Origin of the sequence: Ethanoligenens harbinense YUAN-3, from assembly GCF_000178115.2 — a bacterium.
In the GTDB taxonomy this organism is placed as follows: Bacteria; Bacillota; Clostridia; order Oscillospirales; family Ethanoligenentaceae; genus Ethanoligenens; species Ethanoligenens harbinense.
On record NC_014828.1, the window covers coordinates 170583 to 401268 of the forward strand.

The 230686-nt window shown below is 59.3% G+C and carries 210 protein-coding genes, 5 tRNA genes, 1 other RNA gene, 1 pseudogene and 2 riboswitches (2 of these 219 only partly in view); of the genes and pseudogenes, 122 read left to right on the top strand and 95 right to left on the bottom strand.

From position 1 onward, the window contains the following. The 4 genes from ETHHA_RS00825 to ETHHA_RS00835 form a co-directional block, all read right to left on the bottom strand. Window positions 1-135 carry the 5' end (the start) of a pseudouridine synthase gene (locus ETHHA_RS00825; RefSeq protein WP_013484127.1) on the bottom strand. It extends 579 nt beyond the left edge of the window, so 135 of the gene's 714 nt are visible here — the first part of the coding sequence; the start codon lies at window positions 133-135; its stop codon lies off the left edge, out of view. Between the two features lie 50 nt (window positions 136-185). Then, window positions 186-347: a hypothetical protein gene (locus tag ETHHA_RS15380; RefSeq protein WP_156793965.1), complete on the bottom strand. Its 162-nt coding sequence runs from the start codon at window positions 345-347 to the stop codon at window positions 186-188. A 31-nt stretch (window positions 348-378) separates the two neighbouring features. Next, window positions 379-921, bottom strand: a complete 543-nt coding sequence (locus ETHHA_RS14210; protein WP_013484128.1) for a DUF4830 domain-containing protein — start codon at window positions 919-921, stop codon at window positions 379-381. Window positions 922-1018: 97 nt separating this feature from the next. Then, window positions 1019-1366: a hypothetical protein gene (locus tag ETHHA_RS00835; RefSeq protein WP_041686566.1), complete on the bottom strand. Its 348-nt coding sequence runs from the start codon at window positions 1364-1366 to the stop codon at window positions 1019-1021. Between the two features lie 217 nt (window positions 1367-1583). Here ETHHA_RS00835 and ETHHA_RS00840 point away from each other — a divergent pair, with 217 nt between their 5' ends. The 8 genes from ETHHA_RS00840 to recR all read left to right on the top strand — a co-directional run bounded on the left by ETHHA_RS00840 (window position 1584) and on the right by recR (window position 7181). Further along, complete coding sequence (locus ETHHA_RS00840) at window positions 1584-2174, top strand: TetR/AcrR family transcriptional regulator (protein WP_013484130.1); 591 nt, start codon at window positions 1584-1586, stop codon at window positions 2172-2174. Next, complete coding sequence (locus tag ETHHA_RS00845; protein ID WP_013484131.1) at window positions 2149-3228, top strand: radical SAM/SPASM domain-containing protein; 1080 nt, start codon at window positions 2149-2151, stop codon at window positions 3226-3228. Before ETHHA_RS00840 ends, ETHHA_RS00845 begins: the two co-directional genes overlap by 26 nt. A gap of 170 nt (window positions 3229-3398) precedes the next feature. Further along, window positions 3399-3734: a hypothetical protein gene (locus ETHHA_RS16270; protein WP_013484132.1), complete on the top strand. Its 336-nt coding sequence runs from the start codon at window positions 3399-3401 to the stop codon at window positions 3732-3734. A gap of 78 nt (window positions 3735-3812) precedes the next feature. After that, window positions 3813-3899, top strand: an RNA gene (ffs, locus tag ETHHA_RS16275) — signal recognition particle sRNA small type. Between the two features lie 54 nt (window positions 3900-3953). Then, window positions 3954-5633, top strand: coding sequence for a DNA polymerase III subunit gamma/tau (gene dnaX, locus ETHHA_RS00855; protein WP_013484133.1), 1680 nt, complete (start codon window positions 3954-3956; stop codon window positions 5631-5633). A 37-nt stretch (window positions 5634-5670) separates the two neighbouring features. Further along, window positions 5671-6018 carry a YbaB/EbfC family nucleoid-associated protein gene (locus ETHHA_RS00860; protein ID WP_013484134.1) on the top strand — a complete coding sequence of 116 codons (348 nt, stop codon included), beginning with the start codon at window positions 5671-5673 and terminating at the stop codon, window positions 6016-6018. Window positions 6019-6023: 5 nt separating this feature from the next. Next, a complete protein-coding gene (locus tag ETHHA_RS14215) occupies window positions 6024-6545 on the top strand; it encodes an NUDIX hydrolase (RefSeq protein ID WP_013484135.1) in 522 nt (173 codons plus the stop codon). 36 nt (window positions 6546-6581) lie between these two features. Then, window positions 6582-7181: a recombination mediator RecR gene (gene recR / locus ETHHA_RS00870; RefSeq protein WP_013484136.1), complete on the top strand. Its 600-nt coding sequence runs from the start codon at window positions 6582-6584 to the stop codon at window positions 7179-7181. A 102-nt stretch (window positions 7182-7283) separates the two neighbouring features. On the opposite strand, the gene ETHHA_RS00875 is transcribed toward recR, so the two are convergent. The 3 genes from ETHHA_RS00875 to ETHHA_RS00885 all read right to left on the bottom strand — a co-directional run bounded on the left by ETHHA_RS00875 (window position 7284) and on the right by ETHHA_RS00885 (window position 10514). Continuing rightward, window positions 7284-7895, bottom strand: coding sequence for a TetR/AcrR family transcriptional regulator (locus ETHHA_RS00875; RefSeq protein ID WP_013484137.1), 612 nt, complete (start codon window positions 7893-7895; stop codon window positions 7284-7286). Window positions 7896-8191: 296 nt separating this feature from the next. Beyond that, window positions 8192-9106: a PHP domain-containing protein gene (locus ETHHA_RS00880; RefSeq protein ID WP_013484138.1), complete on the bottom strand. Its 915-nt coding sequence runs from the start codon at window positions 9104-9106 to the stop codon at window positions 8192-8194. 49 nt (window positions 9107-9155) lie between these two features. After that, on the bottom strand, window positions 9156-10514 hold the full coding sequence (locus ETHHA_RS00885; protein WP_013484139.1) for a C1 family peptidase: 1359 nt from the start codon (window positions 10512-10514) through the stop codon (window positions 9156-9158). 463 nt (window positions 10515-10977) lie between these two features. Here ETHHA_RS00885 and ETHHA_RS00890 point away from each other — a divergent pair, with 463 nt between their 5' ends. Continuing rightward, window positions 10978-11268 carry a hypothetical protein gene (locus ETHHA_RS00890; protein ID WP_041686568.1) on the top strand — a complete coding sequence of 97 codons (291 nt, stop codon included), beginning with the start codon at window positions 10978-10980 and terminating at the stop codon, window positions 11266-11268. 8 nt (window positions 11269-11276) lie between these two features. Here ETHHA_RS00890 and dusB read toward each other — a convergent pair whose 3' ends face one another. From dusB to ETHHA_RS00920, 6 genes are all read right to left on the bottom strand, one after another. Continuing rightward, entirely contained in the window at window positions 11277-12236 is a 960-nt protein-coding gene (gene dusB, locus ETHHA_RS00895; RefSeq protein WP_013484141.1) for a tRNA dihydrouridine synthase DusB, read from the bottom strand. A gap of 105 nt (window positions 12237-12341) precedes the next feature. Then, the gene (locus tag ETHHA_RS00900; RefSeq protein WP_013484142.1) at window positions 12342-14243 is read right to left on the bottom strand and encodes an APC family permease; all 1902 of its coding nucleotides are present in this window, start codon (window positions 14241-14243) and stop codon (window positions 12342-12344) included. 229 nt (window positions 14244-14472) lie between these two features. Continuing rightward, window positions 14473-15720: an ABC transporter permease gene (locus ETHHA_RS00905; protein WP_013484143.1), complete on the bottom strand. Its 1248-nt coding sequence runs from the start codon at window positions 15718-15720 to the stop codon at window positions 14473-14475. Further along, window positions 15717-16613 (bottom strand): ABC transporter ATP-binding protein, encoded by an 897-nt coding sequence (locus ETHHA_RS00910; protein ID WP_013484144.1) that lies wholly within the window; start codon window positions 16611-16613, stop codon window positions 15717-15719. Before ETHHA_RS00910 ends, ETHHA_RS00905 begins: the two co-directional genes overlap by 4 nt. A 50-nt stretch (window positions 16614-16663) precedes the next feature. After that, window positions 16664-17104, bottom strand: coding sequence for a DUF2178 domain-containing protein (locus tag ETHHA_RS14220; protein WP_013484145.1), 441 nt, complete (start codon window positions 17102-17104; stop codon window positions 16664-16666). Between the two features lie 4 nt (window positions 17105-17108). Continuing rightward, window positions 17109-17303: a helix-turn-helix transcriptional regulator gene (locus tag ETHHA_RS00920; RefSeq protein WP_013484146.1), complete on the bottom strand. Its 195-nt coding sequence runs from the start codon at window positions 17301-17303 to the stop codon at window positions 17109-17111. A gap of 167 nt (window positions 17304-17470) precedes the next feature. Between ETHHA_RS00920 and ETHHA_RS00925 the strand changes: the two genes are divergently transcribed. Both ETHHA_RS00925 and ETHHA_RS00930 read left to right on the top strand, forming a co-directional pair. Further along, window positions 17471-17544: transfer RNA gene (locus tag ETHHA_RS00925), tRNA-Gly, on the top strand. 87 nt (window positions 17545-17631) lie between these two features. Further along, window positions 17632-18204, top strand: coding sequence for a hypothetical protein (locus ETHHA_RS00930; protein WP_013484147.1), 573 nt, complete (start codon window positions 17632-17634; stop codon window positions 18202-18204). 72 nt (window positions 18205-18276) lie between these two features. Here the strand turns inward: ETHHA_RS00930 and ETHHA_RS00935 are convergent, their stop codons facing one another. Next, the gene (locus ETHHA_RS00935; RefSeq protein ID WP_013484148.1) at window positions 18277-19539 is read right to left on the bottom strand and encodes an ATP-binding protein; all 1263 of its coding nucleotides are present in this window, start codon (window positions 19537-19539) and stop codon (window positions 18277-18279) included. Between the two features lie 421 nt (window positions 19540-19960). On the opposite strand from ETHHA_RS00935, the gene ilvB reads away from it, so the two are divergent. The 3 genes from ilvB to ilvC all read left to right on the top strand — a co-directional run bounded on the left by ilvB (window position 19961) and on the right by ilvC (window position 23222). Beyond that, window positions 19961-21583 carry a biosynthetic-type acetolactate synthase large subunit gene (ilvB, locus tag ETHHA_RS00940; RefSeq protein WP_013484149.1) on the top strand — a complete coding sequence of 541 codons (1623 nt, stop codon included), beginning with the start codon at window positions 19961-19963 and terminating at the stop codon, window positions 21581-21583. Between the two features lie 29 nt (window positions 21584-21612). Then, entirely contained in the window at window positions 21613-22137 is a 525-nt protein-coding gene (gene ilvN, locus ETHHA_RS00945) for an acetolactate synthase small subunit (RefSeq protein WP_013484150.1), read from the top strand. A 92-nt stretch (window positions 22138-22229) separates the two neighbouring features. After that, a complete protein-coding gene (ilvC, locus tag ETHHA_RS00950) occupies window positions 22230-23222 on the top strand; it encodes a ketol-acid reductoisomerase (protein WP_013484151.1) in 993 nt (330 codons plus the stop codon). 74 nt (window positions 23223-23296) lie between these two features. On the opposite strand, the gene ETHHA_RS00955 is transcribed toward ilvC, so the two are convergent. Then, entirely contained in the window at window positions 23297-23740 is a 444-nt protein-coding gene (locus ETHHA_RS00955; protein WP_041686993.1) for a Fur family transcriptional regulator, read from the bottom strand. A gap of 466 nt (window positions 23741-24206) precedes the next feature. After that, window positions 24207-26144 carry a threonine--tRNA ligase gene (gene thrS, locus ETHHA_RS00960; protein ID WP_013484153.1) on the bottom strand — a complete coding sequence of 646 codons (1938 nt, stop codon included), beginning with the start codon at window positions 26142-26144 and terminating at the stop codon, window positions 24207-24209. Window positions 26145-26768: 624 nt separating this feature from the next. On the opposite strand from thrS, the gene ETHHA_RS00965 reads away from it, so the two are divergent. The 8 genes from ETHHA_RS00965 (at window position 26769) to ETHHA_RS01000 (ending at window position 34326) form a co-directional block, all read left to right on the top strand. Further along, entirely contained in the window at window positions 26769-27203 is a 435-nt protein-coding gene (locus ETHHA_RS00965) for an NfeD family protein (protein WP_013484154.1), read from the top strand. Window positions 27204-27242: 39 nt separating this feature from the next. Further along, window positions 27243-28205 (top strand): SPFH domain-containing protein, encoded by a 963-nt coding sequence (locus ETHHA_RS00970; RefSeq protein ID WP_013484155.1) that lies wholly within the window; start codon window positions 27243-27245, stop codon window positions 28203-28205. A gap of 456 nt (window positions 28206-28661) precedes the next feature. Beyond that, complete coding sequence (gene purE / locus ETHHA_RS00975; protein ID WP_013484156.1) at window positions 28662-29168, top strand: 5-(carboxyamino)imidazole ribonucleotide mutase; 507 nt, start codon at window positions 28662-28664, stop codon at window positions 29166-29168. Next, window positions 29165-29881 carry a phosphoribosylaminoimidazolesuccinocarboxamide synthase gene (gene purC, locus ETHHA_RS00980; RefSeq protein ID WP_013484157.1) on the top strand — a complete coding sequence of 239 codons (717 nt, stop codon included), beginning with the start codon at window positions 29165-29167 and terminating at the stop codon, window positions 29879-29881. Before purE ends, purC begins: the two co-directional genes overlap by 4 nt. Window positions 29882-29993: 112 nt before the next feature. Beyond that, window positions 29994-31490 (top strand): amidophosphoribosyltransferase, encoded by a 1497-nt coding sequence (gene purF, locus ETHHA_RS00985; RefSeq protein ID WP_013484158.1) that lies wholly within the window; start codon window positions 29994-29996, stop codon window positions 31488-31490. After that, on the top strand, window positions 31491-32525 hold the full coding sequence (gene purM / locus ETHHA_RS00990; RefSeq protein ID WP_013484159.1) for a phosphoribosylformylglycinamidine cyclo-ligase: 1035 nt from the start codon (window positions 31491-31493) through the stop codon (window positions 32523-32525). It begins immediately after the preceding gene. Then, the gene (gene purN / locus ETHHA_RS00995; RefSeq protein ID WP_013484160.1) at window positions 32519-33160 is read left to right on the top strand and encodes a phosphoribosylglycinamide formyltransferase; all 642 of its coding nucleotides are present in this window, start codon (window positions 32519-32521) and stop codon (window positions 33158-33160) included. Before purM ends, purN begins: the two co-directional genes overlap by 7 nt. Beyond that, on the top strand, window positions 33157-34326 hold the full coding sequence (locus ETHHA_RS01000) for a ribose-phosphate pyrophosphokinase (RefSeq protein WP_013484161.1): 1170 nt from the start codon (window positions 33157-33159) through the stop codon (window positions 34324-34326). Before purN ends, ETHHA_RS01000 begins: the two co-directional genes overlap by 4 nt. Window positions 34327-34488: 162 nt before the next feature. Here ETHHA_RS01000 and ETHHA_RS01005 read toward each other — a convergent pair whose 3' ends face one another. From ETHHA_RS01005 to ETHHA_RS01015, 3 genes are all read right to left on the bottom strand, one after another. Further along, window positions 34489-34857, bottom strand: a complete 369-nt coding sequence (locus tag ETHHA_RS01005; RefSeq protein WP_013484162.1) for a VOC family protein — start codon at window positions 34855-34857, stop codon at window positions 34489-34491. A gap of 176 nt (window positions 34858-35033) precedes the next feature. Further along, on the bottom strand, window positions 35034-35927 hold the full coding sequence (locus tag ETHHA_RS01010) for an SPFH domain-containing protein (protein WP_013484163.1): 894 nt from the start codon (window positions 35925-35927) through the stop codon (window positions 35034-35036). 108 nt (window positions 35928-36035) lie between these two features. Next, a complete protein-coding gene (locus ETHHA_RS01015; protein ID WP_013484164.1) occupies window positions 36036-36581 on the bottom strand; it encodes a GNAT family N-acetyltransferase in 546 nt (181 codons plus the stop codon). An 89-nt stretch (window positions 36582-36670) separates the two neighbouring features. Beyond that, window positions 36671-36780: riboswitch (ZMP/ZTP riboswitch) on the top strand. 94 nt (window positions 36781-36874) lie between these two features. On the opposite strand from ETHHA_RS01015, the gene purH reads away from it, so the two are divergent. Continuing rightward, on the top strand, window positions 36875-38425 hold the full coding sequence (gene purH, locus ETHHA_RS01020; protein ID WP_013484165.1) for a bifunctional phosphoribosylaminoimidazolecarboxamide formyltransferase/IMP cyclohydrolase: 1551 nt from the start codon (window positions 36875-36877) through the stop codon (window positions 38423-38425). An 82-nt stretch (window positions 38426-38507) separates the two neighbouring features. Next, window positions 38508-39767 (top strand): phosphoribosylamine--glycine ligase, encoded by a 1260-nt coding sequence (purD, locus tag ETHHA_RS01025; RefSeq protein WP_013484166.1) that lies wholly within the window; start codon window positions 38508-38510, stop codon window positions 39765-39767. A 105-nt stretch (window positions 39768-39872) separates the two neighbouring features. On the opposite strand, the gene ETHHA_RS01030 is transcribed toward purD, so the two are convergent. Beyond that, window positions 39873-40577: a helix-turn-helix domain-containing protein gene (locus ETHHA_RS01030; RefSeq protein ID WP_013484167.1), complete on the bottom strand. Its 705-nt coding sequence runs from the start codon at window positions 40575-40577 to the stop codon at window positions 39873-39875. A 151-nt stretch (window positions 40578-40728) separates the two neighbouring features. Between ETHHA_RS01030 and ETHHA_RS01035 the strand changes: the two genes are divergently transcribed. Continuing rightward, window positions 40729-41409, top strand: coding sequence for a histidine phosphatase family protein (locus tag ETHHA_RS01035; protein WP_013484168.1), 681 nt, complete (start codon window positions 40729-40731; stop codon window positions 41407-41409). A 97-nt stretch (window positions 41410-41506) separates the two neighbouring features. On the opposite strand, the gene ETHHA_RS15385 is transcribed toward ETHHA_RS01035, so the two are convergent. From ETHHA_RS15385 to ETHHA_RS01095, 12 genes are all read right to left on the bottom strand, one after another. Next, complete coding sequence (locus tag ETHHA_RS15385) at window positions 41507-41674, bottom strand: hypothetical protein (protein WP_013484169.1); 168 nt, start codon at window positions 41672-41674, stop codon at window positions 41507-41509. 179 nt (window positions 41675-41853) lie between these two features. Then, a complete protein-coding gene (gene recG / locus ETHHA_RS01040; RefSeq protein WP_013484170.1) occupies window positions 41854-43917 on the bottom strand; it encodes an ATP-dependent DNA helicase RecG in 2064 nt (687 codons plus the stop codon). A gap of 110 nt (window positions 43918-44027) precedes the next feature. Continuing rightward, window positions 44028-45638 carry a DAK2 domain-containing protein gene (locus ETHHA_RS01045; RefSeq protein WP_013484171.1) on the bottom strand — a complete coding sequence of 537 codons (1611 nt, stop codon included), beginning with the start codon at window positions 45636-45638 and terminating at the stop codon, window positions 44028-44030. An 81-nt stretch (window positions 45639-45719) separates the two neighbouring features. Beyond that, the gene (locus tag ETHHA_RS01050) at window positions 45720-46070 is read right to left on the bottom strand and encodes an Asp23/Gls24 family envelope stress response protein (protein WP_013484172.1); all 351 of its coding nucleotides are present in this window, start codon (window positions 46068-46070) and stop codon (window positions 45720-45722) included. Window positions 46071-46133: 63 nt separating this feature from the next. Next, on the bottom strand, window positions 46134-47696 hold the full coding sequence (locus tag ETHHA_RS01055) for an ABC transporter substrate-binding protein (RefSeq protein ID WP_013484173.1): 1563 nt from the start codon (window positions 47694-47696) through the stop codon (window positions 46134-46136). A 185-nt stretch (window positions 47697-47881) separates the two neighbouring features. After that, a complete protein-coding gene (locus ETHHA_RS01065; RefSeq protein WP_013484174.1) occupies window positions 47882-48142 on the bottom strand; it encodes a stage V sporulation protein S in 261 nt (86 codons plus the stop codon). Between the two features lie 185 nt (window positions 48143-48327). Beyond that, window positions 48328-49107 (bottom strand): TIGR00282 family metallophosphoesterase, encoded by a 780-nt coding sequence (locus tag ETHHA_RS01070; RefSeq protein ID WP_013484175.1) that lies wholly within the window; start codon window positions 49105-49107, stop codon window positions 48328-48330. A gap of 116 nt (window positions 49108-49223) precedes the next feature. Then, window positions 49224-50774, bottom strand: a complete 1551-nt coding sequence (rny, locus tag ETHHA_RS01075; RefSeq protein ID WP_041686996.1) for a ribonuclease Y — start codon at window positions 50772-50774, stop codon at window positions 49224-49226. Window positions 50775-51218: 444 nt separating this feature from the next. Beyond that, entirely contained in the window at window positions 51219-53696 is a 2478-nt protein-coding gene (locus ETHHA_RS01080; RefSeq protein ID WP_013484177.1) for an ATP-dependent Clp protease ATP-binding subunit, read from the bottom strand. A 15-nt stretch (window positions 53697-53711) separates the two neighbouring features. Continuing rightward, complete coding sequence (locus ETHHA_RS01085; RefSeq protein WP_013484178.1) at window positions 53712-54758, bottom strand: protein arginine kinase; 1047 nt, start codon at window positions 54756-54758, stop codon at window positions 53712-53714. Further along, window positions 54755-55297: a UvrB/UvrC motif-containing protein gene (locus ETHHA_RS01090; RefSeq protein ID WP_013484179.1), complete on the bottom strand. Its 543-nt coding sequence runs from the start codon at window positions 55295-55297 to the stop codon at window positions 54755-54757. The genes ETHHA_RS01085 and ETHHA_RS01090 overlap by 4 nt, the downstream gene beginning before the upstream one ends. A gap of 16 nt (window positions 55298-55313) precedes the next feature. Then, entirely contained in the window at window positions 55314-55769 is a 456-nt protein-coding gene (locus tag ETHHA_RS01095) for a CtsR family transcriptional regulator (RefSeq protein WP_013484180.1), read from the bottom strand. Window positions 55770-56127: 358 nt separating this feature from the next. On the opposite strand from ETHHA_RS01095, the gene ETHHA_RS16200 reads away from it, so the two are divergent. Both ETHHA_RS16200 and ETHHA_RS01100 read left to right on the top strand, forming a co-directional pair. After that, a complete protein-coding gene (locus ETHHA_RS16200; protein WP_013484181.1) occupies window positions 56128-56250 on the top strand; it encodes a hypothetical protein in 123 nt (40 codons plus the stop codon). Between the two features lie 139 nt (window positions 56251-56389). Continuing rightward, window positions 56390-56650, top strand: a complete 261-nt coding sequence (locus ETHHA_RS01100) for a hypothetical protein (RefSeq protein ID WP_013484182.1) — start codon at window positions 56390-56392, stop codon at window positions 56648-56650. A 3-nt stretch (window positions 56651-56653) separates the two neighbouring features. On the opposite strand, the gene ETHHA_RS01105 is transcribed toward ETHHA_RS01100, so the two are convergent. The 8 genes from ETHHA_RS01105 to rpsU form a co-directional block, all read right to left on the bottom strand. Beyond that, the gene (locus ETHHA_RS01105; protein ID WP_013484183.1) at window positions 56654-57421 is read right to left on the bottom strand and encodes a YdcF family protein; all 768 of its coding nucleotides are present in this window, start codon (window positions 57419-57421) and stop codon (window positions 56654-56656) included. Between the two features lie 130 nt (window positions 57422-57551). Continuing rightward, window positions 57552-58001 (bottom strand): CD1247 N-terminal domain-containing protein, encoded by a 450-nt coding sequence (locus ETHHA_RS01110; protein WP_013484184.1) that lies wholly within the window; start codon window positions 57999-58001, stop codon window positions 57552-57554. Between the two features lie 133 nt (window positions 58002-58134). Further along, window positions 58135-58692, bottom strand: a complete 558-nt coding sequence (gene efp / locus ETHHA_RS01115) for an elongation factor P (protein WP_013484185.1) — start codon at window positions 58690-58692, stop codon at window positions 58135-58137. 212 nt (window positions 58693-58904) lie between these two features. After that, window positions 58905-59972: a M24 family metallopeptidase gene (locus tag ETHHA_RS01120; RefSeq protein WP_013484186.1), complete on the bottom strand. Its 1068-nt coding sequence runs from the start codon at window positions 59970-59972 to the stop codon at window positions 58905-58907. A 38-nt stretch (window positions 59973-60010) separates the two neighbouring features. Further along, complete coding sequence (gene aroQ / locus ETHHA_RS01125; protein WP_013484187.1) at window positions 60011-60448, bottom strand: type II 3-dehydroquinate dehydratase; 438 nt, start codon at window positions 60446-60448, stop codon at window positions 60011-60013. Window positions 60449-60503: 55 nt separating this feature from the next. Beyond that, on the bottom strand, window positions 60504-61361 hold the full coding sequence (locus ETHHA_RS01130) for a TIM barrel protein (protein ID WP_013484188.1): 858 nt from the start codon (window positions 61359-61361) through the stop codon (window positions 60504-60506). Next, window positions 61358-61858: a YqeG family HAD IIIA-type phosphatase gene (locus tag ETHHA_RS01135; RefSeq protein ID WP_159033342.1), complete on the bottom strand. Its 501-nt coding sequence runs from the start codon at window positions 61856-61858 to the stop codon at window positions 61358-61360. Before ETHHA_RS01135 ends, ETHHA_RS01130 begins: the two co-directional genes overlap by 4 nt. Before the next feature lie 105 nt (window positions 61859-61963). After that, window positions 61964-62140, bottom strand: coding sequence for a 30S ribosomal protein S21 (rpsU, locus tag ETHHA_RS01140; protein WP_013484190.1), 177 nt, complete (start codon window positions 62138-62140; stop codon window positions 61964-61966). A gap of 539 nt (window positions 62141-62679) precedes the next feature. On the opposite strand from rpsU, the gene ETHHA_RS01150 reads away from it, so the two are divergent. From ETHHA_RS01150 to ETHHA_RS01180, 7 genes are all read left to right on the top strand, one after another. Then, window positions 62680-63996, top strand: a complete 1317-nt coding sequence (locus ETHHA_RS01150) for a circularly permuted type 2 ATP-grasp protein (RefSeq protein ID WP_013484191.1) — start codon at window positions 62680-62682, stop codon at window positions 63994-63996. Continuing rightward, window positions 63978-64634 carry an alpha-E domain-containing protein gene (locus tag ETHHA_RS01155; protein ID WP_013484192.1) on the top strand — a complete coding sequence of 219 codons (657 nt, stop codon included), beginning with the start codon at window positions 63978-63980 and terminating at the stop codon, window positions 64632-64634. Before ETHHA_RS01150 ends, ETHHA_RS01155 begins: the two co-directional genes overlap by 19 nt. Before the next feature lie 62 nt (window positions 64635-64696). After that, the gene (locus tag ETHHA_RS01160) at window positions 64697-65518 is read left to right on the top strand and encodes a transglutaminase domain-containing protein (RefSeq protein WP_013484193.1); all 822 of its coding nucleotides are present in this window, start codon (window positions 64697-64699) and stop codon (window positions 65516-65518) included. After that, a complete protein-coding gene (locus ETHHA_RS01165) occupies window positions 65472-66455 on the top strand; it encodes a M14 family metallopeptidase (RefSeq protein WP_013484194.1) in 984 nt (327 codons plus the stop codon). The genes ETHHA_RS01160 and ETHHA_RS01165 overlap by 47 nt, the downstream gene beginning before the upstream one ends. Continuing rightward, window positions 66452-67408, top strand: coding sequence for a M14 family metallopeptidase (locus ETHHA_RS01170; protein ID WP_013484195.1), 957 nt, complete (start codon window positions 66452-66454; stop codon window positions 67406-67408). The genes ETHHA_RS01165 and ETHHA_RS01170 overlap by 4 nt, the downstream gene beginning before the upstream one ends. Window positions 67409-67502: 94 nt before the next feature. Beyond that, complete coding sequence (locus tag ETHHA_RS01175) at window positions 67503-68216, top strand: TMEM165/GDT1 family protein (RefSeq protein ID WP_013484196.1); 714 nt, start codon at window positions 67503-67505, stop codon at window positions 68214-68216. A 96-nt stretch (window positions 68217-68312) separates the two neighbouring features. Continuing rightward, a complete protein-coding gene (locus ETHHA_RS01180; RefSeq protein WP_278244180.1) occupies window positions 68313-70727 on the top strand; it encodes a vitamin B12-dependent ribonucleotide reductase in 2415 nt (804 codons plus the stop codon). Between the two features lie 712 nt (window positions 70728-71439). On the opposite strand, the gene ETHHA_RS01190 is transcribed toward ETHHA_RS01180, so the two are convergent. From ETHHA_RS01190 to ETHHA_RS01210, 5 genes are all read right to left on the bottom strand, one after another. Then, window positions 71440-72048 (bottom strand): 2-oxoacid:acceptor oxidoreductase family protein, encoded by a 609-nt coding sequence (locus tag ETHHA_RS01190; protein ID WP_013484199.1) that lies wholly within the window; start codon window positions 72046-72048, stop codon window positions 71440-71442. Continuing rightward, on the bottom strand, window positions 72045-72830 hold the full coding sequence (locus ETHHA_RS01195; protein ID WP_013484200.1) for a thiamine pyrophosphate-dependent enzyme: 786 nt from the start codon (window positions 72828-72830) through the stop codon (window positions 72045-72047). Before ETHHA_RS01195 ends, ETHHA_RS01190 begins: the two co-directional genes overlap by 4 nt. Continuing rightward, entirely contained in the window at window positions 72830-73894 is a 1065-nt protein-coding gene (locus ETHHA_RS01200) for a 3-methyl-2-oxobutanoate dehydrogenase subunit VorB (RefSeq protein WP_013484201.1), read from the bottom strand. Before ETHHA_RS01200 ends, ETHHA_RS01195 begins: the two co-directional genes overlap by 1 nt. 9 nt (window positions 73895-73903) lie before the next feature. Next, window positions 73904-74110 carry a 4Fe-4S binding protein gene (locus ETHHA_RS01205; RefSeq protein WP_013484202.1) on the bottom strand — a complete coding sequence of 69 codons (207 nt, stop codon included), beginning with the start codon at window positions 74108-74110 and terminating at the stop codon, window positions 73904-73906. A gap of 65 nt (window positions 74111-74175) precedes the next feature. Continuing rightward, a complete protein-coding gene (locus ETHHA_RS01210) occupies window positions 74176-74838 on the bottom strand; it encodes a ParA family protein (RefSeq protein ID WP_013484203.1) in 663 nt (220 codons plus the stop codon). Window positions 74839-75032: 194 nt separating this feature from the next. Continuing rightward, window positions 75033-75131, top strand: a riboswitch (TPP riboswitch). A gap of 79 nt (window positions 75132-75210) precedes the next feature. Between ETHHA_RS01210 and thiC the strand changes: the two genes are divergently transcribed. From thiC to ETHHA_RS01230, 4 genes are all read left to right on the top strand, one after another. After that, a complete protein-coding gene (thiC, locus tag ETHHA_RS01215; protein WP_013484204.1) occupies window positions 75211-76509 on the top strand; it encodes a phosphomethylpyrimidine synthase ThiC in 1299 nt (432 codons plus the stop codon). 268 nt (window positions 76510-76777) lie between these two features. Further along, window positions 76778-77314 (top strand): GNAT family N-acetyltransferase, encoded by a 537-nt coding sequence (locus ETHHA_RS01220; RefSeq protein ID WP_013484205.1) that lies wholly within the window; start codon window positions 76778-76780, stop codon window positions 77312-77314. 94 nt (window positions 77315-77408) lie between these two features. After that, on the top strand, window positions 77409-80654 hold the full coding sequence (locus tag ETHHA_RS01225) for a DEAD/DEAH box helicase (RefSeq protein ID WP_013484206.1): 3246 nt from the start codon (window positions 77409-77411) through the stop codon (window positions 80652-80654). A 51-nt stretch (window positions 80655-80705) separates the two neighbouring features. Then, entirely contained in the window at window positions 80706-81467 is a 762-nt protein-coding gene (locus tag ETHHA_RS01230) for an alpha/beta fold hydrolase (RefSeq protein WP_013484207.1), read from the top strand. Between the two features lie 83 nt (window positions 81468-81550). On the opposite strand, the gene ETHHA_RS01235 is transcribed toward ETHHA_RS01230, so the two are convergent. From ETHHA_RS01235 to ETHHA_RS01245, 3 genes are read right to left on the bottom strand one after another with little or no spacing between them, the layout of a single operon-like run. After that, window positions 81551-82828, bottom strand: a complete 1278-nt coding sequence (locus ETHHA_RS01235; RefSeq protein ID WP_013484208.1) for an MraY family glycosyltransferase — start codon at window positions 82826-82828, stop codon at window positions 81551-81553. A 55-nt stretch (window positions 82829-82883) separates the two neighbouring features. Then, window positions 82884-83891 (bottom strand): tryptophan--tRNA ligase, encoded by a 1008-nt coding sequence (gene trpS, locus ETHHA_RS01240; RefSeq protein WP_013484209.1) that lies wholly within the window; start codon window positions 83889-83891, stop codon window positions 82884-82886. Window positions 83892-83933: 42 nt separating this feature from the next. Next, window positions 83934-85115, bottom strand: coding sequence for an aminotransferase-like domain-containing protein (locus ETHHA_RS01245; RefSeq protein ID WP_013484210.1), 1182 nt, complete (start codon window positions 85113-85115; stop codon window positions 83934-83936). Between the two features lie 241 nt (window positions 85116-85356). On the opposite strand from ETHHA_RS01245, the gene gltX reads away from it, so the two are divergent. The 9 genes from gltX to ETHHA_RS01290 all read left to right on the top strand — a co-directional run bounded on the left by gltX (window position 85357) and on the right by ETHHA_RS01290 (window position 94271). Further along, on the top strand, window positions 85357-86817 hold the full coding sequence (gene gltX, locus ETHHA_RS01250) for a glutamate--tRNA ligase (RefSeq protein ID WP_013484211.1): 1461 nt from the start codon (window positions 85357-85359) through the stop codon (window positions 86815-86817). 196 nt (window positions 86818-87013) lie between these two features. Further along, entirely contained in the window at window positions 87014-87937 is a 924-nt protein-coding gene (locus ETHHA_RS01255; RefSeq protein ID WP_013484212.1) for a phosphate ABC transporter substrate-binding protein, read from the top strand. Between the two features lie 134 nt (window positions 87938-88071). After that, entirely contained in the window at window positions 88072-89040 is a 969-nt protein-coding gene (pstC, locus tag ETHHA_RS01260; RefSeq protein WP_013484213.1) for a phosphate ABC transporter permease subunit PstC, read from the top strand. Further along, a complete protein-coding gene (gene pstA, locus ETHHA_RS01265; protein WP_013484214.1) occupies window positions 89037-89936 on the top strand; it encodes a phosphate ABC transporter permease PstA in 900 nt (299 codons plus the stop codon). The genes pstC and pstA overlap by 4 nt, the downstream gene beginning before the upstream one ends. 18 nt (window positions 89937-89954) lie before the next feature. After that, entirely contained in the window at window positions 89955-90710 is a 756-nt protein-coding gene (pstB, locus tag ETHHA_RS01270) for a phosphate ABC transporter ATP-binding protein PstB (protein WP_013484215.1), read from the top strand. A gap of 113 nt (window positions 90711-90823) precedes the next feature. Continuing rightward, window positions 90824-91486, top strand: a complete 663-nt coding sequence (phoU, locus tag ETHHA_RS01275) for a phosphate signaling complex protein PhoU (protein ID WP_013484216.1) — start codon at window positions 90824-90826, stop codon at window positions 91484-91486. A gap of 174 nt (window positions 91487-91660) precedes the next feature. Beyond that, window positions 91661-92347, top strand: coding sequence for a response regulator transcription factor (locus ETHHA_RS01280; protein ID WP_013484217.1), 687 nt, complete (start codon window positions 91661-91663; stop codon window positions 92345-92347). 106 nt (window positions 92348-92453) lie between these two features. Further along, window positions 92454-93836 carry a sensor histidine kinase gene (locus ETHHA_RS01285; RefSeq protein WP_013484218.1) on the top strand — a complete coding sequence of 461 codons (1383 nt, stop codon included), beginning with the start codon at window positions 92454-92456 and terminating at the stop codon, window positions 93834-93836. 162 nt (window positions 93837-93998) lie between these two features. Then, window positions 93999-94271, top strand: coding sequence for an acylphosphatase (locus ETHHA_RS01290; RefSeq protein ID WP_013484219.1), 273 nt, complete (start codon window positions 93999-94001; stop codon window positions 94269-94271). Between the two features lie 102 nt (window positions 94272-94373). Here ETHHA_RS01290 and ETHHA_RS01295 read toward each other — a convergent pair whose 3' ends face one another. From ETHHA_RS01295 to ETHHA_RS01305, 3 genes are all read right to left on the bottom strand, one after another. Beyond that, window positions 94374-95660: an O-acetylhomoserine aminocarboxypropyltransferase/cysteine synthase family protein gene (locus tag ETHHA_RS01295; RefSeq protein WP_013484220.1), complete on the bottom strand. Its 1287-nt coding sequence runs from the start codon at window positions 95658-95660 to the stop codon at window positions 94374-94376. Between the two features lie 316 nt (window positions 95661-95976). Further along, the gene (gene larE / locus ETHHA_RS01300) at window positions 95977-96795 is read right to left on the bottom strand and encodes an ATP-dependent sacrificial sulfur transferase LarE (protein ID WP_013484221.1); all 819 of its coding nucleotides are present in this window, start codon (window positions 96793-96795) and stop codon (window positions 95977-95979) included. Between the two features lie 36 nt (window positions 96796-96831). Next, window positions 96832-97932 carry an AI-2E family transporter gene (locus ETHHA_RS01305; protein WP_013484222.1) on the bottom strand — a complete coding sequence of 367 codons (1101 nt, stop codon included), beginning with the start codon at window positions 97930-97932 and terminating at the stop codon, window positions 96832-96834. Window positions 97933-98259: 327 nt separating this feature from the next. On the opposite strand from ETHHA_RS01305, the gene ETHHA_RS01315 reads away from it, so the two are divergent. From ETHHA_RS01315 to ETHHA_RS01330, 4 genes are all read left to right on the top strand, one after another. Beyond that, window positions 98260-98445 carry a hypothetical protein gene (locus ETHHA_RS01315; protein WP_013484223.1) on the top strand — a complete coding sequence of 62 codons (186 nt, stop codon included), beginning with the start codon at window positions 98260-98262 and terminating at the stop codon, window positions 98443-98445. Between the two features lie 13 nt (window positions 98446-98458). Then, window positions 98459-98707, top strand: coding sequence for a spore coat protein (locus tag ETHHA_RS01320; RefSeq protein ID WP_013484224.1), 249 nt, complete (start codon window positions 98459-98461; stop codon window positions 98705-98707). Between the two features lie 180 nt (window positions 98708-98887). After that, window positions 98888-99328, top strand: coding sequence for a GtrA family protein (locus ETHHA_RS01325; protein WP_013484225.1), 441 nt, complete (start codon window positions 98888-98890; stop codon window positions 99326-99328). Between the two features lie 101 nt (window positions 99329-99429). Beyond that, a tRNA-Arg gene (locus tag ETHHA_RS01330) sits at window positions 99430-99506 on the top strand. A 1173-nt stretch (window positions 99507-100679) separates the two neighbouring features. On the opposite strand, the gene ETHHA_RS01335 is transcribed toward ETHHA_RS01330, so the two are convergent. From ETHHA_RS01335 to ETHHA_RS16280, 14 genes and pseudogenes are all read right to left on the bottom strand, one after another. Then, entirely contained in the window at window positions 100680-101750 is a 1071-nt protein-coding gene (locus tag ETHHA_RS01335; RefSeq protein WP_013484226.1) for an HAD-IIIC family phosphatase, read from the bottom strand. Window positions 101751-101765: 15 nt separating this feature from the next. Next, entirely contained in the window at window positions 101766-102614 is an 849-nt protein-coding gene (locus tag ETHHA_RS01340) for a 3-hydroxyacyl-CoA dehydrogenase family protein (RefSeq protein ID WP_013484227.1), read from the bottom strand. Window positions 102615-102641: 27 nt separating this feature from the next. Continuing rightward, entirely contained in the window at window positions 102642-103778 is a 1137-nt protein-coding gene (locus ETHHA_RS01345) for an acyl-CoA dehydrogenase family protein (RefSeq protein WP_013484228.1), read from the bottom strand. Further along, window positions 103771-104034 (bottom strand): phosphopantetheine-binding protein, encoded by a 264-nt coding sequence (locus ETHHA_RS01350; RefSeq protein WP_013484229.1) that lies wholly within the window; start codon window positions 104032-104034, stop codon window positions 103771-103773. The genes ETHHA_RS01345 and ETHHA_RS01350 overlap by 8 nt, the downstream gene beginning before the upstream one ends. Before the next feature lie 25 nt (window positions 104035-104059). Next, window positions 104060-104731, bottom strand: a complete 672-nt coding sequence (locus ETHHA_RS01355; protein WP_013484230.1) for an MBL fold metallo-hydrolase — start codon at window positions 104729-104731, stop codon at window positions 104060-104062. Between the two features lie 27 nt (window positions 104732-104758). Beyond that, window positions 104759-105448, bottom strand: a complete 690-nt coding sequence (locus tag ETHHA_RS01360) for an ABC transporter ATP-binding protein (RefSeq protein ID WP_242822081.1) — start codon at window positions 105446-105448, stop codon at window positions 104759-104761. Window positions 105449-105534: 86 nt separating this feature from the next. Continuing rightward, a complete protein-coding gene (locus ETHHA_RS01365; RefSeq protein ID WP_159033343.1) occupies window positions 105535-107826 on the bottom strand; it encodes an ABC transporter permease in 2292 nt (763 codons plus the stop codon). A gap of 14 nt (window positions 107827-107840) precedes the next feature. Then, complete coding sequence (locus ETHHA_RS01370) at window positions 107841-109112, bottom strand: ACP S-malonyltransferase (protein ID WP_013484233.1); 1272 nt, start codon at window positions 109110-109112, stop codon at window positions 107841-107843. A 29-nt stretch (window positions 109113-109141) separates the two neighbouring features. Continuing rightward, a complete protein-coding gene (locus tag ETHHA_RS01375; RefSeq protein ID WP_013484234.1) occupies window positions 109142-120862 on the bottom strand; it encodes a non-ribosomal peptide synthetase in 11721 nt (3906 codons plus the stop codon). 90 nt (window positions 120863-120952) lie between these two features. Continuing rightward, on the bottom strand, window positions 120953-124660 hold the full coding sequence (locus ETHHA_RS14225) for a type I polyketide synthase (RefSeq protein ID WP_013484235.1): 3708 nt from the start codon (window positions 124658-124660) through the stop codon (window positions 120953-120955). After that, window positions 124650-127181 (bottom strand): AMP-binding protein, encoded by a 2532-nt coding sequence (locus tag ETHHA_RS01385; protein WP_013484236.1) that lies wholly within the window; start codon window positions 127179-127181, stop codon window positions 124650-124652. The genes ETHHA_RS14225 and ETHHA_RS01385 overlap by 11 nt, the downstream gene beginning before the upstream one ends. Before the next feature lie 25 nt (window positions 127182-127206). Next, window positions 127207-129084 (bottom strand): type I polyketide synthase, encoded by a 1878-nt coding sequence (locus ETHHA_RS01390; protein ID WP_013484237.1) that lies wholly within the window; start codon window positions 129082-129084, stop codon window positions 127207-127209. Between the two features lie 18 nt (window positions 129085-129102). Beyond that, on the bottom strand, window positions 129103-129642 hold the full coding sequence (locus tag ETHHA_RS15965) for a hypothetical protein (RefSeq protein ID WP_242822082.1): 540 nt from the start codon (window positions 129640-129642) through the stop codon (window positions 129103-129105). Window positions 129643-129702: 60 nt separating this feature from the next. Further along, window positions 129703-129948 (bottom strand): annotated as a pseudogene (locus ETHHA_RS16280) (acyl carrier protein); the annotation flags it as partial. A gap of 405 nt (window positions 129949-130353) precedes the next feature. On the opposite strand from ETHHA_RS16280, the gene ETHHA_RS01405 reads away from it, so the two are divergent. The 4 genes from ETHHA_RS01405 to ETHHA_RS01420 are packed head-to-tail and all read left to right on the top strand — an operon-like array spanning window position 130354 to window position 134235. Further along, window positions 130354-131301, top strand: a complete 948-nt coding sequence (locus ETHHA_RS01405) for an ABC transporter ATP-binding protein (RefSeq protein WP_013484240.1) — start codon at window positions 130354-130356, stop codon at window positions 131299-131301. Beyond that, the gene (locus ETHHA_RS01410) at window positions 131298-132383 is read left to right on the top strand and encodes an ABC transporter permease (protein WP_013484241.1); all 1086 of its coding nucleotides are present in this window, start codon (window positions 131298-131300) and stop codon (window positions 132381-132383) included. Before ETHHA_RS01405 ends, ETHHA_RS01410 begins: the two co-directional genes overlap by 4 nt. Before the next feature lie 13 nt (window positions 132384-132396). Then, window positions 132397-133491, top strand: coding sequence for an ABC transporter permease (locus ETHHA_RS01415; RefSeq protein ID WP_013484242.1), 1095 nt, complete (start codon window positions 132397-132399; stop codon window positions 133489-133491). 42 nt (window positions 133492-133533) lie between these two features. Next, window positions 133534-134235 carry a 4'-phosphopantetheinyl transferase superfamily protein gene (locus ETHHA_RS01420; RefSeq protein ID WP_041686583.1) on the top strand — a complete coding sequence of 234 codons (702 nt, stop codon included), beginning with the start codon at window positions 133534-133536 and terminating at the stop codon, window positions 134233-134235. 740 nt (window positions 134236-134975) lie between these two features. Here ETHHA_RS01420 and ETHHA_RS01425 read toward each other — a convergent pair. The 4 genes from ETHHA_RS01425 to guaB form a co-directional block, all read right to left on the bottom strand. Further along, window positions 134976-135052: transfer RNA gene (locus tag ETHHA_RS01425), tRNA-Val, on the bottom strand. 35 nt (window positions 135053-135087) lie between these two features. Beyond that, window positions 135088-135162: transfer RNA gene (locus tag ETHHA_RS01430), tRNA-Glu, on the bottom strand. 49 nt (window positions 135163-135211) lie between these two features. Further along, window positions 135212-135288, bottom strand: a tRNA-Met gene (locus tag ETHHA_RS01435). Between the two features lie 145 nt (window positions 135289-135433). Next, a complete protein-coding gene (guaB, locus tag ETHHA_RS01440; protein WP_013484244.1) occupies window positions 135434-136909 on the bottom strand; it encodes an IMP dehydrogenase in 1476 nt (491 codons plus the stop codon). Window positions 136910-137396: 487 nt separating this feature from the next. Between guaB and spoVAC the strand changes: the two genes are divergently transcribed. The 3 genes from spoVAC to spoVAE all read left to right on the top strand — a co-directional run bounded on the left by spoVAC (window position 137397) and on the right by spoVAE (window position 139337). Further along, a complete protein-coding gene (gene spoVAC / locus ETHHA_RS01450) occupies window positions 137397-137840 on the top strand; it encodes a stage V sporulation protein AC (protein ID WP_013484245.1) in 444 nt (147 codons plus the stop codon). Between the two features lie 108 nt (window positions 137841-137948). Next, window positions 137949-138962 (top strand): stage V sporulation protein AD, encoded by a 1014-nt coding sequence (gene spoVAD, locus ETHHA_RS01455; RefSeq protein ID WP_013484246.1) that lies wholly within the window; start codon window positions 137949-137951, stop codon window positions 138960-138962. A gap of 18 nt (window positions 138963-138980) precedes the next feature. Further along, the gene (gene spoVAE / locus ETHHA_RS01460) at window positions 138981-139337 is read left to right on the top strand and encodes a stage V sporulation protein AE (protein WP_013484247.1); all 357 of its coding nucleotides are present in this window, start codon (window positions 138981-138983) and stop codon (window positions 139335-139337) included. Between the two features lie 57 nt (window positions 139338-139394). Here the strand turns inward: spoVAE and ETHHA_RS01465 are convergent, their stop codons facing one another. From ETHHA_RS01465 to ETHHA_RS01530, 14 genes are all read right to left on the bottom strand, one after another. Further along, on the bottom strand, window positions 139395-139844 hold the full coding sequence (locus ETHHA_RS01465; RefSeq protein WP_013484248.1) for a TM2 domain-containing protein: 450 nt from the start codon (window positions 139842-139844) through the stop codon (window positions 139395-139397). Between the two features lie 190 nt (window positions 139845-140034). Then, window positions 140035-141456, bottom strand: a complete 1422-nt coding sequence (locus ETHHA_RS01470; protein WP_013484249.1) for a DUF4340 domain-containing protein — start codon at window positions 141454-141456, stop codon at window positions 140035-140037. Then, on the bottom strand, window positions 141453-142964 hold the full coding sequence (locus ETHHA_RS01475; RefSeq protein ID WP_013484250.1) for a GldG family protein: 1512 nt from the start codon (window positions 142962-142964) through the stop codon (window positions 141453-141455). The genes ETHHA_RS01470 and ETHHA_RS01475 overlap by 4 nt, the downstream gene beginning before the upstream one ends. Window positions 142965-142979: 15 nt before the next feature. Beyond that, a complete protein-coding gene (locus tag ETHHA_RS01480) occupies window positions 142980-143684 on the bottom strand; it encodes an ABC transporter permease subunit (protein ID WP_013484251.1) in 705 nt (234 codons plus the stop codon). Beyond that, window positions 143681-144727, bottom strand: a complete 1047-nt coding sequence (locus tag ETHHA_RS01485; protein WP_013484252.1) for an ABC transporter ATP-binding protein — start codon at window positions 144725-144727, stop codon at window positions 143681-143683. The genes ETHHA_RS01480 and ETHHA_RS01485 overlap by 4 nt, the downstream gene beginning before the upstream one ends. 264 nt (window positions 144728-144991) lie before the next feature. Continuing rightward, entirely contained in the window at window positions 144992-146779 is a 1788-nt protein-coding gene (aspS, locus tag ETHHA_RS01490) for an aspartate--tRNA ligase (RefSeq protein WP_013484253.1), read from the bottom strand. A 3-nt stretch (window positions 146780-146782) separates the two neighbouring features. Further along, a complete protein-coding gene (gene hisS / locus ETHHA_RS01495; RefSeq protein ID WP_013484254.1) occupies window positions 146783-148072 on the bottom strand; it encodes a histidine--tRNA ligase in 1290 nt (429 codons plus the stop codon). Window positions 148073-148198: 126 nt separating this feature from the next. Continuing rightward, the gene (mgsA, locus tag ETHHA_RS01500) at window positions 148199-148606 is read right to left on the bottom strand and encodes a methylglyoxal synthase (protein ID WP_013484255.1); all 408 of its coding nucleotides are present in this window, start codon (window positions 148604-148606) and stop codon (window positions 148199-148201) included. Between the two features lie 91 nt (window positions 148607-148697). Beyond that, on the bottom strand, window positions 148698-149441 hold the full coding sequence (locus ETHHA_RS01505; RefSeq protein WP_013484256.1) for a nucleotide-binding protein: 744 nt from the start codon (window positions 149439-149441) through the stop codon (window positions 148698-148700). 155 nt (window positions 149442-149596) lie between these two features. After that, the gene (locus ETHHA_RS01510; RefSeq protein WP_013484257.1) at window positions 149597-151771 is read right to left on the bottom strand and encodes a peptidoglycan D,D-transpeptidase FtsI family protein; all 2175 of its coding nucleotides are present in this window, start codon (window positions 151769-151771) and stop codon (window positions 149597-149599) included. Window positions 151772-151861: 90 nt separating this feature from the next. After that, complete coding sequence (gene mreD / locus ETHHA_RS14230; RefSeq protein WP_013484258.1) at window positions 151862-152374, bottom strand: rod shape-determining protein MreD; 513 nt, start codon at window positions 152372-152374, stop codon at window positions 151862-151864. A gap of 39 nt (window positions 152375-152413) precedes the next feature. Further along, complete coding sequence (mreC, locus tag ETHHA_RS01520) at window positions 152414-153280, bottom strand: rod shape-determining protein MreC (protein ID WP_013484259.1); 867 nt, start codon at window positions 153278-153280, stop codon at window positions 152414-152416. 266 nt (window positions 153281-153546) lie between these two features. Then, the gene (locus ETHHA_RS01525) at window positions 153547-154566 is read right to left on the bottom strand and encodes a rod shape-determining protein (RefSeq protein WP_013484260.1); all 1020 of its coding nucleotides are present in this window, start codon (window positions 154564-154566) and stop codon (window positions 153547-153549) included. A 336-nt stretch (window positions 154567-154902) separates the two neighbouring features. Then, on the bottom strand, window positions 154903-155439 hold the full coding sequence (locus tag ETHHA_RS01530) for a stage V sporulation T C-terminal domain-containing protein (RefSeq protein WP_013484261.1): 537 nt from the start codon (window positions 155437-155439) through the stop codon (window positions 154903-154905). A 257-nt stretch (window positions 155440-155696) separates the two neighbouring features. Here ETHHA_RS01530 and ETHHA_RS01535 point away from each other — a divergent pair, with 257 nt between their 5' ends. The 5 genes from ETHHA_RS01535 to ETHHA_RS01555 all read left to right on the top strand — a co-directional run bounded on the left by ETHHA_RS01535 (window position 155697) and on the right by ETHHA_RS01555 (window position 159281). Further along, entirely contained in the window at window positions 155697-155882 is a 186-nt protein-coding gene (locus tag ETHHA_RS01535; protein ID WP_013484262.1) for a hypothetical protein, read from the top strand. After that, a complete protein-coding gene (locus ETHHA_RS01540; protein ID WP_013484263.1) occupies window positions 155855-156220 on the top strand; it encodes a cell division protein ZapA in 366 nt (121 codons plus the stop codon). The genes ETHHA_RS01535 and ETHHA_RS01540 overlap by 28 nt, the downstream gene beginning before the upstream one ends. Beyond that, complete coding sequence (locus tag ETHHA_RS01545) at window positions 156217-158394, top strand: peptidase U32 family protein (protein ID WP_013484264.1); 2178 nt, start codon at window positions 156217-156219, stop codon at window positions 158392-158394. Before ETHHA_RS01540 ends, ETHHA_RS01545 begins: the two co-directional genes overlap by 4 nt. A 43-nt stretch (window positions 158395-158437) precedes the next feature. Beyond that, a complete protein-coding gene (gene dut / locus ETHHA_RS01550; RefSeq protein WP_013484265.1) occupies window positions 158438-158896 on the top strand; it encodes a dUTP diphosphatase in 459 nt (152 codons plus the stop codon). A 112-nt stretch (window positions 158897-159008) separates the two neighbouring features. Next, entirely contained in the window at window positions 159009-159281 is a 273-nt protein-coding gene (locus tag ETHHA_RS01555; RefSeq protein WP_013484266.1) for a DUF4321 domain-containing protein, read from the top strand. Between the two features lie 97 nt (window positions 159282-159378). Here the strand turns inward: ETHHA_RS01555 and ahpC are convergent, their stop codons facing one another. After that, on the bottom strand, window positions 159379-159945 hold the full coding sequence (gene ahpC, locus ETHHA_RS01560; protein ID WP_013484267.1) for an alkyl hydroperoxide reductase subunit C: 567 nt from the start codon (window positions 159943-159945) through the stop codon (window positions 159379-159381). A 284-nt stretch (window positions 159946-160229) separates the two neighbouring features. Between ahpC and ETHHA_RS01565 the strand changes: the two genes are divergently transcribed. Both ETHHA_RS01565 and ETHHA_RS01570 read left to right on the top strand, forming a co-directional pair. Beyond that, a complete protein-coding gene (locus ETHHA_RS01565) occupies window positions 160230-162239 on the top strand; it encodes a metallophosphoesterase (RefSeq protein WP_013484268.1) in 2010 nt (669 codons plus the stop codon). Window positions 162240-162374: 135 nt separating this feature from the next. Further along, window positions 162375-163613, top strand: coding sequence for a YibE/F family protein (locus tag ETHHA_RS01570; protein ID WP_013484269.1), 1239 nt, complete (start codon window positions 162375-162377; stop codon window positions 163611-163613). A 90-nt stretch (window positions 163614-163703) separates the two neighbouring features. Here the strand turns inward: ETHHA_RS01570 and srtB are convergent, their stop codons facing one another. Next, entirely contained in the window at window positions 163704-164555 is an 852-nt protein-coding gene (srtB, locus tag ETHHA_RS14235; RefSeq protein ID WP_013484270.1) for a class B sortase, read from the bottom strand. A 228-nt stretch (window positions 164556-164783) separates the two neighbouring features. Beyond that, window positions 164784-166229, bottom strand: a complete 1446-nt coding sequence (pyk, locus tag ETHHA_RS01580) for a pyruvate kinase (RefSeq protein ID WP_013484272.1) — start codon at window positions 166227-166229, stop codon at window positions 164784-164786. 236 nt (window positions 166230-166465) lie between these two features. Between pyk and ETHHA_RS01585 the strand changes: the two genes are divergently transcribed. The 24 genes from ETHHA_RS01585 to ETHHA_RS14240 all read left to right on the top strand — a co-directional run bounded on the left by ETHHA_RS01585 (window position 166466) and on the right by ETHHA_RS14240 (window position 189600). Then, on the top strand, window positions 166466-167263 hold the full coding sequence (locus ETHHA_RS01585) for a M15 family metallopeptidase (protein WP_013484273.1): 798 nt from the start codon (window positions 166466-166468) through the stop codon (window positions 167261-167263). A 16-nt stretch (window positions 167264-167279) separates the two neighbouring features. Then, complete coding sequence (locus ETHHA_RS01590; protein WP_013484274.1) at window positions 167280-167537, top strand: glycine zipper domain-containing protein; 258 nt, start codon at window positions 167280-167282, stop codon at window positions 167535-167537. 327 nt (window positions 167538-167864) lie between these two features. Further along, window positions 167865-168437: a translation initiation factor IF-3 gene (gene infC, locus ETHHA_RS01595; protein WP_013484275.1), complete on the top strand. Its 573-nt coding sequence runs from the start codon at window positions 167865-167867 to the stop codon at window positions 168435-168437. Then, window positions 168424-168624, top strand: a complete 201-nt coding sequence (gene rpmI, locus ETHHA_RS01600) for a 50S ribosomal protein L35 (RefSeq protein WP_013484276.1) — start codon at window positions 168424-168426, stop codon at window positions 168622-168624. The genes infC and rpmI overlap by 14 nt, the downstream gene beginning before the upstream one ends. A 73-nt stretch (window positions 168625-168697) precedes the next feature. Beyond that, entirely contained in the window at window positions 168698-169051 is a 354-nt protein-coding gene (rplT, locus tag ETHHA_RS01605) for a 50S ribosomal protein L20 (protein WP_013484277.1), read from the top strand. Between the two features lie 135 nt (window positions 169052-169186). After that, on the top strand, window positions 169187-169978 hold the full coding sequence (locus tag ETHHA_RS15390) for a TrmH family RNA methyltransferase (protein WP_013484278.1): 792 nt from the start codon (window positions 169187-169189) through the stop codon (window positions 169976-169978). A gap of 23 nt (window positions 169979-170001) precedes the next feature. Then, on the top strand, window positions 170002-171156 hold the full coding sequence (gene dprA / locus ETHHA_RS01615; protein ID WP_242822102.1) for a DNA-processing protein DprA: 1155 nt from the start codon (window positions 170002-170004) through the stop codon (window positions 171154-171156). A 34-nt stretch (window positions 171157-171190) separates the two neighbouring features. After that, entirely contained in the window at window positions 171191-173308 is a 2118-nt protein-coding gene (topA, locus tag ETHHA_RS01620; RefSeq protein ID WP_013484280.1) for a type I DNA topoisomerase, read from the top strand. After that, window positions 173305-174627 carry a methylenetetrahydrofolate--tRNA-(uracil(54)-C(5))-methyltransferase (FADH(2)-oxidizing) TrmFO gene (trmFO, locus tag ETHHA_RS01625; protein ID WP_013484281.1) on the top strand — a complete coding sequence of 441 codons (1323 nt, stop codon included), beginning with the start codon at window positions 173305-173307 and terminating at the stop codon, window positions 174625-174627. The genes topA and trmFO overlap by 4 nt, the downstream gene beginning before the upstream one ends. 96 nt (window positions 174628-174723) lie before the next feature. Beyond that, window positions 174724-175725 (top strand): phosphate acyltransferase PlsX, encoded by a 1002-nt coding sequence (plsX, locus tag ETHHA_RS01630; RefSeq protein WP_013484282.1) that lies wholly within the window; start codon window positions 174724-174726, stop codon window positions 175723-175725. A gap of 102 nt (window positions 175726-175827) precedes the next feature. Then, on the top strand, window positions 175828-176058 hold the full coding sequence (locus tag ETHHA_RS01635) for a phosphopantetheine-binding protein (protein ID WP_013484283.1): 231 nt from the start codon (window positions 175828-175830) through the stop codon (window positions 176056-176058). Between the two features lie 48 nt (window positions 176059-176106). Further along, a complete protein-coding gene (gene rnc / locus ETHHA_RS01640) occupies window positions 176107-176787 on the top strand; it encodes a ribonuclease III (RefSeq protein ID WP_013484284.1) in 681 nt (226 codons plus the stop codon). Window positions 176788-176800: 13 nt separating this feature from the next. After that, a complete protein-coding gene (locus ETHHA_RS01645) occupies window positions 176801-177805 on the top strand; it encodes an elongator complex protein 3 (protein ID WP_013484285.1) in 1005 nt (334 codons plus the stop codon). 42 nt (window positions 177806-177847) lie between these two features. Continuing rightward, on the top strand, window positions 177848-178558 hold the full coding sequence (locus ETHHA_RS01650; protein ID WP_013484286.1) for a flavodoxin family protein: 711 nt from the start codon (window positions 177848-177850) through the stop codon (window positions 178556-178558). Between the two features lie 39 nt (window positions 178559-178597). After that, window positions 178598-182179, top strand: a complete 3582-nt coding sequence (gene smc / locus ETHHA_RS01655; protein ID WP_013484287.1) for a chromosome segregation protein SMC — start codon at window positions 178598-178600, stop codon at window positions 182177-182179. 105 nt (window positions 182180-182284) lie between these two features. Continuing rightward, window positions 182285-183223, top strand: coding sequence for a signal recognition particle-docking protein FtsY (gene ftsY / locus ETHHA_RS01660; RefSeq protein ID WP_013484288.1), 939 nt, complete (start codon window positions 182285-182287; stop codon window positions 183221-183223). Between the two features lie 26 nt (window positions 183224-183249). Continuing rightward, window positions 183250-183840, top strand: a complete 591-nt coding sequence (gene rdgB / locus ETHHA_RS01665; RefSeq protein WP_013484289.1) for an RdgB/HAM1 family non-canonical purine NTP pyrophosphatase — start codon at window positions 183250-183252, stop codon at window positions 183838-183840. A gap of 19 nt (window positions 183841-183859) precedes the next feature. Next, window positions 183860-184228 carry a carboxylesterase family protein gene (locus ETHHA_RS14900; protein WP_013484290.1) on the top strand — a complete coding sequence of 123 codons (369 nt, stop codon included), beginning with the start codon at window positions 183860-183862 and terminating at the stop codon, window positions 184226-184228. Between the two features lie 32 nt (window positions 184229-184260). Beyond that, window positions 184261-184548, top strand: coding sequence for a YhbY family RNA-binding protein (locus tag ETHHA_RS01675; RefSeq protein ID WP_013484291.1), 288 nt, complete (start codon window positions 184261-184263; stop codon window positions 184546-184548). Window positions 184549-184561: 13 nt separating this feature from the next. Further along, window positions 184562-185188: a nicotinate-nucleotide adenylyltransferase gene (gene nadD, locus ETHHA_RS01680; protein ID WP_013484292.1), complete on the top strand. Its 627-nt coding sequence runs from the start codon at window positions 184562-184564 to the stop codon at window positions 185186-185188. A 17-nt stretch (window positions 185189-185205) separates the two neighbouring features. Continuing rightward, window positions 185206-185772 (top strand): bis(5'-nucleosyl)-tetraphosphatase (symmetrical) YqeK, encoded by a 567-nt coding sequence (gene yqeK / locus ETHHA_RS01685; protein WP_041687023.1) that lies wholly within the window; start codon window positions 185206-185208, stop codon window positions 185770-185772. Between the two features lie 167 nt (window positions 185773-185939). Further along, on the top strand, window positions 185940-186344 hold the full coding sequence (gene rsfS, locus ETHHA_RS01690; protein ID WP_013484294.1) for a ribosome silencing factor: 405 nt from the start codon (window positions 185940-185942) through the stop codon (window positions 186342-186344). A gap of 3 nt (window positions 186345-186347) precedes the next feature. Next, window positions 186348-188750, top strand: a complete 2403-nt coding sequence (gene leuS / locus ETHHA_RS01695) for a leucine--tRNA ligase (protein WP_013484295.1) — start codon at window positions 186348-186350, stop codon at window positions 188748-188750. Window positions 188751-188922: 172 nt separating this feature from the next. After that, on the top strand, window positions 188923-189600 hold the full coding sequence (locus ETHHA_RS14240; protein WP_013484296.1) for a hypothetical protein: 678 nt from the start codon (window positions 188923-188925) through the stop codon (window positions 189598-189600). 65 nt (window positions 189601-189665) lie between these two features. Here ETHHA_RS14240 and ETHHA_RS01705 read toward each other — a convergent pair whose 3' ends face one another. The 7 genes from ETHHA_RS01705 to asnS form a co-directional block, all read right to left on the bottom strand. Then, on the bottom strand, window positions 189666-192008 hold the full coding sequence (locus ETHHA_RS01705; RefSeq protein ID WP_013484297.1) for an ABC transporter permease: 2343 nt from the start codon (window positions 192006-192008) through the stop codon (window positions 189666-189668). Window positions 192009-192010: 2 nt separating this feature from the next. Then, on the bottom strand, window positions 192011-192769 hold the full coding sequence (locus ETHHA_RS01710; protein WP_013484298.1) for an ABC transporter ATP-binding protein: 759 nt from the start codon (window positions 192767-192769) through the stop codon (window positions 192011-192013). 168 nt (window positions 192770-192937) lie between these two features. After that, window positions 192938-194233 carry a HAMP domain-containing sensor histidine kinase gene (locus tag ETHHA_RS01715; protein WP_013484299.1) on the bottom strand — a complete coding sequence of 432 codons (1296 nt, stop codon included), beginning with the start codon at window positions 194231-194233 and terminating at the stop codon, window positions 192938-192940. Continuing rightward, window positions 194230-194922 carry a response regulator transcription factor gene (locus tag ETHHA_RS01720; protein ID WP_013484300.1) on the bottom strand — a complete coding sequence of 231 codons (693 nt, stop codon included), beginning with the start codon at window positions 194920-194922 and terminating at the stop codon, window positions 194230-194232. The genes ETHHA_RS01715 and ETHHA_RS01720 overlap by 4 nt, the downstream gene beginning before the upstream one ends. Window positions 194923-195069: 147 nt before the next feature. Then, entirely contained in the window at window positions 195070-196365 is a 1296-nt protein-coding gene (locus tag ETHHA_RS01725) for an aspartate aminotransferase type Ic (RefSeq protein WP_013484301.1), read from the bottom strand. 197 nt (window positions 196366-196562) lie between these two features. Continuing rightward, window positions 196563-197900 (bottom strand): nickel pincer cofactor biosynthesis protein LarC, encoded by a 1338-nt coding sequence (gene larC / locus ETHHA_RS01730; RefSeq protein WP_013484302.1) that lies wholly within the window; start codon window positions 197898-197900, stop codon window positions 196563-196565. A 74-nt stretch (window positions 197901-197974) separates the two neighbouring features. Further along, window positions 197975-199369 carry an asparagine--tRNA ligase gene (asnS, locus tag ETHHA_RS01735; protein WP_041687027.1) on the bottom strand — a complete coding sequence of 465 codons (1395 nt, stop codon included), beginning with the start codon at window positions 199367-199369 and terminating at the stop codon, window positions 197975-197977. Window positions 199370-199590: 221 nt separating this feature from the next. Between asnS and recJ the strand changes: the two genes are divergently transcribed. The 23 genes from recJ to hpf all read left to right on the top strand — a co-directional run bounded on the left by recJ (window position 199591) and on the right by hpf (window position 219962). Further along, the gene (gene recJ / locus ETHHA_RS01740; protein ID WP_013484304.1) at window positions 199591-201630 is read left to right on the top strand and encodes a single-stranded-DNA-specific exonuclease RecJ; all 2040 of its coding nucleotides are present in this window, start codon (window positions 199591-199593) and stop codon (window positions 201628-201630) included. Window positions 201631-201752: 122 nt separating this feature from the next. Continuing rightward, entirely contained in the window at window positions 201753-203942 is a 2190-nt protein-coding gene (locus ETHHA_RS01745) for a RelA/SpoT family protein (RefSeq protein WP_013484305.1), read from the top strand. A gap of 53 nt (window positions 203943-203995) precedes the next feature. Next, window positions 203996-205285 (top strand): DUF1015 domain-containing protein, encoded by a 1290-nt coding sequence (locus ETHHA_RS01750; protein ID WP_013484306.1) that lies wholly within the window; start codon window positions 203996-203998, stop codon window positions 205283-205285. After that, entirely contained in the window at window positions 205282-205743 is a 462-nt protein-coding gene (gene dtd, locus ETHHA_RS01755; RefSeq protein WP_013484307.1) for a D-aminoacyl-tRNA deacylase, read from the top strand. Before ETHHA_RS01750 ends, dtd begins: the two co-directional genes overlap by 4 nt. A 4-nt stretch (window positions 205744-205747) precedes the next feature. Continuing rightward, window positions 205748-206383, top strand: coding sequence for an MBL fold metallo-hydrolase (locus ETHHA_RS01760; protein WP_013484308.1), 636 nt, complete (start codon window positions 205748-205750; stop codon window positions 206381-206383). Further along, entirely contained in the window at window positions 206380-207870 is a 1491-nt protein-coding gene (gene hemZ / locus ETHHA_RS01765; protein ID WP_013484309.1) for a coproporphyrinogen dehydrogenase HemZ, read from the top strand. The genes ETHHA_RS01760 and hemZ overlap by 4 nt, the downstream gene beginning before the upstream one ends. Then, window positions 207839-208864: a uridine kinase family protein gene (locus ETHHA_RS01770; RefSeq protein ID WP_013484310.1), complete on the top strand. Its 1026-nt coding sequence runs from the start codon at window positions 207839-207841 to the stop codon at window positions 208862-208864. The genes hemZ and ETHHA_RS01770 overlap by 32 nt, the downstream gene beginning before the upstream one ends. A gap of 186 nt (window positions 208865-209050) precedes the next feature. Continuing rightward, complete coding sequence (locus ETHHA_RS01775) at window positions 209051-209407, top strand: zinc ribbon domain-containing protein (RefSeq protein WP_013484311.1); 357 nt, start codon at window positions 209051-209053, stop codon at window positions 209405-209407. 339 nt (window positions 209408-209746) lie between these two features. Beyond that, window positions 209747-210565: a purine-nucleoside phosphorylase gene (locus tag ETHHA_RS01780; protein ID WP_013484312.1), complete on the top strand. Its 819-nt coding sequence runs from the start codon at window positions 209747-209749 to the stop codon at window positions 210563-210565. Window positions 210566-210821: 256 nt separating this feature from the next. Continuing rightward, window positions 210822-211586, top strand: a complete 765-nt coding sequence (locus ETHHA_RS01785; RefSeq protein WP_041687030.1) for a MazG family protein — start codon at window positions 210822-210824, stop codon at window positions 211584-211586. A gap of 64 nt (window positions 211587-211650) precedes the next feature. Further along, window positions 211651-211926, top strand: a complete 276-nt coding sequence (locus tag ETHHA_RS01790; protein WP_013484314.1) for an HU family DNA-binding protein — start codon at window positions 211651-211653, stop codon at window positions 211924-211926. Between the two features lie 27 nt (window positions 211927-211953). After that, entirely contained in the window at window positions 211954-212199 is a 246-nt protein-coding gene (locus ETHHA_RS01795; RefSeq protein WP_013484315.1) for an RNA-binding S4 domain-containing protein, read from the top strand. A 221-nt stretch (window positions 212200-212420) separates the two neighbouring features. Then, the gene (locus ETHHA_RS01800) at window positions 212421-212882 is read left to right on the top strand and encodes a hypothetical protein (protein WP_013484316.1); all 462 of its coding nucleotides are present in this window, start codon (window positions 212421-212423) and stop codon (window positions 212880-212882) included. Between the two features lie 205 nt (window positions 212883-213087). Further along, window positions 213088-213378, top strand: coding sequence for a sporulation protein YabP (gene yabP / locus ETHHA_RS01805; protein WP_242822083.1), 291 nt, complete (start codon window positions 213088-213090; stop codon window positions 213376-213378). Between the two features lie 12 nt (window positions 213379-213390). After that, entirely contained in the window at window positions 213391-213927 is a 537-nt protein-coding gene (gene yabQ, locus ETHHA_RS01810; protein ID WP_013484318.1) for a spore cortex biosynthesis protein YabQ, read from the top strand. Between the two features lie 18 nt (window positions 213928-213945). After that, complete coding sequence (locus ETHHA_RS01815) at window positions 213946-214221, top strand: FtsB family cell division protein (protein WP_013484319.1); 276 nt, start codon at window positions 213946-213948, stop codon at window positions 214219-214221. Between the two features lie 137 nt (window positions 214222-214358). Continuing rightward, entirely contained in the window at window positions 214359-214790 is a 432-nt protein-coding gene (locus ETHHA_RS01820) for a S1 RNA-binding domain-containing protein (protein WP_013484320.1), read from the top strand. 340 nt (window positions 214791-215130) lie between these two features. After that, on the top strand, window positions 215131-216033 hold the full coding sequence (gene trxB / locus ETHHA_RS01825; protein WP_013484321.1) for a thioredoxin-disulfide reductase: 903 nt from the start codon (window positions 215131-215133) through the stop codon (window positions 216031-216033). A 202-nt stretch (window positions 216034-216235) separates the two neighbouring features. Beyond that, window positions 216236-217390: an amidohydrolase gene (locus ETHHA_RS01830; RefSeq protein WP_049776638.1), complete on the top strand. Its 1155-nt coding sequence runs from the start codon at window positions 216236-216238 to the stop codon at window positions 217388-217390. Window positions 217391-217401: 11 nt separating this feature from the next. Beyond that, window positions 217402-217581, top strand: a complete 180-nt coding sequence (locus ETHHA_RS15745; protein WP_198009335.1) for a hypothetical protein — start codon at window positions 217402-217404, stop codon at window positions 217579-217581. Then, the gene (locus ETHHA_RS01835) at window positions 217526-217849 is read left to right on the top strand and encodes a GNAT family N-acetyltransferase (RefSeq protein WP_198009336.1); all 324 of its coding nucleotides are present in this window, start codon (window positions 217526-217528) and stop codon (window positions 217847-217849) included. The genes ETHHA_RS15745 and ETHHA_RS01835 overlap by 56 nt, the downstream gene beginning before the upstream one ends. Before the next feature lie 37 nt (window positions 217850-217886). Continuing rightward, complete coding sequence (locus ETHHA_RS01840) at window positions 217887-219188, top strand: ribonuclease E inhibitor RraB (RefSeq protein WP_013484323.1); 1302 nt, start codon at window positions 217887-217889, stop codon at window positions 219186-219188. Window positions 219189-219416: 228 nt separating this feature from the next. Continuing rightward, window positions 219417-219962: a ribosome hibernation-promoting factor, HPF/YfiA family gene (hpf, locus tag ETHHA_RS01845; protein WP_013484324.1), complete on the top strand. Its 546-nt coding sequence runs from the start codon at window positions 219417-219419 to the stop codon at window positions 219960-219962. 179 nt (window positions 219963-220141) lie between these two features. Here the strand turns inward: hpf and ETHHA_RS01850 are convergent, their stop codons facing one another. Then, a complete protein-coding gene (locus ETHHA_RS01850) occupies window positions 220142-221275 on the bottom strand; it encodes a hypothetical protein (RefSeq protein ID WP_013484325.1) in 1134 nt (377 codons plus the stop codon). Window positions 221276-221544: 269 nt separating this feature from the next. Here ETHHA_RS01850 and ETHHA_RS01855 point away from each other — a divergent pair, with 269 nt between their 5' ends. The 5 genes from ETHHA_RS01855 (at window position 221545) to ETHHA_RS01875 (ending at window position 226933) form a co-directional block, all read left to right on the top strand. After that, the gene (locus ETHHA_RS01855; RefSeq protein ID WP_013484326.1) at window positions 221545-222672 is read left to right on the top strand and encodes a THUMP domain-containing class I SAM-dependent RNA methyltransferase; all 1128 of its coding nucleotides are present in this window, start codon (window positions 221545-221547) and stop codon (window positions 222670-222672) included. Window positions 222673-222854: 182 nt separating this feature from the next. Next, complete coding sequence (locus ETHHA_RS01860) at window positions 222855-223139, top strand: co-chaperone GroES (protein WP_013484327.1); 285 nt, start codon at window positions 222855-222857, stop codon at window positions 223137-223139. 98 nt (window positions 223140-223237) lie between these two features. Next, window positions 223238-224881: a chaperonin GroEL gene (groL, locus tag ETHHA_RS01865; RefSeq protein ID WP_013484328.1), complete on the top strand. Its 1644-nt coding sequence runs from the start codon at window positions 223238-223240 to the stop codon at window positions 224879-224881. A gap of 265 nt (window positions 224882-225146) precedes the next feature. Further along, the gene (gene proS / locus ETHHA_RS01870; RefSeq protein ID WP_423219400.1) at window positions 225147-226544 is read left to right on the top strand and encodes a proline--tRNA ligase; all 1398 of its coding nucleotides are present in this window, start codon (window positions 225147-225149) and stop codon (window positions 226542-226544) included. Between the two features lie 32 nt (window positions 226545-226576). Then, window positions 226577-226933 carry an MmcQ/YjbR family DNA-binding protein gene (locus tag ETHHA_RS01875; RefSeq protein WP_013484330.1) on the top strand — a complete coding sequence of 119 codons (357 nt, stop codon included), beginning with the start codon at window positions 226577-226579 and terminating at the stop codon, window positions 226931-226933. A gap of 70 nt (window positions 226934-227003) precedes the next feature. On the opposite strand, the gene ETHHA_RS01880 is transcribed toward ETHHA_RS01875, so the two are convergent. After that, complete coding sequence (locus ETHHA_RS01880) at window positions 227004-227477, bottom strand: hypothetical protein (protein ID WP_013484331.1); 474 nt, start codon at window positions 227475-227477, stop codon at window positions 227004-227006. Between the two features lie 535 nt (window positions 227478-228012). Between ETHHA_RS01880 and rpsJ the strand changes: the two genes are divergently transcribed. From rpsJ to rplB, 5 genes are all read left to right on the top strand, one after another. Further along, on the top strand, window positions 228013-228324 hold the full coding sequence (gene rpsJ, locus ETHHA_RS01885) for a 30S ribosomal protein S10 (RefSeq protein ID WP_013484332.1): 312 nt from the start codon (window positions 228013-228015) through the stop codon (window positions 228322-228324). A gap of 113 nt (window positions 228325-228437) precedes the next feature. Next, window positions 228438-229073, top strand: coding sequence for a 50S ribosomal protein L3 (gene rplC / locus ETHHA_RS01890; protein ID WP_013484333.1), 636 nt, complete (start codon window positions 228438-228440; stop codon window positions 229071-229073). 17 nt (window positions 229074-229090) lie between these two features. Next, the gene (rplD, locus tag ETHHA_RS01895) at window positions 229091-229714 is read left to right on the top strand and encodes a 50S ribosomal protein L4 (RefSeq protein WP_013484334.1); all 624 of its coding nucleotides are present in this window, start codon (window positions 229091-229093) and stop codon (window positions 229712-229714) included. Then, window positions 229714-230007: a 50S ribosomal protein L23 gene (rplW, locus tag ETHHA_RS01900; RefSeq protein WP_013484335.1), complete on the top strand. Its 294-nt coding sequence runs from the start codon at window positions 229714-229716 to the stop codon at window positions 230005-230007. Before rplD ends, rplW begins: the two co-directional genes overlap by 1 nt. A gap of 31 nt (window positions 230008-230038) precedes the next feature. Then, on the top strand, window positions 230039-230686 hold the 5' portion of the coding sequence (gene rplB, locus ETHHA_RS01905; RefSeq protein WP_013484336.1) for a 50S ribosomal protein L2. Its footprint extends 186 nt past the window's final position; 648 of the gene's 834 nt are visible here — the first part of the coding sequence; the start codon lies at window positions 230039-230041; the stop codon falls past the right edge of the window.

Here is a 230686-nt window from a genome sequence, read left to right on the forward strand (position 1 = left end):
ATCCACTTTTTGCCCGGCGTCGGTGACGGTCTGGCCGTCCACCTGCACGCGGCCGCCTCGCAGCAGCGTATGCACCTCTTTGCGAGAGCCCTGTCCCTGTCCGGCCAACAGCTTGTCCAGCCTCAAAAGCGGCATCCGGTGTTCTCCTTTTTCGTTTATATATATGAAAGCGCCTTTTCGCCCGTTCAGGTTCGCGCCTGCGATTCGACCCGCACTTCTTTGAACTGGAAAGCGGGCTGTGCCCGCCCGTTCAGGCTGCGCGCCTGCGATTCGACTTGCACTTCTTTGAACTGGAAAGCGGGCTGTGCCCGCCCGTTCAGGCTGCGTGCCTGCGATTCGACCTGCACTTCTTTGAACTGGAAAGCGGGCTGTGCCCGCTTACACCGCGCGGTTCGGAAACATGCCGGCCGTGATATCCGCAGCCGCGGGGCTGAGCGTGGGCACGCCCGTTTGCGGGTTGGGCCTTGCAAGCCCCTGGATGAACCCGCTCACGGCCACGGTGCGCACATCTCCCGCCACCACCGTGTCGTTGTTCTGGATGAGCAGGTCGGCAAACACCTCGCCGTCATAGTTGGGGTAATTGGTCACACGATAGGTCCAGCGCTTGACGCGCGCGCCTTTATACGGCGTGAGGTCCAGCCCCTGCTTTTTCTGAAGCTTGTTGTAATTGCGATAGACCTGGTCGAAGGTCTGGGGAATGACGACTTCCACCACCTCCGTGGGAGTGGGGTCAACCGTCCATCCGAATTTCTCAAGGAACGCAACCCGCTTGGCATTGTCCGAAACGCCCCGATAGGACTGGCCGCTCCACACCGTTACCACCCCGCGCGACGGCCAGAGCGCCGCGCCAGCCAGAACAGCCAGCGCGAACACGACCACCGCGGCCCGCAGCGCCGAAACTTTCACCGAAGCCACCAACATAAAAACGCCCCCTGTCCGCATCTGGTGCATATCTATGCGGACAGGGGACGCGATAGCACCGGCCGGGCGGAAAAAAGCCGCCGGGAACAGCGCTTGTTCAGAACCGAATGAGCTTCACCGCGAAAATAATGAGTTCGATGGCGGTGAACGCCAGCGTGCAGGAGATATATCCCCATTTCGCCACGCGGGGCGAGAGCTTGCGTGCGCAGAAAACCACCCAGACGGCGGTGACCGCAAATGCGGCAATATAAACCAGAATGCGCACCGCGCCGGCATCGCTCCCGCGGTCTGCCAGCTCTTTGGCAAACGGGGTATAAACGATGTTGGCAAGCGGCGCGAGAATGAGGGGCAGCACGCGGAAAGACCACGCCTTGCGGCGCGCGCGCCCAAACATATAGGCGGCCACGCCCATAATAATCACGATGGCCCAGCTTTCAAGCACCATGCGGTTCACCCCGTCTTCCAGTCTGCGGCGATTTTACCCCTCAATTATATCGGCGTTCAGGCACTTTGTCAATGAAACGGGCATACAAATTGTAAATATTTGTATATTCAAAATCGGCATTGCCGGAAGAAGAACCGCGCACACTGCGCTTGACAAACCCGAAAAAGCACCGTAGAATTAAACGTGTTTAAAATTTGTTTAATTCCAAGGGGTACTCATGCAGAAACAGGCCATGCGGGCCAGGCTGATGGAAACCGTCAGGCATCTGCTGTCGCAGGGGAGCGACCCGGCAACGCTGACTTCCCGCGGCATCGGGGCGGCGGCAAACGTCAGCCCGGCCATGATCAATTATTGCTGGGGCGGCAAAGACGCGCTTGTCAGCGCCGCCATCGAGGAACAGATCGCCGAAGCCGCGGAGCGTTTTCGTTCCGCCCCGCCGGACGGCACGCCGCCGCTTGAGCGTCTGCGCACCATGCTGTGGGAACTGAGCGAGCTGGTTGTGCAATACCGGCAGTATACCAAAACAACCATTCCCTACGCGTTGCTGCATGGGGAAATCGAAGCGCCCCGTTATATTCTTCCACTCATCCGCGCGCGTTTTGAAGGCAAAAAGAATGAAACGGAATGCCGCATTCTCGCGCACGCGCTTATTTCATCCGTGACGCTGGCCTATTTTCGAGAGGATGCCTTTGAACGGTATGCGGGCCTTGACCTGCGCGACCGGGAAGCCCGCAGGCGGCTGCTGGATATGCTGCTCGATCTGCTTTTGGGAGGAAACACACATGGAACTGACCGCCTACCTGAATAAAAACATCGACTATCTGTTCCGCCGCGCGCTGTCGGCTGCGATGCGCAACCCCCGTGAAAGCACCTTCCTGCTCCGCCAGGCGCACCGGCAGGCACGGGCGGCCGCAAAACGCCGTCGCAGCGAGCAGACGGGCCAGGCCGTTCCCGCGTTTCTCATTGCCAGCGTGGCCTCCGCCTGCAACCTGCGCTGCGCGGGATGCTATGCGCGAGCGGACGGCGCCTGTAACACGGAGGAAGCTTGCCTGCTCCCGGCCGCGCGCTGGGCGGAGTTGTTTGAGGAAGCCGCCGCGATGGGCATTTCCTTCATCCTGCTTGCGGGCGGCGAGCCGCTCACCCGCGTGGACGTACTGGAGGCCGCCGCCCGCGTGCCTTCCGCCGTCTTCCCGGTGCTGACCAACGGTACGCTGTTTGATGCGGCCGTGCTGCGCCTGTTCGACCGGCACCGCAACCTGGTGCCGGTCTGCAGCATCGAAGGCGGGCAAACGGAAACCGATGCGCGGCGCGGCGCGGGCGTCTACCATCTGCTCGAACAGACATGGCGCGCGTTCCGGGCGCGCGGCATCCTGTTCGGCGTGTCCGTCACGGTGACGGCGGAAAACCATCTGCGGGTCACCGAAGCCGCGTTTCTCGGAGGCCTGCGTGCAAAAGGCTGCGGGGTGGTCCTTTTTGTGGAGTATGTCCCCGCCGACGCAAACGCCTCGCTGCATCCGCCGGACGACGCGCAGCGCGCGGCATACAGCGCCCGGCTGCTTACGCTTCAGACGGTATATCCCGACCTCATCCTGATCGCGTTTCCCGGTGACGAGGCAAAAACCGGCGGCTGCCTGGCGGCGGGGCGCGGATTTTTCCATATCAGCGCGTCGGGCGGCGCGGAACCGTGCCCGTTCGCACCGGTCTCGGACGTGGACCTGCACACCGGCTCTCTCGCGGACGCGCTGCGCTCGCCGCTGTTTTGCGCCCTGCGGGAAAACGGCATGCTGGCCATGGCGCATGACGGCGGCTGCGCGCTCTTTGGGAAAAAAGCGGAGCTGGAATCGCTGGCGGGAACCGAATAGATGCGGGCTGCCCGCTTCAGGCTGTGCGGTTGTCGTTTTAACAAAATCTGCCTGAACTTAAATACGGGCCGCGCCCGCTTCAGGCTGTGCGCACGTCTTTTGCCTGGATTGGAAAAACAACCCGGTTCTGTTCTCGGTCAAAAGCACCAATAGACAAAGGGGACAAACTTATGACAAAATTCAAAGAAAATTGGAACCGGTTCTCTACGGCTCGAAAAATACTGACCGTTCTGGTTTGGGTAATCGGGTGCGTCGTCCTCCTTTTGTCCGTATTTGGTCTTTTGAATTTCCTTCCGCTTGAGCAAACCAATCCGGTCGTGCTCCTGCTTTTGGGCATCAGCTTCTCGATCAACGGTATCCTGCAAAAAGAAAACAAAGCCGTTCGGATTCTGTTGATCCTGGTGTCTGTTTTCATTTTGTTATCCCTTGCGGTTGTCTTTGTTCCCAAAATGCTGCACGAATACCCCAAGCAGGCGTTCTGCCTTGCCTTTGGCACGCGGATGTAGTATAATAAGGGAACCGTGTTTTTTGCACAGCGCAAATGGAACCGGTCGCACAGTGCAACGGAACATGCAGGCTGCGGGCAGCCTGTGCGGCGGCGTGCCGTGAACCATGTCAGGCGGGGAACCGAGCAGCATTAAGCGGATTTCGCCGGGCGCCGCAGGATTTCGTCCGCGCCTGCATGTTCGGGGGCACTGTGCGGCCATGTGCCGGGGGTTTTCTGGGTGTATCAGGCACTTTATCGAAAATGGAGGCCCCGCACGTTTGAAGACGTGGCGGGCCAGCCTCAGATCGTTGCCACGCTGCTTGGCGAGCTGCGCGCGGGCCGTGTGGCACATGCCTACCTGTTCACCGGCTCGCGGGGGACGGGTAAGACCACCTGCGCCAAAATTCTGGCAAAAGCGGTCAACTGCCTGCATCCCCAAAACGGCGACCCCTGCGGGGAATGCGCCGTCTGCCGCGGCATCGACGACGGCTCGCTCACCGACGTGGTGGAGATCGACGCCGCCAGCAACAACGGGGTGGACAGCATCCGCGCCCTGCGGGAAGAAACGGTCTACACCCCGGCGGCGGCCAAATATCGCGTCTATATCATCGACGAGGCGCACATGCTCTCGGCGGGCGCATTCAATGCGCTGCTCAAAACGCTGGAGGAGCCGCCCGCCTATGTGCTCTTCATCCTCGCCACCACCGAGGCGCACAAGATCCCGGCCACTATCCTCTCGCGTTGCCAGCGGTTCGATTTCCGCCGCATTCCGCCCGCGGACATCGCCGCAAGGCTGCTTTATGTGGCGGAGCAGGAGCACATCCCCCTCACGCAGGACGGCGCGGAGGCCATCGCCAGACTGGCGGACGGCGCATTGCGCGACGCGCTCTCGCTGCTCGACACCTGCGCAAACGGCGGCGGGGATGCGGTGGACGAAGAGGCGGTGGCGCGCGCCGCCGGGCTGGCGGGCCGCGACTATCTTTACGCTCTGTCGGACGCGGTGCACGCGGGGGACGCGCCGCAGGCGTTGCGGACATTGGACGAGCTCTATGCCTCGGCAAAGGATGCCGACCGCCTGTGCGAGGAACTGATCGGGCATTTTCGCGCCATCATGCTCACGCAGGCGGGCAGCATACCGCCCGTTTCCGCGTCCGAAGCCGGGCGCCTGCAGGATGCCGCGCGGGACTTTGACCCGGAAACGGTGCTGCATGCGCTGGACACGCTCCAGCACACGGCGGAAACGCTGCGGCGCGCACCCGTGAAGCGGGTGGAAATGGAAATGGGTCTGCTGCGGCTGTGCAATCCGGCGTTGGACACCTCCCCCGCCGCGCTGCTGCGCCGTATCGCGGCGCTGGAAACACAGGTAAAAGCGGGCGGCCTCCGCGCGGAGGCGACCGCCGCCGGGCTCCACATGCCGCCGGGCGCGCCCGCGCGCGGCGGCGCCCCGAAAGCGGACGCCGCATTGCCGTGGACCGAGCCGCCTGCCGCGCCGGAAACGCCCGCCGCAACCTCGCGCCGGGCGGCCCAAAAGCAAGCACAACCGGAAAACGACGCCCCGCCTGCGGACAGTTCCGAAGAATCGGCGGAGCCGCTGGCCTGCTGGCCGGAGGTGCTGGAGGAGCTGGGCCGCATCGACCCGCCCTTGCGCGGCGTGCTGGACAAATCCAAAGCCGTTGTGCGCGGCGCCTATGTGCTGGTGGACGCGGGCAACGTGATGTTTGCCGACCTCATCCGCCAGCCGCTCCACCAGAAACCGCTGGTGGAAGCCGTCCGCACCGCCACCGGCAAGCCGTACAAAGTCGGGGTGTTCAAATCCAGCCTGCACGCGGCGCAGAAAGAAAAATCAGACGACCCGTTCGACGCGCTGCTGCGCACCGCGATGGACGGCGGCGTACCCATTCGCGAAAAAGAGCAATAGACATCCATCCTGAAAAAACGCATGGAGGTTTTTGAATATGAAAGCAAGATTGCCTAAAGGATACGGCGGCGGCTCCTCGGATATGAACAGCATGATCAAACAGGCGCAGAAAATGCAAGAGGCCATCGGCAAGGTGCAGGCCGAGCTGGATGAGCGGGAATATACCGTGACCTCCGGCGGCGGCATGGTGGAAGTGCAGATCACCGGCAAGCGGGAGATCAAGCAGATTCACATCAAGCCCGAGGCGGTGGATCCGGACGACATCGAGATGCTGCAGGACCTCATCGTGGCCGGCGTGAACGAGGCCATCCGCAAGGTGGACGAAACCGCCGAACAGGAAATGGGAAAAGTGACCGGCGGCCTGAACATGCCCGGTCTGATCTGACCGTTATGGAATGGATGGATCTCCGCGACGGGACAGGCAGGCCCACCGGCCGCTTGGTACCACGCGAACATGCGCTGCAAAACGGTGAGTTCATGCTGGCGGTGCATGTTTTCATCTACCGCGACGACGGCCGCTTCCTGTTGCAGAAACGCTCCTTGCGGAAGCGTCTGTATCCCGGCAAATGGGACATTACGGGCGGCGGCGTGCGGGCGGGGGAAAGCAGCCTGGAAGCCGCCTGCCGGGAGGTCGAAGAGGAAGTGGGGCTCACGCTTCCGCCCAGACGGATGCAGAAGCTGGCCAGGCTCAAGCGGCCACCCTGCTTTTTCGATGTGTGGGCCTGCCGCCACGCGTTCGAGATGGACGAACTGGTGCTTCAGGCCGAGGAAGTGGATGCGGTGCGTCTGGTGACACCGCAGGAGATGCTCACCGTCCTGTTCGAAGAAGAATACCCGGACGGCGGCTACCGCCGTGTCCTCGCCGATTTTCTGGCCAACGCCGCGGACGCGCCGCTGTTTCGAAACGGCTGACCCGGCCGCATCTTTACATATCACGGAGGAGATCACATGGCATATTATGCCGCTCCGCTGTCCCGTCTGATCGAGCAGTTTGAACGGCTGCCGGGCATCGGCCGCAAAACCGCCCAGCGGCTGGCTTTCTTCGTGCTGGACGGTACGAACGAGCAGGCCAAAGCGTTCGCGCAGGCTATTCTGGACGCAAAAGGGCAGATGCACACCTGCAAGGTCTGCCAGAACCTCACCGACGGGGAAATCTGCACCATCTGCGGCAACCCCGCGCGCGACCACACCACCATTTGCGTGGTGGAGGACCCGCGTGACGTGGTGGCGTTTGAGCGCACGCGGGATTACAACGGCCTGTACCATGTGCTGCACGGCGTTATTTCCCCGATGGACGGCATTGGCCCCGAACAGCTGCACATCAAGGAACTGCTCGCACGCGCGGCCGACGGCGTGCAGGAGATTATCCTCGCCACCAACCCCGATGTGGAGGGCGAAGCGACCGCGCTGTATATCTCCCGTCTCATCAGACCGCTGGGTGTCAAGGTCACGCGCATCGCCTACGGCATCCCGGTGGGCGGCGAATTGGAATACGCCGATGAAATCACGCTCTCCCGCGCGCTCGAAGGGCGCAGCGAACTGCATTAAGCGCCCGGCTGTCAAACGGGAAACGCGAAGACGGCGGGAAAATCAGCCTTTCCCCTTGCTTTATGCCTGTTCCCGGGCAGGAACCGGGCCGCGCGCCGCGTATCATGCCGGTTGCAGATCGTTGGCCTGCTCGAAATGGTGCAGGATAATCCGCATGTCGGCCCGCGCCTGCTGCACCAGGTCGTAAGATCCGTCATGCAGGCACCAGTCGTACAGGATGCCGCGCATCATGCGCAAAATCGTTTCCGTGACCGTTTGCTCGGAATAATCCGCTGAAAAGCGCCCGCCTGCGCAGGCCTGTGCGACCAGACGGCTGACCAGAATGCAGTACTCCCGGTTGGGGTCCAGCATGAACCGGTCTGTTGCGGTAATCTGCTTTTTATAGATCTGGGCCGGGATGCGGAACCCCTGCTCCTGCACGTAGCCTGCCAGACTGCATAAAATCTCCGTGATGCCGCAGACAGGATCCTCGAACTGTACATGCGCATATTTCTCATTCAGCGTATAGTCGATCTGCCGGTAAGAATCGTTCAGAACATCCTCTTTCGATTTATAATAATAATAGAATGCGCCAACGGAAACGTTGGCCTTTTCACAAATATCCTGGATCGTGGTCAATTCATATCCGGTTGTACGAAAAAGCTCCAAAGCCACACGAAAAATATCCTGTTGGGTCTGAGCGGCGTGCCCCCGCCGGTTTGTAACTTTGTTCATAGCGATGCTCCTCATGCCATGACATCACGTCGTTTTTTGAAACAGGAAATATGTGTAAAGTCAGCCTTTCAGAAAAAATTGCATTGCAGTTGAATTTTTACCTTAAATTGTAAAAAGAGCGGTCGGTCGGAATATCTAAATAGTAGCACAACTTTTTCTAAATAACAACTCGGAGCGTCAAGTTTTACATATTTTTCTAAAATTTCCTCACATTTATACTGTTATCTTGCTCATATCGACACCAAAAGGCGCATACCTGCCGCAAAACGGCAGGTATGCGCCCTTCTCATGGTTTATCAGCGATTGCGGGTCTTTTCCGCCGCAAACGGTGCGCTCCAGGCATGACGCCCTTCCCGGTCAATCAGTTCCACCCGTATATACCGGTCGCTCGGCTTGACGGCATACCGCGCGGCGGTCACCGTCCCACCCGATTCGGCCAGTGTCAGGCGGTCGGCGCTGTAGAGCGTGTTGCTGTAAAAAATGACGGTCTGCACCTCGGAGCAGGAAATCTCCACGGTTTCGCCGTCGTAGCGGATCTGCTCGAAACGCGGCCCCTGCGAGGCGTAGAAGTTGCCTGCCGCGATCGCTGCGCGGATGGCTTGTGCAGTCAGCGCGGAGGCGTTGACCATCATAAACGAGCGGCCCTGCTCCCCTTCATACCAGTGACAGTCGTCCGCCGCCGTGCAGGGCAGAAGAAACCCCTGCAGCGCCCAGATGTCAAAATACAAAGACGATTCCGGGCGGGCGTTGCTGTGCGGCAGGCCGGAAAAGGTGTTGAAGATCTCGGCGGCGGAAAGCCCGGAAAGCGGCGGCACCAGCGCGGGATCGGTGAGCGACCACGCCGGGTGCGCGAGAATGGCCAGGCCGCCCGCCTCACGGATGGCGTCGATCAACACCTGAGGCGGATGGTCGTGCGCTTTTGGAAGCGCCACGGCGCGCTCCATTCCCACCCCCACGATATGAAAGACCGGCTGCCGCACGAGGTCGGTCATGTTGCCGGTGTCGAACTCGCAGCCCGCCAGTTGGAGGAACCCCGGCTCCTCCAACGGTTCGCTCTGCCGCCAGTGGTCGGTCAGCGCGATGAAATCGTACCCCGCTTCCCGGTAGAAACCAATGGCTTCCCCGGCAGGGAGCCGTCCGTCCGAGCGGGTGGTGTGCGTGTGCAGGTTCCCCTTGTACCAGGCGCCGCCCGTATCATATAAAGACCGCATCGTTTCCATCCTTATCGTCACATGTGTTTCCGCCCGGTGGGACGGCTGTTCAGCCCAGCCGTGCCAGCGCGCCGATCGGGTCCCACGGCTCCAGTTCGATGGGCGGTTGTTCCAGCGCTTTGTGCTGCGCTTCCGTGAGGTATGCCTGATCGACCACCACCTGGCAGACATAGTCGGCAAACCAGTCTGCGCTCATGACGAAGAACCCTTTTTCACCCACGTCCTTGCCCCAACTGTTCTCCACTTTCCATTTCTGCACGCCAGCTTCGGTTACATCCACGCCCAGCAACATCATGGCATGGGTCAGACAGCTTTCACCGTAATCGAGCATATCGCCCTTGTCGATGTCGAGCGTGGTGTGCAGCGCTTCCGCATAGGGGTAGAGCGCCGTATCCAGGATACCGGCCTGCCGGTCGGACACCTTGCCGACGTCCGACCCGAACCAGACCGGGCGCCCGTCCCGGATCTGCCGGCTGGCGGCGCGTACCAGTTCTTCATTCGGCAGGTTGAGATACCGCACCGGGCGGCCGCCCACCACGTTTCCCAGATATTTGACGGTGTAAGTACGGTCATAGGGCTTTTCGTCGGTGGGCGCGTTGATGACGCTCACATAACCCGCCAGAAAATCTTTCCCGAAATAGGTCTCATAAAACCCGCGCGGCGTCTGGCCGGCGTCACGGTGGAAGGCGCCGTCTTTGTCACGCCAGGTAAAATCGAAGGTTTTGGGTGGTTCGCCAAGGAAGCAGCAGAGCAACACATAAAACTCCGCCACCATCTCCTCCTTGCGTGTGCGCAGAGTCTCAGCCGACTGCCCTTTTGCTTGCAGAGCGCGCAGCTCAATGCCGTCGCGGCGCAGCTTGCGGGCCAGCACCGCGTTGAGCTTTGCCGAATTGCCGCTGTGGAAGCTTTCCGGCATGGCCAGCTTGGGCACCACACCGTATTTCTCGACGAGGGCGACCAGCATATCCCACTGCCCGCCGTCGTTGAGCGGGTTCTGGAACAGCCACATCACCGTGCGGGAATCTTTTGGCTGGTCGGCGGTATCCAGCACGCCTTCGAGAAAGTAATTGCCTTTTTCGAGTTTATCCCAGAACATGAGGTAGCTCTGCGACAATTCGAAATCCGCGTTTTTCACATGCAGTGTGTTGCGCAGATGGTAGCGCAGCACGTTGGTGCCCGCAAAAAGCCAGCACCGGCCGCTCTTCTGCTGGTTGGTAATGGTCATCGGCTCGATTTCGTGGGAAAACAGGTGGTTCATCCGCACCGCCGCCGCACGATGATACACCGTATTGTCGATGCCGTTTTTGGCAATGCTGTCGGCCAGCGCATGCGCCGGTGATGCGGCAAACGCCTGAGACGCACGCGCCGCCAGTTCTGCGGAAATGCCGCTTGCATGGTCCATATTCATAGATAAACACGCTTTCTTTCTGTGAATTTTCCTGCGCCGGGAGCCGCCGCGGCCGGCATGCCGGCAGGATACGGCACGCCCGCCGCCTTTCTCTCATAGAATATGAGCGGGGGACAACGCTTACGAAGGAAATGGTGATGGTTCCATCTTATCACAAGCCACCTGCCTGTGCAATCCCGCGCGGTTTTTCCGCAGGCGCGACTTGACATAATGCGTTGTTTCCCGCATGTGAAAAAGGGGCGGCGCGGTTGTGGACAAGACCTTTGGCGGACCGAAAATCCGTTTTCCACTTTTTCCACCGAGTTTTCCACCGGTTTTATGTCAACCTTGTGAATATCCGAAAACGGCTTTCGACAGGGTATATTTCTTCCAAAAAAGTCAAAAAATAAGCATCGTACGAGAATGTATACAAAGTGGCGGTGTGCGCCTGCGCGTATGCCGCCGGGAACGACTTGCGAGGTGCATGTTTGTGGTAAAAGGCGTGGAACGCAAGATCATTGAGATCCGCGATAACGGCAGCGGCTGTTTTGAACGCGCGCTGTTTTTTGTGCGGGCCGACGTGCCCTCGCCGCTGGCGGAGCCGACACTGGCGGGGGAAGCCGCCCGTATTATCGAACGGTTCTGCCGGGCCAAAAAAGGCGGCCGGCGTCCCTTCCGGGCGCTTTTCCTTATGGCAATGCGCTACGCAGCCTGTGCGGCAGGCGGCGCGGGCGCGGCCACCCTGTTCTGGCTGCTTGGCGGCGGGCATTTCTGAATGCGCCGTCACTCCTTGGCAGCGGCTGCCGCCAGGCGCTCCAGATCGGCAAACGTGTCCAGCTTATTGGCCTCCCCGCGCAGCAGCGCCGCGCCGTGAAGGCCTTTCATATACCAAGCCGCGTGCTTACGCGCCTCCCGCATGCCGATATGCTCGCCCTTGAGGGCGCAGAGCAGCCGCACATGGTCGAGCAGCACCGCCATGCGTCGGGCGGGGTTTGGTTCGGGCAGCAGCTCGCCGGTGCGCAGATAAGTTTCCACTTGCCCGAACAGCCAGGGCCTGCCCAGCGCCGCCCGGCCGATCATTACCAGGTCGCAGCCGGTCTGCGCGAGCATGTGCGCCGCCGCCTGCGGGGAGTCCACATCACCGTTGCCGATAACCGGGATGCGCACGGCCCGTCGTACCGCGGCGATAATGTCCCAGTCCGCCGGGGGCGCATACTGCTGGGCACGGGTACGGCCATGCACGGCGACAGCCGCCGCACCGTTCTCCTCCGCGATGCGCGCGATCTCCACGGCGTTGACGTGCGCCGCGTCCCATCCTTTGCGGATTTTTACCGTAACGGGCACGGGCACGGCGTTTGCCACGGCGCGGACGATACGCCCGGCCAGCGCGGGGTCCTTGAGAAGGGCGCTGCCGCCGCCGTTGCCCGCCACCTTGGGGGCGGGGCATCCCATATTGATGTCAATGATATCCGGGGAAAACGCCAGCGCCCGGCGTGCGGCTTCTGCCATCACGTCCGGTTCGCTGCCGAAGAGCTGGATGGCCATCGGCCGCTCCGCATCGGTCACGCCGAGCAGCTCCGCCGTTTTGGTCGCCTGCATGACGAACCCTTTGGCGCTGGCCATTTCCCCTACTACATACGCCGCGCCGTGCGCCTTGCAGACGGTGCGGAACGCCGTGTCGGCCACGCCGGCCATCGGGGCCAGCGCCGTGTGTCCTTTGATCTCCACATTTCCTATGAACAAACTGTTTCCCTCCGGTTATGCTACGAAAACACACAGAGGGCGGCCCCAAGCGGACCGCCCTCTGTCAACTGTTAAAACCGCCCTGCGGCGAATCCTTTTTTCGGCTCAGCCTTTTTCTCCCGGCGTTTCCTCGTCCCGGGTCGCAGCCTTGACTTTGGTGCTTTCCGGATTATAGTGGAACGGCAGGATGATAGACGATACGTTCTTATGCCGCGAGAGCACGCGCTCCAGGAAATAGGTCGTCTGGTTGTGCAGAACGGCGTCGTACCAGTGCTCCGACACAAACTTGATGATGATGACGGACAGCGTTTCGCCGTGTTTGAGCGCTGCCTCACGCTTGCAGATGTATTTGTCCAGCGGCGCGATGATATCCTGATACGGTGTCAGGACGATCTCCAGCTTCACCGGGATATCCAACCGGTTCCATTCCTCGCGCAACTGCGCGGCATGCTCCGGATGGCGGCAGATGTGCAACACCGTAACGTCGTCCGAAATGGAATTGGCATAGTTGAGCGATTTGAGCAGCGATTTGTTGACCGACTGCATCAGAACGATCACCTGGGTGGAGTGTGCCGTGGCCTGATCGTAGTACGGATGGAACCGGTTCAGCTTCAGTTCGCTGCCCACTTTGCTGTAGTGCTTCTGCACATAGACCATCAGCAACATGAGTACCGGGATGGCGATGACGATCATATATGCGCCCTGGGTGAACTTGGTGGAAACCTCCACGCCCACGCCGATCAGGGTGAGCACCGCGCCCACGCCGTTGATCCACATTTTATACTGCCAGCCCTTATCGCGCGTTTTATGCCATTTGCGGAACATGCCGTACTGCGAAAGCGTGAACGAGATGAACACGCCAACCGAGTAGAGCGGGATGAGGTTGGTGGTTTTCGCCTGGAAAACCAGAATGAGCAGCACCGCCGCGATGCAGATGAACATGATGCCGTTGGAGAAGCTCAGCTTGGTGCCGCGGTGGGCAAACTGGCGGGGCACATAGCCGTCGTGCGCGAGGATATAGAGCAGCAGCGGCAGGCCGTTGTAGGCCGTGTTGGCGGCCAGAATGAGGATGATGGCCGTGAACAGCTGCAGAATATAAAACAGGATTGAATTGCCGAACACCGCCGTGCCCAACTGGGAAAGAATGGTGCCGCCGGACACCGGGATGACACGCAGCTTGAGTTCGAGCAAGGTGGAACCGCCGAACAGAAACACGATCACGCCGCCGAGCATGAAGAGAATGTGTTTGGCATTGCGCTGCGAGGGCTCCTTAAAGTTCGGGATGGAGTTGCTCACGGCCTCCACGCCGGTGAGGGCCGAGCAGCCCGACGCAAACGCGCGCAGAATCAGGGCGATGCTCAGGCCCGCCATCGAGGTGGACAAAGACTGCGTCATTTGCTGGGTATAGGCCACCGGATGAATGGTGCCCGTAAGGACACGGACAAACCCGACGATGATGAGCAGGCCCAGGCACCCGATGAAAATATAGGTCGGGGTGCCGAACAGGCGCGCCGATTCGCGGATGCCGCGCAGGTTACCGAAGGTGATGAGCAGCACAAACACGATGGCGATCCACACCTTCGCCGGCGCCGTACCCGGGAAGGCCGCCACGATGGCATCGGATGCGGAGGACACGCTCACCGCCACGGTCATGATATAGTCCACCACCAGCGAGGCCGCCGCCAGCAACGCGGGATATTTGCCCAGGTTTTCACTGGAGACGATGTAAGCGCCGCCGCCGTTGGGATAGTGGTCGATGATCTGGGAATAGGAAAAAATCAGGATCAACAGCAACAGAATGATGGCCAGCGTGATCCACGGCACGAAATGGAACGCGCCGAGACCGATGACGGGCACCAGCACGAGCAGAATCTCTTCGCCCGCGTATGCCACGGAGGAAACGGCGTCGCTCGCCATCAGCGGCAGGCCCCACCCGCGCGAGAGCTTCTGATCCTTAATGTCCGAATTCTTCAACGGTTTGCCAAGCAGGAAATCTTTCATATTCATAATGCACGCTGTCCTTCATACCGGGGGCATCTTGTCCGCGCCCCAAATGATTTCGCTCTAAGCAAGCGTCATTATTCTAGCATACCCCGTTTTCGAATACAACCACAAAAGCCATTGTCTTTTTGCACAGTGCGGTAAATATTTGTCGATTTTGACACAAAACCGGCTATTTTAGGAAAAAACGATAGACCGGCGTATCCTTTTCAGGCCGCGGGATGCGCAGCAGCGCTCATTTGGCGTGCCCGGCCATGCGGAACAGATCCTTGAGCTTGAGCTGTTTGCCGTAATGCAGAACGGCGGACGCATACAGCCGGATGGACAACGCGCCCATGCCCCAGGTGGTGCCTGCAAGCAGCAGCAGCGAAAGCACGATCTGCCACCAGGGCACCCCGGCCATCATCAGCCGCGCGGGCATGGCGAACGGCGCGGAAAACGGGATGAACGACGCCACCAGTGAAAGCGGCGTGCCCGGCGCCATGAACGAGCCATATGCCAGATAGAACGACAGCATTCCCAAAATGGTGATGGGCTGCATGGCCGAGCGCAGGTCGTCGGCATTGCTCACGCTTGCGCCCGCCACGGCGCTGAGCATTGCATAGAGCGAGAATCCCAGCACAAAGTAGACAAACAGCAGCGCAAACGCGCCCGGCGTGAAGCTCGCAAAGGACAGCACCGCCAGTTTGCTCGCGCCCCCCACCGCCATATAGCTGACGGCGCCCGCGCCCAGAATGAGCAGCAGCTGCAGCAGCCCCAGCGCCCCCATGGCCAGGCTTTTGCCGACGATGATGGCGGACGGTTTGGTGGAGGTGATGAGCACTTCCAGCACGCGGGATGTTTTTTCAGAGGCGATGGACGTAGCCACCCAGATGCCGTAGGTGAAAATGGCGATGAACAGAAGGATGCACACGGCAATGGCGGGAATGAATCCGGTCATATTGTCGGAATGGTCGCCCGTCTGCGTGGTGGCGGGCACGGCCTGGAGGATATAGTCCGCTTCCTGGGGCCCCAACCCGGCCCGCCGCAGCAAGTGTTCCATACGCAGGTTGCGAATGATCTCTGCCAGTTCATCCGCGCCCGGCCCGCTGTCGCGGCTTCTCTCATAATAGGAAAGAGAGGCGCGGTTCGTGTCGTCTGTTTCCTGATAGACCGCCATGACGGCGCCGCTTTCCTCTTTGCCCGCGAGAATATTTTTGCGCAATGCATCAAGCTGACCGTCCGGCACGGTCTTGACCGTATATGCCGGCAGCGCCTGCTGTAGGGCGGCCGGGTCGATGGTGGCGGTGGTCTTGTCGTCAAAATAGACCACGCTGCGGCTTGCCTTGCCGTTTGCCTTGCCGCTCTGCCACTGGGGAATGAGCACGGGCAGCGCCACCAGCGCCGCCGCCACCAGCATCAGCAGCACGGTGACGATGACATAGGATTTTTTCCGCGCCTGTTCGCGGAAGGTGAACCGGAAAATCGTGCCGATGTTTTTCATGCCCGCGCACCCGCCTTTTCCACAAAAATTTCATGCAGCGACGGGGTGCGGATCTCAAAACGGTCGATGCGCACGCCGTCGTCCAGCAGACCGCGCAGAAAACGGTAGGCGTCCGCTTCGTCGCGGATGCGGCATTCCAGGCCGCGCGCGTCCTGCTCCAAAACCGTCAGCCCGGCTGTTTCCGCGCGCGCATGCACGTCCTTCCCGCACTCGACCGACAAGTTGGTGCGGCCATAGCCATCCTTGATGGCGCGCAGGTTGCCCTGCAAAACCGTCTGCCCGTCTTTCAGCATTAGGATATCGCGGCAGAAGGCTTCCACCGACTCCATCTGATGGCTGGAAAGCACGATGTATTTGCCTTCGGCCGCCTGTTCGCGCATCACATCCGCAAACAGGTCGGCGTTCACCGGGTCGAGCCCGCTGATCGGCTCATCCAGCACCACCAGGTCCGGATCATGCAGCAGTGCGGCGGCCAGCTGCACTTTCTGCTGGTTGCCTTTGGAGAGCTGGTCGGCGGTCATCCTGTCATATTTGCCGATTTCCAGCCGCTCATACCACCGGCGGATGGACTGCCTGGCAGCCTGCGCGTTCATGCCGCGCAGGCTGGCGAAATAGAAGAGCTGCTCCCCCACGCGGATCTTGGGATAGAGCCCGCGCTCCTCGGGCAGATAGCCGAACGACACGTTTTCCCGCGTGACCGGGCGGCCGTCCCAGGTGATGGTGCCGGCGTCCTGCTCCAGAATGCCGAGCAGCATCCGGATGGTGGTCGTCTTACCTGCGCCGTTGGTGCCCAGCAGGCCGAATACCCCCGGACTGTCCATCGTGAAGGAAAGGTTCTGCACGGCGGTCTTGCCGCCGTATTGCTTGCGAACATGCTCTACATGCAGCCCCATGGTTTCCCCTCGTTTCGTGTGTTTTTGTGATATTATACCGTCTGTAAAGATTATCCCCAACGCCGCAGCACCACCATGCTAATCCATTTCACTGCGATCAGCAGCAGCAACACCGCAGATAACGCATGCATCATATCCCGGTTAAAAAACGCGGTCACACCCGCAGCCACAGCCAATACCAAAATCCCAACGAACAGCGTCCATTGGGAGGATCGCATGTCGATCAAAAGATTTCGCTCGTCTTCCTCTTCGATACGGGCCACCCGCTGTTTTTCCGGGTCGCGCAGCGTGTGCAGGGTCTTCACCAGCAAGACCACGCCCGCCGCCAGCAGCCCCGCGCCGGCGCCCGCCAGAAAGCTGCCGCCCAAATCGTCGAGATGACCCGCCGCCATACTTCCAATCAGCAGCGCCAGCCCGGCCGCTACACATGCCGCCGACCAGTTTACGCGCAGATGCATCCTTTTGTTGAATTCCATCTTGCCGATGCGCATGATGTCACCTCTCAAACAGAAAAATGTCCTCAATCGTCACGCCCAGAGCCTTTGCGAGACGAAATGCCAGCAAGACCGACGGGTTGAACCGCCCGGCCTCGATGGCAATGACGGTTTGGCGGGAGATATCTGCCGCGTCCGCCAGCGCCTGCTGGGTCATGCCGCGCAGGCGGCGCAGCTCCCGGAGCCTGTTCTCCACGCTGGTTCCTCCTGAAATGTCATCTATCCATTACATTGAGCATAACAGACAGTGCATGAAATGTCAATCATTCATTACATTTTGTACTGCACAAAAAATATGTGTCGGCACTTGCGTTTTGAATAAAAACATGCTATACTGGAACACACTTTCGGCTGAAATCATCTGCGGGTGTGATTCAATGGTAGAATTCCAGCTTCCCAAGCTGGCCGCGTGGGTTCGATTCCCATCACCCGCTCCAACAGGCTGAGCCTGCACGCAATATGCGCCCGTACCCCAACCCGGTACGTGCGTTTTTGCTGCCCGCGCCGCCATGAGGAGAAACCGCATGGAACAGCAGCACGACAAGCGCACTTGGAACCTGTCCCGGGCCGCGGCGATTACCGCGCTTTGTTCACTGGGTATTCTGGTGTGCCTGGGAGAACTTCGGCAGCGGAACATTTTCTTCTATTTTTTCGGGCTTCAGACAAAGCTTGTCCTGCGGATCACCGGCGGAGTTCTGCTCTCGGCGGTTTGCGGGCTGATCATGGTCAACCTGAAAAACGTGGTCCTCACAACCATTGCCGCAATCCTGTACATCATCGCGCTGATGCTGTACTTCATATGTAACGTCTGGACATCCGGAGAAGAAAAATATTACGAATTTCAGTCGCCCGACCATAAAAGGACCATCGTGGTGGAAGAATGCAGCTGGCTGTTGGCAGGGGGGAGCAATGTGTATCAGAAGACCAGCCCGTTCACCATTACGAAATTGAAAAGCGATATCAGCACAGATGACGGATACCGCCCGTTTGAAAACAAGGACTTTGCGATCACCTGGTCGGCCCGCACTGTAACGATCGCCTACGGTTTCGGTAACGGCGGCGATACGCGCCCCTTCACAACCGTTCAGCTGCAATAAATCACACAGAAAAAGAACACCCTCCACCAGCATGGAGGGTGTTCCCGTTCGCAGGCTCTGTACGGTATGCCATCAGAAATCGTCGAGCGGCAGGCCTTTTTTGATGCGCCCGGCCACCCAGTCGATATACTGCGTGGCGGTGCGGGGCGAGCGCCCATTGTACCGCAGCGCCCACTGCGCCGCGCCGCGCTCGAGCTGCGCGCCGTCCACATCCAGGCCACGGTCGGCCGCGAGCGCGCGCACGATATCGAAATAAAGCCGCTGGTCAGGCGAGGTGAACGTGACCGTGATGCCGAAACGGTCGGCCAGCGAGAGTTTTTCCTGCATGGCGTCCCCGGCATGGATCTCGCTGTCGCGCTCGGAAAAACTCTCCTTGACAAAATGCCGCCGGTTGGAGGTGGCATAGATGACCGTATTGCGCGGGCGGGCGGCCACACCGCCTTCTAGCACGGCCTTGAGGGCGGAATAATTGTCGTCGTCGTCGCTGAAGCTCAGATCGTCGATGAAAATGATGAATTTCAGCGGCACCGAGCCGATGCGCTCAATGATGCGGGCAAATTCCACGATGCAGTCCTTGGATACCTCGATGATGCGCAGCCCGCGCCCGCGGAACTCGTTGAACACCGCCTTGACGGTGGAGGATTTGCCGGTGCCGCGGTCGCCGTAAAGCAGCATGTTGTTGGCCGAGATGCCGTCGAGGAAATTCGCGGTGTTTTCCAGCACGATGTTGCGCTCATACTCATAGCCCTTGAGCTGGGCAAGGCGCACCGGATCGGGCGAGGAGATGCCGAACAGGCTGCTGTCCCCCGAAACGCCGCGCTGCCACTTGAACGCGCCGAAGCTGGCGAACACGCCGCAGCCGTGGGTGGCATGGAACTGTTTCGTTTCTTCCGTCGAAAACGAACCGCCGGTGATAAAATCGGGCAGCGAGTCGATGAACGCCACCGAATCGTCGTCGTCAAACGAGGCGCTTGCCGCGGCTTTGATCTCGCGCGGCGAAAGGTCAAGCGCCATGGAAAGCGCTTCCAGATCGCGGGCGGCGGCGGCGCGCACGGCTTCTTCCACCCGCCCGGCCGCGGCCTGCCTGGCAAACAGGCTGTCATTCTGCTGCACAAGCGTGTGCAGCGCGCCGGAAAAATCCAGCACTCCGGCCGTCGCTCTTGCCGGCGCGAGCAGGCTGATGAACGCGCCGTATGCGTCCAGAAACCCGCGCAGCTCCGCGCCGTGCGCTGTTTCCAGCACCTTTGCAAAGGCCGCCACCACGGGTTTTTCCAGCAGCGGGCGATAAAGCCCCAAAGAAGAAAGCGCCAGACGCGCTTTTTGCACCGTATCCATTTATAACATCCACACCTTTTTTATGTTGCGCGGGCCGGAAGCCCGCCGCGTGTCACCGCTTATTGTAGACCTGCGCCCGCCCCGCTGTCAACACGGACATTGCCCGCTTTTCGGTTCAGGCGGATTCCACACGAACGACCGGCATACGATCCCAATAAGGCACGCGCCTGTCTCGGTGATTTCTGCATATCCTCAAATTGGAGCGCACTCCGTTTGCCTTCCCGTTTGTCCGCTCCGGAACCGCCGCCCCGACGCAAAGCCCCGGCAATTTTGCCGGAAAGGTTGCGCGCCGCGCCGTTTGAGGCTATAATATCATATTGAACAGCCTGCGGTATTCCACGCGATTCCACCCACAGGCAGGCCTGTTTCCGCAAACTCTTTATTGAACGGACAATGTCGTCACGCAGGAGGAACGCTCAGTATGCCAAACGGCGCACAAGCCATGGTAACCGCACTTGAAGCGGAAGGTGTCCGCACGTTATTCGGTTATCCGGGGGCAGCAATCTGCCCGTTTCTGGACGCGCTCGCGGCGTCCGATATCACCTATCATCTTGTGCGCCATGAGCAAAGCGCCGGGCACGCGGCCAGCGGCTATGCCCGTGTTTCCGGTTCACCGGGTGTGTGTTTTGCCACCTCCGGCCCGGGCGCGACCAACCTCATCACCGCGCTGGCCACAGCCTACATGGACTCCATCCCGCTGGTGGCCATCACCGGGCAGGTGCAAAGCGGCCTCATCGGCCGCGACGTGTTTCAGGAAGCGGATATCACCGGCGCTGCGGAACCGTTCTGCAAGCACAGTTATCTGGTGCGCGACGCGAACGACCTGCCCCGTGTGATGAAAGAGGCGTTCTATATCGCGCGCAGCGGCCGTCCCGGCCCCGTGCTGGTGGACGTGCCGTCCGACATACAGGAGCAGCCGGTGACTTCACCGGCGCACCACGAAAAAGTGGACATCCGCGGCTACAAACCGCGCACCAAAGGCCACGCGCTCCAGATCAAGCGGGTGGCCGAGCGCGTCGCCCGGGCGCAAAAACCTGTCATCTGCGCGGGCGGCGGCATTTTCTCCGCGCACGCGCAGGCCGTGCTCGCCGCCTTTGCGGAAAAGTGCCGCATCCCGGTGGTAAATACGCTGATGGGCATCGGCGCGCTGCCCGCAGCCCATCCACTGGCGTTCGGCATGCTGGGCACCCACGGGCGCGCGGTGGCCAACCATGCCCTGCACAACTGTGACCTGCTCATCATCGCCGGCGGCCGGGTGGGCGACCGCTCCGTGGCGGAGCCGGATCAGATCGCCGCGCGCACCTGCGTGGTGCACATTGATGTGGACCCGGCGGAGATCGGCAAAAACATGGATGCCGAACTTCCGCTGGTGGGCGACCTGCGGCTGGTGCTGGAGGCGTTGACCGAGCAGACCGTGCCGGGCGATACCGCCGCATGGGTGGCTTCTCTGGAAAGCCTGCGGGACGCGCCCGAGCCTGCGCGCCCCCCACACAGCGGCTGTATTGAGCCGCGTGCCTTTTTCCGCACGCTTGCCGCACAGATGGAGGACGATGCCGTGGTGGTGGCGGACGTGGGGCAGTCCCAGATCTGGGCGGCCAACCACCTCGCCATGCGGCACGGGCGTTTCCTTACCACAGGCGGCATGGGCACCATGGGCTACAGCCTGCCCGCCGCCGTAGGTGCGGCGGTGGCGTTGCCGGAGAGACAGATCGTAGCCGTGTGCGGGGACGGCGCGTTCCATATGTCCATGATGGAACTGGCCACCATCCGCCAGTACAGACTGGACATCAAGCTTGTCGTGATGCACAACGACTGCCTGGGCATGGTGCACGAACTGCAGACCAAGCACTACGGCGGGCGGTATGTGGCCACCTCGCTCGGCTGCGGCGATCCGGATTTCCAGTTGCTGGCCAAAGCCTACGGGCTGGAAAGCCGCCGCGTGGAGAACGACGCGGACGTTCCGGACGCCGTCGCGCGCATGCTGCACGCACCCGGCCCTTATCTGCTGGAATGCCGCATCGACCCCGACGAGCCGACGCTCTGACCGCCGCGACCGAAAGGAGACTGAAACAGATGAAGCATACCCTGTCCGTTCTGGTGGAAAACCGCCCGGGCGTACTCTCCAAAGTGGCCGGGCTGTTCTCGCGCCGCGCCTTCAACATTGACAGTCTGGCCGTAGGCGTCACGCAGGATCCGTCGGTCTCCCGCATCACCATTGTGGTGGACGGTGACGAATATACCACCGAGCAGGTGGAGAAGCAGCTTAACAAGCTTATCGACGTCATCAAAGTCAAAACGCTGCCGCACGGGCAGTTCATCAGCCGGGAGCTGGTGCTGCTCAAGGTGGCGTGCATGGCGGCGAACCGGTCGGAGGTCGTGCAGATCGCAGACATTTTCGACGCCCGGATCGTGGACGTGACCCGCACCACCCTCACGCTGGAAATCTCGGGTACCGCGTCCCGCATCGCCAGCCTGGAATCGCTGCTGGCGCCGTACGGCATCCGCGAAACGGTACGTACCGGCACCATTGCGCTCGAAAAGGGCGCGCAGGACATCACCGCGGGCAGAAAGCCGGCGGAGGAGCCGTCCGTTTCCTAAACGCTGAACCTTGCGGAACAACCGTTCCGCAGTGCAGATAAATCCATATCCATATAAGAATGCCGGGAAACCGGCCGGGAGGTCATTCAACAATGGCAAAGATGTATTATGAAAGCGACTGCAACATCAGCCTGCTCAAAGGCAAAAAGATCGCCATCATCGGTTATGGCAGCCAGGGCCACGCCCATGCGCTGAACCTCAACGAGAGCGGCATAGACGTGATCGTGGGCCTGTACAAAGGCAGCCGGTCCTGGCATGTGGCCGAAGCGGCCGGCCTGACCGTGATGACGGCGGCCGAAGCGGCGGCTGAAGCCGACATCATCATGATCCTCATCAACGATGAGAAACAGGCGGCCATGTACGAAAAAGACATCGCCCCGAATCTCACCGAAGGCAAAGCGCTTGCGTTCGCCCACGGTTTCAACATCCACTTCGGCCAGATCGTCCCGCCCAAAAACGTGGACGTGTTCATGGTCGCCCCGAAAGCTCCGGGCCACACCGTGCGCAGCGAATACCTGCGCGGTGCCGGTACCCCCTGCCTCATCGCGGTGGAGCAGGATCATTCCGGTAAAACCAAAGAGATCGCGCTGGCCTATGCCGCGGGCATCGGCGGCGCACGCGCCGGCATCCTCGAAACCACCTTCCGCGTGGAGACCGAGACCGACCTCTTCGGTGAGCAGGCCGTGCTTTGCGGCGGCGTGACCGCCCTCATGCAGGCCGGTTTCGAAACGCTGGTGGAAGCGGGCTACGCGCCGGAGAACGCCTATTTCGAGTGCATCCACGAAATGAAACTGATCGTGGACCTGATCTACGCCGGCGGCTTTGAGGCCATGCGCAAGTCCATCAGCGACACCGCGGAATACGGCGACTATATCACCGGGCCGAAGATCATCACCGATGAGACCCGCAAGGCGATGAAAGACGTTCTCAAGGACATCCAGGAAGGCAAATTCGCCCGCGAATGGATTCTGGAGAACCGTGTGGGCCGCCCGAACTTCAACGCGCTGCGCCGCAAGGGCGCCGAGGCCCAACTGGTGGAAGTGGGCCAACAGCTCCGCAGCCAGATGACCTTCCTCAAAAAATAAGCGTTTTTCCAAACGCAGCAAAAGGGCCGACGGCAACTGCCGTCGGCCCTTTTCATATGGATGCCGCTCGCGCATCATTTCCGGGGCTGCGCGTTTTCCCCGTCCCGCCTGCGGCAGGCTTCGCAGACCCCGTAAAAAACCACGCGATGATCCTCGATCTGAAAATGTTTGGTCGATTCGATGAGCCGTTCAAGTCCGTCGAGCAGGTCGGCTTCAAAATCCAGGATCGCGCCGCATTTCCGGCAGACCAGGTGGTGGTGCGCGTGCGGCGACTGTGCATCGCTCATTTCATAATAGGCAAGCGAATCGTCCGCCACATAGACCTTCTTGACCGTGCCGTTTTCCTCCAGCAGCCGCAGATTGCGATAGACCGTGGCGATGCTGATGGTCTGGCTCTCCTGCCGGATGCGGTTGTAGATCTCCTCGGCCGTCATATGCGCGCCGCCCGCGTTTTTCATGCAGTCCAAAATCAACTGCTTTTGTTTGGTGTTTCTGGTTTCCTTATGCGGTTTTTCCAATGCGACCCCCCGCTCCTGCCCGGCCCGGCGCGCGATGCCGTGCGCCGGGTGCTGCATTTCTTTATAGTATAAGCCGGATCGCCCGGTTTGGCAAGTGAGGATACACCCGCCGACAGGCAGCCGCCCATCCAAACAACAAAGCGGGCGCCTCTGAACGGGACACCCGCTTTGCCCTTGCATACATCATCCATCCGCTCTGCAAAAGTGGATTTCTTTACGGCAGCTTTACATAACAGAGGATTTTCCCGTCTCAACCAGAACCTTTCCACACTTTCCACCGGGTTTTCCACCGCGCAGCCCGCTCGGATTGCCCACCGGAGAGGCCCGTTGTGGAAAAATCAGAGGTTTTCCTCCGCAACCTGTCGAGAAACGGCGATGTGTCGGTTTACATAATCCGACCGATTTCCGTATAAACCAACCGTTCCGCCCCCGGTGCCGCACACCGGAATACAACGAACCGCCCGATTCAATGCCGTTTTTCGGCGATTTCCTGCAGGATATCCTTCAAAAAGGCATCCACGGTCTGGGTGCCGCCCTCGCCTACGCGCGCGCGCACCGACACCGTGCCCTCTTCGGCCTCGCGGTCGCCCGCCACCAGCATATAGGGCACTTTTTCGAGCTGTGCCTCGCGGATGCGGTAGCCGATCTTCTCGTTGCGCTGGTCCACGGTGGCGCGCAGGCCGGCGGCGCGGAGTTTTTCCAGCACGGGTTGGGCATACGCCTCGTGCTTCTCGGAGATGGGCAGCACACGCACCTGCTCGGGGGCCAGCCAGGTGGGCATTGCGCCGGCGTATTTTTCGATGAGCAGAGCCAGGGTGCGTTCATAGCAGCCGATGGACGTGCGGTGGATAACATAGGGATATTTCTCCTGCCCGTCCGTGTCGGTATATTTCATTTCAAAGCGTTTGGCCAGCTGGAAGTCGATCTGCACGGTGATGAGGGTGTCTTCCTTACCGAATACATTACGGATCTGGATGTCAAGCTTGGGTCCGTAGAACGCCGCCTCGCCCGACGCCTCGGTGTATTGGATGCCGAGGTCGTCCAGGATGTTGCGCATGCGGTCCTGTACTTCTTCCCACTGTTCGCTGGTGCCGATATATTTGTCGCGGTCGTTCTCATCCCATTTGGAGAAGCGGTAGGACACATCCTCGTCCAGCCCGACCGTTTTGAGCATGAAATTCGCCAGATCGACGCAGCCTTTGAATTCTTCCTCCAACTGGTCGGGGCGGCAGGCGATGTGGCCTTCCGAAATGGTGAACTGCCGCACGCGGATGAGCCCGTGCATCTCGCCGGACGCTTCGTTGCGGAACAGCGTGGAGGTCTCGCCCAGGCGCATGGGCAGATCACGGTAGCTGCGCTTTTTGTTGAGGTAGACCTGGAACTGGAACGGGCAGGTCATGGGGCGCAGGGCGAACACCTCGTCGTCCTTTTCCTCATCGCCCAGCACGAACATGCCGTCGCGGTAGTGGTCCCAATGGCCGGAAATTTTGTAGAGGTCGCTCTTGGCCAGCAGCGGCGTTTTGGTGAGCAGGTAGCCGCGCTTTTCCTCCTCGTCCTCCACAAAGCGCTGAAGCAGCTGGAGTACGCGGGAGCCCTTGGGCAGCATCACCGGCAGGCCCTGCCCGATATAATCCACCGTGGTGAAGAACCCCAGTTCACGGCCGAGTTTGTTATGGTCGCGCTTGCGGGCCTCCTCCAGCATAGTAATGTGGGCATCCAGTTCGGCCTTTTTGGGAAACGCCGTGCCGTATACGCGGCGCAGCATCTTGTTTTTGGCATCGCCACGCCAATACGCGCCGGTGCTGGAGGTCAGCTTGAACGCCTTGACACGCCCGGTGTCGGGCAGATGCGGGCCGGCGCACAGCTCGGTGAACTCGCCCTGTTTATAGAAGGAAATGGGCTCGCCCTTACCGGCGTGCTCGTTGATGAGCTCCACTTTATACGGTTCGCTTTTTTCCTCCATCAGCTTGACGGCCTCGGGAGCGGGCAGAGTGAAGCGTTCGATGGGCAGGTCTTCCTTGACGATTTTCTTCATCTCGGCCTCGATTTTGGCCAGTTCCTCCTGTGTGAAAGAGAGGTCGCTGTCGAAATCGTAATAGAAGCCGTCCTCAATGGCGGGACCGATGGTCAGCTTTACCTCGGGATAGAGCCGCTTGACGGCCTGCGCAAGAATGTGCGACGCGGTGTGGTTGAAGGCTTTTTTACCGTCCGGGTCATCGAATGTGAGCAGTTCGAGCGTGTCGCCGTCCTGCAGTTGGGTGCGCAGGTCCACGACTTTTCCGCCTATGCGTGCGGCGCAGACCGCCTTATATAACCCCGCGCCCAGCTCTTTGGCCAGCGCGAGCGCCGTCGCGCCCGGCTCCACGGCACGAATACTGCCGTCTTTCAAGGTGATGTTTGGCATATCGTTCACTCTCCTGTTCTCGGCGCCGTTTGCCGTACGTGAGGGAAAAGGCATCCACGGCGCAAAAATGCCCCACCCCTCTCAAAAAAGGGGTGAGGCATCAAACAGTCCCACGGTTCCACCCTTATTGCGCTTTTTATACATAGATACATCCGTATAAGCGCCGCTTCGTTGCCGGTAACGGGGCTTGGCCGGCGCGCCTTCCCGCAAGCGGTGGCGCGCGCTCCGGGGCGGTGTTCGCCGGGCGGCGGAAACGGCGCTTCCAGCACCTGAAGGCGAACCTTCAGGGCGCCGTTCTCTGGTTCCCGCGTGTCCCGGCTACTGTCCCCATCATCACTTTATCCGTAGTGTAACACCATCCCCTTTCGCTGTCAAGCGGGCGGGCACAGCCCGCTTTCCGGTTTAGGGAAGCCGAGCGGCATAACGGCTGCGCGGCCTGCTTTTCAATCCCGGATAGCCGGGCGGGCGCGCCCTGAAAAAACACCGTCATCCCACGAGCCGGTCACACAAAAGCGCCCGTCCCCCGATTGCCTTTTGAGGGTGCGCATGGTACAATGCTGATAGGGAAAACGGGCCCACGGCAGGCGTGTCCGCGCGCCTGTCCGGCCGAAAGGGGGAAGGGAAATGAGCGGGATTCTGCTGTTCTGGCTCATTGTGGTCATCGTGCTGGTCGTGATCGAACTGGCCACCATCCAGCTGGTCGCCATCTGGCCGGCCATCGGCGGTGTGTTTGCCATGCTGGCGGCTTCGTTCGGCCAATCGCTGCTGATACAATTTCTGCTGTTCGTGGGTATATCGGCGGTATTGCTGTTCTTCACACGCCCGTTTTTGAAACGTTTCATCAAAACGCCGCCGCGCACTTCCACCAACGCCGACCGGCTGATTGGGCGGGAAGCGGTTGTCTGCGAGCGCATCGACAACCTGGCCGAGACCGGCGCGGTTGTTGTTTCGGGCGTGACATGGATGGCACGCTCCGGTACCGGAGCGCCCATTCCCGCTGGTGAAAAAGTCCGCATCGAGCGTATCGAAGGCGTTAAACTGATCGTTTCCGTCGAATAAACACAGCCGGGGTATGTCCCCGCAACAGGAGGGAAAGCTATGGATGTCACCATCCTCATCTGGATCGTCCTTGCCATCGTCATCATCGGCGTGCTCATCAGCTGCTTCCGCATCGTGCCGCAGGCAAGCGCTTTCGTCGTGGAGCGGCTGGGCGCATATTACACCACCTGGAGCTCTGGCAGCATCAAATTTAAGGCTCCGTTCATCGACCGCATCGCCAAGATCATCTCTCTTAAGGAGCAGGTGGTGGATTTCCCGCCGCAGCCGGTCATCACCAAGGACAACGTGACCATGCAGATCGACACCATCGTCTTTTTCCAGGTGACCGACCCCAAGCTCTACACCTACGGCGTGGAGCGCCCCATTCAGGCCATTGAGAACCTCACGGCCACCACCCTGCGCAACATCATCGGCGATTTGGAACTCGATCACACCCTTACCTCGCGCGATGTCATCAACACCAAGATCCGCACCATTCTCGACGTGGCCTCCGACCCGTGGGGCATCAAGGTCAACCGCGTGGAGCTGAAAAACATCGTGCCCCCGCGTGAGATCCAGGACGCGATGGAAAAGCAGATGAAGGCCGAGCGTGAACGCCGCCAGGCCGTGCTGCGCGCCGAAGGCGAAAAGGCCAGCCAGGTGCTGGTGTCCGAAGGCCAGAAGCAGGCGCAGATCCTGCAGGCCGAGGCTGCTAAGGAATCCGCCATCCTCCACGCCGAGGGCGTGAAACAGTCGAAGATCATCGAGGCCGAGGGCGAGGCGGAAGCCATCATCAAGGTGCAGCAGGCGCTGGCCGACAGCTTGAAGCTGCTCAACGCGGCCGCGCCGACCGACAAGGTCATCGCGCTTAAATCGCTGGACGCGCTGGCCAAAGTCGCCGACGGCAAGGCTACCAAGATCATCATTCCGTCCGAGCTCCAGTCGCTGGCTTCCCTCGCCGTGTCGGTCAAGGAACTGGTAACCGGTGACCCGGCACCCGCGCAACCGGTGGAAAAGGCTTGAGCGGAACCCCGCCGGCATTCTCGTTCGAGCCCACGCTATTCCTCCATAAAATGTAAAAAATGTGTATGGTTTCTGTAAAAACTGACGCAAAAGCCCGTGCCGCTTGCACGGCCTGCGCAGTTTCCATATATAACGGCAAACAGAGGGCATTTGCCTGCGTGCTTTTTCGGACAGTTTTGCCAAAATGCAATACCGAAACATGGAAAGTGCAATTTTCACTTGCAATATAGCGCCGTTTGCCATAAAATAAGAGATACTGGGTTGACTTTGATGCGTATCGTTGGGAGGTATCCGCTGTGACCGCGACTTATATGGCCTGGCTGCTGGCCTTTTCATATTGCAGAGCGGGCGGCGTCTCTTTCCGCGAGGGCGCGGGCGCAAGACAAGTATAATCAAAAATACACTTCCAAATTATGGGAGTGTATTTTTTTGTAAATGCAACAGGAGGAAACAAACATGCAGGAACTGAAAAAAGTGGCTGTCATCATGGGCAGCGACAGCGACCTGCCCGTGGTGAAAGGCTGCCTCACCACGCTCAAAGAATTCGGGGTGCCGTTTGAGGTACATGTGTGCTCGGCGCACCGCACCCCCGGCAAAGCGGCGGCGTTTGCCAAAAGCGCGGCGGAAAACGGCTTCGGCGTGCTCATTGCGGCGGCCGGCATGGCGGCCCATCTGGCCGGTGCGATGGCGGCGCAGAGCGTGCTGCCGGTCATCGGCATCCCGGTGAAATCGGCCGCGTTCGGCGGGCTGGACGCCCTGCTTTCCACGGTGCAGATGCCCTCCGGCATCCCCGTGGCCACCGTGGCGGTGGACGGCGCGAAAAACGCCGCGTTTCTTTCCATCCAGATTCTGGCGCTGGGCAACGCGGAGCTCACCCAAAAACTGCTGGACTACAAGCAATCCATGGCCGACGGCGTGGAAAAAAAAGATATGGCTTTGCAGACGGAGGTAGAAAAACTATGAGTACAAAACTGGAGCAAATTTACGAAGGTAAGGCCAAAAAAGTCTACAAAACCGATGATCCCGAGCTGTTCATCGTCGATTATAAGGACGACGCCACCGCGTTCAACGGCAAGAAAAAAGGCACCATCTCGGGCAAGGGTGTCATCAACAACCGCGTGACCAACTTCCTGATGGAAAAACTGGAAAAAGAAGCGGGCGTGCCCACCCATTTTGTGAAAGAACTCTCCGAGCGCGAAACGCTGGTCAAAAAAGTGACCATCGTGCCGCTGGAAGTCATTATCCGCAACATCGCCGCCGGTTCCATGTCCAAACGGCTGGGCATCCCGGAGGGCACCGTGCTGCCCATCCCCACGCTGGAATTTTCTTATAAAAACGATGATCTGGACGATCCGCTTATCAATGATTACCACGCGCTGGCCATGGGCCTTGCCACCCGTGAGGACATCGACACCATCACCACGCTGGCCTTCAAGGTCAACGATTACCTGAAAACCTTCTTCGCCGGCATCGGCATTGAGCTGGTGGATTTCAAACTGGAATTCGGCAAGACCACCGACGGCACGATCATCCTTGCGGACGAGATTTCGCCGGATACCTGCCGCTTTTGGGACAGCAAGACCCACGAAAAACTGGATAAGGACCGTTTCCGCCGCGACCTCGGCAATGTGGAAGGCGCGTATCAGGAGATTTTGCATCGCCTGTTCGGGGAATAAGACGAGGTCCGTTTTCGATCCCGGCATTTTGCCCACCCTGTCCGCGGGATTCTGCGGACAGACGCTTCCCCTCCGCCGCCAAGGTGCGGCTCGGGTGTGAAAGGAGACCCCCATGCAGGACAAGCCACACGAAGAATGCGGTGTTTTCGGCATTTATGACTACGAGGGTTTGGACGTAGCACACACGGCCTATACGGCATTATATGCCCTTCAGCACCGGGGGCAGGAAAGCTGCGGCATCGCCGTGAACGACGACGGCATTATCCGCGCACACAAGGACCTCGGCCTGGTGCCGGATGTTTTTCAAGAGACGGAGCTCAACAAGCTGGGCGCCGGGCAGATGGCGGTGGGGCACGTGCGCTATTCCACTACCGGCGGCAACACGCGTGAAAACGCCCAGCCGCTGGTGATGAAATATGCTAAAGGCACCATTGCGCTGGCGCACAACGGCAATCTGGTCAACGCGTTCGAGCTGCGCAAGCAGCTTGAACAGAGCGGCGCCATTTTCCAGAGCACCAACGACACCGAGGTGATGGCCTACATTGTGGCGCGCAACCGCCTGCATACCCCTTCCATCGAACAGGCGTTCCTCGAAACGATGAAGACCATTCGCGGCGCCTATTCGGTGGTGCTCATGTCGCCGCGTAAGCTCATCGCTGCGCGCGACCCGCAGGGCTACCGTCCTCTCTGCGTGGGCCAAGTCGGAAAAAGCGTGGTGTTCGCCTCCGAAACCTGTGCGCTCGACGCCATCGGTGCGGACTATGTCCGCGACGTGGAGCCCGGCGAGATCGTGGTGGCGGAGGGCGGGCGCATCACCAGCATTCGGGAGCTGTGCGGGCAGAAGCCTTCGCAGTGCATCTTCGAATTTATCTATTTCGCCCGCCCGGATTCTTTCATCGGCGGGGCCAGCGTCCACCTGGCGCGGAAAGAGGCCGGGCGCTGCCTGGCGAAGGAATACCCGGTGGAAGCCGACCTTGTGGTGGGCGTGCCCGACTCCGGTATCGACGCCGCACTCGGCTACGCCGAGGAGTCCGGCATTCCGTATGGGCTGGGCTTCATCAAAAACCGCTATGTGGGCCGCACCTTCATTCAACCCACGCAAATCCAGCGCGCGCGTGCGGTGCGCATCAAGCTCAACGCGCTCCGGAGCGCCGTGGCGGGTAAGCGCGTGGTGATGGTGGATGACTCCATCGTGCGCGGCACCACCAGCGCGCGCATCGTCGCGCTGCTGCGCGAGGCCGGCGCCACCGAGGTGCATGTGCGCATCTCTTCGCCGCCGTTTACAAACCCGTGCTATTTCGGCACCGACATCGACTCGCGCGATAACCTCATCGCCTGCCGGATGTCCATCCCGGAGATCCGGGACACCATCAGCGCGGATTCGCTGGGTTACCTGCGGGTGGAGGATCTCGCGCATATCGTACCGGGGCTCAAAGACGGCTACTGCGCGGGCTGCTTCACGGGGCGATACGCAGTGGAAGTGCCGGACGATGTTCCCAAAGACCGGTTCGAGCGCAAGCTGAGCGAAAAGAAAAACGCGGTGGATTTCAGGATTATCAAAAACGAGAACGGCGACAGCGATGCCTGGCCCGCCGCGGGAGGTGCGTGAATGAAAAGCTTCAGTGAAAGTTACAAAGCGGCCGGGGTGGACGTCACCGCGGGTTACAAAGCGGTGGAACTCATGAAAGCGCACGTGGCGCGCACCATGGTTCCCGGCGTGATGGAAGGGCTGGGCGGTTTTGGCGGCCTGTTCGACCTCGGCGAACTGAACCTGCGGCATCCCGTCCTGGTTTCGGGCACCGACGGCGTGGGCACCAAGCTCAAGCTGGCATTCCTGCTGGACCGACACGACACCGTCGGTATCGACTGCGTGGCCATGTGCGTCAACGACGTGGTCTGCGTGGGCGCGAAGCCGCTGTTTTTCCTTGATTACATCGCCACCGGCAAAAACACGCCGGAAAAGATCGCCGCGGTGGTCTCGGGCGTGGCGGAAGGCTGCGTGCAGGCGGGCGCGGCGCTTGTGGGCGGCGAAACGGCGGAGATGCCCGGCTTCTATCCGGAGGACGAATATGACCTCGCCGGTTTCTGCGTGGGCGCGGTGGAAAAAGACGCCATGCTCTCGAAAGAGAACGTGCGGGAGGGCGACGCGCTCATCGGTCTGGCCTCGAGCGGTGTGCATTCCAACGGCTTTTCCCTGGTGCGCAAAATATTCGGCATCGACCGTGAAAAACTGAACGTCTATGTGGACGAGCTGGGCGCCACGCTGGGCGAAACACTGCTCACCCCCACCAAAATCTATGTAAAGCCGCTGCTGGCGCTGCTTGCCGCGGTGCCGGTGCACGGCGTGTCCCACATCACGGGCGGCGGCTTTTATGAAAACATCCCGCGCATGCTGCCGGAGGGCTTGCAGGCCGTCATCCGCAAGGAGAATTTCCCCGTGCCGCCCATTTTTCCGCTCATCCGCGAGACCGGCAGCATTTCCGAGCGCGATATGTTCAACACCTTCAACATGGGGCTTGGTATGGTGGCGGCGGTACCCGCCGAACGGGCGGACGAGGCGTTGCGCGTGCTGAAAGACGCGGGCGAGGATGCTTATCTGGTGGGCGAGGTCGCCAGAGGCGGCGACGGAGTGGCGATATGGTAAACATCGCGGTGCTGGTCTCCGGCGGCGGCACCAACCTGCAGGCGCTCATCGACGCGGTAGAAACCGGCAAAATCCATGGGCGCATCGTGCTGGTGGCAGCCAGCAAACCGGGCGTGTTCGCGCTGGAGCGTGCCAGAAAGCACGGCATCCCGTCCTGCGTGGCACGCCGGGCCGATTATGCCGACCCGGCCGCGTTCGAGCAGGCGCTGCTGGCACAGTTGGATGCCGTGGGCGCCGATCTGGTGGTGCTGGCGGGCTATCTGTCCATCCTGGGTCGGGCGGTTACCGACGCCTATAAGGGCCGCATGATCAACGTACACCCGTCGCTCATCCCGTCGTTCTGCGGGCCGGGCTATTACGGGCTGCGCGTGCATGAGGCGGCGCTCGCTTACGGCGTGAAAGTCACCGGCGCCACGGTGCATTTCGTCAACGAGGTGACCGACGGCGGCGCGATCATTTTGCAAAAAGCGGTGGAGGTTCGGCAGGGGGACACGGCGGAGGCCCTGCAGCAGCGCGTGATGCGGCAGGCGGAATGGGAGATCCTGCCGCGGGCGGTGGCGCTGTTTTGTGACGGACGGTTGGAATGGACGGATGACGGAAAAGTCATCATCAAGGAACAGGGGGAGCAGGAATGAGCGGAGAAGAGCTCAAAATGCCCATGCCGGTGGGGGAACTCGGCATCGTCGGCATGAACGGCTGCGAGGATACGGCCATGGCGGTCAACGACTGGCTGACACATTGGCGGGGCAGCCGAAACGAACATGGATTCAAGATCGAGGTGGAATGCCCGCGTTTTGGCACAGGCGAGGGGAAAAGCATCATCCGGCAGTCGGTGCGCGGGCACGATCTGTTCATCATCACCGATATGTTCAACTACGGCATCACCTACGACATGTACGGCATGCAGGTGCCCATGAGCCCGGACGATCACTTCCAGGACCTCACCCGCATCATTGCGGCGGCGGGCGGCAAAGCCCGGCGCATTAACGTCATTATGCCCATGCTGTATGAGGGCCGCCAGCATCGCCGTACCTCTCGCGAATCGCTCGACTGCGCGGTGATGCTCCAGCAGCTTCAGCGGCTGGGGGTGGAAAACATCATCACGTTTGACGCGCACGACCCGCGCGTGCAGAACGCCATCCCGCTCATCGGGTTTGAAAACATTCATCCCACCTACCAGATGCTCAAGGCGCTGGTACGCGAGGAGCCGGATATCCGTATCGACCGCTCGCACGTGGCGGTCATTTCGCCGGACGAGGGCGGCCTCAACCGCTGCATCTACTATTCGTCCGTGCTGGAGCTTGAGCTGGGCATGTTCTACAAACGTCGGGACTATACACGCATCGTGGGTGGGCGCAACCCCATCATCAGCCATGAGTATCTCGGCGGCAACCTGGAGGGAAAAGACGTCATCATCGTGGACGACATCATTTCCTCCGGCGACTCCATGCTCGACATCGCCGAGCAGCTGCGCGCCAAAAAAGTGGGCCGCATCTTTATGTTTGCCAGCTTCGGCCTGTTTTGCAACGGCCTGAAGAAATTTGACGAAGCCTATGCGGCCGGCCTGTTCGACCGTGTCTTCACCACCAATCTCGTCTACCGTACCGAAGCGCTCAAGGCGCGCCCGTGGTACGCCGAGGTGGACATGTCCAAATACATCGCGCTGGTGATCGACACCCTCAACTTCGACCGCTCAATGTCCGAACTGCTCAACCCGGTGGGCCGCATCCATCGGCTGATGGCCCGGCTGGAACAATCACACCAGGCGGCGGATAAGAAAGCTGCGAAGTCGCTGGCTTGATTCTGCCGGATTACATACCGTTTCGATGCGGCAAAAGCGCCGGGCAATTTGCCCGGCGCTTTTGCCATACAGTTCCGCAGAAAAGCGCGTCTGCTTCGGGCTGTGCGCCTGCCGTCCGGTGCAAACTTCCCTGGACCTAACTGCATCATGGAAATATATGGACTAATCTGTGCCCCTTTGAATCCCGGTATAGTCTGTGATACCCAGTCTATTCCCGAAGGGGTCTTCAAATTCCACTGCCATACCTGTCCGAATCTCAAACGGTTCAGATAAAAATTGAACACCCTTCAGAGACAATTTTTTGTATTCTTCCTGAACATTTTCAACTTCAAACCAAATAGTCGGCTTCATGTTTTTGAAGATATTGGTATCTTTTAAAATGATTGCGGGTTCTTCATTCCCTATATTGAATGCAATCATTCCATTTTTTGAAAAATCAAATTTCAGTTTTAAGTTGAGCACGGTTTCATAGTAATTTTTTGCTTGAGACAGATCATTTACACCGAGAAAAAAATTGTCATAGTTTTTCATTTCATAAGCTCCTGTTCAACCATATAATCCCTGAACTTGAATGCGGGCTGTGTCCGCCTGCACTGAAATCTTGCAGTTTTGCACTGCAGAACTATGGTATACGGATGGAAATTTCCATGCCATAATGGGATGCAAGGCTGGTTGATACCGGTTTGCCCCTGTGGACCGATTCTCCGTCAGCGGCCCATCGTCCCTGTGTTGACGATGGGCGCGGCGGCCTTTTCGGCGCAGAGCACCACCAGCAGGTTGGACACCATGGCGGCTTTGCGTTCCTCATCCAACTCGATCACGCCTTTTTCGCCCAGCCGGTCGATGGCCATCTGTACCATGCCCACCGCGCCTTCCACGATCATCTGTCTGGCGGCGATGACCGCCGACGCCTGCTGCCGCTGGAGCATCACGGCGGCGATCTCCGGCGCGTAGGCCAGATGCGAGATACGCGCCTCCTCAATGATGATGCCGGCCTTCTCGGTGCGCTCCTGCAGTTCCTGCCTGAGCGCCTGCGCAACCTCCTCGGTGTTGCCGCGCAGGGTCTTGGCGCCTTCCTCTCCGCTGGTGTCGTAGGGATACAGGTTGGCCAGATGCCGTACGGCGGACTCGCTCTGCACCTTGACGAACGACTCGTAATTTTCCACGTCATACGACGCCCGGAATGAATCCCCGATGTGCCAGACCACCACGGCGGCGATCTCAATGGGGTTGCCGGCCGCATCGTTGACTTTCAGGTTTTCGCCGTTGAGGCTGCGTGCCCGTAGAGACAGCTTCTTTTTCGAGTAGAACGGGTTGGTCCACAGCAGGCCTTTTTGGTGGGACGTGCCCTTGTAATCCCCAAACAGACTCAGAACAGCGGCCTGGTTGGGCGCCAGATTGAAAAAACCCGCGCTGATGATGATGAACGCCACAATAAGTAAGATTCCTGCCAGCACAAACAGCGGGCTGGCGCCGCTGTTTGCGGCCGCCGCAAGCCCGAACAGCAGCACCGCGGCCACGATGCTCACAATGGCCAGCAGCAGCATCGCAAACCCCGGGGCGGCAGTGAATTCCTTTTCCTGTACCGGTTTTTCGGACATGTAAAACACGCTCCTTGACGCATGATGGTGGATAATCTTTGTGATATCGCCAGAATAGCATCCTGGTTTATGTATTGCAAGCCTTTCGGAAAAATCTCCCTCTTCTCCCTAAAAGCGCAGTACCATGAGATATTCGCTTTGGTAGGTGCCGTCCTCCAGCTTAGACGCATGTTCGCGCAGGCCGTAGGAAACAAAGCCCATCTTCTGATAGAGCGCTATGGCACGGGTATTTTTGGCCACGACTTCCAGCTCCACCTGCTCGATGCTCATGCGCCTGGCCTGCGCAAGGACTTCGCCAAGCAATGCGGAGCCCACGCCCAGATGCCAATACGCCTTGCAGACCGAAATGCCTATGCCCGCCCGGTGCAGAAATCGCACGATGTCCTGCGAATGGAGACCCGTGCTGCCGACGATCTCCCCATCCACAAATGCAGCGAGAAAACCGGAGCGCGGGTGATCCAGCTGTTTTTGCAGCATCGCGCGTTCTTCCTCCACCGTCGGCACCGGGTCTTGGGGACCACGCGCCAGAAAATCGGTCTCGGCGCGCGTGCCGCGCAGATGAGCCAGCATAGCCTCGGCGTCTTCCGGTGTGGGGCTTCTGAGCGTACAGCTCCGCCCGTCCCGCAGTGTAATCTCGTTCACTTCCATGTTCATACGCTCATCCCCTCCCGTTGGTTCCTTTTCAGCATAGCAGAACTGCCAGGCTCTTGCAATATGCCGCGTTTTTGGGTATACTATCCTTGTAACGGCCGTATGACTGGCGGAAGTGGACAAACCACGTGGAGTACGGCCCGGTTTGGACGGACGTTTTGCCCCGTCGTGAACAGAAAAGCCGACCGCCTGGGCGTAGTGTAAGCTATCCCCGGGCGGTTTTTATTTGCCCGGCACGGGCCAGAACGCGGGGATCGCAAAAAACGGCATGCATTGCGTGCAAACGGAGGATTTCTATGAAAAAGCGGGCGCTCATCAGTGTTTCGGACAAGACCGGCGTGGCGGATTTCGCCAAGGCGCTGGAAGAACTCGGCTATGAGGTGGTGTCCACCGGCGGCACGGCCAGGGCGCTGGCCGACGCGGGCGTGAACGTCACCGGCATCAGCGACATCACCGGCTTCCCCGAATGTCTGGACGGGCGGGTGAAGACCTTGCACCCCAAGGTTCACGCAGGCATTCTGGCCATCCGCGGCAACGCGGAGCATATGCGCCAGCTTGAGGAACTGGGCGTCACCCCCATCGACATCGTGGCCATCAACCTCTACCCGTTCAAGGAGACTATCCTGAAACCCGGCGTAACGCTGGAGGAAGCCATCGAGAACATCGACATCGGCGGCCCGTCCATGATCCGCGGCGCGGCCAAGAACTGGCAGGATGTGGCGGTGGTCATCGATCCGGCGGATTACGCCGTGGTGCTGGAAGAACTCCGTCAGATCGGGGAAGTGTCTCGCCCAACGAAATTCCGCCTGGCGGCGAAGGTATTTGAACATACCGCGCAGTACGACGCGCTCATCGCGGATTACCTCCGCAAAGCGCGCGGCGACGCCAGCCTGCCCGATGCGCTCACCCTCACCTTTGAAAAGCGCCAGGAGATGCGCTACGGCGAGAACCCGCACCAGCCCGCGGCGTTTTACACCGAGATCGGCGCGCCGTCCAACACGCTGGCGGCGGCCAGACAGTTGCACGGCAAAGAGCTTTCTTACAATAACATCAACGACGCCAATGGCGCGCTCGATCTGCTCAAAGAATTCGGAGAAGCCGTGCCCACCGCCGTGGCGGTGAAGCATGCCAACCCCTGCGGCGTGGCCATCGGCAGGACCCTGCTGGAAGCTTACCAGCGCGCCTATGCGGCCGACCCGGTCTCCATTTACGGCGGCATCGTGGCCCTCAACCGTGTGGTGGACGGAGCCACCGCAGCCGAGCTGGCTAAAATCTTTCTGGAAATCCTTATTGCGCCGGGGTTTGCGCCCGAAGCGCTGGAAATTCTCGAAAAGAAAAAGAATATCCGCCTGCTTGAGCTGCCCGACCTGGCCAAGCCGAACGACCCGAAGACGCTGGACATGCGCAAGGTGGTGGGCGGCCTGCTGGTGCAGAAGCTGGATACCTTCCTGCTGGACGAAAGTGCGCTCAAATGTGTGACGAAGCGCCAGCCCACGCCCGAAGAGCTGGACGAGCTGCATTTTGTCTGGAAAGTGGTCAAGCACACGAAATCGAACGGCATCGCGCTCTCAAAGAGCCACCAGACGGTGGGCATCGGGCCGGGGCAGACCAACCGTATCACCGCGCTGGAACTTGCCATCAAATACGGCGGCGACAAGGTCAACGGCAGCGTGATGGGCTCGGATGCATACTTCCCGTTCTCCGACTGTGTGGAAGCCGCACAGAAAGCCGGCATCACCGCCATCATTCAACCGGGCGGCTCCATCCGCGACGAGGATTCCATCAAAGCCGCCGACGCCGCCGGTATCGCCATGGTGTTCACCGGCTACCGCCACTTCAAGCACTAAGAACGGGCACAGGCGAGCACAGCCCGCATTTATGTTGCGAAAAGACGGCGGCAGAAAGCGGCACGAAGAGGAGAAACTGCGAATGGATATACTGGTCATCGGCGGCGGCGGGCGCGAACACGCCGTCATCAAAAAGCTCAAGGAAAGCCCGCGCGCGGGCGCCATCTACTGCGCGCCGGGAAACGGCGGCATCGCGGCGGATGCGCGCTGCGTACCCATCAAGGCTACCGACGTGGACGGCGTGGTGCGTTTTGCCAAAGATAACCGCATCGGATTCGTTGTGGTCACGCCGGACGACCCGCTGGCCCTCGGCATGGTGGACGCGCTGGAAGCGGCGGGTATCAAAGCATTCGGGCCAAATCAAGCGGCCGCCGCCATCGAGAGCAGTAAGGTCTTTTCCAAAAACCTCATGAAAAAATACGGCATTCCCACCGCGGCCTACGATGTGTTCGAAAGCCCCATAGAGGCGCTTGCACACATTGTGAAAGAGGGGCGTTACCCCGCCGTCATCAAAGCGGACGGGCTGGCGCTGGGCAAAGGTGTGGTCATCGCGCAGAACGAGGACGAAGCGCGCGCCGCCCTCCACGCCATCATGGAGGACAAGATTTTCGGCGCGTCCGGTAATCGCGTGGTGGTGGAGGAATTCCTCACCGGGCCGGAAGTGAGCGTGCTGGCTTTCACCGACGGCAAGACCATTCGCCCCATGGTCTCATCCAAGGATCACAAGCGCGCGCTCGATGGCGACAAGGGGCCGAACACCGGCGGCATGGGCACCATCAGCCCCAACCCGCATTACACCGACACGATAGCCGACCAGTGCATGGAGACCATCTTTTTGCCCACCGTGCATGCCATGAATGCGGAAGGGCGCCCGTTCAAAGGCTGTTTGTATTTCGGGCTGATGCTCACGCCGGATGGCCCGAAGGTAATCGAGTACAACGCGCGTTTTGGCGACCCGGAGACCCAAGTGGTGCTGCTGCGCCTGCAAAGCGACCTGTTGGATATTCTGGAAGCCGTCGCCGACGAGCGCCTGGCCGGTATGGACATTGAGTGGGACAGCCGCGCTGCCGCCTGTGTGGTGGCGGCTTCGGGTGGCTATCCCGGCAAATATGCCTCCGGCAAAGCCATCACCGGCATCGCGGCGGCCGAAACGCACCCGGATGTGACGGTTTTCCATGCGGGCACCAGACTGGAGGACGGCACCCTTGTCACGGCGGGTGGACGGGTGCTGGGGGTCACGGCGCTGGGGGCAACGCTGGAGCAGGCGCTGGGCATCGCTTATGCGGCGCTGCGCGAAATCCATTTCGACGGCATGCAATTCCGCACGGACATCGGGCGCTGAAACGGCTTCTGTTTTCTTTTATGCACAAAAAACCGCCGCACGGCTTGCCGTGTCGGCGGTTTTCCTATACAATAAAGTGTGGAAATGGGTTCCTAACGGCAGATTTCATGGGCGCAGATGTTTTTCCATGGTGCTTTCTGCATTTTTTACCAGATTGGTCAGCGAGGTGGCAAAGAGAGGATAATCCTGTGCGATTTTCTCCGGGCTGAGCGCCAGTTTTTCCTTGTCTTTGAACGGGGCCGCGCCTCCCGGCAATTCCTTGCCCAGCAGCGCGCCGCGCAGCCGCATCTCGGTCAGGACCATGGATGCGGAAGAAAGCGCCCCATATTGTTCTTTCGGCACGGAAAACAGGCCGCTCGGGTTCTTCTCGTTGGCGTGATACAGGCTGCGGAACACTTTATACACTGCAAAGGACAGATAGTTGGACACCTCCACCGTCAGATCGCGGCTGCCCGCGTGCTGGAGCAGATCGTAGATGATGTTGATCGAGTTCTCAATGAGCTTTTTGTTCAGTGTGGGGAGCAGGCTCCCTTTGAACACGTTTTCCTTACCCGCGGCATCCGGCTCTGGCAGGTCTTCCACCGAAAGCATCGTGCCGTTCCGGTCGGGCGAACGCCCGAGCAGATAATCACAGGAGACGTTGTAATAGCCTGCCGCCCGCACCACGAATTCCAGCCCGCATTCCCGGATGCCCTTTTCATAATGTGAAAGCAAAGCCTGGGAAATTCCCAATTCCTCCGCAGCGTTTTTTTGGCTGATGCCTTTTTCCTTGCGCAGCAATGTGAGAATGCGCGGAAAGTCTTTGTTCATGTCACCGCCCCTTTATATAACACATGGTATAATTATAAAGGTTATTGCGTTTCTTGTAAACCAAACCCGGAAGATTGCGGTTGTCGAATTTGCACGAATTATCAGAGTAGAATGTACCAATATATTCATATGCCCACAAGGGAGGCTCTTTATGAAAGCGTATCACATCTATCTCATCCGCCACGGCATAACACAGGGCAATGACGAGGGACGGTACATCGGTTCCACCGACCAGCCGCTGAGCGCCCGTGGTGAACAGGAGTTGAAAAAGCTGGCCGGGTCTTACCGGTATCCCGATGCGGAAGCATTCTACACCAGCCCGCTGCAGCGCTGTGCGCGCACGCTGGAAATCCTTTACCCCGACGTGTCGCCCCGCGTGGTGCCCGACCTGCGCGAATGCGACTTCGGCGATTACGAGAACAAGTCCATGGATGACCTGAAAGACGACCCCGGATATCAGAAATGGGTGGCGGCCAAAGGCGGGATCACGCCGCCGAACGGCGAATCGGTCGAAATCTTCCAAAAACGCTGCTGCGCAGCGTTTGCCGGCATCGTGAACGAACTGCTGCGCGCAGGTACCACACGCGCAGTGGTCTGTGCGCACGGCGGCACCATCATGTTTATCCTGGCGGCGTTCGGCTATCCCAAATACCCGTTTTACCGGTGGATGACCGGCAACGGGCTGGGGTATGAAATCGTCATCACACCGCAACTGTGGATGAGCGCGCAGGCATTCGACATTGCCGCCCCCATTCCTGAAAACGCGCCCGACACCGGTCTGTCCGGATTGCAGAGCGTGATGGACGCGCTGAAGCAGAACAGCGAAAACTGACCGGCAGTGTCTTCCGCACTCTATATATCGGCACAAACTGCAATATCTTAACAAAATTCCCGCGTCCTGCACATATTTGCAGGGCGCGGGAATCGCTTCACGACTTGACGCCATGATCGTCTATGGCCTGTTTGGCTTTCTGCACCATGTTGTGAAAGGTTTTCAACTGTCTGTTCTGCGTTCCGTGCGGATGCGCCGTATTATCCTGCGTACTGCTCCTGGACTGGAACTCCGTCCCATCTCCTCTGAACGGACGTGCCTCCATGAAGCATTCCTCCTTTTTTCGGATGATTCGTCATGCAAAGGATGACAAACCTAGTTTTCCCGTCCATTTCGGCCGCATGCGCACGGAAAACAGAAAAAAGCCGCATCTTTTTGAGCAGACGCAAACGATCTCCCGGCCACGGGCGCGGGAGATCGTTGATGATATATAAAACGTAAAAATCAGTTGAATACGATGCCGTTTCCGGCAAACAGTGCGTCCACCGCATTGCGCAGGCCCGCATGCTCCTTTAGAGACAGCGCGGGATCCTGTCGCAGTAATGTATCGGCGGCTCGGCGCGCTTCCTGCAATATGTCCATATCCCCCATGAGGTCGGCGATGGCCAGCGCGGGCAGGCCATGCTGCCGTTTGCCAAAAAAATCGCCGGGGCCGCGCAGCTTCAGGTCTTGCTCTGCGATGGCAAACCCATCGGCCGTTTTGCACAGGGTTTGCAGCCGCTCACGAGTTGCAGCGTCTTCCGCATCGGAGATGAGGATGCAGTGCGACTGCGCCGCGCCGCGCCCCACCCGACCCCGCAACTGGTGCAGCTGTGAAAGGCCGAAGCGTTCGGCATTTTCCACCACCATCACAGTGGCAGCGGGTACGTCCACTCCCACCTCGATAACGGTGGTGCTCACCAGCAGCTTCAGGTCACCGGCGGCAAACGCCTGCATGACCTTCTCTTTTTCCCGCGCGGGCATCCGCCCGTGCAGCAGTCCTACCGGTATTCCGGCAAGAGAGGTTTCGGCCAGCCCGTCCCGCAACTGCACGGCAGCGGCCAGCTCGCTTTCGTCTGCTTCCACCAGCGGGCAGACGATATACGCCTGCTGTCCTTGCTCCACCTGCGTGCGCAGAAACCGGTGCACGCGCGCACGCAAGCCGCTACCCACCAGATAGGTTCTGACCGGCCGCCTGCCGGCGGGCAGTTCGTTCAGCACCGATACGTCCAGGTCGCCGTATATCATCAGGGAAAGTGTGCGCGGGATGGGTGTGGCCGACATGATGAGCATGTGCGGCGAGCTGGAATCGACCGCATCCGTGCTGCCTTTTGCCGCAAGCGCCGCCCGCTGCGCCACGCCGAAACGGTGCTGCTCATCGGTGATGACTAGCCCCAGGCGGTGAAACGCCACATCCTCCTGCAGCAGGGCGTGGGTGCCCACCACCAGTCCCACCGATCCGTCCGCAATCGCGGCCTTGACTTCGCGCTTTTTCGCAGCGGGTAGCCCGCCCGTGAGCAGGCCGACCCGCAGGCCGCTTGGAGCAAGCAGCCGTTCGAGATTCCGCGCATGCTGCGCGGCCAGAATCTCGGTGGGGGCCATGAGTGCCGACTGCAGCCCGCCGGCATGCGCCAGCACGCAGAGCGCCGCCGCCACCGTAGTTTTGCCGGAACCAACATCGCCCTCGATCAGACGGTTCATCGGCACGGCGCGCGCCATGTCGGCGGCCGCCTCCGCCACGGCGCGCAGCTGTGCGCCGGTGGGCGTGTAGGGCAGCGATGCAAAAAACGGTGCAAAATCAAAATCCGGCAGACAGCGCGGCGCGTGCCCGTCCGCCTGCCGGTGACGCAGCAGTCCCATGCCCAACAGCAGTGCCAGCAATTCGTCGAACACCAGCCTCCGGCGCGCGGCGGCCAGCGCCTGCCCGTCCCGTGGAAAATGGATATTTTGCAGCGCGCAGCCCACACGGCAGAGCTGGTACTCCGCCCGCAGTGTGTCGGGCAGCAGTTCGGGAATGGTGCGGGTCGCAAACAGGCTAAGCGCCGCCTGCACTGCAGCGCCTACTGCACGCGAAGAAAGCCCCGCCGTGGTCGCATACACCGGGCGCAGGCCGGGGTTGCAGCCGGCAGGCAGACATTCGGGGGCGGTCATCGTTTTCCGGAACAGCGTGCCGCTCACCCGGCCGTACAGGAAATATGCTGCGCCCTCCTTGAGCAGCTCCGCAGCGTATTTGTTGTTGAAAAACACAACTTCCAGTATGCCGCTGTCATCCGCCACCCGCGTCTTGCAGAGCAGCATGCCGCCGCTCGCCCTCGTCACCCGTATGGGCGCGCTCACCACGGCACGGATGCAGCACACCTCGCCCGGCGCTGCCTGCGAGATCGAAACCGGCCGTGTAAAATCTTCATAGCTGCGTGGAAACGTATACAGCAGGTCCCGCACGGTGTGTACGCCCAGCTTCGCAAACAGCGCGGCCCGTTTCGGCCCTACACCGCGCAGTGTGCGCACATTCCGCGCCAATTCCTCCATGTGGCCTCCCATTGCAGCAAAAAGCGGCAGAAATTGTTTCCCGCCGCCGCAAACCTTATGTGAAACGGCCACGCCGCCAGCTCATTCCCTACAAATACAGTTCTCTCGGCTTATTCTACCGAAAGGATAAAACTGTAGATTGGCTGCCCGCCGTTGATGACATTGACCTCGGCCTGCGGGAACCGCCCCGCGATCTCCGCGCGCACCGTTTCCGCTTGTGCGGCGTTCACACCCTCGCCGTAGAGGATGGTGATGAACGCCGTGGATTTGTCCGCTAGGTCGCGCAGCAGCCGGACGGCTGCCCGCATGGTGTCGCCGTCGGTAAAGGATATGTGCCCTTCCTCCAGTGCGAGAATCTCGCCCTTGTGAATGCGTTTGCCGTCAAACTCGGTGTCCCGTACCGCATAGGTCACCAACCCGGTGTGCACTTTGCCGTAGGCGGATTCCATGGCCAGCAGATTCTGCTCGGCATCCGCGTCAGGCAGATAGGCCAGCATGGCGGTCATCCCCTGCGGGATGGTCTTGGTATGAAGCACGCGCGCCTTGCCCGCGGAAAGCGCCGCGGCCTGTTCGGCCGCCATCAGGATGTTTTTGTTATTGGGAAGGATGAACACCGTCTGCGCCGCCACGCCTTCCACTGCCTTGAGAATATCTTCGGTGCTGGGGTTCATCGTCTGGCCGCCCTCTACCACCGCGTCCACGCCGAGGTCGCGGAAGACGGCAGCCACACCCTTGCCGGATGCCACGGCCACGAACCCGATGGCTTTCAACGGTTCGCTGTCCGCTTTTTCGCGGTGCTGCTCGTGCATGTTGTCAATCTTCAGATCGGTGAGGAATCCGAACGTGAGCGCTTCCTCAATGGCTTTGCCGGGGTGATCGGTGTGGCAGTGCACCTTGATGAAATCCTCATCGTCCGCCACCAGCACGCAGTCGCCCAGTGATTCCAGAAACGCGCGCAGCGCCAGGGAGTCTTTTGTGGCTACGTTTTTCCGCTTGTTGATGATAAATTCGGTGCAGTAGGCATAGGCGCTCTCGTCCTCGGCGCTGGCCGCCGCGTCATGCTCCGGCGGCACGTCCTGTTCCGGTTCGGCGGCGGCCGCTTTGCCTTCCAGCACATCCAGCATGGCGGACAGGATGATGACCAGCCCCTGCCCACCGGAGTCTACCACGCCGGCCTTTTTCAGCACCGGCAACATATCGGGCGTGCGGGCAAGCGTGTCCTTTGCCTGCTCCACCGTCGCCAGAAAAACGGCGTGCATGTCTTCGCCGTTGTTGGCGCCAAAAGCGGCAGCCACGGCGGCCTCGCGCGCCACCGTGAGGATGGTGCCCTCTGCAGGCTTCATCACGGCTTTATAGGCGGCGTCCACGCCGCTTTGGAGCGCGCCGGCCCAGTCGGCGGCGGTTGCCGCCTCTTTGCCCCGGAGTGCAAGTGCCATGCCGCGCACCAGTAGCGACAAAATGACTCCGGAATTGCCGCGCGCACCCCGCAGTAGGGCCGTAGCCGCCGCCCGTGCCACTTCGCCCGCGCCCGCGTCCGCATCCACCGCGGCCAGCGCATGTGCGCATGCGCCCATCGTGCGGGACATATTCGAGCCCGTATCGCCATCCGGCACGGGAAAAACATTCAGGGCGTTCACCTGTGCGGCCTGTGTCTCAATAGCCTGCGCCGCCGCCTGAAACATCTGGTTGAGCATCACGCCGGTAATGGTCGGATTCTCCATGTTGATTGCCACCTTTTTCTCGCTTGATACAGGTCGCCCGGCCCTGCGGTCCCACCGGTCCAGGCTTTCACAAACGGCTGTTCAGTCGGCTCTCATGCCGTCCACATAGACGTTCACGCTCTCCACCGTGAGGCCGGTTGCTTCCTCAATGGTGTAGCGCACTTTTTTAATGATGCTTTTGACGATCTCGGCGATGTTCACGCCATAGGTGACGATAATATGCAGATCCACCACCAGCTCGCGGCCGTTTGCGGTGACGAGCACGCCGTGGTCGATCTTTTTGCGCCCGAAAAACGAGGCGATGCCCTGCGCGGCATTGCCCGGTGCCATGCCGGCCACGCCGTAGCAGGACGACACGGCGCTGCCGATCAGGGTGCTGTAATATTCATTGCTCACATCCACAATGCCGTTGGGGGTTTCCAGAATGATCATATCCATTCCACTCCTTTTCACCGGCGCAGTCCACGGCCGGTCTGTCCGATCAGCCGTCCGGCCCTAATAATGCCAGCCGGCAATGCCATAAAGTACGTTTTGCACGGTCGGATTTACCGTGCCGGACAGACCGGGCGTGAACGTCACGGAGCCGGTCTTGAAACACAGCGCAATAAACGGCATCTCGCTGGTATACGCGGTGGTAAGCGCACTGAGTGCGCCGCCCGTCCGCCAGGTATTAAACGCCGCGAGGGTGGCGCTGTTTGCGGGCACGCCGTATGCCGCCGCGCCGCCGGGTGCCAGCAGCGGGGAAAGATCCATATCGGCCGTGAGCGAAAGATTGCCCAGATACAGATCGTAACTGCCGGCCTGCAAAGCGGCAACATAGGCGGCAAACGGCTGCGCGTTGATGGTAATGCCGATCCCCGCCTTGGCAAGCGAAACCTTGATCTGGTTGGCTGCCGCCGTCATCTGCTGGTCCCCGCTGTTGACCAACAGCGTCAACTGCAGGGGGCTTGCGCCGCCCGCCTTGGTGGCCACGCCGCCGATGTTCTGCGCGGTGTAACCCGCCGCCGTGAGTTCCGTAGCGGCTTTATCCAACTGTGCGCGCAGTTCGGTGCTCGCGGGCTTCACACCGTCGGCCCAGTCCGGATTATACGGGAGATCGGTGGGCAGTGCCTGCGCCGAAAATGCGTCGTCGCTCAGTGACTGGCGGTCGAGCGCAAACGAAATGGCTCTGCGCACATGTGCGTCCGCCGTGAGCGAGTGCCCCGAATTGACCCCCATGAATACCATGCGGTTGAGATTTACGGTCTTGGAATCGAGGTTGGCGGCTGGAACCGCCCCGTTGCCGTAATCGGTGTAGAGGTAATTGATCTCGCCGATTTTCAAGCTGCCAAGCACGGCGTCGCTGCTGGGCATGTTGACCAGCGCAATGGTCTGAAAACCGAACGTGCCGCCCCCATACCAGTTTTTATTAACCGAAAGCGTGCCGCTGAACTGGTTGGTGGAAAAGGTATATGGTCCGCTGCCGACAGGCGGCGTGCGGGCGGCGGCCACGCTTCCCGTCTTGATGATGGGGATATCCAGCAGGTTCTGCGCCAGCGTGTCGGGAGCGGAAAGGGTGAAGACCACCGTGCCGCTTCCCTGGGGCGTGACCGACGCGATATTGCCCACATTGCCGTAAAAATAGGACGACGGCGTGCTTTTGACGAGATTGTAACTATAGGCCACATCCTGCGCCGTAAGCGCCGACCCGTCGGAAAATTTTACGCCGCCGCGCAACTGCACCATCATGGTGGTGCCGCTGTTGGTGATCGACGCGGCCAGACCCTGCCGTGCGGTAAAGGTCGTGTCCGGCTGCGTAAGGCTGTCGTAAAGAAGCGGCCAAAGCGTCACATTGATCATGCAGCCGCTGGTCAGCGGGTTCATGTCCTGCGCAAACACCACGGGCAGGCTGAACGTGGTGGGCTTGGTCGCGGTCTGCGACGACACTTTGGCTGAAGACGTTTGGGATGAAGAAGACGGCTTTGACGAAGACGCCCCGCTACTCGCCGCGCAGCCGGCCAGCGCAAATGCCAAAAGCAACGCCAAAAGGCCCAAAACCCATCGGTGATTCTGTTTCAAAAAAGGAAATCCCCCTTCACAGGGTGTGGGGCTTCGGCCGCCCCAACGGATATGAATGCGTGTTCTCCTCTTATCATAACACGTTCCGCCCATATCGTAAAGCAGTGGAAATCGGAAAGACTCCATAAAAAAGAAGCAGGGCGAAACCGTACGGTTTCGCCCTGGCAAAGACGAACAACAGGCACTTATACTGTCTTGACAATCAGGCGGATAGCGGTACGGTTTTCCCCCGCCACCTCCACGTTGGCAAAACCGGGGACGCAAACGATATCGATTCCTGAAGGGGCAAGATAACCGCGGGCAATAGCAATGGATTTGATCGCCTGATTGGTGGCACCGGCACCCACAGACTGAATCTCAGCCGCACTTTTGTCGCGGATGACATTCGCTATGGCTCCGGCAACTGCATGGGGAGCGGATTTGGATGAAACTTTGATGATTTCCATAATGACCCCACTTCCTGTGAAGATAGTAGAATGGAACTCTGCTGCTGGCGGTTTTGGCGGCTGGCCAAGCCCATGGCAAGGCAAACGCACAGTCGTATTGTTCACACAAAATTCCGCCGCCAAAGAATCCTGCCCTTATTGTAAGACGAAAAAATTAAAATAGCAAGCTTTTTTGGAAATATATGTTATTTAATTTGAACTCTTTTAACAAAATTCGTTTTTTGTGTGAAATGATCTATGTCGAATATGACACCAGACAGTTGATAAGGCGCCCCTGCGTTCGCAAAGCGTACCGGCATTTTGGTCAGGTATCGCTCCAGCACCAGATGGGGTTCCACGCCCAAAATGGAGCGGACCGGCCCCGTCATACCGATATCGGTGATATAGCCTGTCTGTTTGGAAAGAATTTCCTCATCCGCGGTCTGCACATGCGTGTGCGTGCCGTACACCGCGCTGACCCGCCCGTCCAGATAAAATCCGAGGGCACGTTTTTCGCTGGTAGCCTCGGCGTGGAAATCCACCAGGATGACGGCCTTGCCTACCGTACGTTCGATCTCTTTGAGAATGGCGTCGGCGGCATAAAACGGGTTGTCCAGACTGTCCAGAAACACGGTGCCCATCAGGTTGACGACGCAGACCTGGACCCGCCCGGTATCCACCACGCACCAGCCGTGGCCGGGGTCGCGCGCGGGATAGTTGGCCGGGCGCAGCAGAAATGGGTTTTCCTCCAGCATGTCGTGCAATTCGCGGCGCCGGTAAACATGGTTGCCGGTGGTGATGACGTCCGCGCCGCTGGTGAAGATATGCTGCGCCGAACCGGGTGTGATGCCGTTGCCGTCCGCGGAATTCTCTCCGTTTACAATGGTAACGTCCACCCCGTACAGTTTTTTCAGCGCCGGCAGGTGCTCGCGCAGAAAACCGCACCCTCCCGAACCAACGACATCTCCAACGGCCAGAACGACCATATGCGCACTCCCTCTCCAAACGCCGCGCTACGCGCGGCTCGTTTCTTTACAAAAACAAAACGAGGATGCGGCACACCACATCCTCGTTGTTTACGCGCACCCACAGCGGGTGGCGCTCATTTGGCATACTCGATGGCACGGCTCTCACGGATAACGTGAACCTTGATCTGGCCGGGATATTCCATCTCGTGCTCGATTTTGGCCACGATATCGCGGGCAACCAGCACGATCTGGCGATCGTCCAGTGCTTCCGGCCGCACCATGATGCGTACTTCGCGCCCCGCCTGAATGGCGAATGATTTTTCCACGCCCTCAAACGAATTGGCGATGGTCTCAAGCTTCTCCAACCGGTGGATATAGTTCTCGAGGTTTTCACGCCGTGCGCCCGGTCGCGCGGCCGAGATGGCATCGGCGGCCTGCACCAGGCAGGCGACCACCGTGCGCGCTTCCACATCGCCGTGATGCGCTTCAATGGCATGGATAATATCCGCATGTTCCTTGTATTTTTTGGCGATATCGACGCCAATGTCCACATGGGAACCCTCGACCTCGCGGTCGACCGACTTACCGATATCATGCAACAGACCGGCGCGGCGAGCCGTGGTGGCGTCTGCATGCAGCTCCGCCGCCATGAAGCCCGCAAGCTGCGCGACCTCCAGCGAATGGTTGAGAACGTTCTGGCCGTAGCTGGTACGGTAACGCAGTCGCCCAAGCAGTTTGACCAGTTCGTGGTGCATGCCGTGGATGCCCATCTCGATAATGGCCTGTTCACCTTCCTGACGGATGGTGTTCTCCACTTCTTTTTTGGCCTTTTCGACCATTTCCTCGATGCGCGCGGGATGGATGCGTCCATCGGTAATCAGGCGTTCGAGCGCGATGCGCGCGACTTCGCGGCGCACCGGATCGAAGCTGGAAAGCGTGATGGCCTCCGGCGTGTCGTCGATGATGAGATCCACACCGGTCAGGGTCTCCAGCGTGCGGATGTTACGCCCCTCGCGGCCGATGATGCGGCCTTTCATCTCATCGTTGGGCAGCGGCACCACCGAAACGGTGGCTTCGGCCACATGGTCTGCGGCGCAGCGCTGCACGGCGGTGGTGATGATCTCCCGTGCGCGCGCGTCCGACTCGTCTTTCAGCTGCTGCTCATAGTCTTTGACGCGCACCGACTTTTCATACGCCAGTTCGTTTTCCAGCCGACTGAGTAGGTAGTCTTTGGCCTGCTCGGTGGTGAACCCGGAAATGCGCTCCAGTGTTTCAAGCTGCTGGCTCTTGACGGCTTCTGCTTCGTCCAGCCGCTCCTGGGCGGCCTTATTACGTTTGTTGAGGGTCTCGTCCTTTTGTTCCAGTTGCTCCAGTTTGCGGTCGATGGATTCCTCTTTCTGGATCAGGCGGCGTTCCTGCCTGGTCACTTCGGAGCGACGATCACGGATCTCTTTTTCCGCGTCGGCGCGCAACTTGTGCATCTCATCCTTGGCCTCGAGCAGCGCTTCTTTTTTCTTGTTTTCCGCTTCTTTCAGTGCGTCACCGACAATCCGACGTGCTTCATCTTCGGCCGATTTAATTTCCGCTTCCGCAATCCGCCTGCGGTAGGCAATTCCCAGAAAAAAGCCCACCACCGCGCACACAACGATCAGAATGACGGCAATGACGACCTCTATCGTACCCATGCCGCTCAACGGCACCTCCTTGCCCCGCAATCATCACAGGCCGTCTTTTTTCTTCTTTATATGCAATTTTCCGCTTTCAGGCGCGCTTGTCCGCGCGCCGTGTGACATCTAAACATATATATAAAGAGATCAAAATATCCAAAGCCCGTGTGTCATATCACAAAATGGTACTCTATTTCAATATTCTAAGGCCATGAAGCGGGATTGTCAAGCAAAAGTGACCTTTTTCATGCATTTTGCGTCATCAGGCAAGCGAAATGCGTACATACGGTTTTTTTTCAGGCAACGCAAAAGGAGGGCGCGCCGTTGTGCGTCAGGCGTCCCCCTTTTGAATAGTCCGTGCATGGCGGCTTGCTCACCGCAAACCCCATACAGGCGTTGCTTCGGCGGCGCAGGTCCGCCCGCGCAACAGCCGTTTGATTTTTACCCGTTTCTGTAGCCCGTTCAGACCTGTTGCGGCGCCGCGGCGGTTTCGAAAACGATGGTGTCGTCTTTCAGCACGGTGTGCACCGTATCGCCGGTCTTGATCTTGCCCTCCAGCATTTCCTCGGAGAATTTGTCCTCGACTTTCGACTGGATGGCTCGGCGCAGAGGACGTGCTCCGTAGACCGGGTCGAACCCCTCTTTTGCGATGTGGGTAACCACCTCGTCGGAGAAGGTGATGCCGATCTCCATCGCCTGGATGCGTTTGGCGACGGTTTCGAGCATGCGGCCGGCGATCTGCTGGATATCGGCGCTGGTGAGCTGGTGGAAAACGATGATGTCATCCACGCGGTTGAGAAACTCGGGGCGGAACGTGCGGCGCAGCTCGCCCATCACGTCGCTCTTGATCTCTTTGTCGCTGGCGATGGCATTGTCCGCGTTGGCGAAGCCCAGACGGCGGTTGTCGGTGATCATGCGCGCACCGACGTTGGAGGTCATGATGATGACGGTGTTTTTAAAATCCACTTTGCGGCCCTGCGCGTCGGTGAGAATACCGTCTTCCAGGATTTGGAGCAGAATATTGAACACATCCGGATGTGCCTTCTCGATCTCGTCGAACAGCAGCACCGAATAAGGTTTGCGGCGCACCTTTTCGGTGAGCTGGCCACCCTCGTCATATCCCACATAGCCGGGAGGCGAGCCGACCATCCGCGACACGGTGTGCTTCTCCATATATTCGGACATATCCACGCGGATCATCGCGTTCTCGTCCCCGAACAGCGCCTCGGCCAGCGCTTTGGAAAGCTCCGTTTTGCCCACGCCGGTCGGCCCGAGGAAGATGAACGAGCCCACCGGGCGTTTGGGGTCTTTCAGGCCCACGCGCCCGCGGCGGATAGCTTTGGCCACGGCGGCGACCGCCTCGTTTTGCCCCACCACGCGTTTGTGCAGCACGTCCTCCATGTGCAGCAGGCGTTCGCTTTCCTCCTCGGCCAGCTTTTTCACCGGCACGCCGGTCCAGCCCGCCACGATATCGGCGATGTCCTCCTCGGTGACTTCCTTGACGGAGCGGGCGTTGTCGGCCATCCACTCTTTTTTTGTGTTTTCCATTTGCTCGTTGACGTGTTTTTCCTCGTCACGCAGCTTGGCGGCGCGCTCAAAATCCTGCGCTTTAACGGCCGCTTCTTTTTCCTCGGCCAGCTTTTTCAGTTTTTCTTCGAGGTCGCGCAGGTCGGGCGGCGCGGTGAAGGCGTTCAGCCGCACGCGGCTGGCCGCTTCGTCCATCAGGTCAATGGCCTTATCCGGCAGGAAACGGTCGGAGATATAGCGGGCCGAGAGGGTGACCGCCGCCCCGAGTGCCCCGTCGGTGATGCGCACCTTGTGGTGTGCCTCGTATTTGTCGCGCAGGCCCTTGAGGATCAGGAGCGCTTCCTCCTGCGAGGGCTCGCCCACCGTTACCGGTTGGAAGCGGCGTTCGAGCGCGGCGTCCTTCTCAATATGCTTGCGGTATTCGTTGAGGGTGGTGGCGCCGATCACCTGGATTTCGCCGCGCGCCAGCATGGGTTTGAGGATATTGGCGGCGTCGATGGCACCTTCGGCTGCGCCCGCGCCGATGATGGTGTGCAGCTCGTCGATGAAGAGGATGACATTGCCCGCCTTGCGCACTTCTTCCAGCGCTTTTTTGATGCGTTCCTCAAATTCACCGCGGTATTTGGTGCCGGCGATCATGCCGGTGAGGTCAAGGGAGACCACACGCTTGTCCTTGAGTGTCTCGGGCAGGCGGCCCTCCACGATCTTCTCGGCCAGCCCCTCGGCGATGGCCGTCTTGCCCACGCCGGGTTCACCGATGAGGCAGGGGTTGTTTTTGGTACGGCGGGAGAGGATCTGGATGACGCGCTCGATTTCTTTGGCGCGCCCGATCACCGGGTCGAGCCGCGCGGCCTTGGCCTGCTCGGTGAGGTCGCGCCCGAACTGGTCGAGCGTGGGCGTATTGCTGCCCGGGCGGCGGGCCGGCTGCGCGCCGCCCGGCGCGGGGGAAGCTCCTTTGTCGTTCGGCTGATTGGTATTGCCGCCGATGGCGCGGATGATTTCCGCGTACAACTCCTTCGGCTCGCAGCCCAGACGCACCATCACGGCCACGGCCACGCTGTCCGCCTCGCGCAGCAGTGCCATCAGCAGGTGCTCGGTGCCGACGTAGCCGTGGCCCAGGTTCTGCGCTTCCATATATGCCAGCTCGATGATGTGTTTGCCGCGCGGCGTCAGACTCTGCGCCGTCACATGGGAGGGATGCGCGCCTCTGCCCACCGATTCGGCCACCAGTTTTTCCACCGCGTCCGCCTGCACGCCGTGCTGCTCCAGCACTTTGGCGGCCACGCCGCTGCCCTCGCGCAGCAGACCGATGAGGATATGCTCGGTGCCCACATACGTGTGGCCCAGATCGCGCGCGCTTTCCAGCGCGAGGTTGAGAGCGGCGGCCGCCTTTTCCGTGAATTTATCAAACATATGCGTATCCTCCTTTTAAGCGTTCCCGTTTTCGCGGGACCCGAGATGTGTGAGCGTTTCCCGCACGATCTTGGCGCGCAGGATGTCGCGTTCCTGTTCGTCCATCGGATGGTTCGTCTGTGTCTGCAGGGTCGCGGGCTGAACCTCTCCCAGCAGGGCATTGACTGCTTCGAGCGGCACGTCGGTGATGATGTCCATCGTGATGCCGAACCGCACGTCCGAAATCAGGTTCATGAATTCCTCGGACGTGAGCATCCGCGCGTTGGCCAGGATGCCATAGCTGCGGAAGATGCGGTCCTCGAAGACCGGGCCAAGCTTTTTGAATTCCTCGCGGATGCTGCGTTCCTGTGCGATGATCTGGGAGACCACGCCGGTGAGGGAACGCAGCACCTCGGCCTCTGAAATGCCCAGCGTCACCTGATTGGAAATCTGGTAGAACGAGCCGGTGCCTTTTGAGCCCTCGCCGTAAAGCCCGCGGATGGTGAAGCCGAGTTTGGTGATGGCCTGCGCCAGACTGGGCAGGGAACGGGAGCGGGTAAGGCCCGGCAGGTGGAGCATCAGGCTGGCGCGCATACCGGTGCCGAGGTTGGTGGGGCATTCGGTGAGATATCCAAAGTCTTCGTCAAACGCATATTGCAGATGTCTGTCGAACAGGTCGTCGATGTGGTTGGCCGTCTCCATGGCATCTTCCAGCCGGAAGCCGGAGGCGAGCGCTTGGATGCGGATATGGTCTTCCTCATTAATCATGATGCTGACCGACTCGTCCTTTTTGAGCAGAAGCGCACGGCCGGCGCGTTCCTTCGCAAATTCCGGGCTGATGAGATGTTTTTCCGCATAAGAGACGGAGCGCGCCGGTCCCAGCTTTTCCATGTCGATATACTCGAAATCCCTGGCCATCTGCTCATCGGAGAACAGGGCGGCACGGGTGGCTTCCTCCACCTCATGCGCCTGCTCGAGGTTCATCTTGCAAGGAAAGAGCATATCGCTGATGTTACGCGCCAGGCGCACCCGCGTGCTGATGACAGCGTCCCCCTCGGGACCGGTTTCCAGATACCACTTCATTTGACCTCACCTCCCTGTTCGATGGCTTTGATCCGGTCGCGCAGTTTGGCGGCCTGCTCATATTCCTGTTTGTCCACCGCTTCTTCGAGCTGATGCTTCAGCTCATCCACCTGTTGCAGACGGATGGCCTGCTCCCGCCTAGCAAGGATCTCGCGCGAGGCGCTGCGGGGGATCTTGCCCACATGATGCGTCTTCCCGTGAATGCGCTCGATCGACGGCAGCAGCTCCTGATAGAATGTGCGGTAGCAATGCGGGCAGCCCGCCATGGCGTTTTTGGCAAACTCCTGAAACGTGGTGCCGCAAAAGCTGCATGACTTGCCCGCGGGGCCGTGGCTGGGCATTGCCTGCGAAAACAGGCTGCCCAGAAAATCCTGCCAGTCCGGCGTCATGCCGGTAAACGGGGTGTTGCCTGACAGCAGCTTGTTGTACCCCATTTCATTCGCGCATGCGCTGCAGAGATGCACCTCGTGGATCTGCCCGTTCGCCGCTTCGTGGAAATGGACGGTGGCTTCGTTTTTTCCGCAGTGGTCACACAGCATGGTTGATTGCCTCCTTTTATTTGAGCAGAACGGCCAGCATCTGCTTGAAGACGGCGGCCCGGAGCGCATCCCGCGTTTCCTGTGGGGCGGCACGCAGCACCGCGTCCGACAAAGCGGCGCCGATCAGTTCCGCGGCCTGCGCGGCGAGAACGCCGCCATCCCGCAAATTGGAAAGAAAGATGCGGGCCGTTTCGGCATCCAGCCGTTCGCCCACGGCGTTGATGGCGTGCATGATCGACTGTCCCTTATCCAGACGCACGCGGGAGATGCGGATATATCCGCCGCCGCCCCGCCTGGACTCTACGATATATCCCTGCTCGGGTGTAAAACGCGAGGTGATGACATAATTGATCTGGCTTGGAACACAGCCGACACGACTCGCCAGTTCGTTGCGCTGGATCTCCGCGATGCCGTTTTCCGCGTCGCGGAGCATCTGGCGGATGATGTCGGTTATCATGTCGCTGAGTTTCATACATGCACCCCCTTTTTTGATTATCATTTGACTTTCCTTGACCTTTTGAGTTTATTATACCCCATTTTTCTGGCAAGTCAATAGCTCTCAGAAAACATCTGCACTGTTTATATACCATTTTGGTGGATTTTTCTGCATCGGACGCGTTTTTTCGCGGAGGCACGGGATTTTACACAGACAGGCCCCGTCGCGTGCTCACAAAATAACACACTCCCCCGCAAATGCATATGCTGATACTATCCGGCGCATACCGGATGCGGAAAACCCCGCTCGCATAGAACAGCGAACGCCGTGCAGGAACCCCGAACGGGTATTCGCCATACTATGTTGATGAAAGCATTGAAAGGAGGTCTTTTGCATGTCCGGTTTCTTCGGAGGATTCAACAATTCCTGCCTCTGGATTATACTTATCATCATCGTCCTGTGCTGCTGCTGCGGCGGAGAACGCGGCTTCGGCGGTTGTGGCGGTTGTGACGACTGAGCCAACTCCACCCCCTCTCTCTTATGCAAAAAGCGCCGGGAGCAAACGCTTCCGGCGCTTTTTCCTGCTGCTGTGCCATTGCTTTTGGCGCGCCGCATCTTTATAATGGAATAAAATGTACGTGCAAAAAGAGGATTTTATGAAAATTTTGATAACCAAGGACAAATGGGTGCGCTACCTTGCCGCCGCTGTCATCCTGATTTTCTGGCAATGCATCGGTTATCTTGTGCCGCTGCCGTTTTCGCCCATCTGGCACGCGACCGCAACATCTTACAGCATGAGCATCGTTGGCGTTCTGATCGCGTTTTTTTCCGCGTTTATCGCCGATTTTTTTATCACGCGCTGGCAGAAGGCGCATTCGCACCCATCCGCGCCCAAAAGCGGCAGACGTAAACGGTGAGCTTCAGTGGTCGAACAGCAGTGTTTTGGGCAGCGCGAAGATCTCGCGCAGGTAGAGGTAGCCGTTTAGCCTCCAGTCGGTGTCGGCGGGCACGCCAAAGGGCTCCAGCCCCTGCCGTTTTGCGATGATGCCTGCCCGGAACAGATGGAACCCGTCCGACACCAGCGCCACATGAACAGGGAGGCCCCGCTGCCGGATGATGGTCCGCGCGTTGCGCAGGTTCTGCACCGTATTGGTGGAGGTGTCGTCCAGAGCGATGCGGGCGGGGGCGATGCCATGGCGCTGCACCAGCGTATCGCGGATGCTTTCCGCTTCCGTGATATCTTCCTCCGGCCCTTTGCCGCCGGAGGCGATGCAGAATGCCTGTGGATGCGCTTTTAGATAGGTGCCTGCGGCGTCGATCCGGCCCATCAGGTCGATGCTGGGTGTGCGGCCCTGCACCTTGGCACCCAGTACCACCACCGTCGCGTCCTGCGGCGGCTGCCCGGGAAAGCTGTGCGCCAAGATCACGCCAAACGACAACAGCAGCCAGCCCAGCCCCGCGATGCAGGCCGCCGCGAGCAGACGCAGCACGACCCGTGCATACCGGCCACAAAGTCTCCGCAGCACCCACAGCAGGGCGGGCAGAAAAATAATCGCCACGCCCAGCAGGACCGGCAATAGGACAAATGTGTTCATCACATGCAGCTGCATGGGCGGTAGCGCAGTGGCCATCAGTAGTACCCCGACGAGGGTGCGTGCAATGCCTGCCGCAATGTGTCCTGGTTTCATTGACAAAACTCCATAGGGACGCGGGTCTTTTCCGGAATGGTTGAGGCGCAAAACCGGCAAAGAAATTCCCGGTTTGTCCAACTGCCAAAAAAGAGCCGCCGGCTTTTACCGGCGGCTCTTTGATGAATCTTCAGTGCTTTTCGGAATCTTCTTCGTCATCGTCATGGCCGACACAGCCGTCACAGATGTCGTCCTCGTCGTCGGTGCTGAAATCAAATTCCAGTTTTTCGCCGCATTTCGGGCAGGTCATCTCGCCGTCGGAAAGCAGATCGTCGTCCAGATAGACTTTTTCGCCGCATTTCGGGCAGGTGAGCTCGTAATAATCGGAGTCGTCGCCCTCGTCGTCCTCATCCTCATCGTCGCCGTAGAAGTCCTTTTCAAGGTCTTCCAGATCCTCGTCAATGGCATCCACCTGTTCGGTCACTTCGGAGATGCTGTCTTCCACTTCCGAAACCGTGAGTGCCACATCGTCGAGTACCTCGACGATGGCTTTGATGATGCGGCCTTCTTTCGATGTTTCATCCACACCGAGGCCTTCCACCAGCCCTTTGAGATACGCTACTTTTTCTGTGATCGTCATTTCTCAAGCGCCTCCTTTGCGCCGCGCGCCGCGCGGCCTGTGTGGGCGGCGTGCTTTCCGCGCGCCTGCCCGTTGCCGGCTCTGCAAAGCGAGCTCCGTATCGAATGAGATGCCGCAAATACAAGTATTGCCCTTATGCGCGTTCCATATACTCGCCGGTGCGGGTGTCTACGCGGATCCTATCACCCTCGTTGATGAACAGGGGCACGCGGATTTCGGTGCCGGTCTCCAGTTTGGCGGGCTTGGTCACGTTGGTGGCCGTATCGCCCTTCAGGCCGGGTTCGGTCTCGGTGATCTCAAGCTCGACAAACGTCGGCGGCTCGATGCCGAACACTTTGCCCTTATAGGAAAGCACTTTGACATCCATGTTCTCTTTCACGAACTTGAAGCTGTCGCCCACATCACTGGCGTTGATGGGCAGCTGCTCAAAGCTTTCCTTGTCCATCAGGTAGTAGATGTCGCCGTCGTTGTAGAGATACTGCATGTCTTTGCGTTCGATATAGGCCGTGGGGAATTTGTCGGTGGGATTGAACGTTTTTTCCACCACCGCGCCGGTGATGACGTTCTTCAGTTTGGTGCGCACGAAGGCCGCGCCCTTGCCCGGTTTGACGTGCTGGAATTCTACAATGGAAAACACATTGCCGTCCATGTCAAAAGTCAAACCGTTCCGAAAATCGCCTGCTGAAAGCATTCCGTTACCCTCCAAAAATGAACAGCGGCCTGCCGCCGCAGACAAAAAACTGCGCAGCCGGACAACTCTGCATGATTTCATGATTACTCTGATTAGTGTATCCTATAAAACAGATTTTTGCAAGTGTTTGCCAAGCAAAAGGACCCGATTCCGGCAAAATCTCTCTTCTGTGTGCAAAACCCGATGCGCGGAGCAGTGCAGGAAGGCATGAGTCAGAGCACCAGCAGTTCCTTCGGGCTTTGGGTGAGAATCTCGCAGCCGCCGTCGGTGAGCACGGCCAGGTCCTCGATGCGCACGCCGAAGCGTCCCTCCAAATAGATGCCCGGTTCGATGGTCATCATCATGCCGGCCTGCAGCGTTTCGTGACAGGCGGGGGAGAGCCGGGGCTCCTCGTGGATCTGCAGGCCCACCGAGTGGCCCAGCCCATGCCCGAAGCAGCCCTCGTAGCCCGCGCCGTAGATGATGCCGCGGGCGATCTGATCCACCTCGCTGCCTGTTTTGCCGGGCGCCAGCTCCTGCTCGGCGGCCAACTGCGCGGCCAGCACCGTCTCATACACCTTGCGCATCTCGTCCGTTACAAATCCGAGCGCCACGGTGCGCGTCATATCCGAACAGTAGCCGTCTACAATGGCGCCGGTATCCATCGTGATGAAATCGCCGGGCTGCAGTCTGCGAGCGCCGGGTACGCCATGCGGGCGCGAGGAATTCTCCCCCGATACGACGATGAGACCAAACGACGGGCCGGACGCGCCGTTCTGCCGCATGAAATATTCGATCTCCAGCGCGATATCGTGTTCCGCCGCGCCTGGTTTCAGGAACGGCAGAATGTGTTTATACGCGTCGTCGGTGATCTGCTGTGCCCTGCGGATGACGTCCAGCTCTTCCGGACTTTTGATCATTCGCAGGCGGAGAATGGCGTCGTTGAACGCGTTGCCCTCATCAAATGTGATGTCGGGGAACAGCTTGCGGAAACGGTTGAGGTCCGCCACCGGCAGCTCCTTGGCCTCGATGCCGGCGGTGCGCACGCCCTCGGCTTTGAAAAACGCCCCCATCTGCATGGCTGCGTCCTTCAGCAATTCCACCTCACAGCCTTTGGCGCCCTCGCGCGCGGCCTCGATATAGCGCGAATCGGCCAGCAGTACGGCGCGCGCCCGGCCCACCAGCAGGATGCCGTCGGTGGCGGCAAACCCGGTGAGATACCGGCGGTTGTGTTCCGAAAGCACCAGCCCGGCGTCGATACCTTCCGGAAGCGCCTGCATGAGCGCGGTGCAATGTTCCATAAAGATTCCCTCCCGGCGGCTGCGGGCCGCTTATCGATTTAAAACAGATCCACCAGCCCCTGCAGGGCCAGGACATAGCTGTATTTTCCAAACCCGATGACGGACCCTGCGCAGACCGGGGCAATCACCGACTTGTGCCGGAACTCCTCGCGCGCGTGGATATTGGACATATGCACCTCAATGGTGGGGATGCGGATGGCGGCAATGGCATCGCGCAGGGCGATGCTGTAATGTGTCAGCGCGCCCGCGTTGATGACCACGCCGTCGAACTGCCCGCGTGCGGCGTGCAGCAGGTCGATGAGCGTGCCCTCGTGATTGGACTGGCGGATCTCACAGGTGATGCCCAGCGCGTCCGCCGCGGCCTGGATCTCCGCATTGATATGTTCGATGGTGTCTTTGCCGTAAATGCCCGTTTCACGTTCGCCCAACAGATTGAGATTTGGGCCGTGCAGCAACAGCACCCGGTGCTTTGGCATAATAGTCATTCCTTTCCGTGATTTTAAACATTAGAATATCCAAACGCCCGCCGCGTTACCGCAGGCAGGCCAGATACATGTCTTTCATGCGGCGTGCGTCCGCCGCCTGTGTGCCCGCCGATTCGCAGATGATGGTGGGGGCAAGCCCGCGCGCAGCCAGTTCCTCCGCCAGCGGGGAGAACGGCGGGCCGTACCCATGGCCGTCGGCAAAGGTCAGGTGGCGTTTTTCACCCGCCGCGGTGTATTCGATCTGGGAAAAATGCGCGTGAAACACCCGCAGTCGCTCGTCTCCCAGCGCCCGGCCGATGGCGTCTAGCACGGCCGCATAGTCGGCGCGCGTAACCAGCCCGCCGCCGGTGCGGGCGTTCAGGTGCCCGAAATCGATGCACGGCAGCAGGCGTTCATCCAGCCCGCAGATGGCCAGTACCTCGTCCAGTGTGCCCAGTTGCCCGATCTTGCCCATCGTCTCCGGGCAGATGCGGATATGCCCCAGCCCGGCCGCGTCCAGCTCCGCAAGCGCCTGCCGGAACGTCTCGCAGGCCAGGGCCAGCACGTCGGCGCGGGGGCGTTTGCCGCAGGCGCCCGGGTGCACCACCACGCGCCGGGCGCCCATCCAGTCGGCGGCGCGGGCCGACTGGAGAATATAGTCCACACTGCGCGCGCGGATGTCCGCATCTTCGCTGGCCATGGAGATATAGTACGGCGCGTGCAGCGAAAGCGCGATGCCTGCCTCCCCGGCGGATTTGCCCACCTGTTTCGCACCCGGTTCGGAAACACGCACACCATGCCCGCACTGGTATTCATAGGCGTCCAGCCCCAGCGAAGCCACATACGCGGGCGCCTGTGCGGTATGGCGCAAACCCGCGGCAAAAAACGCATCCTCGTTGCCTGCGGCACCGAAACGCGCCGTCACGGCTGTTCCTCCCTGCCTTCCGCCGGGCAGGCGCGGATAAACGGCATCTCCAGCCGACGGCGCAGTCGGTAAAACAGAGAATGCCCGCCTCCGCCGTATGGCGATACCATCCAGACCCGCAGGCCCGCCAAGTGCCCGCCCACCACGTCGGTGTAGATCTGGTCGCCCACGGCCACCACACGGTCTTTGGGCAGGTCCATGGACTGCACCGCCCTGGAAAACGCATGCGGCAGCGGTTTGAGCCCGTTGGAGCGGTAAGGCAGGTCGAGTGCCGCCGCAAACCGCGAGACCCGGTTGTGGTAATTGTTCGAAAGAACATAGAGCCGGATCTCAGCCTCTTTTAAATTGGAAATGAACGTGCGGATTTCGTCGTCCGGCAGCGGGGCGTACCGGTCCGCCAGGGTGTAGTCGATATCGAGCACCAGCCCTTTCACGCCCTCGCCCTCCAGCAGTTCGGCCGAGATCGCCGCGATATGAAGAAATCGTTTGTCCGGCACAAAAAGCACATCGTCACCCGCCCGTTCCAAAGAATGTGTGAAAAGAGACCATACATGCGAAAAAGCGGGCACAAAGCCCGCTTTTAACGTTTCATCAATCTGCAATCAACGATGCTTGCGCTTCCGTGCCGCCTCGGATTTCTTCTTGCGTTTGACAGAGGGTTTTTCGTAGTGTTCCCGTTTGCGCACTTCCGCAAGAACGCCCGAACGCGCACACTGCTTTTTAAAGCGACGCAACGCGCTGTCCAGCGATTCGTTGTCTTTGATTCGGATCTCAGCCATTTCTATTCCCTCCCTCCGTCTAACGAACGGAATTTCACCGGAAGACCCGATGCGGACTCAAGATAGCCCGCGCCCCGTCGCCCGAAACGGAAGCGCGCGTGTAGTCCCCCAAAAAGAACCCACAGATGGTATTCTTTATTATACAGCTTCCGGACTCCGCTGTCAAGGGCAACCGGCCCGAACATTGCCGGATTCCAAAACATTTTTCCATTCTGGACAAAAACCGCCCGCATCCCGCGCTCGGAATAAAGCGCGGCTCCTTAGGACAAAACAGCGGCGGCCGCCATCGCAGGAAACCCTATACAGCTTATCCCGCCGCGCGGTGCATTACTCCGCCGCTCACAAAAAAGCAGACGAAAACAGACTGGCCTGTTCTTTTTTATCATGCGGTGGATCAGAAAAATTGTCATAAACTCCATCTGATGACAATTTCGGCCGGTGTACATTGCTTTTGCAAAAAAATCGGCGTAAAATAAAGCCATCCTAATCAAAACAATGGATGAACGCCCAATCACACACAGCGGACAAGGAGAACATGCGTGGACAATCAAGTGCTGTATGAACAAGCCGGGCAGGTCAATCACGCGCTTGAGCGCTATGGCGTCAAGTTCGGCGTATACAAAAACGGAGAATTTCACGAACAGCTCTTTCCATTTGACGCACTGCCACGGGTGATTCCCGCAGACCAGTTCGCCAGGCTCGAACGGGGCCTGATCCAGCGGGTTTGCGCGCTCAACCTGTTTTTATCCGACATCTACTCCAAACGCTGTATCCTGCGGGATGGCGTCATCCCGCCCGAATTCATCTATTCCTCCAAGGGCTTTCTGCTGGCCTGTCAGGGCATCCGCCCCCCACAGGACGTATACGCCCATATCTCGGGTATCGATCTGGTGGAAGCGCCCGACGGATGGTATGTATTGGAAGACAATCTGCGCGTTCCATCCGGCGCGTCCTACCCCATGATCGCCCGCGAGATCGTGCGGCGCGTCACCCCGTCTTTATTTGAAAAGAACCGTGTGCACGAGAACCGCAACTACGCCGGGCTGCTGGCCGGCATGTTCCGTGAGGTGCAGCGCCCCGGCATTGTGGTGGTGCTCACCCCGGGGCGGTACAACTCCGCGTTTTTCGAACACGCCTATCTGGCCGAAAAGACCGGCGCCACCCTCGCGTTCCCCGAGGACCTGGAGGTGGAGGGGGACGTGGTTTATTACAAGAGCTTCGACGGCAAAAAGCAGCGGGTGGGCGCCATTTACCGCCGGGTCTCGGATGAATTTCTCGACCCGCTCCTCTTTGACGAGCGTTCCGTCATCGGCGTGCCGCACCTGATGGAAGCCTACCGCAAGGGAAACGTGGCGCTCATCAACGCGCCGGGCAACGGCGTGGCCGATGACAAGGGTACTTATTATTTCGTGCCGAAAATGATCCGCTACTACCTGGGCGAGGAGCCCATTTTGCAGAATGCCCCCACCTACGTGCCGTATTATGAAGAAGACAAGGCCTATATCCTCGCGCACCTCGATAAGCTTGTCATCAAAGACGTAAGCGAGGCGGGCGGATACGGCGTCGTGTTCGGGCGCGATCTTGCCGCCGCCAAACGGGAAGAGCTGCGGCAGGCCATTCTGGCCAAACCCCGTCGGTTCATTGCGCAGGAGATTATCAATTTTAATGATCTGAATATCTGTCTTGACGGCAAACCCGTTCCGCGCAAAGCCGATTTCCGCGCGTTTGTCGTGCATGGGCAGGACATCCGCGTCTGGCACAGCGGCCTGACGCGTTATGCATTGCAGGCCGGCTCGTTCGTCGTCAACTCGTCACAGGGGGGAGGGTTCAAGGACACATGGGTACTGTATCGATAACACAGGCGGAAAAGCTCTATTGGCTTGGGCGGTACGCGGAGAGGGCCTATACGCTCACCGGCCTGCTCGCACGGTATTACGACCGCATGCTCGACGCAGACGCGGACGCCTATCGGGAATACTGCATGAGGCTCGGCATCCCGGATATCTACCGCGACAAAACGGATTTTCTGTGCCGCATTCTGGGAGACGCAGGCAGCCAGGCCAGTATCGCCTATGCTCTGGGGCAGGCCAATATCAACGCCATGCTGCTGCGCGACCGGCTGGCCACCGAAACGGCGTCTTATATCCAGTCCGCCTGCAACGCCGTTCCGCAGGATTTTCAGGAGAGCGTCTCCATTACCCTGCGGAACGTGACCGGTCTGCTGCTGGCGTTCTGGGGCGCGGTGGACGACCTGATCCTTGCGGACGACGTGCGTGATTTCATCAAGGCGGGCAAATACACCGAGCGCGTTGACCTCTATACCCGGTTTGAGCTGGGCGAGCCCTCGCTCGGCGCCGCCAAACGGCGCCTTTCCCGTTCCCTTGCGCATATCGACGACGCCGGCGTCTGCAAAGACCTGGCCGACATGCTGACCGAGGGGCGCAGCGTGACCACCCGCCAGATCGACGAAGGCATCATCGACATGCTCCAATGAGCGGACGCGGCCCGTGTTTATCCTTATGGATCGACATACCCGCACACGGGAGGAAACGACACATGAAACGGTTTTCCTTTGAATATCGGTCGTCTATCCGGTTCAGCCAGCCGGTCAAGGCACATCATTTCCGGCTCAAATGCCTGCCCGGACGCTTTGCGTTCCAGCACATCTACCACGAGTGTTGCGCCTTTGCGGGCGGCATCACGCCGCTGGAGGGGGCCGACGCGTTCGGCAACCGCACGCTGGCGGGCACCATCGCGGAACCGCACGACCTGTTTGCGTTCACGGTCTCGGGCGAGGCGCTGCAGAGCTTTTATCTGCTGCGCGAGCCGCTTGACGATCTGTTCCTGTATGAAAGCCCGCTCACGCATATGAGCGGCGCGATGGAAGCCTTTGCGCAGACCATCCCGGGTGGGGGCACCGCGGCCAAACAGGCCAGCGCCGTCTGCAAGGCGCTGCAGGCGCGGCTGACCTACCTGCCCGCCTCCACCGATGTGGACATGCCGGCGGCGGACGCGTTTGCCCAGGGCAAGGGGGTCTGCCAAGACTATGCGCAGATCGCGGTGGCTCTGCTGCGCGGCCGGGGTATTCCCGCGCGGTACTGCGCGGGCCTGATGCCCGGCGAGGGCGAGACCCACGCGTGGGTGGAATATTACGACGGCGGCGCGTGGCACGGCATCGACCCCACCAACGACCGTGCGATCGATTACGGCTACATCAAGCTCTCCCACGGGCGCGACAGCGCCGACTGCCGGGTGGACCGGGGCTGCTTCGTGGGCCCCGCGGAGCAGGTGGAGCAGACCTTGGAAATCCATGTTAAAGTAGGGGAACAATGTGATCAAGAAAGTGGAAACGGTCAGCCGGACCTGCCTGCCCGTTGACGAAATGCTGTGCATCCGGCGCTGCCGCTACCTCCCGGGGAACCTTACCGAAGATGCGATCGCCGGGCTGCCGCGCATCTCGCTCGTCACCGGCGTACACGGGGACGAACTGGAAGGGCAGTTTACCTGCTATGAGCTGGGAAGCCAGTTGGCGCAGCATCCCGAAGGGCTCACCGGCGTGGTGGACATTTACCCGGCCATCAATCCGCTGGGCATCGAATCCATCCGCCGCGGCGTGCCGGGTTTCAACGTGGAGATGAACCGGCTTTTTCCCGGCAACCCCGATGGGTTCATCGTGGAAAAAGTAGCCGGGGAAGTGCTTGAGAGTCTTGTTGGCTCCGATCTGGTGGTGGATATCCACGCCAGCAACATCTTCCTGCGGGAGCTGCCGCAGGCGCGCATCAACGAGAACGACGCGGAAACGCTCACGCCGCTTGCTTCCCGGCTCAACCTCGATTTTCTGTGGATACATCCGTCGGCTACGGTGCTGGAATCCACGCTGGCGCATTCGCTGAACGCGCGCGACACACGCTGTATCGTGGTGGAGATGGGCGTGGGCATGCGCATCACACGCACATATGGCCATCAACTGGTGCGGGGGATCTTTAACGTGATGCGGGCGCTGGGTATCTGGAACATCCCGGACGCGGGCATGGACACACCGCATAAGACCCTTTGTTCTCTGGAGCGCGGCGTCTATTTTCTCAACGCAGAAGCTTCCGGCATTTTCGTGCCCCGCGTGGAGCACTGCGCCATCATGGAAAAAGGTGAGGAGATCGGGCGCATTCTCGATCCGCTCACCTGCACCGTCCAGGAACGCATCATCGCACCGTGCAGCGGGCTGGTGTTCACCCTACGGGAATACCCGGTGGTCTACACCGGCTCGCTCATCGCGCGGATGATTGAAGGTGTGGAGGATTATCAGCTGCGAATATGAAAAAGAAAACGATCTTTCAACTAAACGCCCCCTACCGGGAGCCGATGCGCGTTACCGCGTTTTTGTTCGGTGACGCGGATCCCGCTGCACGCGAAACCGGCTGCGCCGTTATGGGCGCCACCCGCGGCAATGAGGCGCAACAGATTTACACCTGTGCCCATCTCGTGGAACGCCTGCAGGAACTGGAGCAGCAGGGCGGCATCGCCCCCGGCAGACAGATTGCCGTCATTCCCACCGTCAATCCCTATTCGGCGAATACGGCGCACCGCTTCTGGCCCATGGACGATACCGACATCAACCGCATGTTTCCCGGCTACAGTCTGGGCGAAACCACCCAGCGCATTGCCTGGCATGTGTTCGAATATGTCAGGCCCTACCGGTACGGCGTGCACCTTTCCAGCTACTATATGCCGGGTGAATTCATGCCGCATGTCCGCATGATGCAGACCGGCTATGAGGATACGGACGCCGCCGCGCTGTTCGGCATGCCCTATGTCTATGTACGAAAAACGCGGCCTTACGACACCACCACGCTCAACTACAACTGGCAGATATTTGGAACACACGCATTCTCCCTCTACGCCGGCAAAACCGATGAACTGGACGAAGCCGCCACTGCGCGCTCGGTGCGGGCCGTCCTGCGCTTCCTGAAAGGCATGGGCCTTCTTACGGACAAGGTGGAGATCCCCAGCCGTCCCGGTCACGCTCCCACGCAGGTCATCACCGGGGAAAACCTTACCCCCGTGCTGGCCAAAACCGGCGGTATCATGCGCCGTGTACGCCACGCTGGCGACATGGTGCGCCGCGGCAGCGAGCTTGGCTACATTCACGACCCATATGACAACCGTATCCGGCAGACGCTGCTCTCCCCCAAAGACGGGCGGGTGTTTTTTGTGCACCGCAACCCGTTCGTCTATGAAAACACAACCGCCTACCGCATCCTGAGTATCTGACGGGCGGCCCCGGCGGGCAACGCAGGTTCCATGTCTTTTTTTCTCCTCCGGCACATACCGTTGAACAGAACGCTACGCTGGAGGAGGGGCCGCCATGCCTGTTTTGATCAGTTTGTCTGCACTCACGCCGTTTCTGACGGCGGCCGCTTTCGTGCTCCTCAACGAATTGGGGGACAAGAGCCAACTGCTCACCATTGCGTTTGCCAGCCGGATGCGTGTGGGAAAGGTGCTGTTTGGCGTCCTCATCGCTACGCTGGCCAACCATGGGCTGGCGGTGGCGGTGGGCACGCTGCTGGCGCATGTGCCGGGATGGGACGGATGGGTGCGGTTTCTGGCCGCCGTGCTGTTCCTCTTTTTTGGCCTGGCGGCGCTGCGACCGGACATTTCCGCCGAAAAACGCTCGCCCCCACAGAGCCGGCTGGGTGATGTAGCCACTGTGGCGTTCGCCTTTTTCTTCGCGGAAATGGGCGACAAGACCCAACTGGCCACCGTTGCGTTGGCGGCACGGTTTCCCGACGCGCCGCTTTTGGTGCTGGCGGGCGCGGCGGCGGGCATGCTGCTGGCGGACGGCATCGGCATCACGGCGGGTGTGCTGCTCCACCGTAAACTTTCGGCAAATGTCTGCCGGGTGGTCGCCGCGGTCACATTCGTGCTGTTCGGCCTGTTCGGCATTTATGAGGGCCTCACCGGGCTGCTTGGTTTTTCGGGCGCCGGGGCGGCTGTCGTCACCGTGCTGGCCGCCGCCTGCACGCTGACCGCCGGCATCTGCCTGCGCAAGCCGGGCAGAAAGCGGACCGGCCGCGCGTGAGCCCCGCCCGATTTTCGTCAAGTTGCCGATTGACAGAAAACCTAAATATTGATATGCTTAAAAAGCGGATATACCATATATTGTGTATATCCGCTTATGCATCGGATCGAACACAATTGCGCCGGCCTTTTCGCGCAGAGCGAACCGGGCATTTTCATACAACAATCGCACAGGAAACGGTGCTCCACGGGAAGCACCGGAACATCAAGGAGGACCAAACGGATGGACATCACCCCAAACGCACGCACCGTATTGGAAAAACGCTATCTGATCCGAGACGCGGACGGGAGGCCGACCGAAACCATTGAGGAACTGTTTCACCGCGTGGCGGACGCCATCGCCGCGCCGGACAGGACCTATAACCCGGACGCCGACATCAAGGCGCTGGCCGACCGCTTTTATGCCCGTATGACCAAACTGGAGTTTTTACCCAACTCGCCCACGCTGATGAACGCGGGGCGGCCGCTGGGGCAGCTCGCGGCTTGCTTCGTGCTGCCGGTGGAAGACAGCATGGAGGCCATCTTCGAGGCCATCAAGCAGGCGGCGCTCATCCACAAGTCGGGCGGCGGCACCGGCTTTTCCTTTTCGCGCCTGCGGCCCAAGGGCAGCACCGTCAACACCACAGGCGGCGTGGCTTCCGGCCCGGTGAGCTTCATGCGGGTGTTCAACATGGCCACCGAGGCCGTCAAGCAGGGCGGCACCCGCCGCGGCGCCAACATGGGCATCCTGCGGGTGGACCATCCCGATATCCTTGAATTTATCGACTGCAAGAAAAACAACGCCGATATTACGAATTTCAACATCTCCGTGGGCATCACCGAAGCCTTCATGCGCGCGGTGGAAGCGGACGAGGAATACGACCTCATCGACCCCAACACCAAAGAGAGCACCGGGCGGCTGTCGGCCCGGGAAGTCTTTGAAAAGATCGTGGACGCGGCATGGCGCAATGGGGAGCCGGGCATCATCTTCCTCGACCGGCTCAACCGCGACAACATGGTGCCCTCGGTGGGCGCCATTGAGTCCACCAACCCCTGCGGGGAACAGCCGCTGCTGCCCTACGAGGCCTGCAACCTCGGTTCCGTCAACCTGCACCGGATGCTTCGGCGGCAGGAAGACGGCGCATCCGTCATCAACTGGGACAAGCTGGCCGACGTGGTGCGCGACGCAGTGCATTTTCTGGATAATGTCATCGACGCCAACCGCTATCCGCTTGCGCAAATCGACCATATGACCAAGCAGACCCGCAAGATCGGCCTGGGTGTGATGGGCTGGGCCGACCTGCTGCTGGAACTGGGTATCCCCTACAACAGCGACGAAGCCGTGGCACTGGGTGAAAAAGTGATGGGCTTTATCACCGACACCGCACGCTCGGCAAGCGCCGGGCTGGCACAAGTGCGCGGCGCCTTTCCGCTCTTTGAAGAAAGCACCTTGAAAAACGGCACGCCTGTGCGCAACGCCACTATGACCACCATCGCCCCCACCGGCACGCTGTCCATCATCGCAGGGTGCTCCAGCGGCGTGGAGCCGGTGTTTGCCTATGTGTTCATCCGCAATGTGATGGACGGCACCGAACTGGTGGAAGCGAATCCCGTGCTGCGGCAGTTGCTGGAGGAACGCGGGCTTTACAGCGAGGACCTGATGCGGCAGATTGCCCAAGAAGGTAGTCTGGCACACATCGACGCGCTGCCGGAGGACATCCGGCGGGTGTTCGTCTGCGCGCACGACATCTCCCCGGAATACCACATCAAGATGCAGGCGGCGTTCCAGCGCCGCACCGACAACGCGGTGTCCAAAACCGTGAATTTCGCGCATGACGCAACCATTGCGGATGTGCGCCGGGTCTACATGCTGGCCTATGAGCTTGGCTGCAAGGGCGTGACCATCTACCGCGACGGCAGCCGCGACGCGCAGGTGCTCAACATCGGCAAAGTGAACGCGGAGAAACCTGCCGCTACGGAGGCTGCACCTTCTGTTTCCGGCACCGCGCGCGCCGCCGGTTTGCAGCCGCGCCCCCGCCCGAACGTGACCACCGGGTTCACCGAGCGCTGCCGCATTGGCTGCGGGAACCTCTACATTACCGTCAACTACGATGAAAACGGCATCTGCGAGGTTTTCACCAACACGGGGCGGGCGGGCGGATGCCCGTCTCAGAGCGAGGCCACGGCGCGGCTGGTGTCCATTGGTCTGCGCGCCGGGCTGGATGTGGACAGCATCATCGAGCAGCTCAAGGGCATCCGTTGCCCTTCCACCATCCGGCGACCGGGCATGCAGGCCACCTCCTGCCCCGATGCCATCGCTCGTGTGATCGAAAAGGTCAAGAATATTCAGGCCGGCGAGCCGGCGCAGGTATCCGCTGTTGTCGTGCAGGCGGAGAATGAAGCCGTGCTGCACCGCTGGGCCCCGCCGGAAAACACCCCGGCGATGAAATATTGCCCTGACTGCGGCGCCAAAATGGAGCACGAGGGCGGCTGCGTTATCTGCCGCAACTGCGGCTATTCCAAATGCGGGTGAACACAGTCCACTTTTGAGTTCAGGGAAGCATACCAAAACCATGCATACACAGCCTGAACAGGCGGCCGCAGGCCGCATTCAAGTTCAGGAAAATTTCTTTAGAACAAAAAGCGCACAGCCTGAACGGGCGGCAAAGCCATCTCACCTCTTTGCTCTATTATGGCATGAGAAAAGAGCGCGGTATACTGCAAAAGTGCAGAAAAAGAGTGCCAAAATGCAGCGCGGACGCGGGGATAGACGGCGGGCAGCGCTGCCGCTTTGCATGGCGGGCATGTCCGGCGCAGGCCGACCGGCCGCCGTTTGCGGCGGGAAAATGCCGCCACTGTTTGAGCGCGGGCGAGTTTGGCGGCGTTTTCAGGGAGACAGTTTTTACTGTGTAACCTACTTTGGGCAAAGCGGATTAGCCCGCCGAAAGGCGTTTTTTGCATCCTTTTTGTCGCCACACAAAAAGGATGGCCCCCGCGGGCGGGCTGAGCCCGCAAACAGGTTCAAGCAAGTTTTCAGTGGATGGTACGCGCACGGCCTGAAAGGGAGGCGGACACACGCCGCTTTCCAGTTCAGAAAAGTATAGATAAAACAACACGTGCATTACCCTAAAAGGCGGTTGCAGACCGCATTTTAAATGCAGGCACACAAAAAACCATCTGTAATGCATCTTACGATGTTTACAGATGGTTTTTTATATCGCCGTAGTATATACTGTATGTATATACTATTTGTTATATTCCATTCCAATGCCGATGGCCTTGATATTTGCGTCCACCAGCGCGGCCTTGCGCGCGGGCACAGACTTGCGCAGCCCCGCGATCACGGAATCATACGCCGCAAACTGCGTTTCGCGCAGCAGCTTGCCCAGCATGATCATATTCGCCAGGCCGTCGATCTTGTTCTCGCTGGCCAGCCGGGTGGCGGGAATGTAAAACGCGCGGATATCGTTGCGCTCCACTTTCCGGTCGATGAGGAACGAATCCAGCACCGCAACGCCGCCCGGCCGCACATGGTCGATGTATTTTAGGAATGAAGGCAGGTTCATCACCACGAACGCGTCCGGATCAGTCACCAGCGGGGAACCCACCGGATTACTCGAGATGCACACCCCGCAGTTGGCGGTTCCGCCGCGCATTTCCGGTCCATAAGAGGGCAGCCATGACACTTCGCGCCCCTCCAGCAGGCCGGCATACGCCATCACCTTGCCGGAAAACAGGATGCCCTGCCCGCCGAACCCGGCAAACAGCGTGGTCATGGAATACGGCTTCGCCTGCGCGCCATTACCCGCCGTGACCGGCGTATCGACTCGTTCGGAAGTGGTCGTCGCCATCATGCATGCACCTCCGCCTTTTGTTTCACAGTCTCATCCGCCGTTTCCGCATGCTTGTCCTTATACACGCCCAGCGGATAATACGGCATCATGTTTTCGCGCAGCCAATCCAGCGATTCCACCGGGGAAAGGCCCCAGTTGGTCGGGCAGGTGGAGAGCACTTCCACCAGCGTGAAACCTCTTCCCTCGATCTGATACCGGAACGCTTTGTGGATGGCTTTCTGCGCGGCGCGCACATGGGCGGGGCTGTCCACCGCCACACGCTCGATATACGCCGCGCCGTCCAGCGTGGAAAGCATCTCGCAGATGCGCACCGGGTAGCCCGCCGTCTGCGTGTCGCGCCCGTACGGAGTGGTCTGGGTCACCTGGTTCGGCAAGGTGGTGGGGGCCATCTGCCCGCCGGTCATGCCGTAGATGGCGTTGTTGACGAAGATGACCGTGATGTTCTCCCCGCGCGTGGCGCTGTGCACGGTTTCGGCCGTGCCGATGGCGGCGAGGTCGCCGTCGCCCTGGTAGGTGAAGACCACGCTTTCCGGCAGCGCGCGCTTGATGCCGGTGGCCACGGCGGGCGCGCGCCCGTGCGCCGCTTCCACCATGTCGCAGGAGAAATAGTCATACGCCATCACCGCGCAGCCCACCGGGCAGACGCCGATGGTCCTGCCGCCGATATCGAACGCATCCATTGCTTCGGCCACCAGCCGGTGGATGATGCCGTGCGTGCAGCCCGGGCAATAATGCAAGGGCGTATCGGTGAGCCCTTTCGGTTTTTGAAATACGACCGCCATTACCGGTCACCTCCCAGTATCCGCTCGATCTCCGCGAGAACCTGTGCCGGCGTGGGGATTACGCCGCCGGTGCGGCCATAGAAATGCACCGGGCGGCTGCAACTGATGGCCAGCCGTACATCGTCCGCCATCTGGCCCATGTTCATCTCCACGCTCAGAAACGCTTTGGCCGTTTTGGCCGCTTCGGCAAACGCGTCCGTCGGGAACGGCCAAAGCGTGATGGGGCGCAGCAGCCCCACGTTCAGCCCTTTGGCGCGCGCGGCCATCACCGCGCTTTTGGCCACGCGGGCCGACGCGCCGAACGCCGTGACCACCAGATCCGCGTCTTCTATATGGAAACGTTCGGAGCGCTGTTCGTTGGCAATGATGGTGTCATATTTTTTAAAGCGCTCGAAGTTGAGTTCTTCCAGTTCTTCCGGCTGGAGGTACAGCGAGTTGATGATATTGTGCGGGCGTTTGCCGCCGTGCCCGTTTGTCGCCCAGGTCTTGGGCGGCAGGTCGGCTTTCTGAGGCTCCTGCACCAGCACCGGTTCCATCATCTGGCCGAGCATGCCGTCCGAGAGGATCATAGCCGGCACGCGGTAATGGTCGCTGCGGTCGAATGCCATGAACACATGGTCCACCATCTCCTGCACCGAATCCGGCGCGAACACCAGCAGATGAAAATCGCCGTGCCCGGCCGCGCGGGTGGCCTGCCAGTAATCGGACTGCGAAGGCTGGATGCCGCCCAGTCCCGGCCCGCCGCGCTGCACGTTCACGATGAGGCAGGGCAGGTCGCAGGCCGCAATATAGGAAATGCCCTCGCTCTTGAGGCTGATGCCCGGAGAGGACGAGGATGTCATGGCGCGCACGCCTGCGCAGGCTGCGCCATACACCATGTTGATGGCCGCCACTTCGGATTCCGCCTGGAGATATGTACCGCCGATCTTGGGCATGCGTTTGGCCATATAGGCGGACACTTCGGTCTGCGGCGTGATGGGATAGCCGAAGAAATGCCGGCAGCCGGCGCCGATGGCCGCCTGAGCCAGCGCCTCGTTGCCCTTCATCAAAACTTTTTCAGGCATGCACAAATCCTACCTTTCCACCACGATGGCCACGTCCGGGCACATCAGCGCGCACATGGCGCAGCCGATGCAGAGCGTCATCTCGGCCACATGGGCGGGATGGTAGCCTTTACTGTTGAGCGTCTCCGATGAAAGCGCCACGATCCCTTTGGGGCAGGCGGTGGCGCACAAGCCACACCCCTTGCAGCGTTCTTCATCCACAATGATCCTTGGCATATCAAAATTACCTCCTGTCGGGCGCGACGATGCGCGCCCGATCGTTGCCAATACAGAACGGGCGGTCACCACGGGGGCACGACCCACATGGTCAGTGGATAAACCGAGGGCAGACGGGAGCGTGCGGCGTCGGCCAGCTCTTGCCGCACGCCGGTGTATATAAGCGGCAGGCCTGTGAGTGCCGCCGTCTGCTCCGCAAATGCCGCGGATGCGGCCGGCACATCCGTGTCGGTCTCGTTCCCCAGATTGGTGTTGTTCACCAGGCCGGTGGCGGGCACGCGCGAAACCGCCTCGATCTCCCGCAGGATCTGCACTGCTTCTTCGGGTGTGGATGTGAGCGGGCGGCGGGCATTGAACACATACAGATGCGCATAGTCCGCCGCCAAGATACGGTGCGCATACGCGCCAAGCGCCGCGGCGCCCGCGTCGTCCCCCCCGACATCCAGCACCACGGTATAAGACGTGTCGTCAAACACGGCAGCCAGTTCCCCGGGCAGCGCGGGCAGGTCGAGATTGGTGCCCGCGTAGATGGGCCGAATAACCCGCACGCCTGCGGCTTCAAGCGGACCTTTGCTGTCCGCCGCACGGAAATACGGGTTGACGATATCCATATCCACCAGACAGGTCTTCCGCCCCGCGCGGGCATTTTCCATCGCGAGGTTGACGGCAAAAGTTGTTTTGCCGCTGCCATAATGCCCGGTGATGATTTGCAATCGGCTTTGGAGCATTCGGTTCCTCCGGGGAGAAAATGCAAAACACGCATTCCATGTTTTGCCTGCATATCCCCATTATATCATCTGTTTGCCAAAAAAACAATCTGCAATACTTGGGGCGGGCGCAGTCCGCTTTACTTTTGGAGGATATTGTGGTATACTGTCCATACCGTGCGCGCGGTCTGTCCGCGCCCAGGGTACAATTACATATTTGTTTGCGGGGGGACCGTTTCGGTTGAGAAGGTTAAAACCTGACCCTTTGAACCTGTTAGTTAAGACTGGCGTAGGGAAGCAAACGCAGCGTTTATGGTTGCGTATGGAGCGTCTGCCTTTCCGGCAGGCGCTTTTCTGATGGATTTCCCGCAGCCCCACAAAGGAGAATCACATATGGCATACACTACACAGATGGACGCGGCCGCCAAAGGTATTCTGACCGAACAGATGCGCGCCGTGGCCGAAAAAGAAGGCATGGACCCCGACCTGCTGCTTGCGCGCGTGGCCGCCGGCCGCATCGCCGTCCCGGCCAATAAAAACCACAAATCGCTGGTGCCCGAGGGCATCGGGGAAGGCATGCGCACCAAGATCAACGTCAACCTCGGCGTGTCCAAGGACTGCTGCAACCTCGACGCCGAGCTCGACAAGGTGAAAGAAGCCATCAACCTCAAGGCCGAAGCCATCATGGACCTGAGCTCCTACGGCAAGACGGGCGAATTCCGCCGCCGACTGGTCGAGATGTCCACGGCGTCCATCGGCACGGTGCCGGTTTACGACGCCGTCGGTTTCTATGATAAAGACCTTGCGGACATCACGGCGGACGAATTCATCCGCGTGTTTGAGCAGCATGCTAAAGACGGCGTGGATTTCATGACGGTGCACGCGGGCATCAACCGGAACACCGCCGCCACCTTTGCGCGGAGCGGCCGCAAGCTGAACATCGTCTCGCGCGGTGGCTCGCTGCTCTATGCGTGGATGCAGCTCAAAGGCGAAGAAAACCCGTTCTATGAGCGCTTTGACGAGCTGCTCGACATCTGCGCGGAATATGACGTGACCCTCAGCCTGGGCGACGCCTGCCGCCCCGGCTGCATCGCCGATTCCACCGACGCCAGCCAGATTCATGAGCTGATTACGCTGGGCGAGCTGACCAAACGCGCGTGGGCACGCCATGTGCAGGTGATGATCGAAGGCCCGGGCCACATGCGCCTAAATGAGATCGCCGCCAATGTGCAGCTGGAAAAACGGCTCTGCCACGGCGCGCCGTTCTATGTGCTGGGGCCGCTGGTCACCGACATCGCGCCCGGCTACGACCACATCACCAGCGCCATCGGCGGCGCGGTGGCGGGCGCCGCGGGCGCCGATTTTCTCTGCTATGTCACGCCCGCGGAGCACCTGCGCCTGCCCACCTATGACGATATGCGCGAGGGTATCTTCGCGGCGAAGATCGCCGCCCACGCCGCCGACCTTGCCAAAGGTACGGACGACGGCAAGTGGGACGACGCCATGGCCGACGCGCGCCGCGCGCTCGACTGGGAGAAGATGTTTGAACTGGCCATCGACCCCGAAAAGGCCCGCCGCTACCGCAAGGAATCCTTTCCCGAGGACAGCAGCACCTGCACCATGTGCGGCAAGATGTGCTCGGTGCGCAACATGAACAGTGTGATGGACGGCAAGGACGTCAACATCATCTGATAAAAACGCATCCCGTCTCCCAAGGGGCCGCCGCGGATTGAGATTCCGCGGCGGCCCTTTCCGCGCCCTTTTCAGGCAAAGCGCATGTCGTTTGGGAAAGGCTTCCCTGAACATGAACGCGGGTTGTACCCGCCCCGGCTTTCAGGCTGCGCGTGTGCTGTTCCGGCAAAGACGTCTTGAACATAAATGCGGGCTGTGCCCGCCCCGCCTGCTTTGCTTGAATCCGGCGGCGTGATATGGTATACTCATTTAAATGGAGATTTGCCGTTTGCGGCAGAAAATCAGTCTGATCAAGGGGGAACCGCGCGCCATGCCGCAGGAATTTTCAGACGAGATCGGGCTTCGCCCGGCCACGGCCGCCGATGTGCCGCTGATCTGGTCGCTTATCGGTGAGCTGGCCGAGTATGAGCATCTGCGCGATCAGATGGACGCCACGGAACAGGGCCTGCAGGACGCGCTGTTCGACAAACAGGCGGCCCATGCGCTTCTGCTGGAATGGCAGGGCCGGACGGCGGGCTACGCGATCTATTTCTATTCGTTCTCCACGTTCACCGGTCTTTCCGGCATCTATCTGGAAGACCTGTATGTCCGCCCGGCTTTCCGGGGCAAAGGCATCGGGCGCGCAGTTTTCACCCGGCTGGCGCGCAAAGCCTGCGAGGAGGGCTGCGGCCGGCTGGAATGGGAATGCCTGACATGGAATGCGCCGTCCATCGCGTTTTATGAAAAAATGGGCGCCCGTGCCAAAAACGACTGGCGGGGCTACCGCCTTTCGGGCGATGCTCTGCGCACCGCCGCGGGCCTGTGACCCGCCGCGGCACAACTGAAAATCCGGGCGGCCGGGTTCTTTTTCGGGCAGATTTTGACATTGCGTAAGCCAATAGCGGGAGTGTACTTGCATTTTGAATATTGAGATGAAAGATATTGCGGCGGCGGCGGCAAACCGCGCCGCTTTTGAACGCGGGGTGGAATATTATAACCAGCGGCGCGTTTCCAAACTCAAACGCGCCAAAGACGAACAGGACACCGGAGAAAAAGTCACCGCGGAGGTCCGCGGAGGCAAATACAATTATGAGGTGGAAGTTTCGTTCGACCAGAACGGCGAGATGAAGGAAAGCTGGTGCGACTGCCCGGCTTTTTATGAATATGAGGGCTGCTGCAAGCACATTGTGGCGGTGCTGCTGTGCTGCTATGCCCTGCAAAAGACCGATGCGGGCGGCGAGCGCGGCGAAAATGAAAACAAAACCGACCGCTATGCCGGGCGCATGCTGGGGCACTACAGCAAGAAGGCCCTCAGCGAGGCCATGGCGCACACGATTGTGAAAAAAGCCCGGCTGGTGCCCTCGCTGGAGTACGACTACAACGGGCGGCTGAACCTGTCCTTTACCGTGGGGCATGAGCGGCAGTATATCCTCCGCGACCTTTCCAAATTCTTTTTTGAGATGCGGCAGGGCGGCACCGTGGAATACGGCGCCAAACTCACCCTCACGCACGATATCTCGGCCTTTGAGGAAGCGTCCCGCCCGCTGGTACGCTTTTTCATGTCGCGCTATGCGGACTATATGCAGTTTGCGGGCGACGCGGGCGGCTACAAGGCCGGTAAACGCAGCCTCACGCTCTCAAGCAGCGCGTTCGACGAGCTGTTCGGCCTGCTGGTGGGGCAAAAAGTCGCCATGCGGGTGGATTTCCGCAACGAGAAGCATGTGCTGTTCACCGACGAAAACCCTGTGCTCAGCCTGCAAGTGCAGGAAGCGGGCGACGCCTTTCTCCTCAGTCTCTCGGAACTGCCGGTCTTCCTCTATATGGGGGAGAAAAACGCCTATGTGATGCTGGGCGAACGGTTGTTCCGCTGCGCGGAGGACTATACCGCCGCTACGCGGGAATTCCTGCGGGCGTTTACGGACAAAGGCGGCGAACTCACCATCAATCGCAAGGAGATGCCGGCGTTCTGCGCCAACGTGCTGGACGTGATCTGCAGCCACATTGAAGTGGAAAATGCGGATATGCTCGACTGCTTCCGCCCCGCGCCGCTGAAAGCCAAGCTCTACCTCGACATGCCCTCCTCCATGATGGTGACGGGCACGCTCAAATACTGCTACGAGGCCACCGAGATCAACGCCATGGACGAACAGCCCACGCCGTCGGTACAGCGGGACGTGCGCGGCGAATACATCGCGCGCTCGCTGGTGGATAAATACCTGCCGTCCTACAACCTCCAGCACCGCCTGCTGTATGTGGACGACGAGGAAAGGATCTACGCGCTGCTCAGCGAGGGCATCGCGGAGCTTTCCACCGTGGCGTCCGTCTATGCCACCGACCGCCTCGGCAAGGTGACCATCCGCAAGCCGCCGGCGGTGAGCGTGGGTGTGCGGCTCAAAAGCGACCTGCTGAACGTCACGTTCGACACCGGGGATTTTCCGCGTGACGAGCTGCTCGATCTGCTCAAATCTTACCGGCAGCATAAAAAGTACCACAAGCTTTCGGACGGCAGCTTCGTTACGCTGGAGGACGACACGCTGGGCGAGGTATCCGAACTGGCGCAGAGCCTGGACCTTTCGGACGACCAGATCAAAAACGGAGAGGCGGACGTGCACCGCTACCGCGCCATGGTGCTCGACAACATCCTGCGGGACAGCGCGCTCATCCAGTCCGACCGCGACCCGGGGTTCAAATCCATGCTGCGGGAGCTGCGCAGCATGGACGACGCCGACATCCAGCCGCCCGAGAGCCTGCGCCATATCCTGCGCAACTACCAGAAAAAGGCGTTCCGCTGGCTGAAAACGATGGCGCGCTATGGCCTGGGCGGCATTCTGGCCGACGACATGGGCCTTGGCAAAACGCTGGAGACCATCGCCTTTTTGCTGCACAACCATGAGGAAAGCACCGAAAACAAGCGCATTTCCCTTGTGGTGTGCCCCACCTCGCTGGTGCTCAACTGGGTGAGCGAGATTGCGCGCTTTGCCCCCGGCCTGCAATCGCTGGCTATTATGGGCAGCGCGGCCCAGCGGGCGGAGCTGGTCGCGCAGATCCCGCAGTACGACATCATCATTACCTCCTACGAACTGCTCAAGCGGGACATCGACCTCTATAAGCCCTACACGTTTGACTGTGAGATCATCGACGAGGCGCAGTATGTTAAAAACGCCAGCACGCAGAACGCGCGCGCCGTCAAACAGATTCGCAGCGAGCACCGCTTCGCCCTCACCGGCACGCCGGTGGAAAACAGCCTGGCGGAGCTCTGGTCCATCTTCGATTTCCTTATGCCGGGCTATCTCTACAGCCATGCCAAGTTTCGAGAGACCTTCGAACTGCCGGTGGTGAAAGGCGGGGACGAACAGGCCCTCGATCGCCTGCGGCGGATGCTTTCGCCGTTTATCCTGCGCCGCCTGAAATCCAGCGTGCTGCGTGAGCTGCCGCCCAAGACCGAGACCGTGCTCTACGCGCCGCTGGACGGCGAGCAGAAGAAGCTTTATATGGCCAACCTGGCCAGCATCCGGCAGGAGCTCACAGGCTCCCTGCAAAACAGCAACAAGCTCATTGTGCTGGCCATGCTCACCCGCCTGCGCCAGCTCTGCTGCGACCCGTCGCTCTATTACGAAGACTATACGGGAGGCAGCGCCAAACTGGAACTCTGTATGGAGCTGCTGCGCTCCGTTACCGAAAGCGGGCACAAGGTGCTGCTGTTCTCGCAGTTCACCTCCATGCTCTCCATCATCGCCGACCGGCTCACCGGCGACGGCATCGGCTATTATGTGCTCAAGGGCTCCACCTCCAAGGAGGAGCGCGCAAGACTTACCACCCGTTTCAACAACGACGACACGCCGGTGTTCCTCATTTCGCTCAAGGCGGGCGGCACCGGCCTGAACCTCACCGCGGCGGACATCGTCATCCACTACGACCCGTGGTGGAATGTAAGCGCCCAGAACCAGGCGACCGACCGTGCCCACCGCATCGGGCAGAAAAGCAGCGTGCAGGTCTACAAGCTGATCGCCAAGGACACCATTGAGGAAAAGATTCTCAAGCTCCAGCAGGACAAACTCAAGCTGGCCGATTCGGTCATCAGCGAAGGGGACGGCATCATTTCCCGGATGTCGCCGCAGGAGCTGCTGGCTCTGTTCGATCCCTCGGCGGAGGAAGCAGTGGGGTAACGCCAGATGGATAGCAATCGTCCTGCGGCCATAATAGAACAGAGGTAAACTATGCGTTTTCATTTATTTGGGAAAGCGGATCATCCACCTATTGTCTTGCTCCATGGCGGCGGGCTGTCCTGGTGGTCTTGGCAGCCAATCGTGGATGGGCTGCAAGACCAGTACCGCCTGATTGTTCCCACTTTGGATGGGCACGACGATGATGGAGACACCACCTTCCGAAGCATCGCTGACAGTGCGGCGCAATGTCTTGCGTACCTGGATGCAAATTACGGGGGCAGCGTGTATGCGATTGCGGGCCTGTCTATCGGCGCCCAGATCGTGGTGGAAATGCTTGCACGGCGCCAAAAACTGGCGCGCTATGCCATCATCGAAAGCGCGTTGGTCTACCCGCTCGCCGGTTCGGGGCTGATGGCAGCGCTTACCCCGTTGTTTTACGGATTAATCCAAAACAAACGAATAGCCCGAAAACAGGCGCAGGTCCTGCAAATACCGGATTCTCTTTTTGAAAGGTATTATGCCTCCAGTGTTCGCATGACCTGTCAGTCACTAGCTAACATTACACGCAGCAACGGGCATTTTCCATTACCCGCAAGCATCAGTGAAACACAGGCGAACGTACTGATAGTGGTCGGCGGCGCGGAATTGGGCATTATGAAACGCTCCGCATCAAGGCTGCACGAAGCCATACCAAGTAGCACGTTACGCGTATTCCCAGGCTGGAAACATGGCGCGGCAAGTTTGGCGCACCCGGATATCTATCTGCAAATGGTGCGGACACTCCGGGACAGCCCGGTGATTCCCAAAATATAAAGAGATTGCACATATCATGCACGGCGCCAAATTGCCAAACGCCCGGCCGGACAACTGTCCGGCCGGGCGTTTGGCTAGGCGGGTCATTCCCCGCCCTGTTTGTCTTTTTTATTCGGTTCCGCTGCATCGGGGGTGTCCGGCCGTGCGGGTGTGTTCGTGCTTTTTTCGTCAACAGCGGGTGATTTCTGCCCATCCGGCTCCGGCGGCTGCTTCTCCGGCTCTTTTCCGGCCGCACAGCCGTGCAGGATACTCTCGTTTTTGCACTTGCACTGCGCGTTATACTTCCGGCAGAGCTTCAGCGCTACCAGTGAGGCACCCAGCACCACCAGCAGCGTCAGCAGTAAAAAGCGCCAGCCGATGACCTTGCCGAACACCGTAAACAGGATGGCGATCACGCTGAGGGTGCCGCTTACCGCATAGAGAAAGCCCACCGCCTGCTTCTGCGAGAGCCCCATGTCGATGAGCTTGTGGTGAATATGGCTGCGGTCGGGCGTAAACGGCGATTTGCCTTCCGCCAGCCGCCGCAGAATGGCGGAGGCCGTATCCAGAATCGGCAGCGCAAGAATGAGGATGGGCACAAGAAAAGAAATGGCCGCGTAAAACTTGAACAGGCCCTGCACCGAGATGACACCCAGTGTATACCCCAAAAACATGGCGCCGGTGTCGCCCATGAAGACCTTGGCGGGATTTTTGTTGTAGGGCAGCAGGCCCAGGCATCCGCCCGCGAGCGCCGCCGTGAGGATGGCGACGGCCAGTTGCGGCCGCCCCTGTAGCGTGGCCAGGATGAGCACCGTGCCCGATGCAATGCTGGAGATGCCGGCGGCCAGCCCGTCCAATCCGTCGATCCAGTTCATGGCGTTGGTCATGCCCGCGATCCAGATGATGGTGACGGGAATGGACAGCCAGCCCAAATTGAATGTCTGCGTGCCAAACAGCCGCACGCTGCCCGAAATGAACTGGATGCGCACGCCCATCGCCACCGCAATGCCCGCTGCCACGCACTGGACGGCCAGGCGCGGCAGCGGCGGCAGGTTGAAGCGGTCGTCAAAAAACGCCACGACGGCGATGATGGCTGCACCCGGCAGAATCTGGAGCATCAGCAGCAGGATGCGCGGCGGGTAATAATCCGAGAAGTGCCCCAAAACAAGCAAAATAATGAGCGAGGAAAACAAAAAACCGGCAATGATGGACAACCCGCCCAGCAATGGAATGGCTTTTTTGTGCATCCGCCGCTTGTCCTTGGGGATATCCATCCAGCCGATGCGGTTTGCCAGCCGAATGACGAACGGCGTGCAGACATAGGAGATGGCAATGGCGAGTACCAGGGTCAGCGCGATCGCACCATAGGTTTTCAGCGACATGCAAATCCTCCGTTTTCCCTGCCACGCAATGAAACTGTTCTCATGGGCGCGCGTGTCACGGCCGTTGCGGCAGCACCAGGCCCAGCTTTTTGCAGGCTTTGGCATAGGTGCGCCCGGCAATGGCGCGTGCCTTTTCCGCGCCCTTTGTATAAACGTCCGCCAGATAGTCTTTGTTTTTCAGCAGGTCGGCGTACGTTTCGCGCACCGGGCGCAGCGCTTCGGCCACGGCCTCGCCTACGGCGGTTTTGAAATCGCCGTAGCCCTTGCCCGCAAACTCATGCTCCACCTCCGGCACCGTTTTGCCGGTCACGATGGAATAGATGGAGATGAGATTGTTGATGCCGTCCTTCCCTTCGCGACAGACGACCTCCGCTTCGGAATCGGTGACGGCCCGGCGAAATTTGCGCAGGATGGTGTCCGCGTCGTCCAGCAGCAGAATATAGGCATTGGGGTTCTCGTCCGATTTGGACATCTTCTTCGCCGGCTCCTGCAAAGACATCACCCGCGCGCCGTCCTTGGGGATATACGGTTCCGGGATGCGGAACACGTCGCCGTAGATGCCGTTGAACCGCCCGGCAACGTCGCGCGCCAGCTCCATGTGCTGCTTCTGGTCGGCGCCCACCGGTACCAGGTCGGCCTGGTAAAGCAGGATATCCGCCGCCATCAGCACCGGGTAGCAGAACAGCCCCGCATTGATATTATCGGGATGTTTGGCGGATTTATCCTTGAACTGCGTCATACGTGAGAGTTCGCCGAACTGGGTGTAACAGTTGAGCAGCCACGCCAGCTCCGCATGGGCGGGGACATGGCTCTGGATGAACAGCAGACTCTTTTCGGGGTTGATGCCGCAGGCCAGCAGCAGCGCCACCAGTGAAAGCGTCTGCCTGCGAAGATTGGCCGGTTCCTGCCGAACGGTCAGCGAATGCAGATCCACCACCGAATAGATGCAGTGATATTCCTCCTGCAGCAGCGGCCAGTTACGCATGGCGCCCAGATAGTTGCCCAGCGTGGGGATGCCGGTGGGCTGAATGCCGCTGAATACGTTCTTTTTTTCGTTTTCCATCCGTGATCTGCCTCCGAAATTCCTGATTGGGATATGTGCGCTTTATTGAAGCGGGATGCCGCCGAGCAGTCGCAAACCCTGTTCGATCTGTTCTTCCGACGGTGCGGCAAACGTCAGCCGGAACGACTGGCTCTGGCCCTGCGTGTCCGGCAGGAACGCCGTGCCCGGCACCACCGCCACGCCTTTGGCGATGGCGGCTTTGCAGTAGTCCATGAGCTGCATTCCCTCCGGCAGTGTGCACCAGAGAAACAGCCCGCCCTGCGGTGTGGTATGCGTGATGCGCGGGTCAAAATACCGACGGATGCCGTCGAGCATCCGGCCGCATTTCTCGCGGTAGAGCGTGCGCACGCGCTCCAGATGGGCGGCAAATCCGTTCCACGCCAGAAAACGCGCCGCGATCATCTGTGAAAGCATGGCCGTGTGCACGTCCTCACCCTGCTTGGCCACCACCATTTTTTGCAGCACGGGCGCGGGGCCGAGCACATAGCCCACCCGCAGCCCGGCGGAGAGGATCTTGGAGAACGTGCCGAGATAGATCACCCGCCCGTCCTCGTCCATCGACTTGATGTGCGGCAGATCTTCCCCCGCAAAGCGCAGCTCGCCGTAGGGGTTGTCTTCCAGAATTATAATATTGTATTTGCGGGCCAGCGCGTAGACCGCGCGCCGTTTTTCCAGGCTGGTGGTAATGCCGGATGGATTCTGAAAATTGGGGATAATATAGAGCATCCGCACACGCTGCTCGGTGCGCAAAGCCTGCTCGAGCGCTTCGATGTCCAGCCCGTCCTCATGAAGCGGAATGCCTTTGAGGTTGACGCGCAGCGAACGGAACGCATTGAGCACGCCGATGAAGCTCGGGTTCTCGCAGAGCACGGTGTCGCCCTCGTCGCAGAGCGCCTTGGCGGCCAGCTCGGCGCCCTGTTGGGCGCCCGAGACCACGATGAGATCGTCGCCCTCGCGCCCGCAGTGATAAACGTCCCGCATCCGCTCCCGCAGAAGCGCGCACAGGGGCGCATACCCCTCGGTGATGCCGTATTGCAGGGCCACCGCCGGATTTTCGTCCAAAATCTCTTTGGTAAAGGTACGAATCACCTCCACCGGGAACGATTCGGGCGCGGGGTTGCCCAGCGCAAACGGGACGATCGACGGGTTATCCGTGGCTTTGAAAATCTCGCGGATGGCGGAAGGTTTGAGCGCCGCCAGGCGGTTGGATATGCGGTATTCCATTTAAAAAGACCTCTTAATACATATATGATAGAAACCGGTACGCGGGCGGCGCGCGCCCGGAACCGTCGCACTGCGGCAAGATACAGCATCATTTTATCACAACGTCCCCTCCTTGACAATAATGCGGGTGTAAATGTATGATAAAGGGTGTGCCGCGGCACATTGTTATTGAACAGAACGCCTTTGCGGACGGCACGCGCCGCCGCGCGGTTCTTTACATTTGCTTGAGAGGAAGTTGCACATGGGTCAAACAGAAGTGCGCACACGTTTCGCGCCCAGCCCCACCGGCTATATGCATGTGGGCAACCTGCGCACGGCGCTTTACACGTATCTGATCGCCAAATCGCAGGGGGGAAAATTCATCCTGCGCATCGAGGACACCGATCAGGAACGCTATGTGGAAGGCGCGGTGGAAATCATCTACAAAACACTGCGCGAAACCGGCCTGCTCTGGGACGAGGGCCCCGACGTGGGCGGCCCGGTGGGGCCGTATGTCCAGAGCGAGCGGCGGGACATCTACGCCCGTTATGCCAAGGAGCTTATTGAAAAAGGCGGCGCCTACTACTGCTTCTGCGGCAAGGAGCGGCTGGACGAGCTGCGCAAGATCCACGAAGCCAGCGGCGTGCCCCACAAATACGACGGTCACTGCCGTGACCTGGCACCGGAAGAGGTGCAGCGCCTGCTGGCCGAAGGTGTGCCGCATGTGGTGCGCCAGAAGATTCCCACCGAAGGCAGCACCACCTTCCATGACGTGATCTTTGGTGACATCACGGTGGAAAACGACACGCTGGACGACAACGTGCTGCTCAAAACCGACGGCCTGCCCACCTATAATTTCGCCAACGTCATCGACGACCACCTGATGGGCATCACCCACGTGGTGCGTGGCATCGAATACCTTTCCAGCGCGCCTAAATACAACCTGCTCTACGAGGCGTTCGGGTGGGACATTCCCACCTACATCCACTGCCCGCCTGTGATGCGTGACGCCACCCACAAGCTCTCCAAACGCCACGGCGACCCCTCTTACGAGGATCTTGTGGCGGACGGCTACCTCAAGGAGGCCGTGCTCAACTATGTCGCCCTGCTGGGCTGGAGTCCCGGAGGCGAGCAGGAGATCTTCTCGCTGGAGGAACTGGTGAAAGCCTTCTCCATTGACGGTATCTCCAAATCGCCGGCCATTTTCGACACGGCCAAGCTCAAGTGGATCAACAGCGCCTATATCCGCGCCCTGCCGCCGGAAGCGTTCCATGAGCTGGCGCTGCCGTATATCCGCAAAGCCGTCCGCCGCGAGGTAGACACCCGCCTCATTGCCGAGGTGCTTCAGCCGCGCTGCGAAAAGCTGACCGACATCCCCGAAAAGCTGGATTTCATCGACGAACTGCCCGCCTACGACACCGCGCTGTATGTGAGCAAAAAGATGAAGACCAACCCCGAAAATTCCCTGGAGACCCTGCGCGACGCGCTGCCCGTGCTGGAGGCGCTGGACGACTGGTCGGCCGCAGGTCTGCATGCCGCGTTGTTTGGTCTGGTGGAGCAAAAGGGTGTGAAAAACGGCGTGGTGCTCTGGCCGGTGCGGGTGGCTGTTTCGGGTAAGCAGTTCACGCCCGGCGGCGCGGTGGAGCTCTGCACACTGCTCGGCAAAGAGGAATCGCTTGCCCGTGTGCGCAAGGGAATGGAGCTGCTCGCCGCCCGGGTTTGAGCCCTGTGTGGAACAAAGGAACCCATTGCTTTTTGTTGGAAATATCGGTAAAACTCTGTTCGAAACACACGAAAAACCGCGGACTTTACACAGACTTTACGCACTCTTTACATTCATGTGCTTTTGACGTCTTTTGAAAAACGGTATAGTGAAAATGTTAGCGAGATTATGAAACATTAAGGAGAGAAAACATCTTATGAAGAAGCTTTTGGCGGCGGTCGCTTCAGTGGCAATGCTGGGCGTCCTGTTCACGGCATGCAGCAACGGAACCAGCAGCTCAAGTTCTTCGTCTTCCAGCACGGTAAGCGGCACGGTCACAGCGGCCGGTTCTTCGGCCCTCAAGCCTCTGGTGGATGCGGCCAAAACCGCTTTCCAGCAGAAAAACCCGGATGTTTCAATCACAGTCAGCGCGGGCGGCTCGGGCGTTGGCCTGCAGCAGGTTGCGGCCGGCACGGTTGACATCGGCGATTCCGACGTGACCGCCGAGAGCAAACTGCCCGCCGACCAGGCGAAAACGCTGGTTGACCATCAGGTCGCCGTCATCGGCGTCGCGGTCATCACCAGCACCGACGTGAAAGTGAGCAACCTCACCACCGAACAGCTCACCAACATCTTCACCGGCAAGACCAAAAACTGGAGCGAAGTCGGCGGCCCGAACGAAGCGATCACGCTGGTCACCCGCCCGTCCAACTCCGGCACCCGCGCGCTGTTCAAACAGTATGCGCTGAACAATGTTGAAGAAAGCACTTCCGCCCTCAACACCGATGACTCCGGCGTGCTGCTGCAGGATGTGGCCGGTAACAAAGGCGCCATCGGCTATGTCGCGCTGTCCTACCTGGTCACCAGCCCGAACGTCAGCACTGTGAGCATCGACAACGTCGCCCCGACCCTCGACAACATCTACTCCGGCAAATACAAAGTCTGGGGCACCGAGCATATGTACACCAAAGGCGAAGCCAAAGGCGCGGCCGCCGCGTTCATCAAATACATGCAGTCTGCTGATTTTGCCACCCGCTGCGAGACCCTGGGCTACGGCATCGCCAGCAAAGTGAAAGTCCCGCACGCGGACACCTCTTCCGCTTCCTCCTCTGCGTCTTCTTCCGCGACATCTTCCAAATAAGTTTTGGTTTGATGGCGGGGTTCCGGTATTCGTTATTTCGCAAAGTGCACATGCATCTGCTTTGTGCGGTAAAGGTCGGCGGATTATCCGTTCGGCCTTTTATCGCTAAACGGGAAATTCAAGGGGTATAAAGGATGGAGAAAGTGCTTTCAAAAGAACAACAAACTGTACAAAAGAGCGCCGGCCGCCGCCCGGTTTTCCGATTCGATTATTTCAGAAAAGAAACGTTGGGCCGGTCTGTTGTCACCACATTGGGGATCTTCACGGCGGTCATTACGCTGCTCATCGGCATCTTTCTGATCTTCAGCGGCATACGTACCTTTACGGTCTATCACCACAGTTTGGTGGAGTTCCTGTTTTCTTCCAAATGGAGCCCGATTGACGGGCCGGTTACCAATGGACAGTATGGGCATGTGGGAGCGGCCATTTTTATTTTCGGCTCCATCACCATTTGTTTCCTGGCATTGGCCATCGCCACACCGTTCAGTCTGGCCGCCGCCATCTTTATGGTGCAGATTTCCCCAAAACTAGGTAAGAACTTTTTGCAGCCCGCAATCGAGATCTTTGTCGGGATCCCTTCGGTCGTTTACGGCTGGACAGGCTTGACGGTGCTGGTGCCGTTCATTCGTGATATTTTCCATTTGCAGATCGGATTCAGCGTGCTGGCTGGTGCCATTGTGCTGGCCATCATGATCTTCCCGACCATTACCAGCATTTCGGCGGATGCTATCCGCCACACGCCGAAGATGTTTACCGAAGCTTCCTATGGCCTGGGCTCCACCAGATGGCAGCTCATCACCAAAGTCATCCTGCCGTATGCGCTGCCGGGCGTGCTTACCGGCGTTATTCTCGGCCTGGCGCGGGCTTTCGGCGAGGCGCTTGCCGTGGCCATGGTCATCGGGCCTTCTAATACCTTCCCGAAAAACATCCTCTCGCCCACCAGCAACCTGACGACCGTGATCGCGGGCGCCATGGGCAATGCCGCGCAGGGCGGTGAACTGCAGAGCGCCCTGTGGAGCATGGCACTGCTGCTCCTGGTCATTTCGTTCGTATTTATCATGGTCGTACGCATCATCAGTAAGAAAGGAGCGACCCATCTATGAGCACTTCTGCCGCAAAAGTCAAGTCTGCCACTAAGGCCCAGCGGGCCGACCACGTTGCGACCGGTGTTCTTTACGGCGTCGCCGGTTTTTTTCTCTTGTTGCTTGGTGCGTTCACCATTTACATCCTTTTCCGTGGCGGCCGGGCCGCGATGATCCTCACGGCCGCGCACAGCACGGGCATCGGCGCACAGCTTTTCAACACGGTTTATCTGGTGATTCTGTCTTTGCTTATCAGCACGCCGATCGGCATCTGTGCAGGCATCTATATGGCCGAGTACATGCAGGAAGGGCGCCTTTCTTCCTTTATTCGCACCTGTATCGAAACGCTTTCTTCCCTCCCTTCCATCGTGGTCGGCCTGTTCGGTTATCTGGTATTTCTTGTGATGACGCATTCCTCCTATAATCTGGTGGCCGGTGCACTGGCCGTTTCCATCCTCAACCTGCCGCTGGTGACCACCACCACCGAGGATGCCCTGCGCGCCATCCCCAAATATTACAAAGAGGGCAGCCTGGGTATCGGCGCCACCCACTGGCAGACCATCGCGCGGGTGTTGCTGCCGGCCTCCATCCCTCGTATCATCACAGGCGTGATCCTTGCCGGTGGTCGTGCTTTTGGCGAAGCTGCCGCCCTTCTTTACATCGTAGGTACCGGAACAGATATCCGGTTCGGCAACTGGAACATCACCAGCCCGATGTCGCCGCTTAATCCGTTTCGCTCCGGTGAAACGCTCTCCATGCATATCTGGGACATGAATACCAACCCTTCCGTGCCGCATGCGGGTGAGCAGGCAGATGTTTCCGCCGCCATCTTGACCATCATGGTGTTCGTCTTCAGTCTGGGGGCCCGTTTTATCGGCAACGCGCTGGAACGCAAAATGACCGGCAACAAGCAGTAACGCGCAGGAGGAAATAGAATGAACGTCAAAATGGCCGCAAAGAATGTCAATCTGCATTACGGTGAAGTCCATGCGCTCAAAAGTGTGAACCTAAACGCTTACGAGAACCATGTTACGGCCCTGATCGGCCCTTCGGGCTGCGGTAAATCCACATTTATCAAAACGCTCAACCGCATGAACGACCTGATTCAGTCGGTACGTGTGGAGGGGGAGATTACCCTCGACGGGGAAGACATCTACAGCCGCGATATGGACGTGACCCTGCTGCGCAAACGGGTGGGCATGGTGTTCCAGCAGCCCAACCCGTTCCCGATGTCCATCTATGACAACATCGCCTACGGCCCCCGTATCCACGGTATGAAAAACCACGCCAAGCTGGACGAGATCGTGGAAAAAAGCTTGCGCGGCGCCGCCTTGTGGGATGAAGTGCACGACCGCCTCAAAAAAAGTGCGCTGGGTCTTTCAGGCGGCCAGCAGCAGCGCCTGTGCATTGCGCGCGCGCTGGCCGTGGAACCTGAAGTGCTGCTGATGGACGAGCCCACGAGCGCACTCGACCCGATCTCTACCATGAAGATTGAGGAACTGGCCGGAGAACTTAAAAAACAATACACCATTATCATCGTTACGCACAACATGCAGCAGGCGGCGCGTATCTCCGACTTTACCGCGTTTTTCCTGCATGGTGAGATTGTGGAATTCAGCGAAACCAACACGCTGTTCTCCATGCCAAAGGACAAACGCACGGAAGATTACATCACCGGCCGTTTCGGCTGATTTTCGTGTTTGCCTAACAGGCATATCAGGCAAAGGCAGAGCATATACTGTTGCATATCTCAAATATGGACGAATCATTCGGCGGATACGCTTAAACCACGGGGGGCGAATGTGTGAACGTACGTACAGAATTTCAAAAAGAACTGGAACAGCTACACCTGCATCTGATCCGCATGGGGGGGCTGGTGGAGGAAGCGATTGACCGTTCCATCCAGGCATTTGAAAAACACGACAGCGATCTGGCACAGAGCGTAGTCGACAACGACAAGCAGATCGACGATTTGGAACGTGAAATCGAAACGCAGTGCCTGCGGCTGCTCCTGCGGCAGCAGCCGGTGGCGAAAGACCTGCGCGCAATCTCCACTGCGTTGAAAATCGTGACCGATATGGAGCGAATCGGAGACCACGCTGTAGGCATCGCCGATATTCTCCTGCGTTTCGGGGAGCACCCGCGTACACAGACCATTGAACATATCCCGCTGATGGCCCATATTGCTTCTTCCATGGTAAAGGACAGTGTCAACGCGTTTGTGCACAGCGATATGAAGGTGTCCCGCGAAGTGATCGAACGCGACGACGAGGTGGACCACCTGTTCCACACCATCCAACAGGAGATCATCTCGCTTTTGGTGCAAAGCCCCGAGAACGCCGACGAAGCCATTGATTTGTTGCTGATCACAAAATACATCGAACGCATTGGCGACCATGCCGAAAACATCGCGCAGTGGGTTATTTTTTATGTAACCGGTTCGCTGAAGGACAAACAGATCATCTGACCACCTCCACAGCTGCCGCGTGGGCCGCAGGCCGTTCATATCCACTTGGATGGACCGTTCTTCCCTCGGCGGCACAGGGAATACGGTATGCAGGCGGCACTCCTGCCCGGCTCTTTTCCACGGAGCGAATGGGCTCAAGCAGGATGCCGGGATGAAAATACAGGAGAAGTTGGTATGTCTAAAACGGCATTTGTGGTAGAAGATGAAGAAAATATACGAGAAGTAATTAAGTGCGCGCTGGAGTCCTGCGGTCTGCGGGTCAAAGGATTCGAGGAAGCGGAATTGCTTTTTGAAGAAATGGAAAAAGTCCTGCCGGACCTGATCCTTCTGGATATCATGCTGCCCGGCATGGACGGTCTTTCCGCATTGCGGCAGATCAAAGCGGGACCTGCGGCGCATGTGCCGGTCATCCTGCTCACAGCCAAAAGCAGCGAGATTGATAAAGTGACGGGGCTGGACCTGGGGGCGGACGATTATGTCACCAAACCGTTCGGTGTATTGGAACTGATGGCAAGGGTGCGCGCCGCACTGCGGCATGCGGGGCAGGCCGGCTCGGACCGCAGTGTGCTGATAGCGCGCGGCATACGGCTGGACAAAGAGCGCCACGAGGTCACTTTGCACGAAAAAGCGGTCGAACTGACCCTGAAGGAATTTGAGCTGCTCAAGCTGCTGATGGAAAACGAAGGAAAGGCCATGACACGCAATATCCTGCTGGACAATGTGTGGGGCTATGGATATGCAGGTGAGACGCGCACGCTGGATATGCATGTGCGGAGCCTGCGCCAAAAACTGGGTATCGATGAGACCGGCGGACATTATATTACCACGGTGCGCGGCGTCGGATACAAATTCGACAGTTGACCGGCGCGACAGGAGTTCCTTTTTCCGCCGAAACCGTGTGCGAACCAACGCACGCGGTTTTCTTTCCATTTGCGCCATACTTTTTCAGCTTGGGAGGAATGTTGTCATGCTCAAACGCTCTGTTTGGGGAGCTGCCTTGATCACGGTGCTCGTCACCGTCCTGATTTGCGGCCTGGGATGGGCTGCGGCCGACGCTCTGGGGCAGGCCCAAAACCGGCTGCTTCCCCCCTGTATTCTGGCGGCCGGATTGCTTGTCGGCACCCTCACCGCATGGGTCACCTGTTCGCGTGTGCAAAAACGCGCCGAAAAATGCATGGACCACATCACACAGGTGTTGGGGCAGCTTCAGCAGGGCGTACTCGACAGTGCACATGTTACCATACAGGACGCGTTTCTGCCCGGGCAGAAACGCGTGCAGGAACTGCTGATGCAGATTTCCCGCGAAAGTGAACGCGCGCGCTCCGAACGTGAACGGGCCGACGATATGCTCAACAATATGAGCGAGGGACTCGTCGCACTGGACAACGCCCTCACCATTGTGGTAATGAACAAGCGCGCGGGTGAATTCTTCCAGTCGGGCAACGCCAACATGTTGGGCCAGAACCTGCTGCATCTCACACATATGCCCAAGCTGATCGAGGCGGCCACCAAGACGGCGGAAACAGGCAAACCAGACGTTTTTGACTGGGAGGACACCGAACGCGGCCTGACACTGCAGATCTCTGTGAGCGCTGTAAACGGGCTCGACGAGGGAAACCGGAACGGTGTGGTCCTGCTCATCTCCGATGTTACTGCGGTGCGGCGCACCGAACAGATCCGCTCCGAGTTCGTGGCCAACGCATCGCATGAGCTCAAGACCCCTCTGACCGCCATCAAAGGGTTTGTGGAGCTGATGGAAGCGGATATTATCACCGAGCCCGACCAGATAAAAAGCTATCTGGGGCGCATCCGCAAAGAGACGGAGCGGATGATCGAGCTTATCAACGACATCCTGCACCTGTCGGAGCTGGAGTCTGTGAACGCCGACACGGGCTTCACGGCGGTGAGCATGAAACTGACCGCCCAGCGGGCCGCCGAATCTGTTGCCCTCTCGGCACACAAGCGCAATGTGAGCGTGCAGGTGGAGGGCGATGTGGGCACGGTACGCGCCAACCCGGATCGTATGATGCAACTGGCCCTTAATCTGATCGACAACGCCGTCAAATACAACAAACCGGACGGAAACGTGCGGGTCACCATCATATCCAAAGACGGAAATGTCCATTTCTGCGTCAACGATACCGGCGTGGGCATCCCTCCGGAAGCCAGACAGCGTGTTTTTGAGCGGTTCTACCGTGTGGACAAAGGGCGCAGCCGCCGACAGGGCGGCACCGGTTTGGGACTGTCCATCGTCAAGCACATTGTAGGACTTTACAAAGGGCGTATTGAGATCGAAAGCATCGTTGGGGAGGGCACGTCCATCACCGTGATCCTGCCTGCCAACCTGTAAGAAACCGCCCAAGCAAACAGTCCCCGAACCGGTCTAAACGCCGGGCCGGGGTCTGTTTGCCCTATGCGCGGGCGGAATATTTTGCTATAATAGCAGAAAAGGAGCGGCCCCCAGTCCTACCGGCGAGGGCTGTAGAGTTGCAGGAAAAGGAAGGGACGTTGCATGGTGTTACGGTATCATATGCTGGTGTCCGGTTTGGTGCAGGGGGTCGGTTTCCGGTATTTCGTCTGGCAGAATGCCCTTCGCCTGCACCTGACCGGCTGGGTTAAAAATCTGGACAGCGGGGATGTGGAGCTGGAAGCGGAAGGGCCTGCCGACCAACTGGATACTTTCATCAAGCAGGTGGAAAAGGGTTCGCGCTTCTCCCGTGTGGAATTCGTGAAGGTTGATGCGATCGAACCTACCCATTCACACTCCTTTGAGATCCTCAACTAAATATAAAAGCCGACAGACGGACAAAAAGCGGTTCCGTGCAGGATATCCTGCACGGAACCGCTTTTATGCAGACAAAGGGGGTTGTTGGCAGTCAGGCAAAAATCAAACCGTCTTGTTGAGCGCCTGGTCGAGATCGGCGATCAGGTCGTCCGGATCTTCGATGCCGATGGACAAGCGGACTGTTTCCGGTCCAAAGCCCGCGGCTTTCTGCTCTTCCGGCGTGAGCTGCTGGTGTGTGGTGGAAGACGGGTGGATGACCAGCGATTTGGCGTCGGCCACGTTGGCGAGCTGGGAGAAAATCTCCAGGCTGTCAATGAACTTCCGGGCGATGCGTTCATCGCCCTTTACATCAAAGGAGAAGATGGAGCCGGCGCCCTTCGGCAGATATTTCTGCGCCAGCGCGTAATATTTATTCGAAGGCAGGCCCGGATAATTCACAGATGCGACCTTCGGATGTTCTTCCAGGAACTTCACGATCTTCTCGGTATTCGACACATGACGGGCAACGCGCAGAGAAAGAGTCTCCAGGCTCTGGATGAACAGCCAGGAGTGCCACGGGGCCAGCGATGCACCAAGATCGCGGAGCAGCTGTGCGCGCACTTTCATCACGAACGCAACGCCGCCAAGATCCACATACCGGATGCCGTGGTAGGATGCATCCGGCTCGGTGAAACCGGGGAATTTGCCGTTGGCCGCCCAGTCAAAACTGCCGCCGTCTACAATCACGCCGCCGATGGCCGAGCCGTGGCCGCCGATGAATTTGGTTGCGCTGTGCACCACCACGTCCGCGCCATGTTCAAGCGGGCGGAACAGGTACGGCGTAGCGAACGTATTATCCACGATAAGCGGGACGCCTGCCTCATGTGCAATCGCCGCTACGGCGTCAAAATCAATAACATTGATGCCCGGATTGCCCAGTGTCTCGATGTAGACCGCTTTGGTTTTATCGTTGATCGCTTTGCGGAAGTTTTCGGGTTCGTCCGGGTCTACAAATGTGGTGGTGATGCCATAACGCGGCAGGGTGGTGGCAAACAGATTGTAGGTGCCGCCATAGAGCGTGCTGGCAGAAACGATATGGTCGCCCGTGCCCGCCACGTTGAGGATGGCATAGGTGATGGCCGCCGCGCCGGATGCCGTGGCCAGAGCGCCCGTGCCGCCTTCGAGGGCGGCGATGCGCTGCTCAAACACGTCGGTGGTCGGGTTTGTCAGGCGGGAGTAGATGTTGCCCGGCAGTTTCAGTGCAAAACGGCCTTCGGCCTCGTCGGTATCCTTAAAAACATAAGACGTGGTCTGGTATACCGGGACAGCACGGGCGCCGGTCGCCGAATCAGGGCTCTCCTGGCCGGCATGAACCTGCAATGTGTCAAATTTGAATTTCCGTTCGCTCATGAAAACGCAACCTTTCTTTCTATGCCGTTTATGTATGCTTGATGGAGGTTCCAAACGATGGGAGGATTCTTGGGGAATGCTGCAAAATGACTCCGCGCACAGGCTGTTCAGCCGGCGGGACAGGCTGAACAGCCTTGCCCACAGCACATTCGCCGAACTGGAAGCGCCGCAACGGTCCGTTCAATCATCATAGCTATCCACCCCATTATTATTTACTAAATATATTGGCTTTGTATGTATTACTATAGCTGAATTCTGTGCACCTGTCAACACCCAACCGAAAATTTGGCGGATTCTTTTGCACGAAAACGGCTTGTCATTTTCCAAGCACGGCATTCATGCTGCCGGTGCGGTAGCCGCCCAAGTCCAGCGCCACGTATGTAAAGCCAAGACGCCGAAACGCGGCGTTCACACGCGCGGCGTTCCAGCTCTCGAGCATGCGGGGCATTTCGGCGGGCGGAAGCTCAATGCGGGCAATGTCGCCGTGATGCCGCACCCGAACCTGTCGAAAGCCCATATCCAGCAGCAGTTGCTCCGCTTCGTCGATGGCGCGCAGCTTTTCCCGGGTGATCTTTTCTCCATATGGAATGCGGGAAGAAAGGCAGGCAAACGACGGTTTGTCCCAAGTGGGCAACCCCAGCTCCCGCGAGAGCGCACGGATCTCCGCTTTGGCCAGCTTTGCCGCGCGCAGGGGGCTATGGATTCCCTGTTCGGCTACGGCTTTCATTCCCGGACGAAAATCGCCTATATCGTCCAGATTGGAACCCTCCGCAATTTCCGCTACGCCGTGCCGGTCCGCCACCGCGCGGATCTTGTGGAACAGCTCGTTTTTGCAGAGATAGCAGCGGTCGGTAGGGTTGTTCTCAAACCCTGCGACATCCAGCTCTTCCGAACGTATGACCTCATGCTGCACGCCGAATGCCTTCGCCAGCGCCACCGCCTCGCGCAGCTCGCGCTCAGGATAAGTCGCGGAGCGCGCCGTAACGGCCAGCACATGGGAGACCCCGAGCGCGTCGCACGCGGAGCGCAGCAGGAACGATGAATCCACACCGCCCGAAAACGCGACCGCCACGCTACCCAGCCCTTGGAGATATCGCAGCAGGATTTCCCGCTTTTGCTGCAAAACAGAGTCCATTATCCCAGTTCCTTTCTCAAACAACCGTCCGTCGGATTACTCGCGCCGTTTGGGCACCACGAACCGGGAAAGCGGCCGGCGCGTCTCCTGCCTGCCGCCCTGTGGTAGCACTTCCAGCACATCCAGAATGAAAACGGCCAGCGGCAGCCCGATAACCAGCCCCCACAGTCCGATGAGATGTTCGGCGATCAACAGCACCAAAAACGTGATGAACACCGGCAGCTGGGTTTTATTGGACATCAGTTTGGGATTGAGCACATAACCTTCCAGCGCGTGCAGCACCGCGATGAGCACCAGCACCCAGATCACTTTGGTGATGCCGCCCTGCACATAGCCGATGATGCACAGTGGAACCAGCGAAATGAAGACGCCGGCCACCGGTACCAGCCCCAGCACAAAAATCATGGCCGCCAGGCCGATGACGCTCGGAAACCCCATGATGAGCAATGCAACGGTGGAAATGGTGGTATTGATACAGGAGATGAGCAACTGTGTCTGGATGACGGCGCCAAACGAATTGGAAAATTTGCGCACAAAATAGCGCATGTCTTCATACATCCAGCTCAGTTTGCTGTTTTTGAACTGTCGGCCAAACGCCACGACCGACGGTTTTCCAAGCAGAAAAAACAGGCTGAGGATCAGAGACATAAAAATGTTGAAGCTGGCGGTGCCGAGATTGGTTAAAAACTGCGCGATGGACGTGCCGCCGCTTTCGAGATATTTGGAAACATCCACGTGGCTGGATACAAACGCCGTGATCGACTCGAGCGAAAATCGACCGCCTGCCGACGCCTTCGTTTTGCTGACGGATGTAAAATAGTCGGTCATATTGGTGATCAGGTCGCTGATCTGCCGGACAATCACCGGGATATAGATCCACAGCAGCATTACCAAAGCCAGAATAACCAGCGCATAAAGTACCGCCACAACCACACGCGGGTCCGCCTTGCGCCGGAACACTTTCAAGAACAGTTGGCTGACGGCTTTTTCGGCACTGTTGCCGATGTAAACGAGCATGAATGTCAGCAGGAAAATGGAGAGCATGCTGCGCAGCAGGGCCAACAGCGCCACCATCACGATAAAAATCAGGATACGCCGCACATACGGCTTTTTGAAAAACGCCAGCAATACTTCCATACAGGAAACCTTTCCTTATTTTCCCGGCCAGTCTGTCCGCCGGTCGCTTTTAACCCAAACAGGGCCGCTGGAAGACCAGTTTCCAGCGGCCCCGGAATATGCACAACCATCCACCGTTCCGTGCCGCGCGGCGGGAGAAACGAACCTGTTTTTATCATAGCGCACCGTGCGGTAAGTGTCAAGCACCGGCACGTTTCCGATGCCAAAAGTCTGTCTCATTCGTTTGAAAAATTCAAAAATTTAAAAAGAAAAAACCAGCGCCTTTTCTGATAATCGGTACAGCAGTGGAAACACTAGACGTGTACCAAATGAAAGGAGTGTATCAATATGTCCCAACTGAACCAGATGGAACTCCAGAACCTGCGACACATGATCGGTGAACATGAATCCGCTTACCAGAAACTTCAGGACTATGCTCAACAGGCCACCGACCCGCAGATCAAGGCTTTCTTCCAGAAATCCGCGCAGAGCGCGCAAAGCACCAAGCAGAAACTGCTATCGTTTTTAAACTAAGGAGGGAACCGATATGTTGCAGGAAAAAACCATGGTCAACGATGCGCTGGCAGATGAAAAAAACGGGCTGACCTTCTACGCTAATGCCATCTCGGAATGTGCCAATCCGCAGCTCCGTTCCACCATCCAGCAGATTCGCAACAACTGTGAAACCTCGCAGTACGAACTGTTTCAGCTGGCACAGGCCAAAGGTTATTACAAGCCGGCCCAGCAGGCGAACGAAAGCGATATCCAGCAGGTTCGGTCCCAGTTGCAGGGCTGACCGTTTTCGTTTGTCTTTCCCATCAAAAATGCCTGCCGCATGCGGCGGGCATTTTTGATATGCTTTTGGCTCGGACCAACGCATTTTTTGTAAAACCGGCGGGTAGGACAGGCCGTTTTGTGGTAAACTGTTCCTGTCGGGCTTACATAAGCCTAATAGCATCAAGAATCGAGTGATACCATGGCATCTTTCAAAAAAATAGTTTCCGCTTTCAGAAAGCGTTATCCCACGTTGTACCAGCTTGCCGGGTTCTGCGCCGTTGGTGCCAGCGGGCTGTTGGTCATGATGGCAGCCTACTATCTGTTTCTGGCCTTCCACGCAGACAAGCAGGTGGCCAATCTGGCCGGTTTCTCGGCAAGCACGGCTTATGCCTACCTGATGAACTTCGTGTTTGTATTTCAGGCCAAAACCGTGCCGCCTAAACGCGCCGCTGTAAAATTCTTCGCGCTGTATATTGCTCTCTATTTTTTCAGCGCATATATGGTTCATGTCTTCACAGACCTGCTGCATATCAGCGTGCTGCTCATTCCCATTCTGAACTCCATTCTCATCACCCCGCCCAGCTTTCTGGGGAGCAAATACTGGGTGTTCCGCGAAAAGGAAAAATCGCTTGGGGCATAGCTGAGGCATGCGGTTGGCCCTTTACAAAGCCATGCATTTCTGCTATACTGTTTAGGCTGTCGGTGGCCGCTGCCCTTTAGTGTAGCCCTGACACGAAAAATGTGCTCGTAGCTCAGCTGGATAGAGCGTTGGACTCCGACTCCAAAGGTCGCAGGTTCGACTCCTGTCGAGCACACCACCAGACGGAGTCTGGACGCAATTCGCGTCCAGGCTCTTTCTTTTTACCGATTGCTCTATACTTGCGTCTGGAGCGTGCATCTACTAAATGAAGCAAATGATACAGTAAAAAAGCAACATGTAAGGTTTCAAGTCTGCATGTTGTTTTTTGTTTTTGGTTAGTATCGTTAAGATTGTTTGTATAATGTTTGAAAAGCGTGTCACTATGGCACGTTAAATTTTTAAAAATGTTTGTGACGAATTGGAATTTGGAAAGTCATATATAAGAAATCGAGGTGAACCGGTGATTGATTTTAATGAAATATATACGCAATATTTTAAAGACGTATATAAATATGCTTTCTTATTAAGTAAAAATAAATCGACACAAAGCACTTCATAATTTACAAGATTCATATAAGGCGGTTTTTACCTTGCGGATATGGGGGAAATGCCCTTTGTTCAAACATAAGAAATCGACAGGAGAAATATTTGAAAAGACAGACAGCTGGGCAAGAGTCACTTGCCATAGAGCAGAAATAAGATTAAAGAAGAATTTATAATGCGTATAACTTGTGAAATCATCGGAGATTCACTTCTCCCCTATCATAATAATGTATATGGCGAACACATAAAAAGAATTGATTGTGAATCCTGATCGTTTCCGTCCCGTATGTCGCGGGAAGATATTTTGCCTATGGTGTGCCGCATATTTACTCGGCCTATATCGCCATGCCTTGGGGGATCTTTGCCTGGACGCTCTGCCAGAGCGTCTGTACGTTTTTTGCGGCTTGGTGTTAAGGGAACTGCGCCGATTACGAAACCGCTGCTCTTTGGTATGGTCAATGCGGCTCCGTAACCGTCCGCACCGCCCCCTGTTTGAATATTTCATCATAACGCTGCGGCGCTGCATGCGCTGCCGGTTTTGTCCCCGTTTCTCATCGTCTCCGTCTCTATTGGTGTAACTGTTATTTCTGTCCATCAAATTGAGAAGGGGCGCACGGTTTTTGCTTCGTGGAAATTCATAACGCTGCTCCATATGCGATGTATGGAGACGATAACGAACCGTGATAAAACGGCCGCACACGCCAAAGGACTTCCCGCCGCAGATCTTTCATCCTGCGGCGAAGACTTTAAAAAACAAAGATAAATGGGACGACAACCGGCCGGTGCACAGAGAAAACAGAGGCCAATTTTACCCCTGCTGTTCGCAAAGCGGGGCAGCGTTTTGATCCGGCAGCACCAGCCGGATGTATGCCGGATACTCATGCACGGTGCCGAAATCATATTTCAGATACATGAGATCGCCGGTCGTGTGGTCTTCCTGAAATCCCATAAACCGGTAGGTGATGAGCATCATACGGTTGCGGTCTGTGGGTAGGAATTCCGCATACACAGATTTGCCGGCTTCTTTTGCGCAGTTGATCAGGTAGTTGATGAAAACGGAGCCTACGCCACGAGACATGACCCTGCACGACATCAAAAACAATTTGATGATCCAGCGGTCGTCCATACATTCTGCCAGCGCAATCCCGATTTTCCCATATGTGCCGAACTTGTCATCCAGACCGGCGACCCAAAGTTTATAGCGCGGTGATTCCATCATTGCGCAAAGCTCGTCGAAGGCGTAGGTGTATCCTGTCGTGTTCAGCTGATGCGTGCGGGCCGCCAGTTCCTCCACGCGCTTTAAATCTGAATAGTCGGCCTCTTTAATGGAAAATACCATATCCAGCGATTTTAAAAATCCCTCTTTCGGCCCGGAAAAACTGTCTTCGCTTTTCTGGCGCCGGATGTTGCTCAGGTACATCTGCCGCCGGTGCTGTGCGTCTACCGTGATGAAATCCGGCGTAAATTCCGGCTGCTCCAAAAGCCCGTGGATGCGGTCCGCAGAAAAGCAGCGAACCTCCGGACAGTGGAAGGAGACTTCATCAAGTTCATAGGGCTGGTCGTCGATGAAAGCGATCGTGTCGATACCGATGTTAATCTGCTGTGCGATCTTCCTGACGGATTCCGATTTCGCGTCCCAGCCGATCTGAGGATACAGGAAATATTCCGCGATGCCGAACTGGCGGAGCTTTTCCATAGCAAAATCGCCGTCGTTTTTACTGCACACCGAATTCAGAATCCCCCGTCGGTCCAGTTCTTTGATGGTGCTGACGGCGTCCTGATTCAGTCGGACTTCTTCGTCTTCAAGCAGTGTGCCGTTCCATACGGTATTGTCGAGGTCCCACACCACACACTTTACTTTTTTTGCAGCCTCCGGCATGAGAGACAGCTCCTTTCAAAACGAATATGTATAGAATCCCTTGTTCGTTTTTCTGCCCCAAAGGCCGGCATCGACCATTTTCCGCAGCAGGGGGCAGCACCGAAATTTGGGGTCCTGATAGCTTTCATATAGAACCTTTAGGGAATTGACCACCGTATCAAGCCCGATCAGGTCGGCGGTTTCCAAAGGCCCCATTTTGTGCCCATAGCACGATTTAAAGATATCATCGACCTGCTTGGCTTCCGCGACCCCGTCCTGCACGATGAAAGCAGCTTCATTCATCATCAGATGCGAGATCCGGTTGGAAACAAAGCCTGGCATATCCTGAATGACAATGCTTCTCTTTTTCAACGACTTTAACAGCCCGGTTACTTTCTGAACGGTTTCGTCGGAGGTGTAAAATCCGCGGATGACTTCAACCGCCGCAATCATGGGAACCGGATTCATAAAATGGGTACCGATAACCCTCTCCGGATGTTTCACCAGGGAAGCGATCCGGGTAATCGAAACGCATGAGGTGTTCACCATGAAAATGCAGTCACCGGCGCAAAGCTCATCCATCTGCCGGTACAATTCGCTTTTGAGTTCGACGCTTTCGGTGATGTTTTCGATGACAAACGCCGCGTCTTTGATCAACTGAAGGTCGTCCGCATACCGGATGCGCGCTGTGGTCTCCTCCAGCGGTTCCTGATCGCCATGCCGGAACATGCGCTGATATTTGATGTTTTTCGCGATAAGCTCCCCGGCCCGTTGCAGCGCATCCGGCTCCTTTTCAATCAGCACGACCGCAAGCTTTGCTTCCGCCAGGCATTGCGCCACGCCGGTGCCCATGACACCGGCGCCTATGATATAAATAGGGCTCATTTTGCATCTCCTTACATCCTGCCGCACTCATGACCGGCTGTTGAAGTAGCTGTTTATGCCGATCAGCAATTCATGGATTTCATTGCTGCCTTCAATGATTTCATTGATCTTTGCATCGCGGTAATACCGTTCTACCGGATATTCGTTTGTGCAGCCGTTTGCGCCGTGGATCTGAACCGCCTCGGAGGCAACCTGAACCACCATTTTCGCGCAGAAATATTTGGCGTGCCACGTGGCCAGAATAGATTGCGGATCCCCCGCGTCCTTCAGAGCGGCGGCTTTCTGACACAGCAGCCTGGCGGCTTCGATGTTGACGGCCATTTCCGCAATTTTTTTCTGGATCAGCGGATGCTTGCGCAGAAGCTTTCCGGAGCAGATGCGTTTTTTGGAGTAGCCGATGCTCTCGTCCAGGCAGGCCTGTGCCAGCCCCACGCAGCCGCTGGCAACCGAAAATCGTCCGTAGTCCAGGCAATATTGTGCGACGTGGCTGAGGCCAAGTCCCTCTTTCCCGACCAGATTGTCGGCGGGCACCCGGCACTGTTCAAACGTGAGCTCCGCCAACATGCTGCCTCTGGCCCCCAAAAGGCCCTTGATTGGTTTGATGGAGAAGCCGGGTGTATTCCGGTCCACCAAAAGCGCCGTCGGCTTGTCGCCCACCTGTGCGAACACCAGAAACAGGTCGGATATCTGCCCGAATGTGATCCATTTCTTTAAACCGTTCAGAATGTAACTGCCGTCTTCATAAACCGCGGCGGTTTTGATTTGTTTCAGGTCGCTTCCGGCATCCGGTTCGGAAAGTGCGAAACTCGCCAGCTTTTCACCGGAGGCCAACAGCGGCAGATATTTGTTTTTCAGCGCGTCGTTTCCCCATTTTTCAATGGCGATGGAAACCATTCCATGGACGGTGAGCATGCTGCGGAAAGAAGAACATCCTGTTCCGGAAATTTCGTTCAGTGAAAAGAGCGCGCTGTTGGAGTACCCCAACCCGCCATAGGCGGGGCTGACCGTCGCTCCCAAATAACCGGACCGCTTGATGTTTGCCAGCAGTTGCTCGGGAATCGCTTCCTGCTGGTCGACAAAAGCGGCAAACGGCTTGATTTGCTCGCGCACAAACGCGCTGATCTTTTTTCGTTTGGCTTTGTCTTCTGCAAACAGTTTAGACACCCTCTTTCATTGTGGATGCCTTGGTGTCGATAAAATGGAGGATGTGGTTGATGGAATTGAAGTTTTCCAGGTTTAGATCTTCCTGGTCGATAGAAAAATGAAAGTCGTTTTCGAGAAACATTACCAATTGAACCGAAAACAATGAGTTCACATATCCCTGCTGGTAGAGATCCTCATCGTCCGAGACGGATTCCAGATCGAAAAAACGGCCCAAAAACTCTTTCAGTGTTTCCTTGATTTTTTCATTCTCCTGCATGATTCCATTCTCCTGTCAGTCGTGGTTATTTAAACTGGAACAGACCTTTTTGGTTTCCCCTTGTTCGAAAGGTTATAAACTGCTCTTTGTCATCTATTTGAAAATAAATATTTATTTTCAAAACCGATTCAAATGGAACACCGGGTTTCTCTCCAAAAGAGTGGCCGGGATAAATGATCGTTTTCGGCGGGAAAGAGTCACGGAGCCGCGACAGGCTTTCATAAAGCTCACCCGCGTCTGCTCCGTCGTCCGCACAGATGCCGCAGCCTTCGATAAAAACAGTGTCTCCGGTAAACAGGCGATTTTCAATTCCAAAGCACATGCTTCCGGCCGTATGCCCGGGCGTAAGCGTACATTTTACGTTGATCCCATGCAGATCCAGTTCTTGGCCGTCTTCCAGCTCGATCAAATTCGGGCACTGGAATTTATAATATGCCGTTTCCCGTTGAGACATATAAACGTCCGGATTATAAAGCTTTACCAGCTTTTCGACAAGGTTGGTATGGTCATAATGGCTGTGTGTCAACAGAATCGCCGACAAATTGGCGCCGCTTTGCTTGAGCTGCCGGCGGATCTTTGACAGATCCCAGGCCGGATCGATCAAAACCGCCTCGCGGTTTTCTTCATTGACAATCAGATAGCAATAGTTTGCAATGTGATGGGATTTTACATAAAGCGGGCTGACGGTCAAAGGCATGTGCTCCACTCCTTTGGAAGTTGTTTTTCACCATCCAAGATTTTCTACAAAATCAAAGATCCTGGTCGTGCGTTCTTTCAAGTCGCCGGTGGCTTGATAGGGTTCTAGGCGCAGTTCGCCGCTGATGCTTCCATCGCGCAGATACAGCATCCTGCTGGCCCGCGCCGCGGCGTTTAAGTCATGTGTCACCATAATGATGGACCGGCCCTCCGCATTAAGGCGCGAGAGGGTATCCAGAACGTCTTGCCCGACCGCGCCGTTCAGTGCTCCGGTGGGTTCGTCTGCAAAGATGATTTCGGGGTCGTTAATCAATGCTCTTGCGATCGCAACCATTTGCTGCTGTCCGCCGGAGACCTCCGACGGATAGCTTTTGCGTTTGTCCCACAACTCGAACAGCTTGAGCAATTCTTCCGCCTTTTGCGCAACGGCCGCTTTGTCTTTGTTCACCGCATATCCGCAAAAGACAATATTCTCAAACAAGGTCAGATCCGGAAGCAGGTTGATGCCCTGAAAAACGAATGAGATAGATTCCCTGTGTATTTTTGCAAGGCTTTTTTGTGATTCTTTTGTCATATCTTTGCCAAGCAGGTTGATATTACCCGCTGTGCAGTAGTCCATGACGCTCAGCAGGTAGAGCAGCGTCGATTTTCCAGAGCCGGAACGGCCCATGATGACGGTAAAATCGCCCTTGTAAATTTCCAGATCGAGATCTTTCAAAACATTGCCTTCGCTGGAGTTGTAAGCTTTGCAAAGGCCGTGTGTTTGTATAATCGCTTCGATTGAAATCACCCTCTTTATATTATTTATTCATCAAACAGCTCTCTGGGCGAAACGGAAAACACCGACAAGCCGCTGAAGAAACCGGCCGCCAGAATGGAAGCTATGATGGCGCCGGACAAAATAAGCGTGCCGGCTATGGAATTAAGAAACCCATCCACCCCGCCCAGGGCAAATGCGAATAGCTTTGCGGAAAAAAATGCGTTGAACAGGAAGGCAAACACCAGACCCGCTGCCGACAAAACAGCGATCCGCGCCAGATTGCGGGCCATGATATAGCCGGAAGAAAAGCCCAGTGCCTTCATAATGCCGAAGTTTTTCCGCTGGTCGGTATTGGTAATGATCGTTATCATCACCACGTTGAGAAGGCTGAAAAAGAGGATTGCCACGATCAGAATGAGCGTGACGGGCGTCACGATATCCGAAACGGTGGAAACGGTATTGCTGATATCGGGTAGCGCGGCATTGACCGACACGCCGGGATATGTCTGTAGAATGGATTGCTTCACGCGGTCAAAGTCAGCGGTGTTTTTCAACCGGACGCAAATGGCGGTTTCGTTTGCAGGCACATCGTATTTGCTGAGTGTGTCATGCAGAATTTTAATGTTATACCCGTTGTTCAACAGTGTGATGTAGGAACCGACGATTTTCATATCGTGTTCCTGATTGTTGAACAGCAGGCTGATCCGGTCGCCCACATGCAGCCCGGTGTCCCGCAGAATATTGTTGCCGACCGCGACTTCGTCCACATGCTCCGGGTTATGCCCCGCCAAGATTGAAAACTGGAATTGTGAATTGAAATCGTTCATCACCGTGATGCTCATGTTGGAGCTTTTGAGGTCATATTTTTGTTTGTTCAGGCCGACGTTCGCGCCGGTGATGATATCCCCGTAAATATAGCTCTTCACATCACTGCTGTTTTGAATGGTTTGCAGAACCTCGTCTTTCCCGTCGGAGGAAAAAAGGTTGCCGGTGATGACCAAATCGGATTGCGGAGTGGAGAACCATTTTGAGGCGTTTTCATTGATTCTGGAAACCGAATAATTGATATTGAAAAATAAAAACGTCAGGTAAAAAGAAATGCAGAACACAATGACCAGCAACAGGGAAACATGGCTGTATTTGAACATGTCGTTAATTGCCATCGCAAACGCCGACGAGGAGCTTTTGACAACGGTCAACTTGGAATCGACTGCTGCCGTGTTTGTATTCCGGAAGGCCTCCGCCGGAATGATTTTGTTGACCGGTCGTGTGACCAATATGGTAAACACTGCAATAATCGCCGCCAGCGCCAGAAAACAAAGCGCCGTTACAAACACCGCGATGGCGCTGAATGTGTAATCGCCGATATAACGCAGAATGATATGAATCAGCGTGTTTGAAATGATGACGCTGACGCCGCAGCCGACCAGGACGGCGGCTGTGTTGACCAGCAGGAACGGAAGATAATAGATGCGCCTTACCTCGCGGTTGGTCCTGCCTAGGGATTTCAATACACCCAGCTGCTTGTATTCTTTTTTTAGAATGCTTTTTAATATAAAAGCGATGGAAAACAAAACGGAAATCAGTATCAGGACGGAGGCCAGCAGGCCGACGCCGCCAACGATACTGCTCAGCATGGTGGCGGACTGAATAAGAGTGCCCTTATCAAGCAGGATGCCGCCCACCTGATTGTCAACGGTGCTGAGCAGGTGCTTTTTCGTTTTGGAAACCGATGCCTTCGCCTGCACCGCGATCAGATTGACGGCCCGGAAGCTGCCTAATTGCGTCATGTCATCCCTGTTCAGATAAAAATAGTCGATGCCCAGCAAGGCGGAGGGCGTCAGCGCATTGTTGACGATTGCAGCCACTTTCAACTGAACGGAATGCCCCGGGTACAACTGGATCGTATCGTTCAATTTGACATGGTATTGATCCGCAAACAGCTGTGAAATCCAGATATCCCCTTTTGGGGGTGCGGTGGTGCTGCCGTTTGCCTGCAGTACCTCCATCTGCCATGGCAGATCTTTTGTGTCCTGAAAGGAAAATGCGTAGAGATAGCCGGGGTCAATGCTGTTGCCGTTTACTGTCACGGCGTTTGAAACACGATATCCCTGATATTGCTTGTACGCCGATACATAATCGGTGTCGGTGCAACTGTCCAGGATGGTTTTTGCCTTTTGCGGGTCGGCGGTATTGAAAAAAAGATCCGCCGTCTGATGGCCGGAATAATACTGACTGACATAGCCGTTGACACCGGAGATAAAGGTCAGGCACGTTGTAAAAATGGTGGAGGCGACGAAAACGATTGCGCCGATCATCACGAGTTTTACTTTCAAACTTCGGGCTTTCATCAAATACATTGCGATTCCTTTCCAAAAGCTGTCCGGGCGAGACCGCAATATCCCGCCTGGTTCAGAATGCCGCCGAGACAGTACGTTTTTTCGTCCGGGGCTACCTTCTTGGTGTCCAGAATCTGCCGTATGTACGCCATTGCGTCGTTTGTCTGTGTTGGTGTTGGTGTTCCGCCGCACTTCTCGACTTCCAGGTCGATTTTGCAGATTTCTTCATAGGGCCGGACCACGCCCTCCCGATACGCTTCGTTGTCCCAGTTGGCATTCGGGGTGGAGACGGCTGCTGCCAGGCAGCGGGTGATCAGATTTCCTTTTTCTTTCAGCAGGTGAGGCTTGCCGTTCAAAAAGCGGCGAAACTCTTCCCGGTCCTTTTGCTGTCCAAAGCAAAAGGTGTGGACATCCGGGTAAAACAGCTTGATGTCGTTCTGCCACACTGGTTTCGGGCCCATTTCGATCAGGACGTTGATGCCGTACCGAACCAACAGCTCCAGGCTGTTTTGCCATAACACCGGAGAATAGAGCTGGCGGACCATCAGCCCGCGCACGCCGGCTGGGTCGACGCTTGGTTGTGCCGTCGTATTGAAAACAACCGGGTAAAGAAACGGATGGACCGGGCGGCCTTCTAGGTCGGCCGCAAAATCCTCTGCCACGCCGTTCATCAGCGTAGAATGCAGCGGCGCGCCGCCATAGATCGGATTGACCGTGCCGTGACGTTTGATTGCGAACTTTTCCAGTTGTTTCAGCGCCTCGGTTTCTCCGGAGACTGCCGTCTGCTGCGGCGTGTTGTAGCAGGAAACGGCGGCGTAGAAGCCGCTTTCTCTTATCTTCGCGCATTCGGCTTCAATGGTTTCGTACGGCACCTTATCGAGAATGGTCATTCCGGTTTTGCCGTTGTCCGCGACTTGTTTGGCCAGCCTGCCCCGCAGAGCGGTCAGCGCAAGCGCATCGGAAAAATCAAGTACGCCGGCGCACACAAGCGCCGTGATCTCCCCCAGGCTGTGCCCGACGCAGAATTGGGGACGGATGCCGATATCCTGCATAAACGCGTTGTAGGTGGCGACGCCGTTGGTCAGAATGATCGGGAACAGGTTTTCGAGGTCATTCAGCGCGGTAAGGCTTCCTTCGAAGCAGATTTTGCGGATGTCTTTTCCCAGCACACTGTTTGCCATGGAAAATGTTTCATCCGCTACCCTGTATTCTTCACACAGCTTTTTGGACATGCCGACAAACTGCACGCCCTGCCCGGGGAACACAAAAGCGATTTTTTCCATACATATGCCTCCACACGACTGTGCACCCGTCAGAGTGCGGTTTCTTTCGTCAAAAGCTCGAGCGTTTTGCCCAACACGCCGACAAGCGAACGCAGTTTTTCGGGCGCCAGCCTGGACGATCGGATCTCCGCGGAGAGCTCGCGCGTTCCGCTGTTCTCATCAAACGCCAGGCACAGGTCATATTGCTCGGACAACGCGACGTTGCTGTTGAGCAGGGATTTGTTGTAGACGAGCGGGACAATTGCGTACTTGCCCTTGTCCACCCAATCGTCCGCGCGATTTGTGAACGGGCCTGTCTGCACGATTTTAACGGCCTGCTGGTCTTCCAGCAGCTCGGAGAAGCTGCTTTTGCCGGAAAAATCGATTTCAAACAGTTCCATTTGGTTGGTTCGGTTAATGACGCCGGGCAGGTGAAGTGTTTCCTGGGCAGTCATTCCCGCCAGCGCGTAGGCAAACGAGATGAAAACCAATGTGCCGATGGGTGTGCTGAAATGCCGGGCGGCGCGGGCCAGCGCGGCGTATTGCGACTCCCGGATGGCGATGTCGGCCTGACAGGGCTTCGCAACGTTTTTCGGAACGAACCAGTTCTCCGGCAGGCAGATGGGGGGATACCGTCGTTTGTGCCGCTGTGCTGACGTTTCCTGAATAAAGGCCGCGATCTGGCGAATGGTGGGCCTGTTAAATAGATCGACGACTTTGACGATTCCGGGGTACATGCGGTCGATTTCCTGATGCATCTGGATCAGGATGACGGAGTTTCCGACTGCTTCGAAAATATCGTCGGTGACGCTGACTTTCCCCGTGCCGACATACTGCGCGACGATTGCTTCCAGCTTTTGCTCGATCTCGGTGGATGGGCCCTCGTAGGAGGCGGTCTCCCGTCCGAATAGCCTGGGGTCGGGCAGTGCTTTCGTGTTCAGCTTTCCGTTATCGGTCAGGGGAATCTCGTTGACCTCCAGAATGCGGGCGGGCACCATGTAATCCGGCAGCCGTTCTTTCAGATACGCGCGCAGTTCGCTGATCAGGACAGCGTTTTTCAGCACGACATACGAGCATATTTGCTCAATCCCGTTTGTGTCTGTATACGGCACGGAAACGCACTTTGCAGTGTTGGGGTTTTGCTCCAGATTGGCGGTGATTTCGCCCAGCTCGATGCGATGGCCGCCGATCTCGATTTGGGAATCCTTTCTTCCAAGAAATTCCACATACCCTTCCGGGCGGAAGATCCCGTAGTCCCCGGTTTTGTACAGCCGGCCCAATTTTGGATGGACGACGAAGGCGGCTTGCGTTTTCTGTTCGTCGTTGATGTACGCTTCGGCCACACCCGCTCCGCCGATCATGATCTCCCCCGGGGTGCCGATAGGGCAGAGTTCCTCATCCAGCCCCATGATGTAAATGGTCTGGTTGGCGAGGGGCATGCCGTACGGAATGCTGCTCCATTCCGTCTTTACCGCGCGGATCGGGTAATAGATAGACCATATAGACGCCTCGGTTGCCCCGCCCAGGCTGATAATCTGCGCGTTCGGGCATGCTGTTTTGATCTGCCCGGCCAGGTGGAGCGGGATCCAATCGCCGCTCAACAGCACTAGCCGCAGGCTGGCTGCGTCCCACTGTCCCGCTCGAAAAGAGGGCGTCTCTTCCGTTTTTTGTTCAACCGTTTGTTCAGCCGGCCCGGACTCCAGCCGGTTCACCGTGATCGTTTCGATCATTTCAGGCGCCGTGCCGTTTTCCGCCTTTTTCAAACCGACCTCCATGGTGTGAACCCAGACCTGGTTGCAGTTGAGATGGAAGTCCGCTTCTACTTTGCGGAACATCATATCGCCGATAGAACAGGTCCCAAGATGGATCAGCTCCGCCGTGTGCGTCAGTGTCGCCGCCAGAATACCGGCGTCCAGAATCGCATAGAAGTAACCTTTCCCTGCGTATTTCGGCATGTTGGCGCCCGCATTGTAAAGGAAGAAAACCGAAAACGCGGAGCTTTTGAAAATCTTCTTATTCGTGTAGTAATGTGCCGCTTCCGTCAGGGTGGGATTTGGCTCCACCAGTTGCAGCGAATTGGCGACAGGGTTGTAATAATAAATGCCCTGTTCCAGATTTTCAACCCGTCCCGGCTTCACATGGAGATAAATGTCGATGGGGTAAAGCCCGCCCGCGCTCGCATAGTAATATTGATAGTGTCGGTCTTCCACATTCTGGTGCATCACGGAGAGAAACGCGCACAGCGTATCAAATGGCACCGGGCGCTCTGTATCATAATCGCGCACGCTTCTCCTGTTCGCAATGGAGGGCGGGTATTGGTAGCGATTCGGGAAAGTGACCGGCTTTCCGCCGCGCACCACCGTCCGATTGAGCTGCTCTTCCTTGAAGCGAAGGTTTGCTTCATAATTGTAAATAATATCTTCCGCATATGGATTGACAAACATTTTGTTTTGCTGCGCAAAGATTTCGTCCGGGGGAAGGATGCTGTTGACCAGCACCCGGTGCTCGGTCAGTTCCTTGAGAAAATGCGGGAAGGAGTCCGACTGCGCGCCGTAGAGCTGAGCCAGCTCCGCAAGCGTTGCGCCCGCTTGGGCCCTGAAATAAAACGCCGGCATCAATTTGGCCATTTCGTCCGGGCAGACGTAATCGCCCGCCATGATATGCCCATCCCGTTCGGTCCAGTGGACGGCGGGGGACCAGTAGTACAGCTCGTTCTCCCGGGGCGCCATGGCGGACGGCCGCGCCGCCGCCTGTACCATACGGGGCGGTTCCGCGCCGGTTTCGCGGTTCAACTGCCCGACGGCCAGCTCCATGATCGCCGGCACAGAGTTCCAAACGGTGATTTTTTCGCGCTCCACCAGTTCCAGCAGATGTGCGATATCCCGCTGGTCCGGAACGATGACCAGCGTCGCGCCCGCAGCAAACGCCCCGAACAGATCATAGACCGACAGGTCAAAGCACATGGAAGATATCCCCAATATACGATCCTGCCCACTGACTCCAAATTTCTCGTTGATGTCCAAAATCGTGTTGCAGGCCGCCTGGTTGCTGATTACGACGCCCTTTGGATTTCCCGTACTGCCGGACGTATGAATGACATAAGCGACATCCTCCGGCCTGCCGTCCAACATTGCGGAGTCGTCCAGGCGTTCCAACTGCTCCTCTTCGTATGTATCCGGGACGAGGAGCAGCGAGCACCCGCAGTTGTCATACATATATTCACGTCTTTTCTGCGGATAATCCGGGTTGATCGGCACATAGGCGGCCCCTGCTTTCAAAACGCCCAAAATGTTGGCGACGCTTTCAATCCGTCGCGCCGTCAGCACGCCGACAAAGGCGCCGCGCGCAATTCCTTTGCTTTTCAAATACCGGGCAATACGGTTGCTCTTGCGGGACAGTTCGCCGTAGGAGACAGAGATCCCTTCGCACATCACGGCGATTTGTTCCGCATGCAGAGCGGCCTGCCGTTCCATCAGTTCCGCCAGGGTGGTTTCCGTCATGGGCTTTTGGGTCTGGTTGTAGTCCAGAATCTGCCGGAATGCATCCTGATCGACGCCGATGCTGCCGGTGACGGGGCCTTCCAAAATCTGCGTAAGCATGCCGGTGTATTGGTCAAACATTTTTGCCACGACATCCGGGTCAAACAGTTCTTCCACATAGTCCCAGGTGATCGTCAGCTGGTTGCCGGAATCTGAGACCTGGTTGTCGAGGTAGACCTGCGAGGTCTGGCTGACGCTCATTTCGATTTTGCCCAGTTTGCTGCGGTACGGCTCGGGATGGTCCATTTCGCCGAAAATCATGCTGGTGAACACGACCGGCATGATAGCCTTTCTCTCCAGGTTGTAGCGCTTGGCAATGTCGCGAATGAAGTCGACACCCTCATAGTGTCGGTGCTGCAGCGCGCTCATGATCGTCTTTTGCGTCTGCTGCGCGGTTTCCACCAGTGTGTGGCCGGGATTCAGACTGATATCGAGCAGCAAAACGGAAGTAAAGTCCCCGATGACGGCGTTGACATCCTCATGGAACGGATATCGATTGAATACGGTCAGGTTCAAGGCAAATCGGTTGGAGTTGCTCCAAAACGCCAGAACCTTTGCGTAAATGGAGCAGATCAGGGAAGACGGCGTTACGCTCTGGCTCGCGGCAAATTCCTTGATGCGCGACCAGTCCCGCTGGCCGAACACCTTGCTCAGTCGCCTGAAATGCGGCTGCTCCACCTCCGAGGGCGGCATTTTCAGCGGAAGAGCCGGTGAAAATGGGAAATCCTCCAGCTTTTCCAGCCAATACGCCCGGTCGCTCTGATAGGTTTTCGAATTTTGTTTAAAATCTTCGAGCGCCAGCACATAATCGCGGAATGAGAAGAAAATCGGGTGCAGGTCGGTGTCCGGGTGCTCATAATACGCCATCAGCTCCCTGCTGATTACCTGGATACTCATGCCGTCCGCCATCAGCAGGTCGTACCCCACAAACATGGCGTTTTTCGCATTTTCCAGCCGGTAGATGCGCAGGTCAAACAGCGGCCATTTTCCAGGATCGAAAATGTAGTGCGACATCCGTGCGCGTTCATCCATCAGTCGCTGCTGCTTTTCTTCATCCGGAAGCCCGCGCAGGTCCACGACTTCAATCCTGTATTTTGGCACGTATTTCAGAATCTGCTGCATGCCGTTTTCGAGGATGACCATGCGCATCATCGGATGCCTGGCGATTAGCTTTTCCAGCGCGGCGTTCAGGCGGTCCGGCTCAAGTGCGTTTTCCATTTCGGCATACCCGTGCGTGGAGACGCCGCCCAGTTCGAATATTTTTTCGCGGCCCATCAGGTAGGCCGTCTGCACCTGCGTGAGCGGGAACGGTTCGTTGAGGTTGGCAAGATCGGGTGCGACGCTCCGGTAGGTTACCTCGTCCTCGGCGGCCTGCTCGGTATCCTGCAGCAGCGATGCCAGCTCGCTGATGTTTTCCTTGTCGATGAAGTCCTTAAAGGCAATCTTCTTGTTGAAAACCGTATGAATTTTATTGGCGATCTGAATGATCTGAATGGAATTGACGCCCATGTCGAAGAAACTGGTGTGGATACCAACGGCCTCCAGATGCAGCGTTTCCTTGAAAATGCGGATCAGGCGTTCCTCCGTCTGGTTGGAAGCGCCGGTTTCCCGCACGGTTTGCTGTTCCGGTTCCACGGTTGCGGAGAGCTTCTTCACATCCACCTTGCCGTTGAATGTGAGCGGGAACGCCTCCAGGATGGAGATGGTGGTCGGCACCATATACCGGGGCAAATGCGCGGCGGCGTGCTGCTGCACGGCCTGCGCGGTCACGTCCCGGCCCGCCTTGACAAACGCGCCGATCACATGGCTGCCGCCCTTGCCCTGTAGTACCACGGCTTTGGCGGCCTCCACGCCGGCCAGCCCCTCGATGCACTTTTCCACCTCGGACAACTCGACGCGGTACCCGTTGATTTTGACCTGTGCATCCCGCCGGCCAAGGAACTCCACATAGCCCGCCGACGTAAGTATTCCAAAATCGCCCGTTTTGTAAAGCCTCCCGAGCTGGGGATGCGCAATAAAGGAAGCTGTGGTCTGGGCCTCGTTGTTCGCGTAGCCGTTTGCGACGCCGATGCCCCCGATGCAGATTTCGCCGGGCGTAGCAACCGGGCAGAGCCGGCCGTCGCCGCTGACGATATAAATCGTCTGATTGGCGAGGGGCATGCCGTATGGGATACTGCGCCAGCCGGCGTCAACCGCGTCGATGGGATAGTAGATGGACCAGATGGAGCCCTCCGTCGCTCCGCCCAGGCTGATCGTCTGCGCGTCGGGGGCGTGCCGCCGGATTCTGTCCGGCAGCTTCAGCGGAATCCAGTCACCGCTCAGCAGGACGAGACGCAGGCTGCTCAGCCGCGCGTCCGGATCGTTTTCGCAGAATTCCACAGCCAGGTTCATGATCGCCGGCACCGAATTCCAGATGGTAACGCGCTGCTGCGCGACCGTCTCAATTAGATGTCCGATGTCATGCTGATCCGGCACCATCACCAGTGCCCCGCCGCACGACAGCGCGCCGAATACATCATAGACGGACAGATCAAAGCACAGGGAGGAAATGCCGAGAAAAATGTCCCGCTCCGTAACGTGGAACCTACGGTTCATATCCAAGACCGTGTTGCAGGCCGACTTGTTGGAAATGATGACGCCCTTGGGCTTGCCCGTGCTTCCGGAAGTGTAGATGAGGTAGGCAACGTCGTCTGGGACGCAGGCCTCCGGCAAACGGTCGGCTGGATATTGCCCGACGTCGTGCTCTTTATAAAAATCGGTCTCGATCAAAAGGTCGGCACAACTGTTTTCCAGAATGTAGTCGCACCGCGATTTCGGATAGCCCGGGTCAATCGGAACGTAGGCCGCCCGGCATTTCAGAACGGCCAGAATATTCACGATGGTCTCGATTTGCCTTGCCGAAAGGATGCCGACCGTGTTGCCTCGGCTGACCCCGTGACTTTTCAGGTAGTTGGCGAGGCGGTTGCTCCGGGCGTCCAGGTCCCCGTAGGTGATCCGTTCACCCTCGCAGATCACGGCGGTGGCCTCGGGGCGCGCGGCGGCCTGTTTTTCAAACAGCTCCGCCGGAGAGGCGGGCGCGCAGGCCCATTCCGTGTGGTTGTATGCTTCTATGAGCCGCCGGTCGTCCTCGTTCAGCACCGGCGCGTCGATCCTGCCGGCGGCAACCGACTGGATATATGAGATGTAGCCGTCAAATATTTTTTCGATTTCCTGCGGTTCAAATGCGCTTTCCACATAGTCCCAGTTGAACTGCAGTGCGCCGTCGACTTCCCGTACCTGGTTATCCAGGACGACCTGAGAGGTCTGGCTGATGGCATACGTGATTTGGCCCAGTTTTCCAATGGAAGAACCGGCGCCTTGATACAGCATACTGGTAAACACGACCGGCATGACCGCGGCGTTGGGCGTCCCGTTTTTTTGGGCAAGCTCACCGATAAACTCGACGCCCTCATAAAGCCTGTGCTCCAGTCCTTCCATCATGGTGGACTGCAGGCGCTGGGCGTTGGCCCAGAAATCCCGGTCAAAATCCAGCTCCGTCGCGAGCAGAATGACCGACGTGAAGTCTCCGACCAGTTGGTCAACCTCCGGATGGAGCTGCTTTCGGTTAAAGGTGGCCAGATTGATCGCCAGCGACCGCTGGTTGCAATACAGCGAAAGTATGAACGCGTACGCGCAGCACAGCGCCGCCGAAAGCGTTACGCCGTGCCGGTGGGCCAGCTCATTTACGCGGTCGGTTTCCTGCTTTGAGAACAGATGTTCCAAACGGCGGAACCGCACATGGCTGATCGCGGACAGCGCCGTGCGGTATGGCAGCCGCGGAGCATCCGGAAAAAGTTCCAGCCGCTCCAGCCAATATGCTTTGTCGCGGGCATATTCCGGCGAGTCCGCCTGCCGGGCGAGCGTAATCTGGTAATCCCGGAACGAATACTGGAGCTGCGGAAGGGAGAGGGTTTCGTCTTCATAATATTCGGTTAGCTCGTTGATGATGATTTCGAGGCTGACCGCATCGGCAATCAGCATGTCGATGCTGATAAAAAGCAGGTTGGTGTTGTGGTCCATCCGGCAGGCCCGGATCTCAAAAAGCGGCCATTCACCGGCAAGGTAAACGCGGTGCGACATGCGGTCGCGCAGGGCCTGGACATGCCGGCCGGCCTCCTCCGCGCCCAAACCCGACAGATCGTCGCAACGGATGCTGTAGTCCGGGCAGGATTCGAGGAATTTCTGTGTGCCGTCCGGCAGGATGACCGCCCGAAGCATGTCGTGGCGCTCGATCAGCTTGCGCAGCGCCCGGTTTAGGCGTGGAATATCGCGCTCGGTCCGGATTTCCATGTATGCGTGTGTGGCGATGCCGCCCAGCTCGTACTTTTTTTCTCTGCCGAACAGATAGGAAGCCTGTACCTTGCTCAGCGGGAACGCCTGGAAATGGTCGCCGTGTCCGGACGGAGGAACCACGGTGTCCGGTTTCTCCGTCCGGACGCCCGCGCCGACATCAATGGCTTTTGCCACATTGTAGATGGTTGGATTGTCCAGAAAGACGGAAAACGCCAGGCTGATTTGAAAATCTTTTTTGATCTCATCCGTCAGGCGGACAATGGAGATGGAGTCCATACCCATCTCAAAAAAGTTATCGTACACATTCACGCGGTCAAAACCGAGGGTGCTGTACAGGTATCCAGCGAGCTTCTGCTCGGTGGGCGTGTACGCATCGGACGATTTTCCGAGCAACTCCGGTGCTCCCTGCACGTTTGCACGCGCAAGGACAGGCCGCACCGTCTGCACAGCCGCGGCGGCCTCGCGATTCACGTGCCCGCGGTCGATCGTTTCGGAGAGCAGGATGGGCTCTTTCTCCATTAAAAACATGAGTTTGGGGTTGGGTCTGCCGATCAACAGCCGGTCAAACGCCCTGTCCCAGACCGCGTCGAAATACGCCAGCGCCGTTTCGGTGGGCAGCGATTCAAAAATTGTATCCATGTTCACATGGTGGCGGAACGCCATGCCGGTTTCTTTCCAGGTGCTCCAGTTGATGACCTTTACGACTGCGCTTTTGCCGGCCTTCATCCCCGCGCAGGCATCGAGAAACGCATTCGCCGCGATGTAGCCCGCCTGTCCGGGTGCCGGCAACACTGTGGCAATCGACGAAAAGAACAGGCAAAAGTCCAGCGGTTCGTCCTGAACGGCGTGCAGCAGGTTCATGGCACCGGATACCTTGGGCTTGAGTACACTGAGCGTATTGTGCAGTGTCTCGTCCTCAAGCAGAGCATTGCCGGCGATGCCCGCAGCGTGGATAACGCCGTCTAGCCGCCCAAACGCCGACTTGACGCGGCTCAGGCAGGCCCGTACTGCCGCCGGGTCGGAAACATCCATGCACTCCGTCAGGACATGCGCACCGGTTCGTTCCAGCGCCCGGATGCGTCTGATCTTTTCGCCGGGCGCGCCGGTGTCCGGGTGCTCCGCCAGTGCATCCCATTCCGAACGGTTCGGCAAAGCCGTTCGCCCAGCCAGAATAAGCACGATGCGCTTCTTTTCGGCAAGAAAGCGTGCCATTTCCAGGCCGATCCCACCGGTGCCGCCTGTGATCAGATAGACGCCGCCGTCCCGGATCTGCATACCGGAGGCCGGGTACCGCTCGGGGGCGCTTTCCGTCAACTGTTCCGCGTAGCGCCTGCCGCCGCGGTAGGCAATGACCGGCAACTCATCCGGGGCCGCCATTTCCTCCAGCAGCCTGGTGGTGTCAAAATCCGTGTCGGCATCGATGGCACGGCAGCGGATGTTCCGATATTCCCGCTCCACCCCTTTCAGGAATCCGAAAAGCGGTGCGTTCTGCGGGTGCCGATACGGTTCGTCCCCGGTGACGGGATAAACATAGTCGCCCAGTAAGAGCAGTTGAACGGCCGCTTCCCGCCCGATGGCCTGCACCAGGCTCAGCAGAACAGACAGGCCGGCCGCCTGTGCTGTGTCGTCTTCCGGCGGGGAAAGGAGCAGCAGGATATGGGAGGGTGCGGTCTCCCTGAAAATCGTTTCATAACGCGCGCGGTCGCCGGGTGCCGCGAAAAGGTGGTTGGCAGACGTTTTCTCCGCCTGCTGCGCCCCGTCGCCCCGCACGATCAGGGTGACCGTCTTCCCGGCGTCAGACAAATCCCGCACGATCTGCTGTGCCGCCGGGCTTTCTTCCCGTGCGAACACCAGGACGGCGCTGCCGGCCTGCGCGGTCGGCGCGATGGGCTTTGGCGTCCACCGCACGGAGAAAAAACCGTCGCTGTGGCTTTTGGCCTGTGGATTCGCCGGGATCCAGCACGGGCGGCCGTCGAAACAATAGGCGGGCAACGGGATTTTCCGGCGGGCGTCCTCCGGATAAAGCGGACGCCAGTCGATGTGGGCACCTTGTACGTACAGCTCGCAAAGCTGCCGGTAGAGCACGGCGCCGTTTTCCTGGCCGGGTTCGGCCGCCAGGCGCTCCACGAGCACCCGGCCAAGTTCGTCCTGCCGCGCTATTTCCGCTTCGGTCACCGTACCCGCGTCGTGTACGCCCGCGGGTACAAGCTGATGATAGCCGTAAAACAAGCCGCTGTCCGGCACGGACCCCGGCGCGCCGGCGGATATGCGATCCATTTTTCGCAGCAGATCCCGCATGTCGTCCGCGAGCAGAGCAATTCGGTACCCGTAATGTCCACGCCCGACGTTGGAGGTGTAGCAGGCCGCGTCGAACGGAGCCGTTCCGTCCGCAAAGAAGCGCCGGTAGCTGTCCAGCAGTGCGGAAAGGGAGGCACGGCTCTTGGCCGACAGGGTGAAAACGCGGGGGCCTTCGGTCGCCCCGCACGCAACAGCGACGGGTTCCGGCGCTTCCTCCAGCACGACATGGCAGTTGGTTCCGCTCAATCCAAACGAATTGATGCCGCAAAGCCGTTTTTCCCCGGTTTCCACATTCCAGTCACGCAGCTTCGTGTTCACATACACCGGCCCGCCGCAAAACCCGACCGTGCGGTTCGGGTGCTGGAAGTGGAGGCTTGGGGGGATCTGTTGGTGCCGGAGGGCCAGAATGCCGGCGATCAGGTTTGCAACGCCGGAGCATTCAAACAAGTGGCCTACGTTCGGTTTAACGGAGCCGATGGCGCAAAACTGCTTTTTGTCGGTATAGCGCCGAAAGGCGGCGCGGATCCCCTTGAGCTCCACAGGGTCGCCGAGCCTGGTGCCGGTGCCGTGCGAAACAATATAATCCAGCGCTTCCGGATTGATGCCGGCGTTTTGCCACGCCGCCGCGAGCACCTCCGCCTGCGCCTCCGGGTTGGGTGCGGTGATGCCGATGGTGCTGCCGTCCTGGTTGATGGCGCTGCCCTTGACGACCGCGTAAACGTGGTCGCCGTCCGACACGGCCTTTTCCAGCGGCTTGAGGAAAACAACGGCCACGCCCTCGCCCATGCAGGCGCCGTCCGCCTGATCGTCAAACGTCCGCGTGCGTCCGCTTTCGGTCTCCACGCCGACCCGGTAAGATTCGTGGTTCACCGGCACGAGTTGCAGCTTGATGCCGCCGGCCAGCGCCTGCTCGCAGTCCCCGTTCAGGATAGCCCGGCAGGCGGTGTGGATGCACACCAGCGACGACGAGCAGGCGGTGTCGATTACCATCGTCGGGCCCTTCAGGTTGAGCAGATACGCGATGCGGCTGGGCAACTCGGCCGACAGGTTGTTGATGATCGACTGCGGGATCAGGTCGGGCCGTTCATGGAAAATGATGTTCTGATAGCTGTCCTTCAGCACGTTTGCGTAGCCGATGTAGACGCCGGTCTTCGTGTTGTCCAGTTGCGTGCCGCCATACCCGGCGTCCTCCATGGCCTCCACGGCGGTTTGCAGCAGCAGCCTCTGGTTGGGGTCCATCAGTTCCGCTTCCCTGGGGGAGATATGAAAAAACGAATCGTCGAACCGGTCGATGTGGCCGAGAAATCCACCCGACTGATAATCCGGCTCGTCCAGATGGAACACGCTGGAGACATAGTGTGAAATCTGCGCTTCTCTGTTTTTCGGAAATGCCGTGATGCAGTCCATGCCGTTTTGCAGAACGTTCCAGAATGCGTCCGGGGTATCGGCATGGGGAAAATGCAGCGCCATGCCGATGACGGCAATTGCCCGGCTCCGGATTTTCTCCTCGGTGCGAAGCTGCTTCAAAAGCAAGGCCGCGCTGCCCTTGTCAATTTTGCCATCCTTTATCATCTGCGCAATTTGCTTATAGATTTCCTTCATCGTGGTCCCTCCCGAATCTGCTTGTCGTGCTCCGGTCCGGCCGCGTCCGTGCATCGGGCGGTTGGAGTCGGTTTTCCCGGCGGCGGGCGCTCACATATTTTCGATCTGTGCAACGATCGCGTCCACGTCGCTGTCGCTGTCTATGCTGTCGATCAGTTCCAACAGCTTGTCGTCCGGTTTCTCTGCTTCCTGCATTGTCGCCGTCGCCGGCCCGGCGGTTTGGGCCAGATGCGCCGCCATTTTGGAGACGGTGGTATAGGCGAAAAAGTCCGCGACCTCCACCTGGCCGGGGAATGCCTCGTCCACTTTCTGGTGCAGCTTTTTCAGCAGGATGGAGTTGCCGCCCAGGTCGAAAAAGTTGTCGTGGATATCGATTTCCTGATACCCCAGTACCTCACGGAAAATGCCGGTGAGCGTGCCCTCGATGGTACGCGGGTCGGCGGGGTGAGGAGAAGCGGCCCGCCGACCCGTTTCCGTATGGTCCGGGGCGGCGGCGCGTTCCGTTATTCTCACCATCCGCTGCACTTCTTCGCTCACTTCAAACGGCAGATGGGAGAACATGGATTTCTCATACCGGTTCTTCCGGTTCAACCGGCCGATCAGCAGGCCGCTTTCGCGGCGCGGCATCAGTTCCCGCATGCATGCCAGCGCGTCGTTTGGCCGAATCTGCTCGAACCAGCCGTCTACGTTTCTGCTGTAGCCATCCATCATGCGCTGGTTTTCCCACACCACCCAGTCGAACGCCTGGACGGACCGCGTGCGCCGGCGGCACTGCGCGAAACTGTTCAGAAACTGGTTGGCCGCCGCGTAAGCCGCGAGCCCTGTTTCTCCGATGAACGAAACGCCGGATGAAAACAGAAGGAAAAAGTCCAGGTCGTCCCCTTGGGTTAACCGGTCGATGTTCCATGTTCCGAAAACCTTCGGGGCGAGCACCGTTTCAAAATCGGACCGTTCCATGTTGACAATCATCCGGTTCCCGGTGATCCCTGCCATGTGGATGACGCCGTTCAGACGGCCGTAAGTCCGCCGGATACGGTCAAAGGCTTCGGCCGCCGCGCGTTCGTCGGCCACGTCGGCCTGAATGTATTCCGCCGAGGAGCCCAGTGCGCGGATGGCTTCCATGGTTTCCAGCGTCCGCGCTGCTTGGCTGCCGCCCGCCGCCGGATGGCCGGGATCGATGGGGGAGCGGCCGATCAGAATGAGATGTGTACCGCGCCGGGCGGCGATCCATTTTGCCACATGCGCCGCCAGAGCGCCGCTGCCGCCGGTGATGACGTAGACCCCACCTTCCCGGAACGGGTCGTTTCCGTTTTCTGTTTTGTGCAGGTGTACCGGCTCCAGCCGCTGGATCAGCCGTCGATCGTTCCGCAGCGCGACCGCCTGGTCCTTGCCAAACAGGATCTCATCCACCGCGGCTGCCGGCGAAGTGTGCTCGTCCAGGTCGATGACACGGCATTTGACGCGGCAGCATTCCTGATTGACCGTTTTGCCCAGGCTGCTATACATGGCGTTTTCCGGGTGCAGCTCCGTTTCCTCTCCGGTGACCTCTTCCGCCCGGTCTGTAACCACGATAAACTCGGCCTTTTGCGAAACGTCCTGTTTCTCGATCGCTTTGACCAGCGACAGCATCCGATACAACCCGTTCTCTACGGTTTCTTTCAGCGCGTCGAGTGTTTCCCGCGCCATCCGGCTTTTTTCCGAGGCCCGGAAAAATACGATTTTTTTCCACCGGCCTTCTTGCATTTCCCGCAGGAAAGCGGTCGAATCCTCCGCAGAGCTTCCGAGGCTGTATTCGCTGTTCGCGCGCTTTTCAAACCGTTTGCAGAAGCGAGTGCTTATGGCGTGTACGCCGCGTTCTACCAGAGCCGTGCGAATCGCCTCCGCCTGTGCCGATCCGTCCGAGCAGAACAGGACGGGCTGCTTTTGCGCCGTCTCCTGCCGCGCGAGCGCGCGCTCCCGCCAGGCGAACCGGAAATAGAATTCCCGGTGATCGCCCGACATCAGTTTTGGCCACAGAGGAACGTGTTCGAAAGGATAGACCGGAAGCGAAAGTTTTTGGAAGCTTCCCCCGGAAAACACATCTGTCCAGTTGATCGTCCGGCCGCTGCAGTACAGCTTGCCGATCCGCTCCAGTTCGGAGCCGCCGCCGTCCAGTCCGGTCGGTCCGGCTATCCCCGGCGTGTTGCAGAAAAAGGATCCGTCGGCCCGGCCCGACCGGAAGCGGTCCAGCGCCGCGGACAGGGCAGAGACGCTGTCCACACATGCGGCGAACCGGCAGGCGTACGCTTTCCTGCCGACCGCCGCCGTATAACACAGATTGTCCACGGAGATATTCCGGTGCGCCCGCAAAAAGGCCAGGTAGTCGTCGCAATACCGTTTCAGCGTGCATTCCGTTTTGGCCGACAGCACGAACAGGCGGAGCGCCGCAGGGACCGCCGCGGGGGCGGGAGAAGGGGTGGCTTCTTCCAGAAGGACGTGGCAGTTGGTGCCGCTCACGCCGAAAGAATTGACGCCGCACAGCCTGGGATGGTCCGATTCCCATGCCCGGCATTTGGTGTTGATGTACACGGGGGAATCCATCAGGTCGAGCGCCCGGTTTGGCCGGTTGAAATGGACAAGGGGGGGGAGCTTGCGCCGGGACAGTGCCAGCACCGCCTCGATCAGGCTGGTGATGCCGGCGCAATCGTACAAGTGGCCGAGCATCGTTTTGACCGAACTAATCGCGCAGAACTGTTTGCGGTCCGTAAAGCGGGCGAACGCGTTCGCGATGCCGTCGATTTCGATCGGGTCGCCCAAAGGCGTGCCGGTGCCGTGTGTTTCCAGAAACCCAATCTGCTCCGGATCAATACCGGCTTTCCGCCAGATTTCGGATAAAAGTGTGCCCTGCGCCTCCGGGCTCGTCACGGTCACCCCCATGGAACGGCCGTTATGATTGACGCCGCTGCCCCGGATGACCGCGTAAATGTGGTCGCGGTCGCGCACCGCGTCACTCTGCCGCTTGAGAAGCACCGCCGCGACGCCCTCGCCGGTTCCGGAGCCGTCCGCGCCCGCGTCGAAGCTGCGGGTGAAGCCGTCGCTCGATTCGATCCCAAACCGGTAATTGGGGTCAATTACCGGCAGGGTCATGACGCGCAGGCCGCCGGCCAGCGCCATGTCGCATTCCCCGCCGCGTATCGCCGTGCAGGCGTTGTGCAGGGCAACGAGAGAAGAGGAACACGCCGTATCCGTTATCTGACTCGGACCGTGAAGGTCAAAGTAATATGAAGCGTATCCGGCGACCATGGGGGCGTACAGGCCTTCGATGCCGCTGCTCATGTATTCCGGCTCCGTCTGCCGGACCAACTCACGGTATTTTGCCCACTCGATGTCGCTGGAAAGCCCGACAAAAACGCCGACACTGCGGTTTTCGCTCCCTACGACACAGCCCGCGTCTTCCAGCGTATGCTGGACGGTTTCCAGGAAGAGGCGTTCCGCCGGATTCATCAACATGGCTTCCCGGGGCGTCAGCCCGAAGAATGCGCCGTCGAATCCGTCAATCTCCTCCAGATACGAGGCATAATGAAAGGCGTCCGCCGGTTTGGCCTGATGAACGGGCGGGCACAGTTTTTTCCGGTAGGAAGAAATCGGCCGATTGCAGTCGATCCCGTTTTCGATGTGATCCCAGAATGTATCGGGGGTGTCGGCAAACGGCATGTTCAGGCCGATGCCGATCACGGCGATCCCGTCGTCCGCCCGGTTTTCCGGACCGGCGGGGCGGGTGCCGCCGGGGTTGAGCATGCGGAGCTGTTTAATATTCATGTGATACCCTCATAAAGCCGTCCGGCTGAAGCTGGCAGATTGCGTCCCGGTAGCCGTCTGTCAGGGCGTTAAAGGCATCGCAGTCCACCTTCGAGGCGTTGCAGAAAAAACGGATGGAGGAAGGACCGGACACCGCGACGACGTCAAACGTATCCAACAGTTCCTCCGGGGGAGTGGGCGCCGCGCCGTCCGGTAAAAACAAAAGGGAGAGATCATCCGAAGGAAATCTCCGGAGCGCCGCATCCTCCGGAAGCGCGCAGGCCCCGTCTTCCTCAGACAACTGCGCCGCTATGGACTGGAGGGCATCCAAAACATCTCTGGATTCGTACAGCTTGATATGCACCGGACGGATGCGTTTGTCCGGCCGCATCACGTTTAGGCCGGCTGTTTCGCAATCGGTTTCCAGAGGAAGCATGCAGACAAAAAGCCCGACCCGGAACGCCTCCAGAGATAGGCGATGCAGGCTGCAGTACTGTTGATGCCCGGCGCATTCCTGCTCCGTCCAATCGACAGAAAACATCCGGGGAGCGGTGGGGGCGGACGGAGCGGTTCGCGTCAGTCTCGGGGCATGGACTCTTCCGATGGGGTCCGCATGCTGTCGATCCAGAAACGCCGCCATTTTGGAGATGGTCGGGTAGGTGAACAGGTCCGTCAGCCTGGACAGGCCAGGGAACGCATACTCGATTTCCCGCTGAATCTCAACCAGTTGCGTAGAGTTGCCGCCCAGATCGAATAGGCTGGTGTCTTTGTCGATATCCGTTGTTTGGAGGATCTGCGCGCAGATCTCCGCGAGTTGCTTTTCGGTGTCGTTAAAGCCTTCCGTCAGGGTGGACGGGGTTTGCTCCCGCATCAGCGCGACGTTTGCTTCCAGCGTCTGAAATGCACCGCGTAGATAATGGCTTTTCAGGGTTTCCTTATCGACCTTGCCGCTGCCCGTGACGGGAAGCCGCTCGACCGGCAGGACAGACTTCGGTCTTTGCCCGATGTTCTGCAAAAACAGATGTTCCACGCGCTGGAAGGCCGATGCGTATTTCTCATATGGTTCCGGAACCTGCACGAAAACAGCCAACTCGTCGTTCTTGCTGTCTTGATCCTGCAGGATGACAATGGCACATTTTACCCCGACGGTTTCCAAAACCAGCCGTTCAAGGTCGTTGCAGTAATAATTGTGCCCGCGGACAATGAGCATGTCTTTTGCACGGCCGGTCAGCACCAGCCTGTTCCGGCGCAGGAAACCGATGTCTCCCGTATACAGCCAGCCGTCCGGGCGGAACACGCCGTCCAGCGCCCGGTCCAGATATCCATTCGACACGGAATCGCCTTTTACATAAACATAGCCGACCGTGCCATCCGCCAGTGGGCGGTAGTCGGCGTCGCACACCTTGATGGCACAGCCGTCCAGCGCGTAACCCAAGTCGCAGAACAGGGAGGTTCCCTCGTCGTTTGGACTTTCCGCCTCCCGAACGTGCTGACCCACCGAAAGCTGCCTGCGGTCAACGGCGGCAAAGATGGGCGCTTCGCCGCACGGGGCAAAGCTGACGCCAAGGGTCGCTTCCGACATGCCATAGACATCGCGCATCGCGACTTCCTGCAGCCCGTACGGTTTGAGCGCCTGCAGGAATTTTGTGCAGGCCGACCTGGAAATAGGTTCGCCACCGTTGAAGATCAGACGCACACAGGACAGATCCCAGTCAAATCGCCTGTCTGCCGTCAAAAAGCGGCGAAGGAAATACTCCAACCCGAAGTTGGGGGACGACAGAATGGTCGTGCGCCTTTGATTGGCTTGATCCATCCAGATCAATGGATCCCGGATGAAAAGCTCGGGCGACAGGATGGTATGGTCGATCCCCAACTCCACCGGAATCAGATGAAAGCCGATCAGACCGATGTTGAAAGTCAGCGGCAGCCAGCTCAGGGCAAGATCCGTCCCGCCGATCCGTCCTGCCTTTTTAACGGCTTCAACATTGGTGCACATGTTCTTATGGGAAAGGAGCACGCCTTTTGGGTCGCCTGTGGAGCCGGAAGAAAACTGGATGTATGCGATGTCTTCATCGTCGGGCGTATTCAGTTCGCCGGTCTTATCAGGCAGTTCCTCCGGCAGCGTCATCCAGACGGCTTCCATTTCCTCTCGCCAGGCGGCTTTGCCTGCGGTTGCGGAAGCGGTGTGGATAAACCGCTGCGCGGCTTTGTCCGTCAGGATGAGAGGGCGGCCGGTTTGACGCCAGATGTTAAACAGCCGCGAAAAATCAAGGCTGCTTTTCGCCACCGGGATCGGAACCGGGACCACACCGCCCAGCACACATGCCCAAAACGCCTGGACAAATGCGCAGGGGTCTTCCAACTGGAAGATCAGTCGGCTACCCTTCATCAGCCGGTGTTCCTGCAGGTAGTGAAGGAGGCGGACAGAGCGAAGGTACAGGTCCCGGTAGGTGAGGCAGACCGTTTCGCCATGTCCGTAGAGAAAGGACATGCTTTGCTGGCTATCCTTGTGGTTGAGCAAATAGGAGTCAATGTGATGCAACGGATGCACTTCCTCTCATTACGAATCAGATCCAGCAGCGGTGCCGCTCAAAGGGATAGACCGGCAGGGAAAGCGTCTTCACCGCCCGGTTTTTATAGAGCAGTTTCCAGTTGACCGCGGCGCCCCGGCAATACAGCCGGGAAATGTCAAGATAGCTTTGATGGCATTCCCCGCCTCGCTTTTGGCTGGCGTCCAAAACAAGACGGTCCGCTTCCCGGTCCAGCGCTTCTTTTTCCTCCGAACGGAGTAGCCCGTTTGTATCAAACCGGGCTGCGTCCCCGTTCCACGCACTTTTCAGAGCGTCCAGCAATTCCCGCTTTTGTGTAAAAACAAAGGCGGCACGGTATCGATGGTGGTCCCGCCCGTATCCGGCCGTGTAACACATGCTTTCGAGGTCAATGGCCGGATTCTCCACAAGCAGCTCAGCATACGCGCGAAGCAACTGTTGGAACGAATACGCCGATTTTGCGGAAACGGCCAACAGATATGGGGCGCTTTCCGCCGGTTCAGGAGAAACCGGAGCATCCTTGGAAAACTCCCTCAAAACCGCGTGGCAGTTTGTCCCGCTCAGGCCGAAGGAACTGATTCCGCAGGTCCTTCGCCCGCCGGTGCTTTCCCACGGTGTCAACCTATCAACTAGGAAAACCGGGGAATCCTCAAACGCGATACTGTGGTTGGGTCGGTTAAATGCAATTGTTTTGGGAATCACCCGGTTTTGGAGGGAAAGCATCAGCTTGACGACGCCGGCCAGCCCTGAGGCGCCTTCGATGTGTCCGATGTTTGCCTTAACCGAGCCAATACCGCAGAACTGCTTGCGGTCGGTGTACCGTTCAAAGGCCTGCCGGATCCCTTCCATCTCAATGACGTCGCCAAGCTTGGTGCCCGTCCCGTGCGCTTCCATGTAGGAAATCTCTTCCGGATTGATGCCGGCTTTTTCCCATGCATTTACCATCACGTTCCGCTGTGCCACGGCGTTCGGCGCCGATATCCCGACCGACATGCCGTCCTGGTTGATCGCGCTGGAGATGATGACTGCGTAGACATGGTCGCGGTCGCGGACGGCATATCGGAGGGGCTTGAGCAATAACGAAACGACACCCTCCCCCCAGACGGTTCCATCGGCGGAATCGTCAAACGGAGAGAGGGTGTCGGACTCGGATTCGACGCGGAATCCTTCGTATTTGATTGGAACCATTCCGATGTTGATGCCGCCGACCAGCGCCATCTCGCAGTCTTCGTTTTTTAGGCCCTGACAGGCAATGTGCAGTGCGCATAACGAGGAAGAGCACGCCGTGTCGATCAGCATGGCAGGACCTTTCAGGTTGAGCAGGTAGGACAGACGGCTTGCCAGAATCGAGGAGAGATTGTTCTCCATCGTGGCCATGGTGAAGCGTACCCGCTTTTCCTGCAGCATTCGGGAGTAACGCTCGATGTCGTCGTTGTTGAACCCGACGTAGATACCGGTGCACGTGCCTGAAACCTTCTGCATACAGTAGCCGCCGTCTTCCAGACAGTTCCAGAACGTTTCCAGCAACAGGCGGTGCAGCGGGTCCATCATGTTCGCGTCGTCCGCCGACAAGCCGAAAAAATCATAATCGAACTTGTCGATATCCGTTAGATAATTTCCCTTCTTAAACATCTGCGGGGTCAGCCGGATATTGCGGCACTTGAACCAGTTTTCAATATCGCGGTACCGCTGATCCGGAAAGTCCGAGCAGGCGCTGATGCCAAACAGAAGATTATTCCAGAGTTCGCGCAGGTTGTCCGCGCGAGGCAGTTTCACCGCCGCGCCAATGATGGCGATTTCGTCGGCGGAATGATTCTCGCCGGGAGCGCTTTTGTCGGCCTCGGGCTTTTTTGTCTCGATGTCATCAAAATCGATCAGTTCAAACAAGCTGTTCATGTTGTCACTACTTCCCGCTCAGTGCAGCAGCATTTTTGTCATTGTTTTTTCAAACGCCAGATAAAATTTTTCCATGATGGCGCTGTTCAGCACGTTTGTATTATATTCGAGATCAAGCGTTACCTGGGAGCCGGTTTCCGTGTACCCCAAGCGAAGAGCGAAAAAGTCCAGTTGTTCTCCGTCGATTTCCAACAGCGCGGTGTCATAAACCAGCGGGAAAATGGCTGCCGGAGGGTTCTCGGCGCATTTTAACCGGAGCGCGGAAGCGGGATATTCCTCTTTTCCGCTCAACTTTTCCGCCACGGTCTGGTGCAGCGCGCCGAAAGACGCGATGCCGTCAAAATCCAGCTCAATTTCGGTCAGTCGGTTTGTGTGGCTGGTGGCGGTTTGCAAATTGATTTTAGGAGCCCCGATCATTTTCGCCAGAGCAAACCCAAAGGCGGAAACGGCTATTGTCCCCAAGGAATGTTGCGCGCCTGTATAGGCCGCCGCGTCCAGCGGGATGGACCATTGCTTCCATCCGCGGTGGCCCGGCGTTTCCAAAAATGCTGCCGGCAAGGAAACCGCCCGCGCGGACGGTTCGGCACCGAGAGACCGGCGGGAATCAAGAAAACGGGACAAATTTTCAACCGACGGATAATTGAATAAATCCGTCAGTTTCAATTCGGGAATCTGCGGCTTCAATTGATTGAAAACATCCATGAGAGCCATAGAATCCAAGCCGATCTGAAAGAAATTATCTGTGGCCTTTATTTTGGGTATACCGAGAAACTGTCTTAAAATTTTCAGGATATCATCTTGTGTTTCCGAATCGCCTACAGGTAATGTTCCCGTGCCTTTTTTGTTTACACCGAACAACAGCAATCCGTCCTTTCTGTGTTCGTGCCTCCTGCTCGCACGACTTCAATCTGTTGGAAGGCATGATCCAAATTCACTATCTAGCGTAAGACAGGATTTGACATTATTGTATCACGATATCATAAAAATTACAATATATTATAAAAACTTGTATTTTATGTATTGTATAATCGACTTTCATATGCTAGAGTTTGATATGGAAATGGACGGCATGCGCAGCTTTTTTATTTACGGGCTCGCGGGGAAACGATTGTGCAAACCGCTTGGAAACGATAACCAAGGTTTATTATAGCATCTTGGTAAGGAAATAACCTGCCCACTTCTGTAAATAATATGTAAAAGAGTGTAATTTTGATCGGCCCAAACGGGTGCCGGAGCATTTATAATCATGCGATCAGAAGGAGCCATCCTATGGATTTGTTAAATTCGGTGGATCTTATCAAGTATTATGGGAAAAAAATGGCGCTCGATCATCTTACGTTCTCCATCCGGGAAAATGAAGTGTTCAGCCTGCTTGGTCAGAATGGCGCGGGTAAAAGCACAACGATCAATATTTTAACCGGGTTGATCAGGAGCGACAGCGGAACGTTTCTTTTCGACGGTCATGATTTGAAAAAAGAGCCTGCCTATTTTAAAAGAAACATCGGCTTTGTTCCGCAGGACATTGCGTTTTATGGACGGCTGACCGCTCTGGAAAATACCAAATTTTTCGGCTCGCTTTTTAATCTGTCGGGCAGGAAGCTGCATCAGCAGGCGATGGAAGCCCTTGATTTTGTTGGTCTGTCCGAGGTGGCGAATGAATTTCCCGGCAGATTTTCGGGCGGCATGAAGCGGCGGCTAAATATCGCCTGCTCTATCGTCCACAAACCGAGGCTCATCATTATGGATGAGCCTACAGTCGGAATTGATCCTTCTTCCAGGAACCATATCCTTCAGTCCATTCTGACGATGAAACAAGGCGATTCCACAATCATTTACACGACGCACTATATGGAAGAAGTCGAAAAGATCGCGGACCGTATCCTGATCCTTGATCACGGTCGAAAAGTCGCCGAGGGGACCCAAAAGGAGCTGGAACGGAAGATAACCGCGAGGCATACCTACACGTTCTTTCTGTCCAGCACGGAACGGGTGGATCCAGGCGCTTTGTTGCGCCTGGAATCGGTATGCGACGTAACCGTCAGCAAAAACAAAGTGGTGGTCAGCACCAACATTTTCAGCAGAAACATCAATGACATCATTGCCTATTTTACAAACAACCGCATAGAAATCCTCGATATTGAAAACCAGTCGATCAGCCTCGAGAGTACGTTCTTGGCACTGACGGAAGACGGCGGGAAGGGGGAAGGCACGGCATGAACGTTGTGTGGAGCGTCACCGCGGCCACGTTCAAAATGATGATCCGGAACACAAAGAACATGATCCATATGGTATTGATTCCCCTACTTTTGATCGTTGTTTTGTCTGCTGTGTTTTCCAACTTTTTTGCGAATCGCACCTTGTCAACAGCCACGGGCACCATCGCCTATTATTCGTCCGGGCAGGGTGATTTCGTCGACCGGTTCGTTCAGGCGGAAACGCAGGCGGCCTCCCCGGCACGATTTGTGCGGGTTCGCTCCCTCTCCGACATCTACGGCGCGGACGGATATATGAAATATGCCGCGGCTGTCGTGTACCGGAATGGGCAGGTTTATTATTATGAGAATGAAAATCCCGCTTATTCCGGGGTCTCGGACCGGATCAGGCCCGCGCTGCTGCTGTTTGCAGCACGCGGCGGAACGGAAACGTCGTCCGCGGCGAACGGGAACGCGGCGATTCAAACGGTTTCCCTGCCGGCGCGAACGTCGATTGATTATTACGCGGTCGGCATCCTGGTCATGATTATTTTCAACGGCGCGTTTTCCGCCATGTATTCCCTGAAAAATGACGGCCGGTTCAACGTTGTGTTGCGGCTGCGTTCCGCCCCGTCCAGTCTGTATCTGACTTTGTTCGGCAAGATCGCCGGCTGCCTGCTCATCTCCGCCGTGCAAAGCGGCTTGCTTCTGGTGCTCAGCGCGTTTATGGGGGCTGACTGGGGAGGCAATCTTCCGTTTCTTCTGTTTGTGCTTCTGACGGAGACGGTCGGGGCGACCGCTTTCGGGTTTTTCGTCGGCGCATATACAAAACAGGATACCAATGTCACCGCGATCCTGACCGCACTGGTGCTGGTGCTGTCGTTTCTGGGCGGTTGTTTTATTCCCGTTCGGTACTTTGGCGGCGGCATGTTGACGCTGTGCCGGCTGACCCCCCTGTATTGGACGATGCAGGGGCTGTTCCAGATCATTGCCGGCAGCGGTGTGAACGCCGCTGCCGTCGCCGTTGCGTTTAATCTTGCGCTGGGGCTGCTGTTTTTGGTCAGCGTTTACCTGAAAACCGGGAAAATGTCGATATCTTTGGAATAGAGGAGTGAGCGGATTGAAACGGATTTTCCTCGTCGGAATGAATATGTTCCGCATCCTGTTCCGAAAAAAAAGCAGTTTCGTTCTCTATCTTTTGCTGCCGGTGCTGATTGCCGGGGCGGCATTTTTTCTGACGCATTTTTTCAGCACCACCGTCACGGTCGGCGTTGTCAACGAGGATGACGGAAGCTACGGCAAAGCTTTTGTCAACCTGCTTGGACAGGTGGGGAACGCAAAGATTGTCTCCGACACGCCGTCTCAGCTCAGACAGGCGCTGGATACCGGGACGGTTGATTACGGGATTGCGGTTGGCCGGGACTTCAGCCGGCAGATACAGTCGGGAACGGTTCCGCAGGTCACGTTCTATCAATACGGTTCGTCGGCTTCCAGCGGTATGGAGGAACTGGTATCCGCCACGTTGAAAAGCGAGGTCGGCCGGGCGGCGGGCGAAAGCGGGGAAAGCGTTTCGGTCAAAACGGTCAGCGTACCCAAGACCACGTCCAACGGGAACAAAAACATCAGCACGATGGGCCTTTTCATCATGTTCCTGTTGTTCAGTGCAAGTTTTGTTTCGGAGCTCATCATCGAGGATAAGGCCGGCGGTGCGTTTTACCGTGTTATTTCCACGCCGGTTTCGGAACCCGAGTACGTGCTGGGCAATATTCTTGTTAATCTTGTCATTGTCAGCGCGCAGATCCTTATCGCGTTGGCGGCAATCCTGTTTCTGTTTCATATCGAAGTGTATGTTGCTTTTTGGAAGCTGTTTCTCACGCTGCTTCTGTTTGGCTGCACCGCGACCGCGTTTGGCATTTTGATTGCCTCCTTTTGCAAAGAGCACGAGCAGGCCAACAGCCTGCAGACGCTGATCATTTTGCCCACCAGCATGATTTCCGGTTGTCTGATGAACATTTCGATCATGCCCGACGCCGTGCAGAATGCTGCGCGGCTGACCCCTCAGTATTGGACACTGGAGGCCATCACGTCGCTGCAAAAGGGTGAACGGTTTCTGAATACGCTTCCCGACCTTCTTATCCTCGCAGGGTTTGCCAGCCTGTTTTTTCTGGTCGCTATTTTTGTGTTTAAAAGGAACCGGGATCTGAACGCGCCCTGATCGGACGGTGCGTGAAAGGGCGGTGTGGATTGGGGCAACAGGATGGAAAAATCGTATGAATTCGTCTGCATCTCATTTGGCGACGTTCGCATGGAGCAGAGCGTTTATCAAAAGCACCTGCATCCTTTGGAACAAAAATTGATAGAGCATGCAATAGACAAACGAAAGGCTGAATTTCTGTCCGGCAGATTTTGTGTCAGGCTCGCTTACGCAAGGCTTTGCGGCGGCTTGAGCACGGAACCCTGCGTGCTGAATGACTGTTATGGCGCGCCTTTTCTGACGGCGAACGGCGCATATTCGGTAAGCATCACGCACGACGACGGGCTTGCCGCAGCACTTGTTTCGGATAAACACCGGCTTCGTGCGGCGTTGGATGTCCAGAGGGTTTCCTCTCGATACACCGACGCGATTTATCGTTTTTTGCGCCCGTCCGAAAGGGAGCTGGTTGACCGGCACAGCGGAGCCTACGGGCGAGATTTCATGGTCGCCGCCATGTGGGTCGCGAAGGAGGCAATGAGCAAGCTTTTTCAGTTCGGCTTTTCCATTTATGATATATTGGAAATATCAGATTTTGAAAAGGGTGGACAATTTGCTGTAAGATTCGCTCGTTTACCCTATTTTCAAGTGATGCTTCGAACCAGTCGGGATTATCTGTTCGGCTTTGCCGCCCCAGCGAAACAGATGGAGGCGTTCGGGGAAAATAGTCTGCAGATTGCCCCGATTTCATTGGAGCATTTTATTTGACAACCACACTGCGGGTACAGTCCGGTTTTTCACCGAGCCTGCTTTAGCTGGAATGTCGCCCTGTTGCGTTGCAAATACCTGGAATATGATGAGCTTGGTTCAAAGCTGGAAGCTTTGTTTCCTGATCTGGACGAGGCGGATGCCATCCGCAAATCGGAAAAGCGAAAGCTACTCGAGCCCAAGACCTCTTGCGTGTGAATGAATAAAATTTAAACGGAGTACACAAGGAAGCCATCTATTGAACAAAAGAATATGCCTACGGAGTGCAAAAGGTGATTTATAGGCATACGTGTAGGTATACGTCCTTTGTACACCATTCCCTTGTCTGCTATACTTTGCATAGGGGTGTCATTACGGATTATGATATGAGCAGGGAAGTGAAATTTTGTACGGCGGCGCCCGAAGCGCTGGAACGGTGCGGTCAAATGGTCACGCCGTTTTTATTTGCCTGATCTGTGGCGGCGTAGCGCATGTGGAGCGTGGGAAGTCACGCATACGGGCATGGTGTGAGGGGTGCGGGGAATCGGTGAGATAGAGGTTAACATAGGTCCGAACAGCCCATATATTTACAATATGTTCAATAATTACTCCGGTTTTGTTACAATTTTCGCGCTTTTATTGATTTGGCTGCGATTATAATTTTATCGTTTTACGGGCACACGGTAGGCATACCGGGTATTTTCAGGCAAAACGAAAACCGCTTACCTTTGCCATGAATGGCTTAGGTAAGCGGTTTGTCTTGGTGGACACATCGGGACTCGAACCCAAGACCTCTTGCGTGTGAAGCAAGCGCTCTAACCTGCTGAGCTATGCGTCCAATATAAGCGGGCGAAAAACGCCACGCTGCTTGTCTGGTGACCCGGAGGGGAATCGAACCCCTGTTACAGCCGTGAAAGGGCCGTGTCTTAGCCGCTTGACCACCGGGCCGACTGTGGGAGCATCATGGGGCAATTTCCGAAAAGCACCGGATGCTCAATGGTAGCGGCAGTTGGAGTCGAACCAACGACACTGCGGGTATGAACCGCATGCTCTAGCCAACTGAGCTATGCCGCCATGTGAAAGCGCACCTGAAAAAGCACACTATTTTCCCTGAGGGACGATGACTATTATAGCACTTTCACACGTGGCTTGTCAATGTTTTGTACGCAAAAATTTTTCGGCATCCATCCACAGTCTGCGTACCGGGTCACGCCGGGTTTTACGGGTTGAGTGAATAATTCGGGGCTTCTTTGGTGATATAGATATCATGCGGGTGGCTTTCTTTCAGGCCGGCGCCGGTGATGCGCACAAATTGGCTGTTGGCCTGCAGTTCCGGGATTGTCCGGCAGCCGCAGTACCCCATGCCCGATTTGACACCGCCGACCATCTGAAATACCGTATCGGAGACCGGCCCCTTGTAGGGCACGCGCCCTTCCACGCCTTCCGGCACCAGCTTTTTGGCGTTTTCCTGGAAATAGCGGTCCTTGCTGCCGGCGTTCATGGCGCCGAGGCTGCCCATGCCGCGATAGACTTTGAAACTGCGGCCCTGGAAGATCTCGCTTTCGCCGGGAGATTCCTCACAGCCCGCGAACAGAGAGCCCATCATGACCGATTCCGCGCCCGCTGCAAGCGCTTTCACCACATCGCCCGAATATTTCACGCCGCCGTCCGCAATGACCGGCACGCCGTATTTTGCAGCCGCACAGGCGCAGTCATAGATGGCGGTGATCTGCGGCACGCCGATGCCCGAAACGATGCGGGTGGTGCAGATGGAGCCCGGGCCGATGCCGACCTTCACGGCGTCCGCGCCGGCCTCGATGAGCTCTTCGGCTGCCTGCGCAGTGGCGATGTTCCCTGCGATGACCTGTACGTCCGGGAAATGCTCCTTGACCTTGTGCAGACAGTTCAGGATATTTTTGGAATGGCCGTGCGCGCTGTCCAGCACCAGCACGTCCGCCTGGGCTTTCACCAGCGCTTCCGCGCGCTCGAGCACATCCCGGGTCACGCCGATGGCGGCGCCACAGAGCAGGCGGCCTTTTTCGTCGCGGGCGGAGTTGGGATACTGGACGGATTTTTCGATATCCTTAATGGTGATGAGACCTTTGAGCCGGCCCTCATCGTCCACGATCAGCAGCTTTTCGATCTTGTGCTTCATGAGGATGGACTTGGCCTGTTCCGGTGTGGTGCCTACCGGGGCGGTAACCAGATGCTCCTTGGTCATCACGTCGCTGACTTTGGTGTCGAAATCGGTGATGAACCGCAGGTCGCGGTTGGTGATGATGCCGACCAGCTTGCCGTTTTCACAGATGGGCACGCCCGAGATGCGGTATTTGCCCATAAGCGCGTCGGCGTCGCGCACAAGATGATCCGGGGAAAGATAGAACGGGTTGGCGATGACGCCGTTTTCGCTGCGCTTGACCTTGTCCACTTCTTCGGCCTGCTGCTCGATGGTCATGTTTTTATGGATGATGCCGATGCCGCCTTCGCGCGCGATGGCGATGGCCATTTTGGACTCGGTCACGGTGTCCATGGCTGCGGTGAGGATGGGCACGTTCAGCCGGATCTTTTTGGTCAGGCGCGTCCGCACGTCAATTTGAGGTGGCAGCACGTCGGATTTTGCGGGGATCAGCAGGACGTCGTCAAACGTTAGACCTTCTTTTAAAAATTTTTCACCGGCATTTGTATTGAGCACCATGCGCAACCCCTTTCACATTTCGGTTCGCGCCTGCCGGCCGAAAGGGGCGGCGCGAACCGATCGTCCTTTTTCTCTGGCGTATCCAACATACCCGAATTACCCGACGAATGGTATAAAAAAACATCCGGATCCGTTTTGCAGGTCAAAACGATCACTGGACGCCCTCGTTGCGTTTTCGGAGAAAACGCAAGCAAATATCCCTTCCGCAGGGTACCATTCAAATGATTGCTTCATATTTTAACACATCGGGCCGCAGTTGGCAACCACATTTTCAAAAATGCAGGATGGGTTGGTGACGCATGCAAAAAATCCGGCCGGCGCAGGAACCGCATGGGAAAGCCGCTTGAATGCGGTGCCGAACGCGTGTTTCCAAATGATGCAGGACATGCCGCGCATACCCACCGCCATGCGGGCCAAAATAAGGCTGTGCAAAACAGACGGCGGGGTTTGCAGGGTTTTTGCGGCCTGCCTGAAAGGAAGTGGCAGAATGGCGGTGACCAAAAAACAGTATGCGCAGATGGCGAACGTCCAGTCGCCCAACTCCCCGATTGTCAAAAACTGCGTGTGGGCGTTCTGCACGGGCGGGGCGATCTGCACCGTGGGGCAGAGCATGACCAACATCTATCAACAGTTCGGGTTGAAAGAACTGGATGCGTCCAATGCGGCTACTATCACGCTGGTGTTCCTCGGCGCATTTCTCACCGGGCTGCATGTATACGACAAACTGGCTAAATACGCGGGCGCCGGTTCTTTGGTGCCCATCACGGGGTTTGCCAACGCGGTGGTTTCGCCCGCGCTTGAATATAAAAGCGAAGGGTTCGTTCTGGGGTTGGGCGCGAAAATGTTCACCATTGCCGGACCGGTGCTGGTTTACGGCATTACGGCGTCTATCCTGTATGGGCTCGTGCTGTGGATTTTCAAACTGTTTTAGCCTTTGTTAAAAGTATACACCAACGGGTGTTTGAGGAATACTGCAGTCCCGTAGGGAAGAAGTGCAGAAAAAACGCGGGATAAACGGAACCAAAGAGGAGGGGGTCGTATGGCCACAAGGGTCGGGCGGTATACGATCCGGCTGGATCAGCCGCCTTCCGTTATGGGATATGCTTCGGTCGTTGGCAAAAAAGAGGGCGAAGGCCCTCTGGCAGACGAGTTCGATCAGATTGAGGAAGACACCACGTTCGGCGAGAAAACGTGGGAAAAGGCGGAAAGCCGCCTGCAGAATACGACGCTGAACAAGGCGCTGGGAAAGGCCGACATCACGCCGGGCACGGTGGATATCATTTTCGCTGGTGACCTGCTCAATCAGTGCATCGGCACCAGCTACGGGCTGAGGGAATTCGGCATTCCGTTCGCGGGGCTGTACGGCGCGTGCTCCACCATGGCGGAATCGCTGGCGATGGCGGCGGTGTTTGTGGAGGGCGGCTTTGCCAATGTGGCGGCTGCGCTCACATCGTCCCATTTCTGCTCGGCGGAGCGGCAATACCGCCTGCCGCTGGAATACGGAGGACAGCGCGCCCCCAGCGCACAGTGGACGGTGACGGGTTCGGGCGCGGTCATCCTCGGCAGGGAGGGTGACGGACCATATGCGCGGGAACTGACGTTTGGACGCATGGTGGATCTCGGCATCAAGGACCAGAGCAACATGGGCGCGGCGATGGCGCCCGCGGCGGCCGATACGCTGCAGCATTATTTTGACGACACCGGTGTCTCGCCGGATCGTTTCGATCTCATCGTCACGGGCGACCTCGGCGCTGTGGGCAGCAATCTGCTGCGCGAGCTGCTGCAAAAGGAGGGCGTCACGCTGGGAGAGAATTACAACGACTGCGGCCTGATGATCTATGACCGCGACAGACAGGATGTCCATGCGGGAGGCTCGGGCTGCGGCTGCGCGGCGTCGGTACTTTGCTCACACATCCTGAACAACATGAAAAGCGGCCATTTGCACGAGGTGCTGTTTATGGCCACAGGCGTTCTGATGAGCCCGCTCAGCGTGCAGCAGGGGCAGTCCATTCCGTCGGTGGCGCATGCGGTGCATCTGTCCACCAGCCGCTGAACAGGGAGGCAAAGTCGTATGGAATATATTCAGGCATTTTTGGTGGGCGGTATCCTTTGTGTCATCGGTCAGCTCCTGATCGATAAAACCAAGCTGACGCCCGCCCGCATCCTCGTTACCTATGTGACGGCAGGCGTGGTGCTCACGGCGGTTGGGCTGTATCGTCCTCTGGTGGAGTTCGGCGGCGCGGGCGCGACGGTGCCGCTCACCGGTTTTGGTTTTGCGCTGGCAAACGGCGTGCGCGAGGCGGTGCGGCAGAAAGGCTTTCTGGGCGTGTTCACCGGGGGGGTCATGGCTACGGCGGGCGGCATTGCGGCGGCTATCTTTTTTGGGTATCTGGTCGCGCTTGTTTTTAAACCGGGAGACAAATCATAAAAACAAAGCGGCTATGGCGAAACCGCCACAGCCGCAAGATACATATGCATGTTAAGATTATTGGAGCGGAATCCCCTTGCCGTCCTGTTTGATATTCCCTACCAGAATCAGGATGCCTTCCACCAGGCCCCAGATGCTCATGGCCGAGGAAAGAAGGAATCCAATGCCCAACGTGGGGATGGCGAGGATCCAGCCCAGAATGGTGAGACAGAGCTGGATGACAGCTTTGGTGGTATAGCCGAGATAGAAGTTGTGGATGCCCAGGCCGCCCAGGAAAATGCCCAGGATGCCTGCCGCAATCTTGGATTTCTGGCCGCCGGCCGCCGTTGGAGCGCTGTTGTTCGGGGCACCGAGTGAAACGCCGCATTTCACACAGACCACCGCTTCGGGTGCTGTCTGCGCGCCGCAGTTCATACAATAGTTCCGGCCCGAGCCTTTCGGGACGCCGCATTTGATGCACACGACAGCACTGGGGTCCATCGCCGCACCGCAATTTCTGCAATACATAATAAAAAGCCCCTCCTCGTTTAACCATTCCGCATACACAAATATTATAACATTTGCAAAACTTTACAACAAGGCAAAATCAGCAATATTTTGACAATTTTCTTGCGTTTGGTTTCTGGTTGATCATAAAACAAGGCGCCGGGCCGATGGGGTGAAACCATCGGTTCGGCGCCTTGTTTAAAAAGCCATTTTACGACGAAGCGGATACGGTCTTGCCCGCTTCGAGGTTCTGTGCGAGGGTGAGCAGGTTGCTGATCTGTGAATTATAAACATACAGGCCGCCGCTGCCGTTGATATCGACGAACGATTTGTCGCTGCCGTCCGGCAGGAACGAAACGGTGCGCTGCGCGGTGCCGTCGTTGTAGGTGAACGTGAGGGTGAGCGAGGACGAAACGCCGGCGGGTCTGTCCGCGCCGCCTCGCGTGGTGATGGCGAGGATGGTCTGGTAATAGTTGCGGAAACTGGTGGCGTCGATCTTTTTGCCGTTTGCGTCGGTGACCGCCAGCTTGTCGCTGGAACCCGAGAGATTGAACGTGTGTGTTTCGCTGCCGGACTGGATGGTCAGTGTCTTGACCGTGCTGATGTCGGATGTGACCAGAGCAGTGGAAAGGACGTCGGAAAGCTGATAGTTGTAGAATGCGGCGGCACTGGACGTATCCACCTGATACACAGCCTTTTTGTCGCTGATGGTCATATACACCGTATTGCTGGACGAGTCGGCGTTGCCGAACGAAAGGGTGGTGTCTTTGCCGTCCACCGTGTAGGTGAGGGTGTAGGCCGGGTTTTGCAGGCCGTATTGGGCCAGGCTTTGCGGCGAAACATCCACACTTACCACGCTGGTGGCGCTCAGGCTCTGGAGCGCGGTGGTGATTTTACCCAGGTTGGTGTCGTTGCCGTCATAGGCATACGGCTGGGTAAGCGCATAGGTGTAGGTGGCCGTGGCGCTCGACCCGGACGATGCGGCGGAGGACTGTGTCTTGACGGCAACGGTGAACGGTGTGGACCTGGCCGTGCCGCCGAATTTATAGGCGCTGATGTTGGCGGAGGTGCCCAGCGCGGAAACGGTGGTGCTCGCGTATTGCATGGCAGACTGGCTGAAATTGTCGTTCATCATGGTGGAGCTGAGGTAGACGTCGTTTGTGCCGGGCTTCAGGATATAGACCCCGCTGCCGGACGGCGCCTGGCTGCCGATCTTGACGGTGGAGGTCTTGCCGTCCGCAGTGGCCACGTCCAGCGTGGCGGCGGGAGTGGTCAGCCCATACTGCGCAAGGTCGGTCGCGTCTTTCTGGATGAGGGTGGTGGCTTTCAGGCCCAGCACGTCATTCACTTTGGACTGGATGGCCGACTGGTTGGAGGGCGCGTCTTTGAGCGTGTCCACCGTGTAGGTGCCGCCTGTGAGCGTGACGGTGTAGCTACCCGCCGCATTGGTCACATGCAGGGAATGGAACGCGCTGCTCTTGATGGAGAGCAGGCTGATGGAGCCCGAGGATGAGGAACTGGAGGATGATCCCGTTTTCTTGTTCCCCGGCAGCACATTCAACAGCAGCACGCCCGCGCCAAGCGCCACCGCTACGCAGACGACGATGACGAGATTGCGTACCTGACGGGTCATTGGTGCCTCCTCCTGATCCAGTTGACCAGCCCGGCAATCAGCACGGCAAGGGGGATGAGGAAGGCAAAGACGACGATGATGCCGATCGCCTGCCCGGCCGTGATGGTGAGGCTCTGGGTGGTGAGGTCTTTGGCTTCGACGGTGATGCCAGGATTGAAGCCGATGACGTTGCCGACCGTGTTGAGCAGGATGGTGGAGTTGGTCAGGCTGGGCTGGGCAAGCACCTGCGAGTTAAAGAAATTGGTGGAACCGAGCACCAGTACGTTTGATTTTACGGATTCGGAACCAGAAGTCGCCGTTTTGGTGGCGACGCCGAACACATCGAACGGGCCGGTTTTATCGCTGTTCGAGGCCTGGAAGCTGGCCGCCGTAGAGCTGTTGATGGTGCCGGGATTCCACAGCTTGGACGTGCTCTCGGTGGCCACGATGGATGCCGTGGTGATGCTGCTGTCGCTGGAGGACAGCGTGAGTGGGCGGCACACGCTCAGGTAGGCGTGCAGGCCGCTTTGCAGCGTGCCCACGTAGGTGCTGTTGGTCTGCCCTTCCAGAACGCTGAAGGGGCTGTCCTGATAGCGGTTGGTGGTGTCGTAGACGACGCCGGTGCCCACGCTGATGCCCCATTTTTTCGCAAAGCTTTCCAGATTGGGGGCGGAAGCCTGCTGCGGGTCGAAGATGAGGAAAACGGTCTTACCGTATTTGCCGCCGTTGTTGAGGAAGGTGTCGAGCTTGGCGATGTCGTCGGCGGAGAAATCGGCGGTGGGCGCGTTGATGAGGATCATCTTCGCGTTCTGGTCGAGGCCGTCGGTCGCGAGGTTCTTGGTCTCGATCTGGTAGTTGTTTTTCTGGAGCAGAGAGGTCAGCGCGGAGCTGTCGGTTTCATTGTGCCCGGAGGTGACCAGGACGGTCGGCAGCGTTTTGGCGGTGACATACGCGATGGCCGAATCGATCACCTGCTCGGTGTTGTTGCCTGTCACGGTGGAGGAGCCGGTGGTGCTGTCGGTCGAGGTGGTGAGCAGGTCGGATGAGACGATGTGCTTATAAATGCTGCCGCAGGAGACGATGATGTCGGCTTGGCTCAGCGTTTCCTTTGGGTATTTGGAGGCATAGGTCGGATTTTTGTCAAGGTTGACGAAGCTGATATGGATGTGGCTGTTGTGCTGCGCGTATTGCTGCATGATAAGCAGGCAGGAATTGTAGTTCTGCGCGTTGGAATACGTGGATTCGTCCGCCAGAATGTCGATGTTGATATCCTGATTGATCTTTTTGACAAAGCTGACCGACTGCGTGGAGAGCTGATTTTTATGGTTGGCGGTCATGTCCACGCTGAGCGGAAACCGGCTGCTCAGCGAAGTGACCAGCACATTGACGAGAATGACGGCCACGATGAAAATAACGGTGAAAGCCGTGGCGGTGCTGCCGTAGCGAAAGCTGCGTTGGCGCATGAAATCAGGCAGTTTTCGCCGGGGCTTGTTTTTATGCGGATCGTTTTTTTGCGTTTGATTGGCCATTTTGCTGCTTCCTCCTTATGCCCATCTTCTTTTTTCGAGCAGCCGGACGGTCAGGAACAGGAAAACGGCCGCCACGCTGATGTAAAACACGGTATCGCCGAGGTTGAACACGCCCAGCGAGAAATTTTTGAAGCGGGAAAAAATGGAGATATGGGTGACGATGGCCGAAATCACGGCATTGCTGACCGCGGAGGAGATGCTGTCGATGAGGTAAAGCATCAGCATGATGAAAATGCTGGACACGGCGGAAACAACCTGGTTTTCGGTGAGACCGGAAATGAACAGGCCGATGGCAATGAGCGCCGCCCCGAGCAGGACGATGCCGACAAAACTGCCTACCGTAGCCCAGAAATCCACATGCCCCAGCCCGGCCAGCACCAGCGCGTAGATCACCACGATGCCGATGGCCATGCCGAACAGGGTGAGGGCGGCAAGAAATTTGCCGAACACGATGTCGAACAGCCGCACCGGCGCGGTCAGCAGCAACTGGTCGGTTTTCTGGCGGCGGTCTTCACTGAGCAGGCGCATGGTCAGGATGGGAATGAGCAGCACCCAGATGAGCAGCAGTGTGGAAAACAGGCCGCCGAGATCGGTGGTGCTGCCCTGCAGGTTGACCGCGAAGAAAAAGAAAGCCGAAAACGCGTAGAACACCGCGAGGAACACGTAGCCGGTCGCCGTGGTGAAATAGGTCTGGAATTCGCGTTTGTAGATCGCACTCATGGGTTGTCATCCTCCTCCTGTTCGCCGGCGTTTTCGGCCGGTTCCGTCGGTTCCGCGTCTGCCGCCGGCGGCTCCGCAGGGGGGGCGGCGGGTTTGCTCTGGGGAAGCACCGCGCCGTCGGTGGTCAGGCGCAGGAAGATGTCTTCCAGTGTCAGCTCGCCGGTATCCAGCGCGAGCAGCGGCCAGTCTTTGGCGGACAGGATGGTAAAGAGTGCGCGGCGGATGTCCTGCCCCGTTTCGCACTCGATCTGCCAGTCGGAGCTGCCCGTCTCATGCATGCCGAGCGAAACGCATTTGCGCACGCCGGAGAGGTCGGAGATGGCCTCGCGCACGTCGGCTTCCGGTCCCGCGATGCGCGCGATGAGCCGGTGCTCGCTGGAAAGCTGGCTGGAGAGCTCGGACGTGGTGCCGTTGGCCACGATCTGCCCCTGGTTGATGATGATGATGCGTTCGCAGACGCTCTGTACTTCCGGCAGGATGTGGGAACTGAGGATGACGGTATGTTTGCGGCTGAGGTGCTTGATGAGGGTGCGGATCTCAATGATCTGCTTGGGATCGAGCCCGACGGTGGGCTCGTCCAGGATGAGTACGTCCGGGTTGCCGATGAGGGCCTGCGCGATGCCCACGCGCTGCTTAAAGCCCTTGGAGAGGTTGCGAATGAGCCGGCCGCGCACGTTCTGGATGCGCACCAGCCCGCAAATCTCATTGATGTGCGCCTCGCGCCCCAGCTTGCACTGCTTGAGCCCGAAGACGAATTTGAGGTATTCGTCCACGGTCATGTCGGGGTAAAGCGGCGGCTGCTCCGGCAGATAGCCGATGTTTTTTTTGGCCTCGAGCGGCCGTTCGAGCACGTCCACGCCGTCGATCTTCACGGTGCCTTCGTTAGAGGAAAGGTAGCCGGTGAGGATGTTCATGGTGGTGGATTTACCCGCGCCGTTGGGGCCGAGGAACCCGAGAATCTCGCCGTCCTTGACATCGAAGCTGATGTCCTGTACGGCATACTTTTCACCATATCGTTTGGTGAGGTGGCTGACCTCTATCATGGAAAAGTTCCCTCCCGATCGTTGTTCCGGTCCTGCAAGGCCCGGGGCCCTGCTTCACAATGGAAAAGCGGTGTCCGTTTCGGCTGAAAGGCTGCCCCGCTGCGTTGAAAATGCCCCGGAATACGGTCCGTATTCCCATGCGTTTCGCCTGGCGGGTCTGCATTTCATCCCGAAAATCGTCGTTTTTCCATTCCGAAACAAGGTCCTTTGCGGACCCATACTTCTTATACTATCATACACCTGTCTGCAAAGTGTGAATAGTCTTTAAATATCCTTTTCCCGGATGGGGGAGAGATGCAGCTCGCGCAGCTGCTTTTCCTCCACCAGATCGGGGCTGCCGGTCATCAGCTCGGAGGCGTTCTGCACCTTGGGGAATGCGATGACCTGTTTGATGGATTCGCAGCCGAGCATCAGCATGACCAGACGATCCAGCCCGTAAGCCATGCCGCCGTGCGGCGGCGCGCCGTAGCGGAACGCCTCGGTGAGGAAGCCGAAGCGCTGCCGCACCACATCGTCAGACAGGCCGAGCGCCTTGAACATGCGTTTCTGGAGCGCGGGGTCGTTGATGCGGATGGAGCCGCCGCCGAGCTCCACGCCGTTGAGCACCATGTCATAGGCGCGGGCATAGCAGGTGCCGGGGTCGGATTCCAGTTTGTCCAGGCTTTCTTCCGTGGGGGCGGTGAACGGATGATGCATGGCCATATAGCGGCCCTCTTCCTCGCTGTATTCGAACAGCGGGAAGTGCGTCACCCACAAAAACGCGAATTCGTCTTTGGGGATGAGCCCGAAGCGCTCGGCCAGATGCAGGCGCAGCGCGCCCAGCGCGGTGCAGGCCACGGTGCTGTTTGTGTCGGCCACGATAAGCACCGCGTCGCCCGGCCCCGCACCCGCCGCCGCCGCGACGGCAAGCAGGGTGTCTTCCGAAACAAACTTGCCGAATGAGGCGTTGGGTGTGTCGCCCAGCTTGAGCCATGCCAGCCCTTTGGCGCCGTAGTCCTTGACGAACGCGGCGAGCTTGTCGAGGTCTTTGCGGGAGAGATTGTCCGCCCCGCCTTCGGCGGTGACGGCGCGCACGCTTCCGCCGCCCGCCAGTGCGCCTTCAAACACGCCGAAGCCGCAGCCTTTCACGGTTTCGGAGAGGTCGCGCAGCTCCATGCCGAAGCGTACGTCCGGCTTGTCGCTGCCGTAGCGCGCCATTGCCTCGTCATACGGCAGACGCTGAAACGGGGTTTGCACGTCTTTGCCCAACACCTCTTTGAACACATGGCGGATGTAGCCCTCGTTGAGCGCCATGATGTCCTCTTCGTCCACGAACGACAGTTCCAGGTCGATCTGGGTGAACTCGGGTTGCCGGTCGGCGCGCAGGTCTTCGTCGCGGAAGCAGCGGGCGATCTGCATATAGCGGTCGAAGCCCGACAGCATCAAAATCTGCTTGTAGAGCTGCGGCGACTGTGGCAGGGCGTAGAACTTGCCCGCGTGCAGGCGGCTGGGCACGAGGTAATCGCGCGCACCTTCCGGCGTGCTCTTGATGAGGTTGGGCGTTTCGATCTCGATGAAGCCGTTGCGGTCGAAATAATCATGCGCGGCCTTGACGATACGGTGGCGCAGGAACAGATGGTTCTGCATTTCCGGGCGCCGCAGGTCCAGGTAGCGGTAACGCAACTGCATTTCCTCCTTCACCGCGCCGCCCTCGGCCACTTCAAAGGGAGGCGTGTCGGATTTGGCAAGAATGCGCAGTTCACTCACCGCCATCTCGATGCGGCCGGTGGGCAATTTGTCGTTAGGCGTTTCGCGCAGGCGGATGGTACCCTTTGCCGCCAGCACAAATTCGCTGCGCACCGTCTGGGCTTTTTCCAGCACGGCGCGGCCGGTGGTGTCGTCGAATGCCAGCTGCAAAATGCCGCTGCGGTCGCGCAGGTCGATGAACAGCAGCGCACCGAGGTCGCGCCGCTTGGCCGCCCAGCCGCAGACCACGACTTCCCGGCCCGCGTCTTTTTCGGAAAATGCCGCGCAATAATCGGTGCGCTTGAGTCCCTGCATGGTGTCTGCCATTGTTCAACCCTCTTTTATGGTAGATTGGGCGGCCGCGTCGCGCACGGCCGCGAGGAATGTTTCCGGTTCCAGCGGCACGGTTCGCGCGCCGTCGCCCCGCAGGGCTTTGAGCGCGGCTTCGCCGTTTTCCAGTTCCGCGTCACCCAGCATAACGGCATAGGCAAAGCCCTGCTTGTCCGCGTATTTCATCTGCGCTTTCACGCTGCGGCCCGCCAGGTCGGTCCCGGCTGCGATGCCCGCCGCACGCAGCGTGCGGGCAAGCGCCGCCGCCTTTTGAGATGCCGGCCCGCCGATGGCGCCGATGTAAACAAGCCCTTTGGGCGCGGGCGGGAACGCGCAGCCCTGTGACTCCATCAGGATGAGCAGCCGTTCCAGCCCCATGCCGAAGCCAAGCCCCGGCAGCGAGGGGCCGCCGAGCTCGGACACCAGCCCGTCGTACCGCCCGCCGCCGCAGACGGTGAGCCCCTGTGCTTCGTCCACAAATTCAAAGACGGTGCGGGTATAATAGTCCAGCCCGCGTACGATGCGGGGATTGAGCACAAACGTCTGCCCCGCGTCGGTCAGCCGCGCTTTCACGTCCTCGAAGTGTGCTTTGCAGTCGTCGCAGAGGTAATCGGTGACGACCGGCGCGTCTTTGGCAATGGCTTTGCAGGTGGGCACCTTGCAGTCGAGCAGGCGCATGGGGTTGCGTTCCAACCGGTTTTTGCAGTCATCGCAGAGCTCCGTTTCCCGGGCTTTGAAATATGCCTTGAGCGCGGCGTGGTAATCCTTGCGGCAGGTCGGGCAGCCGATGGAGTTAAGCTCCAGCCGCAGGTCCTTTACACCGAGCGCCTTGAGGGCGGCGCCCGCCAGCTCGATGAGTTCCACATCGGCGGCCGCGCCTGCCGCGCCGAACAGCTCCGCGCCGAACTGGTGGAATTCACGCAGGCGGCCCGCCTGCGGGCGCTCGCCCCGGAAGCAGGAGATGAGATAGAACAGCTTGAGCGGCAGCGGGCCGCCGGCCAGGCCGTTTTGCAGCAGGGCGCGCACGGTGGAGGCGGTGCCCTCCGGCCGCAGGGTGATGCTGCGGCCGCCGCGGTCCTCAAAGGTGTACATCTCTTTCTGCACTACGTCGGTGGTGTCTCCCACGCCGCGCGAAAACAGCTCGGTGTATTCAAAGGTGGGGAAACGGATCTCCTCAAATCCGAACGTCGCTGCGGTGCGGCGGGCAGTCTGCTCCACATACTGCCATTTGTAAACTTGGTCCGGCGTCACGTCGAGGGTGCCGCGCGGCGCATGCAAAAGATTGGCCATGGTGGTTCTCCTTTTATTCGGTCTGCGGGGAATGCAAAACGGGATATGAACAGCGCGGAGCGGGCAAAACAACGCCCCGTTGCGGGAGCTTTCCCGAACGGGGCCCCGTGCGCCCTGCGGAAGGATTTATTTGCTTTTGGGATTGACGATGTCGCGCCAGTCGAAATCGCCCCGGTCAAGCGCCCGCACCAGCACTTCCGCCGTGGCAATGTTGGTGGCCACCGGGATGTTGTGCACGTCACACAGGCGCAGCATGCTCATTTCTTTCGGTTCGGTGGGCTTGGGGGTGAGCGGGTCGCGGAAAAAAAGCAGCAGGTCGATCTCATTGCAGGCGATACGGGCAGAGATCTGCTGATCGCCGCCCTGGCTGCCGCCCAGGAAGCGTTGGATATCGAGACCGGTCGCGTCCGCAATCAGCTTGCCGGTGGTGCCGGTGGCGCAGAGACTGTGCCGGCTGAGAATACCGCAATAGGCGATGCAGAACTGCACGATCAGTTCTTTTTTGGCGTCGTGGGCGATGAGGGCGATGTTCATAGTGCAAACCTCCGTGTGTTTGTACGTGCCGGGAAGGACGGGTCGTTCGGGGTCGGTCGTCCGGCGCGCGGGGATAATAAGATGCCGCGGGTCAGAAATGCATGAGCGGAATATCTTCGCCGAGCAGACGGCGGGCGATGTTGCAATAGGCTTCCGCCGCGCCGCCGTGTGCATCGGGAGTATGTACGATCGGGTCGCCGTCGTAGGCCGCGAGGGCGATCCGCCTGTCCTCGGGTACCACGCCCAGCAGCTGCACGGCCGCGGCGTCGATAATAACATCCAGCCCGCCGTCCAGCTTTTTGCGCAGCAACTGCGGCTGCACGCGGTTGATGACCAGACGAATCTCCGGTACAAGCCCCGAGAGGACGCGCCCGGCCATGCGGTCCGCATCGCGGATGCAGACGGGGTCCGGCGTGACGACCAGAATGGCCAGATCGGCCGCCGCGGCTGTGGCTTTGGCCCATGTGCCCATACCCGCAGGTGAATCCAGCAGGATGAAATCATAGTATTGGCAAAGGCCCCGGCACAGCTTCTGCAAAGCGTCTGCGCAGCCGGTTTCCTCGTCGGCCGCCGGGGCCGGGATCATGGAGAGCCGGTTCCACGGCGTTTTGACGATCGCTTTGGCTGGCTCGCACCGGCCCTGCAGAATGTCCGCCAGGTCGTAGACCACCTGGTCGGATACGCGGAGCATGATATCCAGCGAGCGCAGGCCGGCGTCGGCATCCACAAGCAGCACGGTCTTGCCGGAGAGGGCAAGCGCCGCCCCGCAGTTGACCGTGAAGGTGGACTTGCCGGTGCCGCCTTTTCCCGATGTGACCGATATCACTGTTCCCATTGCATCTACCCGTACCGCAGCCTGTTCCCGCCAAAGCATCCACCTGCCCGAACGGACAAACGGAATCAGGTATCATTCTATCACAGGCCCGGCATTTAGTCAAAGAATTGTGCGCACCAACCTGTATTTTTGTTCAAAGTTGGCACAATCGCTGTTTATGGCAGCAGCGTGTTCGCCGAGGCCGGCAGCGGGGAGGAAACGCTCGGCAGCGGATCGGTGGTGAACTGCTGGTCGTCCACGAAGTAATAGTTGAAGGCGCTGCGGGCCACCGGGGCGGTCTGGTAACCGTTGTGGCCCTTTTCCACCACGACGGCCACGGCGATCTCCGGGTCATTGAAGGGGGCGAAGCTGATGAACACGCCGTCGTAGTTTTTGCCGTTGTTGATCTGCGCCGTACCCGTTTTGCCGCCGAGCTGGACGGGGAAGTTCTGGAATACGCTGGCGGCGGTGCCGTCCGCGCTTTCTGTCACGCGGAGCATGCCGGTCTTGATGGCATTAAGCACATCGCTTGGCACTTTTATGTCCGAAACGGCTTGCGGGGTGTTTTCCATGACCGTCTGCGTGTTGTCGTAGCTTTTGACTTCCTTGACGATGTGTGCTTTATAATAGGTGCCGCCGGTAGATACCGCACCGACATACTGCGCGAGCTGGAGCGGTGTGTATTCGTTATAAGATTGCCCGATGCCCGACTGCGCGGCATCGGCAGCCTGCCAGGTGATGCCGTTTGCTTTTGCCCAAGTGGGCCCGGACACAGAACCCGAGTGCTCCCCGGGCAGCTCTACGCCGGTCTTTTTGCCCAGGCCGTAGGCGGCTGCGGTGCTTTCCAGCTTGGAGTAGATACCGCGCGTATACATCCAGTCGGCGACCATGTTGAAAAATACGTTGCTGGATTCGGCCAGCGCCGTCTCCACATCGATATACCCGGCGCCGACGTCGTCGTGTCCGACATAGCTGGGGGCGTATTTGCTGAACGTGGCGGGCTTGTCGATCTTCTCGGTCGGCGTGATGATGCCGTTCATCATGCCCGCCGTGGCCGTGACCGGCTTAAAGGTGGAACCGGGGCGGTAGGCGCCCTGGATGGCGCGGTTCATCAGGGGGGACGTGGCATCGTTCGCAAGGGTGGAATATTCCTGCGAATACTGCGTGCGGGTATAGGTGGGATAGCTTGCCATGGCGAGGATCTCGCCGGTCTTGATATTGAGCACCACTGCGGAGCCCGCGTCGGCGTCCGCGCCATTGAGCGTGCTGCCGCCCGAGGCCGCGCGCACCTGATTGATGACCACCGGCAGCTCGTCCTGCACGATCTGCTGGAGGTTTTCGTCGATGGTGAGCACCACATTGTCGCCCGGTTTGGCGGCTTTCACGGGTTCGGTGCCGACGATCTCCTTGGCTTTGTTGATGAGGACGTTCTGCGTGCCGCTTTCGCCGCGCAGGTATTTTTCCATCGTGCTTTCGATGCCGCCGCTGCCGATCATGTCGTCCATGGAATACCCTTGATTTTTCAGGCTGGCGGAAGGGTCGGACGTGTTGTTCCACTGGTCGGCGGAAATGGGGCTGACCTTGCCGATGAGGTAGGGTGCAAAGCTGTCGCTGGTGTAGCTGCGGGTATACTGCTGGGTAATAAGAATACCCGGGATGCTCCCGCCGTTCTCCGAGAGCCGGTTGACGGTGTTGAGACTGACGTTTTGGGCGAAGGTATAGGTATACGTATACGAAAAACCGGCCTGCTCCATCTGGTAGCGCACGCCGACGATGGTGCGGATCTGCGCGGGGGTGTAGTTCCCGGTGATTTTGTAGCGCTTGATGAGCCGGGCCATGATTTCGTCCGCGGTGGCTTTTTCGTCCGCGTCGTATTTGGCCTTCTGTTTGGCGGTGAGTGTGACCTTGTTCAGTTTGGTGGAGGTGGGGATGTTGTCCACCGTCTGTTCCATGAATTTGCGCAGGGTCTTGATCTGGGAATCACTGTTCGGGTTGAAGGCCCACGGCTTAGTCTGCCCGATAGGCAGCGTATCGGTCCAGGTTTCCCCGTCCTGCGCCAGAATATCGGTGATCTTCAGGATGTTTTGGTTCTGGTTGGAGGAGGACCAGGCTGCCTTTTGCAGCGTGACCGAATACCCCACCGTGTTGGTGGCGAGCACCCGGCCGTAGCGGTCCAGGATCTCGCCGCGCGGAGCCATCACCTCGGTGCTCTGTATCGTGGTTTTTTCCGACTGCGCGCGGTAGGATGCCCCGTCGGTGATCTGGTAACGCATCAGGCGAAAGACGAAACCGGCAAAGATGGCGATGATCAGGCCGTACAGCACATACAGACGTGCGTTGCGGATATTCATGAAAAACTCCATTCTGCCGCTTCGCGTCGGCGGGACGTTAAATATGTATAGGGGCCTGCCGCGCGAAGCAGGTGACGGCAGACGTGACGGTCATTCCGTCAGGCGCAGGTGCAGGTGCTTCACCCAAAAATAGAACGGCACGACGAACGCGAACGAGTAAAATGTGGTGGGCAGGATAATCTGAAAAAATGAGTAGACAAAATCCTGACCGCCTGTCATATAGTCCAGAAAGAACCACGAGATCAGCTCCATAAGGAACGTGAAGCACAGACCGAACAACAGAGCCGAAAGGGGGGATGCATGGAACACTTCACGAACCAGCAGCCCGGTGAAAATCCCCACCATCATCAGAAAAACGCCGTGGAACCCGAAAGGCGCCCCGCCGGAAAGATCCCAGAACAGCCCGGCCGCGGCGCCGAACGCGCCGCCGGCACCCGCGCTCTCTATGGAAGCCACGGCGATGACGAACGGCAGCAGCAGCACGGGGCGGGCATTGGAGATGACGGGGAAGAGGTGCGGTGTGTTCTGGAGTGTGTCCACTACCAGGAGTGTGAGGGCGTAGGCCAGCCACTTCCAGGTGTTTTTTCGATAAAAGATGTGCATGGCGTCAGCTCCCTGCCTGCGTTGTTTCCTGCAAGACCGTCACTTGGAAGAAGCGGCGGACGTATCCACGTTTTTGCCTGTAAAATTGGTGACCACGGTGACATCCTTGACGGTGGTCGGGTCGGCCAGCGGCTTGCAGACGGCATATAGCGTGATGCCGGAATTCTGCGTCTTCACCTGCTGCACCAGCCCCACTTTCAGGTTGGGCGGGAACACGCCTGCGCGCCCGGCGGTGACGATGATGTTGCCGCCCGCCACGGCGCTGTCTTTGGGCAGGTAGTCGATGGCCAGCAGCCCTTTGGCGGAGAGGTCACGGTCGCCGTGCGCCAGCCCCAGGTCGCCGGTTTCGCTCACCACGATGCTGACCTTCACGGTTGGGTCTAGGATGGTGGTGACCACTGTCGTGGTCGCCATCACCTGTGTGGTCTCGCCCACCAGGCCGTCCGGCGTGATGACCGGTTCATACGGCTGGATGCCGTCCACCGAGCCTTTGTTGATGGTAAACGCGGAATACCACTGGCCGGGATCGCGGGAGATGACACGGGCGGGCGCCAGTTTGAGATCCGGATTTTCCTTGGAGATGCTGTACATTTTCTGGTATTGCTCGTTTTCCTGCTGCATCTGGTTGTAATTGACCAGTTGGGAGCGCAGGTCGCTCAACTGCTTTTTCAGCGTATCGTTTTCAGCCCGCAGCTGCCCGGCGGACGCGATGTTGGAAAACGCGCCGTAAAAGAAGTCCGAAACGGTGGAAGAAAGCTGTTGAAACGGCGAAACAACGGTGCCGAACACGCTGGCCGTGATGGTGGAGGAGCCGCCGCTCAAGGCCGAGCGCAGCATCAAACCAATCAGCACCAGGGCGATGGCCGCAAAGATTTTGAATTGCAGGCTCCTGAAAAACTCGCGCATGGAACCCTCCTGTACCGCGATGTATGCCGGGCGAAGCGCCGCCCGCGAGGGACGCCGCCCGCAAGGGACGCCGCCCGCAAGGGACGCCGCCCGCAAGGGATACCATCCGCCGGGACGCCGTAAGCACGGGCCTGTCCGGCGTTCACGCCATCCAGCATACCAAATGATTATGAACAGTATATGAAAATCGGGCGCGCATCTATGCGGCGGAATGGAAACGGGGTCTTGCACGCCAAGCGTCAAGACCCCGCAACGGTTTTCGGAACTTAGTGGCGTTTGGCGTCGAACAGCACGTTCGCGAGGGCGCCGGACATATCTTCCAGCATTTTGCCGGTGCCGTCCACCACGCAGTCAAGCGGGCGTTCGGCCACATTAACGGGAATGCCGGTTTCTTTGGAAATGAGCTGATCCAGCCCGCGCAGCAGGGCGCCGCCGCCGGTGAGCATGATGCCGCGGTCGATGATGTCGGCGGCCAGCTCGGGGGGGGTGCGCTCCAGCGTGGAGCGGATGGCGTCCACCACCTGCGCCACCGGGTCGGAGAGCGCCTCGCGCACTTCCGCCGAGGTGATGGTCACATTGCTGGGCAGACCGTCCAGCAGGTTGCGGCCCTTGATCTGCCTCTCGCCTTCCTCTTCATACGGATAGGCCGAGCCGAGGGCAATCTTGAGTTCCTCCGCCGTGCGCTCGCCGATGAGCAGATTGTATTTTTTCTTGACATAGTTGATGATCGCGTCGTCGAACTCGTCGCCCGCCACCCGCACCGAGCGCGAGGTGACGATGCCCGAAAGCGAAATGACCGCGACTTCCGCCGTGCCGCCGCCGATGTCCACCACCATGGAGCCGGTGGCTTCGTCCACGGGCAGGCCCGCGCCGATGGCCGCCGCCATCGGCTCCTGCACCAGATAAGTATCTTTCGCTCCGGCCTGATAGGCCGCTTCATCCACCGCGCGTTTTTCCACCTCGGTCACGCCCGAGGGGATGCAGATGATGATACGCGGTTTGGAGAACTTGCCCGCCGTCACTTTGCGGATAAATTCTTTGAGCATGCTGGCGGTGATGTCGAAATCGGCGATCACACCGTCTTTCAGGGGACGGATGGCCACAATGGAGCCCGGCGTGCGGCCGATCATCTGCTTGGCACTGTTGCCCACGGCCAGCACGCGGTTGGTCTTGACATCTACCGCCACCACCGACGGCTCCCGCAGGACGATGCCTTTTCCCTTCATATAAATCAAGGTATTCGCGGTACCCAAATCTATTCCAATATCATGGGAAAACATGGACATAATGGCTTGTGCCCCTTTCAAATCCGTTGCATATCGTTGCGTATTTTTTTATCTGTCTGCCGGGTGTGTGCGGCGGCCGTTTTGATACAAAGGGATCCCCTGAAAACGGGCAGACGAAAAGCCGCGCACTGCCGCCCGCGCAAAAGCACTTTCTTTATTATAATCCAGTTTTCAAGCAGAAACAACACTTTTGGCCACTTTGTTTGAATTTTTGGCCGGGCGATTCCGGCGGCACGGCCGGGACATGCGGGGGGCGCCGCGCGGGAGCAGAAAAGGCCGCATCCCCTTCCTGTGCAGGAACAGGGACACGGCCTGAAAGCGGTGTGCGGGTGCGTATTATTCTTCCATTTGTTTGGCCAGAAAATTGGCCGCCGTTTGCGCCAGCTTGAGCTCCACGTCGCCGGGTTTTGCGTTTTCTTCCGTGTCCAGCAGGATGACGGCGCCCGCCATGTCGCCGGCGGCCAGGATGGGCACGGCCACCGCCACGCTTTTTTCCAGACCGTCCACCGCGGTGAGATGGTGGCCGTCTTCACAGATATACGGGCGGCGCTGCTCCAGCAATGCCTCCAGTTCCTCGCTCACGCGGCGCTCCAGCACTTCTTTGCGCGGGATGCCGAACGACGAGATGATGCGGTCGCGGTCCGAGATGAGGACCGGGTATCCGGAGGACTTGCCCAGCACTTCCGCAAACTGTGCGGCAAAATTGGACAGTTCCCCGATAGGGGAATATTTTTTGAAGATTACCTCGCCATCGTTATCGGTATATATTTCAAGTGGGTCGCCTTCGCGGATCCGCATGGTGCGGCGGATCTCTTTCGGAATGACAACGCGACCCAGATCGTCTATGCGTCGGACGATGCCGGTTGCTTTCAAACAGATTACCTCCTCTTTGTTTATAAACGGCGCGTTCGGCACCCGGAACAGAGCGTGCGGACCGGTCCGCGCGCCTGCCGCGATGAAAAAAGCCGGGCCTTTTTCACATCACATATAGTATCTGCCTTCGCAAACGCATTATACCTGCGGAGAAAGGATTTGCAGTTGCAGGAAGATGTTGTATGATTTTAAAGGTTTCTGCTGTTTACTGTCGGAAGGAAGAAAAGTTGCGCCCGCCCATTTAAAAGAGCGGGCGAATGTATTATAATTGTTTAAACGTATGGTGTTTTGCACGGCGTGCGGCGGGCGGTTTCGGCAGCGCCGCCGCGCAAAATGACGATTCGCCGTTTTTCGTCCGCATGGCGGACGATGACCGCGTGCAGATGGAAACGGAAAACCGGGAAGGGCAGACGGTATGGGCGAAAAAAACAGAGTCAAACTGAAAATCTGCGGCAATGAATTTTATGTGGTGTCGCATGACAGTGAAGAATATATCCGCGCGGTGGCCGAAAAGGTGGAGCACTATCTTCAGAACCTGATGGATCGTTCCCCCACCATGTCCACCACAATGGCGGCCGTGTTTGCGGCGCTGGAATTCTGCGATGAGGCGGCCAAAGCGACGGAATCCGCCGACAATCTGCGCGCCCAGATCAAGGATTATCTGGAAGAGGCTGCCGCGGCCAAAAGTGAGGCGACCGAGCTGCGCCGCAGGGAGATCGAACTCGAGCGCGAGAACATCACGCTGCGGGCCAAAGTGAGCAAACTGGAAGGCGGCAAATGAACCGACCCGAGGTGCTGGCTCCCGCAGGGTCATGGGAAACACTGCGGGCCGCCGCGTTTGCCGGCGCGGACGCCGTGTATTTCGGCGGGCAGTCGTTCAACGCCAGGCGCGGTGCTGCCAATTTCGACGACGCGGCGCTGGAAGAAGCCATCGGCTGGCTGCATGCGCGGGGCGTGAAGGCGTATATCACATTCAATACGCTGCTGTTTGAAAACGAATGGAACGGCGCGCTGGCTTTTCTGGAGCGGCTTTGCCAAATGGGGCCGGACGCGCTTATCGTGCAGGATACGGGCGTGCTGCGTCTGGTGCGGGCAGCCGCGCCGGATCTGCGGCTGCATGCCTCCACCCAGATGGCCGTGCACAACATCGAAGGCGTGCGCGCTCTTGCCGGGCTGGGCGTGTCGCGCGTGGTGCTGGCCCGCGAGCTCTCCGCCCGTGAGATGGAGGAGATCACCGGGGCGCTGCGCAGCCCCGGCGGCGCTTGTGCGCCGGAAATCGAAGTGTTCGTGCACGGGGCGCTGTGCATGAGCGTATCCGGCCAGTGCTATTTCAGCGCCATGCTCGGCGGGCGCAGCGGCAACCGCGGCCTGTGCGCGCAGGTGTGCCGCCTGCCGTTTGCCGCGCCCGGCGGCACGGGACACGACCTCTCGCTCAAAGACCTTTCGCTCATCCGGCAGGTTCCGCGGCTGGCGAGGATGGGCGTCTCTTCCCTCAAAATCGAGGGACGGATGAAGCGCCCGGAATATGTGACGGCGGCGGTGCGCGCCTGCGCCGCGGCGGCACGGGGCGAGCCGGTGCCCGAGGAGCAGCTCGAGGAGCTGCGCGCGGTGTTTTCCCGCGCGGGCTTCACGCAGGGCTATTTCGAGGGGCGGCGCGGCCGGGAGATGTTCGGTTTCCGCGGGCATGAGGACGTGCTGGCCAGCGGGCAGGCGCTGGCGCGGATGCACGCCGAAACGGCCGAGCAGCCGTGCGTGCCGGTGGACCTCACCGTTTCCATCCGGGCGGGCAGCCCGGCGGCGCTTCGTGTGGAGGACGATGACGGGCATGCCGCACACAGCGCCGGCCCGACGCCAGAACCAGCGCTTCACCGCGCGCTGGACGAGCAGACCGTGCGGGAAAAGTTGGACAAGACCGGCGGCACGCCGTTTTTCGTCCGAAACATACGCATGGAGCTGGGCGGCGGGCTTTCCCTGCCGGTGCGGGAACTCAACGCGCTCCGGCGGGACGCGCTGGATGAGCTGCTGACCTTGCGGCAGCAGCCGCGGCCCATCCCGTTTGCCCGGCCCGCGTTTCCCACCGCGATACCGAAAACGGTGGAAAAGCAGGTGCGGGTGCGGCTGCTTTCGGCGGCGCAGTTGGAGACCGCCGATTTTTCCGGCATCGAGCGGGTGTATCTGCCGCTGCGGGCGTATGCGGAAGCTCCCGCGCCGCTCCGCCGGGCCGCGGCGGACGGCCTGCCGCTCGGCGTGGAATTGCCGCGCACGTTTTTCGGCTCCGCGCAATCGCTTGCGCCCGCTTTGGACGCGGCGAAAGCGTTGGGTGTGGGTCACGCGCTCTGCGGAAATATCGGCGCGCTTCCGGTGGCGGAAGCGGCAGGGTTTGTTGCCCACGGCGATTTTTCCCTCAACTGTGCGAACCGGATGGCGCTGGAGGCCTATGCGGAGATGGGCGCGGCGGACTGTGTGCTTTCTTTTGAACTGGCGCTGCCGCAGGCGCGCCGCGCGGCCGACGCCCGTGCGGGTCTTCTGGCGTATGGCCGCCTGCCGCTGATGCTGACGCACAACTGCCCGCTGCGCAACGGCGGGCCCTGTGCCGGCCGCACCTGCGCGGTGGGCGCCCCGCACGTTGTGAAAGCGGAGCAGAGCGTGCATCAGGCAGTAGGAAAAGCGCGGGTGATACAGCCGGCTCAGCCGGCCGCGCTGACCGACCGGACGGGCGCATGTTTCCCGGTGGTGTGCGGCGCGGCGGGGGATTGCGTGGAGGTGCTCAACGACCGCCCGCTCTGGATGTGCGACCGCAAAGAAGAACTTTGGGAAACCGGCGTATCGTTTTTGCAGCTGTATTTCACCATCGAAACGCCGGGGGAGACGGCGGCGGTTTTGCAGGCGTTTCGCAGAGGGGATGCGCCTTCCGCCGCATTTACACGGGGATTATACCGTCGGGGCGTGCGATAGCCGCTCCGGTTCTCGATAAACTTTCAAAAAACGGAGGAACACCATGTCCAAAATCATTCTGAAAGTGAAAACGGTGCCACACGACGGCGTGGAGGTGCAATATCCGCGCCGGGCCACGGGCGGCTCGGCGGGGATGGATCTGCATGCCGCCCTGCGCGGGCCGGTGAAGATCGCGCCCAGAGGGCTGGTGTCCATCCCGACGGGGATTGCCATCCAGATGCCGGGCGACGGCTATGCCGCATTCATCTATGCGCGCAGCGGGCTGGCGACACGGCACGGCATCGCGCTTTCCAACGGCGTGGGTGTGATCGACAGCGATTATACCGGCGAATTGATCGTGGGATTGTGCAATCTTTCGGATAGAGCCTATGTCGTTATGCCGGGCGAGCGCATCGCGCAGTTGGTCATTTCCCCTGTCTGCGCGCCCGAACTGTTTGAAGTGGAAGAACTGGAGGAGACCGCGCGCGCCGGGAGCGGGTTTGGCTCCACGGGCCGGTATTGAGAAAAAACCGCCGATCCAGCGGACAGGGCGGTGCCGCCTGCCGGACTACGCACCGTATCCCGCAAAAGTCCGGCGCCGCGCCGTTTCAAATCAAGACAGGAGGGTGGACGTTATGCGTTCTGCCGGAAAAAATGGAAGTTGGTTATTGCTCGTCGTGCTGTTGATCGTGGCGGTGGTGGCGGGCGGCGCGCTCGCCACCGTATTGCAGCAGTTTTCGTGGGCGGGGTTCCTTACATATACCAAATCCTTCGGCATCGGCGATGCGCAGCCTGTTACGCTTGATCTTTCGGTGCTGCGCATCTCGTTTGGCTTTGGGCTCCGCATCAATCTCACGCAGGTGCTTTGCATCCTGGCCGCGGTTCTTATTTACCGCAGGTTCCGGTAACAGAAGTCTTGAAAAACAGGAAAGGCTGCCGTTCCCCGTTGTTTCAGCGGGAAACGGCAGCCTTTCTCATTTGGAAAAAATGGAAGCGGTATAGCGTTCAGATCCGGCCGACAAGATCCAGCCCGGGCTTGAGTGTCGCCGTGCCGGGTTTCCATTTTGCGGGGCAGACCTGGTCGCCGTGCTCAGCCACGAACTGCGCCGCCTGCACGCTGCGCAGCAGCTCCTCGGCGTTGCGGCCGATGCCCATGTCGTGCACCTCATAGAGCTTGATGACACCCTGCGGATTGACCACAAAAGTGCCGCGCAGGGCCTGCCATTCTTCCTCGACCAGAATGCCGAAGAACCGTGCCAGCCGCCCGGCGGGATCAGCCAGCATGGGGAATGTTACTTTTTTTATGGTGTCGGAGGTCTCCGCCCATTGTTTGTGTACGAAATGGCTGTCGGTGGAGACCGCATAGATCTCGCAGCCGATGCTCTGGAATGCGGCGTAATGGTCGCTCAGGTCGCCCAACTCGGTGGGGCAGACGAACGTGAAGTCCGCCGGATAAAAGAAAAACACCCCCCATTTGCCAAGCACGGCGGCTTTGGTGATTTCTTCGAAATCGCCGTTGTGATATGCGTGTACTTTAAATTCCGGGAGCTCCGTACCAATCAGATTACCCATATGCTACCTCCCTGATATGCAAATCCATTATTAATAACAATTCTTATTATTAATATACTCGTTTTTCCGGGTTTGTCAAGAAGCCTTGCGGTGGTGCGTGGGTATTGTTCACAAAAAAGGCAGAGATATTCTCCCGATCGGATCAAACGGCGTATTTTCTTTATTTTACATAAATTTTTCATAAAAATTACAAAGATTATCCATAGATTCTATTTGAACAATTTATAATTAACAATAGTTTAGTCGAAAATGGATAGAAGTAGACACAGTAGGAGGCAAAAAGAATGATTAACCATCGTAAAGCAGGCAAAATCGCTTTGTCGGTTCTGCTTGCTGCAACCGTGTCCATGGGCACGGGCTCTATGCTCGTGGCCCAGGCGGACACCTCCGCTATCTCCGATTTCACCCTGCCCTCTATCACCGGTCCGTACAACATCAACGCCTGCTTCGGCACCGATGCCACCAAGCTGAACTTCAACTGGTTCAGCCAGAGCAGCAACAAGACCACCGGCACGACTTCCCAGATTCAGTACACGCTGGCCGGCAATTATACCAACGGCACCTGGCCGACCACCGGAGTGACTACGGTGAACGCCACCCAGAAAACCGTTACGGCAACCGAGAATATTTCCGCAAATGCGCCGGGCTTCGTCCTGCCGGGAACGAACGGCTCGGCTGACGGCTATGGCGACGGCGTGACCAACGGCACCGCTCCGCAGAACAAAGTCACGGGCGAATATCAGAACATGGCTACCGCTACCGGTCTGGCCGCGAACACCAAGTATGCCTATCGCGTGAGCGACGGCACCAACTGGAGCCCGGTTTACACCATCTCCACCGCCCCGACCGACAGCATCCAGTTTGCCGCGTTCGGCGATCCGCAGATGGGCGCGTATGACAATGCATCCAAAACCAAGCCGTCCAATGCCACCAACGGCCACCAGAACATCGTGGACGACGGCAACGGCTGGGCCAACATGCTCAACGTCGTCAGCCAGAACAAGGGCTTGAACTTCCTGCTTTCGCTGGGCGACCAGATCAATGACTACAACTATCTGGGCGAAAACGTATCCGGCGATACCATGGGCGGCGGCCAGTGGGATCAGTATCTGACCTACTTCGGCATCAAACCGGCCAACAACAACGGCGGCACCTACGGTACATACAGCAATGTCATCCAGAGCTATCCGCTGGTCGCTTTCTCCGGCAACCACGACCATCAGATGGGTGAATATTACGGCTACCATTACAACCATCCGAACCAGAATCAGCTGGGCGGCACACAGTACGGCAACGACGGCGACTACTGGTTCACCGCCGGCCCGGTGCTGTTCTATGTGCTCAACGCGAACAACTACGCAACTGCGGATCACGACGAATTCATGAGCGATGTCGATGCCGCCGTGAAGGCGCAGGGCCTGAACGTGAAATGGAAAGTGGCCGTGTGGCATCAGTCCGCCTACAGCGAAGGCAACCACGACAGCCAGAACAACGCGACCGATCCGGTGCTGACCATCCGCAACACCTGGCCGGCGATGATGCAGAAATATGGCGTGGATGCTGTCTTCCAGGGCCACGACCACTACTACACCCGCACAGCGCAGATGCTGGACGGCGTCGCGCTTGATCCGAACAACAACTATGCCGCTGAGTCCGCTTCCTGGCTGACCCCGACCACCAGCGTCAACATTCCGCAGGCTGCCACCCAGACGAGCGGCTCCTCCAACGCGGCGCCTGCCACCACCAACCCGAACGCCACCTATGCCGCCAAAGCGTATCCCACCACGGTGACCAACCCGAAGGGTATCGTCTACTTTACGCTTGACTCCGGCAGCGGCAGCAAATACTACAACTATGACGGCATCAGCGGCACGGAGCAGACCACCAGCCTTCCCACCGACCACTCGTTCAGTGTGGTGGGCTGGCAGGGCTATCTGCCGAGCTACTCTCTGGTGACCGCCACCAGCACGAGCTTCTCGGTCAACACTTACGCGTTGGCTTCCACCACCGATACCAACATCGCCGACCAGAAACAGATCGATACCTACACCATCAACAAGACCTCGGCCAGCAACACGTCCAGCGGCACGGGTTCTACCGTCAGCACGGGTTCCACCACCAGCACGGGTTCCACCACCAGCACCACCTCGACCACCTCGACCACCTCAGTGAGCAACCCGCACACAGGCGTTGACGCGCAGGGCAATCTGGCCTCCAACGTCCTGAGCATCGGCGCGATTGCCGCTCTGCTCGGTGGCGCGACCCTGGTTGTGCTTCGCAAAAAGAAAGTCTAAGAGCAAAAATCCGCTCATCTCATACGAGTAGACAGGGTTTCGTTCCCACAAACAGTCCCGCCATGTTGCGGGACTGTTTGCTTGTTCCATCTTGGGGAAGGGACCTTTTCCGGAAATCAGACTATGGAGAAAAACATGCAAATCAAAACAGGTGCACATAATGCCGTATGGGCGATCAAAAGAATCGTTGTTCCCATTATCATTCTGGCGGTCTATGTTGTGTTTGCGTATATTTTCAGCCAACACACGCCGATTTACAATCCCTATGGCTCCGGTCCGGGTGGGGAAATCCAGTATGACAATGCCACGGTGCTGTCAATCGACGAGCAGGCGATCACTGCATCCGGATTTCCGGGCCTTTACACCGGTCACCAGATCATTACCATCCGAATGAACGACGGGCGGTATAAAGGCAAGACGTTTCAGATCAACAATCCTCTGAACTATGACACCAACTTCATCCTGCATAAGGGGCAGAAGATCGTCGTGACGGAAAGCACGTCTACCGGAAATAAATCGTATATCAATGTATATATGTATGCGCCGAACCGACTGGCACCGCTGTTTGTGCTGATTGCGTTGTTCGTCGTTGCCCTGTGTTTTGTGGGCGGGATGCGCGGTTTCCGCTCTTTGCTGGGAATCATCTTCACACTCACCACCATGCTGTTTGTTTTTGTTCCGCTATTGTACCGGGGTGTGTCGGCAGTGTCGGCGACTTTGATCTTGGTGGCGGTCACCTCCTGTGTCACTTTGTTTTTGGTGGCCGGTGTGGGACGTAAAAGTCTGAGTGCCATATTGGGTACGGTGGCGGGCGTGGTGATTTCTGTGATCGTAATGTTTGTTTTCAGCTATTTTCTTTCCATTTCCGGTTATACGTCTTCTGACACGGACTCTTTGCTGAATATCGCGGGCGGGAGCCATTTGCAGGTGCATGACCTGATGTTTGCGGGCGTTATCATTGCGTCACTCGGTGCGGTGATGGATATTGCCATTTCGGTTGCAACGTCCATCAATGAAGTGCTGGAGCACAAACCGGATGCAGATTTCAAGGTGCTGTTTTCCGCAGGAATGAACGTCGGGCGGGATATGATGGGGACGATGGTGAATACGCTGATCCTTGCCTTCGTTGGTTCTTCGGTCATTTCGTTTATTCTGATGTATTCCTATCAGGCGCAATTTAATCAGTTGTTCAATTCCAGCGGAATTGCCATCGACATCCTGCAGGCGGTTTGCGGCAGTCTGGCGGTGATTCTCACAGTGCCGATCGTGTCGGCTATTTCAGGCAAGCTGCTGTCGGGTACGGGTGGTTCAAACCGGCAGTTGCCTCCCCAAAATCCGAAAAACGCCGCTGTCGAAGAAAATATGCACAGTTGATGGAACCATAACGTGTACCCTATGTAAGCAGGAAAAGGACCCGCTGGCCATAAGTCGGCCGGCGGGTCCTTTTTTCTGTGGCTTGTCCGTTTAGTTTGCTTTGTGGTGCGGGGAAGTGGGGTTCGGGTTTTCGGTGGCGGGCGTCACGTCATAGCTTTCGCCCGGCTGCACCAGTCTGGCCTCAATGACGAAGCGCGCGTTCTCAAACTCGTAGGTGCAGGTGGAGAGCGTCAGAATCTTGTCGGTGGATGATACCGACACGTTGGTGTTGAAAAGCGACTGCGCGCGCATCTGGCTGACCAGCGAGGTGAAATCATTGTCGGTGGGGAAACTGGTGTTGATGTAGTAGAAGTTGACGTCTGTGATATAAACGGCAAAGATCTTCCAATAGCGGTCGGCATCCGCCGTGCCGAAATACAGCACAGGGTGCTGGTTGAGAAAATCCAGGTTTTCAAATTGCTTGAGTTCCCCAAAAAGCGTGCCGTCGCCCATGTTGTGGCCGTATATGATGGAGTTGCGGTCGAGGTTCTCGGCGTCGTTGCGGTAATCCAGGAACGGCCAGCCTTTTTTGTAGGTCTGCTTATCCAGGTTGTGTGTCAGATAATAGGAGTTATCGGTTGTATGTACGATCGGCATGTCCAGCGAGGTGCCGGGCACCGTCAGCCACCCGACCACATCAGAGTTTTTCTGCTGCGCGGCCAGGATGTCCGCTTTTTTGGAAGGGATCGGCGGAGTCGGTGCGGAGGAAACGGAAGCAATGGAGGAGGACGGCTTGGATGCGGTTTTTATCGGGGCAGCCTGCCCATGCGGCAGGAGCAGAACGCTGCTCACGCAGCCCAGAACCACTGCCGCGGAAACGACTGAAACCAGGATCTTTTTGTTTGCGACGAAATGGCGTACCTTCGTGACGGCATGTTGAAACCCGATCAGAAACTTTGACATTTGCAGGCCCTCCACAAGTTTGGAAAAAGAGCAGGCGGTGAAACATGCGCCGGAGGGTCTGTCCGTCCTTGGGTGCGAGGGAACGGGCACGGAAAATGTGCGCGTATCCGTCCGCTCCCCTGCATATGCCGACAGGCCCTGAAACGCAGCCGAAACAAGTTCTGCCGAAAACCGGCGAGCGATTTTCGGCAGAAGAGCACCCGGGTGAAACCGGGCTGCGTGCGAAACTTATTGTTTGCTGAACGAGGTGCTGTTGCCCACCACATGTACTTTGATGAAATTGGTGGTGCCGGGCACGCCGAGCGGGATGCCGCCGGTGATGACAACCAAGTCACCGTTCTGGATGAGACCAGCGTCGATGGCGCTTTGCACTGCGGTTTCGATCATGTCGTCGGCGCCGCTGGCGCTTTTGGTCAACACCGGAACGACGCCGCTGGAGAGGTTCAGCTGGCGGTAAACCTGCTCGTTGGGGGTGCAGCCGATGATGGGGCAGGCCGGGCGGAATTTGGAAACGAACCGCGCGGTGTAGCCGGACTGGGTGACGGTGAGGATGGCCTTGGCGTTGGTGTCGTGTGCGGTGCCCACGGCGGCGTGTGCCACGGCGTTGGTCACGTCGGTCTCACTTTCCAGCGGGCGGGCGTTGAAAGCCGCTTTGTAGTCGATGTCCGCTTCGGTGCGCTCGGCGATGCGGGCCATGGTAGTCACGGCCTCGATCGGGTAGGCGCCTGCGGCGGTCTCGCCGGAGAGCATGGTGGCGCCGGTGCCGTCGTAGATGGCGTTGGCCACGTCGGTCGCTTCTGCGCGGGTGGGGCGGGGGTTCTGGATCATGGAATCGAGCATCTGGGTGGCAACGATGCTGATCTTGCCGAGCGCGTTCGCTTTCCGGATGATCATCTTCTGGATGCGGGGGATCTCTTCGATGGGGATGTTCACACCCATGTCGCCGCGGGCGACCATCACGCCGTCGGCGACTTTCAGGATCTCGTCAATGTTGTTGACACCATAAATGTTTTCAATCTTCGGGATGATCTTGATGTTGCTGCCGCCGTGGCTGTCCAGGATGGCGCGCATTTCCAGCACGTCTTCCGCGGAGCGGGTGAAGGAAGCCGCTACGGCGTCCATTCCGTTTTCACAGCCGAAGATCAGGTCGGCGCGGTCTTTTTCGCTGATGAACGGCAGAGATACATGCGCGTCCGGCACGTTCACGTTTTTGTTGTTGGAGAGGGTGCCGGCGTTTTTCACGAGGCAGACGATATCGGTGTCGGTGGTGCTTTTAACTTCCAGTTCCACCAGGCCGTCGGCGATGAGAATGTGATTGCCGGGCTTGACGTCGGCGGGCAGGCCTTTGAATGAAATGGACACCTGGTTTTCGTCGCCGAGGATGTCGCGGGTGGTCAGGGTGTAGTCCTGCCCGGTCTTCAGCGTGACTTTCTGGTTGTCCTTATACAGGCCCAGACGAAGTTCGGGGCCTTTGGTGTCGAGCAGATAGGTGAGGGGAACACCGAGTTCTTTCTGGATGCTCCGTACGAAATCCAGGCGCTGCTTGTGTTGCTCGTGTGTCTGGTGGGAGAAATTGAACCGCGCGACGTTCATGCCCGCAAGCATGAGCTTCCTGAGCATTTCTTCGCTTTCTGTGGCGGGGCCGAGTGTACAAACTATTTTGGTTTTTCTCATAAATCATTTCACCCCTATAAAGATTTTAAAAAAGAACAAAAGGGAAAATAAAGTTTAAATACTCAAAGGCAATTATAGCGGAACAGCACGCTTTTTTCAACTAAAATGATGTAAAATGATAAACAAAAAAAACCCGAGTATTGATAAATGATGCATAATTTTGTAAAATGAAAAAGATGAAAAGAACCTTCCGACGGGTGCGGCAAGCCCTCGACCAGAAGAAATGGAGCGATATCATGGCAAAACGAACCCTTCGTCCCGGGTGCTGCGGTTTTCTGGCGGCGATTGCGGTCTGTGTGGTCGGCGGGCTGGTGTTTGCCTATGCCATCTTCAACAAGCACAACGCCACAACGTCGTCCGGTACGAGCACGGGCGTGTCTTCCCAGTCCGTTTCCGCCTCCGTTTCCAAGGCGCTGGCACCGGCCTCGGAGATGAAAACGGGCGGCCTGCTCATGCTCATCAACGCGAAAAACCCCCTGCCCTCGGATTATACGCCCACGCTTGCCCTGGTGGACAAGTCCTACTACACATCCAGCGACAAGGACAACCATTTCGATTCACGCGCGGCGCCCCACCTTTCCCAGATGATCCACGACGCCAGAGCCGACGGCGTGCAGTTGGTGATCTATTCCGGCTACCGCAGCATGGCGTACCAGACGGATAATTTCGACCGCAAGGTCTCGGAGTACCGCGCGCAGGGCTACGGGCCAAGCACCGCATCTTCCAAGGCCGCCACGCTGGTGGCGCCGCCCGGCACCAGCGAGCACGAGAGTGGCCTGGCCGCCGATATCGTTTCCTCCGACTGGCTTCGGAAAAACGGCGATCTGAACGAGACGTTTGAAAAAACGACGGCCTTTGCATGGCTGGAACAGCATGCCGCAGATTATGGGTTCATCCTGCGCTACCCCAAGGATAAGACCGACATCACCGGCATTTCGTATGAGCCGTGGCACTGGCGGTATGTGGGGAAGGACAATGCGGAAAAGATAAACAGCGCGGGTCTTTGCCTGGAAGAATACGACGGGAAAGCGTGACAGACGGTGTGCGGCAATGGCAGAGAACGAAAACAGGGATGAACCGGTTGCGGAATCCGGGGAGGAAAAGCACACAGGCACGGCGAACCTGTCCGTCAGGATGGCGTTGGGCATCATTTTGGGCGCGGCGTTGGGCATCGCGTTCAATCAGCTTGCTCTGGGAATCACGCTGGGCTTGGCGGCCGGTATCCTCTACGACCGCTACCGCACGCGCAAGGACGGCAAACCGCCCGGACAGGGAAAAAACAGCGGGGACGCTCCCAAAAGCAGTTGACAGGCCGGCTTTTTTCTGATATACTGAAACGCACAATAAAGCAGGAAAACAGAGCCGTCCTCACCTCGTGCGCCGCTGGCTGCGGGGTCAATATCGTCGGGTGCCCTTTTTCTCCGGGAAAGGGGCGCGTCAACCGGTGTGTTTGAGCGGATGGCATGTTCCATCCGCTTTTTTGGTGTGTGCGGCCTTTCCGCACCGCCGGGCCTGCGTTATCCCGCCCGTCCGCAGGACGGCGCGGCGATAATAGAGCGGCCCGCCCTGCCGGGCCGTGTGAACCGTACGGCGTGCCGCCTGCGGGCGGAGACAGCGCCGTGAAACTCTGTACTTTTGGAGGTGCTGGCCATCAGCAAGGAAATGCTTCTCAACGAAGAAATCAGAGACAGGGAAGTCCGTGTGATCGATGCGGACGGCGCGCAGCTGGGCATTCTTTCCTCGCGCGAGGCGCTGCGCCTGGCCGAAGAAAAAAATCTTGACCTGGTCAAGATCGCGCCGCAGGCGAAACCGCCGGTCTGCCGCATTATGGATTACGGAAAATTCCGCTTTGAGCAGGCCAAAAAAGAAAAAGAAGCCAAAAAGAACCAACGCGTCGTCGAAATCAAGGAAATCCGCATGTCGCTCAACATCGACACGCATGATCTGGAAACCAAGGCAGGTCATGCCTTGCAGTTTTTGCGATCGGGCGACCGTGTGAAGGTGACGGTTCGGTTCCGCGGGCGCGAAATGGCCCACACCGAACTGGGCAAAACGCTGCTCGGGCGTTTCGCCGCGTTGTGCGAAGGTGTTTCTTCCGTGGAAAAGCAACCCAAGCTCGAAGGGCGCAGCATGTCCCTGTTCCTTGTGGCCAAGCCTGCTCCGAAAGAATCAACCAGCAAGGGAGGAAACCAAAATGCCAAAGCTTAAAACACACAGCGGGGCGTCCAAACGCCTGCGTTTTACCAAAACCGGTAAGATCAAACGCGCGCATGCGTTCAAATCTCATATCCTCAACAAGAAAGATACCAAACGCAAACGCGGCCTGCGCCAGGCTGCCTATGCCGATGCCACCAATGTCGGCGCACTCAAACACCTTTGCCCTTATAACAACTGATCGGGCAGCGCATTTGTGAACAGGCGCCGTCCGGCACAGGCTGCGGGCGGCATTGATGGAGGTTTAAGCAAACATGGCGAGAGTCAAAGGCGCGATGATGACGCGCAAACGCAGAAAGAAAATTTTAAAACTGGCAAAAGGGTACTGGGGCGGCAAGAGCCGGCTGTTCCGCACGGCCAACGAAGCCGTGATGAAATCCCTCAGCTATGCCTATGTGGGCCGCAAGCTGAAAAAACGTGACTTCCGTTCGCTCTGGATTACCCGCATTTCGGCGGCATGCAAGCTGAACGGCATGAACTATTCCACGTTCATCAACGGCCTGAAAAAAGCGGGCATTGTGCTCAACCGCAAGATCCTCTCCGAGCTTGCCGTGAGCGACAGCGCCGGATTCGCCGCTCTGGTGGAAAAGGCCAAAGCCGCGCTTTGAGATAGACCCTGTTTTGAAAACCGCCCCATGCGTGCGAACCGTTTTGCACGCCGGGCGGTTTTTTGCTGGATTCCGTCGGTTTTCTTCATAAAACACAGGTTGCGGGTGTGCGTAAACGGAAAGGGAAGACGAACGATGCTCGAAATCACCAGTCGTGACAACCCGCTGGTGCGCGATTATGTGCGCCTGCGCGAAAACCGTGCGTTTCGCCGCGAGACAGGCCGCTTTGTGCTGGAGGGGGCAAGGCTGCTCGGCGACGCGTTGGAAAGCGGTGTGCGTATGGAAACGGTATTTTTCACCGGGGAGGCTTGCGAAAAACATCCCGCGCTGCTTGCGTCCGCACGGGACGGCGGGGCGCGCGTCTGCCTTGTGGGCGACGCCGTTGCCGCCAAGCTGGCGGACACCGCCGCGCCGCAGGGGGTGTTTGCCGCGGCATTTATGCTTGACAAAGCGTTCGCGTTGGATAAAATAAACTTAGGCGGCGCATATGCGGCGCTGGAAAATATCCGCGATCCGGGTAATCTGGGCGCGGTGCTGCGCACGGCAGAGGCGCTGGGGCTTTCGGGTGTGTTGCTTTCCGCAGGCTGTGCCGATATCTACGCGCCCAAGGTAGTGCGGGCATCCATGGGGGCGGTGTTTCGCACCGCGTTTTTCCAGACGGAAGACCTGCCCGCCGCGCTCTCCCTGCTGCGGGAGAAAGGCCTGCAGACCCTCGCGGCGCTTGCGGGCGGCACCACCAGACTGCTCACGCAGCTCGATCTGCGCGGCGGCGTGGTGGCGGCCATCGGGAACGAGGGCGCGGGCCTTTCCGATGCCTGCGTGGACGCGTGCGACCCTTTCACCATCCCCATGAAAGGGCGCGCGGAGTCGCTCAATGCGGCGGCGGCCGCCGCCATCATCCTGTGGGAAATTATGCGCAGTCGGTAAGGACGTGGGTTGGTTTGACGGATGTGGAGCATTGGATCTGGCTGGCGCAGGCGTTTTCGCCCGGCAGCCCCAAACCGTGTGCCCTGGCGGAAGCGCTGGGCGGCGCGCGCGTGGTGCATGAGGCGGACGAGGCGGCGCTGGCCGCTTCCGGCATCTGCACCGCGCACGATCTTTCGCTGCTGCGGCCGCACAGCCTGGCGCAGGCGGAGCGCATCATCGAGCACTGCCTGGCGCGCGGGTATGACATCCGCACATTTGCGGATGAAGACTATCCCGCCCTGCTGCGGGAGATCCACGCGCCGCCCGCCGTGCTGTATGTTTCCGGCCGTCTGCCCGCGGCAGACATGCTCTGCATCGCCATGGTGGGCGCACGGCGTGTCACCGATTATGGCGCTGCCGCCGCAGAGCGGCTGGCCATGGGGCTGGCAAACGCGGGGGTGGGCGTGGTGAGCGGCCTGGCCGCCGGGGTGGACACCCATGCGCACAAGGGTGCGCTCAAGGGTGGCGGCAAAACCTACGCGGTGCTGGGCTGCGGGCTGGATACCGTTTATCCCGCGTCCAACCGCGAGCTCTACCGTCTGGTCGCCAAAACGGGCGCGGTGCTGTCCGAATTTCCGCCGGACGCGGGCCCCGACCGGCACCATTTTCCCATCCGCAACCGCATCATCGCGGGGCTCTGCGCGGGCACCGTGGTGGTGGAAGCCGGCCGCAAGAGCGGCTCGCTCATCACCGCCGGGCAGGCGCTGGAGATGGGCCGCGATGTATTCGCCGTGCCCGGCAGCATCTTCAGCCCGATGAGCGAGGGCACCAACCAGCTCTTGCGCGAGGGGGCAAAGCCCGCCTGCGGCGTGGCCGACCTGCTGGAGGAATATCCAGAGGCGCTTGCGCGCATACTGCCGGCAGAGCCGGCGCAGCAGTCGCTTTTCCCGCCCGCGGCAGTGCCGCCCCGCCCGGAGCCTGTCCCCGAAAAGCCCGCCACCCCGGCAAGGCGCCCGGTGCAGGGGCTGGACGACGTGCAGCGCGCGGTGCTCGCCCTGCTGGACGCATCGCCCCGCCATGTGGACGAACTGGCCGTGCGGGCCAGCCTGCCGCCCGGGCAGGTGCTGGCGGTGCTCACGGTGCTGGAGATCCAGGGGCTGGCGCGTTCCGAACCCGGCAGGCGGTTTTGCACCGTCTGAATGATTGATTAACTACCGTAAAGGATTTAGATACATGTCAAATTTGGTAATCGTGGAATCACCGGCGAAGGCCCATACGATCAAAAAATATCTCGGGCGCGGGTATACGGTCGTCGCGTCGATGGGGCATGTGCGCGACCTGCCCAAGAGCCGGATGGGCGTGGACATCGAAAACAGCTTCACACCCAAATACATTCCCATCCGCGGCAAGGCGCCCCTCATCAAGTCCTTGAAAAAGGAAGCCAGGAACAGCACCAAGATCTTCCTCGCCACCGACCCCGACCGCGAGGGGGAAGCCATCAGCTGGCATTTGGCCAACCTGCTGGGGCTGGATGAAAAAACGGCGCTGCGCGTCACGTTCAACGAGATCACCAAGACCGCCGTCAAGGACGGCATCAAGAATCCGCGCTCCATTGACCTTGATCTCGTCAACGCCTACCAGGCCAGACGTATCCTCGACCGCATCGTGGGCTACCAGCTCAGCCCGTTTTTGTGGAAGAAGATCCGCCCGGGCCTTTCCGCCGGTCGTGTGCAGTCGGTGGCGGTGCGGCTGATTGTGGACCGTGAGGATGAGATCCGTGCTTTTGTGCCTGAGGAATACTGGACCATCGACGCGTCGGAGCTCCTCGCGCCCGGTTCCAAAAAGCCGTTTCCCGCTCACTTCCACGGCGGGCTGGACGGCAAGAAGGTCGAAATCAAGAGCAAGGAGGAGGCCGACGCGATCCTCAGGGCGCTTGGAGCCACGGAAACACCCGAAGGCATCCAAGTGTCCGGCGAGGTGCCGTTCGTGGTGCGCACCGTCAAAAAGAGCGAGCGCAAAAAGTCGCCCGCGCCGCCGTTTACCACCTCTACCCTTCAACAGGAGGCGTCCCGGCGTCTGGGGTTCCAGGCCCGGCGCACCATGCGCGCCGCACAGGAACTCTATGAAGGCGTGGATGTGAAGGGCTACGGCGCCATCGGTCTCATCACCTACATGCGTACCGATTCGCTGCGCATCGCGGCCGAGGCCCAGCAGGCGGCGCTCGCCTATGTGGGCGAAACGTTCGGGCGGGAGTATCTGCCCGAAAAGCCGCGCTTCTACAAGTCGCGCGCCAACGCACAGGATGCGCATGAAGCCATCCGCCCCACCATGCCGGAGCTTTCGCCCGATCAGGTGAAAGAGAGCCTGACGGCCGACCAGTATAAGCTCTACAAACTGATCTGGGAGCGTTTCATCGCCAGCCAGATGGCCAACAAGGTGCTCGATACCGTCGGCGTGGACATCACCGCGGGGGACTGCCTGTTCAAGGCGTCGGGCAACACGGTGAAGTTTAAGGGCTTTTCCATCGTGTACGAGATGACGACGGATGAGAACAAGGAGTCTGGCAAGCCGCTGCCCGTGCTGAACGAAGGTGACGAGCTGCAGGTGCAGAAGCTGGACGGCAACCAGCACTTCACCCAGCCGCCGCCCCGCTACACCGAGGCTTCGCTCATCAAGACGCTGGAGGAAAACGGCATCGGCCGCCCAAGCACCTATGCCACCACCATCACCACCATTCTCGCCCGCCTGTATGTGGAGCGGGACGGCAAGCAGCTGGTGCCCACGCCGCTGGGCGAAGTGACCACCAAGCTGATGCGTGAGCATTTTGCCGACATCGTGGATGTGGAATTCACGGCCAAGATGGAAAATGATCTGGATAAGGTGGAAACCGGCGAGGAAAACTGGGTGCAGATGCTCACCGATTTCTACGGCGGGTTCGACCATACCCTCAAAAAGGCCGAGGAAGAACTCGGGGACGTGCACATGAAGGTGCCCGACGAGGAGACCGACATCGTCTGTGAGCTCTGCGGGCGCAAGATGGTCATCAAAAACGGGCGCTACGGCAAATTTCTCGCCTGCCCGGGCTATCCGGAGTGCAAAAACACCAAGCCCATCGTGCAGGAAACCGGCGCGTTCTGCCCGCTCTGCGGCGGGCGTGTGCTGGCCAAAAAATCCAAGAGCGGCAAGAAATATTTCGGCTGCGAGCATAACCCCACCTGCGGGTTTATGACATGGGACACGCCGCTGGAGGAAAAATGCCCCCAATGTGGCGGCAGCCTGTTTAAAAAACGCGGCGGGCAGGTCTACTGCGCCAAAGAAGGCTGCGGATACACCCGTGAGGAGAAGAAATGACCGGCACACCCTGCCCGATCACCGTTGTTGGTGCGGGGCTGGCGGGCTGCGAAGCCGCGTGGCAGGCCGCGAACTGCGGCGCGCAGGTCACGCTGGTGGAAATGAAGCCTGCGCGGTTCTCCCCCGCGCACCACAGCCTGGATTTTGCCGAGCTGGTCTGCTCCAATTCCCTGCGGGCCGAAGGCCTGACCAATGCCGTGGGTCTGCTCAAGGAGGAGATGCGCCGGCTGGATTCGCTCATCCTCGCCTGCGCGGACGCCACCCGCGTGCCCGCCGGCGGCGCGCTGGCGGTGGACCGCGCGGGCTTTTCCCGCATGGTAACGGAAAAGCTCGAGGCGCACCCGTGCATCACGGTGGAGCGGCGGGAACTGTCGGACATCCCGGCGGGTCCCTGTGTGGTCGCCACCGGCCCGCTGACCGACGGCGCCATGGCAGAAGCGGTCGTCCGTGCGTGCGGCGGCGAAGCGCCGCTGCATTTCTACGACGCGGCCGCTCCGATCGTCACCGCCGAAAGCCTCGATTTTGACAAGGTCTATTTTGCCGCGCGCTACGGCAAAGGCGGCGCCGATTACATCAACTGCCCGATGACCAAAGAAGAATACGACGCGTTCTACGACGCGCTGCTCACCGCCGAACCCGCGGAAGTGCACGGCTTTGAAAAAAGTGACCCGCATGTGTTCGAGGGCTGCATGCCGGTGGAAGTGATGGCCGCCCGCGGGCGGGACACGTTGCGGTTCGGGCCGCTCAAGCCGGTGGGTCTGCCCGACCCGAGGACCGGGAGGGAGCCGTACGCCGTGGTGCAGCTGCGGCACGACGACGCGGCCGGCGGCCTCTACAACCTGGTGGGATTCCAGACGCACTTGCGTTTTCCTGAGCAGAAACGGGTATTTTCGATGATTCCCGGGCTGGAGCGGGCGGAGTTCGTGCGGTATGGCGTGATGCACCGCAACACCTTTCTGAACGCGCCCGGTCTGCTTGACAGGTTCTACCGGCTCAAAAGCGATCCGCGTGTCTTTTTCGCTGGGCAGATGACCGGCGTGGAGGGCTATCTCGAATCCGCCGCATCCGGGCTGGACGCGGGCCTGAACTGCGCCCGGCAGACGATGGGCCTGCCTTTGGCGGATTTCACCGAAAAGACGGCCATCGGCGCGCTGGCGCACTACATCAGCGGGGCGGACGGCAAACAGTTTCAGCCGATGAACGTCAATTTCGGCATCATTGCGCCGCTGGAAAAGCGGGTGAAAGCCAAACGCGCGCGGTATGAGGCAGTCTCCGCCCGTGCGCTGGAAACGCTGGATACCATCCGCGCTGCGTGGTGACATCTTTTTTAAAAGAAACGGCCGTCTCAAAGAGGACGGCGTCAAGATACGACCCTTTGAATATGCGCCGGATAACGCGGCAGAATGGAGCTTGGCATGAGGATCATTATGGACGGTCTCGGCGGCGACAATGCGCCGGACGAAATGTTGGAGGGCGCACGCCTTGCGGTAAAGGAATACGGTGTGGAGATCCTGATTACGGGGGAGAAGGAAAAACTGCGCGCAGTGGCCTATGAAAAAAGCGTGCCTCTGGACGGCATTGAGATCCTGGAAGCGGACGGCGCGCTGACGATGGACGACGCGCCCACCGAGGTGCTGCGCGGCAAAAAGAACTGCTCGATGGCCGTGGGGCTGCGCGCGCTGGCCGAAGGGCGGGGCGACGCGTTTGTCAGCGCGGGTAACACCGGCGCGATGGTGGTGGGTTCGCGGTCCATCATCGGGTGCGTGGACGGTCTGCGCCGCCCGGCGCTGGCGCCTATCCTGCCGCACACGACCGGCTGCTTTATGCTGTTGGACGGCGGGGCCAATGTGGAATGCCGCCCCGAGATGCTGTTGCAGTTCGGACATATGGGCGCGATCTATATGGAAAAAATCCTTTCCATTCAGAGCCCGCGTGTGGGTCTGGCCAACATCGGCGCCGAGGAACACAAGGGCACGCAGCTCGCGCAGGACGCTTACGCCCTGCTAAAGAATTCTTCCCTGCGTTTCGTGGGCAATGTGGAAGGGCGCGACATCCCGTTCGGCGCGTGCGACGTGCTGGTGGCCGATGGTTTTACCGGAAACATTATCCTCAAGCTGATGGAGGGGATGGGCCTGTTCATGGGGCAGACTATCAAAGGCATGTTCACCCGCAACATGCTGACCATGGGTGCCGCACTGGTCCTCAAGCCCGCGCTGGAAGGATTCAAAAAGAAGATGGATTACACCGAATACGGCGGCGCGCCGCTGATGGGGTTAAAAAAGCCGGTCATCAAGGCACATGGCAGTTCCAACGCACACGCGTTCCAGAACGCGGTGCGGCAGGCGGTGGCGTTTGTCAAGGAAGATGTCATTGCGGAAATCGAGGGAACCCGGCCGCAGGCCAGCTCTGCGGGCTGAGCAAACACGTGCGGTCGGGCGCGGCATATACTGCCACTGATGCCGCTTTTCCATGGAAAGGCGGGCGGCAGATCGAACATTTCGGCAGGGGAGGTGTTTGCAGTGGTGCTTGAACGCGTGAAAGCGCTGGCGGCCGAACAATTCGATGTGGAAGAGGATGAGCTCGGCGCCGAAACCGCATTCGAAGAACTGGGTGCGGAGCCGGAAGACGTGGCGGATTTTCTGCTGGCTCTGGACGACGAATTCGATATCGATCTTTCCGATATCGAACTGGACCGCATCGTGACGATCGGCGACGCCGTGGATGCGGTGAAGGATATGCTGGGGCAATAGCCCGCCCCACGCACAAAAACAGAAAACGGAAAAAGACCGGAGGAACCCATGCTCGAAGAACTCGAAAAAAATCTGGGCTATACGTTTGCGGATAAAAGCCTGCTGGAAAACGCGCTCACCCATTCCTCATATGCCAACGAGATGAAGAAGCACAGCTGTGGAAGCAACGAACGGCTGGAGTTTCTGGGCGACGCGGTGCTGGGGATCATCTCTGCGGAATACCTTTATTTCCATCACACCCGCGTGCCGGAGGGTGAGCTCACCCGCCTGCGCGCATCCATGGTCTGCGAGCGCTCGCTGCAGGGATTTGCGCGCACCGTGGAGTTGGGCCGTTGGCTTCGGCTGGGGCGCGGCGAAGAAAACACCGGCGGCAGGGAGCGCTCGTCCATTCTGGCGGATGCGTTCGAGGCCGTCATCGCCGCCATCTATATCGACGGCGGGTTCCCCGCAGCCAAACGCTTTGTCACCCGCTTTGCCGACAGCTTTTTTGCCGCGCACTTGGAAAACGGACGCCGCGACTACAAAACGGAGCTGCAGGAGATCGTCCAGAAAAACCATGGAGAAAAGCTGGAATATGTGCTGGTGGGGGAATCCGGTCCCGACCACGACAAACAGTTTTTGGTGGAAGTGCATCTGAACAACAACTGCATCGGCGCAGGGCGCGGCGGCAGCAAGAAGGAAGCTGAGCAGATGGCCGCCCGCGAAGCGCTTTCCCTGATGGGACAGTAAAAAGGAGGACGCCGTGGGCAAAGCAGCGAACGTGGCTTTTTTTGTGCCCCATCTGGGCTGCGCGCACGCCTGCTCGTTCTGTGACCAGCGCAGCATCGCCGGGCAGGCCGCCCCGCCGTCTCCCGCAGACGTGGCGGGCACGCTTGCCCGCGTCCGGGAGCAAATGGGCAGCCGCTCCCGCGATGCGGAGGTCGCCTTTTTCGGCGGCAGTTTCACCGCCATTCCGCGCCGGCAGATGCTGGCACTTCTGGAAGCCGTCGCACCGTTTCTCGGTGCGGACGGCTTTTCGGGTATCCGTGTCTCCACCCGGCCGGATGCTGTGGACGATGATGTGCTGGCGCTGCTGCGGGCACACGGCGTGACATCCATCGAGCTTGGCGCGCAGAGCATGGACGACGCGGTGCTGTGCCGGAACGGCCGCGGCCACACCGCCCGGCAGGTGCGGGACGCCGCCTTGCGCGTCGGGCGTGCGGGGTTTTCGCTTGGTCTGCAAATGATGACCGGCCTACCCGGGGACGGTCCGGCAGGCGCGCGCCGCACCGCGCGCGAACTGGCCGCCCTGCATCCGGATACCGTGCGCATTTATCCGGCTCTGGTGCTCCGGGGCACGCGCATGGCCGCCTGGTGGGCAGACGGCACGTATGAACCCCAGCCGCTGGATGACGCCGTGCTGCTCTGTGCCGCGCTGTTCGATTATTTTACCCGCAGAGGCATCCGTGTGCTGCGGATGGGCCTGCATGCCGAGCCTTCGCTGGAACAGAACCTCCTGGCCGGACCGTGGCATCCCGCGTTTGGCGAGCTTTGCGAAAGCCGCGTCTACTATACCCGCGCGCGCCGGGCGCTGGCCCGTGCCCCCGGTGCCGACTGCCTGCTCGCCCCGCGTGGCGAAACCGGCAAAGTGGCAGGCCAGCACCGGCGCAACCTCCTCGCGCTTGAGGCGCGGGTGGACCGCCGTTTACATATCCGTGAAGACCCCGGTCTGCCGCCCCTTGCGGTGCGCGCGGTCAAATGCCTGTAATGCGCTATAGCCTGATATGCGACGAGAGGGGAGCTGGATAATGTGAAGATCACGGTTCTGCACGGGCAGATGCATCAGGGCAGTACATATCACCTCACCAAAATGGTGCTGGACAGGCTTTCCGGCCCCGATACGGCCATCCGGGAATTTTTCATGCCGAAGGACATGCCCGCGCCCTGTGTGGGCTGCAACCGCTGCTTCCTGGAGGGAGAGGAGAACTGCCCGCAGGCGGATGCCGTCCGCCCCGTCGCGGAAGCGCTGGAGGAAGCCGACCTGATCGTGCTCGAATCGCCCTGCTATGTGTTCGGAATGACCGGGCAGCTCAAGATATTGCTGGACCATCTGGGCTACCGCTGGATGCCTCACCGCCCGCATCCGAAAATGTTCCGTAAAGTGGGCTTGGCGGTGTCCACTGCGGCGGGCGGTGGTGCGGATAAGGTGGTCAAAGCCCTCGCAAGGCATTTGTTTTTCTGGGGGGTGCCCGCCATCCACCGCTTCTCGGCGAACGTGCAGGCCGCAAAGTGGGACGAGGTCAAAGGCGAAAAGCGGAAAAAGCTGGAGAAGCGCGCCGTGTGTACAGCGGCTGCCATCCGGCGGCAGATCGGGCGGGCAAGGCCCGGCGTCAAAACATGCTTTTTGTTTTATATCATGCGTTCCATGCACAAAAAGGGTGTTTTCAGCCCAACCGACCATGCGCACTGGGAGCGCAACGGCTGGCTGGACGGGAAAACACCGTGGAAAGACCCGGCCTGACGCCGCTTTACCATTTATGTTGACAGAGGAGATGCGCGCGTGTATCTGAAATCGCTGACCATCCAGGGATTCAAATCCTTTCCTGACAAAACGGTGCTCACCTTCGGCCCGGGTATCACGGCCGTGGTGGGTCCGAACGGCAGCGGCAAAAGCAATATCAGCGACGCCATTCGCTGGGTGCTGGGCGAGATGTCGGTGAAAAGCCTGCGCGGCGGCAAAATGGAGGACGTCATCTTCGGCGGCACGCCGGTGCGCCGCCCGCTGGGCTACGCTGAGGTGAGCCTCACGGTGGATAACAGCGACCATGCGCTGCCGGTGGAGAGCGAGGAGGTCACCGTTACCAGGCGATATTACCGTTCGGGCGAAAGCGAGTACCGCCTGGGCGGGGCACAGGTGCGCCTGCGCGACATCTACGAGCTGTTCATGGATACCGGCCTCGGGCACGACGGGTACGCCGTCATCAGTCAGGGGCGTATCGCCGAGATCGTGGGTGCCCGCAGCGAGGACCGGCGCGAAATCTTTGAAGAAGCGGCGGGTATCGCCAAATTTCGTTTCCGCAAAGCCGAGGCCGAGCGCCGCCTGGCTTCCACCGAAGAAAATCTCGTGCGTCTGCGCGATATCCTCAGCGAGCTGGAGGCGCGGGTGGGCCCGCTCAAAGAGCAGGCGGAAAAGGCAAAGCGCTACCTGACGCTGGCGGAAGAGAAACGAACGCTGGAGGTCGGGCTGTGGCTGCATCTGCTGGATGTGCGCCGCGAGGAACTGCGCGCCGGAGAGAACAAGCTGGAAATCGCCCGCGCCCGGCACGATGAGTTGGAACGGAAGCTGGACACGGTTGAGCGTACCATCGACGAGGCGTACATGCAGGGGCAGAAAGCGGCGGCGGAAGCCGACCGCCTGCGCGGAGAAGCCGCCGCCCGCGAGCAGGAGGCTGTGCAATGTGAAGCGCAGGCCGCGCTGTGCGAGGGCGATGCGGCGCGCGCCGACCGCACCCGTGCCGAAGTCGAGGAAGAGCATGCCCGCAACGAGCGGTCCGGCAGCGAGGACGAAAGCGGGCTGGCTGCTTTGCAGACGGAACTAAACGAGAAACAGGACGCGCTGGTCGGCCTGCGGGAAACGCTGGAAGCCTGCGAGTGCGACGTACGGGCGCTGACCGAGGAGGGGGACGCACAGGCCGCGAAGACGCGTGAAGCGTCCGCACGCCTGGCGCAGGTGCGCGCCCGGCTGGCCGGGTTGGGGCAGCGGAAAAGCGCCGCGCAGGCGGCAGCCGAAAGCGCCGCCGCCCGTGTGGAGGAGATCGGGCTGAGCGCCGCCGACCGCGAACGGCGGCGCGAACAGGCCGCAACGATGCTGGTGGACGCGCAGGCCCGCCTGGTCAAAGCGCGGGAAACGGTGCAGGCACTGGAAAACGCCGTGCAGGGTTGCACGCTCAAGCAGGATGCCCGCAGGCAGAAGCTGGCCAAAGAACAGGAGCGGGTGCGCGCTCTGTCGTTGCGCGCGGGCGAGCGTGCCCAGCGCGCAGCGATGCTCGCGGAGATGGAAAAGAACCTGGAGGGCTTCGCGCACAGTGTCAAGCTGGTGGTGCGCGAGAGTCGGCGCGGCAGCCTGCGGGGTATCCTCGGGCCGGTGTCGCAACTGCTCTCCGCGCCGGCAGAGGTGGCGGTGGCGGTGGAGACTGCGCTTGGCGCGTCGGCACAGCACATCGTGGTGGAAAACGAAGAAAACGCCAAGGATGCCATCCGCTTTTTGCAGCGCGCGGAGGGCGGCCGTGCCACGTTTCTGCCGCTCACCAGCGTGCGCGGCGGCCTGTTGGACGCGCGCGAGATCGCCGGCTGCGCGGGGTATGTCGGCATTGCTTCCGAACTCGTTTCGTTTGAGGAGCGCTTCCGCGAGGTGGCCGAGCATCTGCTCGGGCGCACCGTGGTGGCGCGCGACCTCGACAGCGCGGTCACGATGGCCAAGCGTTTCCGTTACCGGTTCCGCATCGTCACGCTGGACGGGCAGCAGGTCAACGCGGGCGGTTCGCTCACCGGCGGTTCGCGCCGGGCGGGCGCAGGGCTGGTTTCCCGTCAGGCGGAGATCACCAGGCTGGAAGAAGAAGCGCGCGTGCTTCAGGCACAACTGGCCGAAGCGGAACAGGCCGAACGCCGCGCGAAGGAGAGTCTTGCCGCCGTGGAGGCCGAAGCGAACGGCGCACGCGGCGAACAGGCACGGGCAAAGGAAGCGGCCATCCGGCTGGAAGGCGAGGAAAAGCGTCTGGCCGAACAGGCCGACCTGCTCGGCGCGGATATGCGCTCGCTGGAAGAAGAACGCCGCGCCTGCATGGACAAGACCGCCGCGCTGCGCGCGCAGGCGCAGGCGGTGGAAGAACAGATGGCCGCCTGCGAGCAGGAAGCGGAACAGGCCGAACAGGCGCTGGCTGCCTGCGGCGTGGAGGGTGAAGCGCTGGCCGCGAAGCGTGAAGAGCAGACCGCCCGCCTGACCGATATCCGCCTGCGGCAGTTGGGCGGCGAAAAGGACGTACAGGCCGTCAAGCAGCGCATCGAGGCGCTGGAAGCGCACCGCAGCGAGAAAAAGGCCCATGCGGAAACGCTTGCGCTGCGGATGCACACGCTGGAGGAAGAAGCGCGGGAGGCCAGGGAACGTGCACAGGCGCAGACGGCGCAGGCGGAAGTGCTGCGGGCCAAGGCCGCCGACTGCCGCAGGGAAGCCGAACAGCGTGCGGGCGAGCGCGAGGACCTTGAGCGCCGCACGGTGGAGCTGCGCGCCGGCTCGCGGGCGCTGGCCGAGGAAAAAGAAAATATGTCGCGTGAGCTGGCGCGGCTGGAAGAACGCAAAGTGACGCTGCAGAACAGCTATGACGCGCTCATTGCCAAGCTGTGGGAGGAATACGAGCTTACCCGCTCTCAGGCAGAAAAGGAAGTGCCCCGCGTGGAGCGCCCGGATGAGGCGGAAAAGCGGCTGAATACGCTGCGGCACGACATCAAGGCGCTGGGCAGCGTCAACCTGGCCGCCATTGATGAATATCGTGAAGTGGAAGAGCGCTATACCTTCATGAAGACCCAGACCGACGACGTGGAGCGCTCCAAAGCCGAACTGGAAACGCTCATCCGCGGGCTCACCGGGGAGATGCGCGCACAGTTTTCCAAGAAATTCGCGGAGATCAACGGGCATTTCGCGTCGATTTTCGTGGAACTGTTCGGCGGCGGCCGGGCCTGGCTGGAGCTGACCGATCCGCAGGACGTGCTGGGCTGCGGTATTGAGATTCATGTGCAGCCGCCGGGCAAGATCATTAAAAATCTCGCGTCGCTTTCGGGCGGCGAGCAGGCATTCGTGGCCATCGCGCTCTATTTCGCGCTGCTCAAGGTGAGGCCGTCGCCGTTCTGCGTGCTCGATGAGATCGAGGCCGCGCTCGACGAGCAGAACGTGGTGCGCTATGCATCCTATCTGCGCAGGCTCTGCGGCAGCACGCAGTTCATCGTCATCACCCACCGGCGCGGCACCATGGACGAGGCCGACATCCTTTACGGCGTCACCATGCAGGACCAGGGCGTGTCCAAGCTGCTCACGCTGCATCTCGACGAACTGATGGAGAGGCTGGGGCTGGAACAAAAACGTGGATGAAGCCTGTATTCCCCGCCCGAAACATGGTATAATAGCAGGTAATGGAAACGGCTCGGGGGCTATGCGCGCAGACGCGGCCCCGTGCCCGCATACGGGGGGATACGCATGGGCGTTTTTGATAAGATCCGCGCGGGGCTGGCCAAGACCCGCGCGTCGGTCGCGGGGCGGATGGGGCAGGTGTTCCACGGGCGCGGCAAGGTGGACGAGGAACTGTTCGAAGAACTGGAGGACGTGCTGGTCTCCTCCGACGTGGGTGTGGCAACTTCCACCTATCTCATCGAAAAGCTGCGCGGCCGGGTGAAAAAAGAACACATCGTCGATACCGACGGCGTGCGCGAGGCGCTCAAGGCCGTGATGACGGGGGAACTGGAAGGCGATGTGTCGCTCCTGTTGGCTCCCGCACCGGCGGTGCTGCTGGTCATCGGGGTCAACGGCGTGGGCAAGACCACCACCATCGGCAAGCTGGCCGCCCAGCTTAAAGCCGAGGGAAAAGCGGTGCTGCTGGGCGCGGCGGATACGTTCCGCGCCGCCGCCATCGACCAGTTGGAGATCTGGGCGGAGCGCGCCGGGGTGGACATCGTCAAGCAGAAAGAGGGCGCCGATCCCGCCGCCGTAGTGTTCGACGCGGTGCAGGCCGGCAAGGCGCGCGGTGCGGACGTGGTCATCTGCGACACGGCCGGCCGCCTGCACAATAAAAAGAGCCTGATGGACGAACTGTCGAAGATTTCCCGCGTGATCGACCGGGAACTGCCGGGCGCGGCGCGCGAAAACCTGCTTGTGCTCGACGCGACCACCGGGCAGAACGCCGTCAACCAGGCCAAGCAGTTCAAAGAGGCCGCCGGGCTCACCGGCATCATCCTCACCAAGCTCGACGGCACCGCGCGCGGCGGCGTGGTCTTCGCCATCCGCCATGAGCTGGGTGTGCCGGTGAAATACATCGGCGTGGGCGAGCAGATCGACGATTTGCAGCCGTTCGATCCCCGCGCGTTCGTGGACGCATTGTTCCAGGGTGCGGACGAGGAAGCCGCCGGGCAGGACGGTTGATTTTGGAAGTATAAAGGAGACTGGATATGACATTCGTGGCCGCCACCGGCAACGCGCATAAACTGACGGAGATCCGCCGCATTCTCGCGCCGCTGGGGCATGATGTGATTTCTCAGCGCGAGGCGGGCGTGGCGTGCGACCCCGAGGAAACGGGCGCGACTTTTGCGGAAAACGCGCGTATCAAGGCCGAAGCGGTCTGCAAAGCGGCGGGCAGGCCCGCTGTGGCGGATGATTCCGGTCTGTGTGTGGATGCGCTGGACGGCGCGCCCGGCGTCTATTCGGCGCGGTACGCGGGCGCGCACGCCACCGATGACGACCGCATCGCCAAACTGCTGGCCGCGCTTTCCGGCGTGCCGGAGGAAAAGCGCACGGCACGGTTTGTTTCCGCCATCTGCTGCCTCTTCCCCGACGGGAGGGAGATCGCTGTGGAAGGCGTGTGCGAGGGGCGCGTCGCGTTTGCCAAGGACGGGACGGACGGTTTTGGCTACGACCCGGTGTTCATCGAGGCGGAAAGCGGAAAGACCTTCGCCGCGCTTTCCGGCGAGGAAAAGGATGCCTGTAGCCATCGCGGCAGGGCGCTGCGCGCGCTGGCGGAGGCGCTCGCGCCGCAAGACTGACGGGAAAGGAAACTGGAACATGGCGGCAGATCTCATCCCGACCAGATATGGACGTGTGCGGGGGACCGAAGATGGGAGTGTGCGAGTGTTCCACGGCATCCCATATGCCAAACCGCCGGTGGGGGCCAGGCGGTTTGGCGCGCCTGAGAAGCCCGCACCCGGGGACAGCGTGCGCGATGCCACCCGGTTCGGCTCGGTGTGCCCGCAGCCTCGCGGGTTTATGGAGCGGCTTGCCGGCATCGACCGCAAGCAGTCGGCAGACTGCCTGTATCTCAACATCTGGTCGCCCCCGGAACCGGCCGGGCCGTTGCCTGTGCTGGTCTGGCACGACACGCTTTCCGTGCCGGACGACCCGGACGCGGACAAGCGCGCTCTGTTCGGCCTGTGAACGATCATATCATAAAAACGGAGGATATCCTATTGCTGACTTCCAAACAGCGCGCCGCTCTGCGCGGCATGGCCAATACCATCGACACCCTGTTTCAGGTGGGAAAACAGGGCGTGACCGAAACGCTGCAAAAGCAGGCGGAAGACGCGTTGCTCGCGCGCGAGCTTATCAAGCTGCGCGTGCTGGAGACCGCGCCGGTGACCGCCAAAGAGGCCGCAACCCTGCTGGCGCAGGCGCTGGGCGCCGAAGTGGTGCAGGTGATCGGCACGCGATTCGTGCTCTACCGGGCCAACCCGGAGCATCCGGTGCTGCAGGTGTGAGGGGGGAGCGGCATTGAAAAAGATCGGCGTGTTCGGCGGCACGTTCAACCCCATCCACAAAGGGCATCTGCATCTGGCGGGCGGCTATTGCCGCGCGCTGGGGCTGGACACGGTGCTGCTGGTGCCCACCTGCATTCCGCCGCACAAAGAGGTGGACGACCTGCTGCCCGCGATCGACCGGTTGGAGATGTGCCGGCTGGCGGTCCGGGACATGCCCTCGCTGGCCGTTTCGGATGTGGAGGTCCGCCGCGGCGGCAGAAGCTATACGGTGGACACGCTGCGCGAACTGGCGGGCCTCTATCCGGACGACGAACTGTATTTCCTCATGGGAGCGGATATGTTCCTCACCATTGAGGAATGGAACGGGTTTACCGAGATCGCGCGCACGGCGGTGCTCTGCACGGCGTCCCGCCATGAAGGGGAACTGCCCTCGTTGAAGGAGCACGCCCGCCTGCTCGAACGGAAATACGGCGCGCGCTGCCACATCGAGGCCATTCCGGTGCTGGACATTTCCTCTACCGAGGTGCGCGACGCGCTGGCCGAGGGCGGGGACGTGCGCGCGCTGGTACCGGACGCCGTGCGGGACTATATTTATCAGAACGGGCTCTACCGGCCGGTTGGACCGGACTTTCAACAATGACAAAGGGGCGGGATCAGGTGGATACGCAGCGTTTTGAAAAAATTTTAGATGAGACACTCGGCGAAAAGCGCCGCCATCATTCCCGGATGGTTTCCAAGGCGGCGGCGGAGCTGGCCCGGCGCTATGGCGGCGACCCGGAGCAGGCCGCATTCGCCGGGTTGGTGCACGACATCGCCAAAGAGATGAAGCCCGACGCGCAGTTGCAAACCATGGAGAAATATAGTATACTGCTTGATGATGTTGAGCGTGTGACGCCCAAGCTCTGGCACGCCATCGCGGGGTATGCGCTGCTCAAATACGAGTACGGCGTGGCCGACGAAGACGTTCTGGAAGCCGTGCGCTGGCACACCACCGGCCGCAAGGGGCTTTCACGCCTGGGCAAAATCGTTTATCTGGCCGACTGTATTTCCGAGGATCGGGATTATCCCGGCGTGGAGCAGGCCCGCGCCGCCGCCGCCCGCTCGCTGGATGCCGGGTATCTGGATTCGCTGGAGCGCTCCATCCGCACCCTGTTGGACAGGGGCGCTCTGCTCCATCTGGGCACGGTGGAAGCGCGCAATGAGCTTTTGCTCGCGGCAAAATAAAAGGCGGAAGCGCGCGGGCAATGTTGTGCTTACGGGATGTTCGCCCTCGCGGCGGTGCATGGGCAGAGCCGCCCGCGCACCGTCGCTTTTTCGTCGGACGGGACGTAAATCCGTCAGACTGGATACAATAAAGCACGGGGGCGCGAAAAAGCACGCGCGGACCCGTTATGATAATAAAAACAACCAAAACGAACAGGGAGGCGGTCGCACTGACCTCAAAGGAATTGTTGGAAAAAGCAGTCGAAATTCTGGACAACCGCAAGGCGGAAGACCTCACGGCCATTGAGATCGGCAATATCAGCATCATCGCGGATTATTTCCTGCTGGCCACCGGCAACAGCACCACACAGGTGAAATCGCTGGCGGAGGAGCTGGAATTTCAGTTTTCGCAGGCGGGCGTGGAGCCGCTGCGCACCGAGGGCGTGCGCTCGGGCACTTGGGCGGTGCTTGATTACGGCGGGCTGGTCATCCACATCTTCCACCGGGACACCCGCGCGTTTTACAACCTGGAGCGCCTGTGGGCCGACGGGGAGCGCGTCGATATACAGCAGTTGATCAAGCAGGAGGGCTGAAACGTGCACTACGATTTCGCCGCTATCGAAAAAAAATGGCAGAAGCTCTGGGAAGAGACCGGTGTGTTCCACGCGAAAAACGATTTTTCACTACCGAAGTTTTACGCGTTGGTCGAATTCCCCTATCCATCCGGGCAGGGGCTGCATGTGGGGCATCCGCGTTCCTATACGGCGCTGGACATCGTGTCCCGCAAGCGCCGTCTGGAGGGCTATAACGTTCTGTACCCGATGGGGTGGGACGCGTTCGGCCTGCCCACCGAGAACTTTGCCATCAAAAACCACATCCACCCCGAGATCGTCACCAAAAACAACGTGGCACATTTCAAGCAGCAGTTGCAATCGCTGGGGCTTTCGTTTGACTGGTCGCGCGAGATCAACACCACCGACCCGTTGTATTATAGATGGACGCAGTGGATCTTCCTCCAACTGTTCAAAAAAGGACTGGCCTACAAAAAGGAAATGCGCGTCAACTGGTGCACCTCCTGCAAATGCGTGCTGGCCAACGAAGAAGTGGTGAACGGCGTTTGCGAGCGGTGCGGCAGCGAGGTGGTGCATAAGGTCAAGAGCCAGTGGATGCTCAAGATCACCGACTATGCCCAGCGCCTGATCGACGACCTCGACGGTCTCGATTATATCGAGCGCGTGAAGACCCAGCAGAAAAACTGGATCGGGCGCTCCACCGGCGCGCAGGTGCGGTTCGACACCGCGGCGGGCGACCCGTTGCTCATCTATACCACAAGGCCGGATACCATCTTCGGCGCCACCTATATGGTCATCGCGCCGGAGCACCCCATCCTTGAAAAATGGGCGGACAAGATTGAAAACCTCGACGCGGTGCGCGCCTATCAGGATGAAGCCGCGCACAAGTCCGATTTTGAGCGCACTGAGGTGCAGAAGGACAAGACCGGCGTGGAGATCAAGGGTGTGCGCGCCGTCAACCCCGCCACCGGCAAAGAAATCCCGATTTTTCTGTCGGATTATGTGCTGGTCACATACGGCACCGGCGCCATCATGGCCGTGCCCGCGCATGACGAACGCGACTTCGCGTTCGCCCGTACATTCGGCCTGCCTGTCGTGGAGGTGGTCGCGGGCGGCAACGTGGAACAGGAAGCGTTTACCGACTGCGCGACCGGCACGATGGTCAACTCCGGCTTTCTCGACGGCCTGACGGTCGAAGAGGCCAAAGAAAAAATCATCGCGTGGCTGGAGGAGACCGGCCGCGGCGAGGCTAAGGTCAACTACAAGCTGCGCGACTGGGTGTTTTCCCGCCAGCGCTATTGGGGCGAGCCCATCCCGCTGGTCTATTGTGAAAAATGCGGTTGGGTGCCCGTGCCGGAAGACCAGCTTCCGCTGCGCCTGCCGGAAGTGGCATCCTATGAGCCGACGGACAACGGCGAGTCGCCGCTGGCGGCCATGACCGACTGGGTGAACACCGTCTGCCCGCACTGCGGCGGCCCCGCCCGGCGTGAGACCGACACCATGCCCCAGTGGGCAGGCTCGTCGTGGTACTTCCTGCGCTACACCGACCCGCACAACGGCAAGGCGCTCGCATCACCTGAAGCGCTGAGATACTGGCTGCCGGTGGACTGGTACAACGGCGGCATGGAGCACACCACGTTGCATCTGCTCTATTCGCGTTTCTGGCACAAGGCGCTGTTTGATCTAGGCATCGTACCCACGTCGGAGCCGTATCAGAAGCGGACGAGCCACGGCATGATTCTGGGTGAAAACGGCGAAAAAATGTCCAAATCGCGCGGCAACGTCGTCAATCCGGACGAGATGGTGAAAGCCTACGGCGCGGATACGCTGCGGCTGTATGAAATGTTCATCGGGGATTTTGAAAAGGCCGCCCCGTGGTCGGACACCGGCATCCGCGGCAGCAAACGTTTCCTGGAGCGTGTCTGGAACTTGCAGGAAAAACTTCTGCCGGGCGACGGCTACCGCCCGGAACTGGAAAGCGACCTGCACAAGACCATTAAAAAGGTCACGGGCGACATCGAGAGCATGAAATTCAACACGGCCATCGCCGCGCTGATGACCCTGCTCAACCGTTTTGCCAAGGAGGGCGCGTCGCGCGGGGAATGGCGCACGTTTTTGCTGCTGCTCAACCCGTTCGCGCCGCACATCACCGAGGAACTTTGGGAGGTCACCGGCCTTGGCGGGCGGCTGAACGCGCAGAAATGGCCGACTTATGACGAGGCCAAATGTGTGGATGCCCGCGTGCGGATCGCGGTGCAGGTTTGCGGCAAACTGCGCGGCACGGTGGAAATGGACGCGGACGCCGATCAGCAGACCGTGCAGACCGCCGCGCTGGAACTGCCGCGCGTGCAGGCCAATGTGGAGGGCAAGCAGGTCGTCAAGGTCATTTTTATTAAAGGGAAACTCATCAATATCGTCGCAAAATAATTGGATATAGATCGGCGCGGCGCGTTTCCGTATGAGGCAGAGGCACGCCGCGCCTGTTTTTTGAAAAAATTCTGCGATTTTCATCGGATGACCATACGGCTTTCACGTTGCCCCGCCATACTGGGTGCAGTCGAACGAACACCCATGGCAGAGAATAGGAGTGGATTCTTATATGGTCAAATGGAAATGGTGGAAACCGGCTGTTTTACTGGTGGCGGCAGTGGTATGCGCGGCGGCTTTGGCCGCGTGCGGCAGCAAGGCGGTTTCCGTTGCGTCGTCCTCGTCCGGCGGCAGCGGTTCGTCCGCGAATACTCTTTACGGCAAGGTGACCGCCGTAAACGGGTCAACCATCACGTTGGCGCTGGGAACGATGGGCGGTGGCCAGGGCGGCCCGGGTGGCGGGCGGGGTACCGCATCCGGTAGCCAGAACGGCACGCCGCCGGATCAGGGCACCGCGTCCGGTGGTGCGGGCAACGTGCCTGCGGGGGGTGGGATGCCCGGCCTGACGCTGACCGGTAAGGCCCAGACCGTCACGGCCGCGGATGGCGCGACCATCACGAAAATGACCCGTCCGTCCGGTGGGCAGGCGCCGGGCAGCTCGTCCGACACGACTTCCTCGACCGACAGTGCCGCTTCGTCCGCCGACACATCGGCTTCTCTGTCCGATATCACGGTGGGGACGATTGTGAAAGTCGAACTCGACAGCAGTGGCAAAGCGTCGGCGATCACGATTCTGGGCACGCAGAGCGACAGCGCGGGCACCGCGTCCGACTCGACGGCGTCGTCCGCCGCGTCCGCGTCCACCGTCGCGGCAACGGAGAACGAAAACAATTCAGCAGTTTCGGCATAGATTTTCGGCATTGGTGCAAAAAAGGACTGCAGTATACCGCAGTCCTTTTTTGTGGTTTAATAGGCTTAGTCGGATAGCAATACGCAGGGGGAAATGCGCCGCACACGCCGGGCCGCCAGCATGGAAATGCCGTAGGTGAGCAGTGCGATGAGGATGCAGACCGTCGGCACGGTGGCGGCGGGGAGAATGAAGTCCAGCTTCAAAAGCCCCATCGCGCGGAAGAGAGCGCTGACAAGCGGGTTGGCAAAGGATTGCCCCAGCAGGCAGCCCGCCAGTGCGCCGATGATGCCCACCGGCAGAAAGCTGAGTGCGACCTGCCGCATGAGCTGCCCGGTGGTGAACCCCAGCGCTTTCTGAATGCCGAATTCCTGTCTGCGGCGCACCAGCATCGCACCGGTGAGCAGCACCAGGATCAGGACGACGATCAGTGCCATCACCGCGAACATCAGCGAGGCAAATACGGCCACCACTGTTCCATAGGTGCCCAGAATGTTCCGTGCGGTTGCATGGTCATTGGAAACGCCGGTGACCTGTGCACCAAACCGGGTGTTGATGGTTTGTATGGTGTCGGAAATGTGCGTATGATTTTCCATATAGACGAACAGATAGGAGGGGACGAATTGCGGCGAGATGCGGCGGAAACCGTCCTCGGTGAGGTAACTGCCCGTGCCCAGGTCGTTGATGCTCTGGGTCAGGCCGGTGATGAGATAGTCGGCGCTCCGGCCTCCTGCGGTAATGCGCACGGTGTCCCCGATGCCTTTATGCAGGTGCCCGGCCAGCACGCCGCCGATGGCCACTTCGTTGTCATGCTTGGGATAGCGCCCCCCGTAAGTCTGGTTGTTTTTGAGCAGGCCGAAATCCGGGGTGACGGCACCGTAACTGGCCTGGCCGTCGGTCTCCACCATGGGGACATCATATGTGAGCGCCTGCGTGACGTGCGGCAGAGCGCGGATATTTTGCTGCAGCGTCTGAATGTCCGCGCCGCTTTTCATTTCGACAGAGATGTCGTCCGGCTCACCGCCCATCAGGTGCATGACGGCCGTGTTGTCTACGCCGAAATTATAAAATAGCAGGAACGTGAAGACCGCCGCGAACGACACTGCCGCGAAGATGATGCCCAGTGCAATGTTCTGCCTGGCGTCCGCCCATATGGATTTGCAGGCCAGAAGCAGGCTGAGCGGACCGCGCGAGGTTTCCAGCGAGAGGTGGTTTTTGCGGAAGCTGTGGGTGGTGATGCCGCCGCGCAGCGCCGTGATGACCGGCAGTTTGCGGATGCGGGAGGCGGCCACCAAAGCGACCAGCGCCACACAGCTGAGAAGGATGGCAAGCGTGAGCAGGCTGACCGCCGGGTCGAATCCCTGCTGCCAGTTCAGGCCGGTCTGTGCCGCCAGTGACTGGCTGTGCGGGATGGCGACGGCATAGGAAAGGCCGATGCCTGCGATCCCTCCCGCCAAACCCGTTAGCAAAAACTGAAGCAGGAACGCGGCGCGGATCTGCCTGCCGGTGTATCCCACGGCCTCAAGTGCGCCGATGTTGCGGATGTCTTCCTCAATGCTGCCCACGATGCGGAAGCGCACCACCAGCAGTACGATGAGTGCCACCACAAAGGCGAAAGAAATCTCCAGCGCCGCACCGATCATCACCGGCATGGATACCGCAAGCTTGGTGTTGTTGATGCTCAGCCTCCAGGGCAGTTCCCCTTGGTTGTCGGAGCTTGCCTGAAGCAAAAACGCGTTGGACAGGTCGGCCGCATCCGATAAGGTTTTGGTGTAGGCGTTGAACAGCACGCTCTTCGCGGGGGCATTTTCCGGCAGGGTGGCAAATGCCCGATAGGCGCTGTCCGGCAGGAAGAACCGCATGCTGCCGGTCATGGTGTTGCCCCAGAGCAGGTCTTCCTCAAAGCCCGCGATGCGAAACGCATAGGTTTTTCCGAGAATGGTGAGTTTGAGCGTGTCCCCCAGCCGGTAGCCTTTGGTGGAGAGCATGTAGGGGACATAGATGGACTCATTGGTTTCCGCCGCCCTTGCGCCCACGAATGAGAGATGTTTTGCTTCGCCGCTGCTTTCCACGGCGACGGAGGTGGAGAAAGCAGAGCCGCCGATGGGGAAGGAAGCGGCGCGGTAATACAGCGCCGTTTCCTGTGAGGTCCCGGTCACGCCTTTGTATGTAGAGATGAAGCGTTCCAGTTCCGCCTGCTTGGCGGCGCCGATGCTGTCGGGCAAAGTGGCTACGAAGTCCGGCGTATGCAGTTCCGTGCGTTTCTGGTCGAAAATGCGCGGCAGGTTGGTCAGGTTCAGGAGACCGAGGTTGAGCAGCAGGGCCGCGATGAGGGTGAGCAGCCCCAGTGTGATGCCCGCGCTCTTGTGCCTGCGCAGGTTGGCGGCGGCCAGCATCCAGACGCTTTGCATGCTCACCACCCCATTTCCTTTAAAAACGCCGTCAGCTTGTCGTGCCGGGTGCGGTCGCCGCCGACATACGAGCCCAGGCCGCACTCCCCGCAGACCACACCGTCTTTCAGGTACAGGATGCGGTTGCCGCGCCGCGCCGAGCGCAGGTCATGCGTGACCATCACGACGTTTTGCCCGTTTTGATGCACCTGGGTGAGCACATCCAGCACCGCCTTGCCGGAGGCGGAGTTGAGCGCGCCGGTGGGCTCGTCGGCAAACACGACTTTGGGCGTGTTGATGAGTGCGCGCACCATCCCCGCGCGCTGCGCCTCGCCCCCCGAAAGCTGCGAGGGAAACTTCTTCCAGTCCGCTTCACGCAGACCCACCTGCTCAAACAGGGCTTTGGCACGGGCGGCGACGGCTTTGCGCTCTCCTCCCGCCAGCAGACCGCAGGCCAGCACATTGTCCATCACGCTCATGCTGTCCATCAAAAAAACCTGCTGGAACACGAATCCGCAGTTTTGGCGGCGGAACACGGCGAGCTGGTCGTTGTTCATGCGGGAGATATCCTGCCCGGCGAAGCGGATGCCGCCCAGCGTGGGCCGGTCCATGCCGGAAAGCGCGTAGAGCAGCGTGGATTTGCCCGCGCCGGAGGCCCCCATGATGACGGTGAAATCGCCTTCGCGGATCTCCAGATCGAGGTTTTTGAGCACATGCTGCTGCAGGCCGGATTGTGAAAAGGTCTTGCAGAGTTTCTGTGTGGTCACGATCGCCTGTGACATGCAAATCATCCTTTCGGCAGGCACAGCCTGCTTGTGCGGCGCGAGAGGGCTTTGCGCATGCGGCAAGCCGGCCGCGCCGCACGTTCGGTTTATCGTGCCTTCATTCTACCTGCATGTGCCTTAACAGGTCTTTACGCGATCCTTAACCGTTTCTTAATTTCTGCGGGTTTACCGGACAGATGCGGCGGGGAACGGGATATGCAGCCGCACGGCAAACCCGCAGACGGTCTCCCCGCGCAGGCGATTCTCACAGGCGAGAGTACCGCCCATCTGTTCCATCAGGTAGCGGGAGAGGTAGAGTCCCAGGCCGGAGCCGCTTTTTCCGGCGGCGTTTTTGCCGCGGTAGAATTTGTTGCAGAGCAACGCGAGGTCGGACGGCGGCGCGCCCGGGCCGTTGTCCGCGATGGTGACGGAAAGCGCCGCACCCTCGAAAATGAAGGTGACCAGAATGGCGCTGTCGGCATATTTATAGGAATTGTGGATGATGTTGTCGAACACCTGTTGGAGCCGCAGGCGGTCGAACCGCAGCAGGCAGGGCGGGATGGGTGAAACGGCTGTCCGCCCGTTGTAGTCTGCCGCGCGGAGCATTTCCCCCAACGCGGCGCTGTTTTCTTCAGAGGGTTCCACCGGCAGCTTTTGCAGTTCCTCCAGCGACGCGTGGAACAGATTGTTGATGAGCAGGCTGATCTGTTCCGCTTTGGCGTGGACGGTCTCCCAGTTTTTGCGCGCGGCGGCATCCGGCTCGCGCACCAGCATCAGTTCCGTCACCGCAAGGATGGAGGCGACCGGGGTTTTGATGTCGTGGCTGAGCGAGGCCACCAGTTCCTTTTTGCTGCGGTTGGCACGGTATTCGTTCTCTTTTGCGCGCGCCAGCTCGTCGCGCATGAGGTCGAAGCTTTCGGTGAACGGCCCGAACAGGTTTTCCTTGTCCATGGCGAGCGGGATGTCGAGATTGCCCGCCGCCACCCGCCTGGCAAACGCGTCGAGCAGCCGGAACGGGTGAATGAGCGAGTGCCGCAGCCAGAGCGAGAACCCTATGCAGAACAGCAGCGGCAGTGCCAGCAGGAGCAGCCCGGCAAAGAACAGCGCTTGCCGCTGCGCCTGCCGGTCCTGCGCGGCGTGGCTGTAAAACAGCACGTTGCCCACCACGACGCCGTTTGCAGAGATGTCCAGCACGGTGTCCCGGCGCCTGACGGCGGAGAAAACGGTGGGCTCATCCAGCCCCGCGTGGGTGGCGGCGCGCACGTTGCCGTTTAAGTCCAGCACCGCATAGTCGATGTGGTAGGAAAGGCCGGGCAGGTCGTGCTTGTCCAGACGGTTCCACTGTTCACCAAGTGAGCGTGCGATGTCGTTATAGGCCGCCACCGGCACGTCGTTTTCTCCACCGCGCAGGATGAAAAACAGGAGAATGGCGCCGGCCGCGCAAAACAGCGCCATGAACGCATAGAGCGGTTTGAGGTTCATGGCGCGTCTCCTTCAAAACGATAGCCCGTTCCCCAAACGGTGAGGATGTGGACGGGATGGTTGGGGTCTTGTTCGATCTTTTCGCGCAGGCGGCGGATGTGGACGTTGAGCGTGCCGTCCCCGGTGACGGCGTCCTCCCACACGTTGCGGAACAGCTCCTCTTTGGGGATGATGCGCCCGCGGTTTTGCACCAGGTAGGCCAGCAGCTTGTATTCCATCGCTTTCAGCGTGAGCGGCGCACCGCTTTTTCGTACGCGCCCGGCGTCAAACTCGATGGAGAGATCACCGCAGGAGAACGCGGACGCGTAACGGGCGGCGGTGCCTGCGCGCCGCCGTTTGAGCACCGCGCGCACCTTGGCCAGCAGCACGCTGAGCGAGTAGGGCTTCTGGATATAATCGTCGCCGCCGATGCCCAGCGCGAGGATCTGGTCGTCGTCGCTGGTGCGTGCGCTGATGAACAGGATGGGCGTGTCGCTGGTCTGCCGTAGGTGTTTGCAGAGCGAAAACCCCGAGCCGTCCGGCAGGTTGATGTCCAGCAAAATGACTTCCGCACGGTTGGCCTGCAGAAAGGTAAGGGCGGCGGGCATGCCGGGCACCCACGCGGTGCTGACCTCAAACAGGTTGAAATAGTCGCAGGTGCTCTGTGCCAGCGCTTCTTCGTCGTCCACAATCAGGCAGTCGTATTCCATGGCGCATCCCTTTCCGTACCGTTTTTACACAGTTGTATTATAGCACGGTCGGCCGAGATGCTGAAGTCTGTGCTGCCGGAAAGCCTGCAAAAAAGCCCGCCTGTCCCGGTAAACGGGAAGGGCGGGCTTGAAGATGTGCGGAAGAAATCAGGCGAGGACGGGCTTGCGTGTTCCCAGTTTTTCCACCGCTGCGAGCTTTACGCAGAGTGTGAACAGGGAAATGGCGGTGCGCAGCTCGCTCAGCGGCGGCACGCTGGGCGCGATGCGGATGTTGCGGTCGCGCGGGTCGCGCCCGTACGGATAGGTCGCGCCCGCCGGGGTGGTTACCACGCCGGCCTCGCGGCAGAGCTGCACGATGCGGGCGGCGCAGCCGTCCGGCGCGTTGAAGCTGATGAAATAGCCGCCGTGCGGGTGTGTCCATTCGGCAATGTCCAGCCCGCCCAGCTCAGCCTGCAAAATCTCCTGCACCGCCGCAAATTTCGGCGCAAGGATGGCCTGGTGCTTTTTCATGTGCGCCTCCACACCCGCACGGTCTTTGAAGAAACGCAGGTGCCGCAGCTGGTTGAGTTTATCCGGCCCGATGGTCTGGGCGGAGAGGTGCCTGCGGATGTCGGCAATATTGGTCTCGCTGGCCGCCATGGCCGCCACGCCCGCCCCCGGGAAGGTGATTTTGGAGGTGGAGGTGAACAGATATACCATATCCGGCCGGCCCTGCGCGGCGCAGGCGTCCAGGATGTTCTTCAGCTCGTCGTGCTCGTCGCGAATATGGTGCACGCAATAGGCGTTGTCCCAGAAGATGCGGAAATCGGCGGCGGCCGGGCGCAGGGCGGCGAATGCGTCCACCACCGCGTCGGAATAGGTCTTGCCTTCCGGATTGGAATATTTCGGCACGCACCAGATGCCCTTGACAGCCGGGTCGTGTTTCGCAAGGTCTTTCACTGTGGCCATGTCGGGGCCGTCTTCCCGCATCTCCACGGGCACCATTTCGATGCCCAGACTTTCGCACACGGTGAAATGCCGGTCGTAACCCGGCACCGGGCAGAGGAATTTGACCCGCTCCAGCCTGCTCCACGGGGTGCCGCCCAGCACGCCGTAGAGCATGGCGCGGGCGATGGTGTCATACATCAGGTTCAGGCTGGAGTTGCCACCCACCATGACGTTTTCAGGCCGCACCTCCAACAGGTCGGCAAAGAGGCGCTTCATGCCGGGCAGGCCGTCTAAACCCCCGTAGTTGCGGCAGTCGGTGCCGTCTTCGGAGATGCAGGCTTCCGCACTGCTCACACAGGTGAGCAGCGGTGTGGAGAGGTCGAGCTGCTCCCGGCCGGGCTTGCCCCGCGCCATATTTAGCTGTAGGCCCTGCGCCCGGCAGGCATCATATTGCTCCGTGAGCTGTTTTTTGAGCGCCAGCAGTTGCTCGCGCGAAAGCGACGAAAGATTAGACATGGATCCTGTCCTCCAGAAATGCCCGGCGGGTTGTATACGGCTTGCCGGGTCAAAATTGCGTTCAGCGCTCCTATTATACTGCGAGATCGCGTTTTTTGCAAGTTTATTTTAAATAAACTGCAAAACATCTTGTGCAAGCAGGATGAGCAACCTGCAGCAGAAGATGTTTTGCATAAATTCCATATAAAAAATCATTTTTATGCGAACGGATGTCCGCTGTGTGCGGACGGTTCCCAGCGTGCTTCTCCCGCTGCCGCGCGTGCCCGCGCCTCGGTATCCACCCGTGTGATGGGGATGCCCGCGCGTTCCGCCGCCGCGTGCAGGGACTCGAACTCCGGCTTGATCTTTTCCACGCCGCCGAACGTGCTGCGTTTGAGACGAATCTTGCCGTAGGGCGTATCCACCGCGCCGAAGCCGCGCGCCATCACGATGCGCTCGCTTTCGCGGGTGCGCAGGCCGATGGCGCCGGTGTGCGCGAAGATGATTTCCGTCATCGTTTCCTCCAGCTCCGGCGCGCAGAGCACGGTGAGCAGCCAGGCGGGGCGGTTTTTTTTCATGAATACCGGTGTGTAATAGGCATCCGCCGCGCCGGCCGCAAACAGCAGCTCGAGCGCGTGGCCCAGCGCTTCGCCGGTGGAATCGTCGATGCAGGTTTCCAGCACACGCACACGGTCGCGCCCCGGGTCTGCCGTTTGCTCCGTTTCTCCCAGAAATGCGCGTAAAATGTTTGCGTGAGGAAACTCCCGCTTGCCGCCGCCATAGCCCGTTTTTTCCACACGCATGGCCGGCATGGGGCCAAACCCGCGCGCGAGCCCCGCCGCGATGGCCGCGCCGGTGGGTGTGACCATCTCGCCGTCCACGTCTTTGGTGCGGTAGGGGATGCGCGCGGCGCGCAAAATTTCCGCCGTGGCGGGCGCGGGCACCGGCAGCAGCCCGTGGGCGCAGCGCACAAAGCCGCCGCCCTCGGTGAGCGGGGAGAAGCGGATGTCCTGCGCACCCAACGCGTCCACACAGACCGCCGCGCCCACGATGTCGGCAATGGAATCCGCCGCGCCCACCTCGTGGAAATGGATTTCCTCCAGCGGCAGGCCGTGCACCTTGGCTTCGGCGCGGGCGACAAACCCGAAAATGGTTTTGGACAGCTCCCGCACGGCGGGGGAAAGCGCGCTGGCGTCCAGCAGCGCTTCGATGTCGTGCAGGTTGCGGTGGGCGTGGTGCGCACTGTGCGGCGTGTCCTGCACGGCGGTCGCGTGGACGTGCTCATGGTGATGGTCATGTTCCCCCGCGTGATGATGGTCGTGTTCGTGATGATGCGCACTGCCATCCTCGGGTTCCTCATGTGTCAGAATGACGTTGTAATCAGTGCAGAGGATGCCGTGCGTCTGTTTTTTGGTGATCTCGATGCGGAAATCGTCGGTGTGCAGGCTTGCGAGCGCGTCGCGCAGCGTTTGCTCCGGCGCGCCGAGGTCGAGCAGCGCCGCCACGAACATATCGCCCGAGATACCTGCCTGGCAGTCTATGTATAATGTTTTCATTCCACGTCCTCCTTTGACGCGCCCGCCGCCCGTGCGGGCTGTGCGCCGATTGTTTGCACAGGGTAGACCTGAGCTTAAAAGCCGGCTGTGCCGGCGGTGCGCGGGAAGGGAAGCACATCGCGGATATTGCCGATGCCGGTGAGGTACATCACCAGCCGCTCGAACCCCAGCCCGAACCCGGCATGCCGTGCGCCGCCAAACCGCCGCAGGTCAAGATACCAGCGGTAGGCCTCGATGGGCATGCCCAGTTCCTCCATACGCGTAAGCAGCACGGTTTCGCGCTCCTCGCGCTGCGAGCCGCCGATGATCTCCCCGATGCCCGGCACCAGCAGGTCCATGGCCGCCACGGTTTTGCCATCGCCGTTTTGCCGCATGTAAAACGCCTTGATCTCTTTGGGATAATCCACCACGAAAACCGGCGCCTTAAAGATTTCTTCCGTCAAATACCGTTCATGCTCGGTCTGTAGATCGCAACCCCAGGACACCGGATAGCTGAAGCGCGCGTTTTCCTTTTCAAGCAGCTTCACCGCCTCGGTGTAGGTCACGCAGGCAAAGTCCGAAGTGGCCACATGCTCCAGGCGCGCGAGCAGGCCCTTGTCCACATATTGGTTTAAAAACGCCAGTTCGTCCGGGCATTCGTCCAGCACGGTTTTCAGTACCGCCTGCATCATGTCCCGTGCGAGCGCGCGGTCGTCGTCCAGGTCGGCGAAGGCGATTTCCGGCTCCACCATCCAGAATTCCGCCGCGTGGCGGGTGGTGTTGGAATTTTCGGCGCGGAACGTGGGCCCGAACGTATAGATCTTGCCGAACGCCAGCGCCATGCTCTCGCCTTCCAACTGGCCGGAGACCGTCAGGCTCACCGGCCGCCCGAAGAAATCTTTTGAAAAATCCACTGCGCCGTCCGGCGTGCGGGGCGGGTCGGCGATGTCCAGCACCGTCAGGCGGAACATTTCGCCCGCGCCCTCGGCATCGCTGGCAGTGATGATGGGCGTGTGGATATATTGGAAGCCGTGCGTGTGGAAGAAGCGGTGGATAGCCAGCGCCGCCGTCGATCGGATGCGGAACGCCGCACCCAGCGTGTTGGCGCGCGGCCGCAGGTGCGGCATGGTGCGCAGGAATTCCAGCGTGTGGCGTTTTTTCTGGAGCGGGTAGTCGGGCGGGCATGTGCCCTCGATCTCCACCGACGCGGCGTGCAGTTCGAACGGCTGGCGCGCCTGCGGCGTGAGCGCGAGCCGCCCGCGCACGACCACCGCCGCGCCTACGCCCAGTTTCATCACCTCGCCGAAATTGGTGAGCGCCTGCTCGTCGCATACCGCCTGCAAATGTCCGAAACAGCTGCCGTCGTTCAGCTCCAGAAAACCGATGGATTTGGAGTGCCGTAAAGTGCGTACCCACCCGGCCACCGTGATGTCTGCCGCCGTAAAGCTGTCTGCGCGGGCGAACAAGTCCCGTATCTCCGTGCGCTGCATGTGCATATCTCCCGCCTTTGCGAATTTGGCTGCGCGCGCCTTTCCCGGGCCGCGTGCATGTCCCTGTTATTATAGTATGTTTGCAAATGCCTTGCAATATTTACCCGCCCGCGGGCGTGGATGCAAAAAATCCGGCCTGCGGGGCACGCTATATGGTTGACAATGCCGCCGCCCATGCTACAATGAATTGTACACCATACAAGGGGAACGGAGGCGAGGGTTTGCGCGAATGGATCATCGGCGCGCCGGAGGAACAGGCCGCGCGCACCCTGCGGGACGCGGGCGCATCCCCGGTGCTGGCCCGTCTGCTCGCCCTGCGCGGCTTTGCGGACGCGGACGGCGCGCAGGCGTTCCTCGACTGCGCGGGCACGCTGCACGATCCGTTGCTGCTGGCGGATATGCCCCGCGCGGCAGAGCGCGTGCGGCAGGCCATTGAGAAGAAAGAAACAATCGCCGTTTACGGAGACTACGACGTGGACGGCGTGACGGCCGCCGCGCTGCTTACCGGCTACCTGCGCGAACAGGGCGCGGACGCATTCGCCTACCTGCCCGAGCGAGAGAGCGAGGGCTATGGTCTGAACAGTCCGGCGCTTGCCCGGCTGCGCGCCTGCGGCGCAGCGCTCTGCATCACGGTGGACACCGGCATCTCCGCGCTGGAGGAAGCCGAATCCGCGCGTGAATGGGGGCTGGATCTCATCGTCACCGACCACCATGAGCCGCACGCGGAGTTGCCGGGCGCCTTCGCGGTGGTGGACCCCAAGCGGCCGGACTGCCCCTATCCGTTCAAGGGGCTGGCGGGCGTGGGCGTGGCGTTCAAGCTGGCCTGCGCCGTGGAGGGACCGGGGAGTGAAACCGCGCTGTTTGCGCGATACGGCGACCTGCTCTGTCTGGGCACGGTGGCGGATGTGGTGCCGCTGCTGGATGAAAACCGTGTGCTGGTAAAACGGGGGCTGGACATGTTCGCACAGGCGGGCAGGCCGGGGCTGGCCGCGCTTTTGGAACAGGCGGGTGCGGGCGGCAAAGCGCCAAACGCGTCTTTGCTGGCGTTCACCGTCGCGCCGCGTATCAACGCTGCCGGGCGGATGGACAGCGCCCTGCCCGCGCTGGAACTGCTTCTCACCGCGTCTCCCGCGCGGGCGAAGACGCTGGCGGAGCACCTCTGCGCCTGCAACGACGCGCGCAAGCGCGAAGAAGCGCGTATTTTGGAGGAAACCGAAGCCGTCATCCACGCGGATGGCCTGCTGCAGAACAAAGTGCTCATCGTGGCGGGCGAAGGCTGGGCCGACGGCGTGATCGGCATTGTGGCGGCGCGCCTGACCGAACGTTTCGAGCGTCCGGCCATGGTGCTTTCGTTCGGGGAGGACGGCGTGGGGCGCGCGTCCTGTCGCAGTTTCGAGGGGTTTGCGCTGCATAAGGCGCTGAGCGCGTGCGCGCCGCTGCTCGAAAAATACGGCGGGCACGCGCTGGCGGCGGGGTTTTCCATCCGGAGGGAGAACCTGCCCGCGTTCCGCGAGACGGTGGAAGCGTTTGCGGCGGACTGCGACATCCTGCCCGTGCTGCGGCTGGACTGCGCGCTGGACGCGGAAGACCTGACGCTGGCTGCGGCCGAGGACTGCGCCCGGCTCGAACCCTGCGGTGCGGAAAACCCCGCTCCGCTGTTCTATCTGGAAGACGTGCTGGTGGCGGAGGTGCGGCCGCTCTCGGGCGGAAAGCACCTGCGGCTTGCCTGCCGGATGGGCGGGCGGCCGTTTGACGCGCTGGTTTTCGGCGCGGAGCGGATGGGCCGGACGTTCGCCAAAGGCGATGTGCTCGACTTGGCCGCGGAGCTTTCGGTGAACGAGTGGCAGGGGCGGCGCAGCCTGTCCGTGCTGGTGCGCGCCGTGCGGGAGAGCGCGGCGCTTGCGCGCCAGCGGGCGCGTTACCGGCGTCTGCGCGCGGGCGAGGAAGACGGCGCGCCGCCCGGCCGGAAAGCCTGCGCGCTGGTCTGGCGCACGCTCGCGGCGCACGACGGCGGCGTGCTCGAACCCAAACGTGTCTGCGGCGCGCTGCGCCTGCAGATGCCGGAGCTGGACTATACGCAGTTTCTGCTCATTTTGGACGTGTTCCGCGAAACCGGGCTGGCGGCGTTTTCGCGGGGCGAAGGCGGCCTGGCGGTGCGTGTGGAAACGGATATGAAGGTGCGGCTGGAAGACAGCCCGCTCATGCGGCGGCTGATGGGCGCAGGCGGGCATAGCCCGCATGTAAGCTCAGGGCGGGTATAGTCTCGGGTTTAGGCGGGCCTGCGGGGTCGGACCGCGCACAGCCTGAACGGACGGTGCGTTTGGCGGCCTGAACGATATATATCATCGACAGGGAAGGCGCTTTGGCGTTTGGGGTGGCAAATATGGATGAGATGTTGGCAGGGTTGCTGCAAAAAATAAAAGAGAGCGGCATGCCGTATGACGTGCCGAAAATCACGGCGGCATATGAGCTGGCGCACAGGGCACACGACGGGCAGTTCCGCAAATCGGGCGACCCGTATATCATCCATCCGGTGGCGGTGGCGACGATTCTGGTCAACCTCGGGCTGGACACCGATTCGCTTTGTGCCGCGCTGCTGCACGATGTGGTGGAGGACACGGGCGTGCCCCTCGAGAACATCCGCAAGCAGTTCGGCAGCGATGTGGCCCTGCTGGTGGACGGTGTGACCAAAGTAGGCCGGGTAGCGCATTATTCCCGCGAGGAGCAGCAGGCGGAGAGCATTCGTAAGATGCTGCTGGCCATGGCGAAGGATATTCGCGTTATCCTCATCAAGCTGGCCGACCGGCTGCACAACATGCGCACGCTCGATGCGATGACCTCGCAGAAGCAGTTGGATATCTCGCTGGGCACCATGGAGGTCTACGCCCCCATCGCGCACCGGCTCGGCATCCGCACCGTGAAGGACGAGTTGGAGGATCTCTCCATCCGGCACCTCGACCCCGTCGCCTATCACGAGATCGAGGTGGCGCTCAAAAAGCGTAAGGATGAGCGCGAAGCCATTCTTCAGTCCATTCAGAACCGCATCGCCGAGCGCCTGCAGAGCCTGCACATGAACGTGCACATCGAAGGGCGCGTCAAGAGCATCTACGGCATCTACCGCAAGGTGTATATGAAGGGGCGGGCGTTCGAGCAGATTTATGACATCTATGCCGTGCGTGTGATCGTGGACACCGTGAATGAATGCTACAATATCCTTGGCGTGATTCACGACCTGATGAAGCCCGTTCCCGGCCGCTTCAAGGATTATATCTCCACCCCAAAACCCAATATGTACCAGTCGCTCCACACCACCGTCATCGGCAAGGAGGGCGTGCCCATCGAGGTGCAGATCCGCACCTGGGACATGCATCACACCGCGGAATACGGCATCGCGGCGCACTGGAAATACAAGCTGGGCATCCAGAGCAGCAAGGACAAAGGCTCGCTCGAATCCCGGCTGGAGTGGGTGCGCCAGCTGCTGGAGGTGCAGACCGACGTCAAGGACGCGGAGGATTTCATTCACTCGCTCAAGACCGATCTCGCGCCCGACGAGGTGTATGTCTTCACGCCGCGCGGCGATGTCATCAACCTGCCGGCCCGGTCCACCCCCATCGACTTCGCCTACGCCATCCACAGCGAGGTGGGCCACCGCATGACGGGCGCGAAGATCGACGGCAAGATCGTGCCGCTTACCTATGAGCTCCAGACCGGGCAGATCGTGGAGGTGCTCACCACCTCCGCGACGGGGCACGGTCCCAGCCGCGACTGGCTGAACATCGCACGCACCAGCGAGGCGCGCAGCAAGATCCGCGCGTGGTTTAAAAAAGAGCGGCGCGAGGAGAACATTGCCGAGGGCCGCTCGGAGATCGAGCGCGAGTTTAGGCGCATCGGCATTTTGCTGAGCGGCGCCGCGCTTGAGGAATTCCTGGAAGGCGTGGCGAAGCGGCAGCATTTCAACGGCACCGACGAATTCCTGGCGGCCATCGGCTACGGCGGCATCGTGCTTTCCAAGGTCATCCCGCGCATCAAAGACGACTATGTCAAGCAGGTGCACCCGGAGAAGATCCAACTGCCCGAGAACGTCACGCCCCGCCACAGTGCGGGCGGCATCATCGTGGAAGGGCTGGACAACTGTCTGGTCAAGCTTTCCCGCTGCTGCAACCCGCTGCCGGGGGACGAGATTGTCGGGTTTATCACGCGCGGTTTCGGGGTGTCCATCCACAAGCGGGACTGCCCCAATGTGGTCAAGAACCTCAAAAACCCCGAATACGACGGACGGTTCGTGCACGCGCACTGGGCCGAGCACCTGAACACGCCGTTTAAGGCGGGGCTGCGTATCCTCTCCGGCGACCGCTACGGTCTGCTGGCGGATATTACCTCTGCGCTGGCCGCCATGCACATCGGCATCCACGCGGTCAACGCGCGCGAACTGAAGAATGGCGCGGTGGAAATTCTCATCACCGTGGACGTGGCAGGCACCAAGCAGCTTGAAAACGTACTGAACCGGATGCGCCACATCGAGGGCGTGCAGGAAGTCACCCGTTCCGGCAGCGCGGGCCCGGAAGCCGGCTGAGCGGCCCGCCGTGGGACGCAAATCATACAGACCAGACGTTAGGAGTGCGAATCATGGAAAAAAAGCTGCAATGGGGGGCGTTCGGCCCCGCGGATATTTTGCTGCCGCGTGGCTGCAGCATGCAGAAATGGAGCGTGGTGGCCTGCGACCAGTACACCAGCGAGCCGGAATATTGGGATGAAGTGGAGAAATTTGTGGGTGACGCGCCTTCCACGCTGCGGCTGATGTTCCCGGAGGTCTACCTCGACAAGGAGGACCCCGCCGCGCGCATCCAAGAGATTCACGCCGCCATGCGCGCTTATCTGGACGCGGGGCGTTTTTCCAGGCTGAAAGACAGCTTTGTCTATCTGGAACGCAGGCTGCCTTCCGGCGCGGTGCGGCGCGGCCTGGTGGGCGCGGTCGATCTGGAACAGTATGATTACAGCCCGGGTTCCGCTTCGCCCATCCGTCCCACCGAAGGCACGGTGGTGGCGCGCATCAAGCCCCGGATGCAGATCCGCGAGGGCGCGCCCATTGAACTGTCGCATGTGATGCTGCTGATCGACGATCCGGACGGCACGGTCATCGAGCCCATCGCCCGGCACAAGGGCGCGCTCGCGCCGCTTTACAATTTCGATCTGATGCAGAACGGCGGGCATCTGAGCGGCTGGTGGCTGCCGGCCGACCAGGCGGGCGCGGTGCGGCAGGCGCTGGCGGCGTTGGCTTCCCCCGAGGCCTTTGCCAAAAAGTACGGCCTGCCGGACAGGCCGGTGCTTGCTTATGCGTCGGGCGACGGCAACCATTCGCTGGCCACGGCCCGCGCGTGCTACGAGCATCTCAAGGAAAAGATCGGCGACGCGGCGAAGAGCCACCCCGCGCGGTACGCCATGGTGGAACTCGTCAACATCCACGACGAATCGCTCATCTTCGAACCCATCCACCGGGTGCTGACCGGGGTGGACGCCGCCAAGCTGCGCCATGATTTCATCACCGCCATGGCGGCGGACGGCGGCTCGCTGGACAGCGGCGACCCGGCGCGCCGGGTGCGCTTTCTGCATGAGGGCGGCGATGTGACGGCCTATCTGGGCGGCGACGTTCTGCCGGTGGGCATGGTGCAGGATTTCCTGGATGGCTGGATGCAGGAGAACGGCGGAAAGATCGACTATGTCCATGGCGACGAGGTGACCGCCCGGCTGGGCACACAGCCGGGCGCGGCGTCGTTTTTGCTGCCCGCCCTCGGCAAATCGGCGCTGTTCGCGTCCGTCGCGCGGGACGGCGCGCTGCCCCGCAAGACGTTCTCGATGGGCGATGCCAATGAAAAGCGGTTCTATCTGGAATGCCGCCGCATCACGGAGGACGCGTGAGGGCGGTTATCCAGCGCGTGCGCCATGCGTGCGTGCGGGTGGACGGCCAGGTGACCGGGCAGATCGGCACGGGGCTGTTCGTGCTTCTCGGCGTGGAGCAGGCGGATACTCTAAAGGACGCGCAGGCGCTGGCGACCAAGACCGCCGGGCTGCGCATCTTTTCAGACGAGTCGGGTAAAATGTGCCTGGGCGCGTCCGACGTGGGCGGCGGCTTTCTGGTAGTGTCCAATTTCACGCTCTATGGGGACTGCCGCAAGGGCAGGCGGCCGGATTTCACCCGCGCGGCGGGCGCGGCGCAGGCGCAGGCGCTTTACCGCGCGTTTGTGCAGGCGCTCTGCGAAGCCTGCGCCCCCGCCGGTCTGCCGGTGGAGACGGGACTGTTCGGCGCGGACATGCGCATCGAGATGGACGGCGACGGCCCGGTGACGCTGGTGCTGGACACGGCGGAATGGAGGTAACGGCATGCATATCCAGTATCTGCGGGTGGGGCGGTTGGAGACCAACTGCTACATCGTTTGCAACGACGAGACCAAACGGTGCGCGGTCATCGACCCCGGGGCGGACGCGGCTCGCATCATCGACGCCGTGCGCCGGAGCGGCTGCGCGCCCGACATGATTTTGCTCACCCACGGGCATTTCGATCACATCGGCGCCGTGCGGGAGCTGCTGGCAGAGTTCGGCTGCAAGCTGGCGGCGCCGAAAGCGGAGCTGGACTTCCTGAACAATCCGCACCGCAACCTGCATTCCTCCATGAGTGGGGAGGATTTCGTGCCGTTCGCGCCGGACATCCTGTTTGAGGACGGCGACACGGTGGAGGCTGCCGGATTGTCTTTTAAAGCGCTGCACACGCCGGGGCACACGCCCGGCTCCTCCTGCCTGCTCTGCGACGACGTGCTCTTTACCGGGGACACGCTGTTTGCCGGCAGCGCGGGCCGCACCGATTTTCCGGGCGGCGACCCCGCCGCCATGCGCGCGTCTTTGCGCAAGCTGGCTATGTTGGCGGGCAACTATCAAGTGCTGCCGGGGCACGGGCCGTTTTCCACATTGGAGAAAGAACGTGTGGAAAACCCCTATCTGGAGGGTGCGGCGGACGCATGAAACTCTATCTGCTTGGGCACGCTATGCGGTACGAGGCGGGAAACCTCTGCTTTCTCTTTTTCCCCGGCGAAAAGATCGACGAAGAAACCGACCTGGCCGCGCGCGGCGATTTTTACGCGATCACGCGTATCCGGCGGGGCAGGACGCATACCCGCGCGCTGGTTCTGCTTGTGCAGGGCGGCAAAACCGCCCGTGCCCACGTGTTTTTCCAAAATGACGCGCCCGATCCCGTCAAGGCGGGCGAACACGCGCTGGGCCGGGCGTTTATCGAGGCGGGCGAACGGCTTTGCGGATTCCGCCCGCCGTGGGGCATCCTCACCGGCATCCGCCCCGTGAAGCTGATGCGGGAACTGCTCGCTTCGGGCATGGATGAAGAACAGGCCGCGCGCCGTTTTACGGAAGAACTGCGTGTCTCCCCACAGAAGACCGCCCTCTGCGTGCGCACCGCCGGAGAGGAAACGCGCATCACCGCGCTTTCCACGCTGCGGTCGGCCAGCCTGTATATCTCCATTCCGTTTTGTCCCACCCGCTGCCTGTACTGCTCATTCATCTCGCACGATGTGGAAAAGACGAAAAAGCTCCTGCCTGCCTATGTGGACAGACTTTGTGAGGAACTGGCGGCGGTGGGCGCGTTGGTGCGGCGGCTTGGTCTGCGGCTGGAGACCATTTATATGGGCGGCGGCACGCCCACCTCGCTTTCCGCGCCCATGCTCGCGCAGGTCTTCGACGCGGTGCGCGCCGCGTTCTCATTGGACAGTTTGCGTGAATATACTGTGGAAGCCGGGCGGCCGGACACCATCACGCCCGAAAAGCTCGCCGCCATCCGTGCGGGCGGCTGCACCCGCCTGTGCATCAACCCGCAGACGCTGGATGCGGACATATTGCGGCGCATCGGCCGGGCGCACACGCCGGAGCAGTTTTTTGAGGCGTTCCATATGGCGCGCGGGGCGGGTTTTTCCTCGATCAACACCGACCTCATCGCGGGCCTGCCGGGCGACACGCCCGCCGGTTTTTCCCGCACGCTCGATGCGCTGCTGCCCCTCGCGCCCGAGGGCGTGACGGTGCACACGCTGGCCATGAAGCGTTCCTCCCGGCTGGTGTCCGAAGGCGGGGCGCGGTACGACGCACGCGGCGGCGAGGTGGAACGCATGCTGGAAGACGCCTACGCCCGGCTGGATGCGGCGGGACTCGCACCGTATTATCTCTACCGCCAGCGCAATACGGCGGGCAATCTCGAAAACACCGGCTTTGCCAAACCCGGGCATGAGGGGTTGTATAACGTCTTCATCATGGATGAGACGCACACCATTCTCGCGGCGGGCGCGGGCGGCGTGACCAAGATGCGGCAGCCGGGCGGTACCCGCATCGAGCGGGTGTTCAATTTCAAATATCCGTATGAGTACCTTGCGCGGTTCGACGAGGTGCTTGCACGCAAGCAACAGGTGGAGGCATTTTATGGCGGCAGGTTTGCCAAAGATTCTCGTTGAGGATGTCAATCGCCGGGCGGCGGACGCGAAACAGTTTTTTCAGGAGTGCAACGCGCGTTACGAACACGATCTGGCGCAGGTGGTGGAGGACATCGCGCAGCGCGCGGGGCGCCACCGGCAGTTCATCCTGCTGGCGGGGCCGTCCGCCTCGGGGAAGACGACCACCTCGCTTAAGCTCAAGGCGGGCCTGATGGCGCGGGGCATTCGCGCCGTCACCGTTTCGCTGGACGATTTTTTTAAAGACCGCGCCGAAACGCCGCTTCAGCCGGACGGAAAGCCGGACTATGAATCGCCCGCGGCGCTCGATCTGGACCTGTTCACGCAGGTCACGGAAGAACTGCTGGAAAAGGAGAAGGCGTCGTTCCCGATCTTTGATTTCAAGCTGGCGCGCCGCGGCGAGAAAATGCGCCGGTTGGAGCTTCCGCAGGGCAGCGTGGCGGTAGTGGAGGGGCTGCACGCGCTCAATCCGCTGGTGGCGTCCTGCCTGCCCGACGAGCGCGTGTTCCGGCTGTATGTCAGCGTCAGCTCCGAGTTTGCGGACGCCGACGGCAACGTGCTGTTGAGCGCGCGCGACATCCGGCTGGTGCGCCGGGTGCTGCGCGACTACCGGTTCCGCGCGTCCAGCGCGGCGCATACATTGGAATTGTGGGAAGATGTCTGCCGGGGCGAGGATGCGTTTGTCCGGCCGTTCAAGCCGCTGGCGGACAGGACGCTCGACACGGTGTTTGCCTGCGAACCCTGCCTGTTTGCGGGCATGGCTCTCTGGCACTTTGAGAGCGCGTGGGAGGACGGTCCGTTCACCCACGAGGCCAGGCGGCTGGTGGCCGCCATGAAGCAGTTTCCCCGTATCTCCCAGCGCGTCATCCCCCCCGCCTGTCTGCTGCGGGAGTTTCTGGGCGGCAGCCTGTACCTCAACAAAAAGACCATCCGCCGCCGCCGCGGGTACGGTTCGCGTCCGCATGCGGCCGGGCAGGCACCTGCAACGGGCGGCTGAGCAGGCACAGCCCGTGTCGCACATGCTCGGGCGAAAGTCCTGGAAACAGGCGGCGCGGCGGCTGAAAACCACGCGGCTGCAAGAAAAAACCGCGCGGTGTCCTGCCGCGCATATTGTGTGCGCCGGCAGGGAATGGTATAATATGTTTACGCAAGAAAGCGCGACAGGATAAAGGAGTGATTGGCCATGGGACTGTTGGAAGATGCGGTCATCACGGCGAAAGGCGCCGTGGATTTTGCCGGCAAAAAAACCGGTGAGATCGTAGAACTTTCCCGCCTGAAGATCTCGGCTGCCGAGATTGAGGGCAAGATCAAGAACCTGTATGAATCACTGGGCCGTTCCGTCTACAACGCGGCAAAATCGGAAACCGACGCCACCACGCTGGTAAAGGAAAAAACCACTCAGATCGACACCCTGCTCGTCGATCTTTCCGCCGTGCAGGACAAGATCGGCGAATTGCGCGAAGAGAAAAAGTGCGCATCCTGCGGCACCGCGAACCCACAAGACGCCAATTACTGCAAAAAATGCGGCACACAGCTTTAAGCCTTGTTTTTAAAGTCCCAGACCGTGTCTGTTTCGATTAAAATGCCACCGCATTTCGTTGCAAATACTTGGAATACGGCAGGGATTACGCCTTGCGCGGGCGACATTTTCTTTCGGAAATCCGCCAATTTTGGATGTGCAAATAAGACCTATGCCTTGTTTAAAAAAGAAAAGCCGTGCCTGTTTCGGCACAGAGGCTGACAGGCTGGCGTTTTTTCCGGGCGCAGCCGCCCATTCCGCCGACGCAGCGCGCGGGCGGGGTGGGCGGCTGTGTGCTTCTATCCCCAAATCATGCGGAGGGCACCCCGTGTCTTCCGAAAGAAAAGGACGGAGAATCTCATGGGTCATGCAGAACATGCGCGCCGCGCCGCCGAGACCATCCGGGACGCTTCCCCCCTGCGCCCGCAGACGGCCGTGGTGCTTGGCTCCGGGCTGGGCGGGTTTGTGTCCGCCGTGCGGGACGCCGTGGAGCTGCCATATGCGGACATTCCGCATTTTCCGTGTGCCACGGCGCCGTCCCATGCGGGCCGGCTGTTGATCGGCACGCTGGCGGGCCGGCCGGCCTATGTGTTTTCGGGGCGCTTCCATTATTACGAAGGGCTGTCGTTTAAGCGCGCCGCGTTTTATGTACGCGTCCTTCATGCGCTGGGGGTGCGCGACCTGCTGCTCACCAACGCGGCGGGGCTCATCAACCTGGATTTCGCCCCCGGCGACCTGATGCTGGTGCGCGACCATATCAACTTTTCGGGGCAGAGCCCGTGCCGTGGTCGCAATCTGGACACGCTCGGCGAGCGCTTTTTTGATATGTCGGACGCATACAGCGGCGAGCTGCGCGCGCTGGCGCACGCGGCCGCGGAGGAAACGGGCGTGCCGCTGCGCGAGGGTGTCTATGCGTACATGACCGGGCCGCAGTATGAAACGCCCGCCGAGATCCGGGCGTTGGGCATTCTGGGCGCGGACGCGGTGGGCATGTCCACCGTGCCGGAGGTGATCGAGGCGGCGCACTGCGGCCTGCGCACGCTCTGCATCTCCTGCCTGACCAATTACGGCGCGGGTCTTTCGCCCGATCCGCTGCGCGGCGACGAGGTTAATGAAAACGCCGCCGCGCGCGCGGGGGATTTGTCCGCCCTGCTTCTGGCAATCCTTGCGCGGCTGTAGGGCGCGCGTGCCGGAGGCGGAAAGTTATTTGCCCCGCAATGCGCATAGATACTTGAAAAATCGAAAAAGATAAGGTAAGATAAAGGTACTTTGTTTGCCCAACACTTGGTTTTCCGCCATTTCCCGCTGTGTGGCTGCACATGCAGGGCAGGCAGAGGCGTGGGCGGAAACACGTACGATGTGTATACAGGGCATGAACAGGGGCGCGGATGCAGGAAATCTGGTTTTCGTTCTCCGGCAGTGGTGCGGTGGAAACATGGAATTTCAGTTGAAAGAGCGGTATCGGTTCGACGACCTGCTGGCGCTCATGGTGCTTTTGCGCAGTGAGAACGGCTGCCCGTGGGACCGCGCGCAGACACACGCGTCTGTGCGCGTCAACCTGTTGGAGGAAGCCTACGAGGCGGCGGAGGCGTTGGATGAGGACGATCCCGTCCACCTCTGTGAGGAACTGGGGGACGTGCTGCTCCAGGTGGTGTTTCACGCCCGCATGGAAGAAGAAGCGCATCGGTTTTCCATGCAGGACGTGGTGGACATGCTCTGCAAAAAACTGGTGGAACGCCACTCGCATGTGTTCGGCGATCGGAACGCGGCTTCGCCGGAGCAGGCGCTGCAGGGCTGGGACGAAGCCAAGCGGCGCGCCCGCGGCCAGCAGACGCAGGCCGAGGCGATGGAGGGCGTGTCCCACGCGCTCCCTGCCGCCATGCGCAGCGCCAAGGTGTGGAAAAAAGCGGTCAAAGCCGCTTCCCCCTCACCCGACGTTTCCGCGCTGCTGAGCGAGGCCCGGCGCGGGCTGGACAGGCTGGGGCCGGTTCTGGAGGCATCCGATGGAGACGCCGCCGCGCAGGCATTGGGTAAAGCGCTGTTTGCACTCTGCGCGCTTGCGTCTTCCGCGGGCGTCGAGCCGGAACAGGCGCTCGCCCGTGCGTGTGACGGGTATGTTCGCGCGTTTGCGAAACAGGAACAGATGGCGGACGGAAACGCCGCCCTTGCCGCCCTCCGGGAGGAGAGACCTGTATTGTAACCCCGTTCTGACGGGTTTCAATAAAGATCATGAAGATTACCAATGATTTTTGGAGGGAACAACCATGACAAAAGCTGAGTTGATTGCGAAAGTTGCCGAAAAATCCGGGCTTTCCAAAAAAGATGCGGAAAAAGCGACCGGCGCCCTGATCGATTCCATTGTGGAGTCGCTCGTGGCCGAAGAAAAAGTGCAGCTGGTGGGTTTCGGCACATTTGAAGTGCACCACCGGGAAGCGCGCAAGGGCCGCAACCCCCGCACCAAAGAAGAGATCACCATTCCGGCGTCCGCTTATCCGGTTTTCAAGGCGGGCAAACCGTTTAAAGACGCTGTTTCCAAGTAAAAAAGAGCCCGCCCGTGGGAGAACACCATGCGGCTCGACAAGTTTTTGAAAGTTTCACGTATCATCAAACGGCGGACCGTGGCCAACGAGGCCTGTGATGCGGGCCGCGTGCTGGTGGGCGGAAAACCCGTGCGCGCATCTTATGAAGTCAAACCCGGGGATGTGCTGGAAATCACGTTGGGCGGCAAACCGTTCCGTGCCGAAGTGCTGGAGGTTGCCGAGCATGTGACCAAAGAGGGCGCGTCTTCCCTATACAGGGTTCTGGATGCATAAAAGCGAGTGTCGGCTCCTGTTCCCGTAAGAAAGCATCGTATCGGTCAAAACCGAGAAAGCCGCCGCGGCAACTGCCGGGGCGGCTTTTGGTGTGCGCCTGCGGGAATGCGGGGCATGGAACGCTTTTCGTCCCTTCCGGAACGATTGCGGACAGCCTCTCATACAATGGACAAGGATGGCAAGAAGCCATCTGTATTTCCACTCGTTTGAGGAGGATAACCATGTATAGCCGCAATGAACTGTTGGTTATTGGTTTGTTCGTTTTGAGTTTGCTGATCGCGGCCGGGGCAGCCACCATGCTGGCGTTGCACCTTCTCTTTTTGCCCTTTTTCGTTCCGCTGGCTGTTAGCTTGGCGTTTGGCGTCGTGTTCGCGGGCCTGATCATTGTTCTGGCGGCCGCAGGCGGCAGAGAAAACGCCGAACATCACCGGAGGGTCCTCTGTGGCTGCGGTAACGCCTATCTGCGCCCGGCGATCGTGTCGGCCGTCGTGGCGCTTGTCGTGGCGCTGATCTTCAGCGGCACGCCCCCGTTTATTCCCGTACTTTCAGCCGCGCTGTTCGGGCTGACGGTTCTGTTCCTGCTGTTCGCCATTTTCCTGCTGGCCGCATTCATTTTCTGCGTGCTGGACAGCACCTGCCATTACTGCCCCTGTGGCGACGACGCCCGCAGCGAAGATCGCTGATCCGGCAGTGGATGTGCGGATGCTTTAATATGGGGGTTCGGGTTTTACCGGGTTCCGTCATTTGTGTTCCACCGCCCGCGGCTCTGCTGCGGGCGGTGCCCGTTTGCCGTTTTTTTGGCATATCGGGCCGGGCATGCGCATAGAGTGATACTGCCCGGATATGGGCAACGAAATCCGTCTGACGGAAAAATGCGCGGGGGGAAAAATGATGGCGGTGCAACAGGAAAGCCAGATGCCAAAAAAAGTACATAATATCATTCTGGAGGACAGGCGGCTGCTCACCGTGTCCGGCGTGACCGACGTGGACAGCTTCGACGAGGAGACGGTGGTGCTGTTCACCGAGCTGGGCGAACTGACGGTGCACGGTTACAACCTGCACATGAACAAGCTCAGTGTGGAGACCGGCGAGGTCAATGTCGAAGGGGATATCACATCGTTGTCCTATCGGGATGAAGTGCCCCGCGGCGGCGGGCTCTTTGGCCGGATCTTCAAATAAGGGGGATGGCAGTTGACCGTTTCGGTGTCTTCCCAGATGATGCTGTTCTTGTTTTCCATGGGGATCGGCGGCGCGTTCGGCCTGGTGTACGATGTGCTTTACCTTGGCCGCCTGCTCTCACCCTGCGGCAGAGTCCTGTCCTTTTTGTGGGACTGCCTGTATCTGCTGGCCTGCGGATTGTTCACGTTTTTATTCCTGTTGGCGGGCAACGCGGGAGAAGTGCGGTTTTTCCTGCTGGAAGGGGAACTGCTGGGTTTCCTGTTTTACCGTTTCACGCTGGGCGTGCTCGTGTCAAAAGCGATGCGGTGGTTCGCCGCCCGAACACGCAGCGCCGCCGCGGAAGCCGGCAGGCGGCTGAAACGTCCCGTGGCATGTGCAGGCAGGCGATTCGGCCTCTTTGTTTCCCAAAAATGCGGGCAAATGAAAAAAAGACTGCCGAAAGACCGCAAAGTTGTGAAAAGGTGCTTGAAACCTGCGCGCAAAGTGATGTATAATTTATTCCATAGAACTCATTATAAGACGGCTGGGCCCAATACGCCTAAGAAATAATGTTTCAGGGGCTGACAGATGAAAAAGCATAAGAGTATCATTTTCCGCATGGCGCTCGGGGTATTCGTTCTGTATATCGTCGTCACCCTGATTAACCAGCAGGTGCAGATCGGTCAGCGCAAGGCCGTGCTGGCACAACTGGAGACGCAATATAAGCAGCAGCAGGGGCAGAACGCCGAGATCGAGCGCGCCCTGTCTGAAAACAACGACCAGTATATGGCCGGTGTCGCGCGGGACAAGCTTGGCTACACCAAATCCAATGACCGGATTTATATCAATGTGGCGGGCAACTGACAGGCGATTTCCGGCTGTTTTCATAGACTGTGACCGGGGGGATTTTCTGCGCGCGGGAGCGGCTGCAAGCAGCTGAGGGGGCCCGTGTGGCAGAACGGTTTCGATTTACCGCGTTTTAGGGAGGATAAGCAGGTTTTATGCAGCTTGAGGTTGGAGCCGTATTGGAAGGAAAAGTGACGGGCATTACCAAGTTCGGCGCTTTTGTGGAATTGCCGGGCGGCAAAACAGGCATGGTGCACATCTCCGAAGTGGCGCCCACATTCGTCAAGGAAATCCGCGATTTTGTGCAGGAAAACCAGACGGTGAAGGTTAAAGTGCTGGCCATTACCGATGACGGGAAAGTCAGCCTTTCCATGAAACGGGTGGAAGCCGCACCGGCGCCGAGGCGTCCGGTGGCCGGAGGAGGGCGTCCGGGCGGATACGAATGGTCCCCGCGCCGGAACGACAACCTGTCGTTCGAAGAAATGATGAACAAATTCAAACAGTCCAGCGACGAAAAGCTGTCCGACCTGAAAAAATATATTGATCCCAAGCGCGGGAATGTTTCCCGACGTGTCGGCACAAAATAAACCGGGTGCACAGGTGTTTTCCGATCATCTCTTGCGCGGGTGCGCCGGTCTTGTCAAAGCCGTTCCGAACTGTGGATACGCGAGGTGCAGCCGATCTTGCTGCGGGGCGTTGCGCCCGCAGCAGGCCGGGGGCCGGGCGCGCACGGGGGTTTGGGGCCGCTTTTTTTATTTCCCCGTTCCACAGGTAAAAAAACAGCCGCCTTGCGGCGGCCAAAATCAAATGAGTTTTGGGGAAGTGAAAGGGTATGAAGGGAGTTGCATATATAGATTACCATAAATAGAAAAAAATGTAAACACATATATGCAAAAAAATTTTTGAATTTTTAAAGGTGGGGTTTGTATGGTGGATGTTTTGATTGTCGGCGGCGGGCCGGCGGGCATTACGGCGGCGGTATATGCCGCGCGCGCAGGGCTTTCCACGATGATCCTGGAGCGGATGGGCGTGGGCGGACAGGCCGCCACAACCTACGAAATAGAAAACTGGCCGGGAAACACGCTCATCTCCGGGTTCGACTTTTCCTCCAATCTGGAGAAGCACGCCAAGGCGGTGGGTTCCCAACTGGTGTATGGGGATGTCACGGAGTTTGAACTCGGCGGCAAGGTCAAAAAAGTGCACACGGCAAAAGAGACCTATGAGGCCCGGGCGGTGGTGCTGGCCATGGGCGCAGAGCGCCGCCTGCTGGGCGCGGCGGGTGAAAAGGAATTCACCGGGCGGGGTGTTTCCTATTGTGCCACCTGCGACGGCAACTTTTTCCGCCAAAAAGCGGTGGCGGTTGTCGGCGGCGGGAACAGCGCGGTGGAAGATGCCATCTATCTGGCCAATATCTGTGAAAAGGTGTCGATCATCCATCGCCGTGACCAGTTCCGGGCCGAAGGGTATCTCCAGCGGAAGCTGGACGGGCTTTCCAACGTGGAAAAAATCTTTGACACCGGAGTGGAGCGTATCGAAGGGGAAAATGCCGTGACTGGCCTGGCGCTGAAAAACAGCAAAACCGGTGAAACGCGTGAGCTGCCGGTGGCGGGCGTGTTTATCGCCGTTGGGACCAGGCCGCGCACCGAATTGCTGGCCGATGTACTCCCGCTGGACAAGGGCGGCTACGTGGATGCGGACGAATCCTGCATCACGCCGCTGCCGGGTGTGTTCGTGGCGGGGGATATCCGCCAAAAGGCCCTGCGGCAGCTTGTTACCGCCGCTGCCGACGGTGCCAACGCCGCCAATGCCGCCATCCACTACCTCAACTGAACGGGGCGGGCGCTGCCCGCGTTTTGTTCAGGGGAGTATGGATTGTACGGGATGCTGCACAGCCTGAAGCGGGCGCAGCCCGCGTTTTTGTTCAGGAAGCGCGATGGTTCGGCAGGCGCATAGTCTGTTGGTTCGTAAAACATGCTGTTGCCGCGCCGCCGCTCTCGGCGGCGCGGCCTGTATTCATATAGAGGAAAAAAACGTGTTGATTCAAAATGCGCGCATCTTTACCATGGAAGGTGCAGTGATCGAAAACGGCTGGCTGGAAACCGAGGGGGGGCGCATCCGGGCACTGGGCGGCATGGAAACGATCCCCGCGGCGGCGGGCGACGTATTCGACGCAAAAGGCGGCAGTTTGCTGCCGGGGCTGGTAGACGCGCATACCCATCTGGGTATGTGGGAGGACAGCCTGGGCTTCGAAGGGGACGACGGCAACGAGAAGACCGACCCGTCCACCCCGCATCTGAGCGCGGTGGACGCGGTCAATCCGCTTGACCGCTGTTTTGCCGAGGCGCGCGAGGCGGGCATAACCACCGTGGTCACAGGGCCGGGCAGCGCCAATCCCGTGAGCGGGCAGCTCATTGCGATGAAGACCGCCGGCCGGCGCATTGACGACATGCTGCTCAAGGCGCCGGTTGCCATCAAGTTTGCATTGGGCGAGAACCCCAAAACGGTCTATCACGACCGTGATGAAACACCCACCACGCGCATGGCCACGGCCGCCATCATCCGTGAGCAGCTGCTCAAGGCGATGCGTTACCGTCAGAAACTGCTGGCCTGCCGGGAAAACGACGAGCTGGAAGAACCGGAGTTCGATTATAAATGCGAAGCCCTGCTGCCGCTGCTGGCCAGAGAAGTGCAGGCGCATTTCCATGCGCATCGCGCAGACGATATCTTTACCGCGCTGCGCATCGCCAAAGAGTTTGAACTGGATGCGGTGATTGTTCATGCCACCGAAGGGCACCTGATTGCGGAAGAGCTGGCGGCGGAACAGGCGAAGATCCTGTCCGGCCCGTTTTTGTGCGACCGTTCCAAACCGGAGTTGAAAAACCAGTCGCCGGTTTCGCCGGGGCAGATGATGAAGGCCGGCTTACATCCTGCCATCATCACCGATCATCCGGTCGTGCCGGTGCAATACCTGCCGCTCTGCGCCGCGCTGGCGGTGCGGGAAGGGATGGAGCACGATGCCGCGCTGCGCGCCATCACCATTCGCCCGGCGGAGATTCTGCATCTGGAAAACCGCGTAGGTTCGCTGCGTCCGGGCAAGGACGCCGATCTGGTCGTGTTCGACGGCGATCCGCTGGATTTTTATGCGCATACCGTGTTCGTGGCGGTCGGCGGCCGTCGCGTCAAATAAAGGAGGTTGTCATGGAGATCCGGGAGGTCACAGCGGACAAAAAGCGGCTTTTGCCGCTGCTTCTGCTGGCCGATCCCTGCGAGGCCATGATCGACGGTTATCTGGCGTCCGGCAGGCTGTTTGTGGCTGAGCAGGATGGGGCGCCGGTGTGCACGGCGGTGGTCTCGGAACGGGCCCGATGCCGCCTGTGAACTGAAAAACCTGGCAACAGACACGCCATATCAAAACAATGGATATGCGTCGGCCATGCTGCGGTATTTGTTCGTCTGTCTTAGCGGGCGATATCACGCGATGTACGTGGGCACCACGCCGAAAATCGCCCCGTTTTATCAGAGGTTCGGCTTTGTATATCATCACACCGTTCCCGGGTTTTTCACATGGAATTATCCCGAACTGGTCTATGAAGACGGTGTTTGCTGTACCGACATGCTGTATTTGAAAAAAACATGGGCGGAATAAGGATTTTCTGTTTTCAACCGGAGAAAAAGGAGGGCATATGGCGGACCATCAGCCTTTCATCGTCCAAACGGGGCAATCTCACGCCGTGCGCGATGGGTGTTCCGCGCGGATGGACGAAGCCGGCGCGCAGGCTGCGGAAACGCAGCCGCGGCCGACCTATACGCAGATGGTGATACATAAAACGCTGGGCGTTTATTTTGCCAGACCCTATTCGCTGGCGGCTTGTTCGGAGCTGGTGCGCCGGCTTCGTTCGCTGGCGTTCATTCTGCTGGCGGCGGCGGGCATCGCCGGTCTGGTGCTGGGTGCGGGTGCACCGGCTTTTTCCGTCGTCTGGGTGGCGTGCGGCATCGCGCTGGTGCTTTGGGGCATCGGCGTTTTCCTGTTTGGGTTTGCGCGCTCTTTGCTCATGTGGCCGGCGGCTGTCGGCTGTGCCGCGCTCTATACCGGCGTGCGGTTCGCACTTTCGTGGGCATGGGGGCTGTCCCCGGTTTTGTTTGCCGCGCTGGCGGCTTTCCTGCTGGCGGTTTTGGCCGGCGTGATCTTTCGGCTGGCCAAGCGGTTCGTCATCGCGTCCAGCGTAACGTTCTGGCAGTATGAGCGCGACGGCATCCTGTGCGCGGCTGACCTTCCGTTGGGCGAGATGCCTCCGGTGGCCGGATATACCGTGTTTTTGCGCGGGGAGGTTCCTGTCTCGTTCGATGCGGAGCAGGAACCTGCGGAGGAAGTTGACATCCTTCTGGAGGACTGCGTTTTTTTCTGCCGGCGGAAGCGGCTGGTTTTCTGCGGATATGCGCTGGACGCGCGGCAGAAGCGGCTGACGCTGTACCTTTACGCGCGTGGAGTCCGGCAAAGCAGGCGCGCGTTCAAACGGTTTTTGAAACGCAGGGGGCTGGAGGCATCGGTGACCTGCAGCACCGATGCGGACTGGCAGCGCTTCCATGAAGAGGTCTATCCGGACGACACGGAATATCAGCAGATCCACAACCGGTTTTTATACGACAATATGGAGGCGGACGGCTTTGATTTTTCACAGGCCGTGCCGCAGGTCTATACGTTTTATTTTGCCCGGCGGGAAGACGCGCGTGCCTTCGCGGAGCAGGCTGTGCCGCTCGGCTACGAGGGCAGCCGGTATTATGACCGGGAGCGGGAAGCGAGTGTGGACGGCGACGGTCCCGCTTTTGCGCATGCCGTCTGCGTGCAGTTGACTGGTCGGGTGGGCCTTGCGCGTATGGATTGCAACACCGGCCGCGCCGTGGAGCTTGCCAGACAATTTCACGGGCGGTTCTACGAGTGGGAGGTCGGGGTGCTGGAGCCGGATGCTTCGACGGCATCAACATAAACCGGGGGCTATAGGCCGGTATGATGCGACGGAAAGCGGCCCCGGAGCGGGCCGTGTTCTGTTTTTTAAGGTTTTTTGGGACAAGGTCTTGCCATTCGCCATTCGACCTGCTATAATATAGAAAATTCCATATAAATTCGGACGAATGCAAAGCATTTTATGTCCAAATTACACAACTGCGGCTTTTTGAAAGCCGGCGCGATACGCGTACAATAAGGAGATGGTCCCATGCATGTCAACATTACAGGCCGCAAAACGCATCTCAAAGATCCCTTCAAAGAAAAGGTCACCAAGAAAGTCGGTAAATTCGACCGCTTTTTTGAACCCGACGCGACGGCATTTGTGACCGTTACGGTTGAGGGAGACCGGCAGACTGTCGAGATCACCATCAAGAACAAGGGCATCGTGTTCCGGTCGGAAGAAACGTCGCTGGATATGTCCGCCTCGCTCGATGTTGCCGTCGATCATATTCTGCGCCAGATCCATAAAAACAAATCCCGGCTTGAAAAACGGCTGCGTGTCGGCGCGTTTGACAGTGTGCCGGAGCTGCCGGATATTCCGCCGATGGAGGCCGTGCCGACGTTTGACGTGGTGAAGGTGAAATCGTTCCCCGTCAAGCCGATGGACGTGCAGGAGGCCATCCTGCAGATGAACCTTTCCGGGCACCTGTTCTTTGCGTTCCAGAATGCAAAGACCGAAACGGTCAATATTGTCTACAAGCGCAGCAAAGGCGGCTACGGTCTGCTGGAGCCTGTGGCGGACGATGAGGAATAATTGCCGGCGCGCGACGGACCACCGGTTTTAACGAGGGCGGACGGTTGCTTCAACCGTCCGCCCTTTGTGTTGTCGGCGCGTGTGGTGTTCTTATCCGGAGCCTTGATAAACATCGCAAAGGGATTTCCGGCGCCGTGCTGTCCCGGAAAGCCGACCGGCACTGCAGTGCAAGAGCAGTGTCATCTGACACCGGGGGACTTGGTAAGTCCGCCGAAGTCGAACGTACCGTCGGACGGATGGTATAGCACCGTACCCGACAGTCGGGCATCCCCCTCAAGTGCCGAGGGGGCGGGGTGGTCGGTGACCTGCATGTCTACATCCAGCTTGAGGGTGTCGCTGCCCGTCCATGAAAGGTTTTGGATGTTGCTGTAATAGACGCCGTGCCAATCCGGATTGGCGGGCGCGCCTTCACGGTAGAGGGTGTAGCCCTTTTTTTGCAGAGGCGCGGCCATCGTGCCGATGAGCTCGCCGGAGAGTGTGTCGGGCTGTCCGAGCGTGATGATGAACCCCCACGACCCCTTGCGGCCGGTCAGGTTGACGGCCACATGCTTCCCGTCGGGGGAAACGGCCGCCTGTGCGATGGACGAGGTATAGCCGTCCACGCTCAGCGTATCCAGATAGAGCTTACCGTCCCGGAGGGTCCACAAGCGGTGTCCGCCGCCCAGCGTGGCTTCAAAATGGTCGGCAAACGCCAGTGTTTTGCGGTCGCTGCTGGCGGAAATGTGCGGGCTGGAAAACGAGCCATCCAGCACGTCCAGCGTGAAAGTGCAGGCATTTCGCACGTTTTTGGAAGGCGAGGTTTTCTCCAGCTCCCGCAGCAGGGGTACGGCCTGCTCTTTTGCCGACGGCACACCGCAATAGCCGATGAGCGCATAGGCGCTTTCCCACTGCACAACATAGCTGGTCTCTTTTAACCCTTTCAGATAGAGGTTTGCGCCGTATTTTTGCAGCAGCGCGGTTTCTTCGCCCGCATCCTCAGAAACGGGATCGTTTGCGTCGTAGAATGCAAAATCGGGCGGGTTTTGGGCCAGGGGATAGGCTTTTTCCCAATAGAGATGGATCTCGTCCGCGGCGGCGGAATCGACGGTCTGCACCGTGCCGGCCGGCGGCAGATACGGGCCGCTGCCGGCGGTGAAAAGCGGGCCTTTCAGCACCGGAGCGGAGGGGGCGCCAGAGCCCTCCGAAGCCGCGCTTTGGCCGGACTGCGGTGCGCTGATTCGGGCGGAAATGGCCGGAGTGGTGTGATGCGGCGCGATGGAGCAGCCTGCCAGCAGAAGCAGGCCGCATCCGAGTGCGAGCAGCTTTTTTTTCATGTTTCGTCTCCCGTCTTTCATGTCATAAGATGGATTGTCCGCTCTCTTCCAGTCTAGCAGGCGGGCAGGACAAATACGGTGTGCAAACCGTTACGAAGTGGTGAAAAAAAGATGACAGGCTGCCGCCCCAGCGAGTGAGAGCACGGTTGTATCGGCTGGGAAAATCGGGTATAATAAACCGATATGGCAGTACGCACCGGCATGTTTCGGCAGTTTTTTCGGGAGATGTCCGGTAAACTGGGCGTATGTGCGGATGGGATGGAGAGACAATGGCGTATACAGTGGTTTGCCCCTGCCTGTTTGGGCTGGAGAGCCTGGTGGCGGAGGAAGCGCGTGCACTTGGCTTTGCCGACGCGGCCGCGGCCGACGGGCGCGTGACATTCACGGCGGACAAAGACGGCATCGCGCGCGCCAACATTGGCCTGCGCTGTGCCGAACGGGTGCTCGTGCGGCTGGGCGAATTCCCCGCTCGCAGTTTCGAGGAGCTGTTTGAGGGGGTGCGCGCCCTGCCGTGGGAGGAATTCGTGGGCAAACACGACGCATTCCCGGTGAAAGGCTGGTCGCTCAAATCCACGCTGCACAGCGTGCCGGACTGCCAGGCCATCATCAAAAAAGCGGCTGTGGAGCGGCTGAAGACCCGCCACCATGTGGAATGGTTCGAGGAGACCGGCCCGCTGGTGCAGATCCGTTTTTCCATTCACAAGGACATTGTGGATATCTGTCTGGACACCTCGGGCGACGGCCTGCACAAGCGCGGCTACCGCCCCAAGTCCAACGAGGCGCCGCTGAAGGAGACGCTGGCGGCGGCGATCGTGCGCCTGTCCCGCCCGTTTGCGGACAAGCTTTTTTGCGATCCCATGTGCGGCTCCGGCACGCTGGTCATCGAGGCGGCCATGCTGCTGCAGAACATCGCGCCCGGCCTGAACCGCAGCTTTGCCGCCGAGCGTTGGGGCTGGCTGCCCGCCGCGGTGTGGCGGGAGGCACGCGCCGCCGCGCGGGATGCGGTGGATCGCAAGCCCTGCCTGATCGAAGGCAGCGACATCGACCCCGCCGCCGTGGCGTTGGCGCGGGAAAACGCCGGTCGCGCGGGCGTGGGGGAAAGCATCCGCTTTGCCCGGCGCGATGTGCGCGATTTTTCGCCCGAGCAGGCGCGCGGCGAGGTGGTGTGCAACCCGCCATACGGCGAGCGCATGCTGGAAGTGCGCCAAGCGGAGGAACTCTATGCCGAGTTGGGTGCGCTCTACCGCAGGTTGCCGCAGTTTCAGTTCTATATCATCAGCCCCAGCGACCGGTTCGAAGCGCTGTTCGGCGCGCGTGCCGACAAACGCCGCAAGCTGTATAACGGCATGATCCGTTGCGAATTGTTTCAGTATTTTCGTCCGCGTGTGAAAAAATAGGCAAAAAACACAAAGAATTCCGTGTTTGTCTGTATGCTGTTTGGCAGATTGACGAAAATGCAAATATTCCCGCAAGGCCCCTTGATTTTTATGGGGCGCGTGATTACAATAGTCTTAGCACTCAAGGAAATGGAGTGCTAATTGTTTGCAGGTATAAAATTCGTTCAAGGAGGAATTTGAAAATGGCACTGAAACCTCTTGCGGACAGAGTCGTTATTAAACTGGTCGAGGCGGAGGAAACCACCCGGGGCGGCATCATCCTGCCGGACAACGCCAAGGAAAAACCCCAGGTGGCGGAAGTGGTCGCGGTGGGTCCCGGCGGCCTGGTGGACGGCAAGGAAGTGCAGATGTATCTGCAGCCTGGCCAGAAGGTCATCGCCAGCAAATATGCCGGCACCGAAGTGAAGGTCGATGGGGAAGAATACACCATCGTGCGGCAGAACGACATTCTGGCCGTTGTGGAATAAGAGCCTGTCCGTAAATCGGAAAAGGCAGGCCCGTTCGCAAACAGTCTGATCAGGTGCCCGGAAGGCAACCCTGTAAATTACGGGAGGTATAGGTTACCATGGCAAAAGAGATCATTTACGGCGAAGACGCCCGCAAAGCGCTCCAGAAGGGCGTGGACCAACTCGCCGATACCGTTAAGATCACCCTCGGTCCCAAAGGCCGCAATGTGGTGCTCGAGCGCAAATACGGCTCGCCCCTCATCACCAACGACGGCGTGAGCATCGCCAAGGAGATCGAGCTGGACGATCCGTTTGAGAACATGGGCGCACAGCTGGTCAAAGAAGTCGCCACCAAGACCAACGACGTGGCCGGCGACGGCACCACCACCGCCACCCTGCTCGCGCAGGCGCTCATCCGTGAAGGCATGAAAAACGTGGCCGCGGGCGCCAGCCCGATGGCCATCAAACGGGGCATCCAGAAAGCGGTCGACGCCGCCGTGGAGACCTTGAAGAAAAATGCGAAACAGATCAGCGGCCCGGCGGACATCGAAAGCGCCGCCACCATCTCCGCGGGCGATGCCTTCATCGGCAAACTGATCGCGGAAGCGATGGAGAAAGTGACCAGCGACGGCGTCATCACGGTCGAGGATTCCAAGACCGCCGAGACCGCCTGCGATGTGGTCGAGGGCATGCAGTTCGACCGTGGCTATATCACCCCGTACATGGCCACCGATACCGAGAAGATGGAAGCCGTCATCGACGATGCGCTGCTGCTCATCACCGATAAGAAGCTTTCCAGCATCCAGGATGTCCTGCCTCTTCTGGAAGAAATCGTGAAAGCCGGCAAAAAGCTGGTCATCATTGCCGAGGACGTGGAGGGCGAGGCGCTTTCCACCCTCATCGTCAACAAACTGCGCGGCACCTTTACCTGTGTAGCCGTCAAAGCCCCGGGCTACGGCGACCGCCGCAAAGACATGCTGCGTGACATCGCCATTCTTACCGGCGGCGAAGTCATCTCCAGCGACCTCGGCTTCGAGCTGAAAGACACCACCATGGCGCAGCTCGGCCATGCCCGCCAGGTCAAGGTCAGCAAAGACAACACCACCATCGTGGAAGGCGCCGGCGACGCGCAGGCCATCAAAGACCGCGTTGCGCAGCTGCGTGCCCAGCTCGCGGCCGCGACCGTCGAGTTCGACAAAGAGAAGCTCCAGGAGCGCATTGCGAAACTGGCAGGCGGCGTGGCGGTTCTCCGCGTGGGTGCGGCGACCGAAACCGAGATGAAAGAAAAGAAACTGCGCATCGAAGACGCGCTGTCAGCCACCAAAGCGGCTGTGGCCGAAGGCCTGGTGGCCGGCGGCGGCACCGCACTGGTGAACACCCTGCCGTCCGTGAAGGCGCTGCTCGATACCGAGGAAGATGCCGACGAGAAGACCGGCATCCGCATCGTCATCAAAGCCCTTGAGGAGCCGGTGCGCCAGATCGCGGCCAACGCGGGTCTGGAAGGTTCGGTCATCGTTGACAAGATCCTCCAGTGCGGCAAAGTGAACTACGGCTTCAACGCCGCCAAAGAAACCTACACCGATATGTTCGAGGCACGCATTGTGGACCCGACTAAGGTGACCCGCAGCGCGCTGCAGAACGCGGCCTCCGTGGCGGCCATGGTGCTCACCACCGAGTCCCTCGTGGCCGACAAGAAGGAAAAAGAAGCGGCTGCTCCGGCCATGCCGAATCCGGGCATGGGCGGCATGGGCGGCATGTACTAAGCTGTTCCTGTTCACGGTTTTTCCCCAAGGGCCGTTTTTTCCAGCAGATAGATGGCTCACAGCGCAGAAGGCGCGGGACGCAGGTCCCGCGCCTTCTGGCGTTTGCGGTGCGGGCTGCGGAAATGCGGGTTGCATTTCAATCCACGCCCTTTTATAATAGGATAGAATGTGTAGCACGGCCGCCGGGGCGGCGGCTTTAATAGAAAGGCGGAAATACGATATGGCACAGGACGGCGGCAAAAAACTGGTGGAGGCCATCACCCCCATGGAAGAGGACTTTGCCAAATGGTATACGGACATCGTGAAAAAAGCGGAACTGGTGGATTATTCGAGCATGCGCGGCTGCCTGTTCATTCGTCCGTACGCTTACGCCATCTGGGAAAACATCCAGAAGGTGCTGGATGCGAAGTTCAAGGAAACCGGGCATGAGAATGTCTATATGCCGCTGTTCATCCCGGAGAGCCTGCTGCAAAAGGAAAAGGACCACATCGAGGGCTTTGCGCCGGAAGTCGCGTGGGTGACGCACGGCGGTGGCGAAAAACTGGAAGAACGGCTTTGCGTGCGTCCCACCAGCGAGACGCTGTTCTGCGAGCACTATTCGCACATCGTGCACAGCTACCGCGACCTGCCCAAGCTGTACAACCAGTGGTGCTCGGTGGTGCGGTGGGAAAAGACCACCCGGCCGTTCCTGCGCTCACTGGAGTTTTTGTGGCAGGAGGGGCACACCCTGCATGAGACGGAAGCGGAAGCCCGCGAAGAAACCACCCGCATGCTCAATATCTATGCGGATTTTTGCGAGCAGGTGCTGGCCATGCCAGTGGTGAAAGGCCGAAAAACCGAAAAGGAAAAGTTCGCGGGCGCGGTGGATACCTGCTCCATCGAGGCGATGATGCACGACGGCAAGGCCCTGCAAAGCGGCACGTCGCATTATCTGGGCGACGGGTTCACCCACGCGTTCGATATCCAGTACACCGGGCGGGACAACACGCTCAAATACCCGTTCCAGACCTCGTGGGGCGTGACCACCCGTCTCATCGGTGCCATCATCATGGTGCACGGCGACGACAGCGGTCTGGTGCTGCCGCCCCGCATCGCGCCCACGCAGTTGGTCATCGTGCCGGTAGCCATGCACAAGCCCGGCGTGCTTGAGAAAGCAAACGAGCTGCTTGTCCGCCTGCAGAAGACGCTGCGCGTGAAGCTGGATGCATCCGATAACTCGCCTGGCTGGAAGTTTGCCGAATATGAGATGAAAGGCGTGCCCCTGCGGCTGGAGATCGGCCCGCGGGACATCGAGCAGAACCGCTGCGTGGTGGTGCGCCGCGACGACCGGCAGAAAATCGAGGTCTCGTTGGACGAACTGGAAACGCGCCTGCCCGCTATTCTGGACGATGTGCACGAAGCGCTTTACAAAAAAGCGCTGGAGCGGCAAAACGCCATGACCTATGCCTGCACCGACTGGGACGGGTTTGTGCGCACGGCGGACGAAAAGCCCGGCTTTATCAAAGCCATGTGGTGCGGAGACCAGGCCTGCGAGGAAAAAATCAAGACGGACGCGGGCCTGACCTCCCGGAACATCCCGTTTGAGCAGGAGCATCTGTCCGATACTTGCATCTGCTGCGGCAAGCCCGCTAAACACATGGTCTATTGGGGCAAGGCCTATTAAGACGGCGCGCACGGGGAAGGTGGGGGAGACGGATGCCGTATCCATGGTTGGATGAGTATCTTTTGTCTAAGATGGACGTCACCAAAGATTATAAAGAAGAGTGGAGTGCCACCCGGTATTTTGTCGGCGGAAAGATGTTCGCTATGCAGGGCGGCGATAAGACTGGCAAGCCGGTCTTTACCATGAAACTGGAACCGATGTACGGCGATTTTCTGCGCCGCACCCATCCGGATATCGTGCCGGGATATCATATGAATAAGGTGCATTGGAACTCGCTTTATCTGGATGGCGTTGTGCCGGATGACGTGGTGCGCGAGATGGCCGACCAATCGTATCAGATCGTTTTGCAGGCCTTGTCCCGGAAGATACAAAAAGAAATCATCGGCTGACCATAGCAGGGAGCGCCCATGCAGATGTTTACTGCATGGGTGCTCCCTGCTTGTCGTGACCGGTGTCCGCCTATTTTGCCAGTTGCAGCGCTTTGTACGTGATGAAGATGCGCCGCCCGAAAATCGAACCGCAGGAGACCGCCAGCAGCGAAAGGGAGAGCAACGAGGCGAACGGCATCCCCACGAAAAACAGTTGGACGCTCAATTTGATAAGAATAACGGCGGCGTAGAACGCAACGCTTGCATATGAATTGCGGTAGAACACCCCTCTTGCGTCCACGCCGAATCGCATGGATTTGCCGCGCAGTAGCCCGATCCCGAATCCCGCGCATCCGCCAACGATCGTAGCCAGCGCAATCGCGACCTGCATCGCGGGCGCGGGGGCGGGAAACTGCAGGAATGCATCTGAGGTGACGGAAAGAAATAAAACCGGCACCAGCCAGATCAGCACCAGGTTGAAGCGCTTTACTTTGCCTCGCGCGACACTTAAAAACATGAGGATGATCACGAACAGGGAAATGGCAATGAAGATTTGCGGATTCATAACAGACCCCCCTGACAGAAGCGGAATGATTGGCTTGCAAGTGTATTATAAAGGAGATACCCAGTGGTTGGAACATGCCAAACGTCACGATCCGGTATGACATTCGGCACATTCGCGCGTTGGGCAGGCATCCCCGCTGGTCAAGTGTAGGGTATCTAGGCAGATTTGTGCACACCATACAAAAACGTGCACCATATTTCTATAAACAGGCTAAAACATATTTCCTTGCAACAATGTGGGGTTTATGCTATACTGTATAGGCGCGCTGAAAAAAACGCGCAGATATGCGTTGAAGCGAGAGGTTGCCGCGTTTTCGCGGGTAATTTTCGTGGAGTATGTCCGATTTTAAACCGGGCGGTACCATAGTGGACGCCGGGCGCTTTTCGCGCCCTTGCGTAGCGATGCGACATTTTCCCGGATAGATTTGCACCCTGCAGCTATCCGGTTTTTCATTATCCGGTCACGAAACACCCGGATGTGTGTTCAATTTTTATCGCATCGGCGGCAACCGGATTATTCAAGGAGGCGAACCAAGATGGCAGTAAAGGAAAAGATTCGTATCAGGCTCAAGAGTTACGACCATCAGCTCATCGACCAGTCGGCGGAGAAGATCGTGGAGACCGCGAAGCGCACAGGCGCGCGTGTGTCCGGCCCGGTGCCGCTGCCGACCGACCGCGAGATCGTGACCATCCTGCGCGCGGTGCACAAGTACAAGGACAGCCGCGAGCAGTTCGAGACCCGCACCCACAAGCGGCTCATCGACATCCTGCGCCCGTCGCCCAAGACGGTGGACGCGCTGATGGGCCTTGAGTTGCCGGCGGGCGTCGAGATCGAGATCAAGCTCTGAGAAAACACGGTTTTCTCCATTGCCGGCGCGCGGGTTTGCCCGCGGCGCAGGTCATGTTGGCAAAGGGGCATGTGCCCCGTGAGGCCAACCAATAACCAAAGGAGGCAGGTTCCATGCAAAAAGGCATCATCGGTAAAAAAATCGGCATGACCCAGCTCTTCGACGAGCGCGGGAACGTTATTCCCGTCACCGTCATCGAAGCCGGGCCCTGCGTTGTGGTGCAGAAAAAGACCGTCGAGGTCGACGGCTATGAAAGTGTGCAGCTCGGTTTTGAAGAAGTGCGCGAAAAGCTGCTGAACAAACCGGAAAAAGGCCACTTTGAGAAGGCGGGCGTCGCGTCCAAGCGCGTACTGCGCGAGTTCCGTCTGGAGGACATGAGCGCCTTGAACGTCGGCGACATCGTCAAAGCGGACGTATTCGCCGCGGGCGACCGCGTGGACGTGGCCGGCACCAGCAAAGGTAAAGGTTACGCCGGCGTTATCAAGCGCTGGGGCCACCACCGCCTGAAGATGACCCACGGTACCGGCCCGGTGCACCGCGAAGTCGGTTCCATGGGTGCCAGCACCAATATGTCCCGTGTGCCCAAGGGCAAGAAAATGGCCGGGCAGATGGGCAACGAACGTGTGACCGTGCAGAACCTTGACGTGGTCAAGGTGGACGCCGAAAACAATCTCATCGCGCTGAAAGGTGCCATTCCCGGCCCCAAAGGCGGTATCGTCATACTCGCCGACAGCGTCAAAAAAGCCTAAGGGAAGGAGGATGCGCAATGCCTAAAGCGACAGTATTCAACATCGCGGGCGAGCAGGTCGGAGAGATCGAGCTTGCCGATTCCGTGTTCGGCATCGAGCCGAACAAAACCGCGCTGCATACCGTGGTAGTCAACTACCTGGCCAACCAGCGGCAGGGCACTCAGTCCACGCTCACCCGTTCCGAGGTTTCCGGCGGCGGCCGCAAGCCGTGGCGCCAGAAAGGCACCGGCCATGCGCGCCAGGGTTCCACCCGCGCGCCGCAGTGGAAACACGGCGGGATTGCGCTCGGCCCCAAGCCGCGCAGCTATACCTACACCGTGAACAAGAAAGTGCGCCGTCTTGCTCTCAAGTCCGCGCTTTCGGCCAAACTGGCCGCCGGGGAGCTCGTGGTGCTGGACGCCATCTCCCTCCCGGAGATCAAGACCAAACAGGTCGTCACGATCCTCAGCAAGTTTGAAACGAGCAAAAAAGCGCTGTTCGTCACCGCGGGCGTCAACGAGAACCTTGTCAAGAGCGCGCGCAACATCCCGGGCGTGAAAACCGCCAGCACGGGCAGCCTGAATGTATACGACCTGCTTGACAGCAATAAGTTCTTCATTTCCAAAGACGCGGTCGCCGCACTCGAGGAGGTGTACGCATAATGAAAGCGCCTCAGGACGTCATCATCCGTCCGGTCATCACCGAAAAGAGCATGGCCGGCATCGCCAACAAAATCTACACCTTCCGTGTCGCGTCCGAAGCCGGCAAGGTCGAAATTGCCAAAGCGGTCGAAGAACTGTTCGGCGTGCAGGTCGCCAAGGTGAACACCATCAGTGTGCGCGGACGCTCCCGCCGGGTGGGCCGCAGCACCGGCTATACCTCCGACTGGAAGAAAGCCATCGTCACGCTCAAAGAAGGCTCGAAAGCCATCGAGTTCTTTGAAGGCCTCGCGTAACGTTCCGTAACGAAAAGGGAGTGAAACCAGAATGGCAATCAGAAAATATGGCCCCACTTCCCCGGCACGGCGGAACATGACCGTTCCCACGTTCGAGGAGCTTTCCAAAGTGGAGCCGGAGAAGAGCCTGCTCGTCAGCCTTCCCAAACACGCCGGCCGCAACAGCTACGGCCGCATCACCGTTCGCCATCGCGGCGGCGGCAACCGCGTGAAATACCGCATCATCGACTTCAAGCGCGACAAGATCGACGCGCCCGCCAAAGTGCTTTCGGTGGAGTACGATCCGAACCGCTCGGCCTATATCGCCCTGCTCCAGTATGAAGACGGCGAGAAACGCTATATCCTCGCACCGCTCGGCCTCAAAGCGGGCGACACCGTCCTCTCCGGCAAGGAAGCGGACATCAAGCCCGGCAACAGCCTGGCGCTTTCCGATATCCCGGTCGGTACGTTCGTGCACAATATCGAGCTGCACCCCGGCAAAGGCGGCCAGCTTGCGCGCGCGGCGGGCATCATGGCCCAGCTGATGGCGCGTGAGAACGGCATGGCGCTCATCCGCCTGCCGTCCGGCGAACTGCGCAACGTGCCGCAGGAATGCCGCGCCACCATCGGCCAGGTCGGCAACATCGACCATGAGAACGTCAAGATCGGTAAAGCGGGCCGCAAACGCCACATGGGCTGG

Excerpts from the sequence above, each read along its gene's own strand:
- ETHHA_RS01325 (WP_013484225.1), top strand. The coding sequence starts at position 98,888 with ATGGCATCTTTCAAAAAAATAGTTTCCGCTTTCAGAAAGCGTTATCCC.
- ETHHA_RS01340 (WP_013484227.1), bottom strand. The coding sequence starts at position 102,614 with ATGAGCCCTATTTATATCATAGGCGCCGGTGTCATGGGCACCGGCGTG.
- ETHHA_RS01210 (WP_013484203.1), bottom strand. The coding sequence starts at position 74,838 with ATGCTCCAAAGCCGATTGCAAATCATCACCGGGCATTATGGCAGCGGC.
- ETHHA_RS01880 (WP_013484331.1), bottom strand. The coding sequence starts at position 227,477 with ATGAATCCGCAAATCTTCATTGCCATTTCCCTGTTCGTGATCATCCTC.
- ETHHA_RS01860 (WP_013484327.1), top strand. The coding sequence starts at position 222,855 with ATGGCACTGAAACCTCTTGCGGACAGAGTCGTTATTAAACTGGTCGAG.
- ETHHA_RS01875 (WP_013484330.1), top strand. The coding sequence starts at position 226,577 with ATGCCGTATCCATGGTTGGATGAGTATCTTTTGTCTAAGATGGACGTC.
- recR (WP_013484136.1), top strand. The coding sequence starts at position 6,582 with ATGGCATATTATGCCGCTCCGCTGTCCCGTCTGATCGAGCAGTTTGAA.
- ETHHA_RS01015 (WP_013484164.1), bottom strand. The coding sequence starts at position 36,581 with ATGAACATGGAAGTGAACGAGATTACACTGCGGGACGGGCGGAGCTGT.
- ETHHA_RS01315 (WP_013484223.1), top strand. The coding sequence starts at position 98,260 with ATGTCCCAACTGAACCAGATGGAACTCCAGAACCTGCGACACATGATC.
- ETHHA_RS01245 (WP_013484210.1), bottom strand. The coding sequence starts at position 85,115 with ATGGAATACCGCATATCCAACCGCCTGGCGGCGCTCAAACCTTCCGCC.
- ETHHA_RS01745 (WP_013484305.1), top strand. The coding sequence starts at position 201,753 with ATGGATGAGATGTTGGCAGGGTTGCTGCAAAAAATAAAAGAGAGCGGC.
- ETHHA_RS01590 (WP_013484274.1), top strand. The coding sequence starts at position 167,280 with ATGGCAGAGAACGAAAACAGGGATGAACCGGTTGCGGAATCCGGGGAG.
- ETHHA_RS01155 (WP_013484192.1), top strand. The coding sequence starts at position 63,978 with ATGGGTACTGTATCGATAACACAGGCGGAAAAGCTCTATTGGCTTGGG.
- guaB (WP_013484244.1), bottom strand. The coding sequence starts at position 136,909 with ATGGTGCTCAATACAAATGCCGGTGAAAAATTTTTAAAAGAAGGTCTA.
- ETHHA_RS01760 (WP_013484308.1), top strand. The coding sequence starts at position 205,748 with ATGCATATCCAGTATCTGCGGGTGGGGCGGTTGGAGACCAACTGCTAC.
- ETHHA_RS01540 (WP_013484263.1), top strand. The coding sequence starts at position 155,855 with ATGGGCGAAAAAAACAGAGTCAAACTGAAAATCTGCGGCAATGAATTT.
- topA (WP_013484280.1), top strand. The coding sequence starts at position 171,191 with ATGTCAAATTTGGTAATCGTGGAATCACCGGCGAAGGCCCATACGATC.
- ETHHA_RS01375 (WP_013484234.1), bottom strand. The coding sequence starts at position 120,862 with ATGAAGGAAATCTATAAGCAAATTGCGCAGATGATAAAGGATGGCAAA.
- ETHHA_RS01840 (WP_013484323.1), top strand. The coding sequence starts at position 217,887 with ATGGCGGACCATCAGCCTTTCATCGTCCAAACGGGGCAATCTCACGCC.
- ETHHA_RS01175 (WP_013484196.1), top strand. The coding sequence starts at position 67,503 with ATGCCTGTTTTGATCAGTTTGTCTGCACTCACGCCGTTTCTGACGGCG.
- ETHHA_RS15385 (WP_013484169.1), bottom strand. The coding sequence starts at position 41,674 with ATGGAGGCACGTCCGTTCAGAGGAGATGGGACGGAGTTCCAGTCCAGG.
- rpsU (WP_013484190.1), bottom strand. The coding sequence starts at position 62,140 with ATGGCTGAGATCCGAATCAAAGACAACGAATCGCTGGACAGCGCGTTG.
- ETHHA_RS01850 (WP_013484325.1), bottom strand. The coding sequence starts at position 221,275 with ATGAAAAAAAAGCTGCTCGCACTCGGATGCGGCCTGCTTCTGCTGGCA.
- ETHHA_RS01855 (WP_013484326.1), top strand. The coding sequence starts at position 221,545 with ATGGCGTATACAGTGGTTTGCCCCTGCCTGTTTGGGCTGGAGAGCCTG.
- ETHHA_RS00875 (WP_013484137.1), bottom strand. The coding sequence starts at position 7,895 with ATGAACAAAGTTACAAACCGGCGGGGGCACGCCGCTCAGACCCAACAG.
- spoVAC (WP_013484245.1), top strand. The coding sequence starts at position 137,397 with ATGGCGGTGACCAAAAAACAGTATGCGCAGATGGCGAACGTCCAGTCG.
- purH (WP_013484165.1), top strand. The coding sequence starts at position 36,875 with ATGAAAAAGCGGGCGCTCATCAGTGTTTCGGACAAGACCGGCGTGGCG.
- ETHHA_RS01525 (WP_013484260.1), bottom strand. The coding sequence starts at position 154,566 with ATGTCCATGTTTTCCCATGATATTGGAATAGATTTGGGTACCGCGAAT.
- gltX (WP_013484211.1), top strand. The coding sequence starts at position 85,357 with ATGGGTCAAACAGAAGTGCGCACACGTTTCGCGCCCAGCCCCACCGGC.
- rpmI (WP_013484276.1), top strand. The coding sequence starts at position 168,424 with ATGCCAAAGCTTAAAACACACAGCGGGGCGTCCAAACGCCTGCGTTTT.
- ETHHA_RS14240 (WP_013484296.1), top strand. The coding sequence starts at position 188,923 with ATGGTCAAATGGAAATGGTGGAAACCGGCTGTTTTACTGGTGGCGGCA.
- ETHHA_RS01475 (WP_013484250.1), bottom strand. The coding sequence starts at position 142,964 with ATGGCCAATCAAACGCAAAAAAACGATCCGCATAAAAACAAGCCCCGG.
- mreC (WP_013484259.1), bottom strand. The coding sequence starts at position 153,280 with ATGCGCGAGTTTTTCAGGAGCCTGCAATTCAAAATCTTTGCGGCCATC.
- ETHHA_RS01715 (WP_013484299.1), bottom strand. The coding sequence starts at position 194,233 with ATGAACCTCAAACCGCTCTATGCGTTCATGGCGCTGTTTTGCGCGGCC.
- ETHHA_RS01795 (WP_013484315.1), top strand. The coding sequence starts at position 211,954 with ATGCGGCTCGACAAGTTTTTGAAAGTTTCACGTATCATCAAACGGCGG.
- ETHHA_RS01750 (WP_013484306.1), top strand. The coding sequence starts at position 203,996 with ATGGAAAAAAAGCTGCAATGGGGGGCGTTCGGCCCCGCGGATATTTTG.
- ETHHA_RS00880 (WP_013484138.1), bottom strand. The coding sequence starts at position 9,106 with ATGCGGTCTTTATATGATACGGGCGGCGCCTGGTACAAGGGGAACCTG.
- ETHHA_RS01555 (WP_013484266.1), top strand. The coding sequence starts at position 159,009 with ATGCGTTCTGCCGGAAAAAATGGAAGTTGGTTATTGCTCGTCGTGCTG.
- hemZ (WP_013484309.1), top strand. The coding sequence starts at position 206,380 with ATGAAACTCTATCTGCTTGGGCACGCTATGCGGTACGAGGCGGGAAAC.
- rplW (WP_013484335.1), top strand. The coding sequence starts at position 229,714 with ATGAAAGCGCCTCAGGACGTCATCATCCGTCCGGTCATCACCGAAAAG.
- ETHHA_RS01110 (WP_013484184.1), bottom strand. The coding sequence starts at position 58,001 with ATGACGATCACAGAAAAAGTAGCGTATCTCAAAGGGCTGGTGGAAGGC.
- purM (WP_013484159.1), top strand. The coding sequence starts at position 31,491 with ATGAAAAGCTTCAGTGAAAGTTACAAAGCGGCCGGGGTGGACGTCACC.
- srtB (WP_013484270.1), bottom strand. The coding sequence starts at position 164,555 with ATGTCAAAGTTTCTGATCGGGTTTCAACATGCCGTCACGAAGGTACGC.
- ilvB (WP_013484149.1), top strand. The coding sequence starts at position 19,961 with ATGCCAAACGGCGCACAAGCCATGGTAACCGCACTTGAAGCGGAAGGT.
- ETHHA_RS01370 (WP_013484233.1), bottom strand. The coding sequence starts at position 109,112 with ATGGAAAAAATCGCTTTTGTGTTCCCCGGGCAGGGCGTGCAGTTTGTC.
- efp (WP_013484185.1), bottom strand. The coding sequence starts at position 58,692 with ATGCTTTCAGCAGGCGATTTTCGGAACGGTTTGACTTTTGACATGGAC.
- ETHHA_RS01160 (WP_013484193.1), top strand. The coding sequence starts at position 64,697 with ATGAAACGGTTTTCCTTTGAATATCGGTCGTCTATCCGGTTCAGCCAG.
- ETHHA_RS00885 (WP_013484139.1), bottom strand. The coding sequence starts at position 10,514 with ATGAATATGGACCATGCAAGCGGCATTTCCGCAGAACTGGCGGCGCGT.
- ETHHA_RS01170 (WP_013484195.1), top strand. The coding sequence starts at position 66,452 with ATGAAAAAGAAAACGATCTTTCAACTAAACGCCCCCTACCGGGAGCCG.
- ETHHA_RS01065 (WP_013484174.1), bottom strand. The coding sequence starts at position 48,142 with ATGGAAATCATCAAAGTTTCATCCAAATCCGCTCCCCATGCAGTTGCC.
- ETHHA_RS01820 (WP_013484320.1), top strand. The coding sequence starts at position 214,359 with ATGCAGCTTGAGGTTGGAGCCGTATTGGAAGGAAAAGTGACGGGCATT.
- ETHHA_RS01095 (WP_013484180.1), bottom strand. The coding sequence starts at position 55,769 with ATGAAACTCAGCGACATGATAACCGACATCATCCGCCAGATGCTCCGC.
- ETHHA_RS01505 (WP_013484256.1), bottom strand. The coding sequence starts at position 149,441 with ATGGGAACAGTGATATCGGTCACATCGGGAAAAGGCGGCACCGGCAAG.
- ETHHA_RS01720 (WP_013484300.1), bottom strand. The coding sequence starts at position 194,922 with ATGGAATACGACTGCCTGATTGTGGACGACGAAGAAGCGCTGGCACAG.
- ETHHA_RS01005 (WP_013484162.1), bottom strand. The coding sequence starts at position 34,857 with ATGAAAAACTATGACAATTTTTTTCTCGGTGTAAATGATCTGTCTCAA.
- purC (WP_013484157.1), top strand. The coding sequence starts at position 29,165 with ATGAGTACAAAACTGGAGCAAATTTACGAAGGTAAGGCCAAAAAAGTC.
- ETHHA_RS00910 (WP_013484144.1), bottom strand. The coding sequence starts at position 16,613 with ATGGGGCTGCATGTAGAGCATGTTCGCAAGCAATACGGCGGCAAGACC.
- ETHHA_RS01480 (WP_013484251.1), bottom strand. The coding sequence starts at position 143,684 with ATGAGTGCGATCTACAAACGCGAATTCCAGACCTATTTCACCACGGCG.
- ETHHA_RS15390 (WP_013484278.1), top strand. The coding sequence starts at position 169,187 with ATGCTCGAAATCACCAGTCGTGACAACCCGCTGGTGCGCGATTATGTG.
- ETHHA_RS01200 (WP_013484201.1), bottom strand. The coding sequence starts at position 73,894 with ATGCCTGAAAAAGTTTTGATGAAGGGCAACGAGGCGCTGGCTCAGGCG.
- proS (WP_423219400.1), top strand. The coding sequence starts at position 225,147 with ATGGAAGAGGACTTTGCCAAATGGTATACGGACATCGTGAAAAAAGCG.
- ETHHA_RS01705 (WP_013484297.1), bottom strand. The coding sequence starts at position 192,008 with ATGCAAAGCGTCTGGATGCTGGCCGCCGCCAACCTGCGCAGGCACAAG.
- rplT (WP_013484277.1), top strand. The coding sequence starts at position 168,698 with ATGGCGAGAGTCAAAGGCGCGATGATGACGCGCAAACGCAGAAAGAAA.
- ETHHA_RS01000 (WP_013484161.1), top strand. The coding sequence starts at position 33,157 with ATGAGCGGAGAAGAGCTCAAAATGCCCATGCCGGTGGGGGAACTCGGC.
- rpsJ (WP_013484332.1), top strand. The coding sequence starts at position 228,013 with ATGGCAGTAAAGGAAAAGATTCGTATCAGGCTCAAGAGTTACGACCAT.
- pstA (WP_013484214.1), top strand. The coding sequence starts at position 89,037 with ATGAGCACTTCTGCCGCAAAAGTCAAGTCTGCCACTAAGGCCCAGCGG.
- purN (WP_013484160.1), top strand. The coding sequence starts at position 32,519 with ATGGTAAACATCGCGGTGCTGGTCTCCGGCGGCGGCACCAACCTGCAG.
- ETHHA_RS01285 (WP_013484218.1), top strand. The coding sequence starts at position 92,454 with ATGCTCAAACGCTCTGTTTGGGGAGCTGCCTTGATCACGGTGCTCGTC.
- ETHHA_RS00930 (WP_013484147.1), top strand. The coding sequence starts at position 17,632 with ATGGAACAGCAGCACGACAAGCGCACTTGGAACCTGTCCCGGGCCGCG.
- ftsY (WP_013484288.1), top strand. The coding sequence starts at position 182,285 with ATGGGCGTTTTTGATAAGATCCGCGCGGGGCTGGCCAAGACCCGCGCG.
- ETHHA_RS01835 (WP_198009336.1), top strand. The coding sequence starts at position 217,526 with ATGGGGCGCCGGTGTGCACGGCGGTGGTCTCGGAACGGGCCCGATGCC.
- thrS (WP_013484153.1), bottom strand. The coding sequence starts at position 26,144 with ATGCCAAACATCACCTTGAAAGACGGCAGTATTCGTGCCGTGGAGCCG.
- pstC (WP_013484213.1), top strand. The coding sequence starts at position 88,072 with ATGGAGAAAGTGCTTTCAAAAGAACAACAAACTGTACAAAAGAGCGCC.
- rdgB (WP_013484289.1), top strand. The coding sequence starts at position 183,250 with ATGACATTCGTGGCCGCCACCGGCAACGCGCATAAACTGACGGAGATC.
- recG (WP_013484170.1), bottom strand. The coding sequence starts at position 43,917 with ATGGAGGAATTGGCGCGGAATGTGCGCACACTGCGCGGTGTAGGGCCG.
- ETHHA_RS01235 (WP_013484208.1), bottom strand. The coding sequence starts at position 82,828 with ATGTCGCTGAAAACCTATGGTGCGATCGCGCTGACCCTGGTACTCGCC.
- rsfS (WP_013484294.1), top strand. The coding sequence starts at position 185,940 with ATGATAATAAAAACAACCAAAACGAACAGGGAGGCGGTCGCACTGACC.
- ETHHA_RS14210 (WP_013484128.1), bottom strand. The coding sequence starts at position 921 with ATGTTGGTGGCTTCGGTGAAAGTTTCGGCGCTGCGGGCCGCGGTGGTC.
- ETHHA_RS01725 (WP_013484301.1), bottom strand. The coding sequence starts at position 196,365 with ATGTCTAATCTTTCGTCGCTTTCGCGCGAGCAACTGCTGGCGCTCAAA.
- ETHHA_RS01390 (WP_013484237.1), bottom strand. The coding sequence starts at position 129,084 with ATGAACAGCTTGTTTGAACTGATCGATTTTGATGACATCGAGACAAAA.
- ETHHA_RS01775 (WP_013484311.1), top strand. The coding sequence starts at position 209,051 with ATGGGACTGTTGGAAGATGCGGTCATCACGGCGAAAGGCGCCGTGGAT.
- dut (WP_013484265.1), top strand. The coding sequence starts at position 158,438 with ATGTCCAAAATCATTCTGAAAGTGAAAACGGTGCCACACGACGGCGTG.
- asnS (WP_041687027.1), bottom strand. The coding sequence starts at position 199,369 with ATGCAGCGCACGGAGATACGGGACTTGTTCGCCCGCGCAGACAGCTTT.
- ETHHA_RS01470 (WP_013484249.1), bottom strand. The coding sequence starts at position 141,456 with ATGACCCGTCAGGTACGCAATCTCGTCATCGTCGTCTGCGTAGCGGTG.
- ETHHA_RS01410 (WP_013484241.1), top strand. The coding sequence starts at position 131,298 with ATGAACGTTGTGTGGAGCGTCACCGCGGCCACGTTCAAAATGATGATC.
- trpS (WP_013484209.1), bottom strand. The coding sequence starts at position 83,891 with ATGGAAAACGAAAAAAAGAACGTATTCAGCGGCATTCAGCCCACCGGC.
- ETHHA_RS01320 (WP_013484224.1), top strand. The coding sequence starts at position 98,459 with ATGTTGCAGGAAAAAACCATGGTCAACGATGCGCTGGCAGATGAAAAA.
- aroQ (WP_013484187.1), bottom strand. The coding sequence starts at position 60,448 with ATGCCAAAGCACCGGGTGCTGTTGCTGCACGGCCCAAATCTCAATCTG.
- ETHHA_RS00835 (WP_041686566.1), bottom strand. The coding sequence starts at position 1,366 with ATGGTGCTTGAAAGCTGGGCCATCGTGATTATTATGGGCGTGGCCGCC.
- ETHHA_RS01355 (WP_013484230.1), bottom strand. The coding sequence starts at position 104,731 with ATGCCTTTGACCGTCAGCCCGCTTTATGTAAAATCCCATCACATTGCA.
- ETHHA_RS01195 (WP_013484200.1), bottom strand. The coding sequence starts at position 72,830 with ATGGCGGTCGTATTTCAAAAACCGAAAGGGCTCACCGATACGCCCTTG.
- ETHHA_RS01780 (WP_013484312.1), top strand. The coding sequence starts at position 209,747 with ATGGGTCATGCAGAACATGCGCGCCGCGCCGCCGAGACCATCCGGGAC.
- ilvN (WP_013484150.1), top strand. The coding sequence starts at position 21,613 with ATGAAGCATACCCTGTCCGTTCTGGTGGAAAACCGCCCGGGCGTACTC.
- ETHHA_RS00935 (WP_013484148.1), bottom strand. The coding sequence starts at position 19,539 with ATGGATACGGTGCAAAAAGCGCGTCTGGCGCTTTCTTCTTTGGGGCTT.
- ETHHA_RS01100 (WP_013484182.1), top strand. The coding sequence starts at position 56,390 with ATGAAAATTTTGATAACCAAGGACAAATGGGTGCGCTACCTTGCCGCC.
- mgsA (WP_013484255.1), bottom strand. The coding sequence starts at position 148,606 with ATGAACATCGCCCTCATCGCCCACGACGCCAAAAAAGAACTGATCGTG.
- groL (WP_013484328.1), top strand. The coding sequence starts at position 223,238 with ATGGCAAAAGAGATCATTTACGGCGAAGACGCCCGCAAAGCGCTCCAG.
- purD (WP_013484166.1), top strand. The coding sequence starts at position 38,508 with ATGGATATACTGGTCATCGGCGGCGGCGGGCGCGAACACGCCGTCATC.
- ETHHA_RS01570 (WP_013484269.1), top strand. The coding sequence starts at position 162,375 with ATGCAAATCAAAACAGGTGCACATAATGCCGTATGGGCGATCAAAAGA.
- ETHHA_RS01190 (WP_013484199.1), bottom strand. The coding sequence starts at position 72,048 with ATGATGGCGACGACCACTTCCGAACGAGTCGATACGCCGGTCACGGCG.
- ETHHA_RS16270 (WP_013484132.1), top strand. The coding sequence starts at position 3,399 with ATGACAAAATTCAAAGAAAATTGGAACCGGTTCTCTACGGCTCGAAAA.
- ETHHA_RS01230 (WP_013484207.1), top strand. The coding sequence starts at position 80,706 with ATGCGTTTTCATTTATTTGGGAAAGCGGATCATCCACCTATTGTCTTG.
- ETHHA_RS14225 (WP_013484235.1), bottom strand. The coding sequence starts at position 124,660 with ATGAATATTAAACAGCTCCGCATGCTCAACCCCGGCGGCACCCGCCCC.
- ETHHA_RS01180 (WP_278244180.1), top strand. The coding sequence starts at position 68,313 with ATGCATCGGATCGAACACAATTGCGCCGGCCTTTTCGCGCAGAGCGAA.
- ETHHA_RS01305 (WP_013484222.1), bottom strand. The coding sequence starts at position 97,932 with ATGGAAGTATTGCTGGCGTTTTTCAAAAAGCCGTATGTGCGGCGTATC.
- ETHHA_RS00840 (WP_013484130.1), top strand. The coding sequence starts at position 1,584 with ATGCAGAAACAGGCCATGCGGGCCAGGCTGATGGAAACCGTCAGGCAT.
- ETHHA_RS00890 (WP_041686568.1), top strand. The coding sequence starts at position 10,978 with ATGTTTGTGGTAAAAGGCGTGGAACGCAAGATCATTGAGATCCGCGAT.
- ETHHA_RS01510 (WP_013484257.1), bottom strand. The coding sequence starts at position 151,771 with ATGAATATCCGCAACGCACGTCTGTATGTGCTGTACGGCCTGATCATC.
- rplD (WP_013484334.1), top strand. The coding sequence starts at position 229,091 with ATGCCTAAAGCGACAGTATTCAACATCGCGGGCGAGCAGGTCGGAGAG.
- ETHHA_RS01280 (WP_013484217.1), top strand. The coding sequence starts at position 91,661 with ATGTCTAAAACGGCATTTGTGGTAGAAGATGAAGAAAATATACGAGAA.
- ETHHA_RS01815 (WP_013484319.1), top strand. The coding sequence starts at position 213,946 with ATGAAAAAGCATAAGAGTATCATTTTCCGCATGGCGCTCGGGGTATTC.
- ETHHA_RS01785 (WP_041687030.1), top strand. The coding sequence starts at position 210,822 with ATGGAATTTCAGTTGAAAGAGCGGTATCGGTTCGACGACCTGCTGGCG.
- ETHHA_RS01035 (WP_013484168.1), top strand. The coding sequence starts at position 40,729 with ATGAAAGCGTATCACATCTATCTCATCCGCCACGGCATAACACAGGGC.
- ETHHA_RS01710 (WP_013484298.1), bottom strand. The coding sequence starts at position 192,769 with ATGTCACAGGCGATCGTGACCACACAGAAACTCTGCAAGACCTTTTCA.
- ETHHA_RS00845 (WP_013484131.1), top strand. The coding sequence starts at position 2,149 with ATGGAACTGACCGCCTACCTGAATAAAAACATCGACTATCTGTTCCGC.
- ETHHA_RS14900 (WP_013484290.1), top strand. The coding sequence starts at position 183,860 with ATGGCGGCAGATCTCATCCCGACCAGATATGGACGTGTGCGGGGGACC.
- trmFO (WP_013484281.1), top strand. The coding sequence starts at position 173,305 with ATGACCGGCACACCCTGCCCGATCACCGTTGTTGGTGCGGGGCTGGCG.
- hpf (WP_013484324.1), top strand. The coding sequence starts at position 219,417 with ATGCATGTCAACATTACAGGCCGCAAAACGCATCTCAAAGATCCCTTC.
- ETHHA_RS00905 (WP_013484143.1), bottom strand. The coding sequence starts at position 15,720 with ATGAAAAACATCGGCACGATTTTCCGGTTCACCTTCCGCGAACAGGCG.
- ETHHA_RS01770 (WP_013484310.1), top strand. The coding sequence starts at position 207,839 with ATGGCGGCAGGTTTGCCAAAGATTCTCGTTGAGGATGTCAATCGCCGG.
- ETHHA_RS00900 (WP_013484142.1), bottom strand. The coding sequence starts at position 14,243 with ATGAATATGAAAGATTTCCTGCTTGGCAAACCGTTGAAGAATTCGGAC.
- ETHHA_RS01335 (WP_013484226.1), bottom strand. The coding sequence starts at position 101,750 with ATGCCGGAGGCTGCAAAAAAAGTAAAGTGTGTGGTGTGGGACCTCGAC.
- mreD (WP_013484258.1), bottom strand. The coding sequence starts at position 152,374 with ATGCACATCTTTTATCGAAAAAACACCTGGAAGTGGCTGGCCTACGCC.
- ETHHA_RS16200 (WP_013484181.1), top strand. The coding sequence starts at position 56,128 with ATGTCCGGTTTCTTCGGAGGATTCAACAATTCCTGCCTCTGGATTATA.
- ETHHA_RS01010 (WP_013484163.1), bottom strand. The coding sequence starts at position 35,927 with ATGTCCGAAAAACCGGTACAGGAAAAGGAATTCACTGCCGCCCCGGGG.
- larC (WP_013484302.1), bottom strand. The coding sequence starts at position 197,900 with ATGAAAACATTATACATAGACTGCCAGGCAGGTATCTCGGGCGATATG.
- rplC (WP_013484333.1), top strand. The coding sequence starts at position 228,438 with ATGCAAAAAGGCATCATCGGTAAAAAAATCGGCATGACCCAGCTCTTC.
- spoVAD (WP_013484246.1), top strand. The coding sequence starts at position 137,949 with ATGGCCACAAGGGTCGGGCGGTATACGATCCGGCTGGATCAGCCGCCT.
- yabP (WP_242822083.1), top strand. The coding sequence starts at position 213,088 with ATGATGGCGGTGCAACAGGAAAGCCAGATGCCAAAAAAAGTACATAAT.
- hisS (WP_013484254.1), bottom strand. The coding sequence starts at position 148,072 with ATGGCCAATCTTTTGCATGCGCCGCGCGGCACCCTCGACGTGACGCCG.
- pyk (WP_013484272.1), bottom strand. The coding sequence starts at position 166,229 with ATGAGAAAAACCAAAATAGTTTGTACACTCGGCCCCGCCACAGAAAGC.
- ETHHA_RS01120 (WP_013484186.1), bottom strand. The coding sequence starts at position 59,972 with ATGGAACATTGCACCGCGCTCATGCAGGCGCTTCCGGAAGGTATCGAC.
- ETHHA_RS00860 (WP_013484134.1), top strand. The coding sequence starts at position 5,671 with ATGAAAGCAAGATTGCCTAAAGGATACGGCGGCGGCTCCTCGGATATG.
- ETHHA_RS01800 (WP_013484316.1), top strand. The coding sequence starts at position 212,421 with ATGTATAGCCGCAATGAACTGTTGGTTATTGGTTTGTTCGTTTTGAGT.
- ETHHA_RS01030 (WP_013484167.1), bottom strand. The coding sequence starts at position 40,577 with ATGAACAAAGACTTTCCGCGCATTCTCACATTGCTGCGCAAGGAAAAA.
- ETHHA_RS01565 (WP_013484268.1), top strand. The coding sequence starts at position 160,230 with ATGATTAACCATCGTAAAGCAGGCAAAATCGCTTTGTCGGTTCTGCTT.
- larE (WP_013484221.1), bottom strand. The coding sequence starts at position 96,795 with ATGGACTCTGTTTTGCAGCAAAAGCGGGAAATCCTGCTGCGATATCTC.
- ETHHA_RS01485 (WP_013484252.1), bottom strand. The coding sequence starts at position 144,727 with ATGATAGAGGTCAGCCACCTCACCAAACGATATGGTGAAAAGTATGCC.
- ETHHA_RS01290 (WP_013484219.1), top strand. The coding sequence starts at position 93,999 with ATGGTGTTACGGTATCATATGCTGGTGTCCGGTTTGGTGCAGGGGGTC.
- ETHHA_RS14215 (WP_013484135.1), top strand. The coding sequence starts at position 6,024 with ATGGAATGGATGGATCTCCGCGACGGGACAGGCAGGCCCACCGGCCGC.
- ETHHA_RS01255 (WP_013484212.1), top strand. The coding sequence starts at position 87,014 with ATGAAGAAGCTTTTGGCGGCGGTCGCTTCAGTGGCAATGCTGGGCGTC.
- ETHHA_RS01045 (WP_013484171.1), bottom strand. The coding sequence starts at position 45,638 with ATGGAGAATCCGACCATTACCGGCGTGATGCTCAACCAGATGTTTCAG.
- aspS (WP_013484253.1), bottom strand. The coding sequence starts at position 146,779 with ATGGCAGACACCATGCAGGGACTCAAGCGCACCGATTATTGCGCGGCA.
- ETHHA_RS01405 (WP_013484240.1), top strand. The coding sequence starts at position 130,354 with ATGGATTTGTTAAATTCGGTGGATCTTATCAAGTATTATGGGAAAAAA.
- ETHHA_RS01080 (WP_013484177.1), bottom strand. The coding sequence starts at position 53,696 with ATGTTTGATAAATTCACGGAAAAGGCGGCCGCCGCTCTCAACCTCGCG.
- ETHHA_RS00965 (WP_013484154.1), top strand. The coding sequence starts at position 26,769 with ATGAGCGGGATTCTGCTGTTCTGGCTCATTGTGGTCATCGTGCTGGTC.
- purE (WP_013484156.1), top strand. The coding sequence starts at position 28,662 with ATGCAGGAACTGAAAAAAGTGGCTGTCATCATGGGCAGCGACAGCGAC.
- ETHHA_RS01465 (WP_013484248.1), bottom strand. The coding sequence starts at position 139,844 with ATGTATTGCAGAAATTGCGGTGCGGCGATGGACCCCAGTGCTGTCGTG.
- ETHHA_RS01420 (WP_041686583.1), top strand. The coding sequence starts at position 133,534 with ATGGAAAAATCGTATGAATTCGTCTGCATCTCATTTGGCGACGTTCGC.
- spoVAE (WP_013484247.1), top strand. The coding sequence starts at position 138,981 with ATGGAATATATTCAGGCATTTTTGGTGGGCGGTATCCTTTGTGTCATC.
- ETHHA_RS01295 (WP_013484220.1), bottom strand. The coding sequence starts at position 95,660 with ATGAGCGAACGGAAATTCAAATTTGACACATTGCAGGTTCATGCCGGC.
- ETHHA_RS01585 (WP_013484273.1), top strand. The coding sequence starts at position 166,466 with ATGGCAAAACGAACCCTTCGTCCCGGGTGCTGCGGTTTTCTGGCGGCG.
- ETHHA_RS01535 (WP_013484262.1), top strand. The coding sequence starts at position 155,697 with ATGTATTATAATTGTTTAAACGTATGGTGTTTTGCACGGCGTGCGGCG.
- rny (WP_041686996.1), bottom strand. The coding sequence starts at position 50,774 with ATGGGTACGATAGAGGTCGTCATTGCCGTCATTCTGATCGTTGTGTGC.
- purF (WP_013484158.1), top strand. The coding sequence starts at position 29,994 with ATGCAGGACAAGCCACACGAAGAATGCGGTGTTTTCGGCATTTATGAC.
- ahpC (WP_013484267.1), bottom strand. The coding sequence starts at position 159,945 with ATGGGTAATCTGATTGGTACGGAGCTCCCGGAATTTAAAGTACACGCA.
- rnc (WP_013484284.1), top strand. The coding sequence starts at position 176,107 with ATGCTCGAAGAACTCGAAAAAAATCTGGGCTATACGTTTGCGGATAAA.
- ETHHA_RS15745 (WP_198009335.1), top strand. The coding sequence starts at position 217,402 with ATGGAGATCCGGGAGGTCACAGCGGACAAAAAGCGGCTTTTGCCGCTG.
- ETHHA_RS01090 (WP_013484179.1), bottom strand. The coding sequence starts at position 55,297 with ATGCTGTGTGACCACTGCGGAAAAAACGAAGCCACCGTCCATTTCCAC.
- ilvC (WP_013484151.1), top strand. The coding sequence starts at position 22,230 with ATGGCAAAGATGTATTATGAAAGCGACTGCAACATCAGCCTGCTCAAA.
- ETHHA_RS01085 (WP_013484178.1), bottom strand. The coding sequence starts at position 54,758 with ATGAAGTGGTATCTGGAAACCGGTCCCGAGGGGGACGCTGTCATCAGC.
- ETHHA_RS01790 (WP_013484314.1), top strand. The coding sequence starts at position 211,651 with ATGACAAAAGCTGAGTTGATTGCGAAAGTTGCCGAAAAATCCGGGCTT.
- ETHHA_RS01050 (WP_013484172.1), bottom strand. The coding sequence starts at position 46,070 with ATGATCATTCTGGAAACCCCCAACGGCATTGTGGATGTGAGCAATGAA.
- ETHHA_RS01350 (WP_013484229.1), bottom strand. The coding sequence starts at position 104,034 with ATGCAGGAGAATGAAAAAATCAAGGAAACACTGAAAGAGTTTTTGGGC.
- ETHHA_RS01545 (WP_013484264.1), top strand. The coding sequence starts at position 156,217 with ATGAACCGACCCGAGGTGCTGGCTCCCGCAGGGTCATGGGAAACACTG.
- plsX (WP_013484282.1), top strand. The coding sequence starts at position 174,724 with ATGAGGATCATTATGGACGGTCTCGGCGGCGACAATGCGCCGGACGAA.
- ETHHA_RS00970 (WP_013484155.1), top strand. The coding sequence starts at position 27,243 with ATGGATGTCACCATCCTCATCTGGATCGTCCTTGCCATCGTCATCATC.
- ETHHA_RS14220 (WP_013484145.1), bottom strand. The coding sequence starts at position 17,104 with ATGCGCATCGGCAAGATGGAATTCAACAAAAGGATGCATCTGCGCGTA.
- thiC (WP_013484204.1), top strand. The coding sequence starts at position 75,211 with ATGGCATACACTACACAGATGGACGCGGCCGCCAAAGGTATTCTGACC.
- pstB (WP_013484215.1), top strand. The coding sequence starts at position 89,955 with ATGAACGTCAAAATGGCCGCAAAGAATGTCAATCTGCATTACGGTGAA.
- ETHHA_RS01105 (WP_013484183.1), bottom strand. The coding sequence starts at position 57,421 with ATGAAACCAGGACACATTGCGGCAGGCATTGCACGCACCCTCGTCGGG.
- trxB (WP_013484321.1), top strand. The coding sequence starts at position 215,131 with ATGGTGGATGTTTTGATTGTCGGCGGCGGGCCGGCGGGCATTACGGCG.
- ETHHA_RS01205 (WP_013484202.1), bottom strand. The coding sequence starts at position 74,110 with ATGCCAAGGATCATTGTGGATGAAGAACGCTGCAAGGGGTGTGGCTTG.
- ETHHA_RS01070 (WP_013484175.1), bottom strand. The coding sequence starts at position 49,107 with ATGGTCGTTCTGGCCGTTGGAGATGTCGTTGGTTCGGGAGGGTGCGGT.